This window comes from Pseudomonas sp. FDAARGOS_761, from assembly GCF_013343155.1.
GTDB classification, from domain to species: domain Bacteria; phylum Pseudomonadota; class Gammaproteobacteria; order Pseudomonadales; family Pseudomonadaceae; genus Pseudomonas; species Pseudomonas aeruginosa.
This window is the reverse complement of sequence record NZ_CP054572.1, coordinates 4,027,340-4,254,619: the sequence shown is the minus strand read 5'-3', so window position 1 is coordinate 4,254,619 and position 227,280 is coordinate 4,027,340. Positions and strand designations below refer to the sequence as shown.

The 227,280-nt window shown below is 67.0% G+C and carries 199 protein-coding genes (2 of these 199 only partly in view); 116 read left to right on the top strand and 83 right to left on the bottom strand.

All coding sequences use genetic code 11. The features are described from left to right. The 7 genes from FOC67_RS19770 to FOC67_RS19740 form a co-directional block, all read left to right on the top strand. A protein-coding gene (locus FOC67_RS19770; protein WP_009313507.1) for a DNA repair ATPase crosses the window boundary here: on the top strand, positions 1-3,898 show its 3' portion. The gene continues 1,340 nt to the left of window position 1, outside the view; 3,898 of the gene's 5,238 nt are visible here — the last part of the coding sequence; the start codon falls outside the window, past its left edge; it ends in the stop codon at positions 3,896-3,898. Between the two features lie 18 nt (positions 3,899-3,916). Next, positions 3,917-4,609 carry a phospholipase D-like domain-containing protein gene (locus FOC67_RS19765; protein WP_003092598.1) on the top strand — a complete coding sequence of 231 codons (693 nt, stop codon included), beginning with the start codon at positions 3,917-3,919 and terminating at the stop codon, positions 4,607-4,609. A 106-nt stretch (positions 4,610-4,715) separates the two neighbouring features. Then, positions 4,716-5,255: a YaeQ family protein gene (locus FOC67_RS19760; RefSeq protein ID WP_003092594.1), complete on the top strand. Its 540-nt coding sequence runs from the start codon at positions 4,716-4,718 to the stop codon at positions 5,253-5,255. 43 nt (positions 5,256-5,298) lie between these two features. Then, positions 5,299-7,014 carry a single-stranded-DNA-specific exonuclease RecJ gene (gene recJ, locus FOC67_RS19755; protein ID WP_009313508.1) on the top strand — a complete coding sequence of 572 codons (1,716 nt, stop codon included), beginning with the start codon at positions 5,299-5,301 and terminating at the stop codon, positions 7,012-7,014. A 286-nt stretch (positions 7,015-7,300) separates the two neighbouring features. Next, positions 7,301-8,797, top strand: a complete 1,497-nt coding sequence (lasB, locus tag FOC67_RS19750) for a M4 family elastase LasB (protein WP_003092588.1) — start codon at positions 7,301-7,303, stop codon at positions 8,795-8,797. A gap of 169 nt (positions 8,798-8,966) precedes the next feature. Next, positions 8,967-10,073: an NADH:flavin oxidoreductase/NADH oxidase gene (locus FOC67_RS19745; protein WP_009313509.1), complete on the top strand. Its 1,107-nt coding sequence runs from the start codon at positions 8,967-8,969 to the stop codon at positions 10,071-10,073. 188 nt (positions 10,074-10,261) lie between these two features. Beyond that, positions 10,262-10,612 carry a hypothetical protein gene (locus tag FOC67_RS19740; protein ID WP_003137947.1) on the top strand — a complete coding sequence of 117 codons (351 nt, stop codon included), beginning with the start codon at positions 10,262-10,264 and terminating at the stop codon, positions 10,610-10,612. Positions 10,613-10,624: 12 nt separating this feature from the next. On the opposite strand, the gene nalC is transcribed toward FOC67_RS19740, so the two are convergent. Beyond that, complete coding sequence (nalC, locus tag FOC67_RS19735) at positions 10,625-11,266, bottom strand: efflux system transcriptional repressor NalC (RefSeq protein ID WP_009313510.1); 642 nt, start codon at positions 11,264-11,266, stop codon at positions 10,625-10,627. A 204-nt stretch (positions 11,267-11,470) separates the two neighbouring features. Here nalC and FOC67_RS19730 point away from each other — a divergent pair, with 204 nt between their 5' ends. The 3 genes from FOC67_RS19730 (at position 11,471) to FOC67_RS19720 (ending at position 13,454) form a co-directional block, all read left to right on the top strand. Beyond that, a complete protein-coding gene (locus FOC67_RS19730; RefSeq protein WP_003092574.1) occupies positions 11,471-11,896 on the top strand; it encodes a hypothetical protein in 426 nt (141 codons plus the stop codon). Between the two features lie 7 nt (positions 11,897-11,903). After that, positions 11,904-12,065 carry a MexR antirepressor ArmR gene (armR, locus tag FOC67_RS19725; protein ID WP_019485705.1) on the top strand — a complete coding sequence of 54 codons (162 nt, stop codon included), beginning with the start codon at positions 11,904-11,906 and terminating at the stop codon, positions 12,063-12,065. A gap of 147 nt (positions 12,066-12,212) precedes the next feature. Further along, positions 12,213-13,454 carry a CynX/NimT family MFS transporter gene (locus FOC67_RS19720; RefSeq protein WP_003137952.1) on the top strand — a complete coding sequence of 414 codons (1,242 nt, stop codon included), beginning with the start codon at positions 12,213-12,215 and terminating at the stop codon, positions 13,452-13,454. A gap of 86 nt (positions 13,455-13,540) precedes the next feature. On the opposite strand, the gene FOC67_RS19715 is transcribed toward FOC67_RS19720, so the two are convergent. Continuing rightward, entirely contained in the window at positions 13,541-13,882 is a 342-nt protein-coding gene (locus FOC67_RS19715) for an FKBP-type peptidyl-prolyl cis-trans isomerase (RefSeq protein ID WP_003092567.1), read from the bottom strand. Between the two features lie 210 nt (positions 13,883-14,092). Here FOC67_RS19715 and FOC67_RS19710 point away from each other — a divergent pair, with 210 nt between their 5' ends. After that, positions 14,093-15,799 (top strand): WG repeat-containing protein, encoded by a 1,707-nt coding sequence (locus FOC67_RS19710; protein ID WP_009313511.1) that lies wholly within the window; start codon positions 14,093-14,095, stop codon positions 15,797-15,799. A 78-nt stretch (positions 15,800-15,877) separates the two neighbouring features. On the opposite strand, the gene FOC67_RS19705 is transcribed toward FOC67_RS19710, so the two are convergent. The 3 genes from FOC67_RS19705 to FOC67_RS19695 all read right to left on the bottom strand — a co-directional run bounded on the left by FOC67_RS19705 (position 15,878) and on the right by FOC67_RS19695 (position 19,629). Then, complete coding sequence (locus FOC67_RS19705) at positions 15,878-16,681, bottom strand: hypothetical protein (RefSeq protein WP_003137956.1); 804 nt, start codon at positions 16,679-16,681, stop codon at positions 15,878-15,880. A gap of 120 nt (positions 16,682-16,801) precedes the next feature. Beyond that, complete coding sequence (locus FOC67_RS19700) at positions 16,802-17,443, bottom strand: response regulator transcription factor (protein ID WP_009313512.1); 642 nt, start codon at positions 17,441-17,443, stop codon at positions 16,802-16,804. Between the two features lie 323 nt (positions 17,444-17,766). Continuing rightward, on the bottom strand, positions 17,767-19,629 hold the full coding sequence (locus FOC67_RS19695) for an NAD(P)/FAD-dependent oxidoreductase (RefSeq protein ID WP_003137959.1): 1,863 nt from the start codon (positions 19,627-19,629) through the stop codon (positions 17,767-17,769). Between the two features lie 321 nt (positions 19,630-19,950). Between FOC67_RS19695 and FOC67_RS19690 the strand changes: the two genes are divergently transcribed. Then, complete coding sequence (locus FOC67_RS19690) at positions 19,951-20,646, top strand: tellurite resistance TerB family protein (protein WP_003092554.1); 696 nt, start codon at positions 19,951-19,953, stop codon at positions 20,644-20,646. A 36-nt stretch (positions 20,647-20,682) separates the two neighbouring features. On the opposite strand, the gene FOC67_RS19685 is transcribed toward FOC67_RS19690, so the two are convergent. Next, a complete protein-coding gene (locus FOC67_RS19685) occupies positions 20,683-21,588 on the bottom strand; it encodes a LysR family transcriptional regulator (RefSeq protein WP_003092552.1) in 906 nt (301 codons plus the stop codon). A 171-nt stretch (positions 21,589-21,759) separates the two neighbouring features. Between FOC67_RS19685 and FOC67_RS19680 the strand changes: the two genes are divergently transcribed. From FOC67_RS19680 to FOC67_RS19595, 18 genes are all read left to right on the top strand, one after another. After that, positions 21,760-23,433, top strand: coding sequence for a GMC family oxidoreductase (locus tag FOC67_RS19680; protein WP_003137963.1), 1,674 nt, complete (start codon positions 21,760-21,762; stop codon positions 23,431-23,433). A gap of 108 nt (positions 23,434-23,541) precedes the next feature. After that, entirely contained in the window at positions 23,542-25,161 is a 1,620-nt protein-coding gene (locus FOC67_RS19675; protein WP_003092547.1) for an MFS transporter, read from the top strand. Between the two features lie 266 nt (positions 25,162-25,427). Beyond that, on the top strand, positions 25,428-27,056 hold the full coding sequence (wspA, locus tag FOC67_RS19670) for a Wsp signal transduction system chemoreceptor WspA (protein ID WP_003092544.1): 1,629 nt from the start codon (positions 25,428-25,430) through the stop codon (positions 27,054-27,056). A 4-nt stretch (positions 27,057-27,060) separates the two neighbouring features. Beyond that, positions 27,061-27,576 (top strand): chemotaxis protein CheW, encoded by a 516-nt coding sequence (locus FOC67_RS19665; RefSeq protein WP_022579730.1) that lies wholly within the window; start codon positions 27,061-27,063, stop codon positions 27,574-27,576. Continuing rightward, complete coding sequence (locus FOC67_RS19660) at positions 27,573-28,841, top strand: protein-glutamate O-methyltransferase CheR (protein ID WP_009313514.1); 1,269 nt, start codon at positions 27,573-27,575, stop codon at positions 28,839-28,841. Before FOC67_RS19665 ends, FOC67_RS19660 begins: the two co-directional genes overlap by 4 nt. Next, on the top strand, positions 28,834-29,523 hold the full coding sequence (locus FOC67_RS19655) for a chemotaxis protein CheW (protein ID WP_009313515.1): 690 nt from the start codon (positions 28,834-28,836) through the stop codon (positions 29,521-29,523). Before FOC67_RS19660 ends, FOC67_RS19655 begins: the two co-directional genes overlap by 8 nt. Continuing rightward, positions 29,520-31,829, top strand: a complete 2,310-nt coding sequence (gene wspE, locus FOC67_RS19650) for a Wsp signal transduction system sensor histidine kinase WspE (RefSeq protein ID WP_003129896.1) — start codon at positions 29,520-29,522, stop codon at positions 31,827-31,829. Before FOC67_RS19655 ends, wspE begins: the two co-directional genes overlap by 4 nt. After that, positions 31,826-32,833 (top strand): Wsp signal transduction system protein-glutamate methylesterase WspF, encoded by a 1,008-nt coding sequence (wspF, locus tag FOC67_RS19645; protein ID WP_003092534.1) that lies wholly within the window; start codon positions 31,826-31,828, stop codon positions 32,831-32,833. The genes wspE and wspF overlap by 4 nt, the downstream gene beginning before the upstream one ends. 107 nt (positions 32,834-32,940) lie before the next feature. Next, positions 32,941-33,984: a Wsp signal transduction system regulator diguanylate cyclase WspR gene (wspR, locus tag FOC67_RS19640; RefSeq protein WP_003092531.1), complete on the top strand. Its 1,044-nt coding sequence runs from the start codon at positions 32,941-32,943 to the stop codon at positions 33,982-33,984. A gap of 122 nt (positions 33,985-34,106) precedes the next feature. Continuing rightward, positions 34,107-35,202, top strand: a protein-coding gene (gene prfB / locus FOC67_RS19635) for a peptide chain release factor 2 (RefSeq protein WP_010895661.1) whose coding sequence is annotated in 2 segments (ribosomal slippage) — positions 34,107-34,178 and positions 34,180-35,202 — 1,095 coding nt in all. Because the reading frame shifts where the segments join, the coding sequence is not laid out codon by codon here. A gap of 177 nt (positions 35,203-35,379) precedes the next feature. After that, a complete protein-coding gene (gene lysS, locus FOC67_RS19630) occupies positions 35,380-36,885 on the top strand; it encodes a lysine--tRNA ligase (protein ID WP_003092523.1) in 1,506 nt (501 codons plus the stop codon). A 211-nt stretch (positions 36,886-37,096) separates the two neighbouring features. Next, positions 37,097-37,810: a TetR/AcrR family transcriptional regulator gene (locus tag FOC67_RS19625; RefSeq protein ID WP_003092520.1), complete on the top strand. Its 714-nt coding sequence runs from the start codon at positions 37,097-37,099 to the stop codon at positions 37,808-37,810. Between the two features lie 96 nt (positions 37,811-37,906). Continuing rightward, entirely contained in the window at positions 37,907-38,458 is a 552-nt protein-coding gene (locus FOC67_RS19620; RefSeq protein WP_003129900.1) for a hypothetical protein, read from the top strand. An 8-nt stretch (positions 38,459-38,466) separates the two neighbouring features. Continuing rightward, positions 38,467-39,762 carry a flavohemoglobin expression-modulating QEGLA motif protein gene (locus tag FOC67_RS19615; RefSeq protein ID WP_003092515.1) on the top strand — a complete coding sequence of 432 codons (1,296 nt, stop codon included), beginning with the start codon at positions 38,467-38,469 and terminating at the stop codon, positions 39,760-39,762. Between the two features lie 68 nt (positions 39,763-39,830). Beyond that, on the top strand, positions 39,831-40,577 hold the full coding sequence (locus FOC67_RS19610) for a TIGR00266 family protein (RefSeq protein ID WP_009313518.1): 747 nt from the start codon (positions 39,831-39,833) through the stop codon (positions 40,575-40,577). After that, complete coding sequence (locus FOC67_RS19605; protein ID WP_003110625.1) at positions 40,574-41,479, top strand: alpha/beta hydrolase; 906 nt, start codon at positions 40,574-40,576, stop codon at positions 41,477-41,479. The genes FOC67_RS19610 and FOC67_RS19605 overlap by 4 nt, the downstream gene beginning before the upstream one ends. Next, positions 41,476-41,799, top strand: a complete 324-nt coding sequence (locus FOC67_RS19600; RefSeq protein ID WP_003092509.1) for a hypothetical protein — start codon at positions 41,476-41,478, stop codon at positions 41,797-41,799. The genes FOC67_RS19605 and FOC67_RS19600 overlap by 4 nt, the downstream gene beginning before the upstream one ends. Beyond that, positions 41,796-42,317 (top strand): O-acetyl-ADP-ribose deacetylase, encoded by a 522-nt coding sequence (locus FOC67_RS19595; protein ID WP_003110623.1) that lies wholly within the window; start codon positions 41,796-41,798, stop codon positions 42,315-42,317. The genes FOC67_RS19600 and FOC67_RS19595 overlap by 4 nt, the downstream gene beginning before the upstream one ends. Before the next feature lie 74 nt (positions 42,318-42,391). On the opposite strand, the gene FOC67_RS19590 is transcribed toward FOC67_RS19595, so the two are convergent. From FOC67_RS19590 to FOC67_RS19580, 3 genes are all read right to left on the bottom strand, one after another. Beyond that, positions 42,392-43,177 (bottom strand): OmpA family protein, encoded by a 786-nt coding sequence (locus tag FOC67_RS19590; RefSeq protein ID WP_003092499.1) that lies wholly within the window; start codon positions 43,175-43,177, stop codon positions 42,392-42,394. Between the two features lie 48 nt (positions 43,178-43,225). After that, entirely contained in the window at positions 43,226-43,630 is a 405-nt protein-coding gene (locus FOC67_RS19585) for a DUF4398 domain-containing protein (RefSeq protein ID WP_003092495.1), read from the bottom strand. Between the two features lie 401 nt (positions 43,631-44,031). Next, positions 44,032-46,248, bottom strand: a complete 2,217-nt coding sequence (locus FOC67_RS19580) for a heavy metal translocating P-type ATPase (protein WP_003117471.1) — start codon at positions 46,246-46,248, stop codon at positions 44,032-44,034. Positions 46,249-46,361: 113 nt separating this feature from the next. On the opposite strand from FOC67_RS19580, the gene cadR reads away from it, so the two are divergent. After that, on the top strand, positions 46,362-46,832 hold the full coding sequence (gene cadR / locus FOC67_RS19575) for a Cd(II)/Pb(II)-responsive transcriptional regulator (protein WP_003092490.1): 471 nt from the start codon (positions 46,362-46,364) through the stop codon (positions 46,830-46,832). Positions 46,833-46,840: 8 nt separating this feature from the next. Here the strand turns inward: cadR and FOC67_RS19570 are convergent, their stop codons facing one another. Continuing rightward, complete coding sequence (locus tag FOC67_RS19570; protein ID WP_003092488.1) at positions 46,841-47,185, bottom strand: hypothetical protein; 345 nt, start codon at positions 47,183-47,185, stop codon at positions 46,841-46,843. Between the two features lie 207 nt (positions 47,186-47,392). Between FOC67_RS19570 and ppc the strand changes: the two genes are divergently transcribed. The 9 genes from ppc (at position 47,393) to FOC67_RS19525 (ending at position 56,670) form a co-directional block, all read left to right on the top strand. Next, entirely contained in the window at positions 47,393-50,029 is a 2,637-nt protein-coding gene (gene ppc / locus FOC67_RS19565; protein ID WP_009313519.1) for a phosphoenolpyruvate carboxylase, read from the top strand. A gap of 160 nt (positions 50,030-50,189) precedes the next feature. Beyond that, a complete protein-coding gene (gene adk / locus FOC67_RS19560; RefSeq protein ID WP_003092485.1) occupies positions 50,190-50,837 on the top strand; it encodes an adenylate kinase in 648 nt (215 codons plus the stop codon). 103 nt (positions 50,838-50,940) lie between these two features. Continuing rightward, positions 50,941-51,621 (top strand): tRNA (adenosine(37)-N6)-threonylcarbamoyltransferase complex dimerization subunit type 1 TsaB, encoded by a 681-nt coding sequence (gene tsaB, locus FOC67_RS19555; protein WP_003110619.1) that lies wholly within the window; start codon positions 50,941-50,943, stop codon positions 51,619-51,621. Positions 51,622-51,694: 73 nt separating this feature from the next. Then, on the top strand, positions 51,695-52,042 hold the full coding sequence (locus tag FOC67_RS19550; RefSeq protein WP_003098661.1) for a hypothetical protein: 348 nt from the start codon (positions 51,695-51,697) through the stop codon (positions 52,040-52,042). Positions 52,043-52,060: 18 nt separating this feature from the next. Next, a complete protein-coding gene (locus tag FOC67_RS19545) occupies positions 52,061-52,927 on the top strand; it encodes a DUF72 domain-containing protein (RefSeq protein ID WP_003092480.1) in 867 nt (288 codons plus the stop codon). Between the two features lie 71 nt (positions 52,928-52,998). Then, positions 52,999-53,823, top strand: coding sequence for an isocitrate lyase/phosphoenolpyruvate mutase family protein (locus FOC67_RS19540; protein WP_003129903.1), 825 nt, complete (start codon positions 52,999-53,001; stop codon positions 53,821-53,823). A gap of 4 nt (positions 53,824-53,827) precedes the next feature. After that, positions 53,828-54,523 (top strand): extensin family protein, encoded by a 696-nt coding sequence (locus tag FOC67_RS19535; RefSeq protein WP_003092475.1) that lies wholly within the window; start codon positions 53,828-53,830, stop codon positions 54,521-54,523. Positions 54,524-54,578: 55 nt separating this feature from the next. After that, positions 54,579-55,364: a class I SAM-dependent methyltransferase gene (locus FOC67_RS19530; RefSeq protein ID WP_009313520.1), complete on the top strand. Its 786-nt coding sequence runs from the start codon at positions 54,579-54,581 to the stop codon at positions 55,362-55,364. Positions 55,365-55,392: 28 nt separating this feature from the next. Further along, complete coding sequence (locus tag FOC67_RS19525; protein WP_003137978.1) at positions 55,393-56,670, top strand: cytochrome P450; 1,278 nt, start codon at positions 55,393-55,395, stop codon at positions 56,668-56,670. Positions 56,671-56,676: 6 nt separating this feature from the next. On the opposite strand, the gene mexL is transcribed toward FOC67_RS19525, so the two are convergent. Further along, positions 56,677-57,315 carry an efflux system transcriptional repressor MexL gene (gene mexL / locus FOC67_RS19520; protein WP_003098648.1) on the bottom strand — a complete coding sequence of 213 codons (639 nt, stop codon included), beginning with the start codon at positions 57,313-57,315 and terminating at the stop codon, positions 56,677-56,679. Positions 57,316-57,410: 95 nt separating this feature from the next. On the opposite strand from mexL, the gene mexJ reads away from it, so the two are divergent. Both mexJ and mexK read left to right on the top strand, forming a co-directional pair. Next, positions 57,411-58,514 (top strand): multidrug efflux RND transporter periplasmic adaptor subunit MexJ, encoded by a 1,104-nt coding sequence (gene mexJ, locus FOC67_RS19515; RefSeq protein WP_003129909.1) that lies wholly within the window; start codon positions 57,411-57,413, stop codon positions 58,512-58,514. Between the two features lie 4 nt (positions 58,515-58,518). Then, positions 58,519-61,596, top strand: a complete 3,078-nt coding sequence (gene mexK / locus FOC67_RS19510) for a multidrug efflux RND transporter permease subunit MexK (protein WP_003129911.1) — start codon at positions 58,519-58,521, stop codon at positions 61,594-61,596. 40 nt (positions 61,597-61,636) lie between these two features. Here mexK and FOC67_RS19505 read toward each other — a convergent pair whose 3' ends face one another. The 3 genes from FOC67_RS19505 to plsB form a co-directional block, all read right to left on the bottom strand. Continuing rightward, positions 61,637-62,317, bottom strand: coding sequence for a DUF4197 domain-containing protein (locus tag FOC67_RS19505; protein WP_003111961.1), 681 nt, complete (start codon positions 62,315-62,317; stop codon positions 61,637-61,639). Positions 62,318-62,453: 136 nt separating this feature from the next. Then, positions 62,454-62,852, bottom strand: a complete 399-nt coding sequence (locus tag FOC67_RS19500) for a YbaY family lipoprotein (RefSeq protein ID WP_003119337.1) — start codon at positions 62,850-62,852, stop codon at positions 62,454-62,456. A gap of 142 nt (positions 62,853-62,994) precedes the next feature. Beyond that, positions 62,995-65,499, bottom strand: a complete 2,505-nt coding sequence (plsB, locus tag FOC67_RS19495; RefSeq protein ID WP_009313521.1) for a glycerol-3-phosphate 1-O-acyltransferase PlsB — start codon at positions 65,497-65,499, stop codon at positions 62,995-62,997. A gap of 283 nt (positions 65,500-65,782) precedes the next feature. Between plsB and FOC67_RS19490 the strand changes: the two genes are divergently transcribed. The 4 genes from FOC67_RS19490 to FOC67_RS19475 are packed head-to-tail and all read left to right on the top strand — an operon-like array spanning position 65,783 to position 70,279. Further along, the gene (locus tag FOC67_RS19490) at positions 65,783-66,706 is read left to right on the top strand and encodes an ABC transporter ATP-binding protein (protein ID WP_003109350.1); all 924 of its coding nucleotides are present in this window, start codon (positions 65,783-65,785) and stop codon (positions 66,704-66,706) included. Beyond that, positions 66,703-67,437 (top strand): ABC transporter permease, encoded by a 735-nt coding sequence (locus FOC67_RS19485; protein ID WP_003109349.1) that lies wholly within the window; start codon positions 66,703-66,705, stop codon positions 67,435-67,437. The genes FOC67_RS19490 and FOC67_RS19485 overlap by 4 nt, the downstream gene beginning before the upstream one ends. Positions 67,438-67,447: 10 nt before the next feature. Beyond that, the gene (locus FOC67_RS19480; protein ID WP_009313524.1) at positions 67,448-69,295 is read left to right on the top strand and encodes a GldG family protein; all 1,848 of its coding nucleotides are present in this window, start codon (positions 67,448-67,450) and stop codon (positions 69,293-69,295) included. A 3-nt stretch (positions 69,296-69,298) separates the two neighbouring features. Continuing rightward, a complete protein-coding gene (locus FOC67_RS19475) occupies positions 69,299-70,279 on the top strand; it encodes a DUF4340 domain-containing protein (protein WP_009313525.1) in 981 nt (326 codons plus the stop codon). A gap of 6 nt (positions 70,280-70,285) precedes the next feature. On the opposite strand, the gene FOC67_RS19470 is transcribed toward FOC67_RS19475, so the two are convergent. From FOC67_RS19470 to FOC67_RS19450, 5 genes are all read right to left on the bottom strand, one after another. Continuing rightward, positions 70,286-70,708: a SufE family protein gene (locus FOC67_RS19470; RefSeq protein ID WP_003092439.1), complete on the bottom strand. Its 423-nt coding sequence runs from the start codon at positions 70,706-70,708 to the stop codon at positions 70,286-70,288. Then, positions 70,705-71,910, bottom strand: coding sequence for a cysteine desulfurase (locus FOC67_RS19465; protein ID WP_023875012.1), 1,206 nt, complete (start codon positions 71,908-71,910; stop codon positions 70,705-70,707). The genes FOC67_RS19470 and FOC67_RS19465 overlap by 4 nt, the downstream gene beginning before the upstream one ends. Positions 71,911-72,004: 94 nt before the next feature. Continuing rightward, on the bottom strand, positions 72,005-73,039 hold the full coding sequence (dapD, locus tag FOC67_RS19460; protein WP_003092431.1) for a 2,3,4,5-tetrahydropyridine-2,6-dicarboxylate N-succinyltransferase: 1,035 nt from the start codon (positions 73,037-73,039) through the stop codon (positions 72,005-72,007). A gap of 29 nt (positions 73,040-73,068) precedes the next feature. Then, positions 73,069-73,692: a LysE family translocator gene (locus tag FOC67_RS19455; RefSeq protein WP_009313528.1), complete on the bottom strand. Its 624-nt coding sequence runs from the start codon at positions 73,690-73,692 to the stop codon at positions 73,069-73,071. Between the two features lie 12 nt (positions 73,693-73,704). Beyond that, entirely contained in the window at positions 73,705-74,052 is a 348-nt protein-coding gene (locus FOC67_RS19450) for an ArsC family reductase (protein WP_003109343.1), read from the bottom strand. 302 nt (positions 74,053-74,354) lie between these two features. Between FOC67_RS19450 and FOC67_RS19445 the strand changes: the two genes are divergently transcribed. Beyond that, entirely contained in the window at positions 74,355-74,708 is a 354-nt protein-coding gene (locus FOC67_RS19445) for a YkgJ family cysteine cluster protein (RefSeq protein ID WP_003129930.1), read from the top strand. A gap of 14 nt (positions 74,709-74,722) precedes the next feature. Here FOC67_RS19445 and FOC67_RS19440 read toward each other — a convergent pair whose 3' ends face one another. Together FOC67_RS19440 and FOC67_RS19435 are read right to left on the bottom strand one after the other, a co-directional pair. Continuing rightward, positions 74,723-75,016: a hypothetical protein gene (locus FOC67_RS19440; RefSeq protein WP_003098613.1), complete on the bottom strand. Its 294-nt coding sequence runs from the start codon at positions 75,014-75,016 to the stop codon at positions 74,723-74,725. A gap of 321 nt (positions 75,017-75,337) precedes the next feature. Next, the gene (locus FOC67_RS19435) at positions 75,338-75,697 is read right to left on the bottom strand and encodes a hypothetical protein (RefSeq protein ID WP_003092416.1); all 360 of its coding nucleotides are present in this window, start codon (positions 75,695-75,697) and stop codon (positions 75,338-75,340) included. 237 nt (positions 75,698-75,934) lie between these two features. Between FOC67_RS19435 and FOC67_RS19430 the strand changes: the two genes are divergently transcribed. Beyond that, entirely contained in the window at positions 75,935-77,680 is a 1,746-nt protein-coding gene (locus FOC67_RS19430) for a Na+/H+ antiporter (protein ID WP_003109341.1), read from the top strand. Positions 77,681-77,729: 49 nt separating this feature from the next. On the opposite strand, the gene dapC is transcribed toward FOC67_RS19430, so the two are convergent. The 3 genes from dapC to map form a co-directional block, all read right to left on the bottom strand. Next, positions 77,730-78,938 (bottom strand): succinyldiaminopimelate transaminase, encoded by a 1,209-nt coding sequence (gene dapC / locus FOC67_RS19425; protein WP_003092403.1) that lies wholly within the window; start codon positions 78,936-78,938, stop codon positions 77,730-77,732. Between the two features lie 17 nt (positions 78,939-78,955). Continuing rightward, entirely contained in the window at positions 78,956-81,658 is a 2,703-nt protein-coding gene (locus FOC67_RS19420) for a [protein-PII] uridylyltransferase (protein WP_003113862.1), read from the bottom strand. Positions 81,659-81,824: 166 nt separating this feature from the next. Then, entirely contained in the window at positions 81,825-82,610 is a 786-nt protein-coding gene (gene map / locus FOC67_RS19415) for a type I methionyl aminopeptidase (protein WP_003092395.1), read from the bottom strand. Between the two features lie 264 nt (positions 82,611-82,874). Between map and rpsB the strand changes: the two genes are divergently transcribed. The 24 genes from rpsB to ispD all read left to right on the top strand — a co-directional run bounded on the left by rpsB (position 82,875) and on the right by ispD (position 110,169). Continuing rightward, complete coding sequence (gene rpsB, locus FOC67_RS19410; RefSeq protein ID WP_003092394.1) at positions 82,875-83,615, top strand: 30S ribosomal protein S2; 741 nt, start codon at positions 82,875-82,877, stop codon at positions 83,613-83,615. A gap of 130 nt (positions 83,616-83,745) precedes the next feature. Next, positions 83,746-84,615, top strand: coding sequence for a translation elongation factor Ts (tsf, locus tag FOC67_RS19405; protein ID WP_003092393.1), 870 nt, complete (start codon positions 83,746-83,748; stop codon positions 84,613-84,615). A 198-nt stretch (positions 84,616-84,813) separates the two neighbouring features. After that, positions 84,814-85,551, top strand: coding sequence for a UMP kinase (gene pyrH / locus FOC67_RS19400; protein ID WP_003092391.1), 738 nt, complete (start codon positions 84,814-84,816; stop codon positions 85,549-85,551). Positions 85,552-85,553: 2 nt separating this feature from the next. Continuing rightward, positions 85,554-86,111, top strand: a complete 558-nt coding sequence (frr, locus tag FOC67_RS19395; RefSeq protein ID WP_003092390.1) for a ribosome recycling factor — start codon at positions 85,554-85,556, stop codon at positions 86,109-86,111. Between the two features lie 15 nt (positions 86,112-86,126). Then, positions 86,127-86,882, top strand: coding sequence for a polyprenyl diphosphate synthase (uppS, locus tag FOC67_RS19390; protein ID WP_003113863.1), 756 nt, complete (start codon positions 86,127-86,129; stop codon positions 86,880-86,882). Then, positions 86,876-87,691: a phosphatidate cytidylyltransferase gene (cdsA, locus tag FOC67_RS19385; protein ID WP_003092388.1), complete on the top strand. Its 816-nt coding sequence runs from the start codon at positions 86,876-86,878 to the stop codon at positions 87,689-87,691. The genes uppS and cdsA overlap by 7 nt, the downstream gene beginning before the upstream one ends. Continuing rightward, positions 87,688-88,878, top strand: coding sequence for a 1-deoxy-D-xylulose-5-phosphate reductoisomerase (gene ispC / locus FOC67_RS19380; RefSeq protein WP_003109337.1), 1,191 nt, complete (start codon positions 87,688-87,690; stop codon positions 88,876-88,878). Before cdsA ends, ispC begins: the two co-directional genes overlap by 4 nt. 25 nt (positions 88,879-88,903) lie before the next feature. Further along, complete coding sequence (rseP, locus tag FOC67_RS19375; RefSeq protein WP_009313536.1) at positions 88,904-90,256, top strand: sigma E protease regulator RseP; 1,353 nt, start codon at positions 88,904-88,906, stop codon at positions 90,254-90,256. Positions 90,257-90,326: 70 nt separating this feature from the next. Further along, positions 90,327-92,711: an outer membrane protein assembly factor BamA gene (bamA, locus tag FOC67_RS19370; RefSeq protein ID WP_003098590.1), complete on the top strand. Its 2,385-nt coding sequence runs from the start codon at positions 90,327-90,329 to the stop codon at positions 92,709-92,711. A 50-nt stretch (positions 92,712-92,761) separates the two neighbouring features. Then, positions 92,762-93,268: an OmpH family outer membrane protein gene (locus FOC67_RS19365; RefSeq protein ID WP_003098586.1), complete on the top strand. Its 507-nt coding sequence runs from the start codon at positions 92,762-92,764 to the stop codon at positions 93,266-93,268. After that, complete coding sequence (lpxD, locus tag FOC67_RS19360; protein ID WP_003117487.1) at positions 93,268-94,329, top strand: UDP-3-O-(3-hydroxymyristoyl)glucosamine N-acyltransferase; 1,062 nt, start codon at positions 93,268-93,270, stop codon at positions 94,327-94,329. The genes FOC67_RS19365 and lpxD overlap by 1 nt, the downstream gene beginning before the upstream one ends. A gap of 45 nt (positions 94,330-94,374) precedes the next feature. After that, complete coding sequence (fabZ, locus tag FOC67_RS19355) at positions 94,375-94,815, top strand: 3-hydroxyacyl-ACP dehydratase FabZ (protein WP_003092375.1); 441 nt, start codon at positions 94,375-94,377, stop codon at positions 94,813-94,815. Then, the gene (lpxA, locus tag FOC67_RS19350; RefSeq protein WP_003092373.1) at positions 94,812-95,588 is read left to right on the top strand and encodes an acyl-ACP--UDP-N-acetylglucosamine O-acyltransferase; all 777 of its coding nucleotides are present in this window, start codon (positions 94,812-94,814) and stop codon (positions 95,586-95,588) included. The genes fabZ and lpxA overlap by 4 nt, the downstream gene beginning before the upstream one ends. 3 nt (positions 95,589-95,591) lie before the next feature. After that, positions 95,592-96,728, top strand: a complete 1,137-nt coding sequence (lpxB, locus tag FOC67_RS19345; RefSeq protein WP_003109334.1) for a lipid-A-disaccharide synthase — start codon at positions 95,592-95,594, stop codon at positions 96,726-96,728. Beyond that, complete coding sequence (rnhB, locus tag FOC67_RS19340) at positions 96,728-97,333, top strand: ribonuclease HII (RefSeq protein WP_003092371.1); 606 nt, start codon at positions 96,728-96,730, stop codon at positions 97,331-97,333. Before lpxB ends, rnhB begins: the two co-directional genes overlap by 1 nt. 216 nt (positions 97,334-97,549) lie before the next feature. Then, positions 97,550-98,965: a sodium:alanine symporter family protein gene (locus FOC67_RS19335; protein ID WP_003092370.1), complete on the top strand. Its 1,416-nt coding sequence runs from the start codon at positions 97,550-97,552 to the stop codon at positions 98,963-98,965. Positions 98,966-99,094: 129 nt separating this feature from the next. After that, entirely contained in the window at positions 99,095-102,616 is a 3,522-nt protein-coding gene (gene dnaE / locus FOC67_RS19330) for a DNA polymerase III subunit alpha (RefSeq protein ID WP_009313543.1), read from the top strand. 149 nt (positions 102,617-102,765) lie between these two features. After that, the gene (gene accA, locus FOC67_RS19325) at positions 102,766-103,716 is read left to right on the top strand and encodes an acetyl-CoA carboxylase carboxyl transferase subunit alpha (protein WP_003109333.1); all 951 of its coding nucleotides are present in this window, start codon (positions 102,766-102,768) and stop codon (positions 103,714-103,716) included. 69 nt (positions 103,717-103,785) lie between these two features. After that, positions 103,786-105,114, top strand: coding sequence for a tRNA lysidine(34) synthetase TilS (gene tilS / locus FOC67_RS19320; RefSeq protein WP_009313544.1), 1,329 nt, complete (start codon positions 103,786-103,788; stop codon positions 105,112-105,114). Between the two features lie 170 nt (positions 105,115-105,284). Next, positions 105,285-106,913, top strand: coding sequence for a CTP synthase (locus FOC67_RS19315; protein WP_003092366.1), 1,629 nt, complete (start codon positions 105,285-105,287; stop codon positions 106,911-106,913). 2 nt (positions 106,914-106,915) lie between these two features. Then, a complete protein-coding gene (gene kdsA, locus FOC67_RS19310; protein ID WP_003092365.1) occupies positions 106,916-107,761 on the top strand; it encodes a 3-deoxy-8-phosphooctulonate synthase in 846 nt (281 codons plus the stop codon). A 45-nt stretch (positions 107,762-107,806) separates the two neighbouring features. Then, a complete protein-coding gene (gene eno / locus FOC67_RS19305; RefSeq protein WP_003092364.1) occupies positions 107,807-109,096 on the top strand; it encodes a phosphopyruvate hydratase in 1,290 nt (429 codons plus the stop codon). Between the two features lie 64 nt (positions 109,097-109,160). After that, positions 109,161-109,445: a cell division protein FtsB gene (gene ftsB / locus FOC67_RS19300; protein ID WP_003098569.1), complete on the top strand. Its 285-nt coding sequence runs from the start codon at positions 109,161-109,163 to the stop codon at positions 109,443-109,445. Between the two features lie 19 nt (positions 109,446-109,464). Next, a complete protein-coding gene (gene ispD, locus FOC67_RS19295; protein ID WP_003092359.1) occupies positions 109,465-110,169 on the top strand; it encodes a 2-C-methyl-D-erythritol 4-phosphate cytidylyltransferase in 705 nt (234 codons plus the stop codon). A 60-nt stretch (positions 110,170-110,229) separates the two neighbouring features. Here ispD and yedF read toward each other — a convergent pair whose 3' ends face one another. The 3 genes from yedF to gfnR all read right to left on the bottom strand — a co-directional run bounded on the left by yedF (position 110,230) and on the right by gfnR (position 112,654). Further along, a complete protein-coding gene (yedF, locus tag FOC67_RS19290) occupies positions 110,230-110,478 on the bottom strand; it encodes a sulfurtransferase-like selenium metabolism protein YedF (RefSeq protein WP_003092358.1) in 249 nt (82 codons plus the stop codon). After that, the gene (gene yedE / locus FOC67_RS19285) at positions 110,444-111,670 is read right to left on the bottom strand and encodes a selenium metabolism membrane protein YedE/FdhT (RefSeq protein ID WP_009313545.1); all 1,227 of its coding nucleotides are present in this window, start codon (positions 111,668-111,670) and stop codon (positions 110,444-110,446) included. Before yedE ends, yedF begins: the two co-directional genes overlap by 35 nt. Before the next feature lie 75 nt (positions 111,671-111,745). Continuing rightward, a complete protein-coding gene (gene gfnR, locus FOC67_RS19280; RefSeq protein ID WP_003098564.1) occupies positions 111,746-112,654 on the bottom strand; it encodes a glutathione-dependent formaldehyde neutralization regulator in 909 nt (302 codons plus the stop codon). Positions 112,655-112,785: 131 nt separating this feature from the next. Between gfnR and FOC67_RS19275 the strand changes: the two genes are divergently transcribed. From FOC67_RS19275 to rpoS, 8 genes are all read left to right on the top strand, one after another. Continuing rightward, complete coding sequence (locus FOC67_RS19275) at positions 112,786-113,898, top strand: S-(hydroxymethyl)glutathione dehydrogenase/class III alcohol dehydrogenase (protein WP_003092351.1); 1,113 nt, start codon at positions 112,786-112,788, stop codon at positions 113,896-113,898. A 53-nt stretch (positions 113,899-113,951) separates the two neighbouring features. Next, positions 113,952-114,803 (top strand): S-formylglutathione hydrolase, encoded by an 852-nt coding sequence (gene fghA / locus FOC67_RS19270; protein ID WP_003109330.1) that lies wholly within the window; start codon positions 113,952-113,954, stop codon positions 114,801-114,803. A 70-nt stretch (positions 114,804-114,873) separates the two neighbouring features. After that, entirely contained in the window at positions 114,874-115,347 is a 474-nt protein-coding gene (gene ispF / locus FOC67_RS19265) for a 2-C-methyl-D-erythritol 2,4-cyclodiphosphate synthase (RefSeq protein ID WP_003092346.1), read from the top strand. Beyond that, on the top strand, positions 115,344-116,411 hold the full coding sequence (truD, locus tag FOC67_RS19260; protein ID WP_009313546.1) for a tRNA pseudouridine(13) synthase TruD: 1,068 nt from the start codon (positions 115,344-115,346) through the stop codon (positions 116,409-116,411). The genes ispF and truD overlap by 4 nt, the downstream gene beginning before the upstream one ends. Beyond that, positions 116,399-117,148, top strand: coding sequence for a 5'/3'-nucleotidase SurE (surE, locus tag FOC67_RS19255; RefSeq protein WP_003092341.1), 750 nt, complete (start codon positions 116,399-116,401; stop codon positions 117,146-117,148). The genes truD and surE overlap by 13 nt, the downstream gene beginning before the upstream one ends. A 32-nt stretch (positions 117,149-117,180) precedes the next feature. Continuing rightward, a complete protein-coding gene (locus FOC67_RS19250) occupies positions 117,181-117,816 on the top strand; it encodes a protein-L-isoaspartate(D-aspartate) O-methyltransferase (RefSeq protein ID WP_003098558.1) in 636 nt (211 codons plus the stop codon). A gap of 45 nt (positions 117,817-117,861) precedes the next feature. Continuing rightward, positions 117,862-118,755, top strand: a complete 894-nt coding sequence (locus FOC67_RS19245) for a peptidoglycan DD-metalloendopeptidase family protein (RefSeq protein ID WP_009313547.1) — start codon at positions 117,862-117,864, stop codon at positions 118,753-118,755. A gap of 104 nt (positions 118,756-118,859) precedes the next feature. Beyond that, complete coding sequence (rpoS, locus tag FOC67_RS19240) at positions 118,860-119,864, top strand: RNA polymerase sigma factor RpoS (RefSeq protein WP_003109327.1); 1,005 nt, start codon at positions 118,860-118,862, stop codon at positions 119,862-119,864. Positions 119,865-120,290: 426 nt separating this feature from the next. On the opposite strand, the gene fdxA is transcribed toward rpoS, so the two are convergent. From fdxA to FOC67_RS19225, 3 genes are all read right to left on the bottom strand, one after another. Beyond that, positions 120,291-120,614, bottom strand: coding sequence for a ferredoxin FdxA (fdxA, locus tag FOC67_RS19235; RefSeq protein WP_003092272.1), 324 nt, complete (start codon positions 120,612-120,614; stop codon positions 120,291-120,293). A gap of 66 nt (positions 120,615-120,680) precedes the next feature. Continuing rightward, positions 120,681-123,248, bottom strand: a complete 2,568-nt coding sequence (mutS, locus tag FOC67_RS19230) for a DNA mismatch repair protein MutS (RefSeq protein WP_003122151.1) — start codon at positions 123,246-123,248, stop codon at positions 120,681-120,683. 125 nt (positions 123,249-123,373) lie between these two features. After that, positions 123,374-124,381: a TolB family protein gene (locus FOC67_RS19225; RefSeq protein WP_009313548.1), complete on the bottom strand. Its 1,008-nt coding sequence runs from the start codon at positions 124,379-124,381 to the stop codon at positions 123,374-123,376. A gap of 147 nt (positions 124,382-124,528) precedes the next feature. On the opposite strand from FOC67_RS19225, the gene FOC67_RS19220 reads away from it, so the two are divergent. From FOC67_RS19220 to recX, 3 genes are all read left to right on the top strand, one after another. Next, positions 124,529-125,035 (top strand): CinA family protein, encoded by a 507-nt coding sequence (locus tag FOC67_RS19220; RefSeq protein ID WP_003129950.1) that lies wholly within the window; start codon positions 124,529-124,531, stop codon positions 125,033-125,035. Positions 125,036-125,168: 133 nt separating this feature from the next. After that, entirely contained in the window at positions 125,169-126,209 is a 1,041-nt protein-coding gene (recA, locus tag FOC67_RS19215; protein ID WP_003092260.1) for a recombinase RecA, read from the top strand. Between the two features lie 5 nt (positions 126,210-126,214). Further along, the gene (recX, locus tag FOC67_RS19210) at positions 126,215-126,676 is read left to right on the top strand and encodes a recombination regulator RecX (RefSeq protein ID WP_003119355.1); all 462 of its coding nucleotides are present in this window, start codon (positions 126,215-126,217) and stop codon (positions 126,674-126,676) included. A 21-nt stretch (positions 126,677-126,697) separates the two neighbouring features. On the opposite strand, the gene FOC67_RS19205 is transcribed toward recX, so the two are convergent. Further along, the gene (locus tag FOC67_RS19205; RefSeq protein ID WP_003092255.1) at positions 126,698-127,768 is read right to left on the bottom strand and encodes an LOG family protein; all 1,071 of its coding nucleotides are present in this window, start codon (positions 127,766-127,768) and stop codon (positions 126,698-126,700) included. 82 nt (positions 127,769-127,850) lie between these two features. Next, a complete protein-coding gene (locus FOC67_RS19200) occupies positions 127,851-129,254 on the bottom strand; it encodes an MBL fold metallo-hydrolase RNA specificity domain-containing protein (RefSeq protein WP_009313549.1) in 1,404 nt (467 codons plus the stop codon). Positions 129,255-129,433: 179 nt separating this feature from the next. Between FOC67_RS19200 and FOC67_RS19195 the strand changes: the two genes are divergently transcribed. Continuing rightward, positions 129,434-131,839 carry a D-xylulose 5-phosphate/D-fructose 6-phosphate phosphoketolase gene (locus tag FOC67_RS19195; RefSeq protein ID WP_009313550.1) on the top strand — a complete coding sequence of 802 codons (2,406 nt, stop codon included), beginning with the start codon at positions 129,434-129,436 and terminating at the stop codon, positions 131,837-131,839. A gap of 123 nt (positions 131,840-131,962) precedes the next feature. On the opposite strand, the gene FOC67_RS19190 is transcribed toward FOC67_RS19195, so the two are convergent. The 6 genes from FOC67_RS19190 to FOC67_RS19165 form a co-directional block, all read right to left on the bottom strand. Beyond that, positions 131,963-132,184 carry a DUF3820 family protein gene (locus tag FOC67_RS19190; RefSeq protein WP_003092249.1) on the bottom strand — a complete coding sequence of 74 codons (222 nt, stop codon included), beginning with the start codon at positions 132,182-132,184 and terminating at the stop codon, positions 131,963-131,965. A gap of 18 nt (positions 132,185-132,202) precedes the next feature. Next, positions 132,203-132,613: a quorum-sensing-regulated virulence factor family protein gene (locus tag FOC67_RS19185; RefSeq protein ID WP_003092248.1), complete on the bottom strand. Its 411-nt coding sequence runs from the start codon at positions 132,611-132,613 to the stop codon at positions 132,203-132,205. Positions 132,614-132,788: 175 nt separating this feature from the next. Then, positions 132,789-133,853, bottom strand: a complete 1,065-nt coding sequence (locus tag FOC67_RS19180) for a spermidine/putrescine ABC transporter substrate-binding protein (protein WP_029610729.1) — start codon at positions 133,851-133,853, stop codon at positions 132,789-132,791. A gap of 88 nt (positions 133,854-133,941) precedes the next feature. Beyond that, positions 133,942-134,712: an ABC transporter permease gene (locus tag FOC67_RS19175; RefSeq protein ID WP_003092244.1), complete on the bottom strand. Its 771-nt coding sequence runs from the start codon at positions 134,710-134,712 to the stop codon at positions 133,942-133,944. Beyond that, entirely contained in the window at positions 134,705-135,598 is an 894-nt protein-coding gene (locus FOC67_RS19170; protein ID WP_003092241.1) for an ABC transporter permease, read from the bottom strand. Before FOC67_RS19170 ends, FOC67_RS19175 begins: the two co-directional genes overlap by 8 nt. Positions 135,599-135,602: 4 nt before the next feature. Next, positions 135,603-136,694, bottom strand: coding sequence for an ABC transporter ATP-binding protein (locus tag FOC67_RS19165; protein ID WP_003119359.1), 1,092 nt, complete (start codon positions 136,692-136,694; stop codon positions 135,603-135,605). Between the two features lie 258 nt (positions 136,695-136,952). On the opposite strand from FOC67_RS19165, the gene FOC67_RS19160 reads away from it, so the two are divergent. Continuing rightward, entirely contained in the window at positions 136,953-137,669 is a 717-nt protein-coding gene (locus tag FOC67_RS19160; RefSeq protein ID WP_003098478.1) for a tRNA-uridine aminocarboxypropyltransferase, read from the top strand. Positions 137,670-137,672: 3 nt separating this feature from the next. Here the strand turns inward: FOC67_RS19160 and FOC67_RS19155 are convergent, their stop codons facing one another. Then, positions 137,673-138,599, bottom strand: coding sequence for a DMT family transporter (locus FOC67_RS19155; RefSeq protein ID WP_078450958.1), 927 nt, complete (start codon positions 138,597-138,599; stop codon positions 137,673-137,675). Positions 138,600-138,731: 132 nt separating this feature from the next. On the opposite strand from FOC67_RS19155, the gene erdR reads away from it, so the two are divergent. After that, on the top strand, positions 138,732-139,385 hold the full coding sequence (erdR, locus tag FOC67_RS19150; RefSeq protein ID WP_003092229.1) for a response regulator transcription factor ErdR: 654 nt from the start codon (positions 138,732-138,734) through the stop codon (positions 139,383-139,385). A gap of 71 nt (positions 139,386-139,456) precedes the next feature. Then, positions 139,457-139,828 carry a diacylglycerol kinase gene (locus FOC67_RS19145; RefSeq protein WP_003092226.1) on the top strand — a complete coding sequence of 124 codons (372 nt, stop codon included), beginning with the start codon at positions 139,457-139,459 and terminating at the stop codon, positions 139,826-139,828. 69 nt (positions 139,829-139,897) lie between these two features. Here FOC67_RS19145 and FOC67_RS19140 read toward each other — a convergent pair whose 3' ends face one another. Next, positions 139,898-141,508, bottom strand: a complete 1,611-nt coding sequence (locus FOC67_RS19140) for an FMN-binding glutamate synthase family protein (protein WP_003092223.1) — start codon at positions 141,506-141,508, stop codon at positions 139,898-139,900. A 243-nt stretch (positions 141,509-141,751) separates the two neighbouring features. Between FOC67_RS19140 and FOC67_RS19135 the strand changes: the two genes are divergently transcribed. Both FOC67_RS19135 and ykgO read left to right on the top strand, forming a co-directional pair. Beyond that, positions 141,752-142,015, top strand: a complete 264-nt coding sequence (locus FOC67_RS19135) for a type B 50S ribosomal protein L31 (protein WP_003092213.1) — start codon at positions 141,752-141,754, stop codon at positions 142,013-142,015. Further along, entirely contained in the window at positions 142,015-142,167 is a 153-nt protein-coding gene (gene ykgO / locus FOC67_RS19130) for a type B 50S ribosomal protein L36 (protein WP_003092209.1), read from the top strand. The genes FOC67_RS19135 and ykgO overlap by 1 nt, the downstream gene beginning before the upstream one ends. Before the next feature lie 27 nt (positions 142,168-142,194). Here the strand turns inward: ykgO and FOC67_RS19125 are convergent, their stop codons facing one another. Continuing rightward, complete coding sequence (locus FOC67_RS19125; protein WP_003092207.1) at positions 142,195-142,980, bottom strand: helix-turn-helix transcriptional regulator; 786 nt, start codon at positions 142,978-142,980, stop codon at positions 142,195-142,197. A gap of 127 nt (positions 142,981-143,107) precedes the next feature. Here FOC67_RS19125 and FOC67_RS19120 point away from each other — a divergent pair, with 127 nt between their 5' ends. The 3 genes from FOC67_RS19120 (at position 143,108) to FOC67_RS19110 (ending at position 146,608) form a co-directional block, all read left to right on the top strand. Next, positions 143,108-143,923, top strand: coding sequence for a carbon-nitrogen hydrolase family protein (locus tag FOC67_RS19120; protein WP_009313553.1), 816 nt, complete (start codon positions 143,108-143,110; stop codon positions 143,921-143,923). Positions 143,924-144,122: 199 nt separating this feature from the next. Further along, a complete protein-coding gene (locus FOC67_RS19115) occupies positions 144,123-145,445 on the top strand; it encodes an APC family permease (protein ID WP_003138044.1) in 1,323 nt (440 codons plus the stop codon). A gap of 89 nt (positions 145,446-145,534) precedes the next feature. Beyond that, positions 145,535-146,608, top strand: coding sequence for a bifunctional transcriptional activator/DNA repair enzyme AdaA (locus tag FOC67_RS19110; protein ID WP_003119362.1), 1,074 nt, complete (start codon positions 145,535-145,537; stop codon positions 146,606-146,608). Here the strand turns inward: FOC67_RS19110 and FOC67_RS19105 are convergent. Continuing rightward, positions 146,605-148,014 (bottom strand): MFS transporter, encoded by a 1,410-nt coding sequence (locus tag FOC67_RS19105; protein WP_003109708.1) that lies wholly within the window; start codon positions 148,012-148,014, stop codon positions 146,605-146,607. The genes FOC67_RS19110 and FOC67_RS19105 overlap by 4 nt on opposite strands. Before the next feature lie 218 nt (positions 148,015-148,232). Beyond that, a complete protein-coding gene (locus tag FOC67_RS19100; protein ID WP_003092195.1) occupies positions 148,233-149,120 on the bottom strand; it encodes a LysR substrate-binding domain-containing protein in 888 nt (295 codons plus the stop codon). A gap of 113 nt (positions 149,121-149,233) precedes the next feature. Between FOC67_RS19100 and FOC67_RS19095 the strand changes: the two genes are divergently transcribed. Genes FOC67_RS19095 through FOC67_RS19070 form a run of 6 tightly spaced genes read left to right on the top strand, consistent with a single transcriptional unit; the run spans position 149,234 to position 157,104 of the window. Next, complete coding sequence (locus tag FOC67_RS19095) at positions 149,234-150,961, top strand: acyl-CoA dehydrogenase family protein (protein WP_003098471.1); 1,728 nt, start codon at positions 149,234-149,236, stop codon at positions 150,959-150,961. Between the two features lie 38 nt (positions 150,962-150,999). Beyond that, complete coding sequence (locus tag FOC67_RS19090; protein WP_009313554.1) at positions 151,000-152,187, top strand: CaiB/BaiF CoA-transferase family protein; 1,188 nt, start codon at positions 151,000-151,002, stop codon at positions 152,185-152,187. 59 nt (positions 152,188-152,246) lie between these two features. Further along, the gene (locus FOC67_RS19085; protein ID WP_009313555.1) at positions 152,247-153,044 is read left to right on the top strand and encodes an enoyl-CoA hydratase; all 798 of its coding nucleotides are present in this window, start codon (positions 152,247-152,249) and stop codon (positions 153,042-153,044) included. Beyond that, positions 153,041-154,573 (top strand): 3-hydroxyacyl-CoA dehydrogenase, encoded by a 1,533-nt coding sequence (locus FOC67_RS19080; protein WP_003092188.1) that lies wholly within the window; start codon positions 153,041-153,043, stop codon positions 154,571-154,573. The genes FOC67_RS19085 and FOC67_RS19080 overlap by 4 nt, the downstream gene beginning before the upstream one ends. 22 nt (positions 154,574-154,595) lie before the next feature. After that, a complete protein-coding gene (locus FOC67_RS19075; RefSeq protein ID WP_003092185.1) occupies positions 154,596-155,801 on the top strand; it encodes a 3-oxoadipyl-CoA thiolase in 1,206 nt (401 codons plus the stop codon). Between the two features lie 52 nt (positions 155,802-155,853). After that, complete coding sequence (locus FOC67_RS19070) at positions 155,854-157,104, top strand: OprD family porin (protein ID WP_003092183.1); 1,251 nt, start codon at positions 155,854-155,856, stop codon at positions 157,102-157,104. Positions 157,105-157,109: 5 nt separating this feature from the next. Here FOC67_RS19070 and metR read toward each other — a convergent pair whose 3' ends face one another. Further along, positions 157,110-158,030, bottom strand: a complete 921-nt coding sequence (gene metR, locus FOC67_RS19065; protein ID WP_003092181.1) for a transcriptional regulator MetR — start codon at positions 158,028-158,030, stop codon at positions 157,110-157,112. Positions 158,031-158,328: 298 nt separating this feature from the next. Between metR and FOC67_RS19060 the strand changes: the two genes are divergently transcribed. Continuing rightward, the gene (locus FOC67_RS19060) at positions 158,329-159,315 is read left to right on the top strand and encodes an alpha/beta fold hydrolase (protein WP_003092179.1); all 987 of its coding nucleotides are present in this window, start codon (positions 158,329-158,331) and stop codon (positions 159,313-159,315) included. Positions 159,316-159,331: 16 nt separating this feature from the next. On the opposite strand, the gene FOC67_RS19055 is transcribed toward FOC67_RS19060, so the two are convergent. The 5 genes from FOC67_RS19055 to glpF all read right to left on the bottom strand — a co-directional run bounded on the left by FOC67_RS19055 (position 159,332) and on the right by glpF (position 164,968). Continuing rightward, positions 159,332-159,661 (bottom strand): GlpM family protein, encoded by a 330-nt coding sequence (locus FOC67_RS19055; protein WP_003119370.1) that lies wholly within the window; start codon positions 159,659-159,661, stop codon positions 159,332-159,334. 132 nt (positions 159,662-159,793) lie between these two features. Next, positions 159,794-161,332: a glycerol-3-phosphate dehydrogenase gene (glpD, locus tag FOC67_RS19050; RefSeq protein WP_003098460.1), complete on the bottom strand. Its 1,539-nt coding sequence runs from the start codon at positions 161,330-161,332 to the stop codon at positions 159,794-159,796. A 278-nt stretch (positions 161,333-161,610) separates the two neighbouring features. Then, positions 161,611-162,366, bottom strand: a complete 756-nt coding sequence (locus tag FOC67_RS19045) for a DeoR/GlpR family transcriptional regulator (RefSeq protein ID WP_003092173.1) — start codon at positions 162,364-162,366, stop codon at positions 161,611-161,613. A 205-nt stretch (positions 162,367-162,571) separates the two neighbouring features. Continuing rightward, positions 162,572-164,089 carry a glycerol kinase GlpK gene (gene glpK / locus FOC67_RS19040; RefSeq protein WP_003092168.1) on the bottom strand — a complete coding sequence of 506 codons (1,518 nt, stop codon included), beginning with the start codon at positions 164,087-164,089 and terminating at the stop codon, positions 162,572-162,574. A gap of 39 nt (positions 164,090-164,128) precedes the next feature. After that, positions 164,129-164,968 carry a glycerol uptake facilitator protein GlpF gene (gene glpF, locus FOC67_RS19035; protein ID WP_003092166.1) on the bottom strand — a complete coding sequence of 280 codons (840 nt, stop codon included), beginning with the start codon at positions 164,966-164,968 and terminating at the stop codon, positions 164,129-164,131. A 264-nt stretch (positions 164,969-165,232) separates the two neighbouring features. Between glpF and ybaK the strand changes: the two genes are divergently transcribed. The 3 genes from ybaK to FOC67_RS19020 all read left to right on the top strand — a co-directional run bounded on the left by ybaK (position 165,233) and on the right by FOC67_RS19020 (position 168,232). Then, a complete protein-coding gene (ybaK, locus tag FOC67_RS19030; RefSeq protein ID WP_009313559.1) occupies positions 165,233-165,703 on the top strand; it encodes a Cys-tRNA(Pro) deacylase in 471 nt (156 codons plus the stop codon). Between the two features lie 63 nt (positions 165,704-165,766). Further along, complete coding sequence (glpK, locus tag FOC67_RS19025) at positions 165,767-167,251, top strand: glycerol kinase GlpK (protein ID WP_003092161.1); 1,485 nt, start codon at positions 165,767-165,769, stop codon at positions 167,249-167,251. Positions 167,252-167,446: 195 nt separating this feature from the next. Further along, complete coding sequence (locus tag FOC67_RS19020; RefSeq protein WP_009313560.1) at positions 167,447-168,232, top strand: PhzF family phenazine biosynthesis protein; 786 nt, start codon at positions 167,447-167,449, stop codon at positions 168,230-168,232. Between the two features lie 887 nt (positions 168,233-169,119). Here FOC67_RS19020 and FOC67_RS19015 read toward each other — a convergent pair. Together FOC67_RS19015 and FOC67_RS19010 are read right to left on the bottom strand one after the other, a co-directional pair. Then, positions 169,120-169,542, bottom strand: a complete 423-nt coding sequence (locus tag FOC67_RS19015) for a hypothetical protein (RefSeq protein WP_003092157.1) — start codon at positions 169,540-169,542, stop codon at positions 169,120-169,122. A gap of 99 nt (positions 169,543-169,641) precedes the next feature. Beyond that, a complete protein-coding gene (locus FOC67_RS19010) occupies positions 169,642-170,172 on the bottom strand; it encodes a cytochrome b (RefSeq protein ID WP_009313562.1) in 531 nt (176 codons plus the stop codon). A gap of 182 nt (positions 170,173-170,354) precedes the next feature. Between FOC67_RS19010 and FOC67_RS19005 the strand changes: the two genes are divergently transcribed. Next, the gene (locus FOC67_RS19005) at positions 170,355-170,552 is read left to right on the top strand and encodes a heavy-metal-associated domain-containing protein (protein WP_003092153.1); all 198 of its coding nucleotides are present in this window, start codon (positions 170,355-170,357) and stop codon (positions 170,550-170,552) included. Here the strand turns inward: FOC67_RS19005 and nalD are convergent. Continuing rightward, positions 170,531-171,169 (bottom strand): efflux system transcriptional repressor NalD, encoded by a 639-nt coding sequence (gene nalD, locus FOC67_RS19000; protein WP_003092152.1) that lies wholly within the window; start codon positions 171,167-171,169, stop codon positions 170,531-170,533. The two genes, FOC67_RS19005 and nalD, sit on opposite strands and share 22 nt — an antisense overlap. Before the next feature lie 365 nt (positions 171,170-171,534). On the opposite strand from nalD, the gene FOC67_RS18995 reads away from it, so the two are divergent. Next, positions 171,535-172,713, top strand: a complete 1,179-nt coding sequence (locus FOC67_RS18995) for a multidrug effflux MFS transporter (RefSeq protein WP_003122159.1) — start codon at positions 171,535-171,537, stop codon at positions 172,711-172,713. A gap of 7 nt (positions 172,714-172,720) precedes the next feature. Here FOC67_RS18995 and FOC67_RS18990 read toward each other — a convergent pair whose 3' ends face one another. Continuing rightward, a complete protein-coding gene (locus FOC67_RS18990; protein ID WP_003104346.1) occupies positions 172,721-172,897 on the bottom strand; it encodes a hypothetical protein in 177 nt (58 codons plus the stop codon). 126 nt (positions 172,898-173,023) lie between these two features. Then, positions 173,024-173,947, bottom strand: coding sequence for an MmsAB operon transcriptional regulator MmsR (gene mmsR, locus FOC67_RS18985; protein ID WP_003122160.1), 924 nt, complete (start codon positions 173,945-173,947; stop codon positions 173,024-173,026). A 131-nt stretch (positions 173,948-174,078) separates the two neighbouring features. Between mmsR and mmsA the strand changes: the two genes are divergently transcribed. The 3 genes from mmsA (at position 174,079) to FOC67_RS18970 (ending at position 178,472) form a co-directional block, all read left to right on the top strand. Beyond that, positions 174,079-175,572 carry a CoA-acylating methylmalonate-semialdehyde dehydrogenase gene (mmsA, locus tag FOC67_RS18980; RefSeq protein ID WP_003092142.1) on the top strand — a complete coding sequence of 498 codons (1,494 nt, stop codon included), beginning with the start codon at positions 174,079-174,081 and terminating at the stop codon, positions 175,570-175,572. A gap of 15 nt (positions 175,573-175,587) precedes the next feature. Continuing rightward, entirely contained in the window at positions 175,588-176,484 is an 897-nt protein-coding gene (gene mmsB / locus FOC67_RS18975) for a 3-hydroxyisobutyrate dehydrogenase (protein ID WP_003130016.1), read from the top strand. A gap of 101 nt (positions 176,485-176,585) precedes the next feature. Then, positions 176,586-178,472, top strand: a complete 1,887-nt coding sequence (locus tag FOC67_RS18970; RefSeq protein WP_003138062.1) for a propionyl-CoA synthetase — start codon at positions 176,586-176,588, stop codon at positions 178,470-178,472. A 57-nt stretch (positions 178,473-178,529) separates the two neighbouring features. Here FOC67_RS18970 and FOC67_RS18965 read toward each other — a convergent pair whose 3' ends face one another. Then, positions 178,530-179,543: a zinc-binding alcohol dehydrogenase family protein gene (locus FOC67_RS18965; protein ID WP_009313563.1), complete on the bottom strand. Its 1,014-nt coding sequence runs from the start codon at positions 179,541-179,543 to the stop codon at positions 178,530-178,532. A gap of 21 nt (positions 179,544-179,564) precedes the next feature. Next, positions 179,565-179,858, bottom strand: coding sequence for a putative quinol monooxygenase (locus FOC67_RS18960; protein WP_003104358.1), 294 nt, complete (start codon positions 179,856-179,858; stop codon positions 179,565-179,567). 95 nt (positions 179,859-179,953) lie between these two features. Between FOC67_RS18960 and FOC67_RS18955 the strand changes: the two genes are divergently transcribed. Together FOC67_RS18955 and FOC67_RS18950 are read left to right on the top strand one after the other, a co-directional pair. Continuing rightward, complete coding sequence (locus FOC67_RS18955; protein WP_003092132.1) at positions 179,954-180,874, top strand: LysR family transcriptional regulator; 921 nt, start codon at positions 179,954-179,956, stop codon at positions 180,872-180,874. Next, positions 180,859-181,161 carry a barstar family protein gene (locus FOC67_RS18950; RefSeq protein ID WP_003111769.1) on the top strand — a complete coding sequence of 101 codons (303 nt, stop codon included), beginning with the start codon at positions 180,859-180,861 and terminating at the stop codon, positions 181,159-181,161. Before FOC67_RS18955 ends, FOC67_RS18950 begins: the two co-directional genes overlap by 16 nt. On the opposite strand, the gene FOC67_RS18945 is transcribed toward FOC67_RS18950, so the two are convergent. Both FOC67_RS18945 and cra read right to left on the bottom strand, forming a co-directional pair. After that, positions 181,162-181,941, bottom strand: a complete 780-nt coding sequence (locus FOC67_RS18945; RefSeq protein ID WP_003111770.1) for a TatD family hydrolase — start codon at positions 181,939-181,941, stop codon at positions 181,162-181,164. Positions 181,942-181,951: 10 nt separating this feature from the next. Continuing rightward, positions 181,952-182,941, bottom strand: coding sequence for a catabolite repressor/activator (cra, locus tag FOC67_RS18940; protein ID WP_003104372.1), 990 nt, complete (start codon positions 182,939-182,941; stop codon positions 181,952-181,954). 327 nt (positions 182,942-183,268) lie between these two features. On the opposite strand from cra, the gene ptsP reads away from it, so the two are divergent. The 3 genes from ptsP to FOC67_RS18925 are packed head-to-tail and all read left to right on the top strand — an operon-like array spanning position 183,269 to position 188,842. Further along, positions 183,269-186,139 carry a phosphoenolpyruvate--protein phosphotransferase gene (gene ptsP, locus FOC67_RS18935; RefSeq protein ID WP_174707747.1) on the top strand — a complete coding sequence of 957 codons (2,871 nt, stop codon included), beginning with the start codon at positions 183,269-183,271 and terminating at the stop codon, positions 186,137-186,139. After that, positions 186,139-187,083, top strand: a complete 945-nt coding sequence (pfkB, locus tag FOC67_RS18930) for a 1-phosphofructokinase (RefSeq protein WP_003110474.1) — start codon at positions 186,139-186,141, stop codon at positions 187,081-187,083. The genes ptsP and pfkB overlap by 1 nt, the downstream gene beginning before the upstream one ends. A 1-nt stretch (position 187,084) precedes the next feature. Further along, the gene (locus FOC67_RS18925; protein WP_003107161.1) at positions 187,085-188,842 is read left to right on the top strand and encodes a PTS fructose-like transporter subunit IIB; all 1,758 of its coding nucleotides are present in this window, start codon (positions 187,085-187,087) and stop codon (positions 188,840-188,842) included. Between the two features lie 152 nt (positions 188,843-188,994). Here FOC67_RS18925 and FOC67_RS18920 read toward each other — a convergent pair whose 3' ends face one another. From FOC67_RS18920 to argF, 23 genes are all read right to left on the bottom strand, one after another. Beyond that, positions 188,995-190,389, bottom strand: coding sequence for a UDP-glucose 6-dehydrogenase (locus FOC67_RS18920; protein WP_003110473.1), 1,395 nt, complete (start codon positions 190,387-190,389; stop codon positions 188,995-188,997). Continuing rightward, positions 190,386-190,799, bottom strand: a complete 414-nt coding sequence (gene arnF, locus FOC67_RS18915; protein ID WP_003110472.1) for a 4-amino-4-deoxy-L-arabinose-phosphoundecaprenol flippase subunit ArnF — start codon at positions 190,797-190,799, stop codon at positions 190,386-190,388. Before arnF ends, FOC67_RS18920 begins: the two co-directional genes overlap by 4 nt. After that, positions 190,796-191,143, bottom strand: a complete 348-nt coding sequence (locus FOC67_RS18910; RefSeq protein ID WP_003110471.1) for an EamA family transporter — start codon at positions 191,141-191,143, stop codon at positions 190,796-190,798. Before FOC67_RS18910 ends, arnF begins: the two co-directional genes overlap by 4 nt. Continuing rightward, complete coding sequence (arnT, locus tag FOC67_RS18905) at positions 191,140-192,789, bottom strand: lipid IV(A) 4-amino-4-deoxy-L-arabinosyltransferase (protein WP_003110470.1); 1,650 nt, start codon at positions 192,787-192,789, stop codon at positions 191,140-191,142. Before arnT ends, FOC67_RS18910 begins: the two co-directional genes overlap by 4 nt. Next, positions 192,786-193,673, bottom strand: coding sequence for a 4-deoxy-4-formamido-L-arabinose-phosphoundecaprenol deformylase (gene arnD / locus FOC67_RS18900; protein ID WP_003110469.1), 888 nt, complete (start codon positions 193,671-193,673; stop codon positions 192,786-192,788). Before arnD ends, arnT begins: the two co-directional genes overlap by 4 nt. Then, positions 193,670-195,658, bottom strand: a complete 1,989-nt coding sequence (gene arnA / locus FOC67_RS18895) for a bifunctional UDP-4-amino-4-deoxy-L-arabinose formyltransferase/UDP-glucuronic acid oxidase ArnA (protein ID WP_009313568.1) — start codon at positions 195,656-195,658, stop codon at positions 193,670-193,672. The genes arnD and arnA overlap by 4 nt, the downstream gene beginning before the upstream one ends. Further along, positions 195,655-196,674, bottom strand: coding sequence for an undecaprenyl-phosphate 4-deoxy-4-formamido-L-arabinose transferase (gene arnC, locus FOC67_RS18890; protein WP_009313569.1), 1,020 nt, complete (start codon positions 196,672-196,674; stop codon positions 195,655-195,657). Before arnC ends, arnA begins: the two co-directional genes overlap by 4 nt. Further along, a complete protein-coding gene (gene arnB, locus FOC67_RS18885; RefSeq protein ID WP_003110468.1) occupies positions 196,671-197,819 on the bottom strand; it encodes a UDP-4-amino-4-deoxy-L-arabinose aminotransferase in 1,149 nt (382 codons plus the stop codon). Before arnB ends, arnC begins: the two co-directional genes overlap by 4 nt. Before the next feature lie 386 nt (positions 197,820-198,205). Continuing rightward, positions 198,206-199,651, bottom strand: a complete 1,446-nt coding sequence (locus FOC67_RS18880; RefSeq protein WP_003092113.1) for a mannose-1-phosphate guanylyltransferase/mannose-6-phosphate isomerase — start codon at positions 199,649-199,651, stop codon at positions 198,206-198,208. A gap of 196 nt (positions 199,652-199,847) precedes the next feature. Further along, positions 199,848-200,498 (bottom strand): alginate O-acetyltransferase AlgF, encoded by a 651-nt coding sequence (gene algF / locus FOC67_RS18875; protein ID WP_003092112.1) that lies wholly within the window; start codon positions 200,496-200,498, stop codon positions 199,848-199,850. Between the two features lie 72 nt (positions 200,499-200,570). Continuing rightward, positions 200,571-201,746: an alginate O-acetyltransferase gene (gene algJ, locus FOC67_RS18870; RefSeq protein ID WP_003092111.1), complete on the bottom strand. Its 1,176-nt coding sequence runs from the start codon at positions 201,744-201,746 to the stop codon at positions 200,571-200,573. Between the two features lie 14 nt (positions 201,747-201,760). After that, entirely contained in the window at positions 201,761-203,323 is a 1,563-nt protein-coding gene (locus FOC67_RS18865) for an MBOAT family protein (protein ID WP_003110467.1), read from the bottom strand. A gap of 241 nt (positions 203,324-203,564) precedes the next feature. Continuing rightward, a complete protein-coding gene (gene algL, locus FOC67_RS18860) occupies positions 203,565-204,668 on the bottom strand; it encodes an alginate biosynthesis protein AlgL (protein WP_009313582.1) in 1,104 nt (367 codons plus the stop codon). 3 nt (positions 204,669-204,671) lie between these two features. Then, on the bottom strand, positions 204,672-206,096 hold the full coding sequence (algX, locus tag FOC67_RS18855) for an alginate biosynthesis protein AlgX (protein WP_003092107.1): 1,425 nt from the start codon (positions 206,094-206,096) through the stop codon (positions 204,672-204,674). Positions 206,097-206,108: 12 nt separating this feature from the next. Then, positions 206,109-207,740, bottom strand: a complete 1,632-nt coding sequence (gene algG, locus FOC67_RS18850) for a mannuronan 5-epimerase AlgG (RefSeq protein WP_003110465.1) — start codon at positions 207,738-207,740, stop codon at positions 206,109-206,111. Between the two features lie 20 nt (positions 207,741-207,760). After that, entirely contained in the window at positions 207,761-209,233 is a 1,473-nt protein-coding gene (gene algE / locus FOC67_RS18845; protein ID WP_003110464.1) for an outer membrane porin AlgE, read from the bottom strand. Beyond that, positions 209,230-210,657 carry an alginate biosynthesis TPR repeat lipoprotein AlgK gene (gene algK / locus FOC67_RS18840; protein WP_003110463.1) on the bottom strand — a complete coding sequence of 476 codons (1,428 nt, stop codon included), beginning with the start codon at positions 210,655-210,657 and terminating at the stop codon, positions 209,230-209,232. The genes algE and algK overlap by 4 nt, the downstream gene beginning before the upstream one ends. 13 nt (positions 210,658-210,670) lie before the next feature. After that, positions 210,671-211,840, bottom strand: coding sequence for an alginate biosynthesis protein Alg44 (gene alg44 / locus FOC67_RS18835; protein ID WP_003092101.1), 1,170 nt, complete (start codon positions 211,838-211,840; stop codon positions 210,671-210,673). An 82-nt stretch (positions 211,841-211,922) separates the two neighbouring features. Next, positions 211,923-213,407: a mannuronan synthase gene (gene alg8 / locus FOC67_RS18830; RefSeq protein WP_003119545.1), complete on the bottom strand. Its 1,485-nt coding sequence runs from the start codon at positions 213,405-213,407 to the stop codon at positions 211,923-211,925. A 138-nt stretch (positions 213,408-213,545) separates the two neighbouring features. After that, positions 213,546-214,856 (bottom strand): GDP-mannose 6-dehydrogenase, encoded by a 1,311-nt coding sequence (gene algD, locus FOC67_RS18825; RefSeq protein ID WP_003110461.1) that lies wholly within the window; start codon positions 214,854-214,856, stop codon positions 213,546-213,548. Between the two features lie 903 nt (positions 214,857-215,759). Continuing rightward, entirely contained in the window at positions 215,760-216,539 is a 780-nt protein-coding gene (gene yaaA / locus FOC67_RS18820; RefSeq protein ID WP_003092094.1) for a peroxide stress protein YaaA, read from the bottom strand. 106 nt (positions 216,540-216,645) lie between these two features. Further along, positions 216,646-217,728 (bottom strand): ABC transporter ATP-binding protein, encoded by a 1,083-nt coding sequence (locus tag FOC67_RS18815; RefSeq protein ID WP_003092092.1) that lies wholly within the window; start codon positions 217,726-217,728, stop codon positions 216,646-216,648. 4 nt (positions 217,729-217,732) lie between these two features. Then, on the bottom strand, positions 217,733-218,650 hold the full coding sequence (argF, locus tag FOC67_RS18810; RefSeq protein WP_003092090.1) for an ornithine carbamoyltransferase: 918 nt from the start codon (positions 218,648-218,650) through the stop codon (positions 217,733-217,735). 314 nt (positions 218,651-218,964) lie between these two features. Here argF and FOC67_RS18805 point away from each other — a divergent pair, with 314 nt between their 5' ends. After that, positions 218,965-219,396, top strand: a complete 432-nt coding sequence (locus tag FOC67_RS18805; protein ID WP_009313597.1) for a hypothetical protein — start codon at positions 218,965-218,967, stop codon at positions 219,394-219,396. Positions 219,397-219,789: 393 nt separating this feature from the next. Here FOC67_RS18805 and FOC67_RS18800 read toward each other — a convergent pair whose 3' ends face one another. Then, a complete protein-coding gene (locus FOC67_RS18800) occupies positions 219,790-222,777 on the bottom strand; it encodes an autotransporter domain-containing protein (protein ID WP_009313598.1) in 2,988 nt (995 codons plus the stop codon). 298 nt (positions 222,778-223,075) lie between these two features. Here FOC67_RS18800 and FOC67_RS18795 point away from each other — a divergent pair, with 298 nt between their 5' ends. The 3 genes from FOC67_RS18795 (at position 223,076) to FOC67_RS18785 (ending at position 226,857) form a co-directional block, all read left to right on the top strand. Next, a complete protein-coding gene (locus FOC67_RS18795; protein WP_009313600.1) occupies positions 223,076-225,184 on the top strand; it encodes a molybdopterin oxidoreductase family protein in 2,109 nt (702 codons plus the stop codon). A 112-nt stretch (positions 225,185-225,296) separates the two neighbouring features. After that, entirely contained in the window at positions 225,297-225,623 is a 327-nt protein-coding gene (grxD, locus tag FOC67_RS18790; RefSeq protein WP_003092082.1) for a Grx4 family monothiol glutaredoxin, read from the top strand. Positions 225,624-225,705: 82 nt separating this feature from the next. Then, the gene (locus FOC67_RS18785; protein ID WP_003104266.1) at positions 225,706-226,857 is read left to right on the top strand and encodes an MFS transporter; all 1,152 of its coding nucleotides are present in this window, start codon (positions 225,706-225,708) and stop codon (positions 226,855-226,857) included. Between the two features lie 67 nt (positions 226,858-226,924). Here FOC67_RS18785 and bfrB read toward each other — a convergent pair whose 3' ends face one another. After that, on the bottom strand, positions 226,925-227,280 hold the 3' portion of the coding sequence (gene bfrB, locus FOC67_RS18780; protein WP_003092078.1) for a bacterioferritin BfrB. Its footprint extends 121 nt past the window's final position; the window shows 356 of its 477 coding nt (coding positions 122-477); its start codon lies off the right edge, out of view; the stop codon is at positions 226,925-226,927.

Below are 227,280 nucleotides of genomic sequence, written 5' to 3'. Positions count from 1 at the left end.
GCGCGGCATCTCCGACCTCTACGACCTGTGCCGGGAGATCGAGACTCCGGCAGTTTCGATCCAGCGCTACTCGCTGCTGTGCCAGAACACCCAGCGCCTGTTCGACGTCTACCACTGGCTCGGCAGCGACCAACTGGACGGCTTGGCGCCGCTGTTGCGCGAAGTGGCGGCGACCGCCGAGCTGGTGCTCGACGAATACGAGAAGGTCGAGAGTATCCGCCGCCAGTCGGCCCAGGCGATGGTCGACGCGGAGGAGCGGCACAAGGCGCTGCTCTCCGGCTTGCTGCCCGACGGCTGGGACCGGGTGCAGCAGTTCGTCGACGGGCTCAACGGCATCACCGCCCAGCGTGGCTTGCTGCTGACCATCCGCGAGTACCGCTACATCGACGTGGCGCGACTCGACGGCATGGAGGCCGAACTGCTCGCGGCCCACGAGCGGGTGGCCGCCGCCACTGCGACCTTCCTCGCCAGCGAACAGGCCCTGCAGCCCTTGCTGGAGCGCCTGCAGAGCCTCGATGGCGAGGCGCAGAAAGCCGAGACCGTGGCCCAGCTCGGCGAGCCGCTGGCGGCCCTGGAGGCGATGGCTGGCGACCTCGACATGCTGTCCTCGCTGATGGCTTCGCTGCGCATCGACGACGCGACCCAGCGGACCCGCATCATCGAGTCGATCTCGGAGATCTACGCCCGCCTGAACCAGGCCAAGGCGCGCGCCGAGCAGCGGCGCAAGGGGCTCGGTTCGAGCGAGACCGTAGCCCAGTTCGGTGCCCAGTTCAAACTCTTCGGCCAGGGCATCACCAACGCCCTGGCCCAGGCCCAGGACCCCGAGCGCTGCGACGAGCAACTGTCACGCCTGCTGGTGCAACTGGAGGAACTGGAAAGCCAGTTCGGCGACCATGAGCAGTTCCTCGGCGACATCCTGGCCAAGCGCGAGGAGCTGCTGGAAACCTTCGAGGCGCACAAGCAGACCCTGCTCGACGAGCGCCAGCGCAAGGCCCAGGGATTGCTCGACGCCGCCCGGCGAATCCTCGACAGCCTGCAACGACGCACCGCGCGCTTCACCCAGGCGGAGGAACTGAACGCGTTCTTCGCCGCCGACCCGCTGATCCTCAAGTTGCGCGAACTGGCCGAACGTCTTCGCGAATTGAAGGACAGCGTCAAGGCCGACGACGTCGAGGCGCGCCTGAAGGCCGCGCGCGACCAGGCGGTCCGCGCATTGCGCGACAAGAGCGAGCTGTTCGAGGAAGGCGGCGACGTCATCCGCCTGGGCCCGCGCCACCGCTTCAGCGTCAACACCCAGGAACTCGACCTGACCCTGATGCCGCGCGGCGACGCGCTGTACCTGCACCTGACCGGCACCGATTTCCTCGAACCGCTGCAGGACCCGCGGCTCGATGAGTTGCGCGGGTTCTGGCAGGTGAACCTGGAGTCCGAATCGGAGACGCTGTACCGCGCCGAATATCTCGCCGGCGAAGTGCTCGCCGCCGCCGACGCGGGCCGCGATGGCTTCAGCCTGGAGCGCTTGCAGGCGCTGCTGGCGCAGCCGGACGAGCTGGCGCGGGCGATCCGCGATTTCGCCGCGCCGCGCTACAAGGAGGGCTACGAGAAAGGTATTCACGACCACGATGCGGCGGCGATCCTGGTTCGCCTGCTGCCATTGCGCGAGAGTGCCGGACTGCTGCGTTACGCGCCTTCGGCGAGGGCCTTCGCCAGCCTGTTCTGGAGCCGCCGGCGCGAGGAGCGGGAAGTCGCCGGCTGGCCCGAGCGGGCACGCAGCAGCCGCAGCATCCAGCAGATGTTCGGTCGTGACGACGGCCTGCTCGCCCTTCGCGGCGAAGTGGCCTCGGCGATGCGTGCGCTGCTCGCCGAACAGCCCATCGCGCTGGACCCGCAGCATATCGACGAGGCGGCCGAGTACCTGGTCTGGGAATTGTCCGCCGAGCGTCCCGAATTCACCTTCAGCAAATATGCCCGGCAATTGCAGGAAGGACTCAAGCTGCGCCTGCAAGGCGCGCGTCTATGGGACGACTACCGGCAGACCCTGGAGCGTCTCGGCGAGCGGCCCGCCGCCCAGTGGGAACTGGCCGGCAACTGGCTGCGCGGACTATGTGGCGACGCCGAGTTCCAGCCGCTGGCGGCCTACCTGGACGAGGCGGTGGCGCTCTCGTTGCTGGACGAGGAGATGCCACGACGGATCACCGAAGTCGACCTGCGCTTCCAGGTCGACGGCCTGATGGGCGAGCATCCGCGCATCGTCGAACGCGGCCTGGCGCTGGCGGTGGACGACTTCTTCGGCCGCCTGCGTCGCCATCGCCAGCAATTCCTGCCGGGGCTGCGGCGCTACCAGGCGCTGCGCCAGGAGATCGTCGAACACGAGCGCGAGGCATTGCGCCTGGCCGAGTTCAAGCCGCGACCGCTGTCCTCGTTCGTTCGCAACAAGCTGATCAATGACGTCTACCTGGGTGTCATCGGCGACAACCTGGCCAAGCAGATGGGGACGGTGGGCGAGAACAAGCGCACCGACCTGATGGGCCTGCTGATGCTGATCTCCCCGCCAGGCTACGGCAAGACCACCCTGATGGAGTACGTGGCGCACCGCCTGGGGCTGATCTTCATGAAGATCAACGGTCCTGCCCTCGGCCACGAGGTGCGCTCGCTCGACCCCGGGCAGGCGCCGGACGCGACTTCGCGGCAGGAACTGGAGAAGCTCAACCTGGCGCTGGAGATGGGCAACAACGTGATGCTCTATGTCGACGACATCCAGCACACCCATCCGGAGTTCCTGCAGAAGTTCATCTCCCTCTGCGACGGCACGCGCCGGGTGGAAGGGGTGTGGAAGGGCCGGACCAAGACCTACGACATGCGTGGGCGGAAGTTCTGCGTGGTGATGGCGGGCAACCCCTACACCGAGTCCGGCGAGGTCTTCCGCATTCCCGACATGCTCGCCAACCGCGCCGACATCTACAACCTCGGCGACACCCTCAGCGGCATGCAGGAGGCGTTCTCCCTCAGCTACATCGAGAACGCCCTGACCTCCAACCCGGTTCTCGCGCCGCTGGCCACCCGCGACATGGCCGACGTCTATCGCTTCGTCGCCAAGGCCGAGGGCAAGCCGTTCTCCAGCAACGAGCTGGCCCACGGCTACAGCGGTGCCGAGATCAACGAGATCAGCAGCACCCTGCAACGCCTCATGCAGGTGCGCGACGTGGTGCTCAAGGTCAACCAGCAGTACATCGCCAGCGCCGCCCAGGCCGACCAGTACCGCAGCGAGCCGCCGTTCAAGCTGCAGGGCAGCTACCGCAACATGAACAAGATGGCGGAGAAGATCTCCGCGGTGATGAACGATGCCGAGCTGCTGCAACTGATCGCCGACCACTACCAGGGCGAGTCGCAACTGCTGACCACCGGAGCCGAGGAGAACCTGCTGAAGCTCGCCGAACTGCGCGGCAACCAGAGCCCCGAGCAGGCCGAGCGCTGGGCGCAGATCAAGCGTGACTTCCTGCGCAACAAGTCCATGGGCGGCAGCGACGCCGACGTCGGCGGACGGCTGGTGGCGCAGCTCAACGACCTGGTGGAAAGCGTCCGTGGCCTGGCTCGCGAACCCCAGCCGGTACAACCGGCGCCCTGGGACGAGTTGCTGGCTGGATTGCGCCAGCTCGGCCAGGGCGCGCCGGCGCTGAACGTCGAGGTGACGGCGCCTGCGCAGCCGGGCGTGCAGCAGGTGCTGGAGAGCCTTGCCGCCTGCCTGCAGGACAGTTTCCTGCCGCTGATCAAGGTGATGGACCGCAAGATCGACGTCGACCTGCGCACGCACAACCGCATCAACGAGATATCCAGCCGCCTCGACGAACTGGGCCGGTTGCTGGGCGGCGAGAGGCCGCTGGAGAACGATCAACCCTGAGGACACGAGGAGCGGGAAATGGACTTCGACGGATTGGACCGCCAACTGCGCGACAGCCTGGCCGACCTGAAGCTGAGCAACGAGGAACGGGACGAACTACGCCAACTGGGCAGCGAGCTGGCGCCCGACCAGGTGCGTTTCCTGCGCAACCGTGCCTTCGACCTGGTGCGTGAGCTGGTCCTCGTGGAGGAGCAGGGCGAACGGATAGCCGCCCTGAAGTGGCTGGAGCAGGTGGTGCGCACCCTGGAGGTTACCGCGGCGGCGCCGCGCAGCCGCGCCAGCGCCTATTTCAGTCCCGGCGAGGAGTGTCGGCGGAAGATCCGCGAGCTGTGCCGGCAGGCCAGGCAGAGCCTGGACATCTGCGTGTTCACCATCTCCGACGACCAGCTCAGTGCGGAAATCCTGGCCTGCCATCGGCGCGGTGTTCCGGTGCGGATCATCAGCGACGATGACAAGCAGTTCGACGAAGGCAGCGACATCCATGCGCTGCGCGAGGCCGGCGTGCCGCTGCGAATCGACGACAGTCCCTTCCACATGCACCACAAGTTCGCCCTGGTGGATGGCGCCTGGTTGCTCAACGGCAGTTTCAACTGGACCCGCAGCGCCAGCGTCAACAACGAAGAGAACCTGCTGGTAACCGACGACGCCGTGCTGATCGGCGCCTATCGGCGTGAATTCGAGGAACTCTGGGGCCGCTACGCCCCGCGCTGAGCGGCAGCGACGCGAGAAAGGCAGGGCAGGCGGTCGGCCGGCGGACCGCACGCGGGCAGGTTTCAGGTTAGACTTGCGCCCTTTCGCTTCCCACGCCGGTATTCCCATGGCCCTGCAATCCACGCCCTATAAAGCCGATATTTCCCTCACCGACCTGGACCGCGGGGTCTACGAGACGTTGCGCCTGACCGTGGCCCGGCACCCCTCCGAGACCGAGGAGCGCCTGGCCGTGCGCTTGCTGGCCTACGTGCTGTGGTACGGCGAGCAGATCGCCTTCGGGCGTGGCCTGTCGGACGTGGACGAACCGGCGCTCTGGGAAAAGAGCCTGGACGGCCGGGTCCTGCACTGGATCGAAGTCGGCCAGCCGGACGCCGAGCGCATCACCTGGTGCTCGCGTCGCTGCGAGCGCTTCAGCCTGCTCGCCTATGGCAACCTGCGGGTCTGGCAGACCAAGGTGCTGGACAGCGTGCGCAGCCTGAAGAACATCAACGTCGCGGCAGTGCCCCAGGAACCCCTGGAGAGCCTGTCCCGCGACCTGCCGCGTTCGATCAACTGGACCGTGATGATCAGCGAGGGCACCCTGTTCGTCACCGACGAGAACGGCCAGCACGAGTTGCAGCTGGAGTGGCTGCAGGGCGAGCGTTGATCGCCGCCGCCGTTTCCTTCCGTCGAGCCGAACGAGTGACCTGATGCGTATCGAACCCCGCCCCCTGCCCGAAACCCTGCCCGATCTCGGCGACCTTCCGCCATTGCTGGCGCGCCTGTACGCGGCTCGTGGCGTGCGTTGCGCCGAGGAGCTGGACAAGGGCCTGGCGCGGCTGATTCCCTTCCAGCGGCTGAAAGGCATCGAGGAGGGCGTGGCGCTGCTGGTGGAGGCCCTGGAGGGCGGCCAGCGGATTCTCATCGTCGGCGACTTCGACGCCGACGGCGCCACCGCCAGCAGCGTCGGCGTGCTGGCCCTGCGCATGCTCGGCGCGGCCTGGGTCGATTACCTGGTGCCGAACCGCTTCGAGTACGGCTACGGCCTGACCCCGGAGATCGTCGGCGTGGCCCTGGAGAAGCGTCCCGACCTGCTGGTGACGGTGGACAACGGCATCTCCAGCGTGGACGGCGTCCAGGCGGCGAAAGCCGCGGGGCTCAAGGTGCTGGTCACCGACCACCACCTGCCTGGCCCGGAACTGCCGGCGGCGGATGCGATCATCAACCCCAACCAGCCGGGCTGCGAATTCCCCAGCAAGGCCATGGCCGGGGTCGGGGTGATCTTCTATGTGATGCTGGCGTTGCGGGCGCGCCTGCGCGAGCTGGACTGGTTCGCCCGGCGCGGGCTGAAGGAACCGAACCTCGCCGAGCTGCTCGACCTGGTGGCGCTGGGCAGCGTCGCCGATGTGGTGCCGCTCGATGCCAACAACCGCATCCTGGTCCACCAGGGCCTCGCGCGCATCCGCGCCGGCCGCGCCCGGCCGGGCTTGCGCGCGCTGCTGGAGGTGGCCGGGCGGCCTCCGGTACGGATCACCTCCACCGACCTGGGTTTCATCCTCGGTCCGCGCCTGAACGCGGCGGGTCGGCTCGACGACATGTCCCTCGGCATCGAATGCCTGCTCTGCGACGACGAAGCGCTGGCCCGCGACATGGCGGTGCAGCTCGACCAGTTGAACCAGGACCGCAAGGCCATCGAGCAGGGTATGCAGCGCGAGGCGCTGGCGCAGCTCAAGGAGCTGAGCCTGGAGCAACTGCCGTTCGGCTTGTGCCTGTTCGACGCCGACTGGCACCAGGGCGTGATCGGAATCCTCGCCTCGCGCCTGAAGGAGCGTTACCACCGGCCGACCATCGCCTTCGCCGACGCCGGCGACGGCAGCCTGAAAGGCTCGGCACGGTCGATTCCCGGCTTCCACATCCGCGACGCGCTGGACGCGGTAGCCGCCCGTCATCCCGGGCTGATCAGCAAGTTCGGCGGCCACGCGATGGCTGCCGGACTATCGTTGCCGCAGGAAAACTTCGGCGCTTTCTCCGCCGCCTTCGATGCCGAAGTACGCCGCCAACTGGCCGAGGAGGACCTGGCCGGGCGCCTGCTCTCCGATGGCCAGTTGAGCATCCAGGAGTTCCACCTGGAGCTGGCGCGCGCGTTGCGCCAGGCCGGTCCCTGGGGCCAGCACTTTCCCGAGCCGATGTTCCACGGGGTGTTCCAGCTGGTGCAGCAGCGGATCGTCGGCGAGCGTCACCTGAAGCTGGTGCTGAAAAGCGAATGCGGCTCGCTGCAACTGGATGGCATTGCCTTCAACATCGACCGCGAGCAGTGGCCCAACCCTACCGTGCGCTGGGCCGAGCTGGCCTACAAGCTCGACGTCAACGAATTCCGCGGCCAGGAAAGCGTGCAACTGATGATCGTCCACATGGCCCCTCGCTGAGCGCGTCCCGGGGCTGGGGGCAACCTAGCTGCCACCTGCTTTTCTGCTAGCTATTCCAGCGAAAACATACAGATTTCCGGCGAAATCAAGGCTACCTGCCAGTTCTGGCAGGTTTGGCCGCGGGTTCTTTTTGGTACACGAAAGCACCGTCGAAAACGGGACCGAGCCAGGGGAGTGCAGTTCCTTCTACCCGAAGGACTGATACGGCTGTTCCGATCAGCCCACAAGGCGGCGGTAAGCGTCGGCCGAGTACTTCGGCCTGAAAAAACCAGGAGAACTGAACAAGATGAAGAAGGTTTCTACGCTTGACCTGTTGTTCGTTGCGATCATGGGTGTTTCGCCGGCCGCTTTTGCCGCCGACCTGATCGACGTGTCCAAACTCCCCAGCAAGGCTGCCCAGGGCGCGCCCGGCCCGGTCACCTTGCAAGCCGCGGTCGGCGCCGGCGGTGCCGACGAACTGAAAGCGATCCGCAGCACGACCCTGCCCAACGGCAAGCAGGTCACCCGCTACGAGCAATTCCACAACGGCGTACGGGTGGTCGGCGAAGCCATCACCGAAGTCAAGGGTCCCGGCAAGAGCGTGGCGGCGCGGCGCAGCGGCCATTTCGTCGCCAACATCGCCGCCGACCTGCCGGGCAGCACCACCGCGGCGGTATCCGCCGAGCAGGTGCTGGCCCAGGCCAAGAGCCTGAAGGCCCAGGGCCGCAAGACCGAGAATGACAAAGTGGAACTGGTGATCCGCCTGGGCGAGAACAACATCGCCCAACTGGTCTACAACGTCTCCTACCTGATTCCCGGCGAGGGACTGTCGCGGCCGCATTTCGTCATCGACGCCAAGACCGGTGAAGTGCTCGATCAGTGGGAAGGCCTGGCCCACGCCGAGGCGGGCGGCCCCGGTGGCAACCAGAAGATCGGCAAGTACACCTACGGTAGCGACTACGGTCCGCTGATCGTCAACGACCGCTGCGAGATGGACGACGGCAACGTCATCACCGTCGACATGAACGGCAGCACCAACGACAGCAAGACCACGCCGTTCCGCTTCGCCTGCCCGACCAACACCTACAAGCAGGTCAACGGCGCTTATTCGCCACTGAACGACGCGCATTTCTTCGGCGGCGTGGTGTTCAACCTGTACCGGGACTGGTTCGGCACCAGCCCGCTGACCCACAAGCTGTACATGAAGGTGCACTACGGGCGCAGCGTGGAGAACGCCTACTGGGACGGCACGGCGATGCTCTTCGGCGACGGCGCCACCATGTTCTATCCGCTGGTGTCGCTGGACGTGGCGGCCCACGAGGTCAGCCACGGCTTCACCGAGCAGAACTCCGGGCTGATCTACCGCGGGCAATCCGGCGGAATGAACGAGGCGTTCTCCGACATGGCCGGCGAGGCCGCCGAGTTCTACATGCGCGGCAAGAACGACTTCCTGATCGGCTACGACATCAAGAAGGGCAGCGGTGCGTTGCGCTACATGGACCAGCCCAGCCGCGACGGGCGATCCATCGACAACGCCTCGCAGTACTACAACGGTATCGACGTGCACCACTCCAGCGGCGTGTACAACCGTGCGTTCTACCTGCTGGCCAACTCGCCGGGCTGGGATACCCGCAAGGCCTTCGAGGTGTTCGTCGACGCCAACCGCTACTACTGGACCGCCACCAGCAACTACAACAGCGGTGCCTGTGGAGTGATTAGCTCGGCGCAGAACCGCAACTACTCGGCGGCTGACGTCACCCGGGCGTTCAGCACCGTCGGCGTGACCTGCCCGAGCGCGTTGTAAGCTCGGTGGCCCCGGCCAGCACTCCAGGAAGGAATGCCGGCCGGGGCCGCTCAAGCCGTTTTCCGCCAGGAGGACGGCTGCTTTATGTCGCTTGGGCCGCTGGCCTCCGCGAACCCGGTCTAAAGTTCAGGTGTGAGCATTTATTCCAAGACCGACCGGGAGTCCTGTCATGAGTCTGCTGTTCGAGCCTCTTAGCCTGCGTCAAATCACCTTGCCCAACCGCATCGCCGTATCGCCCATGTGCCAGTATTCGGCGCAGGAGGGCCTGGCCAACGACTGGCATCTCGTGCACCTGGGCAGTCGCGCGGTGGGCGGCGCCGGCCTGGTGATCGTCGAAGCCACCGCGGTGTTGCCCGAGGGGCGCATCACCGCCGACGACCTCGGCATCTGGAGCGACGCGCATGTCGAGCCATTGCATCGCATCACCCGTTTCATCGAGTCCCAGGGCGCGGTCGCCGGGGTCCAGCTGGCCCACGCCGGGCGCAAGGCGAGTACCTGGCGGCCGTGGCTGGGCAAGCACGGCAGCGTGCCGATAGGCGAGGGCGGCTGGATACCGGTGGCGCCGTCGGCGATCCCGTTCGATCCCCAGCACACGACCCCCGAGGCCCTGAGCGAGGCGCAGATCGAGGCGCTGGTGCAGGCCTTCGTACGCGCCGCCGAGCGCTCCCTGGCTGCCGGCTTCAAGATCGCCGAGGTGCATGCGGCCCACGGTTACCTGTTGCATCAGTTCCTCTCGCCGCTGTCGAACCAGCGTCGCGACCAGTACGGCGGCTGCTTCGAGAACCGCATCCGCCTGCTTCTGCAGGTCACCGCCGCGGTGCGCAAGGCCTGGCCGGAAGAGTTGCCGCTATTCGTGCGGCTGTCCGCCACCGACTGGGTGGAGGATGGCTGGAACCCCGACGAGACCGTGGAGCTGGCCCGGCGCCTGAAGGACCTGGGCGTGGACCTGATCGACGTGTCTTCCGGCGGTACCGCGGCGAATGCGGAAATCCCGGTAGGGCCGGGCTACCAGACCGAGTTCGCCGAACGGGTGAAGAAGGAGGCCGGCATCGCCAGCGGCACGGTGGGCATGATCACCGAGCCGGTGCAGGCCGAGCATATCCTGCGCACCGGTCAGGCCGACCTGATCCTGCTTGCCCGTGAACTGCTGCGCGATCCGTACTGGCCGTTGCACGCCGCCGACGAACTGCGCAACGAGCAGATGCCCTGGCCGCCGCAATACCTGCGAGCCGCTCATCGCAGCACGCCGCCGCGCAAATCCCTGGAAATGCAGTGAGCCGTCGGGGCCGTCGGCGCGGCGAGGCGCCGGCGGCCCACCTGATGGAAACCTTTGCCGCCCTTGGCGGTCTGCCTGGCATCAGGAAATCATCCTGAGCGTTTCGCGGGAGATATTGCGTAATGGCAATATGATGCTATTCTCCCGCGACGTTCGCTCCGGACCGCACTTCGAGAAAGGATGCTCGCATGCACGCTACCGCCGGTTCTCCCCACGCCTCCCTGCCTGACAGCGATGTCGCCCTGCTGGCCAATATCCTGGTCCTGGCGACACGCAACATGAACAACATGACCACCATGCTGGCGCACCTTTCGGTGGAACTCAGCCAGAGCGAAGAGCCACGCCTGCAACGGGTCGGTCATCGGGTCCTGAACGAACTCTCGGAGCTGGGGGCCGCCCTGGAGACCCAGTGGGACCTGATCGGCGCGCTGTCGCGTTTCTCGCCCCTGCTCGATCGCACCCTGCCGCGCCAGGAACCCCTGGTCACCGAGATCCACCTCACCGATCTGCCGGGCCAGGCGCTGCCGCCCTCCGCCTGAACGGCGCGTCGCTCAGTCCTGCGCGGGGCGCTGCGACAGGTGTTCCAGGTAGCAGGCGATGATGTCCACCGACAGCTTGAGGCGGGTTTCCAGCAGTGCCATGGTCGGCTGGAAGTCGGCCACGCTGAGGGCCTTGAGGAACAGGTCGGCCTTGAGCATCTCGAGAAACTGGCAGGCCACCGCGTAGAGCGTTTCCTCGTCCATGTGGGGGGCGACCGCTGCCAGTCGCTCGCTGAGCAGCAGGTAGCTCTGCTGCGGCCCCTGCTCGTAGAAGGACTTGCCGATCGCCGGAAACCGCGGAGATTCCGCCACCACCAGGCGATAGAGGCTCTGGCAGCGGGGATCCAGCAGGCTGGTGAGGAAGCGCCGGCCGAAATGCTCGAGGGTGGCGCTCAGCGTGGCGGCGGGGCGCGGCTGATCGGCGCTGTCGTCGAAGATTTCCTCGATCATGTGGGCGATCACCGCGGCAAACAGGCCTTCCTTGCCGCCGAAGGAGCTGTACAGGGTTCCCCGTGAACCACCGGCCCGTTCAATCACCATGTCCAGGGTGGTGCCTTCGAAACCGTGTTCGAGAAAGGCCTGGGTGGCGGCGTCGAGCATGGCGCGGCGGCGTTGCCTGCCGCGTTCGGTCAGACGGGGGGACGCATCGTTCATGGGCGGTATCGGGCCTCGCGGGGTGCGGTCGGAAGGTGCGCATGGTGGGCCGTCGGGACGGTCCGTTCAAGCCTCCAGGCGGTTTGCTGAGAGCGTTTCTCGTTAGGGTTGACGCTGGTCATTTAAGAACTGTATCGTACAGTACTGTTTTGGCAAGCACTTCCGCTTATTCCTCCGCCTTGCCTCCCCGCAGGAGTCCCCCCCATGAATGCCCCCGCTAAGAGCCTGTTGGATATCGATGCCTTTCCCCTGGTCCAGGTCCGCGAGATGCCCCGCGAGCTGGCCGATGTCGAGCGCTGGTTGGAGGAGGTCGAAGCGCTGCTGGCCGTCGAGTGCGATTTCGCCCTGGTCTATCCGCCACTCCCGCAGGAAGAAGCTGAAGGCGACCAGCAAGCGCGCAAGCGCCTGGTGTTGTGGCTCAAGGAAAATCGCCAGCGCTTCGCCGAGCATTGCCGGGGCATCCTGCTCAGTGCCAACGGCCAGCCGGACAACCTCGCCGACCTGCAGCAGCTGGCGCCGGTGCTGCAGGCCGTCTACGGCCCGCCGGTGAGCGTGGCGCCGGACCTGGCGTCCGCCCGCGGCATGGCGAAGGCGCTGCTGAGCGGGCCGGCGACGGGGATGAACTGGTGACGCCGCCATGTCCCTGAACACTCCGCGCAACAAACCGTCCCGCACCGAGACCGAAGCTGTCGCTGCCACCTCGGGACGATCCGCCGTCGGTCGGCGGGATTGCACCGAGCAGCTGCGCCGGGCGGCCCGGCGCAATGCCTGGGACCTCTACGGCGAGCACTTCTACTGAGTGGGCGTGCCGGATTGCCATTGGTGCGGGCGATGGAACACATCGTTTGATTCCTGGGCTCTTTACCTCAAGTTAACTTGAGCTATCAGAATCCGCGCAGAGCGTCTGGCGACTTTGCCGGGCGCCACTCCATGCCCGGAGGCAACGATGGATAGCCCGTCCACTCCCGCTCGTCCGCACCCCCAGGCCAGCCCGCGATGGCTGGCAGTTGCCAATGTGATCTTCGCCGGCATCGCCGCCGCCCTGCATGTCGGCAAGGCGACCATCGCCCTGCCGTCGCTGCAACGGAGCTTCGGCGGCGACCTCGCCGCGCTGAGCTGGATCATGTCCGCCTTTCCGTTCGTCGGCGTATTCGGCGGCATCGCCGCTGGCCTCCTGGTGCGTCGCTGGGGAGATCGCCGGCTGCTGACCGGCGGACTGGCGATTCTCGGCGGAGCGAGCCTGCTCGGTGCGTCGATGCAGGACTTCGCCTGGTTGCTCGCCACTCGCTTCGTCGAGGGGCTCGGTTTCCTCATCGTGGTGGTGGCGGCGCCCGCCGTGTTGCACAGGATCACCAGCGAGACGCGGCGCAGCGTGGTGTTCGGTCTGTGGAGCACCTTCATGGCAGGCGGAATCGCCCTCTCGATGCTGTTCGGGCCGCTGCTCGCGGACTGGCGCGCCGACTGGCAACTGAGCGCACTGCTGGTACTGGTCGCGGCGCTGCTGCTGCCGCTCAGCGTCCCTGCCGACGATGGGCGCAGGGCGGCAGGCGTGAGGCCGGCCGGTCTTGGCACGTTGCTCAAGGTTCCGGCGATCACCCTGCTGGCGCTCGGCTTCACCACCTACAACCTGCAGTTCTTCGCCCTGATGACGTTCCTCCCCGTGTTCCTCATGCAGCGCCTGGGTGTCGCCCTGGAGACTGCGGGACTCATCGGCGCGGCCATCGTCGCGGCGAACGCCCTGGGCAATGTCGCGGCGGGCTTCATCCTTTCCCGCGGCATACGTCCCGGCGCCTTGCTGGCGACCACCGCGATCCTGATGGGAGTCACCGGTGCGGCGTTCTTCCATGCCGCGACGCCGGGGCTCCTGGCGATTGCGCTGGGGTTCGTCTTCTCGGCGGTCGCCGGCATGCTTCCCACCACCGTGCTGGCGACCGCGCCGCTGGCCTCGCCCACGCCTTCGCTGACGCCACTGGCCATCGGCTGGGTAATGCAGGGCAACTACCTGGGGCAGGTGATCGGCCCCTTGCTGATCGGCCTGATCGTCAGCCGTTTCGACTGGTCGGGCGCGATCGGCCTGATGCTGGTCGCGGGCGCGGCGGGGGCCGTCCTGGGGTTCTGCCTGCTGCGTGCGCTGGACGGCCTGCCTCGCGCCATTGCCACGGGTTCCGCGGCTCGCCCCGCGGATTAGAAGAGAAACCGGCTTCGTGCAGGGCGGATAGTCGAGCGACTATTCGTCCTGCGCATGGCGGCCAGAGGCCGCCGCCGTCCCTCGGCTCAGTCGTCGCGGGTGAGCACTTCCAGCAGTTCGATCTCGAACAGCAGGTTGGAGTGGGGCTTGATGTGCGCGCCGACCTGCCGTTCGCCGTAGGCCAGGTGGGAAGGGACGAACAGCCGTCGCTTGCCGCCGACCTTCATGCCCATCAGGCCCTGGTCCCAACCCTTGATCACTCGTCCGGTGCCGATCACGCACTGGAATGGCCGGCCGCGCTCGTAGGAGGAGTCGAACAGCGTGCCGTCTTCCAGGGTGCCCTTGTACTGGGTGGTGATCAGCGCACCCTTCACCACCTCCTTGCCGTCGCCCAGGAGGAGGTCTTCGATTTGCAGTCGGTCGTTCATGGGGCGGTACCTGCGCGGTTTGCGGAAAGCCGCGATTCTGCCAGCAAGCGCGCCGCCTGTCGCCGAGCCGGCGGACCAGGGCATTGCCAGGCGGTCCGCGGCACGGGCATCATGCCCGCGCCTTTCCGCCGGGAAGGCTACCGCGTTCCGCGATGTCGCGCGCATCGCGGCTGGACACATATCTCAGGGATCATACGAGAACATATCCGCATGCAAAGACTGTCGCGTATCGGCCGCAACACCCTCGCCGTCTCCGTTTCCACCTTGCTCCTCAGCGCCTGCAACCAGGGCGACGATGCGCCGAAGCCTGCGGCGGTCGCGCCGCAACCGGCCGCACCGAGCATGGCTGCACTGAGCATCCCGCTATGCCTCAACGGCCAGTGCGCGGTGATCGACCAGGACGCCAAGCTGCTCGTGCCGTTCGACAACGACTACGACAATATCGTCGCCAGCGCCTACCAGGGCACCCTGATGGCGGCGCGCGAGGAGCGCTGGAACCTGATCCAGGCGAAGGACGGCAAGGTGTTGCGCGACGATATCGGCGAAGCCCTGTCGCTGCTCACCCCCGACCTCTATGGCTTCGTCCGCGATGGCAAGTACGGCGTGGTCGACGGCCAGGGCAAGGAAGTCCAGGCGCCGCGTTTCGACGACATCTACCCCAACAGTGCCAACGAATTCATCATCTACGAGATCGATGGCAAGCGCGGCATCCTCGATGCCAAGGGCAAGCAGCTCACCGAGGCGCTCTACGACACCACCCTGGTCAACGGCAGCGTCGCCGAACACGGCGGCTTGATCAGCGCCGAGCGTGGCGAGGAGAAGTGGATCATCAACCTCGCCACCGGCGAACAGAAGGCCGTGGCCTACGAGAGCCTGGGCGACCTCCACGACGGCGTGATGAGCGCCAGCGTCATCGGCAAGGGCTCCCAACTGGTGGATGCCAAGGGCGACGCGGTCGGTGACGGCAAGAGCTACGATTACCTGGGCACCCCGGCCAACGGCCTGGTGGCGTTCCGCGAGAAGTACGACAGCCCCTGTGGCTACCTCGACTACCAGGGCAAGGTGGCGATCGCCGCCCAGTTCGCCGGTTGCGGCGCCTTCGGCAAGCAGGGCGGGCTGGCTCAGCAGCGCATGGAAGATGGCTCGTCGGGCAAGTACGGCCTGATCGATCGCAGCGGCGCCTGGAAGGTGCAGCCGCAGTACGATTCGGCCGACAGCGCCGGCCTCACCGCGCTTGGCTACACCGTCGACGTGCCCGGGCTGGCTGCCGTCGGCGTGAGCACCGGCCTGTTCAGCGCCGACTTCGGCATCTTCAACCTCGACGAAGGCAGCGAGTGGGTGAAGCCGGGTTATGCGCAGATCGGCGCGCTGGGCAACGACCTGTTCGTCGTGGCGAAGAAGGGCGGGCCGCAGAAGACCGTCAGCTTCATGGGTTCGGAAAGCCAGGTGCCGGTGGTGGGCCTGATGGACCGCAGCGGCAAGATGCTGCTGGAGCCGGGCGAACTGATCAGCATCCAGTCTGCGTATGACGGTCGTTTCCTGGAAGGTCTTGACGGTATGGACAACGCTGCCCGCACCGTGTTGCTCGATCGCCAGGGACGCACGCTGGTTCCGGCGCTCTGGCAGAAGCTGGAGGTGAATCCGCAGCAGGGCTACATCCTGGGCTACGAAGTCAGCGGTACTGGCGACGAGGCGACGGAAACCCTGCGCGCACTGTACGACCTGAACGGCAAGCCGCGCTTCACCGTGGCCACCACCGATTGCGGCGCCGAACAGTTGCTCGACGGCAATGGCAAGGCGATCTGGCCGCAGGACCCGACGCCGTATTGCCAGTCGGACGAGGAGCAGGGCGACGAAGGCGAGCCGGAGCAGGAGCCGGCGCCCGCCGAAGAGAGCGAAGAAACCAGCGAGAGCTGAGTTCCCTGCGCGCGTCCGCCCCTTGCGGCGGGCGCGCGGTTCCGCTGTTTCGCCGTGGCTGGTGGCCACGGCCTTCCCTCACTGGCGATGCCAGAAGTCCGAATACTCCTCGAACGGGTAGCGCTCGCCGTCGTAGCGCAGCGTGCGCTTCACCGTGCGCAAGGGTTTGCCGTTCTCCGTTTCGCCGTCGCTGACCCGCGAGGTGACGACCAGGTCGGCAAAGCCGTTGGAGCGTCCACGGCCGAGTTCCAGGGTCAGGTGCGAGACTTCCTGTTCGAACCCGGGCTCGGCGGAGCAGACCGAGCCTTTCAGCGTCCTCCACTGGTCCAGGTAAGTGTTGAGCACCGGCCGCAGCTTGCCGTCGCCGGCCGGCACCACCAGGGTCAGCAGGTTGTCGAAGCCGGCTTCCGGACAACTGGCGCCACGCGCCACGCTATGGAACACCACGCCGAAGGCGCGCACCGTCGGGCTCAGGCGGTAGCGCGCGGTGTCCAGCCAGAGGCTGTCGCTGCCGACGGCGACGGATGCGTCTTCTTCGAAGTCGCTGTCGTAGCGTTCGAGCAGCCTGCCGCTGCGGCTGTCGGCCTTGGCCAATAGCAGATGCGGGTGGCGTTCGCCTTCCACGGCGGTGTCGCCCGGATCCAGGTAGGCCATGGCGATCACCGTCTGCGCGGGGTCGTCCGGCCAGGGCTTGCAGGCCACGGCGAGGAACGGACCGGAAGATTCGTACGAAGGGGCTATCCAGCCATCGTGGCCGACCTGCCTGGCTACGGCGTCAAGCAGTCGCGACGCGCAGGGCTGCGGTTCGCGGGCTTCGGCCTGGCTGGCGAGTCCCAGCAGCAGGAGGCAGAGTCGGGCGGAGAGGCGGCGGTTACGGTCCATGTGAAAAGAGTCCTTTGGCGGAGGCGGGCACGGATGACGCCCGGCGCTGCGGGACATTCTAGCTGCTGCGCGGACCTTGCGAAGCGGGCTGGCGGGGCGGACATATCGCGGCCGCGCTGCTCAGGCCAGGCCGTTTTCCCGGATGTAGATAAAGAGTCCGGCATTGCTGTCCAGGCCAAGCTTGCGCATGGCGCTGCTCTTTTGCGCGCTGATGGTCTGCTTGCTGCGGCACAGTCGGATGGCGATTTCCCCGACCGCCAGGCCGCTGCCGTACAGGCGCAGCACTTCCACTTCGCGCGGGGTGAGTTGTTCGAGGCTGGCCAGCGGCTTGCCGTGTTCGGCTTCGCCCACTTCCAGCAGGTGTGCGATGGAGCTCGAGATGAATGGTCGACGGCCGGTGTGGCGGATCGCCTTGGGCAGATCGTCGAGCATGCCGCGTTTGCTCACCAGGCCGTGAATGCCCAGCTTGAGCAGGGATGAAACGAGTGCCGGGTTGCCGAGCATGGTGACGACGATGATCGGCAGGTCCGGATAGCGCCGCCGGACCTTCTGCACCAGGCGCAAGCCGTCGGCCTGCCGGCTGCCGGGCATCATCAGGTCGGTGATCAGCAGGTCGCAGGGGTGCGCTTCGAGCTGCGCCAGCAAGCCGTCGGCGTCCTGGGCCTGGGCGACGATCCGCAGGTCGTCGTACGCACTCAGCAGATAGCGCATGCCGATCAGGGTGAGGGCGTGGTCGTCGACGAGGATGACGCGTGTTTTCATGAAATCGAACCCGGTCGAGGTGGAGGTTTCCGCGGCGGCTACCGGCAACGCCGGCAGGCGGATAATCCGCCAGGAGGCAGCTCCGGACGGGCTCGAATTCTAGCGATGGTGTCTGTCGGTTTAATCAGGACTTTTCTGAATGCTAGTAGGAAATTTCCTATGTGTTTTCCCTAGGTTATTTCGAGGGGAGGCCGAGAAACATAGGGTCGTTGAACGGCTTTCGTGGAGTAGGGGTTGAAATCGCTGTCAGTACATTTCTGTCAGTCTGGCTGGACATCGGAAGGGCGCGACGGCAGCGCGGGTCCCGCTGCCGTCGCCGTCCTTCAACCCAGTTCGCGGACTGCCCGCACCGCCTGGTCGATGGCGGCATGGGCGTAGGCATCCCAGGCCGCATCCGAGTTGGCGATGGTGACATTGCCGACCTTGCTTCGCGCCAGTTCCATCAGCGCTTCGCTTTCCGCCTCGTCGTCGTAGAGGGTATTCATGAAGTAGGAGTAGCCGTGCGACCAGCGGTTCACGGTGATGCCGGTGATGTCGCGACGGTGGTCGAAGCCGGCCGGGCCGAGCATGGCCTGGAGCTGGTCGCGGATGTCCTTTTCCAGTTGCTCGAAGCTCATCGCGTAGAGCTTGCTGCGGCCTACGCGAGCCTGGGTGCGGGCGTCCATGCCGGCGTTCGGGGTGGTCGGCACGTAGACCATGTGCACGCCGATCGGCTGCCGCGGGTCGCGTGGATGCCGGTAGCTGCCGAGGTCGACCGGGAAGTCCAGCTTGATCCGCGAGTAGGGCAGGGTCGGCGCGTAGATCTCGTGGATGCCGAGGGTCTTCCAGGCCTGCCAGTTGCGCAGCAATACCTTGGTGTACACCAGCGGGAACTTGACGTTCTGGCTCAGCGCGTGGGCCTGCTCCTCGGAGAGGTCGCGCAGCAGGTACGGCACCATCATGTTGTAGCAGGCCATCACGCAGTGCTTGCCGCGTACCCGGTGCAGGCGGCCGGCGCGGCTGTAGCCGACATCGACGCCGCCGGCGCGGTTGCGCACGCTGACGGCGGTGCTGTTCAGGCGCAGGCGCACCGGGTGCCCGGCGAGGTCCAGCTTCGAGTAGTCGAAGCGGGCCATGACGATGTCCTCCATGCCTCGGCCCGGCGCCACCGCGGGGATCAGGTCGCGCACCATGAGCCGAGCCAGCGAGGCGTTGCCGTCGGGGAAATGGTAGATGTACGGCTCGTCCATTTCCGCCTGGGCCTCCTCGCTGGGTTGCGGCAGGCCGAGGGCGTCGAAGCCGGGGAAGCCGGCGGCGTATGCGTCGGCCGCCGGCAGGGCGTCGGCGCCGAGGGCAGAGAAGTCGTTGCTGCGGCCCTGGAAGTACTTCACCGAGGTTTCCGAGAGCCCGACGTTCTTGAGCAGGTAGTCGCGGTAGCTGGTCTTCGCCAGGTAGGTTTCCTTTTCTTCCACGCTCTTGCCGGCAAGATAGTCGCGAGGTGATTCGTACAGCGCGATGAGCGCCTCCCGGTCTTCGCGGCTCAGCGGGAAGTCGCCGATGAAGGCGCGCCAGGAGCGGGCATTGAGACGATCGCGGGGGACCTCGTCGGCAACCATCGGCGTCGGGTCGCCGCTGACCAGCTTGTCCACGCCGAAGCTGGCCTTGTCGAAGAACACCGCGCGGGACAGGCCCAGGCCGGGGTAGAAGTCGGTGTCGAAGGCTGTCTCGAAGCGCTTGAGCTCGACGCCCAGGCGTTTCAGCAGGTGTTTGGCGTCTTCGCTGTAGAGGGCGTTCGGCGATTGCAGCGACTCGCTGCCGCCGTAGCCGAGGATGGTGCGCCCGCCGGCCTGGAATTCGTTGCGCTTGGCATGGCCGCCGAAGTCGTCGTGGTTCTCGATGACGAGGATGCGCGCCGCGGGGTGCCGTTCGCGATAGAACCAGGCGGCGGCGAGGCCGCTGATGCCGCCGCCGACCACCACCAGGTCGTATTCCTCTTCGATCGGCAGGTGGTCGACATCGAAGGTCTTCTTCTCCCAGCCCATCTGGTGTGCGACTTCGAAGGCGCCCGGATGGCTACCGCGCAGGCCGGTGAGCGCGGGCGGATAGTAGCGGCCGCCGGGGGCGGCGCGGAGGATCTCGGCGGGGGTCAGGCCTGCGGCGATGGTCAGGGCTACGCCGTTCAGGAAGTCGCGGCGGGAGATGGTCATGGGAAGTCCTTTGCGAGGCAGTGGGTGGCTCGGGGGAGCCATGTTCACAGTTTGCTGTTGCGAATGCGCGCGGAGCGGCTGGCGTTGGACGCCGACCCGCAGTCGCGGGCGGGCGCGGAGTTTAGAGGGCCATGCCGGCGCGTCGAAGGGCTTTCTGCTGGCACTAGGCCTCTATCTGGAAAAATGTGACATGCGTCGCGCTTTGCCAAGGTGTCCGCGGAGGCCGGCAATATCTCGAAGCAAACTCCCGGCGGGCAGCGCGGACGCGAAGGGCTAGAGTCGGTCGAATCCGGTTGTTACCGAACGTCCTGGAGGTTCCTCATGAATACCCGTGGTTTGCTCGACCAATTGCTCAAGTCCGGGCAGGAAATGTTGCAGAACAAGACCGGCGGCAAGCCCGGCGCCAGCGGCGGCGGACAGCTCGGCAGCCTGCTTTCCGGCGCCGGCGGCGGAGCCCTGGCGGCCGGCGCCATCGGCCTGCTGCTGGGAAACAAGAAGGCGCGCAAGTTCGGTGGCAAGGCGATCACCTACGGCGGCCTCGCCGCGCTCGGGGTGATCGCCTACAAGGCCTACAACAACTGGCAGCAGCAACAGAACGGCGCCGCGCCGCAGGCGCAGCCGCAGACCGTCGACCGCCTGCCGGAAGCCCAGGCCGAAGTGCATAGCCACGCGATCCTCCAGGCCATCGTCGGTGCGGCCAAGGCCGACGGCCACATCGACGAGCGCGAACGGCAGATGATCGAAGGCGAGGTGGCCAAGCTGACCAGCGACCGCGAGGTGCAGGGCTGGCTGGAGCGCGAGTTGAACAAGCCGCTGGACCCGGCCGAGATCGCCCGTGCCGCGAGCACCCCGGAGATCGCCGCGGAGATGTACCTGGCCAGCCTGCTGATGGTCGACGAGGAAAGCTTCATGGAGCGCTCCTACCTCGAGGAGCTGGCGCGGCAGCTGCGCCTGGAACCCTCGTTCAAGCTGGAGCTGGAGAACCAGGCCAGACAGGCGCTGCAGCGCCTGGCCTGAGACGGCGGAGCGTCGTTCCGTGGATAACCGCCGCCATCATGGCGGCGGCGTCGCCGAAGGGCCGAGCAGAACCTCCCGCTCGCGCTGGCACAGCTCCAGCAGGAAGTCCCAGACCACCCGCAGGCGCACCGAGCGGTGCAGCTCCCGCCGGGTGCTCATCCAGTACTCGCGCTGGATGCTTTCCTCGGGCAGCACCGGTACCAGCAACGGATCGCGGCTACCCATGAAGTGCGGCAGGATCGCCAGGCCGATGCCGGCCTGCGCCGCCTGCTGCTGGGCTACCACGCTGGTGCTGCGGAACACGACCTGCGGGTGGCGGCAGAAACTGTGGTGGAACATCAGTTCCTGGCTGAACAGCAGGTCGTCGACGTAGCCGATCCACTGGTGCCTGCCGAGGTCGTCGCGGTCGCGTAGCGGCGGCGCCTGTTCCAGGTAGGCGGGGCTGGCGAACAACGCCAGGCGATAGCGGGTCAGCAGGCGGGTGATCACCAGGTCGGCGCTCGGCCGGTCTAGGGAGATGGCGATGTCCGCTTCGCGGTTGGTGATGCTGACGAAGCGCGGCACCGAGACCAGCTCGACCTCCAGGCCCGGGTAGTGGCGCATCAATTGCGCCAGGCGCGGAGCGAGGAAGACGCTGCCGAGGCCTTCGGTGACGCCGATGCGGATCTGCCCCAGCGGCGAGATGCTCTGGCTCATTTCTTCCTGGGCGAGCAGCGCGGTGTTCTCCATCGCCTCGGCGTGCTTGAGCAGCGCCTGGCCGGCCGGAGTCAACTGGTAGCCGCCGGTGTGCTGGGCGAACAGTTGGGTGCCGAGGTCGCGCTCGATGTTCTCGATGTGCCGGGCCACCGTGGCGTGAGTGGTGCCGAGACGCTTGGCGGCGGTCAGCAGGCGACCGCTGCGCTGCAACTCGAGGAAGAAACGCAGGTCATTCCAGTCGAACATGGGGAGCGCCTTCTGCCGGGCCGAGGGGGCGTTGTTAGAAAACGAACAATAGCTGCCCCGAAACGTTTGTTTTTTTATCGCGAATGAACGACTAGCCTCAAGCCGTTCGAGACTTGCCGGTCATCCGCAGGTCCGACGGCCCATCACAAGAACGACAAGACGAGGCTCGCCATGCCCGAGGTACTGGATACCTACGACTACCTCATCGTCGGCGCCGGACCTGCCGGCTGCCTGCTGGCCAACCGGCTTTCCGCCGACCCTGCCAACCGTGTCCTGCTGCTGGAAGCCGGCGGTCCGGACAACTATCCCTGGATCCACATTCCCGTCGGCTACCTCTACTGCATCGGCAACCCGCGTACCGACTGGTGCTTCGACACCGACGAGGTCCCCGGGCTCAACGGTCGTTCCCTGAAGTACCCGCGCGGCAAGGTGCTCGGAGGATGCTCCTCGATCAATGGCATGATCTACATGCGTGGCCAGGCCCGCGACTACGACCAGTGGGTGGCCGAAGGCAATCCGGGCTGGAGCTGGAGAGAGCTGCTGCCGCTGTTCCGCAGGATGGAGGACCATTTCGCCGGGACCAGCGAAATGCACGGCGCCGGCGGCGAATGGCGGGTAGAACGCCAGCGGCTCTCCTGGAAGCTGCTCGATGCCTTCCAGCAGGCGGCGGCGCAGACCGGAATCGCCAGCGTCGAGGATTTCAACGGTGGCGACAACGAAGGCTGCGGCTACTTCCAGGTCAACCAGCGCGGCGGGGTGCGCTGGAATGCCTCGAAAGGCTTCCTGCGTGGCATCGCCCAGCGCGCCAACCTGACGGTTCTGACCCATGCCGAAGTCCAGCGGGTGCTCCTCGAGGACGGCCGCGCCAGGGCCCTGTCGGTCCGTTGGCAGGGCCGCGAGCAGCGCTTCGAGGCGCGCCGCGAGATCGTCCTGAGCGCTGGCGCGATCGGTTCGCCGTGCCTGCTGCAACGCTCCGGGATCGGCCCGCGGGACCTGCTGGAGCGGCTCGGTGCCGGGGTCGTCCACGAGTTGCCCGGGGTCGGTGGCAATCTCCAGGATCACCTGCAGCTGCGCATGATCTACAAGGTCGACGGCGTTCCCACCCTCAACCAGATCGCCGGCAGCCTATGGGGCAAGCTGGGCATGGGCCTGCGCTACCTGGCGAGCCGCAGCGGGCCGTTGTCGATGGCGCCGAGCCAACTGGGCGCCTTCGCCCGCTCCGATCCGCAGCAGCCCTCGGCCAACCTCGAATACCACGTCCAGCCGCTCTCGCTGGATCGCTTCGGCGAGCCGCTGCATGCCTTCCCGGCGTTCACCGCGTCGGTCTGCGACCTGCGTCCGCACAGCCGGGGAACGGTGCGCATCCGCTCGCTCGACCCGGGCGAGGCGCCGTCGATCCAGCCCAACTACCTGAGCGATCCGCGCGACCTGAAGGTCGCTGCCGACGCCATACGCCTGACCCGCCGCATCGCCGCCGCGCCGGCGCTGGCCGCCTTCCGTCCGCAGGAGTACAAGCCCGGCCCGGAATACCGCAGCGAAGAGGATCTGCAGCGCGCCGCGGCGGAGATCGGCACCACCATCTTCCACCCTGCCGGCACCTGCCGCATGGGCCAGGGGCCGCAAGCGGTGGTGGATGCGCAATTGAGGGTGCACGGAATCCCCGGCCTGCGTATCGCCGATGCCTCGATCATGCCCAGCCTGACCTCCGGCAACACCTGTTCGCCGGTGCTGGTGATCGCCGAGAAGGCGGCGCAGATGATTCTCGCCGAGCGCCGCCGCGAGGCCGCGCCGCAGGTCGTCGAAAGCGCCATGGCTACCGGCGGCAAGGAGGCGGTGGAGGCCTGAGGATCGCTACACCCCGTATCGCGTGGCGCCCGGCGCCGCAGCGGTCGACGCTGAAAACGGAAATGGCAGACAACAATAAGAGCCCCCACAAGGGGCGGGAGAGCCGCAATGACCGAGTACGCAACGACCCCTTCCTACACAGTGCCTGCGACCACGCCCCAGGAGGAGCGCAAGGTGATCTTCGCCTCCTCGCTGGGCACGGTCTTCGAGTGGTACGACTTCTTCCTCTACGGCGCCCTGGCGGCGGTGATCAGCAAGCAGTTCTTCGCCGGCGTCAACGACACCACCGCCTTCATCTTCGCCCTGATGGCCTTCGCCGCCGGCTTCCTGGTGCGGCCCTTCGGCGCGCTGGTGTTCGGCCGCCTGGGCGACATGATCGGGCGCAAGTACACCTTCCTGGTGACCATCCTGCTGATGGGGCTGTCGACCTTCGCCGTCGGCCTGCTGCCCACCTATGCCTCGATCGGTGTCGCCGCGCCGATCATCCTGGTCACCTTGCGCATGCTCCAGGGCCTGGCCCTGGGCGGCGAGTACGGCGGCGCGGCGATCTACGTCGCCGAGCACGCCCCGGCGAACAAGCGCGGTAGCTACACCAGCTGGATCCAGTCCACCGCGACCCTCGGCCTGTTGCTCTCGCTGCTGGTGATCCTGGCTTGCCGCCAGTTGACCGGCGACGAGTTCGAGACCTGGGGCTGGCGCCTGCCATTCCTGCTGTCCATCGTCCTGCTGGGCATCTCCACCTGGATCCGCCTGTCCATGCGCGAGTCGCCGGCGTTCCTCAAGATGAAGGCCGAGGGCAAGGTCAGCAAGGCGCCGCTGCGCGAGTCCTTCACCCAGTGGGGCAACCTGAAGGTGGTGCTGACCGCGCTGTTCAGCATCAATGCCGGCCAGGCGGTGACCTTCTACACGGCGCAGTTCTACGTGCTGTTCTTCCTCACCCAGGTGCTCAAGGTCGATGGCGGCACCGCCAACGGTCTGCTGATCGTCGCCCTGGTGCTTGGCGCGCCGTTCTTCATCGTCGCCGGCTGGCTGTCCGACCGCATCGGCCGCAAGCCGGTGCTGCTGGCCGGCCTGCTGCTCGCCACGCTGTTCTACTTCCCGCTGTTCAAGGGCTTGACCCACTACGCCAATCCGGCCATCGACCAGGCCAGCCGGCAGTCGCCGATCAGCGTGGTGGCCGACCCGGCGACCTGCACCTTCCAGTTCGACCCGGTGGGCAAGGCGACCTTCGACAGCCCCTGCGACAAGGTCAAGACCTTCCTGGTCAAGTCCGGCCTGCCCTACTCGACGGTGGCGGCGCCCGCCGGCAGCGACGTCAGGATACGGGTCGGCGAGACCGAGATCGCCGGCTTCGACGCCGAAGCGATGGCGGCCGCGGTGAAGGCGGCAGGCTACCCGCAGCAGGCCGACGGTAGCCAGGTGAACAAGCCGATGGTGATCGCCATCATCTTCGCCCTGGTACTGATCTCCACCCTCTGCTACGGCCCGCTGGCGGCGCTGATGGTCGAACTGTTCCCGACCCGCATCCGCTATTCCTCGCTGTCGCTGCCGTACCACATCGGCAACGGCTGGTTCGGCGGCTTCCTGCCCACGGTCTCGTTCGCCCTGGTGGTGTACACCGGCGACATCTTCTACGGCCTCTGGTATCCGGTGCTGATCACCGGCGGCAGCCTGGTCTGCGCCTTGCTGTTCCTCCGCGAAACCCGCCATACCGACATCCACCGGTGAAATCGCGCCCCGTTCCCGGCATGGGGACGGGGCGCTCATTCCCTCCGTGATGTGCCTGTCTTCTCAGAAAAGTCTGGCTTGCCAGTTTTCTTTCTTTGTCTTTCTGCCACACTTCTGGCGTCAAAAAACGCCTTTCCAGCGCCTACAATAGCGGGAAAACCCTATGGCGCTGCTTGCCGGTGCCGGGGACGGCCTATACAGTCCGCGCGATTGACGGGCCGTTGTGGCGGCAGGAACGAATCCGGACTCGAGTCTTGGGGAAAAATGTGAAGAACTGGACTGTTCGCCAGCGAATCCTGGCAAGTTTCGCCGTGATCATCGCGATCATGCTGCTGATGGCCGCTACTGCGTACGTGAAGATGTTGACGGTGGAAAAGGGCGCCTACCGTGTCCAGGACGACGCCATGCCGGGGATGTACTTCATCACCCTGGTACGCAGTTCGTGGACCGACAACTACCTGCAGACCCAGGAACTGTTCGGCGTCACCGACGACCACGAGCTGAGCAAGGCCGAGGCTGACAGCATCCTTGCCAGCGAGGAGCGCCTGGACCAGCAGATCGCCTCCTACCAGAAGACCATGAACCCGGACGAGGCCCGCGACCACGAACTGCTCGCCGGCTTCCTGGGTGTGCGCAAGGCCTACCTGGAGCAGCACGACAAGGTGCTCGAGCTGTATCGCGAGAAACGCTTCGAAGAAGCCGGCAAGCTCGTCGCCGGCCCGTTGACCGAGCACTGGCGCGACGGTCGCAAGTACCTCAACGAGCTGATCGAGCTGAACAAGGACATCGCCGATCGCGCCTCGGAGAACATCGTCAACGCGGTGGACGACGCCGAACTGAGCATGCTGGTGACCCTGTTGCTGGCGGTGGTGGTAGCCGGCATCTGCGGGTTCCTGCTGTTGCGGGCGATCACCCAGCCGATCCAGAAGATCGTCCGCAGCCTCGACCTGATGGCCGGTGGCGACCTCACCGCACGCCTGAACCTCGGCCGGCGTGACGAATTCGGCGCCATCGAGACCGGTTTCAACGGCATGGCCGAAGAGCTCAAGGGCCTGGTGTCGCAGGCCCAGCGTTCTTCGGTGCAGGTCACCACCTCGGTCACCGAGATCGCCGCGACCTCCAAGCAGCAGCAGGCCACCGCCACCGAAACCGCTGCGACCACCACGGAGATCGGCGCCACTTCTCGCGAGATCGCCGCCACCTCGCGCGACCTGGTGCGGACCATGAGCGAAGTCTCCGGTGCCGCCGAGCAGACTTCGACCCTGGCCGGTTCCGGCCAGTTGGGCCTGGCGCGCATGGAGGAAACCATGCACCACGTGATGGGTGCGGCCGACCTGGTCAACGCCAAGCTGGCGATCCTCAACGAGAAGGCCGGCAACATCAACCAGGTGGTCACCACCATCGTCAAGGTCGCCGACCAGACCAACCTGCTCTCGCTGAACGCCGCCATCGAGGCGGAGAAAGCCGGCGAGTACGGCCGCGGGTTCGCCGTGGTGGCCACCGAGGTGCGCCGGCTGGCGGACCAGACCGCGGTCGCCACCTACGACATCGAGCAGATGGTGCGCGAGATCCAGTCGGCGGTATCGGCCGGGGTGATGGGCATGGACAAGTTCTCCGAGGAGGTCCGCCGCGGTATCGCCGAGGTCGGCCAGGTCGGCGAGCAACTGTCGCAGATCATCCAGCAGGTGCAGGCGCTGGCGCCGCGGGTGCAGATGGTCAACGAGGGTATGCAGGCCCAGGCTACCGGTGCCGAGCAGATCAACCAGGCGCTGGTGCAACTGGGCGAGGCCACCGGGCAGACCGTGGAGTCGCTGCGCCAGGCCAGCTTCGCCATCGATGAGCTGAACCTGGTGGCGAACGGGCTGCGCAACGGCGTATCCCGCTTCAAAGTCTGAGGCTGTGACCGTGTCCCGCTCCACCGGCGATCATCGACGCACCAGCAAGCTGTTCCTGCTGTTCCGCATGGAAGGCGACCGCTATGCCCTGGATGCCCGCGAAGTGGTCGAAGTGCTGCCGCTGCTGCGCCTGAAGCGCATTCCGGAGGCGCCGGAATGGGTCGCCGGGGTGTTCTCCCATCGCGGCGTCCTGGTCCCGGTGCTCGACCTCTGCGCAATGGCCTTCGGCCGCGCGGCGCTGGCCCGCACCAGCACGCGCATCGTGCTGGTCGAATACCGCGCCCGCCAGGAGCGGGAGCCGGTCTGGCTCGGGCTGATCCTCGAACAGGCCACCGATACCCTGCGCTGCGAACCGTCGGCGTTCCGCGACTATGGCCTGGACAACGGCGGGGCCCGCTATCTCGGCCCGGTCTATGAAGGACCACGGGGACTGGTGCAATGGGTGCGGGTCGAGGCATTGCTGCCCGACGAAGTGCGCGCCCTGCTGTTCCCGCCGGAGTGCGGCGAGGGGGCGGCATGAACGATCGCTTCGAACGCCTGCTCAAGAGCAGGATCGGCCTGGATGCCAGCTCGGTGGGCAGCGCGGTGATCGAGCGCGCGGTACGCCAGCGCATGAGCGGCCTCGCGCTGCACGACGAGGACGAATACTGGATGCGCCTGAACGGCTCGCCGGGCGAGGTGCAGGCGCTGATCGAAGCGGTGGTGGTGCCGGAGACCTGGTTCTTCCGCTACCCGGAGTCGTTCACCACCCTCGCCAGGCTGGCCTTCGAGCGCCTGCCGAGCCTGGGCGGCGGACGCGCGCTAAGGATCCTCAGCCTGCCCTGTTCCACCGGCGAGGAGCCGTATTCCATCGTCATGGCCTTGCTCGATGCCGGGCTCTCCGAGTACCTGTTCGAGGTCGACGCCCTGGACGTCAGCGCTCGGGTGATCGAGCGCGCCAGCCTCGGGGTGTACGGCAGGAATTCCTTCCGCGGCGACGAACTGGGGTTTCGCGACCGCCATTTCAGCGAGGTTGCCGATGGCTACCAGTTGGCCGAGCAGGTTCGCCGCAAGGTGCGCTTCCGCTGCGGCAATTTGCTCGATCCCGGGCTACTGGCGGGCGAGGCACCCTACGATTTCGTGTTCTGTCGCAACCTGCTGATCTATTTCGACCGCCCGACCCAGAGCGAGGTGGTCGAGGTGCTCAAGCGCCTGTTGCGGTCGGACGGCGCGATGTTCATCGGACCAGCCGAGGCGAGCCTGCTCAGCCAGCATGGCATGCAGCCGATCGGCGTGCCGCTGTCTTTCGTGTTCCGCCGGACCAGCGAGGCGCCCCGCGGCGCGCGGCCCAAGGCGGCGAGCGACGGAGCGCGCCCGGTCGTTGCCGCCGCCGTGGAGCGTGCGAGTGTTCGGCCTTCGCCGCCGCCACCGGCGAAACCGCGCCAACGCCTGTCCAGCCTGGTTCCGCCAGCCAGCGGCCAGCCCCTCGCCAGTCCCGTCGGCGAGTTCGACGAAATCGCCCGCCTGGCGGATGCCGGCCAGCATCGCGAGGCGCGCGCCGCCTGCGAGCGCCAACTGGCCGCGCGTGGGCCGTCGGCCACGGTCTTCTACTGGCTCGGGCTGCTCAGCGATGTCGCCGGGCAGGAGCAGGAAGCCCAGGATTTCTACCGCAAGGCCCTGTACCTGGAGCCGCAGCACGCCGAGGCGCTGGCGCACCTGGCGGCGCTGCTCGCCGCCCGCGGCGACCATGCCGGCGCCCGGCGCCTGCAGCAACGCGCGGCCCGTGGAGTGAACAAAGATGGTTGAGGCGAGCCTGACCTTGCTCGATACCCAACAGGTGGATGACTGCTGGAACCGCATTGGCGTGCATGGCGACAAGTCCTGCGAACGCCTGGCCGAGCATGTCCATTGCCGCAACTGCGAGATCTACGCTGCCGCCGCGACCTCTCTGCTGGACCGCATCGCCTTGCGCCAGGACCAGCTCGACAGCGCCGAAACGATGGACAGCCAGCGCGAACAGAGCGACCTCGGCGAGACGCGCTCGATCCTGGTGTTCCGCCTGGGCGAGGAGTGGTTCGGTCTGGCCACCGGCAGCCTGGTGGAAGTGGCGCCGATGAACCCTATCCATTCCCTGCCGCACCAGCGCTCGCGCGCCCTGCAAGGGGTGACCAACGTGCGCGGCGCGCTGGTCGCCTGTCTTTCCCTGGGCGAACTGCTGGATCTCGAACCCGGCGCCGCGCCGGTCAGCGAGCGCCGGGTGGTTCCGCGCATGCTGATCATTTCCGCCGCCGGCGGTCCGGTGGTGGCGCCGGTGGAGGAAGTCGACGGCATCCATGCGATTCCGCTGGCGCGGATACTGCCGCCCAACCACGCCGACGGCCAGGCCTCGCGCCGGCACGTGGCCGGCGTGCTGCAATGGCGCGAGCGAAGCATCACCCTGCTCGACGAAGGCCCTCTCCTGCAAGCCGTAGCGCGGAGCCTGGCATGACCCCGGACCAGATGAGAGACGCGTCGCTGCTCGAGCTGTTCCGGCTCGAGGCGGAGGCCCAGACCCAGGTGCTCAACGCCGGCCTGATGGCGCTGGAGCGCAGCCCGACCCAGGCCGACCAACTGGAAGCCTGCATGCGCGCCGCGCACTCGCTGAAAGGCGCGGCGCGGATCGTCGGGCTGGACGCCGGCGTGCGCGTGGCGCACGTCATGGAGGATTGCCTGGTGGAGGCGCAGGACGGACGCCTGCTCCTGCAATCGGAACATATCGATGCGTTGCTCCAGGGCTGCGACCTGTTGCTGCGTATCGGCACACCGCCCGCCGGCGACGCAGGCTGGGCCGAAGGCGCCGGGCGGGAAGAGATCGACGGTCTGGTGCAGCGCCTCGAAGGCCTGGTGCGCAGCGGCCTGCCGCTGGCCCGCGCGGAGCTGCCGGCGACGACTCCCGGCCTGCCGGAAGCGGCCCCCGAGGCGCCGCCAGCGGCGTCAGCGGCCGCCAGCGACGACAACGACGAGGAGCCCGCCGGGCAGGCGGGCGGCGAACAGGCCGAGGAGCGCCGCAGCCGGGTCCTGCGGGTCACCGCCGAGCGCCTGGACCGGCTGCTGGATATCTCCAGCAAGTCGCTGGTGGAGTTCCAGCGCATCAAGCCGCTGGCCGATTCCCTGCAACGCCTGCGTCGCCTGCAGTCCAGCGCCAGCCGCGCGCTCGACGTGGTACGCGAGACGGTCCAGGAAACCGCCCTCGACCCGCAGGCCCAGGCCATGCTCGGCGAGGCGCGGCAACTGATCGGCGAATGCCAGCAGATGCTGGTGCAGCACATCGCCGATCTCGACGAGTTCGCCTGGCAGGGCGGCCAGCGCGCCCAGGTGCTCTACGACGCGGCGCTGGCCTCGCGGATGCGACCGTTCGCCGACGTCCTTAGCGGCCAGGCGCGGATGGTTCGCGACCTGGGCCGCTCGCTGGGCAAGCAGGTGCGCCTGCTGGTCGAGGGCGAAAGCACCCAGGTCGACCGGGATGTCCTGGAAAAACTCGAAGCGCCGCTCACCCACCTGCTGCGCAATGCCGTCGATCACGGTATCGAGGCGCCGGAAACCCGCCTCGCCGCCGGCAAGCCGGCCGAGGGCAGGATCACCATCCGTGCCCGCCACCACGCCGGCATGCTGGTCCTGGAACTGAGCGACGACGGCGGCGGCATCGATCTGCAGCGCCTGCGCGAGACCGTGCTCAATCGCCAGTTCGCCACCGCCGAGACCGCGGCGCAACTGAGCGAGGAGGAACTCCTGGCGTTTCTCTTCCTGCCCGGCTTCAGCATGCGCGAGCAGGTCACCGAGGTGTCCGGTCGCGGCGTCGGACTGGACGCCGTGCAGCACATGGTCCGCCAGTTGCGCGGCGGCGTGCGCATGGAGCAACGCCAGGGGCAGGGCACGCTGTTCCACGTCGAGGTGCCGCTGACCCTGTCCGTGGTGCGCAGCCTGGTGGTGGAGATCGGCGAGGAGGCCTACGCCTTCCCGCTGGCGCACATCGAGCGCATGTGCGAGCTGGAAGCGGAGGAGATCGTCCAGCTCGAAGGTCGCCAGCACTTCTGGTACGAGGGGCGCCATGTCGGCCTGGTCTCGGCTGCGCAACTGCTGCAGCGGCCCGAGAGCAGCCGCACCGAAGGGGCCATCCCGGTGGTGGTGGTGCGCGACCGCGATGCAGTCTACGGCGTCGCCGTGGAGCGTTTCGTCGGCGAGCGCACCCTGGTGGTGATGCCCCTCGATCCGCGCCTGGGCAAGGTGCGCGACGTTTCCGCCGGCGCCTTGCTGGACGACGGTTCGCCGGTGCTGATCCTGGACGTCGAGGACCTCCTGCATTCGGTCGGCAAGCTGCTCAGCAGCGGCCGCCTGGAGCGCATCGATCGCAGCCGGCGGCAGGCCGGCGGGGCGCAACGCAAGCGCATCCTGGTGGTCGACGACTCGCTCACGGTGCGTGAGCTGGAACGCAAGCTCCTGCTCGGCCGCGGCTACGACGTGGCAGTGGCGGTGGATGGCATGGACGGCTGGAACGCCCTGCGCTCGGAGCATTTCGACCTGCTCATCACCGATATCGACATGCCGCGCATGGACGGTATCGAACTGGTCACCCTGGTGCGTCGCGACAGCCGCCTGCAGTCGCTGCCGGTGATGGTGGTGTCCTACAAGGATCGTGAGGAGGACCGTCGGCGCGGTCTCGACGCCGGCGCCGACTATTATCTGGCGAAGGCCAGTTTCCACGATGAGGCCTTGCTGGATGCCGTCGTCGTCCTGATCGGAGAAGCACAGGGTTGAGGATCGGAATCGTCAATGACATGCCGTTGGCCGTCGAGGCGCTGCGCCGCGCGCTGGCCTTCGAGCCGCAGCACCAGATCGTCTGGGTCGCCAGCAACGGTGCCGAGGCGGTGACCCAGTGCGCCGCCGATACGCCCGACGTGGTGTTGATGGACCTGCTCATGCCGGTGATGGACGGCGTCGAGGCAACTCGTCGGATCATGGCGGAAAGTCCTTGCGCGATCGTGATTGTTACCGTCGATATCGAGCAGAATGTGCACCGGGTTTTCGAAGCGATGGGATATGGGGCGCTCGATGCGGTGAACACGCCGGCGCTGGGCATCGGCAACCCGCAAACGGCGGCGGCGCCGTTGTTGCGCAAGATTCAGAACGTCGGCTGGCTGATCGGCCAGCGCGATAACCGCGGCAAGGTTCAGGTGGTGCCGCCGAAGGCCGGCGGGGCGCGCCAGCGTCTGGTGGCGATCGGCGCCTCGGCTGGCGGTCCGGCGTCGCTCGCGGTGTTGCTCAAGCAACTGCCGGCCAGTTTCAATGCCGCGGTGGTGCTGGTGCAGCATGTCGACGAGGTCTTCGCCGCCGGCATGGCCGAATGGCTGGCCAGCGAATCGAAGCTGCCGGTGCGCCTGGCGCGCGATGGCGAGCCGCCGATACCGGGGCAGATCCTGCTGGCGGGGACCAACAATCACATCCGCCTGTTGCGCAACGGTTCGCTGGTGTACACCGCCGAACCGCGTTCTTTCGTGTACCGGCCGTCCATCGACGTGTTTTTCGAGAGCGTGGCGAACTATTGGCGTGGCGATGCCGTGGGCGTGCTGCTGACCGGCATGGGCCGCGATGGCGCCCAGGGCCTCAAGCAGATGCGCGAGCGCGGCTTCCTCACCATCGCCCAGGACCAGGCCAGTTGCGCTGTCTACGGGATGCCGAAGGCCGCGGCGGCGATCGATGCCGCGGTGCAGATCCTTTCCCTGGAAAAGATCGCCCCGCGCCTGGCGGAGGTATTCGATTAGCCGGGCGCGAGTCCGGCCAGGCGCCAGGGTAGGCGCCGACGCCCGCCGTGGCGGTGCGTGGAACAGCATTCAATTTGATACGAGGGGCCCCGGTCCCGGAGAGAAACATGCACAACCCTCATGAGAGCAAGACCGACCTGGGCGCCCCTCTGGACGGCGCGGTCATGGTACTGCTTGTCGATGATCAGGCCATGATCGGAGAGGCTGTGCGTCGCTCGCTGGCGAGCGAGGCGGGCATCGACTTCCACTTCTGTTCCGATCCGCAGCAGGCGGTGGCGGTGGCCAACCAGATCAAGCCGACGGTGATCCTCCAGGACCTGGTGATGCCCGGCGTCGACGGCCTCACGCTGCTCGCCGCCTACCGCGGCAACCCGGCGACCCGCGACATCCCGATCATCGTCCTGTCGACCAAGGAAGAGCCGACGGTGAAGAGCGCGGCGTTCGCCGCCGGCGCCAACGACTACCTGGTCAAGCTGCCGGACGCCATCGAGCTGGTGGCGCGGATCCGCTACCACTCGCGTTCGTACATCGCCCTGCAGCAACGCGACGAGGCCTATCGGGCGCTGCGCGAGAGCCAGCAGCAGTTGCTGGAGACCAACCTGGTGCTGCAGCGGCTGATGAACTCCGACGGCCTGACCGGGCTCTCCAACCGTCGTCACTTCGACGAATACCTGGAGATGGAGTGGCGCCGCTCGCTGCGCGAGCAGTCGCAACTGTCGCTGCTGATGATCGACGTGGACTATTTCAAGAGCTACAACGACACCTTCGGCCACGTCGCCGGCGACGAGGCCCTGCGCCAGGTCGCCGGGGCCATCCGCGAGGGCTGCAGTCGCTCCTCGGACCTGGCGGCGCGCTATGGCGGCGAGGAGTTCGCCATGGTCCTGCCGGGCACCTCGCCGGGCGGCGCGCGGCTGCTGGCGGAAAAGGTCCGGCGTACGGTGGAGAGCCTGCAGATCAGCCACGACCAGCCACGCCCGGGCTCGTACCTGACCGTCAGCATCGGCGTCAGCACCCTGGTGCCGGGCGGCGGCGGACAGACCTTCCGGGTTCTCATCGAGATGGCCGACCAGGCGCTCTACCAGGCCAAGAACAATGGCCGCAACCAGGTTGGCCTGATGGAACAGCCGGTGCCGCCAGCCCCGGCGGGCTGAGCGGCGCGCGGCGGCCATGCGTCGCCGGCCGGCATTAAATAGAGGCCGGCGTACTGCCCGCAGGGCGCAAGTGCAGTATACTTCGCAGCTTTTCGACGTTTTCCCGCGAGTGAGCGCCAGCCATGGAAATCAACCCGATCCTCAACAGCATCAAGGACCTCTCCGAGCGCACCCAGACCATTCGGGGGTATCTTTGACTACGATCAGAAGCATGATCGCCTGGTCGAAGTAAACCGCGAGCTCGAAGACCCCAACGTCTGGAACAACCCCGAATACGCCCAGAACCTCGGCCGCGAGCGCGCCCAGCTGGCGCAGGTGGTGGAAACCCTGGACGACCTGACCAGCGGCCTGGCCGATTCCCGCGACCTGCTGGACATGGCGGTCGAGGAAGACGACGAGGGCGCCGTCGACGACGTTGCCAACGAAGTCGAGCGTCTGCGCGAGATCCTCGAGAAGCTGGAGTTCCGCCGCATGTTCAGCGGCGAGATGGACCCGAACAACGCCTACCTGGACATCCAGGCCGGCTCCGGCGGCACCGAGGCCCAGGACTGGGCCAACATGCTGCTGCGCATGTACCTGCGCTGGGCCGACAAGCACGGCTTCGACGCCACTATCATCGAGCTGTCCGAGGGCGAGGTCGCCGGCATCAAGGGCGCCACCGTGCACATCAAGGGCGAGTACGCGTTCGGCTGGCTGCGCACCGAGATCGGCGTGCACCGCCTGGTGCGCAAGAGTCCGTTCGACTCCGGCAACCGTCGCCACACCTCGTTCACCGCGGTGTTCGTATCGCCGGAAATCGACGACAACATCGAGATCGAGATCAACCCGGCCGACCTGCGCATCGATACCTACCGCTCCTCCGGCGCGGGCGGTCAGCACGTGAACACCACCGATTCGGCGGTGCGGATCACCCACGTGCCGACCAATACCGTGGTGGCGTGCCAGAACGAACGCTCCCAGCACGCCAACAAGGACACCGCGATGAAGATGCTGCGGGCCAAGTTGTACGAGCTGGAAATGCAGAAGCGTACCGCTGCGTCCCAGGCCCTGGAGGACTCCAAGTCCGACATCGGCTGGGGCCACCAGATCCGCTCCTACGTGCTCGACCAGTCGCGGATCAAGGACCTGCGTACCGGTATCGAGCGCAGCGACTGCGACAAGGTGCTCGACGGCGATCTAGACGAATACCTCGAAGCCAGCCTCAAACAGGGGCTGTAAAGCTGCTGCGCCTGGCCAGGCCGCGTTGGAAAATGGTTCGGACTGCTCGTTTACGATCGTGAACGCCGCGTCCTCGCCATTTCCCGCCTTGCCTGGCCGGCGTTCGCTACGCTTTTCGCCCCTGTTGCGCAATCCGTTTCCACAGGCAAGAGAGCCTAACCAGGAACCACCAAGACCATGAGCGACCAACAACTCGACCAGCACGAACTGCAACAGGAAGAAAACAAGCTGATCGCCCAGCGCAAGGAAAAACTTGCCGCCGTGCGCGAAGCCCGGGCCATCGCCTTCCCCAACGACTTCCGCCGCGACGCCTACTTCGCGGACCTGCAGAAACAGTACGCCGACAAGACCAAGGAAGAGCTGGAAGCTGCAGCGATCCCGGTCAAGGTGGCCGGTCGGATCATGCTCAACCGCGGTTCCTTCATCGTCCTCCAGGACAGCAGCGAGCGCCTGCAGGTCTACGTCAACCGCAAGACCCTGCCGGAAGAAACCCTGGCCGAGATCAAGACCTGGGACCTGGGCGACATCATCGGCGCCGAAGGCGTGCTGGCCCGCTCGGGCAAGGGCGACCTGTACGTCGACATGACCAGCGTGCGCCTGCTGACCAAGTCGCTGCGTCCGCTGCCGGACAAGCACCATGGCCTGACCGACACCGAGCAGCGCTACCGCCAGCGCTACGTCGACCTGATGGTCAACGAGGAAACCCGCCACACCTTCCGCGTGCGCTCCCAGGTCATCGCCCACATCCGCCGTTTCCTCAGCGAGCGCGGTTTCCTCGAAGTGGAGACCCCGATGCTGCAGACCATCCCCGGCGGCGCCGCGGCCAAGCCGTTCGAGACCCATCACAACGCGCTGGACATGGCCATGTTCCTGCGCATCGCCCCGGAGCTGTACCTCAAGCGCCTGGTGGTCGGCGGTTTCGAGAAGGTCTTCGAGATCAACCGCAACTTCCGTAACGAAGGCGTCTCGACCCGGCACAACCCCGAGTTCACCATGCTCGAGTTCTACCAGGCCTACGCCGACTACGAAGACAACATGGACCTGACCGAGGAACTGTTCCGCGAACTGGCCCAGGCGGTACTCGGTACCACCGACGTGCCCTACGGCGACAAGGTCTTCCACTTCGGCGAGCCGTTCGTGCGCCTGTCGGTGTTCGATTCGATCCTCAAGTACAACCCGGAGATCAGCGCCGCCGACCTCAACGACGTCGAGAAGGCGCGGGCCATCGCCAAGAAGGCCGGCGCCAAGGTCCTCGGCCACGAAGGCCTGGGCAAGCTGCAGGTGATGATTTTCGAGGAACTGGTGGAGCACAAGCTGGAGCAGCCGCACTTCATCACCCGCTACCCCTTCGAGGTCTCGCCGCTGGCCCGCCGCAACGACGAAGACCCGAGCGTCACCGACCGCTTCGAGCTGTTCATCGGCGGCCGCGAGATCGCCAACGCCTATTCCGAGCTGAACGACGCCGAGGACCAGGCCGAGCGCTTCATGCTGCAGGTCAAGGAGAAGGACGCCGGCGACGACGAGGCGATGCACTACGACGCCGACTTCATCAATGCCCTGGAATACGGCATGCCGCCGACCGCCGGCGAAGGCATCGGCATCGACCGCCTGGTGATGCTGCTGACCAACTCGCCGTCGATCCGCGACGTGATCCTGTTCCCGCACATGCGCCCGCAGGCCTGAGCGCCGCAACAGTCCATGGAAAAGCCGCCTTCGGGCGGTTTTTTCATGGCCGCGCGGTGTCTCGGCCGCCGGACCAGGGGTCGATAGCCGCCGATCTGCCGGCTGACCACGGGAGGTGCGGGTGGGATCGGAGCTTCCCCGGTAGCGGCCGATTGATTCCACGCGAAAAAGTCCGAACAATGCTCCATCGTCCGCGAGCGGAGGAAACACCGTGTCCCGAGTAGCTCCCAGAGACAGCGCCGCGCAGGCCGCCAGCGCGGTAGCCGAAAGCGTTCGTTACCAGGGCCGCAAGGCCAGCCGCCAGGGCAGCGAGCAGCGGCGCCAGGCGATTCTCGATGCCGCCATGCGCCTGATCGTCCGCGACGGCGTACGGGCCGTGCGCCACCGCGCGGTGGCCGCCGAGGCCCAGGTGCCGTTGTCGGCCACCACCTACTACTTCAAGGACATCGACGATCTCATCACCGACACCTTCGCCCTCTTCGTCGAGCGCAACGCAGAGGCGCTGTCGGCGTTCTGGAGCAGCGTGGAGGGCGACCTCCAGGAGATGGCCGCGGTGCTGGCCGACGACCCCGGCGCCCGTGGCTCGCTGGTGGAACGGATCGTCGAGCTGGCCGTGCAGTATGTCCAGGTCCAGCTCACCGAGCGCCGCGAGCACCTGCTGGCCGAACAGGCCTTCCGCCAGGAGGCGCTGCTCAACCCGCGCCTGCGCGAACTGGCCGATGCCCACCAGCGGATCCTCTCCCTCGGCGCCGTGCATTTCTTCCAGGTGCTCGGTTCCGGGCAGCCCGAGCAGGACGCCAAGGTGTTGACGTCGATTATTCTGCAGATGGAATATCAGGGCCTCGTGGACGGGGTCGAGCAACTGGCCGTGGACGAAATGCGCGCCATACTCAGACGGTACCTGAATCTGGTCATGGGCCTGTGACCTGAGCGTCAACCCCGCCATGGCGGGGTTTTTCATACCCGAACCTTCCCTCGGCCAGCCGGTCGCAGGTTGCGGAGGGTTCCTAAGGAGCGTGTGATGAAAGCCTGGCGTTGCCTGGTGGTCCTGAGTTTCCTGCTGTTGGGCGGTTGCCTGGTCACCTTCAAGGAGCCGATACCGCCGCGCGAGGCGGCGCCGAGCCACCTGCTCGGGACCTGGAGCCGCGAGAACGAGTGGAAGGAAGAACAATTCCTGGAGATCACCCGTTCCGGCAGCAATGTCTACCGCGCGGTCAGCTACGTGGACAGCAAGGACAATACCGAGAGCCTGGAGGACTACGGCTTCACCGTCTCCCACCAGGGCAAGCGCTGGTACCTGTCGGCCGGCCTGCCGAAGAGCCTGGGCGGCAACTTCGTCATCGCCGGCTTCGAGATCACCGACGGTGACGAGCTGGTAATCTACAACCTCGACGTCGAGCGCATCGTCGAGGACCTCGGCGCCGGCCAGCTCGACGGCGAGACCGTCGACAGCGAGCAGGGCAAGGGCGCGCTGGTGCGCAGCCCGTTGGAGAAGGTCTTCGCCTACCTGAACGATCCCGCCAACTCCGACGTGTTCGTCGAGGCCGCCCGCTTCCAGCGGGTCACCCAATGAGATTGCCGATGAGCCAGCGCAAGGCGCAGAACGACTACCAGAAGATCATCCGCTCCCTGTCCGATCGCATCGTCGAGGCGCAGACGCCGATCCGCGTGCTGGATGCGATCAAATGGGACGACGGGATCCGCCAGGACTTCCTCAAGGGCCGCGGCAAGCATGCGCCGAAGGTCGACCGCGGCTACTACGACAGCCGCCCGCTGGCCTTCGACGCCAGCGCCAAGAAGCAGGAATTCCAGAACATCGAGCGCGACATCACCCGCCAGTTGGGCCAGTTCAACCCGGTCGGGCAGATCATGCGGCGGATGTGCAAGGAATACCGGATGGTCATTCGCATGCTCGAGGCGCGCGGCACCCCGGACCTCGGGCTGATCTCCCAGGAACTCTACGGCTCGGCCTCGGACGCCTTCCATGCCGGCGATCCGACCCTGGCCGACCTCGGCCTGATGCTCTCCGACTACCTGAACAACATCGCCGACCGCGGCGATCTCAAGGACGAACCCAAGACCCTGACCGCCAAGGAGGTCGTGCCGATCCTCCAGGCGCGGCTGAACACCGTGTTCGGCGAGGAGGAGGGCACCATCCGCGTGTTCGAGTCCGACGGCATCGTCGCCGACGCGGCGGCCGGCGCCGACTACATCAAGGTACGCGCCGACGCCCTGTTCAACGAGCGCGACGTGCGCGCGCTGGAGGTCCACGAGGGCCTGGTGCACGTCGGCACCACCCTGAACGGCCTGAGCCAGCCGATCTGCACCTTCCTCGCCAAGGGGCCGCCGTCCTCCACCGTGACCCAGGAAGGCCTGGCGATCCTGATGGAGGTGATCGCCTTCGCCTCCTACCCGACCCGCCTGCGCAAGCTGACCAATCGCACCCGGGCGATCCACATGGCCGAGGAGGGCGCCGATTTCCTCGACGTGTTCCACTTCTACCGCGAGCAGGGCTACAGCCTGGAGGACAGCTACCAGAACGCCAGCCGGGTCTTCCGCGGCTCGACCCCGGATGGCCTGCCGTTCACCAAGGACCTGTCCTACCTGAAGGGCTTCATCCTCATCTATAACTACATCCAGCTCGCCGTGCGCAAGGGCAAGCTCGAACAGATCCCCCTGCTGTTCTGCGGCAAGACCACCCTGGAAGACATGCGCACCCTGCGCCAACTGGTGGACGAGGGCCTGGTGGCGCCGCCGAAATACCTGCCGCCGCAGTTCCGCGACCTCAACGCGCTGTCGGCCTGGATGTGCTTCTCGAACTTCCTCAACCACCTCAGCCTGGACCGCATCGAAGCGGACTACGCGAACATTCTCTGACCGCTCCCCGCCGTGCCGGTCTTTCCCGGTGCGCGCGGGCGGTCGGCCGGCAAGCAAGGAGAACGGCGATGGCCAGCCACGAACTCGACTACCGCATCCTCGGCGAATCCATGCAGACCGTGGAGATCGAACTCGACCCCGGGGAAACCGTGATCGCCGAGGCCGGGGCGATGAACTACATGACCGGCGACATCCGCTTCACCGCGCGGATGGGCGACGGCTCCGACGGCAGCCTGCTGGGCAAGCTGTGGAGCGCCGGCAAGCGCAAGCTCGGTGGCGAGTCGGTGTTCATGACCCACTTCACCAACGAAGGCCAGGGCAAGCAGCACGTGGCCTTTGCCGCGCCCTATCCGGGCAGCGTGGTGGCGGTGGACCTGGACGATGTCGGCGGGCGCCTGTTCTGCCAGAAGGACTCGTTCCTCTGCGCGGCCTATGGCACCCGGGTCGGCATCGCCTTCGCCAAGCGCCTGGGCGCCGGTTTCTTCGGCGGCGAGGGCTTCATCCTGCAGAAGCTCGAGGGCGATGGCCTGGTCTTCGTCCACGCCGGCGGTACGCTGATCCGCCGCCAGTTGAATGGCGAGACGCTGCGGGTCGACACCGGTTGCCTGGTGGCCTTCACCGACAGCATCGATTACGACGTACAACTGGCCGGCGGCCTGAAGAGCATGCTGTTCGGCGGCGAAGGATTGCTGCTGACCACCCTCAAGGGAAGCGGCACCGTCTGGCTGCAGAGCCTGCCGTTCTCGCGCCTGGCCGGGCGCATCTACGACGCCACCTTTCGCGCCCGCGAAGAGGTAAGGACCAACAACGGATGAAGCGCCTGCTGATCCCGCTGCTGGTACTCGGCGCGCTGTTCCTCGGTGGTTGCAGTTCGCTGCTGTTCTATCCCGAGCCGGTGGTGCAGATCACCCCGGCGCGCGCCGGGCTGGAGTACCGCGACGTCACCCTGACCACCGCCGACGGCGTGCGCCTGCGCGCCTGGTGGCTGCCGGCGAAGAAAGGCGTGCCGGTGAAAGGCACCGTGCTCTACCTGCACGGCAACGGCGGCAACCTGTCCTGGCACCTCGGCGGCACCTGGTGGCTGCCCGCCGAGGGCTACCAGGTGCTGATGCTCGACTATCGCGGCTACGGCCAGTCGGAGGGCGAGCCGGGACTGCCGGAGGTCTACCGCGACATCGACGCGGCGTTCGCCTGGCTCGACCAGGCGCCGGAGGTGAAGGGCACCGAGCGCGTGCTGCTGGGGCAGAGTCTCGGCGGCGCGCTGGCGATCCACTACCTGGTCGAGCATCCGCAGCGCCAGGGCCAGTTCAAGGCGCTGGTGTTCGACGGGGTACCGGCGAGCTACCGCGGCATCGCCCGGCACATGCTGGACGGTTCCTGGCTGACCTGGCCGCTGCAGGTGCCGCTGTCCTGGCTGGTGCCCGACGACGACAGCGCCATCCATTCGGTGGCGCGGCTTTCTGGCGCACCCATGCTGTTCTTTCACAGCATCGACGATACCATTGTGCCCCTCGAGAACGGCATCGCCCTGTACCGCCAGGCGCGGCCGCCGAAGGTCCTGCAACTGACCCGAGGCGGCCACGTGCAGACCTTCGCCGAAGCGACCTGGCAGGAAGTGATGCTGCGCTTCCTCGACGATCCCCATGGCTTCACCGGCCTGCGCCGGCTGGCCGAAATCCCGAACCGCGAATCCGCGAAACCCGAAGGCAATCCATGAGCGACCGTAACGTACTCCCCTGCATCCTGACCGGCATCGGTACCATCTTCGTCACCGTCGGCGTGCTCTGGTACTACGGCTACCTGCATTTCGCCAAGCCGCAGGACGCCCTGTTGCTGGCCGATTTCACCATGCTGAAGAGCCTGCCCGGCGAAGATGTGAAGCTGTCCCTGGAGCCGGCCAAGCAGGTCGCGCAGTGCATCGATGGCGTCCTGGTGCTGTTCGACACCGAGCAGAAGGGCCTTTCCGGCGTGCTGGTGGACAACAGGAAGCACGCCGTGCGCTGCGCCGGACAGGAAGTCCCGCAGGAAGTGAAATGACCGAGGTCCGCGTCTGGCAGGGGGACATCACCCGTCTTGCGGTGGATGCCATCGTCAACGCGGCGAACTCCTCGCTGCTCGGTGGGGGCGGGGTCGACGGCGCCATCCACCGCGCCGCCGGTGCCGAGCTGGTGGCGGCCTGCCGCCTGCTGCACGGTTGCAAGACCGGCGAGGCGAAGATCACCCGCGGGTTCCGTCTGCCGGCGGCCCACGTGATCCACACCGTCGGCCCGGTCTGGCGCGGCGGCGACAACGGCGAAGCGGAGCTGCTGGCCAGCTGCTACCGGCGCAGCCTGGCCCTGGCCGAGCAGGCCGGGGCGACCAGCGTCGCGTTCCCCGCCATCAGCTGCGGCATCTACGGCTATCCGTTGGAGCAGGCCGCGGCCATCGCCGTCGAAGAGGTCTGCCGGCAACGCCCGGCGCACAGCAGCCTGGAGGAAATCGTCCTGGTTGCCTTCGATAGCTCGATGGCCGAGCGCTACCAGCGCTTGCTCGGCGAGCGGCCTGTGGCCCGCTGATACCTGGAAAGCTCGGGCCACGCCCATGAAAAAGCCCCGCCGGATGGCGGGGCTTTTGGCTTCCGTAGGGCCTATCAGCCGCTGACGGAGGAGCGTGGCGCGACCGGCTTGGCGTCGTTGGAAATGGTGACTTCCACCCGACGGTTCATGGCACGGCCGGAGCTGGTGCCGTTGCTGGCCACCGGATATTCCTTACCGTAGCCACGGGTGGCTACGCGTTCCGGGCTGATGCCGCGGCTGAGCAGGGCCATGCGCACCGAGTCGGCACGACGCTCGGACAGGCGCTGGTTGTAGTTGGCGGAACCGGTGCTATCGGTGTAGCCCTCTACGATCACCTGGCGCTCCGGGTTCTGCTGGAGGAACTCGGCCAGTTGCTGGATGTTGCGCATGGCGCCGGGCTTCAGGTCGGACTTGTCGAGATCGAACAGAACGTCGCCGAAGGTCACCATGGTGCCGCGCGAGGTCTGCTTGGCATTCAGTTGGCTACGCAGCTTGTCCAGTTGCGCGGTGCGCGCGTCGAGGCGGGCCTGGGCGCGCTGGGCGGAGGCGTTCTGCAACTGCGCCTCGGCATTGCGCAGGACGATGGTCTGCTTGGCCAGTTCGATGCGCTGGTTGGTCAGGTAGGCCAGTTGGTCCACGTCGCGCTGGTCTTCGCCATCCTGGTAGGCCTTGTCGGCCTTGGCCAGCCAGTCGCCGGCGTCCTTGGTTTCCAGGGCCGCGACCTTGGTCGCGTCGGGCTGCGACTGCAGCGCGGAGAAGTTGCTGCGGGCCTGTTCCAGGTTGGCGTTCGGCGGCGTGGAGCAGGCGGCCAGCGCCAGGGCCAGCAGGGATACGGCGGGGAGGGCAATGTACTTACGCATAGGGGTCATCCTTAATCACGAATCGACGAAAGAAGGGCGGAATCCGGCTTAGTGCTGCGTATCGCGCATGCCTTCCTCACGCAGTTCCATGACGCCCTGCTGGGCATCCTTCACGGCTTTCTGCGCCTTGGCGGCCTGGGTCTTGCGCTCGGCGACCCGGGCGTCCCACTCGGCCTGCTGCGCCAGGCGCTTGGCCTGGTCGTATTCCTTGTCGTTCATGGCGATGCGCGCCTGGCTCAGCTTGTCCTGGGCGGACTTCATCTCGACCGGGGCATATTCCGGGCCGCCGGCGCTTACCGCGTTATTCACCGCGGACTCGGTCACGGCGAACTGCTCGGTCGGCGGGTTGCCGGCGCAGCCGGCCAGGACCAGGCTGCTGCCTACGGCCAGCAGGGCCAGCTTGAGGCCACGCAGGGAACCGGTGTGTTGCTTGCTCATCGCTTTTTGCTCCATGGGAAATTTCCTCTGACAGGGATGCTGATTCCTTGGCTTTCATCTCTGGCCATTACCGTGGGCGCGTTTCCGGCCCTCCGGTCTTTTCTTCCTGCTCACTGAGCAAGCCTCTGCCAGGCCTCTGTTTCAGGGGCTTGGCGATTGGCCATGTACTTTTAGTGACTCCCCCGCTGGTTCAGGGGTTCAAAAAAAAATCTGAAATTTTCTGACTGAACAGTCGGCTTCCGGTGTGGTCGCGGAACGCCGTCGCTCGTCATGAAAGCCCGTCGTACGGGGCTTTCGACCGTGAAGCGGGCAACCACGGCAGCGTTCCCAGCGGGTACGCCATCGCCTGCTTGTGCTTTTCCCAGGGCAGAAAAAAGCCCCACCTGAGTGGGGCTGGAGGAGGCCAGTGGGGCCTTTCAGAAACGCTTGCGCAACAGTCGCAGACCGTTGAACACCACCAGCAGGCTGGCGCCCATGTCGGCGAATACCGCCATCCACAGGGTGCCTTCGCCGGCCAGGGTAAGGGCGAGGAACACCGCCTTGATGCCCAGGGCCAGGGTGATGTTCTGGACCAGGATCGCGTGGGTGGTGCGCGACAGCCGGACGAATTGCGGCAACTTGCGCAAGTCGTCGTCCATCAGCGCGACGCCGGCGGTCTCGATGGCCGTGTCGGTGCCCGCCGCGCCCATGGCGAAGCCGATGTCGGCGCGGGCCAGGGCCGGCGCGTCGTTGATCCCGTCGCCGACCATGCCGACCCGCGAGCCGTCGGCCTGGCGCGCTTCCACTTCACGCAGCTTGTCCTCCGGCAGGAGGTTGCCGCGAGCTGCGTCGATGCCTACCTGGGCTGCGATGGCGGCTGCGGTGTGCGGGTTGTCGCCGGTGAGCATCAGGGTCTTCACGTCCAGCGCGTGCAGTTCGCGGATCGCCTCGCGGCTGCTGTCCTTGACCCCGTCGGCGACGGCGAACAGGGCCCGCACGCGCTGCGGGTCGCACAGCGCGATGACCGTCTTGCCCTGGCGCTCCAGGGCATCCAGGCGCTCTTCCAGGGCCGGCGAGCAGAGGCCCAGTTCCTCCACCAGGCGATGGTTGCCGAGGTGGTAGAGGACGCCGTCGATGCGTCCGCTGACGCCTCGTCCCGGCAGGGCGGCGAGGTCCTCGACCACGCCCAGGGCAAGGCCGTCCTCTTCCGCTGCGTTGGCCACGGCGCGCGATACCGGGTGGTCGGAACGCGCGGCCAGGCTGGCGGCGAGCAGGCGCGCATCCGTCCCGTCAGCCTCCGCGATCGGCAGGTAGTCGGTCTGTTGCGGTTTGCCATGGGTGATGGTGCCGGTCTTGTCGAGGGCGACCCAGGACAGCTTGCGCCCGAGTTCGAGGAACACCCCGCCCTTGATCAGGATGCCCAGGCGCGCAGCGGCGGAAAGGCCGCTGACGATGGTCACCGGGGTGGAGATCACCAGCGCGCAGGGACAGGCGATCACCAGCAGCACCAGGGCGCGGTAGATCCAGTCCAGCCAGGCGCCGCCGAACAGCAGCGGCGGCAGCACCGCGGTGGCGAGGGCGATGAGGAATACCACCGGGGTGTAGACGCGGGCGAAACTGTCGACGAAACGCTGGGTCGGTGCGCGGGAACCCTGGGCTTCCTCCACGGCGTGGATGATCCGGGCCAGGGTGCTGTCGTCGGCGCGGCGGGTGACGCGGTACTCCAGCGCGCCCTCGCCGTTGATGCTGCCGGCGAACACCGGCTCGCCGACCTCCTTCTCCACCGGCAGGCTTTCGCCGGTGATCGGCGCCTGGTTGACGCTGGAGCGGCCGCTGGTCACCTCGCCGTCGAGGGCGATGCGTTCGCCGGGCTTCACGCGCACGGTGGCTTCCAGTTCCACTTGCTTGGCCGGCAGCTCCTTCCATTCGCCGCCGACCAGTACCGTGGCCTGTTCCGGAGCCAGTTGCAGCAGGCCGCGGATGGCGTTGCGCGCGCGATCCAGGGACTTCGCCTCGATCAGCTCGGCGATGGCGAACAGCACGCTGACCATCGCCGCTTCCGGCCACTGGCCGATGAGCACGGCGCCGGTCACGGCGATGCTCATCAGGGCGTTGATGTTCAGGTTGCGGTTCTTCAGGGCGATCCAGCCCTTGCGGTAGGTCGGCAGGCCGGCGCCGAGGATGGCCAGCAGGGCGAGGCCGGCGACCACCCAGTCCGGCGCCAGGCCGAACCATTCGACGATCTCCGAGGCCAGCGCCATCGCGCCGGCCAGGGCCAGCGGCCACCAGGGTTTCGCCGGCGCTTGCGAGGGGCCGTCGGTATTTTCGCCGGCATCCAGCGGCACCGCTTGCATGCCGAGGCCGGCGATCAGCTTCTGCAGCGGCTCGACGCTGTCGAAGCGATGCTGGACGCGCAGCAGGCGCTGCATCAGGTTGAATTCCAGCGACTCCACTGCCGGCTGGCGACCGAGGGCGTCGCGGATCAGGCGTTCCTCGGTCGGGCAGTCCATCGCTTCGATGCGCAGGTCGCTCCAGCGCAACTCGGCGTTGCCGGCCAGGGTTCCGATGGCGGCCACCGCCGGGCGAGGCGCGTGGCGGTGCCCATGATCATGTCCGTGACCGTGACAGCAAGTGTCGGCGTGTTCGTGGCTCATGGAAACAATTCCCGTTTGACGTGTTGGGTGCGATTGCACACCCTGTAGCAACTACAGAGTCAAGCGGTACTGCCAATTCGGGTAGCCGCGTCGGCGATTGGAGGAGGGTTGGCATGAAGATCGGTGAGCTGGCGAAGAGAACCGGTTGCCCGGTGGAGACCATCCGCTACTACGAGCGCGAAGGACTGTTGCCCGAGCCCGCGCGTAGCGAAGGCAACTATCGGCAATACACCCTGGCGCACGTCGAGCGCCTGTCGTTCATCCGTCACTGCCGCTCGCTGGACATGACCCAGGAGGAAATCCGTACCCTGCTGGCGTTGCGCGACCGTCCCGAGGCGGATTGCGGCACCGCCAACCGGCTGATCGACGAGCACCTGCATCACGTCGAGGTGCGCATCGCCGAACTCCAGGCATTGCGCGAGCAACTGCAGGATCTCGGCTCACGCTGTACGGTCGCCGGCAACAGCCAGGCCTGCGGCATCCTCCGCGAACTGGAGCAGCCCGCGCCGCTGTCGCCTATCCCCGAGGAATGCGCCGAGGCCGGGCACATGCACGTTCCCGGCGTGCACCGCCGGCATGGCTGAAGTCGCGCTCAGTGACTGGAGGTGTCCTGTTGCGCGACCAGTTCGTGCAGGTACTTGCGCGAGAGCGACAGGAAGCGTGGGGTAGGGCCGACATCCTCATAGAGCGGATCGCCCTGTTCGTCGGTGGCCACCACCTGACTCCCCTTCACGTAGGGAAAGCTCGCCTCCAGTTCTTCCAGGGCGGCGCCGACCAGCTCGCCCAGTAGTTCCTCGACGCTGCGCCGCGGATACATCTCGTGCAGCGCGGCGAGGCGCGCGGCGCTTTCGACGTCCAGCGGGATGCTGTAGTGGTTGCGGGCCATGCGGCCCTTGGCGGTGTGTTCCCAATGGCGGACAAGCTCACGGATCTTCATGCTGACCTCTTCAGCCCGGTCGTGGCGGGCGTGTTGGGGGTGCCCTCGTGGGGCCGTGCCTCGGTGCGGGCACTTCCTTCAGACTAGACCCGATCGGCGCCGGCAGCCTCGCTTCCGGCCCGGCGGCGCCGTACTGGCACCCTGCGGGCTTGTAAGCGCGGGGGCGCCTGAGCCAAGCTGGTTTCCCACCCGCAGTGGAGACAGGTCATGCCGGAAATCGATGCGCGCCTGCGCGAGGACGTCCACCAACTGGGCGAATTGCTCGGCGACACCATCCGCGAGCAGTACGGCCCGCGGTTCCTCGACAAGATCGAGCTGATCCGCAAGGGCGCCAAGGCTGCCCGCCGCGGTTCCGCGGAGGGCGCCCAGCAGCTCACCGCCACCCTCGACGGGCTCGAGGAAGACGAACTGCTGCCGGTGGCGCGGGCCTTCAACCAGTTCCTCAACCTGGCCAATATCGCCGAGCAATACCTCCGTATCCGCCGGCGCCGGCCGAACGAGCCGGAACCCTTCGAGAACCTGGTGCTGGAAGAGCTGCTGGGGCGTCTCAAGGACGCCGGGCATGCCCCCGGGCAACTGGCTCGCCAGCTCGCCGGGCTGGAGATCGAACTGGTGCTGACCGCCCATCCCACCGAGGTGGCGCGGCGCACGCTGATCCAGAAATACGATGCGATCACCGCGCAGCTGGCGGCCAAGGACCATGCCGACCTGCTGCCGGAGGAGCGCAGTCGCATCCAGCAGCGCCTGCAGCGGCTGGTGGCCGAGGCCTGGCATACCGACGAGATCCGCAAGGTCCGGCCGACCCCTGTGGACGAGGCGAAATGGGGCTTCGCGGTGATCGAGCATTCTCTCTGGCAGGCCTTGCCGAACGTCCTTCGGCACGTCGACGAGGTACTCCTGCGCAGCACCGGCGAACGCCTGCCGTTGACCGCCGCGCCGCTGCGCTTCGCGTCCTGGATGGGGGGCGACCGCGACGGCAATCCCAACGTCACCGCCAGCGTGACCCGCGAGGTCCTGCTGCTGGCGCGCTGGATGGCCGCCGACCTGTACCTGCGCGATATCGACCGACTGGCCGCCGAGCTGTCCATGCAGCAGGCCTCGCCGCAGCTGCTGGCGCGGGTCGGCGATAGCGCCGAGCCCTATCGCGCCCTGCTCAAGCAATTGCGCGAGCGCCTGCGCGTGACCCGCAACTGGACCCACCAGGCCCTGGCCGGCGAGGTGCCGGCCGCGGAGGGCGTCCTGGAGCACAACCGCGACCTGGTCGAGCCGCTGCAACTGTGCCACGAGTCGCTGCACGCCTGCGGCATGGGCGTGATCGCCGATGGCGCGTTGCTCGACTGCCTGCGCCGCGCCGCCACCTTCGGCCTGTTCCTGGTGCGCCTGGACGTGCGCCAGGACTCAAGCCGCCATGCCGCCGCGCTGAGCGAGATCACCGAGTACCTGGAACTGGGCAGCTACGACGAGTGGGACGAGAAGACCCGCCTGGAATTCCTTCTCGAGGAACTGAACAGCCGCCGCCCCCTGCTGCCGGCGCACTACCAGCCTTCGGCGGATACCGCCGAGGTGCTCGCCACCTGCCGGGCGATCGCCGCCGCACCACCGGCGTCGCTGGGTTCCTACGTGATCTCGATGGCCGGCCAGCCGTCCGACGTGCTGGCGGTGCAACTGCTGCTCAAGGAAAGCGGCGTCGACTGGCCGATGCGCGTGGTGCCGCTGTTCGAGACCCTCGACGACCTGGACAACGCCGGCCCCTGCATGGAGCGCCTGCTGACGCTGCCGGGCTACCGTTCGCGGCTCTCCGGGGTGCAGGAAGTGATGATCGGCTACTCCGATTCGGCCAAGGACGCCGGTACTCTCACGGCGGCCTGGGCGCAGTACCGGGCGCAGGAGAAACTGGTGGAGATCTGCCGCCAGCACGAGGTCGAGCTGCTGCTCTTCCATGGCCGCGGCGGCACCGTCGGCCGCGGCGGCGGGCCGGCCCACGCGGCGATCCTGTCGCAGCCACCGGGTTCGGTGGCCGGGCGCTTCCGGGTCACCGAACAGGGCGAGATGATCCGCTTCAAGTTCGGCTTGCCGGACATCGCCGAACAGAACCTCAATCTCTACCTCGCCGCGGTGCTGGAGGCGACCCTGATGCCGCCGCCGGCTCCCGAGCCGGCCTGGCGCGCGCAGATGGACCGCCTGGCGAAGGACGCGCTGCTGGCCTACCGCAGGGTGGTGCGCGACGATCCGCAGTTCGTCGAGTATTTCCGCCTGGCCACGCCCGAGCAGGAACTGGGCCGTCTGCCGCTGGGCAGCCGCCCGGCCAAGCGCCGCGAAGGCGGGGTGGAGAGCCTGCGGGCGATTCCCTGGATCTTCGCCTGGACCCAGACGCGCCTGATGCTGCCGGCATGGCTTGGCTGGGAGACCGCCTTGCTGAACGCCATCGAGCGTGGCGAGGGCGCGCTGCTCGGGCAGATGCGCGAGCGATGGCCGTTCTTCACCACCCGCATCGACATGCTGGAAATGGTCCTGGCCAAGGCCGACGCGGATATCGCGCGGCTCTACGACGAACGTCTAGTGCCGCTCGAGCTGCGTCCGCTGGGGCGTCGTTTACGCGACCTATTGTCGCAGGCGGTGCGCCTGGTGCTGGGACTGACCGGGCAGTCGCTGCTGCTCGCCCACGCCAGCGAGACCCGCGAGTCGATCAGCGTGCGCAACAGCTATCTAGACCCGCTGCACCTGCTCCAGGCTGAGCTTCTGGCCCGTTCGCGGCGCTGCCGGGGAGACGCCTGCGGCGGCCTGGAGCAGGCGCTGCTGGTGACGGTCGCGGGGGTCGCCGCCGGACTGCGCAACACCGGATGAGGGAAGGCGGGGGGCAACTTTCGGTGTCTTGTGCGGTGGGGGGGCGCTGTGTATCTTGGACAGCCTTTTCGGCGCCATACAGTGCCGTTTCCTGCAAATACGAGATTGGCCCCACGAGGCGGATCCAGACTTTCGCTTACCAATTCTAAGGAGCATATCGATGCGTGTGATTCTGCTCGGGGCACCCGGTGCCGGCAAAGGCACCCAGGCACGGTTCATCACCGAGAAGTTCGGCATTCCGCAGATCTCCACCGGCGACATGCTGCGCGCCGCAGTCAAGGCCGGCAGCCCGCTCGGCCAGCAGGTGAAAGGCGTGATGGACAGCGGCGGCCTGGTATCCGACGACATCATCATCGCCCTGATCAAGGAACGCATCACCGAGGCCGATTGCGCCAAGGGCTTCCTGTTCGACGGCTTCCCGCGGACCATCCCGCAGGCCGAAGCGCTGAAGGACGCCGGCGTGACCATCGACCATGTGGTCGAGATCGCCGTCGACGACGAGGAGATCGTGTCGCGTATCGCCGGTCGTCGCGTGCATCCGGCCTCCGGCCGCGTGTACCACACCGAGCACAACCCGCCGAAGGTCGCCGGCAAGGACGACGTTACCGGCGAAGAGCTGATCCAGCGCGAGGACGACAAGGAAGAGACCGTGCGTCACCGCCTGTCGGTCTACCATTCGCAGACCAAGCCGCTGGTCGACTTCTACCAGAAGCTGTCGGCCGCCGAAGGCACCCCGAAATACCACAGCATCGCCGGCGTCGGCTCGGTCGAGCAGATCACCGCGAAAGTGCTTTCGGCCCTGAGCTGATCCGCAGCGCTGTAGCACCGACGGCCCGCTTGCGGGCCGTCGGCGTTTCCGGGGCGGAGAAGGCTGGTACAATCGGCGTCTTTTTCACCACGCGGAACCGTCGATGTCCACTCTGTTGGCCCTGGATACCTCCACCGAAGCCTGCTCCGTCGCCCTGCTCCACGAGGGGCGGGCGCTCAGTCACTACGAGGTGATCCCGCGCCTGCACGCCCAGCGCCTGCTGCCGATGGTCCGCGACCTGCTCGACGAGGCCGGCGTCGCCCTGTCCGCGGTGGACGCCATTGCTTTCGGGCGCGGTCCGGGCGCCTTCACCGGCGTGCGCATCGCCATCGGCGTGGTCCAGGGTCTGGCCTTCGCCCTGCAGCGCCCGGTACTGGCGGTCTCCGACCTGGCGATCCTGGCCCAGCGGGCCTACCGCGAGCAGGGTGCGGAGCGGGTCGCCGCGGCCATCGACGCGCGGATGGACGAGGTCTACTGGGGTTGCTACCAGTTGCAACAGGGCGAGATGCGCCTGGCCGGCAGCGAAGCGGTACTGCCGCCCGAGCGGGTCGCCGTACCGTGGGACGCCGCTGCCGCGGATTGGTTCGGCGCCGGCACCGGCTGGGGCTACGTCGAGCGCATGCCGCAGCGCCCGGCCGCGCTGGACGCGAGCCTGCTGCCGCATGCCGAGGACTTGCTCAGCCTGGCCGGCTTCGCCTGGGCGCGCGGCGAAGGCGTGGAGGCGGAACAGGCGCTGCCGGTGTACCTGCGCGACAACGTGGCGACGCCGAAAAAAACGCCCTGAAAATGCCGCGCAGCGGTAATTGCCAAGCCTTTCGGGGCTGGCTAGAGTGTGGAGACTTCCCCGGGTTTTGATCATGCGTATCGACGGACTTTCTTCCTCTTCGTTGCCGCTGGAGCGCAGCGCCCGACCGGGCTCCGCGGTCACGCCGTATCGCGACGTGCAGCGCGAGGTCGAGGCGCGGCGCGAGCAGCCGGCGCCGGTTTCCGGCAGCCAGGGCTTCGAGCAGGCGCCGCAGGCGCGCAAGGTCCAGGCCAGTTCGGCGGGCGGCGACAGCCTGCCGGTGAGCGCCCGCGACCTGCTGGCGTTCCAGCGCCCGGTAAGCAGCCATGCGGCGATGGCCCTGGCCAGCTACAACTCCACCGCCAGCCTCAACATCGACGCCGGCGCCGAGGATGTCCTCGGCCTCGACCTCTACGCCTGAGCGGCTCTGCGCGCTCCCGTGGTTTCCCTTCCTTATTTCCTCGGTTGTCCATCCTGGAACGAGGCGGCCTGGCGCGGCAGCTTCTATCCGCGCGAATTGCGTTCCGCCGACTACCTCGGACACTACGGCGGCATCTTCAACGCGGTCGAGGGCAATACCACCTTCTATGCCCGGCCTTCGGCGGAAACCGTGCGGCGCTGGGCCGAGACGATGCCGGCGGGGTTCCGCTTCTGTGCCAAGTTTCCCCGCGATATCAGTCACGAAGGCGACCTGCGCGAACGGCTCGGGGCCGCCGGCGACTTCCTCGAGCTGCTGGCGCCGCTTGGCGAAAGGGTCAGCCCGCTGTGGCTGCAACTGTCGGCGGCGTTCACCCCGCAGCGCCTGGGCGAACTGCTGTATTTCCTCGATGAGCTGAGTCCGCGACGGATTGCCGTGGAAGTACGCCACCCGGCGTTCTTCGATAAAGGCGAGGACGAGCGCCTGCTCAACCGCCACCTGCGCGAGCGTGGCGTGGAGCGCATCTGCCTGGATTCGCGGGCGCTGTTCAGTTGCCGTTCGGACGATCCGGCGGTGCTCCACGCCCAATCGAAGAAGCCGCGCCTGCCGATCCGTCCGGCGGCCTTCAGCGATACGCCGCAGGTGCGTTTCATCGGCGGTCCCGACCTGCCGGCCAATGAGGTGTTCCTTTTGCCTTGGGTCGACAAGGTGGCCGACTGGATCGAGGCCGGCCTGACTCCATACGTATTCCTGCATACCCCCGACAATCACCTGGCGGCCCAGCAGGCCCAGCGTTTCCATGCCCTGCTGCGCCAGCGGCTGCCAGGCTTGCCGACGCTACCCGAGCCGATCCCGGCCCCGGAAGTGGAGCAACTGGGCCTGCTCTGAGCCGGTGCTCGACGCTCCGCCGGCCTGCGCCTAGGCTAGGGAGTCCTTTCCCCGCCACGGAGCCCGCCGCCATGACCAGCCAACGCCAACGCGCCGAACGTTTCCGCGATCTGCACCAGGGGCCCGGCATGCTGGTCCTGCCCAATCCCTGGGATGCCGGTTCGGCGAAGATGCTCGCCAGCCTCGGCTTCGACGCCCTTGCCACTACCAGCGCCGGCCTGGCGTTCTCTCTGGGCCGGCGCGATGCGGAAGGCGCGGTGAGCCGGACCGAGGCGCTGGAAAACGCCCGGGCGATCGTCGCCGCCACCGATCTGCCGGTCGCCGCCGACCTGGAAAACGGCTACGGCGATGCTCCGCAAGACTGCGCCACGACCATCCGCCTGGCCGCCGAGGCCGGCCTGGTCGGTGGTTCCATCGAGGATGCCAGCGGGCGCGCCGGACAGCCCATCTATGAGTTCTCCGCCGCGCTGGAGCGGGTCGCTGCCGCGGTCGAGGCGGCCCGTGCGTTGCCATTCCCGTTCACCCTCTGCGCCCGCGCGGAGAATTTCCTGCATGGTCGCGAGGATCTCGACGACACCCTGCGGCGCCTGCGCGCCTATGCCGATGCCGGCGCCGATGTGCTCTACGCGCCTGGCTTGAACCGCCGCGAACAGATCGTCGCGGTGCTCGAAGCGGTGGCACCGAAGCCGGTCAACGTACTGGTCGGTTCGCCGCGCCTGGAGCTGTCGCTGGACGAGCTGGAAGCCCTCGGCGTCAAGCGCGTGAGCCTGGGCTCGAACCTTGCCCGGGTCGCCTTCGGCGCTTTCCATGAGGCGGCGCAGGCGCTGGCGCGGCGCGACCTGGAAGCGACCCGTGCGGCGATGCCTTTCGACCGTATCAACGACCTGTTCCGCTGAACCCGTGCGCCGCCTGGCCTGGTTGCTGCCATTGCTGCTGCTGGCGGGGGCCGTCGGCGCCCTGCGCTACCAGTGGCTCGATCTGCCGGCGCGCTGGAATCCCTGGCTGCCGCTGGACGTGCGCGAACCGCCGAACCTGCTGACCCGCTACAAGCTATGGCGCCTGGCCGACGACCGGAGCCTCTGTGACGCCGCCCTGGCCACCTCGCAACTGCGCTACCAGCGGGTCGCCGACGATCCGCCATCGGCTACCTGCCCGTTGAGCAACAGCCTGCGCGTGCGTGGGGCGGCATTGGAGTTGAGCAGCAGCTTCCTCGCCAGTTGCCCGTTGGCAGTGAGCTATGCATTGTTCGAGCGCCACGTGCTGCAACCGGCAGCCCTGGATATCTATGGCCAGCCGCTGACGCGGGTCGAGCATATCGGCAGCTTCGCCTGCCGCAACGTCTACAACCGCGAGAACGGCCGGCGCAGCCAGCATGCTTCGGCCAATGCCCTGGACATCAGCGGCTTCCGCCTGGCCGGCGGGAGGCGAATCCGCCTGGCCACGGACTGGGCCGACCAGGGCGCCGACGGGCGCTTCCTGCGCCGCGTGCGGGACGGCGCCTGCGCCAGTTTCAATGCGGTGCTGGGGCCCGACTACAATGCCGCCCACCGGGATCACTTCCACCTCGACATGGGCCTATGGAAGGTCTGCCGGTGAGCGCGCGCGGGCCAACTCTGGCAAAATCCGCGCTTTCCACGACGATTGCCCGACCATGACCGATTCCACCGCTCCTCGCCTGCATGTCCAAGCCCTGTCCGCCGATTGCGCCGAGGCTGCGCGGCGCTGGGCGGAGCGGCTCGGCCTGCCGTTGGCGGCGGACGACGAGGCGGAGTTCGCCGTGCAGGTCGGCGAGCAGGGCTTGCAGGTCTTGCAACTGGGGCCGGACTCCCCCGGTCCGGTGCGGGTCGATTTCGTCGAAGGCGCCAGCGCCCACCGGCGCAAGTTCGGCGGCGGCAGCGGGCAGATGATCGCCAAGGCGGTCGGCGTCCAGCCAGGCATCCGCCCGCGCGTCCTGGATGCCACGGCCGGCCTGGGCCGGGATGGGTTCGTCCTCGCTAGCCTGGGTTGCGAGGTAACCCTGGTCGAGCGCCAGCCGCTGATCGCCGCCCTGCTCGAGGATGGCCTGGAGCGCGCCGGGCGCGATCCCGACGTGGCGCCGATCGCCGCGCGGATGCGTCTGCTCGGCGGCAACTCGGCGGACCTGATGCGCGCCTGGGACGGCGAGGTGCCGCAGGTGGTCTACCTCGACCCGATGTTTCCCCATCGCGACAAGAGCGCATTGGTGAAGAAGGAAATGCGTCTGTTCCGGCCGCTGGTGGGCGACGATCTCGACGCTCCGGCGCTGTTGCAGGCGGCCCTGGCCCTGGCCAGCCACCGGGTGGTGGTGAAGCGCCCGCGCAAGGCGCCGATCATCGAAGGGCCCAAGCCCGGCTATAGCCTGGAAGGCAAGTCCAGCCGCTACGACATCTATCCGAAGAAGGCCCTGGGCAAGGGCTGAGTGTCGACACCGCAGGGAGGCGGCGAGCATGCAGCAGACCATCGATTGTCCGATTCGCCGGCGCCTGGCGCACCTGCCCTGGGCCAACGACGGGCGTGCCGGCGCCCGCCACTGGCTGGAGATGCAGCGCGATCCGCTGGCCTGGTTGCAGAAGATGCACGTCGCGCAGCCGGACCTCGCGGTCGCCCGCATGGGCCCGCAGCGCCTCTGGTGCCTGTTCCATCCGCAGGCGGTGCAGGAATTGATGGTCGATCGCCGCGATGACCTGCAACGCTGGCAGCCGGCGCTGTGCATGCTGAAACAGTGGAACGGGCGCAGCTTCATGATGCGTGAGGGCGCCCCCGCCCAGGCCCGGCGCAAGGAGGTACGGCCGCACCTGGCGCCGCCGCCGGCCAGCGAGGTTCGCCGCCTGGCCGCGGAGTGGAGCGAGCGGGTGGAGGAGGGGCGCGAATACGACCTCGACCTGGAAATGGCTGCGTTCAGCGTCACCCTCAGCGGTCACGCGCTGTTCGACGTCGACCTGCAACCGTCGGCCTATCGGATCGCCAAGGCGGTGCGCCTGCTGTCGCGGGTGGCATTGCTGGAAATGAGCACCGGCCTGCCGCTGGGCCACTGGTTCCCGAGCAAACTGTGTCCGCGCAAGCGCTGGGCGCTGGGCCAGTTGCGCGAGGCGGTGGGCGAGGTGGCGGAGCGCTCGCCGCGGCCGCTGGCGGACCTACGCGATGAACTCTGCACCCTGCTCATGGCGTCCCACCAGTCCACTGGAGTGACCCTGACCTGGAGCCTGTTGCTGCTGGCCCAGCGTCCCGAGTTGCTCGCGCGGCTACGCGCCGAGCTGGCGGGAGTGAATTGGACGGCGATCCGCTCGGTCGCCGACCTGCGCGATTGCGCGCTGCTCAGGGCGGTCCTGCAGGAGTGCCTGCGCCTGTACCCGCCGGCCTACGGCCTGGCGCCGCGGCAGGTGACGGCGGACATCGAGGTGTTCGGCCAGCGGCTGAAGCGCGGCGACGTGACCATGGTCTCGAGCTGGATCACCCAGCGCGATCCCCGTTGGTTCGAGGCGCCGCTGGAGTTCCGTCCCGAGCGCTTCCTCGAACCGGCGCGCTGGCCGCGTGGCGCCTACTTCCCCTTCGGCCTCGGCGACCGCGCTTGCCCCGGCACCGCGATGGCGATGATCGATCTGGCGGCGGCGCTGGCCTACTGGGTCGAGCACTGGGACATCATGCACGACGGCGACCTGGCGCCGCGCGGCTGGTTTTCCCTGCGTCCGCAGCGAGCGCGGGTGCGTTTCCGCCGTCGCGCCTGAGCCGCGTCAGCCGCCCGCGGCGAAGGCGCGCAGGAACAGCGCCACCACTTCTTCCACGTGCCGCTCGCCTTCGGCCTCGTCCAGCGGTTCGGCGCAGCCGATCAACAGACGGTAATTGGCGCAGCCCTTGACCAGCATGAAGAAGTGTTCGGCGGCGTGGCGCGCGTCCGGGAACGCCAGCTTGCCGCTGCGGCGGGCCTGCTCGAGGAGGCGTTCCATCTCGTCGATCACCTGCTTCGGCCCGGCCTCGAAGAACAGCTCGGAAAGCTTGGGGTTCTGCCCGGCCTGCGCGGCCATCAGGCGGGTCAGGGCGATCGCCTCGTGGCTGTTGATCAGCCGGTGGAAGCCGCGGGCGATATTCAGCAGGACCTTTTCCAGCGGCGCGCCTTCGGCCAGCTGGAAGTACAGGGCGGGAAGCTGCTCGGCGCACTTGGCCTTCACCGCTTCGCTGAACAGGGTTTCCTTGTCGGTGAAGTGGCTGTAGACGGTGAGCTTGGAAACGCCGGCTTCCGAGGCGATGGCTTCCATGCTGCTGCCGTCGTAGCCGTTGCAGAGGAACAGGCGCTTGGCCGCCTCGAGAATGGCTTCCCGTTTGGCCGGGTCCTTGGGCCGGCCGGGACCGACGGAGGAGGTGGGTTCTGACATGCGCTTATACAATTGAAATACTGGACTGATGGGTTCTGTATTTTTACTATACCGCCCAGTATAAGAACTCGAACGCAGTTTGCGGAAGGTGTCACATGTACCGCCATATCCCGCTCGTCGCCCTGTCCCTGCTTTCCTCCCTGTTCCTCGCCGCCTGCGGCAACGGCACGCCGCCGCCAGCCGCGGCGCGTCCGGCGATCGTCGTCCAGCCCCAGCCGGCGGGGGAGGTGAGCCAGGCCTTTCCCGGCGAGATCCGCGCCCGCCACGAGCCGGAGCTGGCCTTCCGCATCGGCGGCAAGGTCATCCGCCGGCTGGTGGAAGTCGGCGAGCGGGTGAAGAAGGACCAGCCCCTGGCCGAACTCGATCCCCAGGACGTGCGCCTGCAACTGGAGGCGGCGCGGGCCCAGGTCAGTGCCGCCGAGGCCAATTTGCAGACCGTGCGCGCCGAGTACCGGCGCTACCGCACCTTGCTCGACCGCAACCTGGTCAGCCATTCCCAGTTCGAGAACATCCAGAACAGCTACCGCGCCGGCGAGGCGCGGTTGAAGCAGATCCGCGCCGAATTCAACGTCGCCGACAACCAGGCCGGCTACGCCGTGCTGCGCTCGCCCCAGGATGGCGTGATCGCCAGCCGGCGCGTCGAGGTGGGCCAGGTGGTGGCGGCCGGGCAGACGGTCTTCAGCCTGGCCGCCGACGGCGAGCGCGAGGTGCTGATCGGCCTGCCGGAACACAGCTTCGAACGTTTCCGCATCGGCCAGCCGGTGTCGGTCGAACTCTGGTCGCAACGCGACAGACGCTTTGCCGGGCATATCCGCGAGCTTTCGCCCGCGGCCGATCCGCAATCGCGTACCTTCGCCGCCCGGGTGGCCTTCGACGACCGCGCGACTCCGGCCGAACTGGGCCAGAGCGCGCGGGTCTACGTCGCCGCCGCCGAGGCGGTGCCGTTATCGGTTCCCTTGTCGGCGCTGACCGCAGAGGCCGGCCAGGCGTTCGTCTGGGTGGTCGAACCGGGCAGCTCGACCCTGCGCCGGCAGCCGGTGCGCACCGGTCCCTATGCCGAGGACCGTGTGCCGGTGCTCGAAGGCCTGAAGGCTGGCGACTGGGTGGTGGCCACCGGGGTCCAGGTGCTTCGCGAAGGGCAGCAGGTGCGTCCGATCGACCGGGCCAACCGCACGGTGAAACTGGCGGCCAAGGAGTAGTCGCATGTCCTTCAACCTTTCCGCCTGGGCGTTGCAGAATCGCCAGATCGTCCTGTACCTGATGATCCTGCTTGGCGCGGTTGGCGCGCTGTCCTACAGCAAGCTGGGGCAGAGCGAAGACCCGCCGTTCACCTTCAAGGCCATGGTGGTGCAGACCAACTGGCCGGGTGCCAGCGCCGAAGAGGTGGCCCGGCAGGTCACCGAGCGTATCGAGAAGAAGCTGATGGAAACCGGCGACTACGATCGCATCGTGTCCTTCTCCCGCCCCGGCGTCTCGCAGGTGACCTTCATGGCCCGCGAGGACATCCATTCCAGCGAGATCCCCGAACTCTGGTACCAGATCCGCAAGAAGATCAGCGACATTCGCGCCACCTTGCCGCAAAGCATCCAGGGCCCGTTCTTCAACGACGAGTTCGGCACCACCTACGGCAACATCTATGCGCTCACCGGCAAGGGCTTCGACTATGCGGTGATGAAGGACTATGCCGACCGCCTGCAACTGCAATTGCAGCGGATCAGGAACGTCGGCAAGGTCGAGCTGATCGGCCTGCAGGACGAGAAGATCTGGATCGACCTGTCCAACACCAAGCTGGCCACCCTCGGCCTGCCCCTGGCGGCGGTACAGAAGGCGCTGGAGGAACAGAACGCGGTGGCCTCCTCCGGGTTCTTCGAGACCGCCAGCGACCGCGTGCAGTTGCGCGTTTCCGGGCGTTTCGATTCGGTGGAGGAGATCCGCGACTTCCCCATCCGCGTCGGCGACCGCACCTTCCGCATCGGCGACGTGGCCGAGGTTCGCCGCGGCTTCAACGATCCGCCGGCGCCGCGCATGCGCTTCATGGGCGAGGACGCCATCGGCCTGGCGGTAGCGATGAAGCCGGGCGGCGACATCCTGGTGCTGGGCAAGGCCCTGGAAACCGAGTTCGCCCGCCTGCAGCAGTCGCTGCCGGCCGGACTGGAACTGCGCAAGGTGTCCGACCAGCCGGCGGCGGTACGTACCGGGGTCGGCGAGTTCATCCGGGTGCTGGCCGAGGCGCTGGTGATCGTCCTGCTGGTGAGCTTCTTCTCCCTCGGCCTGCGCACCGGCCTGGTGGTGGCGCTGTCGATCCCGCTGGTGCTGGCGATGACCTTCGCCGCCATGCATTACTTCGGCATCGGCCTGCACAAGATTTCCCTCGGCGCCCTGGTGCTGGCGCTGGGATTGCTGGTGGACGACGCGATCATCGCGGTGGAGATGATGGCGGTGAAGATGGAGCAGGGCTACGACCGCCTCAAGGCGGCCAGCTTCGCCTGGACCAGCACCGCCTTCCCGATGCTCACCGGCACCCTGATCACCGCCGCCGGCTTCCTGCCGATCGCCACCGCGCAGTCCGGCACCGGCGAATACACCCGCTCGCTGTTCCAGGTGGTGACCATCGCCCTGGTGGTCTCCTGGTTCGCCGCGGTGGTCTTCGTTCCCTACCTGGGGGCCAAGCTGCTGCCGGACCTGGCCAGGCTGCACGCGCAGAAGCACGGCGGCAGCGCCGACGGCTACGATCCCTATGCAACGGCCTTCTACCAGCGTTTCCGGCGCCTGGTGGAGTGGTGCGTGCGCTACCGCAAGACGGTGATCGTCCTGACCCTCGCCGCCTTCGTCGGCGCGCTGCTGCTGTTCCGCCTGGTGCCGCAGCAGTTCTTCCCGCCCTCGGCGCGCCTGGAGCTGCTGCTGGACATCAAGCTGGCCGAGGGCGCCTCGCTGCGCTCGACCGGCGAGGAAGTCCAGCGCCTGGAAAAAATGCTGCAGGGCCATGACGGCATCGACAATTACGTGGCCTACGTCGGCACCGGCTCGCCCCGCTTCTACCTGCCGCTGGACCAGCAGTTGCCGGCGGCCAGCTTCGCCCAGGTGGTGGTGCTGGCCAAGGACCTGGAGAGCCGCGAGGCGCTGCGCAAGTGGCTGATCGAGCGGATGAACGAGGACTTCCCGCACCTGCGCAGCCGCATCAGTCGCCTGGAGAACGGGCCGCCGGTGGGCTATCCGGTGCAGTTCCGGGTTTCCGGCGAGGACATCCCGCAGGTTCGCGAACTGGCGCGCAAGGTCGCCGACAGGATGCGCGAGAACCCGCACGTGGTGAATGTGCACCTGGATTGGGAAGAGCCGAGCAAGGTGGTGTACCTGAGCATCGACCAGGAGCGCGCCCGTGCCCTGGGGGTGAGCACCGCCAGCTTGTCGCAGTTCCTGCAGAGCGCGCTGACCGGTTCGCATGTGAGCTTCTTCCGCGAAGACAACGAGCTGATCGAGATCCTCCTGCGCGGCACCGAGCAGGAGCGTCGCGACCTGTCGTTGCTGCCGAGCCTGGCGGTGCCGACCGAGAATGGCCGGAGCGTGGCGCTGTCGCAGATCGCCACGCTCGAATACGGTTTCGAAGAGGGCATCATCTGGCACCGCAACCGCCTGCCGACGGTCACCGTGCGCGCCGATATCTACGACGATTCGCTGCCGGCGACCCTGGTCGCGCAGATCGCCCCGACCCTGGAACCGATCCGCGCCGAGCTGCCGGACGGCTACCTGCTGGAGGTGGGCGGAACGGTGGAGGACGCGGCGAAGGGCCAGAGTTCGGTGAACGCCGGCGTGCCGCTGTTCATCGTGGTGGTGTTGAGCCTGCTGATGGTGCAGTTGCGCAGCTTCTCGCGGATGGCGATGGTATTCCTCACCGCACCGCTGGGCCTGATCGGCGTGACCCTGTTCCTGCTGCTGTTCCGCCAGCCGTTCGGCTTCGTGGCGATGCTCGGGACCATCGCCCTGGCCGGCATGATCATGCGCAACTCGGTGATCCTGGTGGACCAGATCGAACAGGACATCAGCCATGGACTGGATCGCTGGCACGCCATCATCGAGGCTACCGTGCGGCGTTTCCGGCCCATCGTGCTGACCGCGCTGGCGGCGGTGCTGGCGATGATCCCGCTGTCGCGCAGCGTGTTCTTCGGGCCGATGGCGGTGGCGATCATGGGCGGGCTGATCGTCGCCACCGTGCTCACCCTGCTGTTCCTGCCGGCGCTCTATGCCGCCTGGTTCCGTGTGAAGAAGGACGAGGCGCGGGCCTGACGGGAGAAGGGGACGGGGCGATCGCGCCCCGTCCGTCGACTCACCTGGCCGCGCCGAAGACCTTCTTGGCCAGGCTGGTGGCGGCCGCCGCCGGGTTCTGGCGGATGCTCTTCTCCTGCTTGGCGATCATCTCGAAGAGCCCGTCGAGGGCCTGTTCGGTGACATAGCCCTCGACGTTGGCGCTCTTCGCATCGACCACTCCAAGGGTCGCCGCCTGGCTGGCGAAGGCGTTGTACTGCTTGACCAGGCCGACCTCGTCGGTGGCCTGCTTGACGATCGGCAGGAACTTCGCGCGCAGCTGTTCGCGGCTGGACTTGTCCAGGTATTCGGTGGCGGCGTCGTCACCGCCCTTGAGGATGCCCTTGGCGTCGGCCACGGTCATCTTCTTCACCGCCTCCACCAGCAGGCCCTGGGCCTGCGGCACGGCAGCCTCGGCGGCGCGGTTCATGCTCGCCTCGAGCTGGTCGACCTGGGCGCCCATGCCGAACTGCTTCATCAGCTTCGCCGCCTTGCCCAGCTTGCCGGGCAGTTCGATGCGCACGTCCGGGTTGTTGTTGAAGCCGCCCGGCTGGCCAAGCTGGCGGACGGCGATCTGCGCGCCCTGGGTCAGGGCGTCCTTCAGGCCGCTGGAGGCGTCGTTCTGCGACAGGTCGGCGAGGGACAGGGCGAGGGCGTTGGCCGAGAGTAGCAGGCCGGCGCAGAGGGCAGTGAGTCGGAACATGACAGCGTCCTTGATGTGGAACGTACGGGGTATCCGGCCGCTCGTCGTGAGGTGGATCGGCAACCGGTAGCGAATAGGAGGTGGAGTGTACTGGAGGGAACCGCCGGTTCGCACCGGCGGCATGCCGCGGTGTGCTTCAGCGCGCCGATTCGACCTGCACGCGATAGGGCTGCGGGTCGCTGCCGTCGAGTTTCACCGAGTGGCGGGTGGTGTTGATGAACAGCAAGCGGCCGTTCAGCTCGATGCGCGCGCTCACCGCGTAGCTGTGGCCCGGCTTGACCTGCTTCGGGTCGTACTCCAGGTGGAACGCCAGCGGCACCTGGCTGGTGATCTCGCGGGTCTGGCTGGCCAACTGCACCGAAGGGGCGTCGGCCAGGGACACGTCTTCCAGGCTCACGCTCAGGCGCGCCGAGGGCGGCAGGGCGATACGCTCGCGGTAGAAGACCTCACCATCGAAGCTGGCGTTCGAAGTCGATTGCTGGGTACCGCAGCCGGCGAGGATGCTGGCGGCGAGCAGCAATGGCAGTTTTTTCATGGGAGCCTCCTTTCAGACGGAACAAAAAACGAGCGGGCCTCTGACCCGGGAAACCAGCATAGGTTGCCGGGCCGGAACAGGGAAAGGTCGCAGGATATTTCAGCGGAGCGGCGCCCGTCCCTCGCAGGGCGGGCGCCGGGTCTCAGGTGGCGGCTGCGTCGTTGCTTTCGGCGGCGGCTTCCTCGGCGGGACGCTCCAGCGCCACCTGGCGGATCGACAGGCGGATCTCCGCCGGCAGCACGCGCTTGGCGGCGCCTTCGGCCAGTTCGCCGAGCAGTTCGTGGTAGCTCAGTTTGCCGGCCTCGTCCTTGCGCAGCACACGCAGGTCGAGAAGGGTCTGGATGAAGTGGCGGAACAGGCTCTTGTCGAAGAACTCCGGGGCGTTCAGGCCATGCAGGATCGACAGGCGCTGGGCCATCACGGTGCAGAGGTTCTCCAGTTCCTCGGCGGTCAGGGCGTTCTGCCCGGCGTTGAGCAGCAGGGCGATGGCCATGTAGAAGCGCTGCAGGGTCTGGGTCACCGAACGAGCGAGGAGGATCAGCAGCACGTATTGCCGCGAGCTTGGCGCCGGGCGGATGAAGGTGTCGTTCTCCTGGCGCAGCAGGTCCTGTTCCACCAGGGCCGCCAGCCACTGGTCGATCACCGCGTCGAGTTCGTCCAGGCTCCAGCGGATGAACAGTTCCGCCTGCAGGTAGGGATAGAGCGCGCGGGCGAAGCGCAGCAACTGTTCGCGGCTGATCCGCGAGTTGTTCTGGAAGAAGCTGGCGATCAGCGCCGGCAGGGCGAAGACGTGGAGGACGTTGTTGCGGTAGTAGGTCGCCAGCACCGCGTTCTGTTCGTCGAGATAGAGGATGCGGCCCAGCGCGTCCTTCTGCTCGGCCAGCAGGTTCATGCTCTTCACGTATTCGATCAGGGCCTGGCCGTCGCCGTCCGGCAGGGTCGCGCTGGGCGAGTAGGGCACCTTGCGCAGCAACGCCAGGTAGAGGTCGAGGATTCGCGCCAGGGCGCTTTCGTCGAGGGCCTGGCGGCTGGTGGAGAGCAGCGCCAGGGCGACCAGGTTGACCGGGTTGATCGCCGCCGCGTCGTTGAGGTGGCGGGCGACGTCCTTGGCCAGCAGGTTGGTGGTCTGCGGCAGCCAGTCGGGGCGGTATTCCGGGCCGAGGTCCTGGTCCTGCCAGTCGGGCTGGTGGCGGTCGAGGAATTGGTCGAGATGGATCGGCTCACCGAAGTTCACCCAGACCTGGCCAAAACGCTGCTTCAGGGCGCCGACCACCTTGAACAGGTCGAAGATCGACTCCTTCTTCTTGGTCGCGCCGCGCAGTTCGCCGAGGTAGGTGCGGCCTTCCAGCACGCGCTCGTAGCCGATGTAGACCGGCACGAAGACGATCGGCCGGCGCGAGTCACGGAGGAAGCTGCGCAGGGTGATGGCGAGCATGCCGGTGCGTGGGTGGAGCATGCGCCCGGTGCGCGAACGGCCACCCTCGACGAAGTACTCGGTGGAGAAGCCGCGGGAGAACAGGGTGTGCAGGTACTCGTTGAACACCGCGGTGTAGAGCTGGTTGCCCTTGAAGCTGCGGCGCATGAAGAAGGCTCCGCCGCGGCGCAGGATCGAGCCGATCACCGGCATGTTCAGGTTGATCCCGGCGGCGATGTGCGGCGGGGTCAGGCCGTTGCGGAACAGCAGGTAGGAGAGCAGCAGGTAGTCGATGTGGCTGCGGTGGCAGGGCACGTAGACGATCTCGTTGCCCTGGGCCACGTCCTGCACCCGCTCGATGTGGTTGACCTTGACCCCTTCGTACAGCTTGTTCCAGAACCAGCTGAGGATGACTTCGAGGAAGCGGATCACCGGATAGGAGAAGTCCGAGGCGATTTCATTGGCGTAGCGCAGCGCGATGCCTTCGGCCTTTTCCTGGGATATCCGTTCGCTCTCGCATTCCTCGCTGATCGCCTGGCGTACCAGCGGCGCGCGCAGCAGGCCCTTGACCAGGTTGCGGCGGTGCGACAGGTCGGGACCGATTACCGCGGTCTTCAGGTTGCGGAAGTGCACCCGGAGGATACGGTTGACCATGCGCAGCGTGCGTTCGTGGCCCTTGCCCTGTTCCACCAGCTCGCGCAGGTGGATCGGCGCGGAGAACTGCACGCGGGTCTTGCGTCCGAGAATCAGGATGCGCGCCAGCTTGCGCAGGCGCCCGGTGACCGCCCAGTTGTCGGCGAACAGCAGCTTCCAGGGGCTCGATTCGCTGTCCGGCGATTGTCCCCAGAACACGCTGACCGGAATGATCTGCGCGTCGTCGAGACCGTTCTGGCCGACCGCGGCGAGCATGCGCACCAGGGTCGGCGAGGCGCCGCGCTTGTCCTGGCGGCCCAGCCAGTCGGGTTCGGGCGTCAGGTAGAAGAACGCCGCCGGCTCGATGGCGTCGCCTACCGCTACCGGCATCACCGGACGCGGCAGCCCGGCCTTGCGGCATTCGGTATCCACCACCGCGAGATCGCTGACCGAAGGCTGTTGCAGCACGTAGAGCACCGGCTTGCTGCGGTCGATCTTCAGGGTGAAGGCCGATTGGTTGATGGTTTCCGAGCGTACCCAGAGGTACAGCAGGCGGCGCAGGGCGCCAAAACCAAAGCGGCGGAAAGGGTAGCGGGGCATACGGTGTCTACTGGCAGTTGATCGGGACCCGGCGTGACGGGCGCGGCTAGTTTGCCGCAATCCCCGGAGGGCCGCAAAAGAACGCAACGCGTCCTACGGCGAACGGCGGCGAACAGGTTGCGAATGTAGAACCTTCGGCAGGCGTTCGGGTTCTGTCACGTTTTGCCAAGGTTCTCCCGATGCCCCGTATTGCCAGGCGGCGGGGCGCTTCGGCTATAGTCCCTGCGCGTTTTTCGCGGCCCTGGCCGGACATGGCGGCGGCCGCCGGAACAGGTAGGGGACCATGATCGAAACAAGAAACCTCGGCAAACGCTTCGGCTCGCGGGTGGCGGTGGACGACCTGTCCTTCCAGGTGGCGACGGGGGAGGTACTGGGCTTCCTCGGTCCGAACGGCGCCGGCAAGTCCACCACCATGAAGATGCTCACCGGCTTCCTGGCGCCCAGCGCCGGCACCGCGAGCATCTTCGGCTTCGACATCCGCAGCCGCACGCTGCAGGCGCAGCGGCTGATCGGCTACCTCCCGGAAGGTTCGCCCTGCTACGCGGAAATGACCGTGCAGGGCTTCCTCGATTTCATCGCCGAGATCCGTGGCTACCGTGGCGCCGGCAAGCGCGAGCGGGTCGCCCGGACACTGGGGCTGCTGGAACTGGACGAGGTGCGCCGGCAGACCATCGAAACCCTCTCCAAGGGCTTCCGCCGGCGTGTCGGCCTGGCCCAGGCGATCCTCCACGAACCGCGGGCGCTGGTGCTCGACGAGCCCACCGACGGGCTCGATCCGAACCAGAAGCACCAGGTCCGCGAACTGATCCGCGGCCTCGCGCAGGAGCGCATCGTGATCATCTCCACCCATATCCTCGAGGAAGTCTCGGCGCTGTGCAGCCGCGCCCTGGTGATCGGCGGCGGGCGGCTGCTGGCGGACAGCACGCCGCTGGAACTGGCCAGCCGCTCGCGCTACCACCAGGCGGTGACGCTCTACAGCGACGACCCCCTGGATACCGTGGCGCTGGCGGTGCTGCCGGGCGTGGCGGGCATCGAGGAGAACCCCGCCGAAGGCAGCCTGACCGTCCTGGCGCAGCCGGGCGCGGTGATCTTTCCCCAGGTCAGCGGGCTGGTCGCCGAACGCGGCTGGCGGATCCGCGAACTGGACGTGGAGCGCGGCCGGCTCGACGAGGTATTCCGCAACCTGACCCGGGGGACGGAGGCATGAAGCAACTGCCGGTGATCTTCAAGCGCGAGCTGGCGAGTTATTTCGCCACGCCGCTGGCCTATGTGTTCATCGTGATCTTCCTGGTCCTGGCGGGCGTGTTCACCTTCTACCTGGGCAACTTCTACGAACGCAACCAGGCCGACCTGGCCTCCTTCTTCGCCTTCCATCCCTGGCTCTACCTGTTCCTGGTTCCCGCGCTGGCCATGCGCCTGTGGGCGGAGGAGCGCAAGTCCGGCTCGATCGAGCTGCTGATGACCCTGCCGCTGACCCGCTTCGAAGCCGTGGCCGGCAAGTTCCTGGCCGCCTGGGCGTTCGCCGGAATCGCGCTGCTGCTGACCTTCCCCATGGTGCTCACGGTGAACTACCTGGGCGAGCCGGACAACGGTGCGATTCTCGCCGGCTATCTGGGCAGTTGGCTGCTGGCCGGCGGCTACCTGGCCATCGGTTCGTGCATGTCGGCCCTGGCGAAGAACCAGGTGATCGCTTTCATCCTCGCCGTGGCCGCCTGCTTCCTGTTCATGCTCAGCGGCTTTCCGCTGGTGCTCGATGCGTTCAGCCAGTGGGCGCCGCAGTGGTTGCTCGATGCGGTGGCCTCGCTGAGCCTGCTGACCCGCTTCGATGCCGTCAGCGAGGGCGTCATCGACCTGCGCGACCTGCTGTATTTCGTCAGCCTGATCGTCGCCTGGCTGGCCGCCACGGCGGTGGCGGTCGACCTGAAGAAAGCCGAATGAGGGGGAGTCGATGAAACGCGTGTTGTCCTCTGGCGCCGGGCTGTTGCTGATCGCGCTGGCGTTCCTGGCCTTCAACATGGTCTCCGGCCTGCTGTTCAGCGGCGCGCGGCTCGACCTGACCGAGCAGAAGCTCTACACCATCAGCCCCGGCACCAAGCGGATCCTGGCCGGCCTCGACGAGCCGATCAACCTGTACTTCTTCTATTCGGATAGCGGTGCCCGGGAACTGGTGCCGCTGCGCAACTACGCCAGGCGCGTCGAGGAACTGCTGCGCGCCTACGAGCGCGAGGCGAACGGCAGGATTCGCCTGCAGGTGATCGATCCCGAGCCGTTCTCCGAGAACGAGGACAAGGCCACCGAGTTCGGCCTGCAAGGAATTCCCCTGCAGCAGGGCGGCGACAACCTGTACTTCGGCCTGGCCGGCAGCAACGCCCTGGACGGAGTCCAGGTCATACCCTTCTTCCCGCTCGATCAGGAGGAGTTCCTCGAATACGACATCAGCCGCCTGGTGCAGACCCTGGCCCAGCCGCAGCGGCCGGTGGTCGGCCTGATGTCGTCGCTGCCGCTCAATGGCGGCTTCGACATGGCCAGCCGGCAGCCGACCTCGCCGTGGATGGTCATGGAGGAAATCCGCCAGCAATTCGACCTGCGCAGCCTCAAGAGCGATGCCACGGAAATCCCGCCGGAGGTCTCGGTGCTGCTGCTGGTGCATCCCAAGCAGTTACCCGAGCAGACGCTATACGCCATCGACCAGTTCGTCCTGCGCGGAGGCAAGCTGCTGGCGTTCGTCGACCCCTTCAGCGAGGCCGACAGCGGCAGCGATTTCGCCGCTACGCTGGATGGCGACAAGTCGTCCGACCTCGCGCCGCTGTTCGAGGCCTGGGGGCTGCGGCTGCTGCCGGGCAAGGTGCTCGGCGATGGCGCCTATGCGATGTCCATCAGTCTTGGCCGGGACCAGCGTCCGACCCGGCATCCGGCCTGGCTCAGCTTGCCGCGCGAGGCGCTGGACCAGGACGACATCGCCACTGCCGGCCTGGAAAGCCTGACCCTGGCGACGCCCGGCATCCTCGAAAGGCTCCCCGGAGCGAGCACCAGCTTCACGCCTTTGCTGCAAAGCTCGGCCCAGGCGATGCCGTTCGATGCCTCGCGCTTCGGCCTGCTGCGTGACCCCGGCGATCTGATGCGCGAGCTGCGCCCGAGCGGCCGGCGGCATACTCTCGCCGCCCGTATCCAGGGGCCGGCGAAGAGTGCCTTCGCGGAGGGCATCGAGGGGCATCGCGAAGGCCTGAAGGAGGCGCGCAACATCAATGTCATCGTCGTGGCCGATACCGACCTGCTCAGCGATCGCATGTGGGTCCAGGTGCAGGACTTCTTCGGCCAGCGCGTGCCGCAGCCCTGGGCCGACAACGGCGCGCTGGTGGTCAACGCGCTGGACAACCTGTCGGGCACCGACGCGCTGATCAGCGTGCGCTCCCGCGGCCGGTTCAGCCGGCCGTTCGTGGTGGTCGAGCGCCTGCAGCGCGAGGCCGAGACGAGCTTCCGGCAGAAGGAGGAGCAGCTCAAGCAGCGCCTCGCCGATACCGAGCAGCAACTCGCCGCCCTACAGCAGGGTGCCGACCCGGAGAAGGCCGTCGAACTGACGCCCGAACAGCAGGCCACGGTGCGCCAGTACATGCAGGAGAAGCTGCGCATCCGCAAGGAGCTGCGCGAGGTGCAGTACCAGTTGAACGCCGATATCGACGCACTGGGCCGCACCCTGAAGCTGGTCAATATCGCCCTGGTTCCCTCGTTGCTCACGGTCGGCGTGCTGCTCGGCTGGCTCTGGCGGCGCCGGCGCATGGCCCGGGGAGGGCATTGACGCATGCGGCGCAATACGCTGATCGTCCTGCTGGCGCTGGTGGCGGCGCTGGCCGGAACCTTCGCCTGGCTGCAGCGCGAGCGCGCAGCCGAGGTACCTGCCTTGCCGGCGGCAGAGCGCTGGCTGCCGGAACTGGACAGCGCGACGCTGAGTGGCCTGCACGTGCAGTTTGCCGACGGTTCGCCGGATATCCGGGTCGAGCGGCGTGCGGGCGCGTGGGTCCTGCCGGCCAAGGCCGGCTATCCGGCCGATCGGCTACGCTTGTCGGCGCTGCTCGAGGCACTGGCAGAGGCGTGCAAGGTCGAGGCGAAGAGCGCCAACCCGAAGAACCACGCGCTGCTTGGCCTGGCGGAGCGTGGCGAGGGGCAGGCGCTACGCCTGAGCCTGCATTGGCAGTCCGGCGAGCCTCTGGTGCTGCTGGTGGGCAAGGATGCGCAGCATGGCGGTAGCTTCGTACGACGATTGGGCGACCCGCAGGCCTGGCTGATCGACAAGCGCCTGCCGTTGCCGAACAACGAGCTGGAGTGGCTCGACCGGCGGATCGTCACGCTGCCCTTCGCCCGGGTGCGCGAACTGCAACTGCGCTATCCGAAGGGCGAACGCCTGGATCTCTATCGCGACGACGCCGGGCAGCCGAACCTGCAGGTTCGGCAATTGCCCACAGGGCGCAAGCTGGCCTATGAGGCAGCGGCCAACGGCGCGGCGACGCTGTTCGCCGACCTGCGTTTCGCCGATGTAGCGCCGCTGGCGCAGGTGGGATTCAGACAGGCGCCATTGCTCCTGGCGTTCAGCCTGCGGACGTTTTCCGGCGCGCGCCTGGATGGCGAGATTCGGCGCCAGGGCGAGCAATACTGGTTGTTGCCGAAGAGCGTCGAGGGCTTCGCCGAGGGCGAGGTCGCCGCCCATCTTGACTGGGCCTATCGGATCGAAGAGGATCGCTACCGCGCCCTGGCCCGGCACCTGCCGGAACTGCTGGCGCGCTGAGCGGGCTCAGCCGGCGGTCTGGCCGGCCAGTTCGCGCATGCGTTGCAGCACGGCGTTCAGGCCGTTGCTGCGCGAGGGCGACAGTTGGCGGGAAAGACCCAGGCAGGTGAACCAGTCGTTGAGGTCCAGGCGCGCCAGTTCGCGAGTCTCGATGCCGTCGACCCGTGCCAGCAGCACCGCCAGCAGGCCGCGGATCAGGCGCGCGTCGCTGTCGGCACGGAAGCGCCAGTGGCCGTCGCGCTGCTCGCCGAGCAGCCAGACCAGGCTTTCGCAACCGTGCACGCGATGCTCTTCCTGGCGTTCGTGTTCCGCGAGCGGCGCCAGGCGCTCGCCCCATTGCAGCAGCAGACGCGCACGCTGTTCCCAACTGGCGGTGTGACCGAAGGCGTCCAGTGCCTCCTGGGCCTGTTCGGGGAGAACCGGGTTCATCGCAGCAACTCCAGTGAGCGGTCGAGGGCCAGGAAGAAGCGCTCCAGGTCGTCGGCATCGTTGTACAAGCCCAGCGAGACACGCAGGGCGCCGGGTACCTCGAGGCGTTGCAGCAGCGGCATCGCGCAATGGTGGCCGGCGCGCACCGCGATGCCCTGTTCGCCGAGCAGGTGGGCGAGATCGGCGACGTGCACGCCGTCGACGCAGAAGCTGGCCAGCGCCGCCTGCGGTTCGCCGAGCAGGCTGACGCCGTCGCGCGCCAGCAGGCCGGCGAGCAGGCGGGCGTGGAGGGCGCCTTCGTGGGCGGCGACTTCGGCTTCGTCCAGGGTGGCCAGCCAGTCGATGGTCGCGCCCAGGCCGATCGCCGCGGAAACCGCCGGGGTGCCCGCCTCGAAGCCGAGCGGAGCGGCATGGAAGCTGGCTTCGTGGAAGCCGGTGTGGCGTACCATCTCGCCGCCGAACTGCCAGTGCGCCAGTTGCTCCAGGGCCTGTGGGCGACCCCAGAGCACGCCGATGCCGTCGGGGCCGTAGAGCTTGTGGCCGGAGAATGCGTAGAAGTCGCAGCCCAGGCCCGGCAGGTCGTGGCGTCCGTGGACGCTGCCCTGGGCGCCGTCCACCAGGGTCCAGGCACCGCGCTCGCGGGCCAGCTGGATCAACTCCACCACCGGTTGCCAGGTGCCGAGAACGTTGGACAACTGGCTGATCGCCAGCAGGCGGGTACGCTCGCCGATGATATGGCGAGCCTGCTCCAGGTCGATCACCCCGCGCTCGTCCAGCGGCAACACGCGCAGGACCAGGCCGCGGCGCAGGGCCAACTGCTGCCAGGGAAGCAGGTTGGCATGGTGTTCCAGGGCACTGACCAGCAGTTCGTCGCCAGGACGGAAATGCCGCTCCAGCCCATAGCCCACCAGGTTGATCGCCTCTGTGGTGCCGCGGGTGAACAGCACCTCGGCCGGGTTGACGGCGTGCAGCCAGTGGGCGACGCGGCTGCGCGCGGCCTCGAAGGCCCGGGTGGCGCGCTCGCCGGGGACATGTTGGGCGCGGTGGACGTTGGCGGCGCCGCCAAGGTAGTAGCCGTTCAGGGCGTCGAGTACGGCCTGTGGCTTCTGGGTGGTGGCGGCGCTGTCGAGGTAGGTCAGGCCTTCCGCGGCGAAGGCGGAAAAGGCCGGAAAGTCGGCGCGCCAGGGAGACGGCAGGGACATGGCGGACACTGTGCGAGGACGGTTACAGGGGAAAGGGTAGCGCACCCGGCGGCGCTGGCGAGCGCCGTCGGGCGAGCGGGGAGGCGAGCTGGGCTCAGTTGTGCGCGTGCAGCGCTTCGTTCAGCTCGATGGCGGTCTTGTTGGTCTTGCACTCCACCGCACCGTTCTGCGAGTTGCGGCGGAACAGCAGGTCGGGCTGACCGGCCAGGTCGCGGGCCTTGACCACTTTCACCAGAGCGTTCTGCTCGTCGAGCAGGGCGACCTTGGTGCCGGCGGTGATGTACAGGCCGGCCTCGACGATGTTGCGATCGCCCAGCGGGATGCCGATGCCGGCGTTGGCGCCGATCAGGCAGCCTTCGCCGACGCTGATGACGATGTTGCCGCCACCGGAAAGGGTGCCCATGGTCGAGCAGCCGCCGCCCAGGTCCGACCCCTTGCCGACGAACACGCCGGCGGATACGCGGCCTTCGATCATGCCCGGGCCTTCGGTGCCGGCGTTGAAGTTGACGAAACCTTCGTGCATCACCGTGGTGCCTTCACCGATGTAGGCGCCCAGGCGCACGCGGGCGGTGTCGGCGATGCGTACGCCGGCCGGGACCACGTAGTCGGTCATCTTCGGAAACTTGTCGACGGAGAAGACTTCCAGCAGCTTGCCCTTCAGTCGCGCTTCCAGTTGCAGTTCGGCCAGTTCGGCCAGGTCCACCGCGCCGATGTTGGTCCAGGCCACGTTCGGCAGGAGCGGGAAGATGCCGCTCAGGTTCACAGCGTGCGGTTTGACCAGGCGGTGGGAGAGCAGGTGCAGCTTGAGGTAGGCCTCCGGGGTGGAGGACGGCGCGGCGTCTTCCGCCAACAGGGTGGCGACCAGCGGCTTCTGGCTTTCTGCCAGGCGCGAGAGCAGGGCCGACTGAGCGGCGTCGATACCCTTCAGGGCGTCGGCCAGCTGGTAGGCCTGCTGCGAAGTGAAGGTCAGCGCCTGGTTGCCGGCTGCGTAGCCAAGGATCGGTGCGACGGCAGCGACGATTTCGCTCGAAGGCTTGAGCAGCGGCAGCGCGTAGAACACTTCCAGCCAGGCTTCCTGGCGGTTCTGGGTGCCGACGCCGAAGGCCAGGCTGAACAGGGATTGCGACATGTGGGTTTCCTCGAAACGGAGTGGAACGGTCAGGCCGGACGGCGGCTGAGCAGCAGGCCCAGTCCCGCGCTGCCGAGCAGCGCGGCGCAACCGCGGTTGAACAGACGCCGGGCCCGCTGGCCGGCGAGCAGCCGGCCGAGGTGGAGCCCGGCATAGGAATAAAGAGCGATGGCCAGCCATTCGAGCAGCAGGAATGCCGCGCCGAGCTGGGCGAACTGGGCGCCCAGCGGTTGGCCGGGATCGACGAACTGCGGCAGGAAGGCGGTGAAGATCAGGATCGCTTTCGGGTTGCCCGCCGCCACCAGGAACTCCTGGCGCCCCAGGCGCCAGAGGCTGGGACGCACCGGGCTGGCTTCGTTCGCCAGTGGCTGCGCATCGGCCCGCCACAATTGCAGCGCAAGCCACAACAGGTAGGCAGCGCCGAGCAGCTTGATCGCCAGGAACAGCCAGGCCGAGGTGTGCAGCACCAGCGCCAGCCCGGAGGCGACCAGGGCGAGCATGCCGGCGAATGCCAGCAGGCGCCCGCCGCCGGCCAGCGAGGCGGTGGCGAAACCGTGCCGCGCGGCGTTGTTCAGCGACAGCAGGTTGTTCGGCCCCGGCGCCAGGTTGAGGGCGAAGCAGGCGGGTACGAACAGGGCCCAGGCGATGCTCATGCGGCCTCCCGTTCAGGCCAGCGCGGCGGCGTAGGCGTCGGGCTTGAAGCCGACCAGCGTCCTGCTGCCCAGTTCCAGCACCGGGCGCTTGATCATCGACGGCTGGGCCAGCATCAGCTCGATCGCCTTGGCTTCGTCGAGATCGGCCTTCTGCGCTTCGTCGAGCTTGCGGAAGGTAGTGCCGGCGCGGTTGAGGACGGTCTGCCAGCCGTGCTCCGCGCACCAGCGCCGCAGGTGTTCGCGGTCGATGCCGACGGCCTTGTAGTCGTGGAAGTCGTAGGCGACCTTGTGCTCGTCGAGCCAGGTCCGAGCCTTCTTCATGGTGTCGCAGGCTTTGATGCCGTAGAGAACGTAGGTCATTGCTTCTCCCGAGGCCCGGGTCTTCCCGGGCCCTGCCGATAGGTCGCCGAAAGGTGATCGCCGGATTATGCCACGTCGTTCCGCCCCTGTGCGGTCTCGGGGCTACCGCGCTCGGGAGCGGCGTGACGGCAGATAGCCGTGGACGGGCGGGCGGACAGGGAGCCGGGCTGTTTCCCTGGCCGGGAACGGAGAGAGCGCAGGTTGAACAGGTCGATTCGGCTCGCTGGAGAGCATCCTTACCGGTACTTTCGGAATGCTCCGGTCCGCGCTGTACAATCCTTCCCCCGCCGAGGAGATTTCCCATGAGTTGCATCGGTCGCCAGATAGACCAATTACGCCTGCAGATACCGGGCTTCGCCTGCAAACCCGGCTGCCACGATTGCTGCGGGCCGGTTACCGCCTCGTCGGAAGAGATGGCCCGCCTGCCGCTGAAGAGCGAGGCCGAACACGACGCCGCCCTGGCCGAGTGGAACTGCGTCCATCTCGGACCGAACGGCTGCGAGGCCTATGAGGAACGTCCGCTGATCTGCCGGCTGTTCGGCACCACGCCGAACCTGCCCTGCCCGGAGGGGCAGGGGCCCGAAGTGCCGGTGGCGGAGCAGGTGGAGCGACAGGTGCATGCGCTGATCGCCAGCACTCGCCAGGTGCTGGTGTAGCGGCCTGCCCGCCGCTAGGTTTCCGCGGTCTCGGTGGCGCGGGACTGCAGGGCCGGTTCGAAGGCTGGTTCGGGCGGCGTTTCCTCTAGGGGCATCGGCTCGTCCGCAGAGAGTTTCTGGAGAACCGCGGCGATCCGCTCGATGCTCTCTTCGAGCTCGAGCACCCGGTTGACCATGTACAGGATCATCTCCGGCGAACTCAGGTGCGCCAGCCGCATGGTCGCCTGCAAGTCGTCGTGGCGGTTGTCCCGGTCGGCCATCAGTGTTTCCGCCAGGCTCTTCAGCAACAGCATCTCGGCGCGCCTCATGGGCCGCTGCTCCGCGATTCCGCGGTAGGGGAAAAAGCTCGTTCCATCTCGCGACCTACCCGAAACGACTACATCCAAAGGTGTAATTCTACATTGCCATCACTTCGATCGTCGGACAATAGCCGCGTTCCAGACGCCTTGCACAGGTGACGAACGGGACTCGAAGCGGCCTGGTCTGCATGGCCGGGTGATGGGCGAGTTCCTTGATGCGGGGCGGCGGCTGTTTGGCGCAGGACAAAAAAAGCCCCGCCGGGTAGGCGAGGCTCAGGGGGAGAACAGCGTGCGGGGGCTCGCTGTCCGGGATGAATCGTCGTGGTGCGCTTAGCCGCAGGGCTGCTGCGGACCGCCGGTCATGCTCTCGACGCTGTCCAGCACGGCATGGCCCTTGCCGACCTTCTGCACGTCGTCGACGTCGCGCATGATGCTGCCGCCGTCGCTCATCTGGTTGCGGGTCTTGATCAGGTTGGTGGTGATGTCCAGCAGGCTGCGACCGGTAGCGATCAGGTCATTGGTGGCGCTGGGGGTGCAAGGGGTGTTGGCGGAGGCGACCTGGGCCTGACCGGGTTGCCCGGGCTGGGTGGTGCGGTAGCCCTGGGTCAGTGCGTTCTGCTGGAGGCAGCCGGAGGTGGCGGCGAACATCGAGGCGAGCAGCAGTGCGGAAGTAAGTCCCTTGCTTGTCATGGCGGCATTCCTTTGTCTGAGTGGGTGCTGCACCCCGTACTCCTTCGGGGCGTCGTCCTGGCCGACGCTACGGCGGGCCTGGACTGAAGGGGAGTGTAGGAGCGTCTCGCACCGCTATGAAATAGCTCGGATGTACTAGTGCGGGAACCTTGGCCGGGCGCCCCGGTCGTCGCCGCGGAGGGGGCGGACGCGCGGGGTAGAGCGGCGGGGCTAGGAAAGACCGTACGGATTGTGCGAATGTCGGATAGCTGCCTACCGATCGCGATGGTGCAATCGGCGCAGTCGCATCGTCCAGGGACGAAGCCGGAGATCCCCGCCCTCATGCAAACCGTGTACACCGTTCTGACCCTGCTGCTGGTCGTCGGCGCCACCCGCCTGGCTGCCCAGTTGCTGCCCTTGCCGCTACCGCTGATCCAGATCGCCGCCGGGGCCCTGCTGGCCTTGCCGTCCCTCGGGCTGCACATTGCCCTCGACCCGGAGCTGTTCCTCTTCCTGTTCATTCCGCCGCTGCTGTTCGTCGATGGCTGGCGCATTCCCAAGCGGGAAGTCTGGCGGATGCGCTGGCCGATCCTGATGATGGCGTTCGGCCTGGTGTTCTTCACCGTGGTCGGCGCCGGCTATTTCATCCATCTGCTGATCCCGGAAATTCCCCTGGCGGCTTCCTTCGCCCTCGCCGCCGTGCTGTCGCCCACGGACGCCCTGGCGGTCTCGGCGATCACCCAGGGGCGGCTGCCCAAGCGCCTGATGCACCTGCTGGAGGGCGAGGCGCTGATGAACGATGCCTCTGGCCTGGTGGCATTCAAGTTCGCCATCGCCGCGGCGATGACCGGCGTGTTCTCGCTGGTGGACGCCAGCCTCAACTTCCTCCTGGTCGCGGTCGGCGGCCTGGCCATCGGGGTGTTCCTCAGCTGGTCGCTGGGCCGCATCCGCGCCTGGATGATCTCCCGTGGCTGGGACGACCCGGCGACCCACGTGGTACTGATGCTGTTGCTGCCGTTCGCCTCCTACATGGTGGCGGAACACCTGGGCGTCTCCGGGATTCTCTCGGCGGTGGCGGCCGGCATGATGCAGAGCTGGGTCGACCTGCTGCCGCGGCAGACTTCCACGCGCCTGCTCAACCGCAGCGTCTGGTCGATGCTGGAGTTCGCCTTCAACGGTGTGGTGTTCCTGCTGCTCGGCCTGCAGTTGCCGGACATCATGAAGTCGGTGGCCAACCACCACGGCGACCTGCTCTGGCGTTCCTCGCTGCTGCTGGCCTACGTGGCGGCGATCACCGCCGTGCTGATGCTGATCCGCTACGGCTGGGTCTATGGCTACTGGAAGCTGTCGCTGCGCATCGATCGCTGGCGCGGCAAGAGCCCGCCCGGGCTGAGCGGCATCTCCCTGCGCCGTCTCTCCGCCCTCAGTGCATTGAGCGGCGTGCGTGGTGCGGTGACCCTGGCGGCGGTGCTGTCGGTACCGATGAGCCTGATGGATGGCAGCGCCTTCCCGCAGCGCGACCTGATCATCTTCATCGCCACCAGCGTGATCCTGATTTCCCTGATCGGCGCGACCATCGGCCTGCCGCTGCTGCTGCGCGGGCTGCCGGCGAGCAACAATGGCGCCCACGAGCGCGAGCGGCGCGAGGCCTGGCGCAAGACCGCGGAGGCGGCGATCCGGGCCCTGGAGAGCGAGGAACTGCCGCAGGTGGAAGGCAACGATGCGGCGAATACTTCGCGGGTCGCCGAGGCGCGTGCGCAGATCATGGCCGAATACCGCCAGTCGCTGGATACCGCACCGACCACCGATGAGGCCCGCGACCAGGCCCAGGCCCTGGAGATCGCCGACAAGGCCTTGCGCCTGAAGGCGTTGCGCGCGCAGCGCCTGGAACTGTACCGGCAGCGGCGTAACAACGAGATCGACGACGAGACACTGGGCGATATCCTGCGCGAGCTGGACCAGCAGGAAAGCTGGCTGACCAATCGCTTCGCCCGCTGGGTGTGAACGAAAAGGGATCGCCGCGGCGATCCCTTTTCGTTTCTCCGCCCAGGCTTCAGCGCGCCCGCAGGTAGTCGCGGATGCGCTCGGCGGCTTCGACGCACTCGGCCAGTGGTGCCACCAGGGCCATGCGCACGCGGTTGGCGCCGGGGTTCTCGCCGTCCACCTCGCGCGACAGGTAGGAACCCGGCACCACCGTCACGTGCTGCTGCTCGAACAGTTCGCGGGTGAATACGGTGTCGTCCACCGGGGTACGTGCCCACAGGTAGAAACTGCCGTCCGGGCGCTGTACGTCGAGCACGCCGTCGAGGATCGCCAGCACGGCGTCGAATTTCTCGCGGTAGAGGCTGCGGTTGGCGCGCACATGGACCTCGTCGTTCCAGGCGGCGATGCTCGCCAACTGGGTCTGCACCGGCATGGCGCAGCCGTGGTAGGTGCGGTAGAGGAGGAATTTCTTCAGGATCTCCGCGTCGCCGGCGACGAAGCCCGAGCGCAGGCCGGGCAGGTTGGAGCGCTTGGACAGGCTGTGGAACACCACGCAGCGGCTGAAGTCCGTGCGGCCCAGCTCGGCGCAAGCGTTGAGCAGGCCGGGCGGCGGGGCGTTTTCGTCGAAGTAGAGTTCGCTGTAGCACTCATCGGCGGCGATCACGAAGTCGTAGCGGTCGGCCAGGGCGATCAGCTTCTTCAGGGTCTCCAGCGGTACCAGGGCCCCGGTGGGGTTGCCCGGCGAGCAGAGGAAGAGAATCTGGCAGCGCTGCCAGGTCGCCTCGTCGACCGCGTCGAAATCGGGGTTGAAGCCGTTTTCCTCGCGGCAGGGCAGGTAGTGCGGCACGGCTCCGGCGAGCAGCGCCGCGCCTTCGTAGATCTGGTAGAACGGGTTCGGGCTGACCACCAGGCCGGGCGCCTCGCCGGGCTCGCTGCGGCGGACCACGGTCTGGGTGAAGGCGAACAGCGCCTCGCGGGTACCGTTCACCGGCAGTACGTGGCGCGCCGCATCCAGCCAGCCGGCCGGTACCGAGAAGCGCCGCTCGCACCAGCGCGCGATGGCTTCGCGCAGGGCCGGCAGGCCGAGGGTGGTCGGGTAGACCGCGAGCTGGTCCAGGTTCTCCGCCAGGGTTTCGGCGACGAAGCTCGGCGAGCGGTGCTTGGGCTCGCCGATGGACAGTGCGATCGGCTTCAGCGTCGCGGGCGGCCGGGCGCCGCCGAGCAGGGCGCGGAGCTTCTCGAAGGGGTAGGGCTGGAGGTTGTCGAGTGCGGTATTCATGGCGTTGGCAAGGCTTCTCAGAAGTTTATCCGGGTAGGCAGGGTGTCCCGTCCGTTGTCTTGTGACAGCTGCTCGACCAGGGCGGCCTGCAGGCGTTTGCATAGGTCGGGGTCGGCGAGCGGCTGGTTGCGCGCATCGGTGATGTAGAAGACGTCCTCCACGCGCTCGCCGAGGGTGGCGATCTTGGCGTTCTGCACCGACAGGTCGAAATCCAGGAAGATGCCGCCGATCCGCGCCAGCAGGCCGGGGCGGTCGGGGGCGATGACTTCGAGCACCGAGACCTGGCGCAGCGCGTCGGTGGAGATGGTCACCTGCGGGGCGAAGGCGAAGTGCTTGAGCTGGCGCGGCACCCGGCGCTGGATGATGGTCGGGTAGTCGTCGGGGTTCTTCAATGCGTCGATAAGCCCCTCGCGGATCTCGGCGATGCGCTCCGGGTTGTTGCCGATGGAGTCGCCGTCGGCGTCGAGCACGATATAGGTATCGAGGGTGAACTGGCTGGTGGAGGTGATGATCCGCGCGTCCTGGATGCTCAGGTTGAGCTGGTCCATGGCGGCCACGGTGACCGCGAAGAAATCGTGCTGGTCGGCGGCGTAGATGAAGATCTGCGAACCGCTCTCGAACTCGCGCTGGGTGGTTTCCTTGATCAGCACCAGCGGCGTGCCGTCGTCCGGGTGCTGGAGGATCGCCTCGGTGTGCCAGGCCACGTCGCCGGCGGTGTGGCGCAGGAAGTAGTCGTCGCCGAGCTGGCTCCATAACTGCTCGGCATCGTCCTGGTCGATGCCGTTGCGTACCAGTTGGTCGAGGGCCGCGGTCTGCGTCTGGCGGATCTGCTCCTCGCGGTCCACCGGGTTCTCCAGGCCGCGGCGCAGGGCGCGCTTGGTCTCGGTGTAGAGCTGCCGGAGCAGGCTGGCGCGCCAGGAGTTCCAGAGCGTCGGGTTGGTGGCGTTGATGTCGGCCACGGTGAGCACGTACAGGTAGTCGAGGTGGGTCTGGTCGCCGACCAGTTGGGCGAAATCGAAGATCACCTGCGGGTCGGAGAGGTCCTTGCGTTGTGCGGTGGTCGACATCACCAGGTGGTTCTGCACCAGCCAGGACACCAGTTGGGTGTCCCAGAGCGGCAACTGGTGGCTCTGGCAGAAGGCCTCGGCGTCCACCGCACCGAGTTCCGAGTGGTCGCCGCCACGGCCCTTGGCGATGTCGTGGTAGAGACCGGCGATGTAGATCAGTTCCGGCTTGGGCAGACGATCGATGATCTTGCTCGCCAGCGGATATTTCTCGGCCATCTCCGGCCGATTCAGCTTGCGCAGGTGCTTGATCAGGTTGAGGGTGTGGGCGTCCACCGTATAGATATGGAACAGGTCGTGCTGCATCTGCCCGATGATATGGCCGAACTCCGGCAGGTAGCGGCCGAGGATGCCGTAGCGGTTCATCCGCCGCAGGTTGCGGTGGATACCCTGGCTGCTCTTGAACAGCTCGATGAACAGGCTGGTGTTGCGGATGTCGTGGCGGAACTCGTCGTCGATCAGGTGTCGGCTGTCGCGCAGCAGGCGAATGGTGTCGGCGCGCACGCCCTTGATTTCCGGGTGCTGGGCCATCAGCACGAAGATTTCCAGGAGGGCGAACGGGGTGCGCTTGAAGACGTTCGGGTGCGTCACCTCGATGTAGCCGTCGCGCAACTGGAAGCGACTGTTCAGCGGCTGGATCTGCACCGGCTGCTCGCAGGGCAGGATGACTTCCTCGAAGTGCTGGATGATCAGGTCGTTCAGCTCGGAGATCGCCATCACCACCCGGTAGTACTTCTGCATGAAGCGTTCGACCGCCAGTTTGACGTCGTTGTCTTCGTAGCCGAACAGACGGGCGATGCTGCGCTGGTGATCGAACAGCAGGCGATCCTCGGCGCGCCCGGCGAGCATGTGCAGGGCATAGCGGACCCGCCAGAGGAACTCCTGGCTGGAAGCCAGCATGCTGCACTCGCTTTCCACCAGGAAGCCTTCGCGCACCAGGGCGTGCAGGTTGAGGCTGCCGAACTGGCGGCGGGCCATCCAGAGGATGGTCTGGATGTCGCGCAGGCCGCCGGGGGAGCCCTTGACGTTGGGCTCGAGGTTGTACTCGGTGTCGTTGTACTTGGCGTGGCGGCGCTGCTGTTCGTGGCGTTTGGCCAGGAAGAACTCCTTGCTCGGCCACATGTGCGCGCTGCCGGTAACCTGCAGCATGCGCTGGCGCAGGCTGTCGGGGCCGCAGATGGTGCGGCACTCCATGAGGGTGGTGATCACCGTCAGGTCGGCGCGCGCTTCCTCCGCGCACTGCTGCACCGAGCGCACGCTCTGGCCGACTTCCAGGCCGATGTCCCAGAGCAGGGTGAGGAAGCCTTCGATCGGCTCGCGGAAGCTCTCCTGGTCCTCGCTGTCGAGGAGGATCAGCAGGTCGACGTCGGAGTAGGGGTGGAGTTCGCCGCGGCCGTAGCCGCCCACGGCGACCAGGGCGATGTCGGCGTCGTCTCCCCAGTCGAAGCGCTGCCAGGCCTGTTGCAGGATCTGGTCGACGCACCAGGCGCGATCTTCGATCAGGCGGCGGATGTCGCGGCCGCTGTTGAAGCGGTTGTCGAGCACTTCGCGGAATTGCCGGATGGCCTTCTTGAAGGCGGCGATCGGGCTGGACTTCAAGGCCAGTTCCGCCTGGAACTGCCCGCGATCGAACAATTCGGGATCCACCTGCGGCATGCGGCCTTCCTTTATCTGCTAGCGGTTGGGTTCGATACGCGAGCGCCCCGTCTTGGTGCGTTTTTGCGCTGTATTGGTGCGCGCGTTGCGCCGAATCGGGGCGTCGGCCCCGCCGGAATGGGGCGGGGCGTCGAGGCGCACGGCTGGCAGCAAAAGCCGGGCCGGATCAGGCTGCCGAGGTGCGCGGGAAGGTTTCGTCGTTGCGCAGGGTGAGGATCTCGTAGCCATCGGCGGTGACCAGCACGGTGTGCTCCCATTGCGCGGACAGCTTGCGGTCCTTGGTGATCGCGGTCCAGCCGTCGCCGAGCAGGCGGGTCTCCGGGCGGCCCTGGTTGATCATCGGCTCGATGGTGAAGATCATGCCTTCCTTCAGCTCGATGCCGGTACCCGCACGACCGTAGTGGAGGACCTGCGGCTCCTCGTGGAACACCTTGCCGATGCCATGGCCGCAGTATTCGCGGACCACCGAGAAGCCGTTCTTTTCCGCGTGCTTCTGGATGATTTCGCCGATATCGCCCAGGTGCGCGCCCGGACGCACCACGGAAATGCCCTTGTACATGCATTCCTGGGTGATCTGGCAGAGGCGGTCGGCCCATTCCGGGGTCTTGCCGACCAGGAACATCTTGCTGGTGTCGCCGTGGTAGCCGTCCTTGATGACGGTGATGTCGACGTTGAGGATGTCGCCTTCCTTCAGTGGCTTCTCGTTGGGGATGCCATGGCAGACCACATGGTTGATCGAGGTGCAGATCGACTTGGGAAAGCCCTTGTAGTTCAGCGGGGCGGGAATCGCCTTCTGCTCGTTGACGATATAGTCGTGGCAGATGCGATCCAGCTCCTCGGTGGTCACGCCGGGCTTGATGTGTTCGCCGATCATTTCCAGCACTTCGGCGGCCAGGCGGCCGGCGATGCGCATCTTCTCGATATCGTCGGGCGTCTTGATGGTGACGGTCATGCGAATTCTCTTCGGGCGTGCAAGCACGCATGAATAATAAGGAATACGCGATTCTAGCAGACCTGACCGACCGATCTACTCCCGCCCGGCCATCCGCGGCGGGTTTCACTGCGTCCACGGTTATGGTATAAAGCGCCCCGCTCCGAGGCTGCGGCCTTTTCCGGAGCACAAACCCACACATGCATCGACACGATGGCCTGGGTGCCCGCAAGGGTTGGTCATTGGGATGCGTGGAGGCCTAACCCGACTTATCGAGGAACTATCATGTCCCAAGTCAACATGCGCGATATGCTGAAGGCCGGTGTGCACTTCGGCCACCAGACCCGTTACTGGAACCCGAAAATGGGCAAGTTCATTTTCGGCGCGCGCAACAAGATCCATATCATCAACCTCGAAAAGACCCTGCCGATGTTCAACGAGGCCCTGACCTTCGTTGAGCGCCTGGCCGCTGGCAAGAACAAGATCCTGTTCGTCGGCACCAAGCGTTCCGCCGGCAAGATCGTTCGCGAGGAAGCCGCTCGTTGCGGTATGCCGTACGTCGACCATCGCTGGCTGGGCGGCATGCTCACCAACTACAAGACCATCCGTCAGTCGATCAAGCGCCTGCGCGACCTGGAAACCCAGTCCCAGGACGGCACCTTCGACAAGCTGACCAAGAAAGAAGCCCTGATGCGCAGCCGTGACCTCGAGAAGCTCGAGCGCAGCCTGGGCGGCATCAAGGACATGGGCGGCCTGCCGGACGCTCTGTTCGTGATCGACGTCGACCACGAGCGCATCGCCATCACCGAAGCCAACAAGCTGGGCATCCCGGTCATCGGCGTTGTCGATACCAACAGCAGCCCGGAAGGCGTCGACTATGTAATTCCCGGTAACGATGATGCCATCCGCGCCGTGCAACTCTACCTGAACTCGATGGCCGAAGCGGTAATCCGCGGCAAGCAGGGCGCTGCCACCAGCGCCGACGAGTTCGTCGAGGAAGCGCCGGCCGAATCCGCCGAAGGCTGATTCCGGGACGTTCAGACGTCCGACGGTGCGCAGGAAGGGGGCTATGCCCCCTTTTTGCCACCTTTGAGTTTCTGCCCGGCAGGCCGGGCACAAAGGTTTTTTGAGAGCTACCACTCAAGAGGATTTCGAAATGGCAGAAATTACTGCAGCCATGGTTAAAGAACTGCGCGAGCGTACCGGCTTGGGCATGATGGAGTGCAAGAAGGCGCTGACCGCCGCTGGCGGCGACATCGAGAAGGCCATCGACGACATGCGCGCTGCCGGTGCGATCAAGGCTGCCAAGAAGGCCGGCAACATTGCCGCCGAAGGCTCGATCGCCGTCAAGATCGCTGCCGACAACAAGGCCGCCGTGATCATCGAAGTCAACTCCCAGACCGACTTCCTGGCCCTCCAGGACGACTTCAAGGGCTTCGTCGCCGAGAGTCTGGAAAAGGCCTTCAACGAGAAGCTGACCGACGCCGCTCCGCTGGTCGAAGCACGTGAGGAAGCTCGTCTGGCCCTGGTCGCCAAGACCGGCGAGAACGTCAACATCCGCCGCCTGACCCGCGTCGAGGGCGACGTGGTCGGCGCCTACCTGCACGGCCACCGCATCGGTGTCGTGGTCAACCTGAAAGGCGGCAACCCGGAACTGGCCAAGGACATCGCCATGCATGTCGCCGCCAGCAACCCGCAGTTCCTGAGCGCTTCGGAAGTTTCCGAAGAAGCGATCGCGAAAGAGAAGGAAATCTTCCTGGCGCTGAACGCCGACAAGATCGCCGGCAAGCCGGAGAACATCGTCGAGAACATGGTCAAGGGCCGCATCAGCAAGTTCCTCGCCGAAGCGAGCCTGGTCGAGCAGCCTTTCGTGAAGAACCCGGAAGTGAAGGTCGGCGACCTGGCCAAGCAGGCTGGCGCCGAAATCGTTTCCTTCGTTCGTTACGAAGTGGGCGAAGGCATCGAGAAGGCCGAAGTGGACTTCGCTGCCGAAGTTGCCGCTCAAGTAGCCGCCACCAAGCAGTAACAAAGACGGTTTCGACTGTCGCCCCGGAAGAGGCTGCCCGCTGATGCGTGCGGCCTCTTCGTCAAATGGGGAAGCGTTCGGGGCAGCTTCCGCGTTGCCGGCCCGCTCGGCGGGCTCGCACGCAACGCAGGCGCAAAGTCGTCTCCACCCACGACGGCCCGGCCGTCACGTATTTTTATCGCCGCAGGAGAAAAGGTCATGGCTCAGCAACTGAGCGCTCGTCAACCTCGCTATAAACGCATTCTTCTAAAGTTGAGCGGCGAAGCCCTGATGGGCTCGGAGGAGTTCGGCATCGATCCCAAGGTGCTGGACCGCATGGCGCTGGAAATCGGCCAGTTGGTCGGGATCGGCGTGCAGGTCGGCCTGGTCATCGGCGGCGGCAACCTGTTCCGCGGCGCGGCCCTGTCCGCGGCCGGCATGGACCGGGTGACCGGCGACCACATGGGGATGCTGGCCACCGTGATGAACGGCCTGGCGATGCGCGATGCGCTGGAGCGCTCGAACATCCCCGCGCTGGTGATGTCGGCGATCTCCATGGTCGGTGTGACCGACCACTACGACCGCCGCAAGGCCATGCGCCACCTCGGCGGTGGCGAGGTGGTGATCTTCTCCGCCGGTACCGGCAACCCGTTCTTCACCACCGACTCGGCGGCTTGCCTGCGCGCCATCGAGATCGACGCCGACGTGGTCCTTAAGGCTACCAAGGTCGATGGCGTGTACACTGCCGACCCGTTCAAGGACCCGAATGCCGAGAAGTTCGAGCGCCTGACCTATGATGAAGTGCTCGACCGCAAGCTCGGCGTGATGGACCTGACCGCCATCTGCCTGTGCCGTGACCAGAACATGCCGCTGCGGGTGTTCAACATGAACAAGCCGGGCGCATTGCTGAATATTGTTGTTGGTGGTGCCGAAGGCACCCTGATCGAGGAGGGTTGAGAATGATCAACGAGATCAAGAAGGAAGCGCAGGAGCGCATGGGCAAGACCCTGGAAGCGCTGGGCCATGCCTTCGCGAAGATTCGTACCGGTCGCGCGCATCCGAGCATCCTGGATAGCGTGATGGTTTCCTATTACGGGGCCGATACGCCGCTGCGCCAGGTCGCCAACGTCACCGTGGAAGACTCCCGCACCCTGGCCCTGGCCGTGTTCGACAAGAGCATGATCCAGGCGGTCGAGAAGGCCATCATGACCTCCGACCTGGGGCTCAACCCGGCCACCGCCGGCACCACCATCCGCGTACCGATGCCGGCCCTGACCGAGGAGACCCGCAAGGGCTACACCAAGCAGGCGCGTGCCGAGGCCGAGCAGGCGCGGGTTTCCGTGCGCAACATCCGTCGCGATGCGCTGGCCCAGCTGAAGGACCTGCAGAAGGAAAAGGAAATCAGCGAGGACGAAGAGCGCCGCGCCGGCGACGACGTGCAGAAGCTGACCGACAAGTTCATCGGTGAGATCGAGAAGGCACTGGAAGCCAAAGAAGCGGACCTCATGGCTGTCTGAGGCCGGGCTGACGTCATGGAAAAGACCCGGAAGGATGTGTGCGTGCCACGCCACGTGGCCATTATCATGGACGGTAACAATCGCTGGGCGAAGAAGCGTCTTCTGCCCGGCGTCGCCGGCCACAAGGCCGGTGTCGATGCCGTCAGGGCGGTGATCGAGGTCTGCGCCGAGGCAGGGGTCGAGGTCCTCACCCTGTTCGCGTTCTCCAGCGAGAACTGGCAGCGTCCGGCGGACGAAGTCAGCGCGCTGATGGAGCTGTTTCTCGTGGCCCTGCGCCGCGAGGTGCGCAAGCTCGACGAGAACGGCATCCGCCTGCGCATCATCGGCGATCGCACGCGTTTCCATCCGGAGTTGCAGGCGGCCATGCGCGAAGCGGAAGCCGCCACTGCCGGCAATACCCGTTTCCTCCTCCAGGTCGCCGCCAACTACGGCGGCCAGTGGGACATCGTCCAGGCCGCACAGCGCCTGGCGCGCGAGGTCCAGGGCGGGCACCTGGCGGCGGACGATATCTCCGCCGAGCTGCTCCAGGGCTGCCTGGTGACCGGCGACCAGCCGCTGCCCGACCTGTGCATCCGCACTGGCGGCGAGCATCGCATCAGCAATTTCCTTCTCTGGCAGCTGGCCTACGCCGAGCTGTATTTCTCCGACCTGTTCTGGCCCGACTTCAAGCACGCGGCGATGCGGGCTGCCCTGGCGGATTTCTCCAAGCGCCAGCGCCGCTTCGGCAAGACCAGCGAGCAAGTCGAGGCCGAGGCCCGTCCGTCATGCTGAAACAACGGATCATCACGGCGCTGGTGCTTTTGCCCATCGCGCTGGGTGGTTTTTTCCTTCTCGAAGGGGCGTTCTTCGCCCTGTTCATCGGCGCGGTGGTGAGCCTGGGGGCCTGGGAATGGGCGCGCCTGGCCGGCTATGAACAACAGTTCGGCCGCGTTGCCTACGCGGCGACGGTCGCCGTGCTGATGGTCGCTCTCTACCATCTGCCGCAGCTTGCCGGAGCCGTGCTGCTGCTGGCGCTGGTCTGGTGGACGCTGGCCACCGTGCTGGTGCTCACCTACCCGGAAAGCGTCGGCTACTGGGGCGGCCGCTGGCGCCGCCTGGGCATGGGCCTGCTGATCCTGTTGCCGGCCTGGCAGGGGCTGGTCTTGCTCAAGCAGTGGCCGCTGGCCAATGGCCTGATCATCGCCGTGATGGTGCTGGTCTGGGGCGCGGATATCGGCGCCTACTTCTCCGGCAAGGCCTTCGGCAAGCGCAAGCTGGCGCCGCGGGTCAGCCCCGGCAAGAGCTGGGAAGGCGTTTACGGCGGCCTGGCGGCCAGCCTGGCGATCACCCTGGCGGTCGGCCTCTACCGCGGCTGGTCCCTCGGCGCGCTGCTCCTGGCCCTGCTCGGCGCGGCGCTGGTGGTGTTCGTCTCGATCGTCGGCGACCTCACCGAAAGCATGTTCAAGCGCCAGTCCGGAATCAAGGACAGCAGCAACCTGCTGCCCGGCCACGGTGGCGTGCTGGATCGCATCGACAGCCTGACGGCAGCCATCCCGGTATTCGCGGCCCTGCTCTGGGCCGCCGGCTGGGGTGCGCCATGAGTCGACCGCAGCGGATCAGCGTGCTCGGCGCGACCGGCTCGATCGGCCTGAGCACCCTGGACGTCGTCCAGCGTCATCCCGATCGTTACGAAGCCTTCGCCCTGACTGGCTTCAGCCGCCTGGCCGAACTCGAGGCGCTGTGCCTCAGGCACCGCCCCGTCTATGCGGTGGTGCCGGAGCAGGCCGCGGCGATTGCCTTGCAGGGCTCGCTCGCCGCGGCGGGTATCCGCACCCGGGTGCTGTTCGGCGAGCAGGCGTTGTGCGAAGTGGCCAGCGCGCCCGAAGTGGACATGGTAATGGCGGCCATCGTCGGCGCCGCCGGGCTGCCGTCGACCCTGGCGGCCGTCGAGGCCGGCAAGCGCGTACTGCTGGCCAACAAGGAAGCGCTGGTGATGTCCGGCGCGCTGTTCATGCAGGCGGTCAAGCGCAGCGGCGCGGTGCTCCTGCCGATCGACAGCGAGCACAACGCGATCTTCCAGTCGCTGCCGCGCAATTATGCCGATGGCCTGGAGCGGGTCGGCGTGCGCCGGATCCTCTTGACCGCCTCCGGCGGCCCGTTCCGTGAGACGCCGCTGGAGCAGCTCGCTTCGGTGACGCCGGAGCAGGCTTGTGCGCACCCGAACTGGTCGATGGGGCGGAAGATTTCCGTCGACTCCGCCAGCATGATGAACAAGGGGCTCGAACTGATCGAGGCGTGCTGGCTGTTCGACGCCCAGCCGAGCCAGGTCGAGGTGGTGATCCACCCGCAGAGCGTGATCCACTCGATGGTGGACTACGTCGACGGTTCGGTGATCGCCCAGCTCGGCAATCCGGACATGCGCACGCCGATTTCCTATGCCATGGCCTGGCCGGAGCGAATCGATTCCGGCGTTTCGCCGCTGGATATGTTCGCCGTCGGTCGCCTGGATTTCCAGCGCCCCGACGAGCAGCGCTTCCCCTGCCTGCGCCTGGCGAGCCAGGCCGCGGAAACCGGCGGCAGCGCCCCGGCCATGCTGAATGCCGCGAACGAGGTGGCCGTGGCCGCATTTCTCGAGCGGCGCATCCGCTTCAGCGACATCGCGGTTATCATCGAGGACGTGCTGAACCGCGAGGCGGTGACCGCAGTCGAATCGCTCGATCAGGTCCTGGCCGCCGATCGCCGCGCCCGTTCGGTCGCCGGGCAATGGTTGACCCGACACGCCGGCTAGTCTTCGGACGGCCTGGAGGTAGGAGATGAGTGCGCTTTACATGATCGTCGGTACCCTGGTGGCCCTGGGCGTGCTGGTGACGTTCCACGAATTCGGCCACTTCTGGGTCGCGCGACGCTGCGGGGTGAAGGTCCTGCGCTTCTCCGTCGGCTTCGGCACGCCGCTGGTGCGCTGGCACGACCGGCACGGCACCGAGTTCGTGGTGGCGGCCATTCCGCTGGGCGGCTACGTCAAGATGCTCGACGAGCGCGAGGCGGAAGTACCGGCCCATCTGCTCGAACAGTCCTTCAATCGCAAGACGGTCCGTCAGCGGATCGCCATCGTCGCGGCTGGTCCCATCGCCAATTTCCTACTGGCGATTCTGTTCTTCTGGGTCGTCGCCCTGCTCGGTAGTCAGCAGGTGCGCCCGGTCATCGGTTCCGTGGCGCCGGAGAGCCTGGCCGCCCAGGCCGGCCTGGAGGCCGGGCAGGAATTGCTGGCGGTGGACGGCGAGCCCGTCACCGGCTGGAGCGGGGTCAACCTGCAGCTGGTTCGCCGTCTCGGCGAGAGCGGTACGCTGGAAGTGCGGGTGCAGGAAAAGGGCTCGAATGTCGATTCCACCCACCAGGTGCGTCTGGATGGCTGGCTGAAGGGCGAGGACAATCCCGATCCCATCGCCTCGCTGGGCATCCGGCCCTGGCGGCCGGCCTTGCCGCCGGTGCTGGCCGAACTCGACCCCAAGGGGCCGGCGCAGGCCGCCGGGCTGAAGCTCGGCGACCGCTTGCAGAGCATCGATGGCATCGCCGTCGACGACTGGCAGCAGGTGGTGGATAGCGTCCGTGCCCGTCCCGGGCAGCGCGTCCAGCTCAAGGTACTGCGCGACGGCGAAGTGCTGGATGTTGCCTTGGAGCTGGCGGTGCGCGGCGAGGGCAAGGCCCGGAGCGGCTACATGGGGGCGGGGGTCGCCGGTACCGAATGGCCGGCGGAAATGCTCCGCGAAGTGAGCTACGGACCGCTGGAGGCGGTGGGTCAGGCGCTTTCCCGAACCTGGACCATGAGCCTGCTAACGCTCGACTCCATAAAGAAAATGTTGCTCGGCGAGCTCTCGGTAAAAAACTTGAGCGGGCCGATAACCATTGCTAAAGTGGCGGGCGCTTCAGCCCAGTCTGGCGTGGGGGATTTTCTCAATTTCCTGGCCTATCTGAGCATTAGCTTGGGGGTTCTCAACCTGCTGCCGATCCCTGTCCTCGATGGCGGGCATCTGCTGTTCTATCTGGTTGAGTGGGTGCGCGGGCGCCCATTATCCGAACGGGTACAGGCTTGGGGGATGCAGATCGGCATCAGTCTGGTCGTTGGCGTGATGTTGCTCGCTCTGGTCAACGATCTGAGTCGTCTGTAGTCATGTTGAATTCGAATCTGCCGCCCTTTGCGGCAGATTCTCTATTTGTCAGTTGGAAAAAAAGGACTCCATGAAACGCTTTCTGCTACCCGCGCTGCTGTCAGCGCTGATGATCGCCGAGGTTCACGCCGAGTCCTTCACTGTTTCCGATATCCGGGTCAATGGCCTGCAGCGCGTGTCCGCCGGTAGCGTGTTCGCCGCCCTGCCGCTGAACGTCGGCGAGACCATCGACGACCAGGCCCTGGTCCAGGCCACCCGCTCCCTGTTCAAGACCGGTTTCTTCCAGGACATCCAGCTCGGCCGCGATGGCAACGTGCTGGTAGTCACTGTAGTCGAGCGCCCGTCGATCTCCAGCATCGAGATCGAGGGCAACAAGGCGATTTCCAAGGAAGACCTGCTCAAGGGCCTGAAACAGTCCGGCCTGGCCGAGGGCGAGATCTTCCAGCGCGCCACCCTCGAAGGCGTGCGCAACGAGCTGCAACGCCAGTACGTGGCCCAGGGCCGCTACTCGGCCGAGATCAACGCGGAAGTGATCCCGCAGCCGCGCAACCGCGTCGCGCTGAAGATCAACATCAACGAAGGCACGGTCGCCGCGATTTCCCACATCAACGTGGTGGGCAACACCGTCTTCTCCGAAGAAGACCTGACCGACCTGTTCGAACTGAAGACCACCAACTGGCTGTCGTTCTTCAAGAACGACGACAAGTACGCCCGCGAAAAGCTCTCCGGCGACCTCGAGCGCCTGCGCTCCTATTACCTGGACCGCGGCTACATCAACATGGATATCGCCTCCACCCAGGTATCCATCACGCCGGACAAGAAGCACGTCTACATCACCGTCAACATCAACGAGGGTGAGAAGTACACCATCCGCGACGTGAAGCTGACCGGCGACCTGAAGGTGCCGGAAGAGGAAGTGAAGCGCCTGCTGCTGGTACAGAAGGGCCAGGTGTTCTCGCGCAAGGTGATGACCACCACCTCCGACCTGATCACCCGTCGCCTGGGCAACGAGGGCTACACCTTCGCCAACGTCAACGGCGTGCCGGAAGCCCATGACGACGACAAGACCGTCTCGGTGACCTTCGTCGTCGACCCGGGCAAGCGCGCCTACGTCAACCGCATCAACTTCCGCGGCAACACCAAGACCGAAGACGAAGTGCTGCGCCGCGAAATGCGCCAGATGGAAGGCGGCTGGGCCTCCACCTACCTGATCGACCAGTCCAAGGCCCGTCTGGAGCGCCTTGGCTACTTCAAGGAAGTCAACGTCGAGACCCCGGCGGTTCCCGGCACCGACGACCAGGTCGACGTCAACTACAGCGTCGAAGAGCAACCCTCCGGCTCGATCACCGCCAGCGTCGGCTTCGCCCAGAGCGCCGGCCTGATACTCGGCGGCTCGATCAGCCAGAACAACTTCCTGGGTACCGGCAACAAGGTCAGCATTGGCCTGACCCGCAGCGAATACCAGACCCGCTACAACTTCGGCTTCGTCGACCCCTACTGGACCGTCGACGGCGTCAGCCTTGGCTACAACGCCTTCTACCGGAAGACCGACTACGACGAACTCGACGTCGACGTCGCCAGCTACTCGGTGAACAGCCTGGGCGCCGGCATGAGCATCGGCTACCCGATCAGTGAGACCTCGCGCCTGACCTATGGCCTGAGCGTGCAGCGCGACCAGATCGACACCGGCCGCTACACCGTGGACGAGATCTACGACTTCCTCGACAAGGAAGGCGACAACTTCACCAACTTCAAGGCTTCCATCGGCTGGTCCGAATCGACCCTGAACAAGGGCGTGCTGGCCACCCGTGGTCACTCGCAGAGCCTGACCCTGGAAACCACCCTGCCGGGCAGCGACCTGTCGTTCTACAAGATCGACTACCGCGGGCAGGTCTTCGCCCCGCTGACCGACAACTACACCATGCGCTTCCACACCGAGCTGGGCTATGGCGATGGCTACGGATCCACCGAGCGCCTGCCGTTCTACGAGAACTACTACGCCGGCGGCTTCAACTCGGTGCGGGGCTTCAAGGACAGCACGCTGGGGCCTCGTAGTACCCCCTCTAGGGCTTACAAGGATGGGAAGATCATTCCTGGGCCTGATGAGCGTGGTCGCTACACCGACCCGGACCAGGATCCCGAAGCCTTCGGTGGTAACATCCTGATCACCGGCGGCGCTGAGCTGCTGTTCCCGCTGCCGTTCGTCAAGGACCAGCGCCAGTTGCGTACCGTGCTGTTCTGGGACGTGGGTAGCACCTTCGATACCGACTGCCCGACCAAGACCACCACCAACTGCGACGGCATCAAGACCGACAACCTCGCCAGTTCCGTGGGCGTCGGCCTGACCTGGATCACCGCGCTGGGCCCGCTGAGCTTCAGCCTGGCGACGCCGATCAAGAAGCCGGACAACGCGGAAACCCAGGTCTTCCAGTTCTCCCTGGGCCAGACCTTCTGATTTGTACGTAGTACCGAGTAACGAAACCATGCTTTGTGCAGGAGTGCATCGTGCGTAAGTTCACCCAGTTCGTCCTGATCACCGCAGCCATCATGGCGGCTCCTTCGGCGTTCGCTGAAATGAAGATCGCGGTGCTCAACTACCAGATGGCGCTGCTCGAGTCCGATGCCGCCAAGCAATACGCCGTGGATGCCGAGAAGAAGTTCGGCCCCCAGCTGAACAAGCTGAAGAACCTCGAACGCGACGCCAAGGCGCTGCAGGACAAGCTGGTTTCCAACGGCAGCAAGATGTCCCAGGGCGACCGCGAGAAGGCCGAGCTGGACTTCAAGCAGAAGGCCCGTGACTTCCAGTTCCAGTCCAAGGAACTGAACGAGTCGAAGGCCGCCGCCGACCGCGACATGTTGAAGAAGCTCAAGCCGAAGCTGGACCAGGCCGTCGAGGAAACCATCAAGAAAGGCGGCTACGACATGGTCATCGAGCGTGGCGCCGTGGTCGACGTCAAGCCGCAATACGACATCACCCGCCAGGTGATCGAGCGGATGAACCAGCTGCGTTGATGATGAGTACCTTGTCCTACACCCTGGGCCAGTTGGCCGCGCATGTCGGCGCGGAACTCCGTGGCGACGCGGACCTGCCGATCCAGGGCCTGGCGACCTTGCAGGAGGCCGGACCGGCTCAGCTGAGCTTCCTGGCCAACCCGCAGTATCGCAAGTACCTGCCCGAAAGCCGTGCCGGCGCCGTCCTGCTGACGGCTGCCGACGCCGACGGGTTCGCCGGTACCGCGCTGGTGGTGGCCAACCCCTACCTGGCCTATGCCAGCCTGTCGCACCTGTTCGATCGCAAACCGAAGGCGGCCGCCGGTATCCATCCCACCGCCATCGTCGCGGCGGACGCCGAGGTCGATCCGAGCGCCAGCGTCGGCGCCTATGCGGTGATCGAGAGTGGCGCCCGCATCGGCGCTGGCGTCAGCATCGGCGCGCACTGCGTAATCGGCGCCCGTAGCGTGATCGGCGAAGGCGGCTGGCTGGCGCCGCGGGTCACGCTCTACCACGACGTCACCATCGGCGCGCGGGTGAGTATCCAGTCGGGCGCGGTGATCGGCGGCGAAGGTTTCGGTTTCGCCAACGAGAAGGGCGTCTGGCAGAAGATCGCCCAGATCGGCGGGGTGACCATCGGTGACGACGTCGAGATCGGCGCGAACACCACCATCGACCGTGGAGCACTGTCCGATACGCTGATCGGCAACGGTGTGAAGCTGGACAACCAGATCATGATCGCGCACAACGTGCAGATCGGCGATCATACCGCCATGGCCGCTTGCGTCGGCATTTCCGGCAGCGCCAAGATCGGCAGGCATTGCATGCTCGCCGGCGGCGTTGGCCTGGTCGGCCATATCGAGATCTGCGACAACGTTTTCGTGACCGGCATGACCATGGTGACCCGCTCGATCACCGAGCCGGGATCGTATTCCTCCGGTACCGCCATGCAACCGGCGGCCGAATGGAAAAAAAGCGCCGCGCGCATTCGTCAACTGGACGACATGGCGCGTCGACTTCAGCAGCTGGAAAAACGCCTGGCTGCCGTGACCTCAAGCGGTGACGCTTCATCTGATGCGTAATTGACGTTTTTTGCGTCACCCTTTTCTGAACAGGCTCCCCCTAACATGATGGACATCAACGAGATTCGCGAATACCTGCCTCATCGCTATCCTTTCCTGCTGGTGGATCGGGTGGTAGAGCTGGACATCGAGGGCAAGCGCATTCGCGCCTACAAGAATGTCAGTATCAATGAGCCGTTCTTCAACGGACATTTCCCCGAGCACCCGATCATGCCGGGCGTGCTGATCATCGAGGCGATGGCCCAGGCGGCCGGTATCCTCGGTTTCAAGATGCTCGACGTGAAGCCCGCCGACGGCACCCTTTACTACTTCGTCGGTTCGGACAAGCTGCGCTTCCGCCAGCCGGTCCTGCCGGGCGACCAACTGCAACTGCACGCCAAGTTCATCAGCGTGAAGCGCAGCATCTGGAAATTCGACTGCCACGCTACCGTCGACGACAAGCCGGTATGCTCGGCTGAAATCATCTGTGCGGAACGCAAACTATGAGTTTGATCGATCCTCGCGCCATCATCGATCCGAGCGCCAGGCTGGCGGCTGACGTCCAGGTGGGCCCGTGGTCCATCGTCGGGGCGGAAGTGGAGATCGGTGAAGGGACGGTGATCGGTCCGCACGTGGTGCTCAAGGGCCCCACGAAGATCGGCAAGCACAACCGCATCTACCAGTTTTCCAGCGTCGGCGAGGATACTCCCGACCTGAAATACAAGGGCGAGCCGACGCGCCTGGTGATCGGTGACCACAACGTGATCCGCGAAGGCGTGACCATCCATCGCGGAACCGTCCAGGATCGCGCGGAAACCACCATTGGCGACCACAATCTGATCATGGCCTATGCGCACATCGGCCATGACAGCGTGATCGGCAACCATTGCATCCTGGTGAACAACACGGCGCTGGCCGGGCATGTCCACGTGGACGACTGGGCGATCCTGTCCGGCTACACCCTGGTGCACCAGTACTGCCGGATCGGCGCGCACAGCTTTTCCGGCATGGGCAGCGCCATCGGCAAGGACGTCCCGGCCTACGTGACGGTCTTCGGCAACCCGGCCGAAGCCCGCAGCATGAACTTCGAAGGCATGCGTCGGCGCGGCTTCAGCAGCGAGGCCATCCATGCCCTGCGGCGTGCCTACAAGGTGGTCTATCGCCAGGGACATACCGTCGAGGAAGCCCTGGCCGAGCTGGCCGAAAGCGCTGCCCAGTTCCCCGAGGTCGCGGTGTTCCGTGATTCCATCCAGAGCGCAACCCGCGGCATCACCCGCTGAGCCATGGCTGACGGATTACGCGTAGCCCTGGTCGCCGGCGAGGCCTCCGGCGACATCCTCGGGTCCGGACTGATGCAGGCGCTGCGGGCGCGGCACCCGGATATCGAGTTCATCGGCGTCGGTGGGCCGCGCATGGAGGCCGAAGGGCTGTCCAGCTATTTCCCCATGGAGCGCCTGTCGGTGATGGGCCTGGTCGAAGTACTGGGCCGGCTGCCGGAGTTGTTGCGACGGCGCAAGCGCCTGATCCGCACGCTCATCGAGGCCCGGCCGGATGTGATGATCGGCATCGACGCTCCCGACTTCACCCTCGGCGTCGAACACAAGCTGCGCCAGGCTGGCCTGCGCACCGTGCATTACGTCAGCCCTTCGGTGTGGGCCTGGCGGCAGAAGCGGGTGCTGAAGATTCGCGAAGCCTGCGACCTGATGCTGGCATTGTTCCCCTTCGAAGCACGTTTCTACGAAGAGCATGGGGTGCCCGTGCGTTTCGTCGGCCACCCCCTGGCCAACACCATTCCCCTGCAGGCGGATCGCGCTGCGGCCCGCGCGCGGCTCGGATTGCCGGCGGACGGACAGGTGGTGGCGCTGATGCCGGGCAGTCGCGGCGGCGAGGTCGGCAAGCTCGGCGCCTTGTTCCTCGACACCGCCCAGCGCCTGCTCGTCGAACGGCCGGGCCTGCGTTTCGTGCTGCCCTGCGCCAGCGCTGCACGGCGCGAACAGATCGAGCAGATGCTCCAGGGCCGCGAGCCTCTGCCGCTGACGCTGCTCGACGGCGCTTCCCATGAAGCGTTGGCCGCCTGCGATGCGGTGCTGATCGCCTCCGGTACCGCGACCCTCGAGGCGCTGCTCTACAAGCGGCCCATGGTGGTGGCTTATCGGGTCGCCGGGCTGACGTACCGGATTCTCAAGCGCCTGGTGAAAAGCCCTTACATCTCCCTGCCGAACCTGCTGGCCGGGCGCCTGTTGGTGCCGGAACTGATCCAGGACGCCGCCACCCCGCAAGCGCTGGCCGCAACCCTCTCGCCGCTGCTGGACGACGGCTCGCAGCAGGTGGAATTCTTCGATGCCATCCATCGGGCCTTGCGCCAGGATGCTTCGGCACAGGCGGCGGAAGCCGTCCTGCAACTGGTGGAGCGCCGCTGATGCAACTGGGCCTGGATTTCAATCTGGTGGAGGATCTGGTCGCGGGCGTCGACGAGGTCGGTCGCGGTCCGTTGTGCGGTCCGGTGGTCACCGCCGCGGTGATTCTCGACCCGAGCCGCCCAATCCTCGGCCTGAACGACTCGAAGAAGCTCAGCGAAGCTCGTCGCGAGGCGCTGTTCGAAGAGATCCGCGAGAAGGCCCTGGCCTGGTGCATCGCCCGCGCCGAGGTCGAGGAGATCGACCGGCTGAACATTCTGCATGCCACCATGCTTGCCATGCAGCGCGCGGTCGAAGGCCTCAGCGTGACTCCGCGGCTGGCCCTGATCGACGGCAATCGCTGTCCGAAACTGGCGGTGCCCAGCGCGCCGGTGGTCAAGGGCGACAGCCAGGTACCGGCAATCGCCGCGGCGTCGATCCTGGCCAAGGTCAGTCGCGACCGGGAAATGGTCGAGCTGGACCGGGTCTATCCGGGCTATGGCATGGCCGGGCACAAGGGCTATCCGACCGCTGTCCATCTCGAGGCGCTTTCCCGTCTCGGCCCGACGCCGATCCATCGACGCTCGTTTGCTCCGGTTCGCGAATTGCTGGATGTCCCTGTTCAATAATTGAGCGGATGTCGCGTGACTGACCGTATCCGTCGCCTGGTGACAAGCGGTGAGCGGCGTCAATAGCGGAAAGTCCTGCCCCTTCCTGCCAGGTACCATTCACAGCGAAATTTCCTTCGGCTCGCACGTCATTCCGTGTGTGTCCGAAACACGCGGCCTTCTACCCGGGAGGTCGGCTGACAACAATCCGCCATAAGCGGAACAGGGGAGTTATCCATGCAAGAATTCGCCACTCAGGTCGTCGACCTGCTCAACGGCCTTATCTGGGGCAAGATCCTCATCTGGCTGCTGGTCGGTTGCGGCCTGTACTTCACTGTGCGCCTGGGATTGATCCAGTTCCGCCACTTCGGCCATACCTTCAGCGTGCTCAAGGGCAGCCGCCAGTCGGACGACTCGGGAATCTCCTCGTTCCAGGCGCTCTGCACCTCTCTGGCGGCGCGGGTCGGTACCGGCAACGTCGCCGGCGTGGCGGTAGCGATCACGCTCGGCGGTCCCGGCGCAGTGTTCTGGATGTGGGCGATCGCCCTGGTGGGGATGGCGACCGGCTTCGTCGAGGCGACCCTGGCCCAGTTGTTCAAGATTCGCGACGACAAGGGCCAGTTCCGTGGCGGCCCGGCCTACTACATGGAGAAGGGCCTGGGCGCGCGCTGGATGGGCATCCTGTTCTCGATCTTCCTGATCATCGCCTTCGGTTTCGTCTTCAACTCGGTGCAGGCCAATACCATCACCGGTGCCATGCAGGGCGCCTTCGGCGTGCCGACCTGGATCAGCGGCATCGCCGTGGTGATCCTCACCGCGTTGATCATCTTCGGCGGCCTGCGCTCCATCGCGCGCTTCTCCGAACTGGCGGTACCCTTCATGGCGGTGGCCTACCTGCTGCTGGCGGTGGGCATCATCCTGTTCAACCTCAGCGAACTGCCGGGCGTCCTGGCGATGGTGGTGAAGAGTGCCTTCGGCTGGCACGAGGCCGCCGCCGGCGGCATCGGCGCGGCGATCCTCAACGGCTTCAAGCGCGGCCTGTTCTCCAACGAAGCAGGCATGGGCTCGGCGCCCAACGCCGCCGCCTCGGCCACGCCCTATCCGCCGCACCCGGCGTCCCAGGGCTACGTGCAGATGGCCGGCGTGTTCATCGATACCCTGCTGATCTGCACCGCTTCCGCCGCCATCATCCTGCTGGCCGGACCGCAGGAAGGCGAGGGCATCATGCTGGTGCAGAATGCCCTGACCAGCCAGGTCGGCGACTGGGGCCGCTACTTCCTGGCGGTGATCATCCTGTTCTTCGCCTTCACCTCGATCGTCGCCAACTACTTCTATGCCGAGAACTGCCTGGTATTCCTCGAGCACAACCACCTGGCGGGTCTGTTGATCTTCCGCCTGATCGTGCTGGCGATGGTGATGTTCGGCGCGCTGGCTTCGCTGCCGTTCGTCTGGAACCTCGCCGACGTGTCGATGGGCCTGATGGCGATCACCAACCTGATCGCCATCCTGCTGCTGTCCAACCTCGCGATCAAGCTGGCCAAGGACTATAACGCCCAGCGCAAGGCCGGCAAGCTGCCGACCTTCGACGCCAGCCAGTTCCCTGAAGTCCAGCAGAAGCTCGAACCGGGCATCTGGGACGACCGCCGCGCCTGAGCGCGGGGCGGGCGACGTTTCTCGGCGCAGCCGAGGCGCATCATCCGCTCTTGAACCTGTAGCTTTGCCACCGGGCCCGGTACAATCCGGGCCTTGTCGTTTTTGCGTTATTTCTGCTCCGGGGCCTTCATGACCGTATCCTTCGTTCACCTGCGTCTGCATACCGAATTCTCCCTGGTCGACGGCCTGGTCCGGGTCAAGCCCCTGGCCAAGGCGGTGGCGGGGCTGGGCATGCCGGCGGTGGCGGTCACCGACCAGAGCAACATGTGCTCGCTGGTGAAGTTCTACAAGACCGCCATGGGCGCCGGCATCAAGCCGATCTGCGGGGCCGACATCTGGCTCGCCAGCCGCGAGGAAGATGGCCCGCTCAGCCGCCTGAGCCTGCTGGCGATGAACGCGAAGGGCTATCGCAACCTCACCGAGCTGATTTCCCGCGGCTGGAGCGAAGGCCAGCGCAATGGCGAGATCATCATCGAGCGCGACTGGGTCAAGGAGGCGGCGGAAGGCCTGATCGCGCTGTCCGCGGCCAAGGAGGGCGAGATCGGCCACGCGCTGCTCGACGGCGAGGAAGCCAAGGCCGAGGCGCTGTTGCGCGAGTGGATGGAGGTGTTCCCCGAGCGCTTCTACGTCGAAGTGCAACGTACCAGCCGGGTCAACGACGAGGAGCACCTCCACGCGGCGGTGGCTTTGGCGTCACGCTGTAATGCGCCGCTGGTGGCGACCAACGACGTGCGCTTCATCAAGCAGGAAGACTTCGAGGCCCACGAGACCCGCGTCTGCATCGGCGAGGGGCGGACCCTCGACGATCCGCGGCGGCCATGTACCTATTCGGACCAGCAATACCTGAAGTCGCCGGCGGAAATGGCCGAGCTGTTCAGCGACCTGCCGGAAGCGTTGGAAAACACCGTCGAGATCGCCAAGCGCTGCAACATCGAGGTGCAGCTGGGCAAGTACTTCCTGCCGGACTTCCCCACGCCCAATGGCATGGGCATCGACGACTACCTGCGGCACGCCTCCTTCGAAGGTCTCGAGGAGCGCCTGGAGGTGCTGTTGCCGAAGGACACCCCGGACTACGAGGCCAAGCGCCAGGTCTATGTCGACCGTCTGAACTTCGAACTCGATATCATCATCCAGATGGGTTTCCCCGGTTACTTCCTCATCGTGATGGACTTCATCAAGTGGGCGAAGAACAACGGCGTGCCGGTAGGCCCCGGGCGGGGCTCGGGCGCCGGCTCGCTGGTGGCCTACGTGCTGAAGATCACCGACCTCGATCCGCTGGCCTACGACCTGCTGTTCGAACGTTTCCTCAACCCGGAACGGATCTCCATGCCCGACTTCGACGTCGACTTCTGCATGGAGGGCCGCGACCGGGTGATCGACTACGTGGCCGACGCCTACGGGCGCAACGCGGTGAGCCAGATCATCACCTTCGGCACCATGGCGGCGAAGGCGGTGGTACGCGACGTGGCGCGGGTCCAGGGCAAGTCCTACGGTCTCGCCGACCGGCTGTCGAAGATGATTCCGTTCGAAGTCGGCATGACCCTGGATAAGGCCTACGAGCAGGAAGAAATGCTCCGCGACTTCCTCAAGAGCGACGAGGAAGCCGCCGAGATCTGGGAGATGGCCCTCAAGCTGGAAGGCATCACCCGCGGTACCGGCAAGCACGCTGGTGGCGTGGTGATCGCGCCGACCAAGCTGACCGACTTCTCGCCGATCGCCTGCGACGAGGAAGGCGGCGGCCTGGTGACCCAGTTCGACAAGGACGACGTGGAGGCGGCCGGCCTGGTGAAGTTCGACTTCCTCGGCCTGCGGACCCTGACCATCATCAAGTGGGCGATGGAGATCATCAACCGCGAGCAGGCCAAGAAGGGCCTGGAGCCGGTGAACATCGACTTCATCCCGCTGGACGACAAGCCGACCTATTCGCTGCTGCAGAAGGCCGAGACCACTGCGGTGTTCCAGCTCGAATCGCGCGGCATGAAGGAGCTGATCAAGAAGCTCAAGCCGGACTGCCTGGAAGACCTCATCGCACTGGTGGCGCTGTTCCGCCCGGGTCCTCTGCAGTCGGGCATGGTGGACGACTTCATCAACCGCAAGCACGGTCGCGCCGAGCTGTCCTATCCGCACCCCGATTACCAGTACGCCGGCCTGGAGCCGGTGCTCAAACCCACCTACGGCATCATCCTGTACCAGGAACAGGTGATGCAGATCGCCCAGGTCATGGCCGGCTATACCCTCGGTGGCGCGGACATGCTGCGCCGGGCGATGGGCAAGAAGAAGCCCGAGGAAATGGCCAAGCAGCGCGGCGGTTTCATCGAGGGTTGCAAGAACAACGGCATCGATGCCGATCTCGCGGGCAACATCTTCGACCTGGTGGAAAAATTCGCCGGCTACGGCTTCAACAAGTCACACTCGGCAGCCTACGGCCTGGTCTCCTACCAGACCGCTTGGCTGAAGACCCACTTCCCGGCGCCGTTCATGGCCGCGGTACTCACCGCGGATATGCAGAACACCGACAAGGTGGTGACGCTGATCGAAGAATGCCGGCACATGAAGCTGCGCATCGTGGCGCCGGACGTGAACAACTCCGAGTTCCGCTTCACCGTCGACGACGATGGCCGGATCGTCTATGGCCTGGGTGCGATCAAGGGCGTCGGCGAGGGGCCGGTGGAGGCGATCACCGAATGCCGCGCCGAAGGCGGGCCGTTCAACACCCTGTTCGACTTCTGCGACCGCGTCGACCTCAAGCGCATCAACAAACGCACCCTGGAGGCGCTGATCCGCGCCGGTGCGCTGGATCGCCTGGGGCCGCACTACCACGACGAGCTAAAGGCCTACCAGGCTACCGTCGACCTCAACCGCGCCGTGCTGCTGGCGGCGATGGAGGAAGCGATCCAGGCTGCGGAGCAGACCGCGCGCAGCCACGACAGCGGGCACATGGACCTGTTCGGCGGAGTCTTCGCCGAGCCGGAGGCGGATGTCTACGCCAACCACCGCAAGGTCAAGGAGCTGACCCTCAAGGAACGCCTGAAGGGCGAGAAGGACACCCTCGGCCTGTACCTGACCGGCCATCCGATCGACGAGTACGAAGGCGAGGTGCGGCGCTTCGCCCGCCAGCGCATCGTCGAGCTGAAGCCGGCGCGCGATACCCAGACGGTGGCCGGGCTGATCGTCAACCTGCGGGTGATGAAGAACAAGAAGGGCGACAAGATGGGCTTCGTCACCCTCGATGACCGCTCCGGACGGATCGAGGCCTCGCTGTTCTCCGAAGCCTTCGCCGCGGCCCAGTCGCTGCTGCAGACCGATGCGCTGGTGGTGGTCGAGGGCGAGGTCAGCCAGGACGACTTCTCCGGCGGACTGCGCCTGCGCGCCAAGCGCGTGATGAGCCTGGAGGAGGCGCGTACCGGCCTGGCGGAGAGCCTGCGGATGAAGCTGCACGCCGACCTGTTGAAGGGCGATCGCCTGCGCTGGCTGGGCGAGCTGTTCAACCGCCATCGCGGTTCCTGCCCGATCACCCTGGACTACACCAGCGCCGACGCCAAGGCCCTGCTGCAGTTCGGCGAGAGCTGGCGGGTGGATCCGGCGGACGATCTGATCCAGGCATTGCGTGACCAGTTCGGGCGCGACAACGTCTTCCTCAATTATCGTTAATCGCGATGGGCGATAACGCCGTTGTTCCGCGCTCTGCGGCGGGAAAACGCGGATCGCCCTTGCTCCCGGCTCGACCCCTGGCGCCCGATCCCGTAAGGTAGGGCGCCAAACGGAAACGGCCCACTAGAATCTGCGCACGACGGAAGCCTATGAACCCGAACTTTCTTGATTTCGAACAGCCGATCGCCGACCTGCAAGCCAAGATCGAAGAGCTGCGCCTGGTGGGCAACGACAATGCGCTGAACATCAGCGACGAAATCTCGCGTCTGCAGGACAAGAGCAAGGCGCTCACCGAAAACATCTTCGGCAATCTGTCCAGTTGGCAGATCGCCCAGCTCGCGCGCCATCCCAAGCGTCCCTATACCCTCGACTACATCGGCTACCTGTTCAGCGATTTCGAGGAACTGCACGGCGACCGGCATTTCGCCGACGACCCGGCGATCGTCGGCGGCGTTGCCCGCCTCGACGGTTCCCCGGTGATGGTCATCGGCCACCAGAAGGGCCGCGAAGTCCGTGAGAAGGTCCGGCGCAACTTCGGCATGCCGCGTCCGGAAGGCTATCGCAAGGCCTGCCGCCTGATGGAAATGGCCGAACGCTTCAAGATGCCGATCCTCACCTTCATCGACACGCCCGGCGCCTACCCGGGCATCGATGCCGAGGAACGCGGCCAGAGCGAGGCGATCGCCTGGAACCTGCGGGTGATGGCGCGACTGAAGACGCCGATCATCGCCACCGTGATCGGCGAGGGCGGTTCCGGCGGCGCGCTGGCCATCGGCGTCTGCGACCAGTTGAACATGCTGCAATACTCCACCTACTCGGTGATCTCGCCGGAAGGCTGCGCCTCCATCCTCTGGAAGACCGCCGAGAAGGCGCCGGAAGCCGCAGAGGCCATGGGCATCACCGCCGAGCGCCTGAAAGGCCTGGGCATCGTTGACAAGGTCATCGACGAACCGCTGGGCGGCGCCCATCGCGATCCGGCGAGCATGGCCGAATCGATCCGTGGCGAACTGCTGGCGCAACTGAAGATGCTCCAGGGCCTGGAAATGGGTGAGTTGCTGGAGCGTCGTTACGACCGCCTGATGAGCTACGGCGCGCCGTAAACCATCCGGCGCACTGGTACGATCGACAAGCCCGGCATTCGCCGGGCTTGTCGCATGAGGAGCGCAAGCATGCCGGCGGTGCCGCTCGAATCCCGTCTGTTACAGGCCCTGGCGCCCTGGCGCGAAGCGGGGGGCTGGTGCGTGGCGTTTTCCGGCGGGCTGGATTCCACGGTGTTGCTGCATCTGCTCGCCCAGTTGGCCCGGAGCGAAGCCTTGCCGGCGCTGTCGGCGCTGCATGTCCACCATGGCTTGCAGGCTGCGGCGGACGGTTGGCCGGCGCACTGCCAGGCGGTCTGCCGGTCGCTGGGTATCCCGCTGCGGGTCGAGCGGGTGCAGGTCGCCGTTGGCGGCAGCATTGAGCAGGCGGCGCGCGACGCCCGCTATCGCGCATTCCAGGCGAGCCTGGGCGAGGGACAGGTGCTGCTCACCGCGCAGCACCTCGACGACCAGGCCGAGACCCTGCTGTTCCGCCTGTTGCGTGGAGCGGGCCTGCGCGGCCTGGCGGCGATGCCGGCGAGCCGGCCGCTGGGCGGCGGCCGCCTGTGCCGCCCCTTGCTCGGGGTTTCCCGCGCCGAACTGGAAGCCTATGCGCAGACGCACCGGCTGGACTGGGTGGAGGATCCTTCCAACCAGGATCCGCGCTTCTCGCGCAACTACCTGCGCCGGGAGATCATGCCGCGTCTCGCCTCCCACTGGCCGCAGGCCGTCGCCGGCATGGCGCGCTGCGCGGCGCATCTGCGCGAGGCCGAAGACCTGCTGGCTGAACTGGCCGCCATCGACCTCCGGGCCTGCCGCCAACCCTCGGAACTGGATTGGCCGGACTGGCTGGATCTGCCCCGGATCGCCCTGGAGCCTCTGCGCCGCCTCAGCGCTGCGCGCCAGCGCAACCTGCTGCGGGTCTGGCTGGGACAGCTGACGCGGTTGCCGGACAGCGACCACTGGGCCGGCTGGGAGTCGTTGCGCGATGCCGGCGACGATGCCGACCCGATCTGGCGCCTGGAGAGCGGCGAGCTGCGTCGCGGCGCGGGGCGGATCTGGTGGTTGCCGGCGGACTGGCGGGCGGCGGCGGGACCGTTCGTCTGGGAGCGTCCCGCTCATCCATTGCTTCTTCCCGGCAATGGCCGGCTGGCGTTGCTCGGCGAGGTTCCGGCGGGGCCGTTGCGCGTCGACTACCGGCGGGGTGGGGAGGTGCTGGCCCTGGCCGGGCGCGGTCGCCGCGACCTCAAGCGATTGCTCAACGAAGCGGGCGTACCGAGCTTCCTGCGCGGTCGTTTGCCGCTGCTCTTCCGAGCCGACGAACTGCTCGCGGTGGCCAACATTCCTGGCCTGGACAGTCCCCGCGAGGGGGGCTGGCGACTGTCCTGGAGCCCGCCGACGAACGACCCGGGTTTGAGCTAGTAAGCCGTTTCCAGTAGACTACGCTCCCGTCTTGTACTGCTCCCGCCGATTCCCTCCGGAATCAGCAGGAGTTTGCTTTGCCCACGGATTTGTCCGTGGCGGGAGCTGGCCTCCCTTCTCCGAATCCCCGGCGGTTGATCCCGCCTAAACGCTGACTTCTAGGGTTTTTCATGACGCGCTACATCTTCGTCACGGGTGGTGTTGTTTCTTCATTGGGGAAAGGCATCGCTTCGGCTTCTCTGGCTGCGATCTTGGAAGCGCGTGGCCTGAAGATCACGATGCTCAAGCTGGACCCTTACATCAACGTGGACCCGGGCACCATGAGCCCGTTCCAGCACGGTGAGGTCTTCGTGACCCAGGACGGCGCCGAGACCGACCTGGACCTGGGCCATTACGAGCGCTTCGTTCGTACCACCATGACCCAGAACAACAACTTCACCACCGGCCGCGTCTACATGGACGTGTTGCGCAAGGAGCGCCGCGGCGACTACCTGGGCGCCACCGTGCAGGTGATCCCGCACATCACCGACGAGATCAAGCGGCGCATCATCAAGGGCGCCGGCGATGCCGACGTCGCCCTGGTGGAGATCGGTGGCACCGTCGGCGACATCGAGTCGCAGCCGTTCCTCGAGGCGATCCGCCAACTGCGCGTCGAGATCGGCGCCAAGCGCGCGATGCTGATGCACCTGACCCTGGTCCCGTACATCGCCACCGCCGGCGAGACCAAGACCAAGCCGACCCAGCACTCGGTCAAGGAGCTGCGCTCCATCGGCCTGCAACCGGACGTGCTGGTCTGCCGTTCCGACCACCCGATCGACGTCTCCTCGCGGCGCAAGATCGCGCTCTTCACCAACGTCGAGGAGCGCGCGGTGATCGCCCTGGAAGACGTCGACACCATCTACCGCATCCCGTCGGTGCTGCATGCCCAAGGCCTGGACGACATCGTCGTCGAGCGCTTCGGCCTGGAGTGCGGGCAGGCCGACCTGTCCGAATGGGACCGGGTGGTCGATGCCAAGCTCAACCCTGAGCGTGAAGTCACCATCGCCATGGTCGGCAAGTACATGGAACTGCTGGACGCGTACAAGTCGCTGATCGAGGCGATGACCCACGCCGGCATCCAGAGCCGCACCAAGGTCAACCTGCGCTACATCGACTCCGAAGACATCGAGCAGCAGGGCACCAGCCTGCTGGAAGGCGTCGACGCCATCCTGGTCCCGGGCGGCTTCGGCCTGCGCGGTGTGGAAGGCAAGATCAGCACCGTGCAGTACGCCCGCGAGAACAAGATCCCCTACCTGGGCATCTGCCTGGGCATGCAGGTCGCGGTCATCGAATACGCCCGCAACGTGCTCGGCTGGAGCGACGCCAACTCCACCGAGTTCGACAAGTCCAGCGGCCATCCGGTGGTCGGCCTGATCACCGAATGGCAGGACGCGACCGGCGCCACCGAGATCCGCACCGAAGCTTCCGACCTGGGCGGCACCATGCGCCTGGGCGCCCAGGAGTGCCAGCTGCAGACCGGCACCCTGGTGCACGACTGCTATGCCAAGGACGTGATCGTCGAGCGCCATCGCCATCGCTACGAAGTGAACAACAACCTGCTGCCGCAACTGGAACAGGCCGGCCTGAAGATTTCCGGCCGCTCCGGCGACGGCGCCCTGGTGGAAGTGGTCGAGGCCCCGGAGCATCCGTGGTTCGTCGCCTGCCAGTTCCACCCGGAGTTCACCTCCACACCGCGTGATGGCCACCCGCTGTTCAGCGGTTTCGTCAACGCCGCGCTGAAATATTCCGGGAAGGCCTGAGCATGGCACAGAAGATCGTTCGCGTCGGCGATATCCAGATCGGCAACGACCTGCCGTTCGTGCTGTTCGGCGGCATGAACGTGCTGGAGTCGCGCGACCTGGCCATGCAGGTCTGCGAAGAATACGTACGGGTTACCGAGAAACTCGGTATCCCCTATGTGTTCAAGGCCAGCTTCGACAAGGCCAACCGTTCCTCGATCCACTCGTTCCGTGGTCCGGGCCTGGAAGAGGGAATGAAGATCTTCGAAGAGATCAAGAAGACCTTCAAGGTACCGGTCATCACCGATGTCCACGAGCCGTTCCAGGCCCAGCCGGTGGCCGAGGTCTGCGACATCATCCAGCTGCCGGCCTTCCTCTCGCGACAGACCGACCTGGTGGTGGCGATGGCCAGGACCAACGCGGTGATCAATATCAAAAAGGCCCAGTTCCTCGCGCCCCAGGAGATGAAGCACATCCTGACCAAGTGCGAGGAAGCCGGTAACGACCGCCTGATCCTCTGCGAGCGCGGCTCCTCCTTCGGTTACAACAACCTGGTGGTCGACATGCTCGGCTTCGGCATCATGAAGCAGTTCGAGTACCCGGTATTCTTCGACGTCACCCACGCCCTGCAGATGCCTGGCGGTCGCGCGGACTCCGCCGGCGGCCGGCGCGCCCAGGTCACCGACCTGGCCAAGGCCGGGCTCAGCCAGAAGCTCGCCGGGCTGTTCCTCGAGGCCCATCCGGACCCCGAGCACGCCAAGTGCGACGGTCCGTGCGCGCTGCGCCTGAACAAACTCGAAGCCTTCCTGTCCCAGCTCAAGCAACTGGACGAGCTGATCAAGAGCTTTCCTGCAATCGAGACTGCCTAGTCTCCTCAGACCGCCCCGTTCATTCACTTCGGAGTGTTAACAAGAATGGCAAAGATCGTCGACATCAAGGGCCGTGAGGTCCTGGACTCCCGCGGCAACCCTACCGTTGAAGCGGACGTGATCCTGGACAACGGCATCGTCGGCAGCGCCTGCGCGCCTTCCGGTGCTTCCACCGGTTCCCGCGAGGCCCTCGAGCTGCGCGATGGCGACAAGAGCCGTTACCTGGGCAAGGGCGTGCTGAAAGCCGTGGCCAACATCAACGGCCCGATCCGCGACCTGCTGCTGGGCAAGGACGCGGCCGACCAGAAAGCCCTCGACCACGCGATGATCGAGCTGGACGGCACCGAGAACAAGGCCAAGCTGGGCGCCAACGCGATCCTCGCGGTGTCCCTGGCTGCCGCCAAGGCCGCCGCACAGGCCAAGGGCGTACCGCTGTACGCGCACATCGCCGACCTCAACGGCACTCCCGGCCAGTACTCCATGCCGGTGCCGATGATGAACATCATCAACGGCGGCGAGCATGCGGACAACAACGTCGATATCCAGGAATTCATGGTCCAGCCGGTCGGCGCGAAGAACTTCGCCGAGGCGCTGCGCATGGGCGCCGAGATCTTCCATCACCTCAAGGCCGTGCTGAAGGCCCGTGGCCTGAACACCGCCGTCGGTGACGAAGGCGGCTTCGCGCCGAACCTGTCGTCCAACGAAGACGCCCTGGCCGCCATCGCCGAGGCCGTCGAGAAGGCCGGCTACAAGCTGGGTGACGACGTGACCCTGGCCCTGGACTGCGCCTCCAGCGAGTTCTTCAAGGACGGCAAGTACGACCTGGAAGGCGAAGGCAAGGTATTCGACGCCGCCGGTTTCGCCGACTACCTGGCCGGCCTGACCCAGCGCTACCCGATCATCTCCATCGAGGACGGCATGGACGAGTCCGACTGGGCCGGCTGGAAAGGCCTGACCGACAAGATCGGCGCCAAGGTCCAACTGGTCGGCGACGACCTGTTCGTGACCAACACCAAGATCCTCAAGGAAGGCATCGAGAAGGGCATCGGCAATTCGATCCTGATCAAGTTCAACCAGATCGGTTCGCTCACCGAGACCCTGGAGGCCATCCAGATGGCCAAGGCCGCCGGCTATACCGCGGTGATCTCGCACCGCTCCGGCGAAACCGAGGACTCGACCATCGCCGACCTGGCCGTGGGTACCGCCGCCGGTCAGATCAAGACCGGTTCGCTGTGCCGCTCCGACCGCGTGTCCAAGTACAACCAGTTGCTGCGCATCGAAGAGCAACTGGGCGCCAAGGCGCCGTACCGTGGTCGCGCGGAATTCCGCGGCTGAGCCTAGTCTGGTACGGTGAAGGGGTGGCAAGAGCCACCCCTTTTCTTCTCAAGGAGTTCGAGGCTTGAGGTTACGTAGCCCCTACTGGCTGTTCGTGGTGCTGATCCTGGCGCTGGCGGGCCTGCAATATCGCCTGTGGGTCGGCGATGGCAGCCTGGCGCAGGTGCGCGACCTGCAGAAGCAGATCGCCGACCAGCATGGCGAGAACGAGCGCCTGCTGGAGCGCAACCGGATTCTCGAAGCCGAAGTCGCCGAGCTGAAGAAAGGCACCGAGACCGTCGAGGAGCGTGCGCGGCACGAGCTCGGCATGGTCAAGGACGGCGAAACCCTCTACCAGCTCGCCAAGTGAGCTGACGACCCTTCTCCCGATGACGACTTCCGACCTTCCCGCCTTCTGGACGGTGATCCCCGCCGCCGGCGTGGGTTCGCGCATGCGCGCCGACCGCCCGAAGCAATATCTCGATCTTGCCGGTCGCACCGTGATCGAGCGCACCCTCGATTGTTTCCTCGAACACCCGATGCTCAGGGGCCTGGTGGTCTGCCTGGCCGAGGACGATCCCTACTGGCCCGGGCTGGACTGCGCCGCCAGCCGGCATGTGCAGCGCGCCGCCGGGGGCGCCGAGCGCGCCGGCTCGGTGTTGAACGGCTTGCTGCGCCTGCTGGAGTTGGGGGCACAGGCCGACGACTGGGTGCTGGTGCATGACGCCGCGCGGCCGAACCTGACCCGCGGCGACCTCGACCGCCTGCTCGAAGAACTCGCCGAAGATCCGGTCGGCGGGCTGCTGGCGGTGCCGGCGAGGGACACCCTCAAGCGCTCCGACCGCGACGGCCGGGTCAGCGAAACCATCGACCGCTCGGTGGTCTGGCTGGCCTATACGCCGCAGATGTTCCGCCTCGGCGCCCTGCACCGGGCGCTGGCCGATGCGTTGGTGGCCGGCGTGGCGATCACCGACGAGGCTTCGGCGATGGAGTGGGCCGGCTATGCGCCGAAGCTGGTGGAAGGGCGCGCCGACAACCTGAAGATCACCACCCCGGAAGACCTGCTGCGCCTGCAGCGCAGTTTTCCGCACTGATCCCTGGCACAAGAAAGCCGACCCGAGGGTCGGCTTTCTTGTCGTTGCAGGCTCGCTCGTTCAGCTTTCCAGCGGCACCTCTATGAGGAAGCGGAACAGCGCGCCATGCTGCTCCACCGCCAGGCATTTGTAGCCCTGGCGCTGGGTATCTTCGGGAATCCCGTGGACCGATTGCGAGCAGTCGGTGACCACTTCCAGGCGTTCGCCCGGCTGCATGGTCGCCAGGGTTTCCAGGGTGGCGATGGCGTTGTACGGGCAATGTTCGCCGCGCAGGTCAAGCGACAGGGTCGGTTTGTCGGTCTGGCTCATGGTTCGGTTTCCGCGGTCGGGTGAATCGGGAGGCGTTCAGTTGCACCAGCAGCAGGCACAGGGCCAGGCCGGCGAAGGTCAACAGCAGGCCGTTGCCGGGCCCGAAGCTTTCCAGCAGGTCGAGCTTGGGATAGGGCAGGGCTAGGCGGGTACCCAACTGGTCCCAAAAGATCGCCACCAGGGTTCCGCCGATGACGTTGCCGATGCCGACCACCCAGAAGTGCACCTGGCCCTCCATCGAGCGGTACATCCAGCCGGTCTCGCAACCGCCGGCGAGGACGATGCCGATGCCGAAGAGAATGCCGCCGATGATCGCATTCGGGCCCATCCAGAAGATCTTCGGCGCGACGCCCAGGCGGATCGCGGCGAAGGTACCGATGCAGGCGGCCGCCATGCCGAGCAGGATGCCGAAGGCGGCGCGGGTCCGGCCGGTGGTCCAGAGGTCCCGTGCGGCGCTGGTGAAGCAGATCTGCGCGCGCTCGATCAGGCCGCCGAACAGCAGGCCGAACAGGCAGGCCATGCCCAGCACCAGCGATACCTCGAAGCGCCAGGCGGCGAACAGCGCGGCGAGCGCCAGCACCGCCAGGCCCAGGCGGGCCTGCAGGCGTGCGCGTCGGGCCAGGCTTTCGGCGTCGGGCAGGGCGCTGGCCGTGGCGCCGACTTTCAGCGGCGTGCGCAGGAACGGCAGCAGGCTGATCTTCACGCCGATCCAGGCGCCGCCGACGGTGGCGAACATGAAGGCCCAGGCGTGCAGGGAAAACATCGGGATACCGGTGAAGAACGCCGCCAGGTTGCAGCCCATCGCCAGGCGCGCGCCGAAGCCGGCGACGATACCGCCGACCAGACCCTGCAGCAGGCGACGTTTGCTGGTCGGCCAGCGCAGGCTGACGTTGCCGGCCCAGAGGGCGCAGCACAGGGCGCCGAGGAACATGCCGATGATCATCACTCCGTCGATCCGGTCCAGCGGCGTGCCTTGAAGGCCGATCAGCCTGAAGTAGCTCCAGTCCTGTGGCTGGTAGCCGAACCAGGACAGCACGTGGCCGCCCCAGCGGGTGAATTCGCCGGTCACCGCCCAGAAGGTGCCGGTGAGCGCGAAGTAGTAGGCGGAGGCGACGCCGAGGGCGACCAGCGCCGGCAGCGGCGACCAGAACCTCACCAGGTAGCGTTGGCGAAACGCATTGAGGGCAGACATGCGACTTCCTTGAATCGATAGCGGGTGGAACGGGAAACCGCCAAGTCTATCGCAGCGGCGAAACGCCTTACTGCTTCAGCGCAGGTTTTTCTCCCCGGCGAGTCCCGGATGGGATTGCGCCAGGCCTTCCTTGAGATAGTCCACCAGTTGCCGGACTTTCGGCGACAGGTGCCGCTGCTGCGGGTACAGCGCCCATACCGCGGTATTCGGCGGCTGGTGGCCTTCCAGCAAGGAGACCAGGCGGCCGCTGCGCAGATGCTCGATCACATAGTAGTCGGGCAACTGGCACAGGCCGAAGCCGCGCAGGGCGGCGTCGAGCACCGCCTGGCCGCTGTTGCAGCGCCAGTTGCCCTGGACCCGGTGCTGGGTTTCCCGGCCGTCCTCGAGGAAGCTCCACAGGTCACTGCTGCCGATCAGGCAGTTGAACTGGCCGAGTTCCGCCGGCGACTGCGGAGTGCCGTGGCGGCGCAGGTATTCCGGGGTGGCGCAAAGGTACATGACGCGTGGCGCCAACCGTGTGGCGACCAATCGCGAATCGCTCAGGCGGCCGAGGCGGATGGCCAGGTCGAAGCCCTCGTGGAGCAGGTCCAGTTGGCGGTTGGACAGCTCGATGTCGACCCGCAGTTGCGGATAGTCGGCCATGAAGGCATTCACCAGCGGCACGATGAAACGTTCGCCGTAGGCTACCGCGCAGGTCATGCGCAGCAGGCCCTTGGGCTCCGCGGAGAGGTCGCTGACCGCGCGCAGGGCTTCGTCGCGGGCGTCCTGCAGGCGCTGGCAATGTTGCAGGAAGGTCTGTCCGGCTTCGCTCAGCGATACTCGCCGGGTGCTGCGGTAGAGCAGGCGGGTCTGCAGGCGCTCCTCCAGGCGGGCGACCTGGCGGCTGATGTGCGACGAGGAAACGCCCATGCGTTCGGCTGCCGCGGTGAACTGCCCGGTTTCGGCGACAGCGACGAATTCGTCGAGTCCTTCCCAGCGATTCATCTGGATTATCCCTGTATGGCAATAATGTTTTGATTATTGCCTGATTATTCCTTGAAACGCGGTTTTCTACACTTTCCGTTTCAGTGGGTCGCTTAGCGGCCCGCCGGCTTCCATCGTTCAGGAGTTCCCAGATGATCAAGTCCCGTGCCGCCGTCGCCTTCGCCCCCAACAAGCCGTTGGAAATCGTCGAGGTGGATGTGGCGCCGCCGCAGAAGGGCGAGGTACTGGTGCGCATCGTCGCCACCGGCGTCTGCCATACCGATGCGTACACCCTGTCCGGCCAGGATTCCGAGGGGGTGTTCCCGTGCATCCTGGGCCACGAAGGTGGCGGCATCGTCGAAGCGGTGGGCGAGGGCGTGACCTCCCTGCAGGTGGGCGACCATGTCATCCCGCTGTACACCGCCGAGTGCGGCAAGTGCAAATTCTGCCTGTCCGGCAAGACCAACCTCTGCCAGGCCGTGCGCGCCACACAGGGCAAGGGCCTGATGCCCGACGGCACCAGCCGTTTCTCCTACAAGGGCGAGCCGGTCTTCCACTACATGGGCTGCTCGACCTTCTCCGAATACACCGTGCTGCCGGAAATCTCCCTGGCGAAGATTCCCAAGGACGCGCCGCTGGAGAAGGTCTGCCTGCTTGGTTGCGGCGTCACCACCGGGATCGGCGCCGTGCTGAATACCGCCAAGGTGGAAGAGGGCGCTACCGTTGCCATCTTCGGCCTGGGCGGTATCGGCCTGGCGGCGATCATCGGGGCGAAGATGGCCAAGGCCGCGCGCATCATCGCGGTCGACATCAACCCGGGCAAGTTCGACATCGCCAGGGAGCTGGGCGCCACCGACTTCATCAATCCGAAGGACTACGACAAGCCGATCCAGGACGTCATCGTCGAACTGACCGATGGCGGCGTCGACTACTCCTTCGAGTGCGTCGGCAACGTGCAGTTGATGCGCGCCGCGCTGGAATGCTGCCACAAGGGCTGGGGCGAGTCGGTGATCATCGGTGTCGCCGGCGCCGGCCAGGAAATCAGCACCCGGCCGTTCCAACTGGTCACCGGCCGCGTCTGGCGCGGTTCGGCGTTCGGCGGGGTGCGCGGGCGCAGCGAGTTGCCGAGCTATGTCGAGAAGGCGCAGAAGGGCGAGATCCCGCTGGATACCTTCATCACCCACACCATGGGGCTGGAGGACATCAACGAGGCCTTCGAGCTGATGCACGAAGGCAAGAGCATCCGCACCGTCATTCATTACTGACAAGCCGTCGCGGCGGGCCCTGCGGCTCGCCACGACCGTTTCACGGAGGTCACGTGAAGGATTCCTTCGAACTGATCGGCAGCCAGAAGTCCTTCGGCGGCTGGCACCAGCGTTACCGTCATTTTTCCCGGACCCTGAACTGCGAGATGGTCTTCGCCATCTACCTGCCGCCCCAGGCCGAGCCGGAGGCGGCGCTGCCGGCCCTGTACTGGCTGTCCGGGCTGACCTGTACCGACGAGAACTTCATGCAGAAGGCCGGCGCCCAGCGGGTCGCCGCCGAACTGGGATTGGTACTGGTGGCGCCGGATACCAGCCCGCGCGGCAGCGGTGTCCCCGGCGATCCCGACGGCGCCTGGGACTTCGGCCTGGGCGCAGGCTTCTACCTGAACGCCACGCAGGAGCCCTGGGCCGCGCACTACCGCATGCACGACTACGTGGTGCACGAGTTGCCGGCGCTGATCGAGGCGCATTTCCCGGTGTCCCGGCGGCGCGGCATCAGCGGGCACTCGATGGGTGGGCATGGCGCGCTGGTCTGCGCGCTGCGCAACCCGGGGCGCTACCTGTCGCTGTCGGCCTTCGCGCCGATCTGCCATCCGAGCGATTGCCCCTGGGGCCAGAAGGCGTTCTCTCGCTACCTGGGCGAGGACCCGGCGGCCTGGCGCGAGTGGGATGCCTGTGCGTTGCTCGAGGGTGCGTCCGAACGCTTGCCGATCCTGGTCGACCAGGGCGAGCGCGACGACTTCCTCGCCGTCCAGCTCAAGCCGGAAGCGCTACGCAATGCGGCGGACAAGGCCGGCCACCCGCTGGAGCTGCGTCTGCAACCAGGCTACGACCACAGCTACTACTTCATCGCCAGTTTCATCGAGGATCACCTGCGCCACCATGCCCAGGTTCTCAACGGTTGATCCGCGATACCTGAAGCCTGCCCCGATCCGGGGTAGAATCACGCCCTGATTCCAACCAGGGCGTTTTTTCATGCGAATTGGCCATGGCTACGACGTGCATCGCTTCGGCGAGGGCGACTTCATCACCCTCGGCGGTGTGCGCATTCCCCACAAACATGGGCTGGTCGCCCACTCCGACGGCGACGTGCTGCTGCACGCCTTGTCCGATGCGCTGCTCGGCGCGGCGGCGCTGGGCGACATCGGCAAGCACTTCCCGGACACCGACCCTCGGTTCAAGGGCGCCGACAGTCGCGCGCTGCTGCGACACGTGGTCGCCATCGTCGCCGAGAAGGGCTGGAAGGTCGGCAACGTCGACGCCACCATCGTCGCCCAGGCACCGAAGATGGCGCCGCACATCGAAACCATGCGCGGGTCGATCGCCGAGGACCTCGGCGTCGCGGTCGACCAGGTCAACGTCAAGGCCACCACTACCGAGCGGCTAGGTTTCACCGGACGCGAAGAGGGCATTGCTGTACATGCGGTCGCTTTGCTGATGGCCCGATGAGCGTTCTCGGCGAACTCGACCTGCTCGGGCCGCGCGCCCATGGGGCAGCCTGCGGCGAGGCGGTGCTCAAGGCCGTGGCCGAGGACTTCCAGGTCGACGAGGTGCTGGACATTCCCCTCAGCGGTGAAGGCGAGCACCTCTGGTTGTGGGTGGAAAAGCGCGGATTGAACACCGAGGAGGCGGCCCGTCGCCTCGGCCGCGCCGCCGGCGTGCAGCAGAAGAACGTCAGCTACGCCGGGTTGAAGGACCGCCAGGCCCTGACCCGGCAATGGTTCAGCCTGCACCTGCCGGGCAAGGCCGATCCCGACCTGGGCGCAGCCGAGGGCGCGGACCTGCGGATTCTTCGCCGCACCCGTCATTCGCGCAAGTTGCAGCGAGGCGCGCATGCCGCCAACGGCTTCACCCTGCGTCTGACCGGGCTGCGGGCGGAGCGTGCCGTTCTCGACGCGCGCTTGGAACGTATCGCCGCGGACGGCGTGCCCAACTATTTCGGCCTGCAACGCTTCGGCCACGGCGGCGGCAACCTGGTCGACGCGCGCAGTTGCGCGGAACAGGACCTGCTGCCGGCGAACCGCAACCTGCGTTCGCGCTTCCTTTCCGCCGGGCGCAGCTACCTGTTCAACCGCCTGCTCGCCGAGCGGGTCGCGGAGGGTAGCTGGAACCGGGCAGCGGTTGGCGACCTGCTGGCCTTCACCGACAGCCGCAGCTTTTTCCTCGCTGGCGAGGAAGAATGCCGCGATGCCCGTCTGGCCGCCCTCGACCTGCACCCCACCGGACCGCTCTGGGGCGAGGGCGATCCGCCGAGCGGCGCCGGCGTCCTCGACCGCGAGCTGGCCCTGGCCGGGAGCGAGCCGGCGCTCTGCCGCTGGCTGGCGAAGGCGGGCATGGCGCACGAACGGCGCATCCTGCGGCTCCCCATCCAGGGGCTGGCGTGGCATTATCCCGAACCTGATGTTCTGCAACTGGAATTCGTCCTGCCGGCCGGTTGTTTCGCCACCGTAGTGGTGCGTGAAATCCTCGACCTGGTACCGACAGGGCAGACGGAAAACCCATGCGCATACTGATTGCCAACGACGACGGGGTGACCGCACCCGGTATCGCCGCGCTTTACGACGCGCTGGCGGATCATGCCGATTGCGTAGTGATCGCCCCCGACCAGGACAAGAGCGGCGCCAGCAGTTCCCTGACGCTGGACCGCCCGCTGCACCCGCAGCGCCTGGACAACGGATTCATCAGCCTCAACGGCACGCCGACCGACTGCGTGCACCTGGGCCTGAACGGCTTGCTGGAGGAATTGCCGGACATGGTGGTCTCGGGTATCAACCTGGGCGCCAACCTCGGCGATGACGTCCTCTATTCCGGTACCGTGGCGGCGGCCATCGAAGGGCGCTTCCTGAAGGGGCCGGCCTTCGCCTTCTCGCTGGTCTCGCGGTTGACGGACAACCTGCCCACCGCCATGCACTTCGCCCGCCTGCTGGTCTCCGCCCACGAGCGCCTGGCCGTGCCGCCGCGTACCGTGCTCAACGTCAATATCCCGAACCTGCCGCTGGATCGCGTACGCGGTATCCAACTGACCCGCCTCGGGCACCGCGCCCGTGCCGCCGCACCGGTGAAGGTGGTCAATCCGCGCGGCAAGGAAGGCTACTGGATCGCCGCGGCCGGCGATGCCGAGGATGGCGGGCCGGGGACGGATTTCCACGCGGTCATGCAAGGCTACGTGTCGATCACTCCGTTGCAGCTGGACCGTACCTTCCACGAAGCCTTCGGCGGCCTCGACGAGTGGCTGGGAGGACTGACGTGATGTCCGAAGACCTGCATCGCCGGGGTATCGGCATGACCTCCCAGCGTACCCGAGAGCGCCTGATCCAGCGCCTGTACGAAGAAGGCCTGTCCAACGCCCACGTGCTCGAGGTGATCCGCCGCACGCCGCGTCATCTGTTCGTCGACGAGGCGCTCTCGCATCGCGCCTACGAAGACACCGCCCTGCCGATCGGCCACAACCAGACCATTTCCCAGCCATTCATGGTGGCGCGGATGACCGAGTTGCTGCTGGCGGCCGGCCCGCTGGACAAGGTCATGGAGATCGGTACCGGGTCCGGCTACCAGACCGCGGTGCTGGCTCAACTGGTCGAGCGGGTCTTCTCCGTCGAGCGGATCCAGGCGTTGCAGGACAAGGCCAAGGAGCGTCTTGCGGAGCTAAACCTGCGTAATGTTGTCTTTCGTTGGGGCGATGGCTGGGAGGGCTGGTCGGCGTTGGCTCCCTACAATGGAATCATCGTCACCGCGGCGGCCACGGAAGTCCCGCAGTCGTTGCTGGACCAGTTGGCGCCGGGGGGCCGTCTGGTGATCCCGGTCGGTGGCGGCGAGGTCCAGCAACTGATGCTGATCGTCCGCACCGAGGACGGGTTCAGCCGCCAGGTACTCGACTCGGTACGTTTCGTCCCGCTGCTCAACGGCCCGATCGCCTGAGCCGGCGGCCGGCGTCGCCGGCCCGATTGAACGAAAGCGAAGAAGATGGATAAGGGGGAAGGATTGAGGCTAGCAGCGACCCTGCGGCAATGGACTCGGCTCTACGGTGGCTGCCACCTGTTGCTCGGGGCCGTCGTCTGTTCCCTTCTCGCCGCCTGTTCGTCGTCGCCTCCCGGCGGGGTCAAGGTCGTCGATCGCAACGGTTCCGCGCCTGCCGCTGCGCGGCGTACGCCGGTCACCAGCGGGCAGTACATCGTGCGCCGCGGCGACACCCTGTATTCCATTGCCTTCCGCTTCGGCTGGGACTGGAAAGCCCTGGCCGCGCGCAATGGCATCGCGCCGCCCTATACCATCCAGGTCGGTCAAGCTATCCAATTTGGTGGGCGGGCACCGGCGCAACCGTCCGTCGCGAAAAACACGCCGGTCGTCGCTCCGCCCGTGGCGACCAAGCCTGCCCCGGTTCCACCCGCTGTTAGTACGTCGGTACCTGTCAAGCCCGCACCGGCTCCGGCCTCCACCACGACCCCACCCAGCAGCGGCGCGACTCCCGTCGTCGCGGGGCCTGCGGTGGGCGGTTGGGCATGGCCTGCGAGCGGTACTCTGATCGGCCGTTTTGCCTCAAACGGAAGTTTGAATAAAGGGATTGATATAGCCGGTCAATTGGGCCAGCCTGTCCTGGCTGCGTCTGGTGGGACCGTTGTATACGCCGGTAGTGGTTTGCGGGGCTACGGCGAGTTGGTCATCATCAAACACAACGAGACCTACGTGAGTGCCTACGGTCACAACCGCAGGCTGCTGGTGCGGGAAGGGCAACAGGTCAAGGTAGGGCAATCGATTGCCGAGATGGGCTCCACAGGAACCGATCGGGTGAAGCTGCACTTCGAGATTCGCCGCCAGGGTAAGCCTGTCGATCCACTGCAATATTTGCCACGTCGCTGACCGGGAGTTCGCCCGCCCACATCATGTAGGTGAGCGGGTCCGGGCGTGTCCAGCGGGAAAGGAATCGCCCGGGCTTGAGTCGAACTCATGCAAGGGATAACGACATGGCACTCAAAAAAGAAGGGCCGGAGTTTGACCACGATGATGAAGTGCTCCTCCTGGAGCCCGGCATCATGCTGGACGAGTCGTCTGCCGACGAGCAGCCTTCTCCCCGGACAACTCCAAAAGCCACCACTTCCTTCTCTTCCAAACAACACAAGCACATCGACTACACGCGCGCGTTGGACGCAACGCAGCTGTATCTCAACGAAATCGGTTTCTCGCCCCTGTTGACGCCCGAAGAGGAAGTCCACTTCGCTCGTCTGGCGCAGAAGGGCGATCCCGCTGGTCGGAAGCGGATGATCGAGAGCAACCTGCGGTTGGTGGTGAAGATCGCCCGGCGCTATGTCAATCGCGGACTGTCCCTGCTCGACCTGATCGAGGAAGGCAACCTAGGCCTGATCCGCGCCGTGGAGAAGTTCGATCCGGAGCGCGGATTCCGGTTCTCGACCTACGCCACCTGGTGGATCCGCCAGACCATCGAACGGGCCATCATGAACCAGACCCGGACCATTCGCTTGCCGATCCATGTGGTCAAGGAACTCAACGTCTACCTGCGTGCGGCGCGGGAACTGACCCACAAGCTCGACCACGAACCTTCACCCGAAGAAATCGCCAACCTGCTGGAGAAGCCGGTCGCCGAGGTCAAGCGCATGCTCGGCCTGAACGAACGGGTGACTTCGGTAGACGTCTCTCTTGGTCCGGACTCGGACAAGACCCTGCTGGATACGCTCACCGACGATCGCCCCACCGATCCGTGCGAGCTGCTGCAGGATGACGATCTCAGCGAAAGCATCGACCAGTGGCTGACGGAACTCACCGACAAGCAGCGTGAGGTGGTGATTCGCCGCTTCGGCTTGCGCGGGCACGAAAGCAGCACGCTGGAAGAGGTCGGTCAGGAAATCGGCCTGACCCGCGAGCGGGTTCGTCAGATCCAGGTCGAGGCGCTGAAGCGCCTGCGGGAGATCCTGGAGAAGAACGGCCTGTCGAGTGACGCGCTGTTCCAGTGACGGAAAATCTTAGACCCACTGAAGACCCGGCGTTCGCCGGGTTTTTTGTGTCTGCTCTTGTAAGCATTAACTTACACGGCGTGTGAGCCTAAGTAGATAAATGCCCGGGAGGTTTGCCAAAAACACTCGGTGAATTTAAGTAACTTATTGAAAATAAAGGAATATATTTTTCTAAAATGACTGCCGAAGAAGCTTCGCTGGGTTTTCTGGCAGGTTGCGGGAGCACAGGGAATCGCTAATATCACTCCTGCGTACAGGGAACACGCAACCCCGAAGGATCGGGGAAGGGACGTCGCCAGGGAGGCGATTCATCAGGACGATGACGAGGGACTGAAGAGTGGGCGGGGTAATACCCCGCCCCTTTTTTTTGCCTGCCGTTTTACTCGTCGCCAAAGAAAAGGCCCGCTGTTTGCGGGCCTTGGCGTATCAGCGCTCCAGATGCTGGAGCTTGCCGGCGACGCCGTCCCATTCCTCGGCGTCGGGCAGGGCATCCTTCTTCTCGGTGATGTTCGGCCAGACTTCCGCCAGCTCGCTGTTCAGCTCGATGAATTCCTGCATGTTCTCCGGCACTTCGTCTTCGGAGAAAATCGCCTGGGCCGGACATTCGGGCTCGCACAGGGCGCAGTCGATGCACTCGTCCGGATGGATGACCAGGAAGTTGGGTCCTTCGTAGAAGCAGTCTACCGGGCAGACTTCCACGCAGTCGGTGTATTTGCACTTGATGCAGTTGTCGGTGACGACGAAGGTCATTTTCTAGTTCTCTCCTCAGGCGGGCGGCTAAGCGCGCGCGATTCTAGCAGCTTGTGCGGTAGTCCGTCAGACCCGCATCTTCCATGCATATAACAGATCGAGAGCTTGCCGCGGGCTGATATCGTCGGGATTGATCCTCGACAATTCATCGATCACCGGGTGCGGCAGGCTGGCGAACAGGTCGCTCTGCATCGGCGAGGCGGGCTTGCCGCTCTGCTGGCTCGGCATCTCGTGCGGCAGGCTGGTGGTTTCCAGGCGCTTGAGGTGTTCGCGGGCGCGCTGGATTACCGGAGTCGGCACGCCGGCCAACTGGGCCACCGCGAGGCCGTAGCTCTGGCTCGCCGGTCCCGGCAGTACATGGTGCAGGAACACGATGCGTTCATTGTGCTCGGTCGCGTTCAGGTGCACGTTGGCTACCGCGGGCTGGCTTTCCGGCAGTACGGTCAGTTCGAAATAGTGGGTGGCGAACAGGGTGAAGGCGCGAGTCCGGGCCAGGTCCTCGGCCGCTGCCCAGGCCAGCGACAGGCCGTCGAAGGTGCTGGTGCCGCGGCCGACCTCATCCATCAGCACCAGGCTCTTGTCGGTGGCGTTGTGCAGGATGTTGGCGGTTTCGCTCATCTCCACCATGAAGGTCGAGCGGCCGCCGGCAAGGTCGTCGGACGAGCCGATGCGGGTGAAGATGCGGTCCACCAGGGACAGCTCGCAGCGCGCAGCCGGAACGAAGCTGCCGATATGCGCAAGCAGCACGATCAGCGCGGTTTGCCGCATGTAGGTGGATTTACCGCCCATGTTCGGACCGGTGATCACCAGCATCCGGGTGTCGGCATCCAACGCCAGGTCGTTGGCCACGAACGGTGTCTCCAGCACCTGCTCGACCACCGGATGGCGGCCCTGCTCGATGTGCAGGCAGGTGTGTTCGACGAACCGCGGGCGATTCAGGTCGAGGTTCAGCGCGCGTTCGGCGAGATTCGCCAGCACGTCCAGCTCCGCCAGTGCCGAGGCGCTGTCCTGGAGCGGAGCGAGATGGCCGATCAGGCGTTCCAGCAGCTCTTCGTAGAGCGCCTTCTCGCGGGCCAGGGCGCGGCTCTGGGCCGACAGCGCCTTGTCCTCGAAGGCCTTCAGTTCCGGCGTGATGAAGCGCTCGGCGCCTTTCAGGGTCTGCCGGCGGATGTAGTCGGCCGGCGCCTGTTCGGCCTGCACCCGTGGCAGCTCGATGAAGTAGCCATGGATGCGGTTGTAGCCGACCTTCAGGTTGGGCAGGCCGGTGCGGGCCTTCTCGCGCGCTTCCAGGTCCATCAGGAATTGCCCGGCGTTTTCGCTCAGCGCCTGCAGCTCGTCCAGCTCGGCGTCATAGCCGGTCTTGATCACGCCACCGTCGCGGATCACCGCCGGCGGGTTGTCGATGATCGCCTTGGCCAGCAGTTCGGCGAGTTCGGGATAGGTGCCGATGGTGGTGGCCAGCGCCTGCAGGTGCGGCGCTTCCAGTTCGGTCATGGCGTTCTGCAGGTCCGGCAACGCCGCCAGCGCGTCGCGCAGGCGCGCCAGGTCGCGAGGGCGGGCGTTGCGCAGGCCGATGCGGGCGAGGATACGTTCGAGGTCGCCGATTTCCTTGAGCTGCGGTTGCAGGTTCTCGAAGCGATAGCGTTCCAGCAGGCAGGCGATGGACTCCTGGCGGGCTTCCAGCACCGCGCGGTCACGCAGCGGACGGTTCAGCCAGCGGCTCATCAGGCGGCTGGCCATGGCGGTCTGGCAGCGGTCGACCACCGATTGCAGGGTGTTCTCGCGGCCACCGCTGAGGTTGATATCCAGCTCCAGGTTGCGGCGGCTGGCGCCGTCGAGGATCACCGTGTCATCGAGGCGGTCGTGGCGCAGGCTGCGCAGGTGCGGCAGGGCGGTACGCTGGGTTTCCTTGGCGTAGGCGAGCAGGCAGCCGGCGGCGCCGATGGCCAGGGTCAGGTTCTGGCAGCCGAAGCCTTTCAGGTCCTGGGTGCCGAATTGCTGGCAGAGGCTCTTGTGCGCCGAGTCGCGATCGAAGTCCCACGGCGCGCGGCGACGTACGCCGCGGCGCTTCTCCGCCGGCAGGCCCTGTGGCCAGTCGTCGGGAATCAGCAGCTCGGCCGGGTTGAGGCGCTCCAGTTCGGCCAGCAGGGTTTCCCAGCCTTTTATCTCCTGGACGCTGAAGCGGCCGCTGGTGATGTCCAGCACGGCGAGGCCGAACAGGCGCTCGTCGCCGAGGATCGCCGCCAGCAGGTTGTCGCGGCGTTCGTCGAGCAGCGCCTCGTCGCTCACCGTGCCGGGGGTGATGATCCGCACCACCTGGCGCTCCACCGGCCCCTTGCTGGTGGCCGGGTCGCCGATCTGCTCGCAGATCGCCACCGACTCGCCGAGCTTGACCAGCTTGGCCAGGTAGCCCTCCGCCGAATGGAAGGGAATGCCTGCCATCGGGATCGCCTTGCCGCCGGACTGGCCGCGCGCGGTCAGGGTGATGTCGAGCAGCTTGGCGGCCTTCTTCGCGTCCTCGTAGAACAGCTCGTAGAAGTCGCCCATGCGATAGAACATCAATTGGTCGGGATGCTGATGCTTCAGTTTGAAGTACTGCTGCATCATTGGCGTGTGCTGAGAGAGGTCGGTCATACGGGCCTTCGGAAGCGGGCTTTGGACGGTGCAAAAGAGGGCAATGTTAACCCGATTCACCGGCCTGTGTCGGGTCCGTTCGGAACAGGCGCGGACCCTCAGGTCCGCGCCTGTGCGGGCTGCTTTCAGCGTGCCGCGGTATAGCTGGCGCCGAGCTTCTGCCGACCGTCGGGCAGGTTGATCTGCGCCGGGTCGAGACGCCAGACCCGCGCCGCGGTGATGTCGCCGAGGAGCAGGCTGTAGGTCGGGTCGAACGAAGTGCTGGAGAAGATCAGGTAGTCCTCGTTCACCGGCGCGGCATCGGAATTGTCGCCCTGGCAGTGGTTGAGCGGCAGGATCGCCGGGGTGCCGGGCGGGCTGTTGGGTACGACCATGGCCAACTGGTCGTTGCCGGCCGGCTGGGTGCGCGAGAGGAAGTAGGCGGTGTAGTCGCGTACTACCGGGTAATAGTCGCGGCCCCCCGCGGCCGGGGTGGCGAGGGGGTTGACCTGGCCGTTCTCCAGGTTCCTGCGCACCACCCGCAGGCTGTCGCCGGCTCCTGTCGCGTAGACCACGTACTTGCCTGAGGGGGTGAGGAACGGCATCGACTCCTCGGTGCTCCAGCCGTCGCCGGTCACGGCTTTCCAGGCGCTCACGCCGACGCTGCCATCGCCATTGAAGACCAGGGTGGCGAGGCGGATGTCGCCCTCGTGCTTGAGCACGACCTGGCGGCCGTCGAAGGAGAACTTCGGGTCCTCGTTGCGACCGCCGATGGCCGCGGTCAGGTTGCTCGGCGCCTGGGTACCGCCGATGGCCCAGGCGAACACGTGCCAGGCGCCATTCTGGCGGCCCATGAAGGTCAGGTAGCGGCCGTCCGGGGAGAAATGCGCATTCATCGGGTCCTCGATGTTCCAGCCGGGCTGGTTGAGCTGGCGGGTGCTCTTGCTCTTGAAATCGTGCAGGTAGAGGTTCGAGGAGCCGTCCCCGTACTCCATATAGCTGTGGTAGACCAGGCGCCCGCCGAGGGCGGGCGGGCTGCTGGCGGGTTGCAGGGCCAGGTTGGCGGTGCAGGCCGCATGGGCAGGGAGGCTGGCAACGGGGGAGAGGAGCATGGCGAGGGAGAGCAGAAAGACCTTGAGTGGCGCGATGTTCATGGGGTGCCTTTCCTTGGACGGTGATGGAGCACGCATGTTCGCGCATTCGCTGCCTTCGCGCGGTTGCGCTTGTCCGAAAGCTGCTTCTGAATGGAAAAGCCGATGGTGTAGGGTAGTCCCTTTCCGTTTCTACCCTGGAGAACAGTGATGACCCTGATGGAGTCCGACCTGACCGCACTGGCCGCCCGCCTCGGCGAAAGCCTTCGTTACCTGGGCGAGCAGGTCAGCACGGCGGAATCCTGCACCGGTGGCGGCATCGCCGAGGCGATCACCCGCATCCCGGGGAGTTCGGGCTGGTTCGAGGCTGGCTACGTGACCTACTCGAACCGCCAGAAGACCCTCCAGCTGGAGGTGCCCGAGTCGCTATTCCTGGCAGTCGGCGCGGTCAGCCGGGAAGTGGTCGAGGCCATGGTGCGCGGCGCCCAGCGGCACAGCGGGGCGCGTTTCGCGGTGGCGGTGAGCGGTGTCGCCGGGCCCGACGGCGGCTCGCCGGAAAAGCCGGTAGGCACGGTCTGGCTGGCCTGGGCCGACGGCGAGCGGCTGGTCAGTGAGCGCTGCCAGTTCAACGGCGACCGCGACGCCGTGCGCCGGCAGACGGTGGCGACCGCGCTGACCGGCCTGCTGCGCATGAGCAACGGCGAGAACCCGGGCTAGCCGCGCCTGCGGGCAACCGTTCGGAACATTCTTCCCGTCGGGGGTAGGCGAGCGACTTGCCCTGTGGAATAATACTGTCTACTTATACAGTTGTTCGTGGCCGTCCGGCCGCCCTGACTTCGCGAGGACTTCAATGGACGAGAACAAGAAGCGCGCCCTGGCCGCGGCCCTGGGACAGATCGAACGCCAATTCGGCAAAGGCGCGGTCATGCGCATGGGCGACCATGAGCGCCAGGCGATCCCGGCCATCTCCACCGGCTCCCTGGGCCTGGACATCGCCCTCGGCATCGGCGGCCTGCCCAAGGGCCGGATCGTCGAGATCTACGGTCCGGAATCCTCGGGCAAGACCACCCTGACCCTCTCGGTGATCGCCGAGGCCCAGAAACAGGGCGCCACCTGTGCCTTCGTCGACGCCGAGCACGCGCTCGATCCCGACTATGCCGGCAAGCTGGGCGTCAACGTCGACGACCTGCTGGTCTCCCAGCCGGACACCGGCGAGCAGGCCCTGGAAATCACCGACATGCTGGTGCGCTCCAACGCGGTCGACGTGATCATCGTCGACTCCGTGGCCGCGCTGGTACCCAAGGCCGAGATCGAAGGCGAGATGGGCGACGCCCACGTCGGCCTGCAGGCACGCCTGATGTCCCAGGCGCTGCGCAAGATCACCGGCAATATCAAGAACGCCAACTGCCTGGTCATCTTCATCAACCAGATCCGCATGAAGATCGGCGTCATGTTCGGCAACCCGGAAACCACCACCGGCGGTAACGCACTGAAGTTCTACGCCTCGGTCCGCCTGGACATCCGTCGTACCGGCGCGGTGAAGGAAGGCGACGAGGTGGTGGGTAGCGAAACCCGCGTCAAGGTGGTGAAGAACAAGGTTTCCCCGCCGTTCCGCCAGGCCGAGTTCCAGATCCTCTACGGCAAGGGCATCTACCGTACCGGCGAGATCATCGACCTGGGCGTGCAATTGGGCCTGGTCGAGAAGTCCGGCGCCTGGTACAGCTACCAGGGCAGCAAGATCGGCCAGGGCAAGGCGAACGCCGCCAAGTACCTGGAAGACAATCCGGAGATCGGTTCGGTGCTGGAGAAGACCATCCGCGACCAGCTGCTGGCCAAGAGCGGTCCGGTGAAGGCCGACGCCGAAGAAGTGGCTGACGCCGAAGCCGATTGAGGCCAATGGCGACCGTGCTCGATACGCCCGTCGCCGTGCGGCGGGCGGCCATGGATCTGCTGGCGCGCCGTGAGCACGGGCGCGCCGAGCTTTCCCGCAAGTTGCGCCAGCGTGGCGCGTCTGCCGAGTTGATCGACCCTGCCCTCGACCGCCTGGCCGAGGAAGGTCTGCTCGACGAATCCCGCTATCTCGAAAGCTTCATCGCCAGTCGCGCCCGTAGCGGCCATGGGCCGTTGCGCATCCGTGAGGAACTGGCGCAACGCGGTCTGCCGCGCGCCGATATCGAAAGGGCGCTGGGTGCCTGCGAGGTCGACTGGAGTGCGCAATTGCGCGAGGTCTGGCGCCGCAAGTTCGCCCGCCTGCCGCAGGACGCCAGGGAAAAGGCCCAGCAGGGCCGCTTCCTGGCGTACCGGGGTTACTCCATGGAGTCGATCAGCCGCCTGTTGAACGGTCGCAGCGACGATTGAGCGCGTGCCGGAGCGGCAGCTTCAGTCCCAGTTTTCCGGCAGGTTGATGTAGTCCAGCAATTCCCGCAGACGCCCCTGGTCGCGCCCGTTGAACACGAAGGCGAGGCGGGTCAGGTTGCGGAACTCCGGTTCGTCCTGTTCCTGCTCGCTGTAGGCCTGCTGCTGGAAGCCGCCGCTCAGGCAGAGGCTGGCGAAGTGTTCGTGCAGGTGCGCCAGCGCGGCTTCGTTCAGGGCGTGGTTCAGGCGAATAACGAACGTGCCTTTCAGCCAGCGGCTGGAGTGGAAGTTGCGGTAGAACTGGGCGATTTCCTTCACCGCGTCTTCGGCCGAATGCACCAGGCGCATCAGGCGCATGTCGGCCGGCAGGATATAGTGATTCTCCAGCAACTGTTCCTGCATGAACTCCAGGGCGTGTTCCCAGTAGCGGCCGCCCGGCTGGTCGAGCAGCACGATCGGCACCAGCGGGCTCTTGCCGGTCTGCACCAGGGTCAGCACTTCCAGCGCCTCGTCGAGGGTGCCGAAGCCGCCGGGGCAGAGCACCAGGGCGTCGGCTTCCTTGACGAAGAACAGCTTGCGCAGGAAGAAGAAGTGGAACGACAGCAGGTTGCCGCTGCCGTCCACCGTATGGTTGGCGTGCTGCTCGAAGGGCAGGGTGATGTTGAAGCCCAGGCTGTTCTCCAGCCCGGCGCCTTCGTGGGCGGCGGCCATGATGCCGCCGCCGGCGCCGGTGATCACCATCAGATCGTAGCGGGCCAGTTCCTCGCCCAGCTTGCGCGCCAGGGCATAGACCGGATGTTCGACCGGCGTGCGCGCCGAGCCGAACACGGTGACCTTGCGTCGCCGCTTGAACTGCTCGAGGACGCTGAAGGCATGCTCCATCTCGCGCAGGGTCTGCAGCATGATCTTGGCGTCCCAGCGGTTGCGGTCGGCCTGGGCCATGCGCGTCACGGTGAAGAGCATCTCGCGGTAGAGCGCGAGATTGGGGCTGTCGCCGGGAGCCGCAAGGGCCGCCAGTTCGTCGACCTTCCGCGCCAGGTCGGTGCCGCTGGTCTGGAAGTGCCGGGAAAGATAGTCATCGGCTTCGTAGGGCATTCGCATACTCCTTCTACAACCACCCTGGACAGGCGGTCATCCGCATACTGCCACGGACTGCGTGACAGTTGCGGACGGCGGCTCAGATCTCGATGCGTTCGCCGGGTTTCGGTATCTCGGCATCCCAGTCGAGACGCTCGCGGATCGCGCCCTGCAGCGCTTCCATCTTTTCCCGCTCGCCATGTATCAGGTATAGCGCTGGACGGTGGGCGAAGTGAGCGACCCAGTCGAGCAGCTGTGATTGCCCGGCGTGGGCGGAGAAGCCGCCGAGGGTATGGATTTGCGCCTTGACCGCGATGCGCTGGTGGAACACGCGAACCGCGCTGGCGCCGTCGACGATGTTGCGGCCCAGGGTGCCGCGCGCCTGGAAGCCGGGGAATACCACATGGCATTCCGGGCGCCAGAGGTTGTGCTTGAAGTGATGGACGATACGGCCGCCGGTGCACATGCCGCTGCCGGCGATGATGACCGCGCCGCTCTTGATCCGGTTGATCGCCATCGACTCGTCGGCGCTGCGGGTGACGCGCAGCACCGGCAGCCATTCCTCCAGGCGGGTGGTGCCGGTGCCGCGAATGTACTCGCGGTCGCGGTCGTCGAACTCGTTGCTGTGGCGCAGGTAGATGCCATTGGCACGGGCGGCCATCGGGCTGTCGAGGAATACCGCCTGTTGAGGCAGGCGGCCCTCCTGGTAGAAGCGGCCGAGGTAGTAGAGCAGGTCCTGGGTGCGACCGACGGCGAACGACGGGATCAGCACGTTGCCGCCGTCGCGATGCGCCTGGTCGAGAATCGCCGCCAGTTCCTCCAGGGTGTCGTTGCTGTCGCGGTGATCGCGATCGCCGTAGGTGGATTCGAGCATCACCACGTCGGCCCGGCTCAGCGGCGAGGGCGCGCGCATCAACGGCGAGCAGGTGTTGCCGAGGTCGCCGGAAAACACCAGGCGGCGCGGTTGCACCTGGTCGTGGAATTGCACTTCGACGATCGACGAGCCGAGGATGTGCCCGGCGTTGTGAAAGGTCACCCGCACGCCGCGAGCGACCGCCACTGTGCTGCCGAGGCTGATCGGCCGGCGCAGCTTGAGCGCGCGTTCGGTGTCGGCCTGGGTATACAGCGGCTTGATGCTCGGCTTGCCGATCCGGTTGCGCCAGCGGTTCTCCCACTCGGCGTCCTTTTCCTGGATGTGCGCGGAGTCCAGCAGCATGAGTTCCAGCAGTTCGCAGGTGGCCTCGGTGGCGAAGATCGGGCCCTTGAAGCCCTCGGCCGCCAGGCGCGGCAGCAGGCCGCTGTGGTCCAGGTGGGCGTGGGAGATGACCACCGCGTCGATGCTCGCGGGATCGAAGGGGAAGGGCGCGCGGTTGCCGTTGTCGGCTTCGCGGCGCCCCTGGCGCATGCCGCATTCGAGCAGGACCTTTACGCCATCGAGGGTTTCCAGCAGATAACAGGAGCCAGTGACCTCCTGGGCGGCGCCTAGAAACGTCAGTGATGCCATCGAGCCTCCTCCGTCAGAGCTCTGTCGACACCCCGATACCTTTCGGGGATCGTGGAATGCCATGGAACCTTCGTACAGGGCCAGGGTGAACGAATCGGGGGCGGGGAGCTTGATGCAGGTCAGCGCCCTTTGCCGTGTGCTGCCTAGACTGCAAGGCACCACTAGGGAGGCTACCCACCATGAGTCAGATTCTGCCCAGTCAGGACGAGTTGCTTGCCCATGCGGCGGCCGAGCCGGCGTTTGCCGCGTGGCTGCAAGGCCATGGTCCGCTCCAGCATAGCGCAGAGACCCGCGCCGCCGTGTTCCGCACCGCTCATCAATTGGTCCAAGCCGGGCTGCAACCGGACCTGGCCAGCGTCTACCAGCTGTTCCGCGCCCTCGACCGGCTGACCGCCAGCGCCCTGCGCATCGTCGTGCACATGACCTACGCCCGGCGCATCCGCCTGGACGGCCAGCCGTTGCAGGCCGAGGATTTCAAGACACAGCCCGAGGGCCACACCGGCGGAGCCCTGAACATGGTCCCGGCCTACGCCGGCTATCTGGCACTCAACGTCCTGACCGGCAAGACTCGCGCCTGGCTGATGGGCCAGGGCCATTGCGTGGCCGCCATCGACGCGCTGAACGTCCTCACCGGCAACCTGCACCCGGAGCAGGAGCGCGCCTATGCCGACGGCGAGGAAGGGCTGAACCGCTTGCTGCAGGACTTCTACGGCTATGCCCAGGCCCCCAACGGCGCACCGGCGGCGCCACTGGGCAGCCACGTGAATCCGCATACCGCCGGCGGTATCGCCGAGGGCGGCTACCTCGGCTTCGCCGAATTGCAGTACGCGCACATGCCGCTGCCCGGCGAGACCCTGGTGGCGTTCCTCTCCGATGGTGCCGCCGAGGAACAGCGCGGCAGCGACTGGATTCCGCGCTGGTGGCGAGCCGAGGATTGCGGGGCGGCGCTGCCGGTGATGATCGCCAATGGCCGGCGCATCGAGCAGCGCACCGAACTGGGCACCCATGAGGGGCTGGAGGGCTTCAAGCTGCATCTGCGCCGCTGCGGCTTCGATCCGATCAGCTTCGATGGGCGCGACCCGGCCGCCTTCGTCTGTACGCTCTGGGAGATGGAGCAGCGCCTGGAGCGGCGCGTGCAGGAGAAGAACAGCGGCATCCTCCGCTACCCGCTGCCGATTCCCTACGGCATCGCCGAGACGGTCAAGGGCTTCGGCTTCTATGGCGCCGGCAGCAACGCCGCGCACAACCTGCCGCTGCCGGGCAATCCGCATAACGACGAACAGGCCCGGCAACTGTTCAACCAGCATGCAAATGAACTCTGGGTCGAGCCTGAGGCTCTCGAATTGGCCCGCCGGCTGTTCGCCGAGCAGCGCGGCGAGCGTCCCCTCGAACGGGACAACCCGCTGGCCCTGCGCCATCCCATCGAACCGATCATCCCGCCGCTGCGCTATCGCGACGACGCCTGCTCGCCGATGGCCGCGCTGGACCGCTTCTATACCGAACTGGTGGAGGCCAACCCCGACCTGCGCGCCCGGGTCGGCAATCCCGACGAATTGGCCAGCAACCGCCTCGGCGGCGTGCTCAAGGCGCTCAAGCATCGGGTCAGCGAGCCGGAGAGCGAACTGGAATCGGTGAGCGGTCGGGTCATCACCGCGCTCAACGAGGAGGCGGTGGTGTCCGCCTGCCTGGCCAACCAGGGCGGACTCAACCTGGTTGCCAGCTACGAGGCGTTCTGCGTGAAGATGCTCGGCGCGGTGCGCCAGACCCTGATCTTCGCCCGCCAGCAGAAGGAAGTCGGGCGTCCGGCCGGCTGGCTGGGCTGGCCGCTGGTCGCTACTTCGCATACCTGGGAGAACGGCAAGAACCAGCAGTCGCACCAGGACACCACCTTCTGCGAGGCCCTGCTTGGCGAGATGAGCGACATGGTCCGGGTGCTCTTCCCGGCCGATCACAACAGCGCCCTGGCGCTGCTACCGACGATCTACCGCAGCCGGGGGCAACTGGCCTGCCTGGTGATCCCCAAGCGCGACCGGCCGATGGCGTTCGACGCCGTCCAGGCCGAGCGCCTGGCCCGCGACGGCGCGATCCTGGTCGAGGAGCGCTGCGGCTCCGATCCGCTGCTGCTGATCGCCAACGGCAGCTACCAGCTCGAACAGATGCGCCGCGCAGCGCAGCGCCTGGCCGAGGCCGGGCAGGCCTACCGGCTGGTCTACCTGCAGGAGCCGGGACGCTTCCGCGCGCCGCGCGATCGCTGGGAGGTCGAGGCGGTGGCCGACGAGGCGTTGGTGGAACGACTGTTCCCGGATAGCCATGAGCGCCGGGTGCTGCTCACCCATATGCGTGCGGAAGTGGCGCGTGGGCATCTCTGGCCGATCCTGCCGGATGCCCGGCGCACCTCGGTACTCGGCTATCGCAACCGCGGCGGCACCCTCGACGAGGCGGGCATGCAGTTCGCCAACCGCGCCTGCTGGGGCAACGTGCTGGCGGCTTGCGCCCGCTTGATGGAGGTCCCGCGCACCGCGCTGCTGACCCCGGAGGAGGCGGCGGCGGTGGCCGGCAAGGGCGATCCGGCGTTGTTGCGCTGAGTTCGGCTGCGTATCGGCGGATAACGTCTGTGGCGTTATTCGCCCTGCCGAACGGGGGCGGGTGTCTGGCGAAGGCTGGGTGTGGGCAGGGTATCGGCGGATAGCGTCGGCGACGTCATTCGCCTACGGAGCGGGGGGACGAAGCGGCTTGAGCAGCCCGTCCAGCCCGTCGATCTTCAGTTCCAGGGTCAACTGCATCAGCCGCCCGAGTTCACCGGGCGGGAAGCCTTTCTTGTAGAACCACAGCAGGTACTCCTCCGGCAGGTCGACCAGCATCCGTCCCTGGTACTTGCCGAACGGCATCGGCGTCCTGGCGATCTTCAGCAGATGCTGCTTGTCCAGCATGGCGACCGCGCGGCGCGCTTACTTCTTGCCCTGGATGCGGCAGCTGCCGGCATCGAAGCGTTCGGTGGCGACCGGCTGGTTGGTCTTGTACTCGGTGAAGCTGTAGGTGAGGATCGCGCCGCGGGCGAGCAACTGGCGATAGCCGGTGTTGCTGCACACGCTATCGCCGAGCTGGCTGCGCACGCTGTCCGGGTTGGAGCGCATGCGCTCGGCGTGGCTGGCGCGTACGCTGAGGTGATTGATCAACTGGTTGCCTTCGACGGTGTAGCCCTGGTCGAGGATGTCTTCGTTGATGGCGCGGGGAGTGCCTACGCTGCTTTCCTTGGCCACTTTCTCCAGCATCTTGCTCAGTTCGAAATCCTTGAGCGAGGCGGCATGGGCGGCGGTGGGCAGGACGAAACAAAGGGCAAGGGCCATGAAGCGCGACATCGAAGATCTCCTGGGGCAATAAGCGGATTCGACCGATGGAGGGGGCGAATTGTTTCCGTCGGCCCATTCCCGGGACGGACGGTGGCGAATGGGCGCCATGTTACCGCGTTCGGGGCGGGGCACGGAAACGCAAAAGGGCGACCGAGGGTCGCCCTTTCGTCGATAGCGGTGCGGATCAGCGCAGCTTGATCTCGGTCCAGAGCTTGTTCAGGGCGCGTCGCTGGCGCGAGTTCAGGTCCTTCAGCGGCTCCAGCCTGGCCTGGGTGGCGGCGTCCGGGAACAGGGCGGCGAGCGTCTTGATTTCCGGCCTGATGAAGGGCAGGGCGGCGGCGTTGGGCGTGCCGGTACCGATCTGGTTGGTCAGCTCGGAAGCGTTCCGACCGTCGAGCATGAAGTCGATGAAGCGGTAGGCCAGGTCGGGGTTCTTCGAGCCCTTGTGGATCACCATGTTGTCGATGGCCAGTACCGCGCCCTGGCGGGGCAGGGCGAAGTCGACCTTGAAGGCGCGGCCGGCAGCCTCCGCGTCGGCCCTGGCCTGGTACATGTCGCTGGAGTAGCCATGGGCGACCCAGATGTTGCCCAGGGTCAGCTCCTTGATATAGCTCGACGAGTTGAATGCGGCCCAGTACGGCTTGGCCGCGAGGATCAGCGCCTGGGCTTCCTTCCAGTGCTGCGGGTCGGTGTCGTTGGCGGAGTGGCCGAGGTACTTCAGGGCGGCGCCGAACAGTTCCTGCGGGTCGTCCATCACCGTGACCCTGCCCTTGATCTTCTCCAGGACCGCCGGGTCGAAGATCACCGACCAGTCGGCGGGGTCGATGCCCAGTTTGTCCAGCTCGGTCTTGTTGTAGCCGACCAGGGTGGTGGTGAAGGCGTAGGGCAGGGAATAGCGGTTGCCCTTGTCGAAATCCTTGTCGAGGTAGCCCGCGGCCTCGTTGCTCAGGTTCGCCAGGCGACTCTTGTCCAGCTCCAGCAGGTCGCCCTTGCGGATCAGCGCCTCGACCGCGTTCTGGGTCGGGATGATCACGTCGTAGCCGCTGGCCCCGGCGGCCAGCTTGGCCATCATTTCCTCGGTGCCGGAATAGAACTCCTGCACCAGCTCGCAGCCACATTGCTGCTCGAAGCGTTTCACTGTGTCCTCGGCGATGTAGTCATTCCAGTTGAACAGATACAGCTTCTCGGCGGCGGTGGCCTGGGCGGCTCCTGCCATGAGGGTTGCGACGAGCAACAGCTTTTTCATCATGGTTCCTTGTTACGGGGTGGCAGGGCTCCGGAAACCGGAGCAGGGCAAGGCCGCGGGCCTCTCCGGGAGGCCCGCGGGTTTCGGCGGATCAATGGCCCTTGATGGCGCTGGGGGAGAGTTTCGAGGCGATCACGATCAGCACCAGGGTGAGCAGCATCAGCAGGGTGGAGACGGCGTTCACTTCGGGCGTCACGGCGATCTTGATCATGGTGTAGATCTGCGTCGGCAGGGTGGCGAAGCCGCCGCCGGCGGTGAAGAAGGTGATCACGAAGTCGTCGATGGACAGGGTGAAGGCCATCAGCGCGCCGGCGACGATGCCCGGCATGATCAGCGGCAGGGTCACCAGGCGGAAGCTCTGCCAGGGCGTGGCACCGAGGTCGCGGGCCGCCTCGGTGAGGCTTTCGTCCATGCCCGACATGCGCGCCTGCACCACCAGGGCGACGAAGCCGACCGAGAAGGTGATGTGCGCGAGGGTCACCGAGAGCATGCCCAGGCTCATGTTCAGGCCGATGAAGAAGATCACCAGCGAGACTCCCATCAGGAGTTCCGGAATGGCGATCGGGGTCAGCACCAGCAGGGGCAGCACGCGCAGCTTGAAGCGATGCAGGGCGACCCCGGCGAGGGTGCCGAGCAGGGTCGCCACGCTGGCCGAAACCAGCGCGATGACCAGCGAGTTGGCGGCGGCCTGGAGCATGTCGCGATTGCCGAACAGCTTGCGGTACCAGTCCAGGGTGAAGCCGACCCACTCGGCGTTCAGCCGCGAGTCGTTGAAGGAGTACAGCACCACGATCACCAGCGGTACGTAGAGGAACAGGTACACCAGCGCGGTGGCGCTCCAGAGCAGGTAGGGCCTACGCATGGGCGCCTCCCTTGCGGGCGCGCGCGGCGCCCATGCCGAGGGCGACCAGCAGCAGGATGCAGCCGGTCAGGGCGATCGACAGCGCGCTGCCGAACGGCCAGTCGCGGGAGTCGAGGAACTGGCTCTTGATCAGGTTGCCGATCATGATGCCGTCGGTACCGCCGACCAGGTCGGGGATGGCGAACATTCCCAGCACCGGGATGAATACCAGTGCCGCGCCGGCGGCCACGCCCGGCAGCGAGAGCGGGAAGGTCACCCGCCAGAAGCGTTGCCAACGACCGGCGCCGAGGTCCTGGGCGGCGTCCAGCAGGGCCGGGTCGTGTTTCTCCAGGTTGGCGTAGAGCGGCAGGATCATGAACGGCAGGTGCACGTAGACCATGCACAGGATCACCGCGAACGGGGTGAACATCAGGCTGATCGGCTGCGCGCCGAACAGGTCCAGCGCGGCGTTGATCCCGCGGGTCAGGGCACCGGACGGCGAGAGGATGATCATCCAGGCGTAGACGCGTACCAGCAGGTTGCTCCAGAACGGCAGGATCACCAGCAGGATCAGCAGGTTGCGCCACTTCGCCGGGGCCCGGGCGAGGGTGGTCGCCACCGGGTAGGCGAGCAGCAGGCAGGCCAGGGTGGTGACCAGGGCGTAACCGAAGGATTTGACGAACAGTTGCAGGTACACCCAGCTCTCGGTGAGCCGGGTGTAGTTCTCCACGCTGAGGTCGTAGACGGTCTGCCCGTCCTCGCTGTACATCCAGGGCGCCAGGCCGCCGTAGTCGCCGGGAAAGCGGAACGAGGCGAACAGCATGATCAGCGCCGGAACCAGGAAGAAGAACAGCAGATACGCTTGCGGCGGCCAGACCAGCAGCCACTTGCCGAGGTTCTTTCTCATCGTGTCAGGCCCTGACCAGATGGCCGGCATCGAAGCGCCAGGCGGCTTCCACCGCGTCGCCCACCTCGAAGAACTTGGCCCGGCCGGGCGTGGCGTTGGGCAGCAGGGTTTCCAGGCGCTCGCCGTTCTCCAGCTCGACGATGTACAGGGTCACGTCGCCCAGGTAGAGCAGTTCGGCGACGCGACCGCGGAAGTGCACCTCGTCGCTGTCGGCGGTGACGCTCTGCGCCAGGCGGATCTTCTCCGGCCGCAGGGTCAGCACGCAGGCCTCGCCAGGCTGGGCGTCGAAGGATTTCAGCGCCTGGACCTCGCCCAGGCCCCGGAGGTCGATGCGCACGCGTTCGCCGTCGACCGCCTCGACTGTGGCATCGAGCAGGTTGCACTGGCCGATGAAGTCGGCGACGAAACGACTGCGCGGGAAGCTGTAGATGGTTTCCGGGGCGTCCAGCTGCTCCACCCGGCCCTGGTTCATCACCGCGATGCGGTGCGACAGCGCCAGGGCTTCGCCCTGATCGTGGGTGACATAGACGAAGGTGATGCCGACGTCCTTCTGCAGGTTGATCAGTTCGATCTGCATTTCTTCGCGCAGCTTGGCGTCCAGCGCCGACAGCGGTTCGTCGAGCAGCAGCAGGCGCGGCCGGTTGACCAGCGCGCGGGCGATCGCCACGCGCTGGCGCTGGCCGCCGGAAAGCTGTGTCGGCATGCGCCCGCCCTTGTCCGCCAGGCGCACGTCCTTCAGGGCTTGTTCGACGCGGGCGTCGATCTCGCTCTTCGCCACTCCGGCCATCTTCAGCGGGAAGGCGATGTTCTGCGCCACGCTCATGTGCGGGAACAGCGCGTAGCTCTGGAACACCGTATGCACCGGGCGCTTCTCCGGCTCGACGCCGGCGAGGTCCTGGCCGTTGAGGCGGATCTCGCCGCTGTCCGGCTGGTCGAAGCCGGCGAGCATGCGCAGGAGGGTGGTCTTGCCGCACCCGGAAGGGCCGAGGAGGGTGAAGAATTCGCCGGTGTTGATCGTCAGGCTGACATTGTCGACGGCGGTGAAGTCGCCGAAGCGGCGGGTCACGTTGCGGATCTCGAGCAAGGGGGGCGTCACTCGTCTGGAGAGGCAGTAAGGTCAGCGGGCGGAGCCGGCTGCCCGGTGTCGAAAAAGGGGGCGGATTATAGGGATCGCATCCCGCTCTAACTAGACGTCTGAGGCCCCTGTGAAGAATTTTTTTTCGCGGCCTCGGAAGTTGTCCGACAAAGCAGGAGCCACGCGGGCTCTGATAGAATTTCGCGGTCGCTTTCCAGCCCGTTTCCTCGAGTCTTCGATGTTCCTTCGCCCGTCCTTTCCGTATCGGGAGCCTGCCCGATGAGCCATGCCGTTTCCCGCTTGCGCCAGGAGCGCCTGGCGCGCAGCCTGAAACCCTTCGTCGCGCGCGGTTCGCGCATGCCGCGCTGCGAAGGCTGTCGGCTGCTGCCGAGCTATTGCATGTGCGCCTGGCGGCCGCGGGTCGAGGCGCGCGCCGGCATGTGCCTGGTCATGCACGACATCGAGGCGCTGAAACCGACCAACACCGGCTGGCTGATCGCCGATACCGTGGCCGACACCTTCGCCTTCGGCTGGTCGCGCACCGAGGTCGACCCGCGCTTGCTGGAGTTGCTGGCCGACCCGCAGTGGCAGCCATACCTGGTGTTCCCCGGCGAATACGTGGCGGCGGAGCGGGTGGTGAACGAGGTCGCCCCGCTGGTGGAAGGCAAGCGACCGCTGTTCATCCTGCTCGACGCGACCTGGACCGAGGCGCGCAAGATGTTCCGCAAGAGTCCCTACCTGGAGCCGTTCCCGGTGCTCAGCCTGCTGCCCGAGCAGCTCTCGCGCTATCGCCTGCGTCGCTCGACCCGTGGCGAGCACCTGTGCACCGCCGAAGTGGCGGCGCTGTGCCTGGAGCTGGCTGGCGACGAGGCCGCGGGCGAGGCGCTCGGCGCCTACCTGGAGGTGTTCAGCGAGCGTTATCTGGGCGCCAAGCGGCACATTCCGCTGGACGAGGCCAGCCCGGCGCACCGTGCCCTGGCGCCGTTCCGTGGCTGAGTGTCAGGCCGGGCGCGCTTCGGCGGCGAGCTTGCGCGGCCACAACTGCGCCACCAGCATGCCCGCCAGCATCAGCGCGCAACCGAAATAGCCGCGCAGGTGCAGGGTCTCGGCGAGGAACAGGGCGCCGGCGATGGCGGCGAACACCGCTTCCAGGGACAGGATGATCGCCGCATGGGAAGCGATGGCGTGCTTCTGCGCCACCACCTGCAGGGTGAAGCCGGTGCCGACGCCGAGCAGGCCGCCGTATAGCAGGGCGGGACCGGCCTGGACGATGGCGTTCCAGTGGATTTCCTCGAAGACCAGTGCCAGCAGCAGGCTGACCGCCGCGCAGGTGGCGAACTGCAGGAAGGCCAGGCGGATCGGGTCGTAGCGGCTGGCGAACAGGCCTACCAGCAGGACGTGCGCGCCCCAGACCACCGCGCCGGCCAGTTGCAGCCAGTCGCCGGAGGCGACCTGGAAGCCCGGGCCGATGCTCAGCAGGGCCATGCCGAGCACCGCCAGCGACGCCCCCAGCCAGGTGCCCGCGCCGGTGCGCTGGCCGAACAGCAGGCCGAGCAACGGCACGACGATCACGTAGAGCCCGGTGATGAAGCCGGAGTTGGTCACGCTGGTGAACAGCAGGCCGACCTGCTGCAGGTTGATCCCGGTGGTCAGGGCGACGCCGAGGATCACACCGGCGAGCAACTGTCCGCGATTGAAGGGTTGCGCGCCGTCGCGTCGCGAGCGCAGCATCAGCAGTGGCACCAGCACCAGGGCACCGAGGACGAAGCGCAGGCCGGTATAGAGGAACGGCCCGATGGCGTCCATCCCCAGGCGCTGGGCGACGAACGACACCCCCCAGATCATGGCGGTGATCAGCATCAGGACATCGGCACGCAGGGCTTGGCTTCGCATGGCTCGCTCGACGGGGCGGGGAGGGTCCGCCACTCTGCCAGCAAGCCGGGGTGTTTGAAAAGACGAACGCGGTGTACGAGGTATCCCTCATTCGGCTTGACCGGTCCGCCCTCGGTCGGCATCCTGAGCGCCGCCTCGGCTGGGCCGAACAAACTAGGACATGTCATGGCTTCTTACGAGATCCTGATCGCCGACGATCACCCCCTGTTTCGCAGCGCTTTGCACCAGGCCCTCACCCTCGGGCTGGGCCCCGACGTGCGCCTGGTGGAAGCCGCCAGCATCGCCGAACTGGAAGCGCGGCTGAATGAGAAGGCCGATTGGGATCTGGTCCTGCTGGACCTCAACATGCCGGGGGCCTATGGCTTCTCCGGCCTGGTGCTGTTGCGCGGGCAATACCCGCAGGTGCCGGTGGTGATGATCTCGGCACAGGAGGAGGCCGCGGTGGTGCAGCGCTCCCGCGAGTTCGGCGCCAGCGGCTTCATACCCAAGTCCAGTCCGCTGGAAACCCTGCAGCAGGCGGTGCGCGCGGTGCTCGACGGGGACACCTGGTGGCCGCCGCAGGATGCCGCCGCCGAAGCCCTCAGCGAGGAGGCCAAGGCCGCCAGCGCCGGGCTCGCCAGCCTCACCCCGCAACAGTTCAGGGTACTCACCATGGTCTGCGAAGGGTTGCTGAACAAGCAGATCGCCTACGACCTGAACGTTTCCGAGGCGACGGTGAAGGCCCACGTCACGGCGATCTTCCGCAAGCTCAACGTGCGCACCCGGACCCAGGCCGCGCTGCTGCTGCAACAAATGGAGACGGTTCCCGCTTCTCATTGAGAGACGGCTTAACGCTTTTTTGACCAGCCGGCGGCTAGACTGCCGGCCTTCCGAATCGATGAGAACCCGACGTGTCGCCTTCCCCCTTCAAAGGCCAGACCGGCCTCAAGCGTATCCTCAACGCCACCGGCTATTCCCTCGCAGGTTTCCTCGCCGCCTTCCGCGGTGAAGCCGCCTTCCGCCAACTGGTGCTGCTCAACGTGGTGCTGATCCCGGTGGCCTTCCTCCTCGACGTCAGTCGCGGCGAACGCGCGCTGATGATCGCGGTGTGCCTGCTGGCGCTGATCGTCGAACTGCTCAACTCGGCGATCGAGGCCACCGTCGACCGCGTCTCGCTGGAACGCCACCCTCTGTCGAAGAATGCCAAGGACATGGGCAGCGCCGCGCAGTTCGTGGCCCTCACCGTGATCACCGTGACCTGGGCGACCATCCTGCTGGGCTGATCTACGCGGACATGAAAAAGCCGGAGGCAGCGATGCCTCCGGCTTTTTCTTGCGTGCGAGGGCGGCGGCTCAGGCCGCCGCGTCGAAGCTGTCGGCCCGCGCCATGTTCCACATGCGCTCGTAGAACTCGCCCTCGATCTTGCCGGAAAGCAGTTCGCCCGGCTTGAGGAAGTAGTGCAGCTGCGAGAACAGGCGGATTTCGGTGTCGGTGATGCGTCGCACCAGGTGCTTGGCTTCGAGCTGCGAGGGATGTTCCAGGCCCGCCGCGGCGAGCATCTCGGCCAGGCCCTTGAGGGTGTTGCGATGGAAGTTGCGCACCCGCTCGGCCTTGTCCGGCACCACCAGCGCGCGCTGGCGCAGCGGGTCCTGGGTGGCGACGCCGGTCGGGCACTTGTTGGTATGGCAGCTCTGCGACTGGATGCAGCCGATGGCGAACATGAAGCCGCGCGCCGAGTTGGCCCAATCCGCGCCGGTGGCCAGGACGCTGGCGATATCGAAGGCGCTGACGATCTTGCCGCTGGCGCCGACCTTGATCTTGTCGCGCAGGTTGAGGCCGACCAGGGTGTTGTGGACGAACAGCAGGCCTTCGCGCAGCGGCACGCCGATATGGTCGGTGAACTCCAGCGGCGCCGCGCCGGTGCCGCCTTCCTTGCCGTCGACGACGATGAAGTCGGGGAGGATGCCGGTCTCCAGCATGGCCTTGGCGATGCCCATGAACTCCCATGGATGGCCCAGGCAGAACTTGAAGCCGACCGGCTTGCCGCCGGACAGTTCGCGCAGCTGGGCGATGAACTGCATCAGCTCGATCGGCGTGGAGAAGGCGCTGTGGCGCGACGGCGAAACGCAATCCTCACCCATCGGCACGCCACGGGTGGCGGCGATCTCGGGGGTGACCTTGTGCTTGGGCAGGATACCGCCGTGTCCCGGCTTGGCGCCCTGGCTGAGCTTGATCTCGATCATCTTCACCTGCGGGTCGAGGGCCTGGGCGGCGAAGCGCTCAGGGTCGAACTTGCCATCGCGGGTGCGGCACCCGAAGTAGCCGCTGCCCAGTTCCCAGACCAGGTCGCCGCCATTCTCGCGGTGATAGGGGCTGATGCTGCCCTCGCCGGTGTCGTGGTAGAAGTTGCCCATCTGCGCGCCACGGTTCAGCGAGCGAATGGCGTTGGCGCTGAGGGCGCCGAAACTCATCGCCGAGACGTTGAACAGCGAAGCGGAGTACGGCTTGCTGCATTGCGGCCCGCCGATGTCGACGCGGAACTCGCAGGGATCGCTGAGCGGCGCCGGACGCATCGAGTGGCTGATGAATTCGTAGCCTGCGGTGTACACGTCGATCAGGGTGCCGAAGGGCTTCTCCGAGCTTTCGTTCTTCGCCCGCGAGTAGACCAGCGAGCGCTGGGCGCGGGAGAAGGGCAGGGCGTCGCCGTCGGCTTCCAGCAGGTACTGGCGGATCTCCGGGCGGATGCCTTCCACCAGATAGCGGATGTTGCCCAGGATCGGATAGTTGCGGCGCACCGCGTGGGGCGTCTGGATCAGGTCGAACAGGCCGAGCAGGCTCAGGGCCACGCCCAGGAGGGTGAACGGCCAGAGCCATTCGGTGCTGCCGAGGAACGGCAGGCTGAGCAAGGTGAACAGGGCGATACAGGCGAAAAACGCATAGCGACTGAGTAGCGACAGATTCATCATGTCTCCAATCTTCAGGCTTCGGTTCAAAATGGTAGTCACCTTCTTCGAGGCGTCTACGACGGGTTCCCCCCGCGCTAACCAAGCGCTGATTATGGGAAACAAACGGGGATAGAAAGCAAGCTAATAATTGTGTCTGGATGGTCGAGCAGCCGAATGGTCGCCGGGAACTCTTTCCGGAGTTGCGAATTATTCTTATCGGAGTAATATGTAACTATATAACATTATGTAGGAGGCATCCCCATGAAACCCGGCATCCATCCCGAATACCGTCCCGTCCTGTTCCATGACACCTCGGCCGACGTGTACTTCCTGATCGGCTCCACCGCGGAGACCGACAAGACCCATACCCATACCGACGGCAAGACCTATCCCTACGTGACGCTGGACGTTTCCAGCGCCTCGCACCCGGTCTACACCGGCGAACAGCGCAAGACCAAGAGCGAAGGCCGCGTGGCCGGGTTCAACAAGCGTTTCGCCGGCTTCGTCGGCGGCAAGGGGGCCTGATGAAAGTTCTCGCCTCGCTGAAACAGGCCAAGCTGCGCCATCGCGATTGCCAGGTGGTGAAGCGCCGTGGCCGGCTCTACGTGATCTGCAAGTCGAATCCGCGCTTCAAGTGCGTGCAGGGCCGGCCGAAGCCGAAGATCAAGCGCCGCTGAGCGGCGACGGGACGGTCGCCCGTCCCGTCAGCCCTGGGCCTGGAGGAACAGGCCGAACAGCTCGGACTGCGACTTGATGCCGAGCTTGCCGTACATGTGCTTGCGGTGGACCTTCACGGTTTCCGCCGAGATCGCCAGCTTGCGGGCGATCTCCTTGCTTGAGCAGCCGCTGAGCATCAGCCTGCCGACCTCCAGTTCGCGCGCCGTCAGCGGCGTGCCCATCTGCTCCGCGACCTTCTCCAGCGAACCCTGCCAGCCCGGCTCCGGCGCCGCGGGGCTGTTCAACACTTCGTCCTCGAAGGCCAGGCGCTGGCGCATCAGCCCGGCCACCCAGGGCCGCACCAGACCGAGCACGGCGAGTTGCTCGGGGGTGAAGCGGCGCCGCGAGCCGAGCGACAGGCAGAGGGTGCGTTCGCCGGAGAGCTGGACGTTGATCTGGATTTCATCGGCCACCACGTTGAGGCGGAAGTAACGCTGGTAGTAATCGGTCTGCTCGAAGCATTCCGGTGCCACGTCGGCCAGACGGAACAGGCCGCTGCACGGGTTCTCGCGGCTGGCGATGTAGAACGGGTCGAGCAGGTAGAGGCCTCGCAGGTAGTCCTGGAACAGCGGATCCGGCCCGCCGTCGGCGCCCGGGCATTCGGCGAACACCTGTGGCCGGCCCTGGCTGAACAGCAGGGCCACCCAGCTGTCGAACGGAACGTACTGTTCGAGCAGGCGTACCAGGCGAATCCAGAAGTCCGGCGCATCCAGCGCCTCGACCAGTTGCCCGACGGAGCGGTGCCAGGCGATGTCCTGCAAGGTGAAACTCATCTTCTACCCCTGTTGGGTTAACCCTCGGACGTAATTATCGGCGCGGGGAACGCCAAGCATACTGTGCCGACCCCTGCATACGAACAGCGCGCGTGCCGAACAGCGCCGAGAACAACAAGGAATTCCGATGAAAGTCGAACTCGTCCAGATCGCCGGTCGCGATGGCGACACCGTGCACAACCTGGAACGCGCCCTGGCGGCCATCGCCGACTGTGCGGCGGACACCGAACTGGTGGTGTTCCCGGAAACCCACCTGACCGGCTTCCCCAGCGAAGACAACATCGCCGCCCTCGCCGAGCCGCTCGACGGCCCGACGGTCAGCGCGGTGCAGCGCGTCGCCCGTGAACGTAACGTTTCGGTGGCGATCGGCATCGCCGAGGCGGACGCCGGCCGCTATTACAACACCACCCTGCTGATCGCTCCCGACGGCATCGCCCTGAAATACCGCAAGACCCACCTGTGGGCCTCCGACCGCGGCATCTTCACGCCTGGCGACCGCTACGCCACCGCCCTGTGGAACGGCATCCGGGTCGGCCTGCTGGTGTGCTTCGACATCGAGTTCCCGGAAAGCGCGCGGGCCCTCGGCCAACTGGGTGCGGAACTGATCATCGTGACCAATGGCAACATGGACCCCTATGGCCCGACCCATCGCACCGCGATCATGGCCCGCGCCATGGAAAACCAGGCCTACGCGGTGATGGTCAACCGCGTCGGGCATGGCGACGGCGGGCTGGTCTTCGCCGGCGGTAGCGCGGTGGTCGATCCCTATGGCCAGTTGCTCTGCGAGGCCGGGCGCGAAGAATGCCGGCAGATCGTCGAACTGGACCTCGGCCGGTTGCAGGATGCGCGTCGGGACTACCGTTACCTCGAAGAGCGTCGCCTGGTCCTGCCCGGCGAGCGCCGCGAGCACCCGGACGGCCTGCGCGAGCTGCTGATTCCCTGATTCACCACGGCGCGACAGGAGCGTCGCGTCGTCCTCCGCCCGCCAGCGAGCGGGCGAGGATCGGCCCGGAAAGCCGTAGCACAACGATGGGCGCCCGAGCGTCCGCCGGTCTCCCGGGTGAGGGGAGGCCCCTGCGTCCCGCGGCCTGGCCGGCTGCGGGCCACTGCCATAACAAACGATAATTCCGGAGTAAGCAGTAATGGCCAGACTCAAGCGCACCCTGTCGCTGGGTTCCGTGGTGCTGTTCGGCATCGCCTACATGACCCCCATCATCGTCCTCGGGACTTTCGGCATCCTCGCCGAGACCACCCAGGGACACGTCCCCGCCGCCTACATCGCCGCTTCCCTGGCGATGCTCTTCACCGCCCTCAGCTACGGGCGCATGGCCGCGGCCTTCCCGGTGGCCGGCTCGGCCTATACCTACGTGCGCAAGGCCATCGATTCCCGGCTCGGCTTCATCGCCGGCTGGGCGGTGCTGCTCGACTACCTGTTCCTGCCGATGGCGATCTGGCTGATCGGTGCCGCCTACCTGCACTCGGCCTTTCCCGCGGTACCCAACGCGGTCTGGGTGCTGGCGTTCATCGGCGTGACCACGACGATCAACATCGTCGGCCTGCGCCTGGCGAAGAACGTCAATGGCCTGCTGATGCTGGTGCAGTTCCTGGTCCTCGGCGCCTTCGTCGCACTCTGCGTGCACTACGTGCTGGGCGACCCGGGCAAGCCGCTATGGTCACTGCAACCGTTGCTCGGTGGCGACCTGCAGGTGCCGCTGGTGATGAGCGGTGCGGCGATCGCCTGCTACTCGTTCCTCGGTTTCGACGCGGTCAGTACCCTGACCGAGGAAACCCGCGACCCGCGGCGCAACATCCCGCGGGCGATCCTGCTGATCACCCTGCTGGGCGGGTTGATCTTCATCGTCACCTCGTACTTCGTGCAACTGGCGCACCCGTCGTTCGCCTTCGACAGCGCGGACTCGGCGGCCTACGAGATCGCCCGCAACATCGGTGGCGACCTGTTCGTGACCTTCTTCCTGGTCGGCCTGATCGTCGGCCAGTTCACCTCCGGCCTCTCGGCCCAGGCCAGCGCCTCGCGCCTGCTCTTCGCCATGGGCCGCGACGGCGTCCTTCCGCGGCCGTTCTTCGGGCGTCTCGGCAAGCGCTTCGAGACGCCGGTGAACAGCATCGTCCTGTGCGGCGTGGTGGCCCTGCTGGCGCTGCAGATGGACGTGACCACCTCCACCTCGTTCATCAACTTCGGCGCCTTCCTCGCCTTCAGCCTGGTCAACCTGTCGGTGGTCTTCCACTACTACCTTGGCGCCGAGCGCCGCGGCCCACGGGAAACCCTGTTGTTCCTGGTATTCCCTGGCATCGGCCTGGTCGCCGACCTGTGGCTGATGGCCAGCCTCGACCATCTGGCGATCATCCTCGGCCTCTGCTGGCTGGCGCTGGGCGCGGTGTACCTGGCGGCGATCACCCACGGTTTCCGCGAGCAGCCGCCGGAGATGCGTTTCGAGGAGGGCTGAGAAAGAATCGACGCCCGTTTCGCGGCGGCAAGGCGCAGGCTCCTGGCCTAGAGTGGCTATCCATCGCCTCCCTGGTTCCGGAGCCGGCCATGTCCGACGCAGCGTTGTTCCTTCCCCTTCCCGATGACGACACCCTGTATGCCGCGCTGTTGGCGCGCGACCCCGCCTACGATGGCTTCGCCTTCGTCGGGGTGAAGAGCACCGGGGTGTTCTGCCGCCTGACCTGCCCGGCGCGCAAGCCGAAGCGCGAGAACACCCTGTTCTTCGATTCGATCAAGGGCTGCGTCGAGGCCGGCTTCCGACCCTGCCTGCGTTGCCGGCCGCTGGAGCGGCTCGGCACGCAGGGGCCGCTGGTCAGCGACCTGCTCCAGCGCCTCGGTCGGCAACCGCAGCGGCGCTGGTTCGAAGACGACCTGGCGGCGCTGGGCTATGACCCGTCCACCGTGCGCCGTGCCTTCAAGCGCGAGTTCGGCGTGACCTTTCTGGAAATGGCTCGCCTGCGCCGTCTTGGCCAGGTCGCCGAGCGGCTGTCCTCGGGCGCGCGGGTGATCGACGCGCAACTGGATGCCAGCTTCGACTCCGACAGCGGCTTCCGTAGCGCCTTCGCGCGCCTGCTGGGCGAGCCGCCGTCGCAGTTGCGCGGGCGCGAGCTGCTCAAGGCGGACTGGCTGCAGACCCCGCTCGGCGCCATGCTCGCGGTGGCCGATGCGCAGGCCCTGCACCTGCTGGAATTCTTCGACCGCCCGGCGTTGAGCGGGGAGCTGAAACGCCTGCAGAAGAGCAGCGGATCGAGCATCGGTTTCGGCCGTTTCGCCTCCATCGACAGGATCGAGGCGGAACTCGCCGACTACTTCGGCGGTACTCCAGTGCGCTTCCAGACCCCGTTGGCGCTGAACGCCTCGGCCTTCACCCGCACGGTCTGGCAGGCGCTGCGCGAGGTACCGTGCGGCAGCACGCAGAGCTACGCCGGGCTGGCCAGGTCCATCGGCTCGCCGTCGTCGGTGCGCGCCGTGGCCCGCGCCAACGGAGCCAACCAGATCGCCATCGTGATTCCCTGCCACCGCGTCATCGGTTCGGACGGTTCCCTGACCGGCTATGGCGGTGGCCTGTGGCGCAAGCGCTGGTTGCTGGAGCACGAGCGGCGCATGGGCGCTGCCGGCTAGCCGGGATCGCCGCCCAGAAGCCGGGCGGGGGCGCGCAACACCGGTTCCCGCTCGACCGCTGCGGGCCGCTGCAAGTCCTCGGCGTCGGCGCGCTCGGCGGTCGACAGGTCGCTGGCGTGGAACCCGGTGATCCGCAACAGGGCCAGGGTACAGGCCAGCGAGACCAGCGCGTAGCAGGCCGAGGCCAGGGCCACGCCGACGATGCTGCCGGTACTGTTGAGAATCCACTGGGCCAGTACCGGCGTACCGCCGCCGACCAGCAGCGAGCAGAGCTGGTAGGCCAGCGACAGGCCGGTGTAGCGCACCCGCGCCGGGAAGGCTCGGGCGAGGATACCGCCCACCGCGCCGTAGAACATCGCGTGCGGCACCGTGGCCAGGCACATGCCGGCCGCGGCGATCCAGTAGACCTTGGTTTCCACGGCGAAGAACATCGCCGGCATCAGGATGAACTCCGGCAGCACCATCAGGCATGCCGCCTTGCGCATGTCGATGCGCGAAGTGAGCAGCGCCCCCAGCGGCTGGCTGAGGAACTGCACCACCAGCGCGACCACGATGATGCTGAGGAAGGTGCCCTGGCTGTAGCCGAGGGTCTTGGTCGCCCAGGAGAGGGCGAAGGTGCTCTTGAAGTAGGTGACGTGGATGATCGGCAGCACGCCGGCGCCGAGCAGGACGATCTTCCAGTGCTTGCCCAGCACCTCGGCGAGCGGCAGCTTCACCGTGCGCTTCTGCGCCAGCACACGCTTCATGTCTTCCGACTCCTCCAGCTTCAGGCGGATCACCATGCCGACGATGACCAGCACCGCAGAGAGCAGGAACGGCGCGCGCCAGCCCCAGAGAATGAAGTCCGAGGCGGGCAGGGCGCTGAGGGCGAAGAACGCCAGGGTCGCCAGCAGGTTGCCGGTGGGCGAGCCCTGCTGGGCGAAGGCGGCGTACAGGATGCCCTTGCCCTTGGGCGCGCTTTCGCTGGCGATCAGGATCGCGCCGCCCCACTCGCCGCCGACCGCGATGCCCTGGACGATACGCAGCGCCACCAGGGAGATCGGCGCCCAGATGCCGATCTGCGTATAGACCGGCAACAGGCCGATGCAGGTCGTGGCGATGCCCATCATGATCAGGGTGATCACCAGGGTGGTCTTGCGGCCGATGCGGTCGCCGAGATGGCCGAAGATGATCCCGCCCAGCGGGCGAGCGATGAAGCCCGACCAGAGGGTGACGAAGGACAGCAGGGTGGCCAGGCCCGGATCCATGTCGGCGGGGAAGAATACCTTGCCGAACACCAGGGCGGCGGCCAGGCCGTAGATGTAGAAGTCGTACCACTCGATGGTGGTGCCGATGAAGGAGGCGATACCGGCCCTGCGGGCCTTCTTGTGCAGGTCGGCGTCTTCGGGAGAGGGCGTGCGCGGCATGGGTCGAGTCCTGTTTATTGTTGTTCTCGCCGACACGCCGCTCCCTACCGCCCTTCGCTGAAAGGCGGGGCGGAAACGCTGGTTTCCGTGGAGGGAGAGCGTGCGTCGGTGTTGACCCGGGTGCCTCGGAGTCTAGGTGGCACCCCCGCAAATCAATAGTCTTTTAATCTTATGGCTCGATAAGGGATTCCATATCGACGTTTTCCGTCAGCCCTCGCTCAGGCGTCGTCCAGGCCGCTCTTCAGCGTCGCCAGGAACGCCTGCGCCGCCCGGGAAGGTTCGCTGGCCGGAAGGATCGCGTGGATCTCCGAACGCGCGCCGGCCGGCTCGATCTCCAGGTAGCGCACCTCGTTCCGCCAGGCCAGGCAGAGGGTCTCCGGGATCAGCGCGACGCCCATGCCGAGACCGACCATGGCGGCGACGGTCTGCCACAGGCGCGCCTCGTGGCGGATGCGCGGGCTGAAGCCGGCGTCCACGCAGCGGGCGATGATCAGGTCGTGGTAGTGCGGGGAGACATGGCGCGGGAAGAGGATGAAGTCTTCGTCGCGCAGTTCGGCGAGGTCCAGACGCGCCTGGCCAGCCAGGCGGTGCCCGGCGGGCAGGCAACAGAGGAACGGGTCGCTGATCAAGGGTTCGGAGACGATTTCCGCCGGCAGCCTGCCCCAGTGCACGAAGCCCAGGTCGATCTGCCCGCGCTGCAACGCCTGGGCCTGCTCCGCGCTGTTCATTTCGCCGAGCACCACCTCCATGTTCGGGTGCTCCCGTTCGAAGCGGGACATGGCCCTGGGCAGGCCGCGGTAGAGCATGGAATTGACGAAGCCGACGCGCAGTTGGCCGACGTCGCCCTCGGCGGATAGCTGGGTCAAGCGTTTCACCTTCTCTGCCTGCAGCAGCAGGTTGCGCGCTTCCACCAGCAGGACCTGGCCGGCGCCGGTGAGCTTCACCGACTTGTTATTGCGTAGCAGCAATTGGGTTCCGAGCTGTTCCTCCAGCTTCTTGATGTCGAAGCTCAGCGCCGGCTGGGAGATGAACAGGCGAGCCGCGGCGCGACCGAAATGCAGTTCCTCGGCGACCGCGATGAAGTAGCGAAGCTGTCTGAGATCCATGGCAGGCACCTGGTTCTACGATCTGTTTTTCTTATCGTCGATGATTTTTTTTGTATTGGATGCTTATCGAACCACTCGCCTAGTCTCGGCGCAAGACAAGCAGGAGCCGCGCCATGACCGCCATGCCCGAAGTACTTCGCGAAGATACGCTGAACATCCCCGACAGCCGTGGGCTGAATCTCTACACCTGCGATCCGGCCCTGGAGCGGCTGCTGGAGGTATACCTGCCGCCGGCGTTGCTCGCCGAATGGCGGCCGCTCCTCGAACGGCTCGGCGCCCGTGCCGGCGGCGAGCTGGACGTGCTGGCGCTGGCGGCGGACAAGAACCCGCCGGTGCTGGCGCCGCGCACCCGCCGCGGCGAGGATTTGCAGAGCATTCGCAAGCATCCGGACTACGTCGCCCTCGAACGGGTGGCCTATGCCGAACTCGGCCTGGCTTCCATGAGCCATCGCCCGGACGGCCCGCCGCCGCTGGTCAAGTATGCGCTCACCCACCTGTTCGTACAGGCCGAGTTCGGCCTTTGCTGCCCGGTCAGCATGACCGACTCGCTTACCCGCACCCTGCGCAGGTTCGGCGCGCCGGAACTGGTCGAGCGCTACCTGCCGTCCCTCGCCTCGCGGGATTTCGACGAGCTGTTCCAGGGCGCCATGTTCATGACCGAGCAGGCCGCCGGCTCCGACGTGGCGCGGACCCGTACCGTGGCGCGGGAGCAGGGCGGCGAGTGGAAGCTCTACGGCGACAAGTGGTTCTGCTCCAACCCGGACGCCGACCTGGCGATGGTCCTGGCCCGCCCCGAAGGCGCGCCGGAAGGAATGAAGGGCGTGACCCTGTTCCTGTTGCCGAAGGTCCGCGAGGACGGTACGCGCAACGCCTATCGCATCGTCCGCCTGAAGGACAAGCTGGGCAGCCGCTCCATGGCCAGCGGCGAAGTCCGCCTGGAAGGCGCCAGCGCCTACCTGATCGGCGAGATCGGCCGCGGCTTCCAGCAGATGGCCGACATGGTCAACATGTCGCGCCTGTCCAACGGCGTGCGCGCCGCCGGGCTGATGCGCCGGGCGCTGAGCGAGGCGCTGTTCGTCGCCCGCCATCGGCGCGCCTTCGGCAAGCACCTGATCGACATGCCGCTGATGCAGAAGCAGTTGCTGAAGATGATGCTGCCCACCGAACAGGCGCGCTCGATGTTCATGCAGATCGCCACGCTGCTGCCGCGCGCCGATGGCGGCGAGGTCGAGGCGCAGAAATGCGTGCGGATCCTCACCCCGCTGATCAAGTTCCGCGCCTGCCGCGATGCGCGACGGGTCACCGGCGACGCCATGGAGGTGCGCGGCGGGGTCGGCTACATCGAGGAGTGGAGCGACCCGCGCCTGGTGCGCGACGCCCACCTGGGGTCGATCTGGGAGGGCACCAGCAACATCGTGGCGCTGGACGTCGCCCGTGCGGTGAGCCGCGAACAGGCGCTCGAACCCTTGCAGCGCCACCTGCGCCGGCTGCTGGATGACAGCGATCTGCCAGGGGACGCCCGCGACCTCTTCGACGAACTGCTGGTGCGAGTGGTCGCGACCATGGCCGACGTCGCCGAGCGCCGCCAGGACGAGCAGGTGCGCCAGGCCGGCAGCGCCCTCTACCACCTGTGCACGGCGATCTTCATGGCCTGGGAAGCCAGCCGCCAGGCACCCGACCAGCGCCGCCTGGCCCTGGCCTTCCTGGTCGCCCGGCACAAGCTGCTGCCGCGCGACCCGCTGCACCTGGAGGGCTGGACCGACCAGGCCGAACTGCTGGCCAGGGTGGTCGGCGAGGTGCCGCTGAGCCAGGCCGAAGCCATGCAATTGCTGCCGGCCTGACTGCCCGCATTCCCGCTCACAACAACCAGAGAGTCGCCATGACCAATCAGATGGGCGCCCTGCGTGGCCTGAAAATCATCGATCTCAGCCGGGTCCTCGGCGGACCCTACTGCTCCCAGGCGCTGGCCGACCACGGCGCCGAGGTGATCAAGCTGGAACCCCTCGGCGGCGACGAGACCCGTGGCTGGGGGCCGCCCTTCGAGGGCGACACGGCGTCCTACTTCAAGGGCGTGAACCGCAACAAGAAGGGCATCGCCGTCGACCTGGCGACGGCGGAGGGCATCGAGCTGCTGCTGCGCTTGCTGGAGGACGCCGACGTACTGCTGGAGAACTTCAAGCCCGGCACCCTGGCGCGCTGGGGGATCGGCTACGAGGAGGTGCTTCGCCAGCGCTTCCCGCGGCTGGTCCACTGCGCGGTATCGGGCTTCGGCGCCGACGGCCCGCTCGGCGGCCTGCCCGGCTACGACGCGGCGATCCAGGCGATGGCCGGACTGATGAGCGTGAACGGCGAGGCCGGCGGCGAGGCGTTGCGCATCGGCCTGCCGATCGTCGACATGGTCACCGGGCTGAACGCCATGGCCGGCATCCTCCTCGCCCTCCACGAGCGCCAGGTCAGCGGGCGCGGGCAGTCGGTGGACATCGCCCTGTACGACTGCGGTATCTCCCTGCTGCACCCGCACCTGCCGAACTACTTCGCTTCCGGACGTACGCCCCGGCGTAGCGGCAACGCCCACCCGAACATCGCGCCCTACGACAGCTACCGCACCGGTACCGAGCCGATCTTCCTCGCCGTCGGCAACGACCGCCAGTTCGCCCGCCTGTGCGAGTACCTGGGAGCGGATGAACTGCCGGGGGACCCGCGCTTCGCCGACAACGGCAAGCGCTCGGTCAACCGCGAGGCGCTGAAGCGCGCCCTGGAGGACTACCTGGCGGCCCACGACGGTCGCGAGCTGGCCGAGCGGCTGATCCGTCTCGGCGTGCCCTGCGGAGCCATCGCCACGGTGGATCGGGTGGTGGAGCACCCGCACACCCGCCATCGCGGGATGGTCGTCGAACTCGAGGGCTATCGCGGCATCGCCTCGCCGGTGAAGCTTTCGCGCACCCCGGCCAGCTACCGCGCCGCGCCGCCGGTGCTGGGCGGAGACACCCGGGAAGTCCTGGCGGAACTGGGATTGAGCGCCGAGGCGATCGACGCGCTGGTCCGGCGCGGCATCGTCCGCGCCTGAAACCCCGCACGGCACGGCCTGCGCCGTGCAACTCAATCCCCGGGCAATTGGAGATGGCCATGGATTCCTCCCCTGGGGCGGTGCGCCCCGAACTCGTGCTGCTGGAGCGGCCGGAGCAGGGCGTGGCCCTGTTGCGACTGAACCGCCCGGCAGTGCTCAACGCCCTGAACATGCGCCTGCGCGAGGCTCTGGCGGAGCACGTACGGCGCCTCGACGAGTGCGCCGATACCCGGGTCATCGTCCTCACCGGAAATGGCACGGCGTTCGCCGCCGGCGCCGATCTCAACGAACTGGCGGAGGCGTCCGCGCTGGAGATCCAGCAGCGCGGGGTGGAGCGCCACTGGCAGGCCCTCGCCGCCTGCCGCAAGCCGCTGATCGCCGCCGTGGAGGGCTATGCCCTGGGCGGAGGCTGCGAGTTGGCGATGCACTGCGACCTGATCGTCGCCGGTGCCTCGGCGCGCTTCGCCCAGCCGGAAATCCGTGTCGGCGTGATGCCCGGCGCCGGCGGCACCCAGCGCCTGGTGCGAGCGGTGGGCAAGTTCCAGGCGCTGCGCATGCTGTTTACCGGTTGCACGGTACAGGCGCCGGAGGCCCTGGCCATAGGGTTGGTCAGCGAGGTGGCGGCGGATGGCCAGGCATTGGATCGCGCCCTCGAAGTGGCTCGCCAGATCGCCGGCCTGCCACCGCTGGCGCTGGCGCAGATCAAGGAAGTGGTCCTGGCCGGCGCCGATCTGCCGCTGGACCAGGCCCTGGCGCTGGAGCGCAAGGCCTTCCAGTTGCTGTTCGACAGCCACGACCAGAAGGAGGGCATGCGGGCCTTCCTGGAAAAACGCACAGCGGAGTACCTGGGAAAATGAGCGAGCCACCGATCGTTCTCATCGGCATCGTCGGTACCGGCGCCATGGGCCAGGGCATCGCCCGGCTCGCTGCCTGTGCCGGCCTGTCGGTGCTGCTCTACGACAGCCGCCAGGGGGCGGCGCTGCAAGCGCGCGAGCAGATCGCCACGGTCCTTGCCCGGCAGGTGGAGCGGGGCCGGCTGGAGGCGGAGTCTGCCGCGCGCGCGATGGGCAATCTGCGGGTGGTCGAGGACTTGCGGGTCCTACGCGGCTGCCAGTTGGTGATCGAGGCGATCGTCGAGAACCTGGAGGCCAAGCAGGCGTTGTTCCGCCAATTGGAAGAGGTGGTCGGCGACGAAGCGATCCTCGCCAGCAATACCTCCTCGCTGTCGGTTACCGCGATCGCCTCGGCCTGTCGCGATCCCGGCCGGGTCGCCGGTCTGCACTTCTTCAATCCGGTGCCGCTGATGCGTCTGGTGGAGGTGATCGACGGTCTCGCCACCCGCACCGGCATCGCCGAGCGACTGTGCGCCCTGGTGGCGACCTTCGGCCACCAGGCGGTGCGTGCCACGGACAGCCCCGGCTTCATCGTCAACCATGCCGGACGGGCCTTCGGCACCGAGGCGCTGCGTATCCTCGGCGAGGGCGTGGCGCCGGTGGCGGCGATCGACGAAGTCCTGCGCGAGGGCGCCGGCTTCCGCATGGGCCCGTTCGAGCTGTTCGACCTGGTCGGGTTGGACGTCAGCCTGCCGGTGATGGAGTCGATCTACCGGCAGTACTACGAGGAGCCGCGTTATCGTCCGCATCCCTTGCTGCGCCAGATGCTCGCCGCCGGCCGCCTGGGGCGCAAGAGCGGCCAGGGCTTCTACCGCTACGACGGCGCTGGGCAGGTGCCCGCCGCCGCCCCGGCGGTTGCGCCAGGCGCGGCGTTGCCGCCGGTGTGGCTGGGCGTCGACGACGAACATGACCGCGCGCCATTGCTGACGTTGCTACAACGTCTGGGCGCCGAGGTGGAGAGCGGCGAGCGTCCTTCCGGGGCGGCGTTGTGCCTGCTTGCGCCGCTGGGCGCCGACGTCAGCGCCGCAGCGCGGCGGTTCGCCGTCGATCCGACGCGCAGCCTGGCCATCGACGTGCTGTCGGACCTGGAGCGACACCGCTGCCTGATGGCCTGCCCGGCGACCCGAGCGGAGCTGCAGCAGGCCGCTCGCACCCTGTTCGCACGGGACGGCGTGGGCGTCACGCTGATTCGCGACAGCGCCGGGTTCATCGTCCAGCGCACCCTCGCCTCGATCGTCAATCTCGCCTGCGACATCGCCCAGCAGGGTATCGCTTCGGTGGAGCACATCGACCTGGCGGTGCGCCTCGGTCTCGGCTATCCGCTGGGGCCGCTGGAGTGGGGCGACCGACTGGGCGCCGGGCGCGTGCTGCGCATCCTCGAACGCCTGCATGCGCTCAGCGGCGACCCGCGCTATCGCCCCAGTCCCTGGCTGCGCCGGCGCGCCCAACTGGGCCTTTCCCTGCGCCAGCCGGACAGCCCGTTGGCCTCCTGATCCCTTCGCGGAGAAACACACCATGCTCGATGCCTATATCTACGCCGGCCTGCGTACGCCTTTCGGCCGGCATGCCGGTGCACTCTCGACGGTGCGTCCGGACGACCTGGCCGGCCTGCTGCTGGCGCGTCTCGCGGAAACCTCCGGGTTCGCCGTCGACGACCTGGAGGATGTGATCCTCGGTTGCACCAACCAGGCTGGCGAAGACAGCCGCAACCTGGCGCGCAACGCGCTGCTCGCAGCCGGCCTGCCGGCGCGGCTGCCCGGGCAGACGGTCAACCGCTTGTGTGCCAGCGGACTGTCGGCGGTGATCGACGCGGCGCGCGCGATCAGTTGCGGCGAGGGCCGGCTGTACCTGGCCGGCGGCGCCGAAAGCATGTCCCGGGCGCCGTTCGTCATGGCCAAGGCGGAGAGCGCCTTCAGCCGCACGCTGGAGGTCTTCGACAGCACCATCGGCGCGCGCTTCGCCAACCCCAGGCTGGTCGAGCGCTATGGCAACGACAGCATGCCGGAGACCGGCGACAACGTGGCCCGCGCCTTCGGCATCGCCCGCGAGGACGCCGACCGTTTCGCCGCTTCTTCCCAGGCGCGCTACCAGGCTGCGCTGGAGGAGGGCTTTTTCCTCGGCGAGATCCTTCCGGTGGAGGTGCGTGCCGGACGCAAGGGCGAGACGCGGCTGGTGGAGCGCGACGAGCATCCGCGGCCGCAGGCCGACCTGGCGGCCCTGGCGCGCTTGCCGGCGTTGTTCGCCGGCGGGGTAGTGACCGCCGGCAATGCCTCGGGGATCAACGACGGGGCGGCGGTAGTGCTGCTGGGCGACCGCGCGATCGGCGAGCGCGAGGACATCCGGCCGCTGGCGCGGATTCTCGCCAGCGCCAGCGTCGGCGTCGAGCCCCGGCTGATGGGCATCGGCCCGCAGCAGGCGATCCTCCGCGCGCTGCAACGCGCCGGCATCGACCTGGACGAGGTCGGCCTGATCGAGATCAACGAAGCCTTCGCGCCGCAAGTTCTGGCCTGCCTGAAGTTGCTCGGCCTGGACTACGAGGACCCGCGGGTCAATCCCCATGGCGGCGCCATCGCCCTCGGCCATCCGCTCGGCGCCTCCGGTGCGCGCCTGGTGCTCACCGCCGCCCGCGGGCTGCAACGCATCGAGCGGCGCTACGCGGTGGTCAGCCTGTGCGTCGGGCTCGGCCAGGGCGTGGCGATGGTGATCGAGCGCTGCCGATGAGACACCGTTCCCCCTAGAAAAAGAGGCGCCCAGGCGCCCGTTCGGAGTGCGTATGAACAACAACAAGAAATGCGCGTTTTTCCTGCTGCCGATCCTTGCCGGCGATAGCGTTCCCGCCCTGGCCGAGGGCTTCCTCGAAGACTCGCGGGCCAGCCTGGCCTTGCGCAACTTCTACATGAACCGCGACTTCCGCGATGGCGTGGGGCGTGCGAAAAGCGAGGAGTGGGCCCAGGGCTTTCTCTTCGACTACCGCTCGGGCTATACCAAGGGCACCCTCGGCGTGGGTCTCGACCTGCTGGGCAAGCTCGGCGTCCGGCTCGATTCCGGCGCGGGGCGTAGCGGCACCGGCCTGCTTCCTCTTCGCGACGATGGCAGCGCGGCGGGCGACTACGCGCGGCTGGACGCGACCGCCAAGCTGCGCCTGTCGCGCAGCGAGCTGAAGGTCGGCGGCCTGGTGCCGAAGCTACCGACCATCCAGCCCAACTACGGGCGGCTATTCCCCCAGGTGTTCCAGGGCGCGCTGCTGACTTCCGGCGAACTGAGCGGACTGAGCCTGAACCTGGGACGGCTGACCGAGGTCAGCCAGCGCAACGAGGCGGGCACCAGCGACCTGGCGCTGTTCAACCGCAACCGGCGTTTCGCCGGCGCGGCGCAGGCGGACCGTTTCGACCTGGCTGGCCTGGACTACCGTATCGCCCCGGACTGGACCGGCAGCTACCACTATGGCGAACTGGAGCAGGTCTACGCCCAGCATTTCCTCGGTCTCAAGGGGCGCATCGGCGTCGCCGCGGATAGCCTGGAGAGCGACTTGCGCCTGGCGCTCAGCCGGGATACCGGCGGCGCTCGCGGCGGGCGCATCGACAACCGTTCCTTCAGCGGGTCGCTCACCTACCGCCTGCGCAACGGCCAGGCCTTCGGCCTGGGCTACCAGCGGATGAGCGGCGACCACGGCTTCCCCTACCTGGAGGGGACCGATCCGTACCTGGTCAATTTCGGCCAGTACAACGACTTCGCCGAGGCTGGCGAGTCCTCCTGGCAACTGCGCTACGACTGCGACTTCGCGCCGCTCGGGGTGCCCGGCCTGAGTCTGATGACGCGCTATTTCAGCGGCCACGGCGCGAAACCTAAGGGCGTCGACGGCAGTCGCGAGTGGGAACGCGACAGCGACCTGCGCTACGTGTTGCAGGGCGGTCCGCTGAAGGGACTGGGGCTGGTCTGGCGCAACGCTACCTACCGTTCGGCCTTCAGCCGCGACATCGACGAGAACCGCCTGTACCTGACCTATGAGCTGCCGCTGTTCTGAGTCGCTCAGCCCTTGGCGGCGCTGACCCCTTCGAGGGTGGCGAAGGAGGTGTCCTTGGCGGTGAGCAGGAAGTCGCGCATGAATGGCGCATCGAACATGTCCGTGCGGATGGCGGCGAAGAGCGTGCAGTACAGGCCCTTTTCACCGAGGCGCCGGGCCGTCACGTAGCCGCGCGAGCTGTACTCGTGCAGGGCCCAGTTCGGCAGGCAGCAGACGCCGCGACCGGAGGCCACCAGTTGCATCATCATCACGGTCAGCTCGGCTATGCGCACCTGCGCCGGCTCCACGTCGGCGGGGTCGAGGAAGCGGGTGAAGACGTCGAGACGGTCGCGTTCCACCGGATAGGTGATCAGGGTTTCCCGCTCCAGATCCTCCGGGACGACGTACGGCCGGCCAGCCAGGGCATGCTGGTTGGCCACCGCCAGCAGCGCTTCGTAGGTGAACAGTGGCACGTAGGTGATGCCGGGCAACTCGACCGGGTCGGCGGTCACCACCAGGTCGAGGTCACCGCGGGCCAGGGCCGGCAGCGGCGCGAAGGAGAAGCCCGAGGCCAGGTCCAGTTCGACTTCCGGCCAGGCGTCGCGGAACTGGTCGATGGTCGGCATCAGCCACTGGAAGCAACTGTGGCATTCGATGGCCATGTGCAGGCGTCCGGCGGTACCGCCGGCGAGCCGCGCCAGGTCGCGCTCGGCGGTGCGCAGTTGGGGCAGCAGCGAGTCGGCCAGTTGCAGCAGGCGCAGCCCGGCGCTGGTGAAGCGTACCGGCTTGGTCTTGCGCACGAACAACTGCATGCCCAGGCGCTCTTCCAGTTCCTTGAACTGGTGCGACAGCGCCGACTGGGTAAGGTGCAGGCGCTCGGCGGCTTCCACCAGGCTGTCGGCTTCGCGCAGCGCGTGCAGGGTCTTGAGGTGGCGAAGTTCGAGCATGGCGGCCTCTGTATGAGCAAAACTTGATAGCGGTGCGGATTCGTTGAGTTTGTCTCATACGCCAGGGGCTGTCGACAAGCGATGGCCTCGATCCCGCAGAGCGCGCGATCGTGGAGCGACGGGGAGAATAGTCCGGCACACGGGACGGCGGCCCGGAGCAGCGGCGCAACGCCGCAGAGCCACAGCGCCACGACCGCCTGGCGGCATTCATCAAACTGTCACGCTACTGTGGCAGCGCGCTGGACGAAATTTAATCAGAATCGCGCTCCACTGGGGTTTTGCGTTCTGGGTTTTCTTCATGCGTGCTTTCATCTTCCTGGCCGCCTTGTTGTGCAGCCTCTCCTCCTTTGCGGCGGCGCGTTGCGACGCACGCGTACCTACCGAGACGGTCGAACTGGGCGACGTGCGCCTGGCCTACCAGAGCATCGGCCGCGACAGCGATCCGGCCCTGCTGCTGGTGATGGGCCTGGGCGGGCAACTGATCCACTGGCCGGACGAGGTGGTCAGCGCCCTGTGCGAGCAAGGCTTCCGGGTGATCCGCTACGACAACCGCGACGTCGGCCTGTCGGCCTGGAACGTGCCGGTGCCCAGCTCGCGGCTGACCTACGAAGTGGTGCGTTATCGCCTCGGCCTGCCGGTCAGCGCGCCCTATACCCTCACCGACATGGCCGGCGATGCCCTGCATCTGCTCGATGCGCTGGATATCCCCCAGGCCCATGTGCTCGGCGCCAGCATGGGCGGGATGATCGCCCAGCACATCGCCGACATGGCGCCGCAGCGCCTGCTCAGCCTGACCCTGGTGATGACCAGCTCCGGCGCCGAAGGCCTGCCGGCGCCCAGCGAGTCGCTGCTGCGCCTGCTGGCGCGGCGCGAGGCGGCCAGCCGCAAGCAGGCGGTCGAGCAGCAGGCCGACCTGCTGGCGGCGCTGGGCAGCCCGGAAGTGCGCGACGATCGCCAGCAACTTCTGTTGCAGGCCGCACGTTCCTACGACCGCGCGTTCAACCCGGAAGGCGTGCAGCGGCAATTGCTGGCGATCCTCGCCGAACCCAGCCGGGTGCCGCTGCTGAACCGTCTGCAGGTGCCGACCCTGGTGATCCATGGCACCGCCGATCCGCTGCTGCCGGTGATGCACGGCGTGCACGTGGCGGCGCATATCCGTGGCTCGGAGCTGAAGCTGATCCCCGGTCTCGCCCATCGCTTCCAGGAAGCCTTCAAGGAGCCGTTGCTGGCGGCGGTGGTGCCTTACCTGAAGGCCCATCGGCAGGCCAGCGTCGTCCAGCTCTGAAGCCGCGCTCGCGGTCTCAGGCGTGCAGGCGTACCCAGAGGCCCACCAGCACGCTTGCCGCCACCAGCCAGGCCAGCGCCGCCAGGGCCAGCGAGGTCTCCAGGCGGAAGCGCTCGACCAGCAGGTAGAGCGCGGCGAGATAGACGAAGTAGGGGATGATCGACCACATGCCGAAGACGATGGTGGTCTTCAGGTCGTCCAGCGAACGGCCCTTGCCGACGATGTAGTGGGCAATCAGGGCGAAGGTGGGAAACAGCGGCACCAGGCCGGCGATGTAGTAGTTGCGGGTCTTCGACAGGACGGCGAGGAGCACGACCACGGCGGCGCCGATCAGCGCCTTGAACATCAGGTCCACGGGATTCTCGACTGCGGCGGCGCCACCGGCTTGGTGGCGTCGCGCATTATGCCCGGATCGTCCCGTACCCTTCCATAACGAACGAGGCCCGCAAAAGCGGGCCTCGACGTTTCTGGCTGGCGATCAGGCCGCATGCACCCGCGGGCGATGCGGATGCTCGCTCTGCAGGTACTGGCCGAGGCGCACCTGCTGGCTCGGCGAGAGGAACAGGCCGAGCTTGCTGCGGCGCCAGAGGATGTCCTCGGCGTCCTGGGCCCACTCGTGCTTGCACAGGTAGTCCACTTCGCGGGCATACAGGCCGCCGCCCAGGTGCTCGCCGAGATCGGCTTCGCCATTGACCCCGTCCAGCAGGCGCCATACCCGGGTGCCGTAGGTGCGCGCCCAGCGCAGCGCCAGTTCGCGGTCGAGCCAGGCGTAGCGGTTGGCCAGTTGCTCGGTGAGCGCCTCGACGCTCTGCATCTGCTCGCCGCCCGGCAGCGGTGCCTTGGCGGTCCAGGCCGGGCCGAGATTGGCGAAGAACGGCTGGAGCTGCGTCAGCGCCGATTCGGCCAGCTTGCGGTAGGTGGTCAGCTTGCCGCCGAACACCGAGAGCAGCGGCGGCTCGCCGTTGCCGGCGGAGAGCGACAGGGTGTAATCGCGGGTGATCGCCGAAGGCTCGTCGGACTCGTCGTCGCACAGCGGACGCACGCCGGCGAAGCTGTGCAGGATGTCGGCGGCCGCGAGTTGCTGCTTGAAATGGGCGTTCACCACTTGCAGCAGGTAGGCGGTTTCCTCTTCGCTGATCGCCACCTTGGCCGGGTCGCCCTGGTACTCGCGATCGGTGGTGCCGATCATGGTGAAGCGGTCCAGATAGGGGATGGCGAAGACGATGCGGCGGTCTTCGTTCTGCAGGATGTAGGCGTGCTCGCCTTCGTACAGCTTCGGCACGATGATGTGGCTGCCCTGGATCAGGCGGATACCGTAGGGCGACTTCTGTTTCAGGTCGTCCTGGATGAAGCGCGCTACCCAGGGGCCGGCTGCGTTCACCAGGGCGCGGGCGCGGATCGAATACAGGCTGCCGTCGCTGCGCTCCAGGTGCAGGTGCCAGAGTCCCTTGCTGCGACGGGCGCTGACGCAGCGGGTGCGGGTATGGACGTGGGCGCCGTGCTCGCGGGCGGAGATCGCGTTGAGCACCACCAGGCGCGCATCGTCCACCGCGCAGTCGGAGTACTCGAAGCCACGGCGGATCTCGGCCTTCAGCGGGCTGCTGCCGGTGAAGCGCAGGCCGCGCGAGGCGGGCAGCTTCTCGCGCTTGCCGAGGTGATCGTAGAGGAACAGGCCGGCACGGATCATCCAGGCCGGGCGCAGGTGCGGACGGTGCGGCAGGACGAAGCGCAGCGGCTTGACGATGTGCGGCGCCTTGGCCAGCAGGACCTCGCGCTCGGCCAGGGCTTCGCGGACCAGGCGGAATTCGTAGTGTTCGAGGTAGCGCAGGCCGCCGTGGATCAGCTTGCTGCTGGCCGAGGAGGTGTGCTGGGCCAGGTCGTGCTGTTCGCAAAGGAACACGGACAGGCCGCGCCCGGCTGCGTCGGCGGCGATCCCTACACCGTTGATGCCACCGCCGACCACGGCGACATCGTAGACTTCGGCGAGTGGAGCGGAGGGGGTGTGCGCTTGACTCATGTGAAAGGCCCTGAAGTCGAAAGTGAACGTAGTTTTGTTCGAATTCGAAAATAGCTTAGTCGATTGCGCAGTTATTGACCAGCCCGATTCACCAGGCTTTTTCAATTTCGAAGGGTTGCCCGGGCGCTACCGGTTCGCCCGTCCGCGCGGGAACCGCCCCTCTTCCGCATGCGGGAAAGCGGCCGCCGAGGGTCGTGGCGCATGGAGAGGGGGCGGCAGGTGGTTTTTCTGAAACGAACATTCACGGCGCCGAACGGCGCCGTGGCAGGGGAAATGCCTCAGACCAGGTCCAGGTGAACCTTGTGCTGTGCCATCAGGCGGGCGATGGCGGCGGGCGGCGGGCTGTCGCTGATGACCCGGTTGACCAGCGAGATCGGGCCCAGGCGGACCACCGCGTTGCGCCCGAACTTGCTCGAGTCGGCGGCCAGGAACACTTGCCGCGCGTTGTCGATGATCGCCTGGGATACGCGCACTTCCTGGTAGTCGAAGTCGAGCAGGCTGCCATCCTCGTCGATGCCGCTGATGCCGACCAGGGCGAAATCGACGCGGAACTGCTGGATGAAGTCCACCGCGGCCTGGCCGACGATGCCGCCGTCGCTGCGTACGGTGCCGCCGGCGACCAGCACTTCGAAGTCTTCCTTGGCGCTGAGGGTGGCGGCCACGTGCAGGTTGTTGGTGATGATCTTCAGGTTACGGTGGTTGAGCAGGGCGCGGGCGATGGCCTCGGTGGTGGTGCCGATGTTGATGAACAGCGAGGCGTTATCCGGCACCAGGCTGGCCACGGCTTCGGCGATGCGCTGCTTCTCGTCGCGCATCTGGTCGGCGCGCATGGTGTAGGCGGTGTTCTCGATGCTCGAATCGTAGGCCGCACCGCCGTGGTAGCGGCGCAGCAGTCCCTGTTCGGCGAGCTGGTTGATGTCGCGGCGGATGGTCTGCGGGGTGACCGCGAACATCTGCGCCATCTCCTCGATGCTCAGGTAACCGCGCTCGCGGACCTCCTCGATGATGCTTTGCTGTCGGGGGGGCAGGTTCATGGGTTGTTCTCGTGCTGCCGGGCCGGGACCCTGGAAAGTCGCCAAGAATGCCGCACGCGGGGGGCCGTTGTCAGCCGTGCATGAGTCGTAGAGGGCGCCGCGGCGGCACCCGGCCGCCGCGCGCAAACGTTACCCAGGGCATGCCAGAGCGGCGCCGGGGAACACGCCATTCGCCGCATCGCGGCGGACGAATGGCGCCAGCTCGTCACAGTTCGCCGTCGTCCCAGCCGCGAGTGCGCTCCACTGCTTTCTTCCAGCCGGCATAGAGCTTTTCGCGCCGGGGCTCGTCGCACTCTGGCTCGAACACCCGCTCGATCACCGCCTTGCTCTTCAGCTCGTCGAGGCTGCTCCAGAAGCCGCAGGCCAGGCCGGCCAGGTAGGCGGCGCCGAGGGCGGTGGTCTCGCGCATCACCGGACGCTCCACGCGGGTGCCGAGGATGTCGGCCTGGAACTGCATGAGGAAGTTGTTGGCCACCGCCCCGCCGTCGACGCGCAGGGCGCGCAGGCGTTCGCCGGCATCGCGCTGCATGGCGTCGAGCACGTCGCGGGTCTGGTAGGCGATGGATTCCAGGGTGGCGCGGATCAGGTGGTCGGCCTTGACTCCGCGGGTCAGGCCGAACACTGCGCCGCGCGCATAGGGGTCCCAATAGGGCGCGCCGAGTCCGGTGAAGGCCGGTACCAGGTAGACGCCGTTGCTGTCCTTGACCTTGGTGGCGAAGTATTCGGAATCGAAGGAGTCGTTGATCACCTTCAGTTCGTCGCGCAACCACTGCACCGTGGAGCCGCCGTTGAACACCGCGCCCTCCAGGGCGTAGCCGACCTCGCCGCGCGGGCCACAGGCGATGGTGGTGAGCAGGCCATGGGTGGACTTCACCGCCTTGTCGCCGGTGTGCATCAGCAGGAAGCAGCCGGTGCCGTAGGTGTTCTTCGCCTGGCCCGGTTCCACGCACATCTGGCCGAACAGGGCGGCCTGCTGGTCGCCGGCGATCCCGGCGATCGGCAGCTCGCCGCCGCCGACCCCGCCGATCCGGGCGTTGCCGTAGACCTCCGAAGAGTTGCGCACCTCGGGCAGCATCGAGCGGGGAATGTCGAGCACCTCGAGCATCCGTGCGTCCCAGTCGAGGCTGTGGATGTTGAACAGCATGGTCCGCGAGGCATTGGTGTAGTCGGTGACGTGGACCTTGCCTTCGGTGAGCTTCCAGATCAGCCAGGTGTCGATGGTGCCGAACAACAGGTCGCCGTTGCGCGCGCGTTCGCGGGCGCCTTCGACGTTGTCGAGGATCCACTTCAGCTTGGTCCCGGAAAAGTACGGGTCGGTGACCAGACCGGTGGTTTCGCGGATGTAGTCTTCCAGCCCGTCGCGCTTGAGCTGCGCGCAGATCGCCGCGCTGCGCCGGCACTGCCAGACGATGGCGTTGTGGATCGGCCGACCGCTGTGACGGTCCCAGACCACCGTGGTCTCGCGCTGGTTGGTGATGCCGATGGCGGCCACCTGGTCGTGCTCGATGCTGGCCTGGGCGAGGGCCTCGACCAGGGTCGAACTCTGCGTGGCCCAGATTTCCATCGGATCGTGTTCGACCCAGCCGGCCTGCGGATAGAACTGGGCGAACTCGCGCTGGGCCTGGCTGACCACGTTGGCATCGCGGTCGAAGACGATGGCGCGGGAGCTGGTGGTGCCCTGGTCCAGGGCGACGACGTATTTCTTGTTGTGCTTGTCGGTCATGGCTGTGGCCTTGTGGCTATGGCAGGAAAGAGCGGGCGGTCAGGAAGCGCGAACCTTCTCCGGCTCGGCTTCGGCGGGCGCCGCGGCGCTCGGCAGATGGCGCGCGATCAGTACACGATAGCCGCCGGCGCCGAGGCAGGCACCGAGGATCGGGGCGAAGATCGGCACCAGGAAGTAGGGAATCTCGCGGCCGCCGGTGAAGGCGATGGGCCCCCAGCCGGCCAGGTAGGTCATCAGCTTGGGGCCGAAGTCGCGCGCCGGGTTCATCGCGAAACCGGTCAGCGGGCCCATGGCGCTGCCGATCACGGCGATCAGCAGGCCGATCAGCAGCGGCGCCAACGGACCGCGCGGCAGGCCGTTGCCGTCGTCGGTAAGAGCCATGATCACCGCCATGAGGATGGCGGTGATCACCACTTCGACGAGGAACGCCTGGCCGACCGACAGCGCCGGGTGCGGATAGGTGGAGAACACCGAGGCCAGGGCCAGGCTGTCCTGGCTGCCGCGGACGATGTTCTGCGCCTGTTCGAACTCGATGAACAGGCTGCTGTAGAGGGTGTAGACCAGCGCTGCGGCGCAGAACGCACCGGCCACCTGGGCGGTGATATAGAACGGCAGCTTGCGCCCCTCGAAGCCGGCGAACAGCCATAGCGCGATGCTCACCGCCGGGTTCAGGTGGGCGCCGGAGACGCCGGCGCTGAGGTAGATCGCCATGCTCACGCCGACCCCCCAGATGATGCTGATCTCCCACAGGCCGAAGCTGGCGCCGGCGACCTTCAGGGCCGCGACGCAACCGGTGCCGAAGAAGATGAGGAGGGCAGTGCCGAGGAACTCGGCCAGGCATTGGCCGAACAGGGACGGGGTCGGGGCGGCGGTGGTCATGGGGCCTCTCTTGTCTGTTCTTGTAATTATGGCGGGCAGCCGTGAAAATTGTTCAGTTTCGAAAAAATATATTCACAAAGGAATGCTGTCAAAGCGCGAAGATGAACGTTTGTCCGAAAAACGACCCTCCGGTTTCGTTTTCGCGGCCAATCGAATATCGCTACCGAGGCACGCGGGCCGCGGCATCGGCGCCCGTGCAGCAGGGGCGGCGATGGCTTAAGGTAGGCGCCGGTTTTCAGCCAACGTTCTTCTCCGGGAGTGACCATGACCCCTGCCATCGACCTGCTGAAAAAGGCCCGCGCCGAGCACAAGGTGCTCAGCTACAGCCACGACCCCAAGGCACCTTCCTATGGCCTGGAGGCCGCGGAAAAGCTCGGTCTGGACCCGCAGCGGGTGTTCAAGACGCTGCTCGCCGCCACGGAGAAGGGCGAGCTGCTGGTGGCGGTGGTACCGGTGATCGGCAGTCTCGACCTGAAGGCCCTGGCCCATGCGGCGGGGGCGAAGAAGGCCGACATGGCCGATCCGCAGGCGGCGCAGCGGGCCACCGGCTACCTGGTGGGCGGGATCAGCCCGCTGGGGCAGAAGAAGCGCCTGCGTACCTTCATCGATGAAAGCGCGCGGCAGTACTCGAGCATCCATGTCAGCGCAGGACGGCGCGGGCTGGAAGTGGAGCTGGCGGCCGAGGTGCTGGCCCAGCTGACCCAGGGTTCGTTCGCCGCCATCGGCCGCGAATGAGCCGCTAATCCCGCCGGCCTAGCGGTCGGCATTCGTCTTACTTTTCAATCTGTCAGGTTTTCCATGTCCCACTATCTCCTCGCCATCGACCAGGGCACCACCAGCTCCCGCGCCATCGTGTTCAGTGCCCAGGGCTTGCCGGTGGCGAGCTGCCAGCAGGAATTCAAGCAGTACTTCCCGAAGGACGGCTGGGTGGAGCACGACGGCGAGGAAATCTGGCTGACCACCCTCCAGGTCTGTCGCGACGCGCTCGCCCGCAAGGGCTTGCGCGCGGCCGACATCGCCGCCATCGGCATCACCAACCAGCGCGAGACCACGCTGGTCTGGGACGCCGCCAGCGGCGACCTGATCCACCCGGCCATCGTCTGGCAGGATCGTCGTACCGCCGACTACTGTGCCGAACTCAAGGCCGCCGGCCACGAGGCGAACGTCAGCGCGCGTACCGGGCTGCTGATCGATCCGTATTTCTCCGCCACCAAGCTGCGCTGGATCCTCGACAACGTGCCCGGCGCCCGCCAGCGCGCCGAACGCGGCGAGCTGCGCTTCGGCACCGTCGACTGCTTCCTGCTCTGGCGCCTGACCGGCGGCCGCTCCCATCGCACCGACGCGACCAACGCTTCGCGCACCCTGCTGTTCAACATCCACAGCCAGGACTGGGACGAGGAATTGCTGGCGCTGTTCGAGATCCCGCGCAGCCTGCTGCCGGAGGTGCTCGACTGCGCGGCGGAGTTCGGCGTCAGCGAGCCGTCGCTGCTTGGCGCGGCGATCCCGGTGCTGGGCATGGCCGGCGACCAGCAGGCCGCGCTGATCGGCCAGGCCTGCTTCCAGCCGGGCATGGTGAAGAGCACCTACGGCACCGGCTGCTTCATGATCCAGAACACTGGCGAGCAGCCGGTGACCTCGAAGAACCGCCTGCTCACCACGGTCGGCTACCGTCTGGACGGCAAGGTCAGCTACGCGGTGGAGGGCAGCATCTTCGTCGCCGGCGCCGCGGTGCAATGGCTGCGCGACGGCATCAAGCTGATCGACCACGCCCACGAGAGCGAAGCCCTGGCGATCCAGGCCGGCGACTCCAACGGCGTCTACCTGGTGCCGGCCTTTACCGGCCTCGGCGCGCCCTACTGGGACCCGAAGGCGCGCGGCGCGATCTTCGGCCTGACCCGCGACACCGGAATCAAGGAGATCGTCACCGCCGGTCTGCAATCGGTCTGCTACCAGACCCGCGACCTGCTCGAAGCGATGCGCCAGGACGGCACGCCGCCCAGCGCGCTGCGGGTGGACGGCGGGATGGTGGTGAACAACTGGGTGATGCAATTCCTCACCGACATCCTTGGTGTCACCGTGGAGCGTCCGGAAGTCACCGAGACCACCGCCCTCGGCGTGGCCTACATGGCCGGGCTGAAGGCCGGCTTCTATCGCGACCTGGACGACATCGCCAGCCACTGGCACCTGCAGCGCCGCTTCGCCGCACACATGGCCGAGGAGCGCCGCGGCGAACTCTACGCCGGCTGGCAGAACGCGGTGCGACGGGTGCGCAGCGAGGCCTGAGCGGCGTTTCGCGGAAAAAGGCGGCGTTTTTGCCGGCGGCTTCACAACGCCGGCAGGTCGCCGCAAACGCCCGCTCGGGCAATGGGTCGAAGGCAGGGCGAAGTCCCACTGTTACGATCGGAAAAGATCGCACTGTATCGCCCATCCCGGAGCCTGCGGCGGCATGCTGTGGCGATCGTTCCCAGGAGGTCTGCCATGCAGCTCGAGTTCCACCAGGTCGACGCGTTTTCTTCCCGTCCGTTCAGCGGCAATCCCGCCGTGGTCTATCGCCTCGACGCCTGGCTGGCGGACGAGTTGATGCAGATGATCGCGACCGAGCACAACCTCTCCGAGACCGCCTTCGTCGTTCGCGAAGGAGAGGCCTGGCGGATCCGCTGGTTCACCCCGAGCGTCGAGGTGGCGCTCTGCGGCCACGCCACACTGGCTGCGGCCCACGTACTGTTCGAGGTCTATGACGAGCCGGGCGAGCGCCTGGAATTCATCTCGCGCTCCGGTGCGCTGCGGGTCAACCGCGAGGACGAGCGGCTGTTCCTGGATTTCCCCGCGCAGTATCCGAGCGAGGTCGGTAGCACCGTCGAGCTGGAGCAGGCCCTGGGCCTGCCGCCGGTGGACGTGCTGGGCTCCACCGACAAGCTGCTGGTACTGCTCGAGTCCGAAGAGGCGGTGCGCGCCTGTCGCCCCGACTTCGCGGCCCTGGCGCGGCTGCCCTGGCGTGGAGTGATCGTTACCGCGCGGGGCCTGCAGAAGGATTTCGTCTCGCGCTTCTTCGCTCCGGCGATGGGCGTCGACGAAGACCCGGTCACCGGCTCCGCGCATTGCAGCCTGATTCCCTACTGGGCCCAGCGCTTGAACAAACTGTCGCTGACCGCCCAGCAGTGCTCGGCGCGCGGCGGCGAGCTGTGGTGCCGGTTGGAGGGCGAGCGGGTGAGTATCGCCGGGCATGCGGTGCTGGTGGCGAGCGGAAGGATTCGATTGAGCTGAGGGGCGCTTCAGGAGGGGGATGCCTCGTGCATGCCAGACCTCCACATACCGAAGCCCTGATCCGTAGAGTGAATAACCGCTTGCGGTTATCCGCCCTACGGATCGGGTTCCTGGCATGCACGAAGTGAGGCTTGCCCTCCGAGTGGTGGGGCGACAAACCCGCCCCGTCAGGAGGCCGAGCGGAATCGTTGCGGAGGGGGACGAGTGGCAGGATGCCGCGAGAGCCGCCTCGGTCCATGAAGGACCGTGGCGGCGTGCCGCCGGGAGCAACGATGCAGCGAGGGCACCCCAGCCGAGAAGCGGCTGGGGCCGGATGCCGGGGCGAGTCTTTTGGTTCCTTTTGGACGCTTGCAAAAGGAACTCGCCAGGGAAGGCGAAACAAGAGGCCAAGGCAGGCACAGAAAACAGCTTGACCACCAAACATGACGCCCGCTCAAGCGCTAAGCAACAGCGACCCCCCTCACTGCCGTGTAGCTAAGAAATCGCGAGCGATATAGTCCCGTAGGGCGAATACCGCCACAGGCGGTATCCGCCGATGCCCCGGAGAGCCGGCGGATAACCGCAAGCGGTTATTCGCCCTACGGATCGGGCTCCTGGCATGCCCTCCGAGGGGCAGGGCGAGTCTTTTGGACGCTTGCAGAAGGAACTTGCCTGGGAAGGCGAAACAAGAGGCCAGGGCAAGCACGACAAGCAGCTTGACCGGCAAACATGAAGCCCGCTCAAGCGCTAAGCAGCAGCTTGCCCCTTACTGCCGTGCAGGCAGCGACGGGAGTTGGGGGCCAGTGCACGCATTCACGGCCCGCCAGGCAGTCCCCGTGCACCCGGTGCCGAAACGCCACCTTCGTGCCCTGAGTCATGGCGAATGCCCCACCGCAAGTCGCTACCCCTCAGTACCCATCCGCCACCGGCGCCAGGTAGAGCCCGCCCGCACCAAGGGCAATGCGCAGGTTGCGGATCTCCCCGGCGCGCAGGGTCAGGGTCTGTCCGGCGAGGATGGTCATGCCGTTCCGGCAGGCGTCGCCAGGACCGTTCGGCGCAAGACGCACGTCCACCGCGCCGGGTTGCAGGTTCAGGGCCAGGCTGGCGCCCGGTTGCAGGTTGCCGACCAGTTCGTCGTGGACGTACAGACCGACATCGCAGGCAGTGCCGGACTCGACCCGCTCGCGTGAAACGTTCAGCACCGCATAGCCGATCGGCGCCGGGTCGGGTTGCGCCCAGCCGCCGCTGGCCGGTTGCGGGTCCGCGGCGAGCGCCGGGAGGGCGCAGGCCAGGGCAGCGGTATGGAGCAGCGGGCGAAGGATGGGGAACATGGCGGGCCTCGGCGGCGGGGGGCGTAGGGAAAAGCTTGGCCGAAGCCGGGGTCCGGGACAAGTCGGGACGGGCATCCGCGTGCCCGTCCGTCGCTGGGGTCAGGCGCCGCGTTGCGGCAGCATGGCGCGCAGTACGTCGTCCTTCTGCACGCGGTGGTGCCAGATGGCCGCGGCGGCGTGGCCGAGGATCAGCGCGAAAAGCAGGTACTGGACGGTGACGTGGGTGCCGCCGGCGAACGCCTTGAAGGCTTCCGGCAGGTCGAGCGGGCCGATCTGCACCAGCCAGAACAGGTCCAGCGGACGCTTGCCGGCGAGCATGCCGGAGAGCGGCATGACGATCAGCACCGCGTACAGCAGGAAATGCCCGGCCTTGGCGGCCGCGCGCTGCCAGTCCGGGTTCCCCTCCAAGGTATCCGGGACACCCTGGACGCGGCGCAGCGCCAGGCGTGTCAGGGTCAGCAGGAGTACCGCCACCCCCAGCGACTTGTGCAGGGTGAAGACGTTGCCCTTGCCGCCGAGCAGGCCGGCGAAGAAGTCGGCGCCGTAGGGCAGGGCGATGATCAGCAGGACCGCGACGGCGCTGAGCCAGTGCAGGGCGATCTGTGACGGGGAATAGCGGCGGATGGACATGGTTCTACCTCGTGAAGAACAAGGTGAACATGTTAACCATGTGCTTTGTAGGGTTTAAGCCTCTTTACTCCGCCTTTACCCGTTCTTGACGCTTTGTCGGTTACCGGATATTTCGAGGATTGACCTTGACACCATGTCAAGGTCGAAAATCGCCCCATCGATGACCAACAGGAGGCAATACCATGCAAGTCTTCAAGGTTCAGGGCATGACCTGCGGCCACTGCGTACGGGCGATCACCCATGCGGTGCAGGCGAAGGATTCGGCGGCGGACGTCCAGGTGGATCTTGGCGCCGGCGAAGTCCGGGTCGCCAGCCGGCTCGACAGCACCCAGGTACTCGAGGCGATCCGCGAGGAGGGCTACGGCGCCGAGCTGGCCTGACCCCAGTCGCGCACCAGGCCACGGAACATCGGCTCCAGCAGGTGTTCCGCGTCCGTATCCGGATCGAACAGGCGCGGATCGCGCAACCAGTCGTTGAACAGGCCCAGGATCAGCGCGTGCAAGGCGCGCGAGGCGATCCTCGGGGTCATGCCCGGATGCAGCCGCACACGGCATTCGTCGCGGGCGAACAACTGCTCGCAGAGTTCGATGAACATCTGCACGAAGGCGTTGTTGCGTTCCTGCGCCTCGCGCAGTTCCTCGGTGAATTCGCAACGTTGCATCAGGATGGTCAGGATGCGGCGCTTCTTCTCCTGCGTCAGCAGCGATTGCACGGCCTCCAGGCAGAGGTCGTAGAGCGAGCGCAGCGGGTCGCTGCCATCGCAGCCGGACAGGCGCTCGGTGAGTTGCTCCGGCGGCAGGCGTACCTGGTTGAGCATCTCGTTGAACAAGTGGGCCTTGTTCTGGAAGTGCCAGTAGACGGCGCCACGGGTCACCCCGGCGGCCCTGGCGATCTGTTCCAGGCTGGTATGGGACACGCCCTTTTCCAGGAACAGTTCCTCGGCGGCCAGGAGGATGGCCGTACGGGTTTTTTCAGAATCTTCCTTTGTGCGTCGCATGCTGTGCTGGGTAGTCGAATCGGTCTCGGCAACGGGGCGGGGAGTGTACCGATTTTAGCCGCGCTCGGGCGGACTCGAAGTATTTCGACACCACCTTTGTCTAATGCTGCTCATTCATGAGCCGTGGATTCCGCGGATCCACGGTCTCCGGCCATGATCGGCGGGTGTCTTCGGTGTTATGCTGCGCACTGCTTTTTCGGCGACTCCCCGGCTGTCCGTAGCATCTTCCCGCCAGTACCGGCCTTCAGGCCTGGAGCCGCCCGCCCTCACAGACGATTCAATGATAGGCGTCGTCGTCCCGCTTGCCGGGAGCCGCGCAGGGAAGTGCCTTGCCTGCCGCCGACGCGCCCCGTGCCGAGCGATCCATGAACCTGCGCATCCTGCTGATACTGGGAGCCCTGAGCGCCTTCGGGCCACTGGCCATCGACTTCTACCTGCCGAGCTTCCCGACCCTGGCCAAGGCCTTCGCCACCGACGTCGAGCACGTCCAGCTGAGCCTGGCCGCCTACTTCGCCGGCCTGTCCATCGGCCAGTTGCTCTACGGCCCGGTGGCCGACCGCTATGGCCGGCGCCTGCCGCTGCTGGTGGGGGTGAGTATCTTCACCCTGGCCTCGGCCGCCTGCGCCCTGGCGCCGAGCCTGGAGTGGCTGATCGCCGCGCGCTTCGTCCAGGCCCTCGGCGGCTGCGCCGGGATGGTCATCTCGCGGGCAGTGGTGCGTGACCTGTGCGATCCGATCGGCGCCGCCAAGGCGTTTTCCCAGTTGATGCTGGTGATGGGCCTGGCGCCGATCCTCGCCCCCGTGGCCGGCGGCCTGCTGCTGGACTGGCAGGGCTGGCAATCGATCTTCGTCTGCCTGACCCTGTTCGCCGCCCTGGCCGGCCTCGGCGTGGCGTTGTGGCTGCCGGAAACCATCCCGGCCGACGGCGAGCGACCGCCGCTTTCCGGCGCGCTGGGGCAGTACCGGCGGCTGTTCGCCGACCGCCTGTTTCTCGCCTATGGCCTTTCCGGCGGGGTGGCGATGGCCGGGATGTTCGCCTACATCGCCGGTTCGCCCTACGTGTTCATCCAGCTCTACGGGATTCCCGCCGAGCACTATGGCTGGCTGTTCGGCAGCAATGCCGCGGGCTTCATCGTCATGGCACAGGTCAACGCGCGGCTGCTGCGCTATCGCGGGCCGGCGTTCTGGCTGCGGCGGATCATCTGGGGCTACCTGGTGTGCGGCCTGGCCCTGCTGGGCATCGCTTCGCTGCAACCGGCCACGCTGTGGCCGCTGCTGGTTCCGCTGTTCGGATGCGTGGCCAGCCTCGGCTGCATCATTCCCAACGCTTCCGCCTGCGCCATGGCCGGACAGGGACAGCACGCCGGCAGCGCCTCGGCGCTGATGGGCAGCCTGCAGTTCAGCGTGGCGGCGGGCGCTTCGGCGCTGGTCGGCGTGCTCCACGACGGCACGGCGATCCCCATGACTCTGGTGATCGCCGTCTGCGGCGCGGTCGCGACCCTGCTCGCCTGGCAGACCGGGCGCCTGGAGCGCCAGGCCGCCTGAGCGCGGATCAGGCCGTTCGCTGTTTCAGTTCGGGCAGCACATGGGGCGCGCGCAGGCGCGCCTCGAGGCGGTCGACGAAACGCCGGGCCTCGCTTTCGCTACGGAAGTTGACGGCCTGCTGGTCGAGGCAGACTTGCCAGCATTGGCCTTTCGGGGTTTGCGACGGGCGGACGAGGATGTTCATGGCGATTCATCCATCGGGGCTGGAAAGGGAGCTTCAGTCTAGTCCTGTCGGCCCGGAAAACACTGACCGGGATCAGTTTGCCGACAACTGGTCGCCGCTTCGTTTACAGCCCCGCCGCAGAGCGCTTCAGGCTCCTCCCTCGCCCTGCCTTACCCGCTGCCGGTAGGCGCTCGGCGACAAACCCATGACCTTGCTGAACAGGCGCGAGAAGTAGTAGCTGTCGTCGTAGCCGACCGCCTGGCCGACCCGGGCCACGCTCTGGTCGCTGCTGTCCAGCAACTGGCAGGCGTACTCGATCTTCAGGTGCAGGAAGTGCTGGATAGGCGTACGGCCGGTGATCGCCTTGTAGCGACTGACGAAATGGAACTTCGACAGGTTGCAGAAGGCCGCCAGGCGTTCCAGTTCGAGGCGCGCATGCAGGTGTTCGCGCATGTAGGCGTGCAGCCCGTCGAGGTCCAGGCTGCCCTCGCGCAGCGGGCGCAGCAGCGGTAGCTGGCAGAGCAGGCTGCGCAGGCGGCTGGCGGCGAGCAGGAAGTGCTGGAAGCGGTAGCCGCTGTGGCGCACCTCCAGCAGTTGCTCGAAGCCGCCGAGCAGGGCGTGTTGCAGGCCCCAATGGCGCAGCGGGGTGTCGCGGTAGCCGGCGCTGTGTTGCAGCCAGGTGGCGCTGTCGCCGCGCAGGTGGGTCCAAAAGATGGTCCAGGGTTGGCGGTCGTCGGCGGCGTAGTCGTGGGCCATGCCCGGCGGCAGCCAGAGCAGGTCGCCGCTGCCGACCCGGTATTCGCGCCAGGCCTCGCCCTCGCGCACGCGCAACAGGCCCTGGCCTTCGCTGCAATAGATCAGCAGGTGCTCGTCATGGCGCTCGCGGCTCATGCGGTGGTCGCGGGCGCGCCGGTAGTGGCCCAGGGAGGTGGGGTAGAGGTCGCGGCTGAGCGGGTGGACCGCCAGTTTCTCCAGCAGCGCCGCCGGGATCGGCAAGCGCAGGCTGTCGGCCGGCAGGGGCCAGTCGGAGGTGTGCGACATGTCGGTAGCCGGCTCCGCAATATAGTCCATGAACAACACAATTTAGTCGATCTCGCGACCTTCCGCCCAGTGATAGCTTCTTGGCCAAAGCGAGGTCCGAATCGACCTCGTACCAGTCCGCCACAACAATAAAAGCCGGCCTGGCCGGTGCAGGAGGGTTCATGTCAGTCCCAGTCCGCCACCTCATCGCGGGAGCCTTCGTCGAAGGTCTCGGCGCCCAGCGCATCCCGGTCAGCAATCCCCTCGACAACAGCACCCTGGCGGAGATCGCCTGCGCCAGCGCGGAGCAGATCGAGCAGGCGGTGGCCAGTGCCCGCGAAACCTTCGCCAGCTGGAAGGAAACCCCGGTTTCCGAGCGCGCGCGGGTGATGCTGCGTTACCAGGCGTTGCTCAAGGAACACCACGACGAACTGGCGAAGATCGTCTCCAGCGAGCTGGGCAAGACTTTCGAGGACGCCAAGGGCGACGTCTGGCGCGGTATCGAGGTGGTCGAGCACGCCTGCAACGTGCCCTCGCTGCTGATGGGCGAGACGGTGGAGAACGTCGCCCGCAACATCGACACCTACAGCATCACCCAGCCGCTGGGCGTGTGCGTTGGCATCACCCCGTTCAACTTCCCGGCGATGATCCCGCTGTGGATGTTCCCGCTGGCCATCGCCTGCGGCAACGCCTTCATCCTCAAGCCTTCCGAGCAGGTGCCGCTGACCAGCGTGCGGCTCGCCGAGCTGTTCCTCGAGGCCGGTGCGCCGAAGGGCGTGCTGCAGGTGGTGCATGGCGGCAAGGAACAGGTCGACCAGTTGCTCAAGCACCCGCAGGTGAAGGCGGTGTCCTTCGTCGGCTCGGTCGCCGTCGGCCAGTACGTCTACCACACCGGCACCGCGCACAATAAGCGCGTGCAGAGCTTCGCCGGGGCGAAGAACCACATGGTGATCATGCCCGACGCGGACAAGGCACAGGTCATCAGCAACCTGGTCGGTGCCTCGGTGGGCGCGGCCGGGCAGCGCTGCATGGCGATCTCGGTGGCGGTGCTGGTGGGGGCCGCCCGCGAGTGGATTCCGGAAATCCGCGACGCGCTGGCCAAGGTCCGCCCCGGCCCATGGGACGACAGCGGCGCCAGCTACGGCCCGGTGATCAACCCGCAGGCCAAGGCGCGCATCGAGCGTCTGATCGGCCAGGGCGTGGAGGAGGGCGCGCAACTGCTGCTGGATGGCCGCGGCTACAAGGTCGAGGGATACCCGGACGGCAACTGGGTCGGCCCGACGCTGTTCGCCGGGGTGCGCCCGGACATGGCGATCTACCGCGAAGAGGTGTTCGGCCCGGTGCTCTGCCTGGCCGAGGTCGACAGCCTGGAGCAGGCGATCCGCCTGATCAACGAAAGCCCCTACGGCAACGGCACCTCGATCTTCACCAGCTCCGGCGCCGCGGCGCGGACCTTCCAGCACCACATCGAGGTCGGCCAGGTCGGCATCAACATCCCGATTCCGGTACCGCTGCCGTTCTTCTCCTTCACCGGTTGGAAGGGCTCGTTCTACGGCGACCTGCACGCCTACGGCAAGCAGGGCGTGCGCTTCTACACCGAGACCAAGACCGTGACCGCGCGCTGGTTCGACAGCGATAGCGTGGCCGGGACCAACTTCTCGATCCAGATGCGCTGAAAGGGAGACGGACCGATGACCGACATCGCATTCCTCGGCCTGGGCAACATGGGTGGGCCGATGGCCGCCAACCTGCTCAAGGCTGGCCACCGGGTGAATGTCTTCGACTTGCAGCCCAAGGCCGTGCTGAGCCTGGTCGAGCAGGGCGCGCAGGGCGCCGATAGCGCCTTGCAGTGCTGCGAAGGCGCCGAAGTGGTGATCAGCATGCTGCCGGCCGGGCAGCACGTGGAAAGCCTGTATCTCGGCGCCGACGGCCTGCTCGCGCGGGTCGCCGGCAAGCCCCTACTGATCGACTGCTCGACCATTGCCCCGGAGACCGCGCGCAAGGTCGCCGAGGCCGCCGCGGCGAAGGGCCTGACCCTGCTCGACGCGCCGGTTTCCGGCGGCGTCGGCGGCGCCCGCGCCGGCACCCTGAGCTTCATCGTCGGCGGCCCCGCCGAAGGCTTCGCGCGGGCCCGGCCGATCCTCGAGAACATGGGCCGGAACATCTTCCACGCCGGCGATCACGGCGCCGGCCAGGTGGCGAAGATCTGCAACAACATGCTCCTCGGCATCCTCATGGCCGGCACCGCCGAGGCCCTGGCGCTGGGGGTGAAGAACGGCCTCGATCCGGCGGTGCTGTCCGAGGTGATGAAGCAGAGTTCCGGCGGCAACTGGGCGCTGAACCTCTACAACCCCTGGCCCGGGGTGATGCCGCAGGCGCCGGCGAGCAACGGCTATGCCGGCGGTTTCCAGGTGCGCCTGATGAACAAGGACCTCGGCCTGGCGCTGGCCAACGCCCAGGCGGTGCAGGCCTCGACGCCACTCGGCGCGCTGGCGCGCAACCTGTTCAGCTTGCACGCCCAGGCCGATGCCGAGCACGACGGGCTGGACTTCTCCAGCATCCAGAAGCTCTACCGCGGCAAGGACTGACCCCTACGACCAAAGGTTGATGGCGGGTGCCCGGCGCCCGCCCATACTCCAAGGCTCACTCACTGCTTCATCCCTAATAAGAACAATCAGAGGGCTGGAACATGACGTACCTGCAGCAGCACGCCCGCTCGATCGCCGAGCCGGCCGCGTTCTGGGCCGAACAGGCCCGTTCCCTGGCCTGGTACCAGGCGCCCGCGAATATCCTCGAAAGCCTGCCCGACGGCACCCATCGCTGGTTCGCCGATGGCCGCCTGAACAGCGCCTACCTGGCCCTCGACCGGCAGATCGAGGAGGGGCGCGGCGAACAGACCGCGCTGATCTACGACTCGCCGGTGACCGGCACCCAGGACCGCTACAGCTACCTGCGGCTGCGCGACGAAGTGGCGCGCCTGGCCGGCGCCCTGCGGGCCCTCGGGGTCGGCAAGGGCGACCGGGTGATCATCTACATGCCGATGGTGCCGCAGGCGGCCATGGCGATGCTCGCTTGCGCGCGCCTGGGCGCGGTGCATTCGGTGGTGTTCGGTGGCTTCGCTCCCTACGAGCTGGCCCTGCGCATCGACGACGCCACGCCGAAGCTGGTGCTCACCGCTTCCTGCGGGCTGGAGTTCGACCGGGTGATCGAATACAAGCCGCTGGTGGACAAGGCCCTCGAACTGGCGATCCACCAGCCTGCCCACGTCATGGTCTGGCAACGCCCGCAGGCGCTCGCGCGCCTGCACCCGGGCCGCGACCTGGACTGGCAGGACTGCCTCGCCGCCGCCGAGCCGGCCGATCCGCTGCCGGTGGCCAGCGGCGATCCGCTGTACATCATGTACACCTCGGGCACCACCGGTAAGCCCAAGGGCATCGTCCGCGACAACGGTGGCCACGCGGTGGCGGTGCGCTACGCGGTCCGCACTATCTACGGCATGCAGGCCGGCGACGTCTGGTGGGGGATCTCCGACGTCGGCTGGGTGGTCGGCCACTCGCTGATCGTCTACGGCCCGCTGATGTGCGGCTGTACCACGGTGTTCTACGAAGGCAAGCCGGTGCGTACGCCGGACGCCGGCGCCTACTGGCGGGTGATCGAAGAGCACAGGGTGAACAGCCTGTTCTGCGCGCCGACGGCGATCCGCGCGATCCGCAAGGAAGACCCGCATGGCGAACGGGTGAAGCGCTACGACCTAAGTTCGCTGCGCCACCTGTTCCTGGCCGGCGAGAAGCTCGACAGCAGCACCCAGCACTGGCTGGAAGAGCACACCGGGCGGCCGGTCCACGACCATTGGTGGCAGACCGAGACCGGCTGGCCGGTGACCGCGCCCTGCATCGGGATCGCCGGCCACGACCTGCGGGCCGGTTCGACCAACCGCGCGGTGCCCGGCTACCACGTGCAGGTGCTGGACGACGAAGGCCGGCCGCTGGGAGCGAACCGCCAGGGCACGATCGTCATCGCCCTGCCGTTGCCGCCGGGCTGCGCGCAGACCCTCTGGGGCGACCACCCGCGCTACCTGCAGGCCTACCTGGGCAACTATCCCGGCTACTACCACACCGGCGACGGCGGTTATCTCGACGAGGACGGCTTCGTCTACATCATGGGGCGCACCGACGACGTGATAAACGTTTCCGGGCATCGCCTCTCCACCGGCGAGATGGAGGAACGCGTGGCGCAGCACCAGGCGGTTGCCGAGTGCGCGGTGATCGGCGTGCGGGACGAACTCAAGGGCCACGTGCCGCTGGGCCTGGTGGTGCTCAAGGACGATGCCGGGATCGCCGCCGAGCAACTGCAGCGCGAGCTGGTGGCGCTGGTCCGCGAACAGATCGGCGCGCTGGCCTGCTTCCAGCGGGTGGTGGTGGTCAAGCGGCTGCCGAAGACCCGCTCCGGGAAGATCCTCCGCGCGGTGCTGCGCAAGATCGCCGATGGCGAGGACTACGCGGCGCCATCGACCATCGACGACCCGACGATCCTTGGCGAGATCGAGGCTGCGCTGAGGGTGCGCAAGGCGGGATAGCAAAGGCCAGGGGCACGGCGGTAGGGTGGAAAACGCCGCGCCCCGTGGTCCTGCCGTTCAGAACCCTTCGAGAACGATCTTGCCCTTGGCCCGGCCGCTCTCCAGCAGCGCGTGGGCGCGGCGCAGGTTGGCCGCGTCGATGCGGCCGAAATGCTCGCCGACGGTGGTCTTCAACACGCCTTCGTCGATCAGCCCGGCGACCCGCTCCAGCAGCCGGTGCTGCTCGATCATGTCGTCGGTCTGGAACATCGAGCGGGTGTACATGAACTCCCAGTGCAGCGACAGGCTCTTCTGCTTCAGCTTGCCGATGTCCAGCGACGCCGGGTCGTCGATCAGCGCCAGGCGGCCTTGCGGGCGCAGCGCGGCGACGATCTGTTCGAGGTGCTGGTCGGTGTGGGTCAGGCTGGCGACGTGGCTGACCTCGGCGACACCGATCCGCTTCAGCTCTTCGGCCAGCGGCTTGCCGTGGTCGATCACATGGTGCGCGCCGAGGTCGCGGACCCAGGCCTGGGTCTCTGCGCGCGAAGCGGTGCCGATCACGTTCAGGCCGGTCAGTTGCCGGGCCAGTTGGACCAGGATCGAACCGACCCCGCCGGCGGCACCGACCACCAGCAGGCTCTGGCCCTGGTCGGCCTTGCCTTCGGCGATCTGCAAGCGCTCGAAGAGCAGTTCCCAGGCAGTGATGGTGGTCAGCGGCAGGGCCGCGGCCTGGGCGAAGTCGAGGCTTTTCGGCAGGTGCCCGGCAATGCGCTCGTCGACCCGATGCAGCTCGCTGTTGCTACCGGGGCGGGTGATGACCCCGGCGTACCAGACCCGATCGCCAGGACGGAACAGGCTGACCTCGCTGCCGACCGCGCGCACCACGCCCGCCGCGTCCCAGCCCAGCACCTTGGCCTGGCCGGCTTCCGGCTGGGCGCGCTGGCGGACCTTGGTATCCACCGGGTTGACCGAGATGGCGCGGACCTCCACCAGCAGGTCGCGCGGGCCCGGCGTGGGCTCGGGCAGTTCGAGGTCGAGCAGGGCGTCGGGATGGTCGATGGGCAGGGATTGGTAGTAACCGACAGCTTTCATGGGAACTCCGGGAAACGGGCCTCAGGCGAGGCGATAGAGTTGGTCGATCTTCACGTTCTGCAGCAGGGCTTCGTTGCCGCGGCTGAAGCGCAGGAAGTGTTCGGTGTTCTGGTGCCGCTCCAGGGCGGCGTCGTCGCGCCACTGCTCGATCATGTAGAACAGGTGGGAGTCGTGGCGGTCCTGATGCAGGTCGTACTGCAGGCAACCAGCCTCGGCGCGCGACGGGGCGACCAGGGCGCGCAATTCGCGTTCCAGGGCCTCGGCGTGGCCGGGGGCGGCGGTGATGGTGGCGATCAGGGTGAGGGGTGTGCTCATGGTGGGTTCCTTCGATGGGGCGGAGTCAGGATGGGCTATTTCAAATCGCTGAAAAACAGGCTATCAGGGAAGACTCTTTCAAAGGAATCTTGAAAATGCTGCGTTACGACGACCTCCAGGTGTTCGTCCACACCAGCGACAGCGGCTCGTTGTCCGCCGCCGCGCGCCAGTTGGAGATTTCCCCGGCGGTGGCCAGCGCGGCGCTGAAGCGCCTGGAAAGCGAGCTGGAGGTACGCCTGTTCGCCCGCTCCACCCGCAGCCTGCGCCTGACTCCCGAGGGCGACGCGTTCCTCCTGCATGCCCGCGCCTCGTTGCGCAGCCTGGAGGAGGGGCGCCGGTTGCTGCAGGGCGGCAAGGACCAGATCGCCGGGGTACTGCAGCTTTCCGCGCCCTCCGACTTCGGCCGCAACCTGCTGCTGCCCTGGCTCGACGAGTTCCAGGCGCGCTATCCGCAACTGAGCCTGCGCCTGCTGCTCGGCGACCGGGTGACCGATCTCTACCGGCAACCGGTGGACGTGGCGATCCGCTACGGCGCACCGGCCGACTCCAGCCTGGTCGCCCTGCCGCTGGCGCCGGACAACCGGCGAGTGCTCTGCGCCGCGCCGGGCTACCTGGCGGAGCGCGGCGAGCCGCGCCAGCCGGACGACCTGCGCGAGCACAATTGCCTGCTCTACCAACTCGGCGGCCGGGTACACGACCGCTGGGCGTTCCAGCGGGGCCGCCGCAGCCTGACCCTGACGGTCGCCGGCGACCGTGTCTGCGACGACGCCGACGTGGTGCGGCGCTGGGCCCTGGCCGGCAAGGGGCTGGTCTACAAGTCCTGGCTGGACGTGGCCGAGGACGTGCGCGCCGGGCGCCTGCGCCTGCTGCTGCCGGAGTGGCAGGGCGAGGCGACGCCGATGAACCTCTTGTGTACCCACCGCGCCCAGTTGACCCGCCCGGTGACCCTCCTGCGCGCGTTCGTGCGCGAGCGTTGCGACGCATTGCTGGCGGAGGCTCCATGGACGAGGAACTGAACCGGGCGGCGAGCCTGGCCATCGAGCTGGCGGACGTGGACAGCGCCGCGCGCTTGCACGAACGCCTGCGCGAGGCCCTGGCGTTGCCGCCGTGGTACGGATGCAACTGGGATGCCTTCTGGGACGCCATCAGCGGCCTGGTGCCGATGCCCCGGCGATTGCGTCTGCAAGGCTGGAGCGACTTCGCCCGGCGCCTGCCGGAGGAAGCGGCGCAGCTGTCGGCCTGCCTGGAGGCGTTGCGCGAGACGTACCCGCAACTGGCGCCGGAAGTCCTGCGCGACGCTTGATCAGTCCCAGCCGAACAGCTCGGCGGCGTTGCGGCTGCTGCTCGCCGCCAGTTCCTCGGCGTCGACCCCGCGCAGCTCGGCGAGGGCGCGGCAGATGTCCGGCAGGTGCTCCGGACTGTTGCGCTGGCCGGGATGCATCGATGGCGCCATGTCCGGCGCATCGGTTTCCAGCACGATGGCGTCGGCCGGCAGCTCCGCCGCCACCTTGCGCAGGCGGTTGGCCTGCGGCCAGGTCGGCGCGCCGCCGAGGCCGAGGCGGAAGCCGAGCTTGAGGTACTCGCGGGCTTCCTCGCGGCTACCGGCGAAGGCATGGATGATGCCACGGCGCTCCAGGCGGATGCGCTTGAGGGTGGCGATGGTCGCCGCGTGGGCGCGGCGCACGTGGATCAGCGCCGGCAGGCGGAATTCCGCGGCCAGCCGCAGTTGGGCCTCGAACAGCGCCTGCTGGGCGTCGCGGTCGAGGTGTTCCAGGTAGTAGTCCAGGCCGATCTCGCCGACCGCGCAGAGCTTCGTCTCGCCGCGCAGGCGTTGCAGCCACTGGCGCAGGTCGTCCAGGTGCTGCGGGCGGTGCCGCGCCAGGTAGACGGGGTGCAGGCCAAGCGCCGCGTACAGGCCATCCTCGGCCTGCGCCAGGTCCCAGACCCGTTGCCAGTTCTCGCGGTAGACGCCGAGCACCACCTGGCGCTCGACCCCCAGCGCGCGGCTGCGTTGCAGCAGCGCGGCGCGGTCGGCGTCGAAGTCCGGGAAGTCGAGGTGGTTGTGGGTGTCGACCAGGCGCATGGCGGCCGGCTCAGTCGCGCAGCTTGAGTTGCCGGGGGACGGCGTGCAGGCCCGGCCGGTAGTCGTTCTCCTCGACCGCGCGGAGCGCCAGTTCGAGGGCGTTGGCGGCGATCAGCGCGTGCTGCTGGTAGATCGAGTTGACCTTCAGCGGCACGAAGTCGAGCAACTGGGTGTCGCCGAAGGTCGCCACCCGCAAGCCTTCGGGCCAACCGTCGGCGCGCGCCTGGAACACATCGAAGACGCCTTCGAGGAGTACATAGGCAGTGGTCACCAGGGCGTCGGGCAGGTAGCCCAGGCGCTCGAGCAATTGCTCCATCAGGCGGCGTCCGCACTCGCGGCTGAACACCTCGGCATGCTCGACGATGACCTCGCCGCGGAAGTCCTTCAGCGCCTGGCGGAAGCCGGCGGCGCGGTCGTGGCTGATGATCAGGTCCGCCCGCGCGCCGAGCAGGGCGATATGGCGCGGCGCCGGTTGCAACAGGGTTTCGGTGAGGCGGCGCGCGGCGTCCTGGTCGTCGCTGATCACCGAGGCGAAGCGCTGCGGGTCGAGCTGGCGGTCGATGGCCACCACCGGCAGGCCTTCGGCGACCAGCCGGGCATGGGTATCATCCCCGGCCGGCAGGCAACTGGCGACGATCAGCGCGTCGCAGCGGCGCGCGCGGAACAGGTTGACCACCTGGCGCTCGGTCTCCGGCTCGTCGTCGGAGCAGGCGATCAGCAACTGGTAGCCGCGCGCCCGGGCGCCTTGTTCGAGTTGCTTGGCGAGGCGGGCGTAGCTGGGGTTTTCCAGGTCCGGGAGGATGAAGCCGAGGGTGCGGGTCTGCCCGCGGCGCAGGCCGGCGGCCTGCTGGTCCGGCTGGTAGCCGTGTTCCTCGACCACGGCAAGCACGCGCTCGACGGTGGCGGCGCTGATGCGCCGCTGGGCGGCCTTGCCATTGATGACGTAGCTGGCGGTGGTCACCGAGACCCCGGCCAGGCGGGCGATATCACTGAGTTTCAAACCGATCTCTACTGGAGGCGACGACAAGTTGGGCTTCAAGGATCAATCATTATCGGGTAACGTGCCAATTTAATTAAGTGAATCGATTCAGCAAAAGATTCCGGCGAAGCCGGCGCCCCCTGCCCCAGGCTGCCTCGCGCAGCCCGAACGCGGCGCCGCCTACGCTATGGCAGGTCAATGACAACAAGCGGATCACCGCCCCAGGCTGTACGGAAGGCTCCCGCGAGCCGCTTTCCGCTACCGCCGGCACATCCCGCGCCCGCGCCTCGGCGCGGCGGGACGATCCGGACGTGAGACGGGGAGCCGTTCGCTCCTGAGGAGGTTTCCATGCTCGAACTCGATACCCGGCAGATCCGCATGGGCCAGCGCGCCGCGGACAAGGCCGAAGCCCTGCGCCTGCTCGGCGCGGCGCTGGTCGCCGACGGCCTGGCCGCGCCCGGCTATGCCGAGGGCCTGAAGGCGCGCGAGGCACAAGGCTCCACCTACCTCGGCCAGGGCATCGCCATACCCCATGGGACCCCGGATACCCGCGAGCTGGTCTTCAGCACCGGTGTGCGCCTGCTGCAATTCCCCGAGGGAGTGGACTGGGGCGATGGCCAGCAGGTCTACCTGGCCATCGGCATCGCAGCGAAGTCCGACGAACACCTGCAGCTCCTGCAATTGCTCACCCGCGCCCTCGGCGAGGCCGACCTGGGACCGGCGCTGAGCGCGGCCGCCAGCGCCGAGGAAGTCCTCGGCCTGTTGCAGGGCGCGCCGCAGGAACTGGCGCTGGACGCACAACTGGTCGGCCTCGGCCAGAACGCCGAGGACCTCGACGAACTGGCCTGGCTCGGCGCGCGCCTGTTGAAGAAGGCCGGCTGCGTGGAGAACGGCTTCGCCGCCGTGCTCCAGCAGACCGAACCGTTGCCGCTGGGCGACGGGCTGTGCTGGTTGCACAGCGAACAATTGGTGAAGCGCCCCGGGCTGGCCTTCGTCACTCCGGCGCAACCGTTGCAGCACCAGGGGCAACCGGTCACCGGGCTGTTCTGCCTGGCCAGCCTGGGCGAAGCGCACCAGGCGCTGCTCGAACGCCTGTGCGACCTGTTGCTGGAAGGGCGTGGCGCCGAACTGGTGCGCGCCACCAGCAGCCGCAGCGTACTCGCGGCGCTCGGTGGCGAGCTGCCGCCGGACTGGCCCAGCGCGCGAGCGATCCTGGCCAACCCGCATGGCCTGCATGCCCGCCCGGCGCAGGCGCTGGCGCAGCTGGCCAAGGGCTTCGCCGGCGAGATCCGGGTGCGCCTGGCCGACAGCGAGGCGGCCCCCGTCTCGGCGAAGAGCCTGAGCAAGCTGCTCGCCCTCGGCGCGCGACGCGGCCAGACGCTGGAGTTCAGCGCCGAGCCGGCGATCGCCGAGGACGCGCTGCCAGCCTTGCTGGCCGCGGTGCGCGAGGGGCTCGGCGAGGAGGTCGAAGCGCTGGCGGAGGAGGCCTTGCCCGATGCCGTCGGCGAGGCGGAAGAGGATGCCCGGCCGGCGCCGCTGCGCGCCGGCGAGCGCCTGCAGGCGATCGCCGCGTCGCCGGGCATCGCCAGTGGTCCGGCGCATGTCCAGGTGGCGCAGCGCTTCGAGTTCCAGCCGCGTGGCGAGTCGCCGGCCCATGAACGCGAGCGCCTGCTGCGGGCCAAGCGGGCGGTGGACGAGGAGATCGTCGGCCTGGTCGAACGCAGCACGGTGAAGGCGATCCGCGAGATTTTCGTCACCCACCGGGAGATGCTCGACGATCCGGAACTGGCCGAGCAGGTGCAACTGCGCCTGAATCGCGGCGAAAGCGCCGAAGCGGCCTGGAGTCGGGTGGTGGAAGACAGCGCGGCGCAGCAGGAGGCGCTGCACGACGCGCTGCTCGCCGAGCGCGCCGCCGACCTCCGCGACCTCGGCCGGCGGGTGCTGGCCAGGCTCTGCGGGGTGGAGGCGCCGCGCGAGCCGGAGCAGCCGTACATCCTGGTGATGGACGAGGTCGGCCCCTCCGATGTCGCCCGCCTCGACGCCCAGCGGGTCGCCGGCATCCTCACGGCGCGCGGCGGCGCCACTTCGCACAGCGCGATCATCGCCCGCGCCCTCGGCATTCCGGCATTGGTCGGCGCCGGCGCGGCGGTGCTCGGCCTGGAGCCGGGCACGGCGCTGCTGCTGGATGGCGAGCACGGCTGGCTGCAGGTGGCGCCGAGCACCGAACAGTTGCAGCAGGCCGCCGCCGAGCGCGACGCCCGCCAGCAGCGCCAGGCCCGCGCCGACGCGCAGCGCCTGGAGCCTGCGCGGACCCGCGACGGCCACGCGGTGGAAGTCTGCGCCAACCTTGGCGACACCGCCGGCGCCGCGCGCGCGGTGGAGCTGGGCGCCGAGGGCGTCGGCCTGCTGCGCACCGAGTTCGTCTTCATGAACAACGCCCGCGCGCCGGACCTGGCGACCCAGGAAGCGGAATACCGTCGGGTGCTCGACGCCCTCGACGGACGTCCGCTGGTGGCGCGGACCCTGGATGTCGGCGGGGACAAGCCGCTGCCGTACTGGCCGATTCCCCACGAAGAGAATCCCTATCTGGGCCTGCGCGGTATCCGCTTGACCCTGCAGCGACCGCAGATCCTCGAGACCCAGTTGCGCGCGCTGTTCCGCGCCGCCGGGGAGCGACCGCTGCGGGTGATGTTTCCGATGGTCGGCAGCCTCGACGAATGGCGCCAGGCGCGTGACCTGGCGCTGCGCCTGCGCGAGGAAATCCCGCTGGCCGACCTGCAACTGGGGATCATGGTCGAGGTGCCCTCGGCGGCGTTGCTCGCGCCGGTGCTGGCCCGCGAGGTGGACTTCTTCAGCGTCGGCACCAACGACCTGACCCAGTACACCCTGGCTATCGATCGCGGCCACCCGAGTCTTTCGACCCAGGCCGACGGCCTGCATCCGGCGGTGCTGCAACTGATCGACATGACCGTCCGCGCCGCCCATGCCGAGGGCAAGTGGGTCGGCGTCTGCGGCGAACTGGCGGCCGACCCGCTGGCGTTGCCGCTGCTGGTCGGCCTGGGAGTGGACGAGCTGAGCGTTTCGGCGCGCAGCATCGCCCTGGTCAAGGCCGGCGTGCGCGAACTGCAGCTGGTCGCTGCGCGCGGCCTGGCCCGCAAAGCCCTGGGCCTGGCGAGCGCCGCCGAGGTCCGGGCCCTGGTGGAAGCGGAGGTGCAGTAATGGCGCGGATCCTGACGATTACCCTGAACCCGGCGCTGGACCTCACCGTGCGCCTGCGCCAGCTGGAACTGGGGGCGGTTAACCGCAGCGAGGCGGTGCTGACCCAGGCCGCCGGCAAGGGCCTGAACGTCGCCCAGGTGCTTGCCGACCTCGGCCATCGGTTGACGGTCAGCGGCTTCCTCGGCGAAGACAACCAGCCGCCGTTCACCGCCATGTTCCAGCGTCGTGGCTTCGCCGATGCGTTCGTCCGGGTGCCGGGCGAAACCCGCAGCAACATCAAGCTGGCCGAGCGCGGCGGGCGCGTCAGCGACCTCAACGGGCCGGGCCCGGAGGCCGACGAGCGAGCCCAGGCTGCGTTGCTCGAACGCCTCGACCGGCTTGCCGGGGAGCACGAGCTGGCGGTGGTCGCCGGCAGCCTGCCGCGCGGGGTCGAGCCGGAATGGCTGGGCGAACTGCTGCGGCGCTTGCGGCGCCTCGGCCTGAAGGTCGCCTTCGACAGCAGTGGCGCGGCCCTGCGCGAAGGTGTGAAGGCTGCGCCGTGGATGATCAAGCCGAACGTCGAGGAACTGGCCGATCTCTGCTCGGCGCCGATGGATGACCTGGTCGCACAGCGCCAGGCGGCCGAACGCCTGCGCCATGACGGGGTAGGCCAGGTGGTGATTTCCCAGGGCGCCGCGGGGGTCAACTGGTTCGCCGCCGAGGGTGCCTGGCAGGCGCGGCCGCCGGCGGTGGACGTGGCCAGCACGGTGGGCGCCGGCGATTCCCTGCTGGCCGGCATGCTGCACGGCCTGGCCAGCGGCTGGCCGGCCGAGCGGGTGCTGCGTCAGGCCACCGCCATCGCCAGTCTGGCGGTGACCCAGTTCGAGTTCGGCATCGGCGATCCGCAGCGCCTGGCGCGGATCGAAGCGGGCGTCGTGGTGCAGCCATTGGTCGAGGAGGCCTGAGATGAAACTAGCGATCGTCACCGCCTGCCCTGGCGGACAGGTCACCAGCGTGCTCGCCGCGCGCCTGCTGCGGGGCGCCGCCGAGCGCCTGGGCTGGGAAACCTGCGTCGAGGCGAATGCCGGGTCGAGGCCCGAGGGCGAACTGAGCGCCGAACAGATCGCCGAAGCCGACTGGGTCCTGCTGGTCGGCGTCGAGCCGCTGGCGGCGGCGCGTTTCGTCGGCAAGCCGGTGTATCGCGCGCGTCCCGCCGAGGCGCTGGCCGATCCGCGCGCCTTCCTCCAGCGGGCCGCCGCCCTGGCGAGCGTGGAGGTCGCCGGGGACGAGGCCGGCCTGGTTGCGCCGGAGGCCGGAGCGGCACCGCGGATCGTCGCGGTGACCGCCTGTCCGACCGGCGTGGCGCATACCTTCATGGCCGCCGAGGCGTTGCAGCTCGCGGCGGGGCAACTGGGCTTCGCGTTGCAGGTCGAGACCCAGGGCTCGGTCGGCGCGCGCAACCCGCTCGACCCGGCGGACATCGCCGCCGCCGACGTGGTCCTGCTGGCCGCCGACATCGACGTGGACACGGCCCGTTTCGCCGGCAAGAAGATCTACCGTTGCGGCACCGGCGTGGCCCTCAAGCAGGCCCGCGCGACGCTCGAGCGGGCGCTGGCGGAAGGGCAGGTCGAGAGCGCGGGCGCAGCCAGCGCGGTGGTCGCCAGGGACGAGAAGCGCGGGGTGTACAAGCACCTGCTGACCGGGGTGTCGTTCATGTTGCCGATGGTGGTCGCGGGCGGCCTGCTGATCGCCCTGTCGCTGGCCTTCGGCATCGATGCCTACAAGCAGCCGGGCAGCCTGGCGGCGGTGCTGAGGACGGTCGGCGACACGGCTTTCGTCCTGATGGTGCCGATGCTCGCCGGCTACATCGCCTATTCCATCGCCGACCGCCCGGGCCTGGCGCCGGGCATGCTCGGCGGCCTGCTCGCCGGGACCCTCGGCGCCGGGTTCATCGGCGGGATAGTCGCCGGCTTCATCGCCGGCTATGCGGCGCGGGCCATCAGCCACGGGCTGAGGCTGCCGGCGAGCCTGGAAGCGCTGAAGCCGATCCTGGTCATCCCGTTGCTGGCCAGCCTGGTCACCGGCCTGCTGATGCTCTACGTGGTCGGCAAGCCGGTGGCCGGGATGCTCGCGGCACTGACCGGGTTCCTCGACGGCATGGGTACCTCCAATGCCATCCTCCTCGGCCTGCTGCTCGGCGGGATGATGTGCGTCGACCTCGGCGGACCGGTCAACAAGGCCGCCTACGCCTTTTCCGTCGGCCTGCTCTCGTCGCACAGCTACGCGCCGATGGCGGCGGTGATGGCGGCGGGCATGGTGCCGCCGATCGGCATGGGCCTGGCGACCCTGCTGGCGCGGCGCAAGTTCGCCGAGAGCGAGCGGCAGGCCGGCAAGGCAGCCTCGGTGCTGGGGCTGTGCTTCATCTCCGAAGGCGCCATCCCGTTCGCCGCCAAGGACCCGCTGCGGGTGATCCCGGCGAGCATCGCCGGCGGCGCGCTGACCGGCGCCCTGTCGATGTATTTCGGCTGCAAGTTGCAGGCGCCTCACGGCGGGTTGTTCGTGATGCTGGTGCCCAACGCGATCAACCACGCCCTGGCGTACCTGCTGGCGATCGTCGCCGGCAGCCTGCTTACCGGGCTGCTCTACGCCGTGCTCAAGCGCGGCGCCGAGCCGGGGCTGGCGCTGGGGACCTCGTCCTCGCGGGAACCGGCGGCTGGCGGATAGCCGCGAGGCGGTCATGCGCCCTACGCCACCTGAGCTACGTGGCAGGGGGTAGGGCGAATAACGCCGCAGGCGTTATCCGCCGATACTCCGGCGAACCGGCGGATAACCGCAGCGGTTATTCGCCCCAGCGGTCGATCCGACCTGGGGCGGCCTCAGGCCTGGCGCAACAGGCGCACGCCATCTTCCTGTGCGAGGCTGGCCTCGTTGATCGGCAACGAGCAGGACTGCCCGCGTCCCATCGGGTAGTAGTGGAAGCCGTGGCGGGCCATGCGCTCGGGGTCGTAGAGGTTGCGCCCGTCGAAGATCACCGGGGCCTTCAGGCGCTCCTTGAGCAGCTCGAAATCCGGTGCCTTGAATTGCTGCCACTCGGTGCAGATGACCAGCGCATCGGCGCCTCCCAGGGTCGCCTCGGGGGTGCCCATCAGGCTCAGGCGTTCGTCGTGGCCATAGAGCCGCTGGGTTTCCTGCATGGCTTCGGGATCGTAGGCGCGCACCTGCGCGCCGTGGCGCCAGAGCGCTTCCATCAGTTCGCGGCTGGGCGCGTCGCGCATGTCGTCGGTGTTCGGCTTGAAGGCCAGGCCCCAGAGGGCGAAGGTCTTGCCGCGCAGGTCGCCGTCGTAGAACACCCGGATGCGTTCGAACAGCTTGTGCTTCTGCCGCCGGTTGATCGCTTCCACTGCCTGCAACAGGTCGCTGGAGCAATGCGCCTGCTCGGCGCTGTGGATCAGCGCGCGCATGTCCTTGGGGAAGCAGGAGCCGCCGTAGCCGCAGCCGGGGTAGATGAAGTGGTAGCCGATCCGCGGGTCGGCGCCGATGCCCTGGCGCACCGCCTCGATGTCGGCGCCGAGGTGTTCGGCCAGTTCGGCGATCTGGTTGATGAAGCTGATCTTGGTCGCCAGCATGCCGTTCGCCGCGTACTTGGTCAGTTCGGCGCTGCGCAGGCCCATGAACAGCATGCGGTCGTGGTTGCGGTTGAACGGCTCGTAGAGTTCGCGCATCACCTGGCGCACCTCTTCGTTGTCGCAGCCGACCACGATGCGGTCCGGGCGTCGGCAGTCGACGACGGCGGAGCCTTCCTTGAGGAATTCCGGGTTGGAGACGATCTCGAATTCCAGTTCGCGTCCGTCGGCTTCCAGGCGCCGCTCGATGTGCGCGCGCAGGCGGTCGCCGGTGCCTACCGGGACGGTCGATTTCTCCACCACGATGACGGGCTTGCGGCGATGCTCGGCGATGGCATCGGCCACCGCGAAGACCGCGCCGAGATCGGCCGCGCCGTCCTCGCCAGGCGGGGTGCCGACCGCGATGAACTGCACCCGGCCGTGCTCCACGGCCAGGCGCGCATCGCTGCTGAAACGCAGGCGGCCGCTGTCCAGGCCTTCGCGCAGCAAGGCGTCGAGCCCGGGTTCGTAGATGCTGGCGAGGCCCTGCGCGAGGCGTTCGACCTTGTTCCGGTCGATGTCCATGCACAGTACATCGTGGCCCACTTCGGCGAGGACGGCGGCCTGCACCAGTCCTACATAGCCACTGCCGAATACGCTGATCTTCATGGTGCTTTCCTCGACGGATGATGCGCGGGCGCGGCAGCGGTGCGGCGGGCGTTGACGGTCAACACGCCGAGCACCACCAGGCCTACGCCCAGGGTCTTGCTGGTACTGAAGGTTTCATCGAACGCCGGCAGGCTCGCCGCCAGCAGGTAGACCAGCGCGTAGCTGGCGCTCAACAGGCTGTAGGCGCGGCCCAGCGGCAGGTGGCGCAGGGCGGCCAGCCAGCACAGCAGGGAGGCGGCGTAGGCCGCCACCGCCAGGGCTACCGCGAGCAGCGCGGCGCGCTCCGGCGTTTGCCCGGCCCAGGCTTCCGGCAGCGGCAGGCGGCTCATGCCCCAGCGCATGCCGAGCTGGGCGGCGCTGGCCAGCAGCACGCTGCCCAGGGCCGCCAGCCAGCCGCGTAGCGCGTTCATGCGCTCCTCCCGAGCAGGGCCACGCCGGCGACGATCAGCAACAGGCCGGCGAGGTGGCGGCGATCCACCGGCTCATCGAAGACGAAGCGTGCCGCCAGGGTGACCAGGACGAAGTTCAGCGCCAGCATCGGATAGGCGCTGCCGACTTCCACCCGTTGCAGGAGCAGCAGCCAGCAGAGCAGGCCGAGCCCGAGGGCGAGCAGCGCCAGCCACGGCCACGGACTGCGCAGGCGCGCCGTCCAGCCGTCGGCGGCGACCAGGTGCCAGTGCTCCACGGTGAGCTTCTGCGCAACCTGGCCGAGGCCGGTCATGAGCAGGGTGGCGAGCAGCAGCGCGGCGCTCATGGGCGCACCTGCGGCAGGATCGCCAGGACCAGGTTGCCGTTCCGGTAGCGTTCGCCGTCGCCCGGCAACAGCGCCAGCTGGTAGCGGTCGCTGGCGCTGTTGATCCGCAGCAGCACGGCCACCGAGCCGTCCTGGCGTGCCCGCCAGAGCCACTGGCGGATGTCTGCCAAGGGCACGCTGCGCTGGCTGTGCTCGGGGTAGGAGAGGCCGTACTTCAGCTCGCCGCGCGTGTCGTAGAGCGTCACGTCGCTACGGCGCAGGCGCCAGGCGAGGGCCGAGGCGGCGCCGAGGTCGTTGCTCAGCAGATGGCGGGCGCCGGCCAGTTCGTCGAGGTGTTCGGCGACGAACAGGTCGGGGGTCTTGTTCTGCACCACATGGTTGGGCATCGCCGCCGGCAGCAGTGCGATCAGTACCCAGCTCGCCAGCAGCGGCGCGGCCCAGGCGCGTAGCGGGTAGCGCCACTGGGCGAGGCCGGCGGCGGCCCAGGCGCCGATCACCAGGAGGACCAGGAACAGCTCGAAGGGTTCTTCCTGGTACACCGGCTTGCGCAGTTGCAGGTAGGCCAGGGCCGCCAGCGCGAGGAGCGCCAGGCCCAGGTTGAGCAGCCCGTTGCCGCGCAGCGCGACGCTGTTCCCCTGGCGCAGCCGCTGCACCAGAGCGTGGCCCATGAGCAGCGCCAGCGGCAGCAGGCAGGGCATGATGTAGGTCGGCAGCTTGCCCCGGCTCAGGCTGAAGAACGCCAGCGGCAACAGCAGCCATAGCGCCAGGAAGACCACCGGCGCCTGGCGCCGCTCGTGCCAGGCCTGGCGCAGCGCGCTCGGCAGCAGGCCGCTCCAGGGCAGGCAGGAGACCGCCAGCAACGGCAGGTAGAACCACCACGGGCGAGAGTGCTGGGCGTCTTCGCCGGCGAAGCGACGGATGTGTTCGTGCCAGAAGAAGAACCGCCAGTAGTCCGCTTCCCGCGCATGCACGGCGAGCGCCCAGGGCAGGCAGACGAGCAGCGCCGCCAGCACCGCCAGCGCGCCGTAGCCAAGCAGCTCGCGCCAGCGCCGCTGCCAGAGCATGTAGGGCAGGGCGACCAGCACCGGCAGCAGCCAGGCGAGGAAGCCCTTGGTCAGGAAGCCCATGCCGCAGGCGAGGCCGAGCAGGGTCCAGCCGAGCAGGCGCGCGCGGCGGCTCCCCGCGTCGAGGGCGTACCACAGCGCCACCAGGCTCAGGTTGACCCAGAAGGTGAATTGCGGGTCGAGGTTGGCATAGCCGGACTGCCCGGCGATCAAGCCGAAGCTGGCGTAGAGCAGCGCGCACGCCAGGCTGGTGCGCGGGTCGCGCCACAGGCGGCGGGCCAGCAGGTAGGCGAGCAGGACGCTGAGGGCGGTGGCGACGACCGAGGCGATGCGCACGCCGAACAGGTTTTCGCCGAAGACCGCCTGGCCGAGGGCGATCATCCAGTAGCCGGCGACCGGCTTCTCGAAGTAGCGCAGGCCGAGGAAGTGCGGCGACACCCAGTCGCCGCCCAGCAGCATCGCCTGGCTGATCTGCGCGTAGCGGGTCTCGTCGGGAATCCACAGGCCATGGTTGCTCAATGGAACCAGGTAGAACAGGCCGAAGGCGATCAGCAGCAGCGACCAGGTCTGGCGGCGGCTCATGGCTGGCGCACTCCCAGCCAGCCCTCGCGGCCGGCCAGGCGGCCGCGCACCAGTTCGGCCAGCGGCAGGCTGCGCGGATCGTCCGGCAGCAGTTCGCCCAACGGGCGGAAGCGGATGCCGCGCCGTTCGGCGCGCCGCAGCAGTTCGCGGAACGCCGGGGCGAGGAGCAGCCCCTCGACCTCGGCGTGGATGGTGTAGACGTTGTCGCGGCCAGCGGCGAAGCGTTCCAGGATGAAGTCGTTGTAGGCCTCGCGCGGCAGGCCGGGACCGACCACCTCGTCGAAGGTCGGCAGGTTCACCGGCACCTGCGGGATGCCAGGGCTGCCGTCGGCCAGGCGCGGGCGGAACGCGCCGCGTCCGCGGCAGTCGCTGTTGTAGCGGAAGCCGAAGGGCTGCTTGGCCTCGACCACCCGGCCGTCGGCGCGCCAGCCGGCGGCGGCGGAACAACGCACCGGCTGGCCGAGGATGTCCGCCAGGCAATCGCTGCCGCGGCGGATCTGCTCGCCGAGCTGCTGCACGCTCCAGACGCCGGCGTGGGTCTGCCAGGCATGGTGGTCCCAGGCGTGCAGGCCGACCTCGTGGCCGGCGGCCTGGGTCCGCCGCATCAGCGGGCCGAGTTCGCGGCCGATCGGCTTGCCCGGCCAGGCGGTGCCGGCCAGCAGGATGTCCCAGCCATACAGGCTGGCGGCGCGCGAGCGGAGCATCTTCCAGAGGAACGCCGGGCGCGCCAGGCGCCAGAGGTGGCGGCCCATGTTGTCCGGACCGACGCTGAAGAAGAAGGTCGCCTTCAGCCCGGCTTCGTCGAGCAGCTCGAGCAGCCGCGGCACCCCGTCGCGGGTGCCGCGGAAGGTGTCGACGTCGATGCGCAGGCCGGCCTGGATCACGCCTGTGCCTCGCGCTCGCGGAGCGCTTCGTGGAGGAAGAAGTCGAGGGTCTTGCCGATGGTCTCGCGCAGTTCGATGGTGGGCTGCCAGTCGAGCAGGCGCCGGGCGTTGTCGATGCTCGGCTTGCGGTGGGCCACGTCCTGGTAGCCGTCGCCGTAGAAGCTGCGGCTCTCCACCTCGCGGAAGCCGGCGAAGGGCGGGAACTGCGCGCGCAGCGGGTGGGCCTCGAACTGGCGCAGCAGTTCCTCGCCGAGCTGGCGGATGCTCGCCTCGTTGTCCGGGTTGCCGATGTTGACGATCTGCCCGTCGCAGCGGCCGTCGCGGTTGTCGATGATCCGCGCGAGGGCCTCGATGCCGTCGTCGACGTCGGTGAAGCAGCGCTTCTGCGCGCCGCCGTCGACCAGGCGGATCGGCGTGCCTTCGACCAGGTGCAGGATGAGCTGGGTGATCGCCCGCGAGCTGCCGATCCGCGCCGAATCCAGGCGGTCCAGGCGCGGGCCCATCCAGTTGAACGGACGGAACAGGGTGAAGCGCAGGCCCTGCTGGCCGTAGGCCCAGATCACCCGGTCGAGCAACTGCTTGGACACCGAGTAGATCCAGCGCTGCTTGTTGATCGGCCCGACCACCAGGTTCGAGCGGTCTTCGTCGAAGTCCGGGTCCTGGCACATGCCGTAGACCTCGGAGGTGGAAGGGAACACCACGCGTTTGCCGTATTTCACGCAGTAGCGGACGATCCGCAGGTTTTCCTCGAAGTCCAGTTCGAACACCCGCAGCGGGTTGCGCGTGTACTCGATGGGCGTGGCGATGGCTACCAGCGGCAGGATCACGTCGCATTTCTTCACATGGTATTCGAGCCACTCCGAATGGATGCCGATGTCGCCTTCGACGAAGTGGAAATGCGGGTCGGCCTTGAGCCGTTCGATGGCGTCGGAGCCGATGTCCATGCCGTGGACCTCGTAGCGACCGTCGCGCAGCAGGCGTTCGGACAGGTGGTTGCCGATGAAACCGTTGACCCCGAGGATCAGCACCCGCGTGCGGCGCTGCGGGCCGGACGCCGCGCCACGCAGGCGCGCGCCCTCGACCAGGCCCAGCTCGGTGGCCAGTTGGGTGCCGGCCAGGTACAGGCCACGCTCGCCGCGCTGGCCGAAGCGCAGCACCAGCGAGTCCTCGCCGCAGGCGATCCGCAGCGGGTCGCAGGACAGTACGCTGCCCGGCTCGCGGCCGTGATTGCCGGCGACCACCTCGGCGCTCCAGACGATCAGCTTCTGTTCGCCGACCTGGCAGAAGGCGCCGGGGTAGGGCTGGGTCACTGCGCGCACCAGGTCGTACAGCTGCCGTGCCGGCCTGTGCCAGTCGAGCAGGCCGTCCGCCGGGGTGCGCCGGCCGAAGTGGCTGGCCTGGCTCTCGTCCTGCTCGACTTCCGGCAGCACGCCGAGGGCGAGCAGCGGCAGGCTGTCGCGCAGCAGGGCGCCGGCGGCCTTGCGCAGCTTGCCGTGCAGGCTCAGGGCGGTGTCCTCGGGGTCGATGGCGATGGCCTGCTGGGCGAGGATCGGCCCGGCGTCGGCGCGCTCGACCATGCGGTGCAGGGTCACCCCGGTCTGCGTTTCGCCGTTGACCAGCACCCAGTTCGCCGGGGCGCGTCCGCGGTAGCGCGGCAGCAGCGAACCGTGCAGGTTGTAGGCGCCGCGTGCGGCGCAGGCGAGCAGTTCGGCGCCGAGCAGGCGGCGGTAGTAGAAGGAGAACAGGAAGTCCGGGCGCAGTTGGCGGATGCGCTCCAGCCACAGCGGATGGTTCACGTCCTCGGGCGCGTGCAGCGGAATGCCGCGCTCGGCGCAGAGGCGTGCGACCGAGGCGTAGAAGGTGTTTTCCCGTGGGTCGTCGGCATGGGTGAAGACGGCGGCGATCTCGTAGCCGGCATTGAGCAGGGCTTCGATACCGGTGCAACCGATGTCGTGGTAGGCGAAGACGACGGCTTTCGAGGTCATGGCGTGGAAGGCTCGCTGGATGAAGAGGTGAAACCGGCCCGCTGCAGGGCCGAGGGAAGCGCGGAGGGCGTGGCGCGGACCACGCGCTCGATGAAAAAGCGCGGCCGCGCGCGCACGTCGCTGTACATGCGCCCGAGGTACTCGCCGAGCAGGCCCATGCCGAGCAACTGCACGCCGCTGAACATGAACAGCACGGCGAACAGCACGAACAGGCCGTTGCCGGCCCAGGCGGCGCCGAAGGCCAGGCGCAGCACGAAGAGGAACAGGGCGAAGAGGAAGCCGGCCAGGGCCATGCCGCCGCCGACCAGGCTGAGCAGGCGCAGCGGCGTGGTGGTCATGCAGGTGACCAGGTCGAACATCAGGTTGAGCAGGCGCATCGCGCTGTATTTCGATTCGCCGTGGGCGCGCTCGGCGTGGGCGACGCGGATCTCGCAGGTATGCCGGGCGAAGCCGTTGGCCAGGATCGGGATGAAGGTACTGCGTTCGCGGCAGGCCAGCATCGCTTCGACGATGCTGCGCCGGTAGGCGCGCAGCATGCAGCCGTAGTCGTGCATGGCGACCCCGGTGGAGCGCTGCACCGCCAGGTTCACCAGGCGCGAAGGCCAGCGCCGCCAGGCCGAGTCCTGGCGCTCGGCGCGGATGCTGCCGACCACGTCGTAGCCCTGCGCGGCGCGCTCCACCAGGCGCGGGATTTCCTCCGGCGGGTTCTGCAGGTCGGCATCGAGGGTGATCACCAGGTCGCCACGGGACTGTTCGAAGCCGGCGAGGATCGCCGCGTGCTGGCCGTAGTTGCGGTTGAGGATCACCGCCACCACGGCGCTGCCGTCGCGTTCGGCGGCGGCCTGCAAGAGTTCCGCGGAGCGGTCGCGGCTGCCGTCGTCGACCAGCACGATCTCGAAGGCGCGGCCCAGCTCCAGGCAGGCGGCTTCGGTGCGGCGCAGCAGTTCGGGCAGGCTGGCTTCCTCGTTGTAGACCGGGATGACCACCGAGACCAGGTCGATCGGATAGGGCTTCATCGACGTTTCTCCAGGATGTCCTCGATGGCGCGCGCGACGCGCTCGATGTCGTCGTCGCGCATGTCGGGGAACAGCGGGATGGAGCACAGGCGGGCCGAGTTCCACTCGCTGTTGGGCAGGCTCAGGCGCGGCTGGCGCTGGCGGTAGTAGTGGTGCAGGTGACTGGCGATGAAATGGATGCCGCTACCGATGCCGCGCGCCTTCAGGGCTTCCATGAAGGCGTCGCGGCCCAGGCCGCAGGCCTCGGCGTCGATGCGCAGGATGAACAGGTGCCAGGCGTGGCGCTGCTCGTGCGCGGGCAGGCCGAGCGGCGCCAGCGGCAGGCCGGCGAGGCGCTCCAGGTAGCGTTCGGCGAGGGCCTGGCGGCGCGCGTTGAGCGCGTCCAGGCGCTTGAGCTGGACCAGCGCGAGGGCGGCGTTGAGGTCGGCCAGGTTGTATTTGAAACCGGGCTCGATCACTTCCGCCTGCGGCTTGCGTCCATGGCTCAGGCGGTCGTAGGCATCGACCCCGAGGCCGTGGAACTTGAGGCGGCGGACCCGTTCGGCGAGGGCACTGTCGTCGCTGACGAACATCGCGCCTTCGGCGCAGGTCAGGTTCTTGATCGCGTGGAAGGAAAAGATCGCCGTGCCGCGGGAGCCTACCGGGCGCCCGCGGTATTCGCTGCCGACCGCGTGGGCGGCGTCCTCGACCAGGGCAATGCCGTGGCGCCCGGCGACCGTGCGCAGGCCTTCGAGATCCAGGGTAGAGCCGGCGTAGTGCACCGGCACGATGGCGCGGGTGCGCGGGCCGATGGCGGCTTCCACTGCCTGCGCCGAACACATCAGGGTGTCGCGGTCGACGTCGACGAACACCGGGGTGGCGCCGAGCAGGGTGATGACGTTGGCGGTGGAGACCCAGGTCAGCGACGGCGTGATCACTTCGTCGCCGGGGCCGATGCCCAGCGCCAGCAGGGTGACGTGCAGGGCGCCGGTGGCCGAGGATAGCGCCACCGCGTGGCGGCAGCCGAGGCGTTCGGCGAAGCGCTGTTCGAGCTCCTGGTTCTTCGGCCCGGTGGTGATCCAGCCGGAACGCAGGACCTGCTCCACGGCGGCGATTTCGTCCTCGCCGATGCTTGGCCGGGAGAATGGCAGAAAGTCCAGTGACATGTAATGAAGCCTCGGTACTGGGAGGGCGGTACGAAGAGGTTATTTATATGTCGCTGAATGCTGCCTGAACGTTTGTTAAGACTCGCTTAACAACGGCTGAATGAAGACTGAACGAACTCGAAGAAACTGGAGGATAAAGCCGGAAGCCGCGTTTTCAGAGGCTTGCAGGGTTAGTTGGAATGGATCTCGGGTGTTTTCTGAGTGGCTTTATTAATAACCCGAGTCCTGTTTCTTTAAGGGTTCATTAATACTTGATGTCCGCTCCCCGTGAATATTCCGGAAACTTCATGGAAACATGGGGCGGGCCAGGGAAAGTCAATCCCGTGGGTTGTCGGAAAAAAACAACCCCCTGGCGGATCGCTCCGCCAGGGGGCCGGGTCGACGCTTCAGCGGCTGCCGGCGACCACTTGCAGGGCCGGTTCTGCGGTGCGCCCGTAGACGTCTTCCAGGCGCTCGATGTCGTCCTCGCCGAGGTAGCTGCCGGACTGCACCTCGATGATCTCCAGCGGGATCTTGCCGGGGTTGGCCAGGCGGTGCACGGAGGCGATCGGGATGTAGGTCGACTGGTTCTCGGTGAGCAGGAAGGTCTTGTCGTCGCAGGTCACCTGGGCGGTCCCGGAAACCACGATCCAGTGCTCGGCGCGGTGGTGGTGCATCTGCAGCGAGAGGCGCGCGCCGGGCTTCACGGTGATGTGCTTGACCTGGAAGCGGCCGCCCATGTCCACCGAGTCGTAGGAGCCCCACGGACGGTAGACCTCGCAGTGGTTCTGGGTCTCGCTGCGGCCCTGGGCGTCGAGGTCCTTGACCACGTGCTTGACGTCCTGCACCCGGTCCTTGTGGGCGATCATCATGGCGTCCTTGGTTTCCACCACCACGATGTCCTCCAGGCCGATCACCGAGACCAGCTTGCCGTTGCCGTGCACCAGGCAGTTGTGGCTGTCGTGGACCAGCACGTCGCCCTTGGTGACGTTGCCGTTGGCGTCCTTGGCGTGCACGTCCCAGATCGACGACCAGCTGCCGACATCGTTCCAGCCGGCGGACAGCGGCACCACGCAGGCGCGTGAGGTCTTCTCCATCACCGCGTAGTCGATGGAGTTGTCCGGGCAGCATTCGAAGGTGGCGGCGTCGATGTTCACCAGGTCGCCGTCGTGCTGGCTGCGCTCCAGGGCCAGCAGGCAGGTGTCGTAGATGTCGGCGTCGTGCTTCTTCAGTTCTTCCAGGTAGCGGCTGGCGCGGAACAGGAACATGCCGCTGTTCCAGTAGTAGCCGCCGGCGGCGACGAACTCGCGGGCGCGGGCTTCGTCGGGCTTCTCGACGAAGCTCTGCACCCGGCTGACGCCTTCCGGCAGTTGCGCATCGGCGCTCGCGCGGATGTAGCCGTAGCCGGTCTCGGGGCGGCTGGCGGGAATGCCGAAGAGCACCATCTCGCCCTTTTCGGCGGCGTTGGTGGCCAGCGCCAGGGCCTGCTGGAAGGCGCGCTGGTCCTCGATCACGTGGTCGGCGGGAAGGATCAGCAGCAGTTCGTCGCGGCCTTCGGCGACCAGTTTCATCGCGGCGATGGCCACCGCCGGCGCCGTGTTGCGGCCGAAGGGTTCGAGGAGGATCGCCTGGCTCGCCAGGTTCTGCGCCTCCAGCTGTTCCTGGACGATGAAGCGGTGCTCCTTGTTGCACACCAGCAGCGGCGCCTGCATGCCGTCGAAGGCCAGGCGCTTGATGGTCTGCTGGAACAGGGTGTCGTCGCCGGTAAGGGCGAGGAACTGCTTGGGGTACTGCTTGCGGGAAAGAGGCCAGAGTCGCGAGCCGCTGCCACCGGAAAGGATTACTGGGATCATGTTGTTTCTCCTTGAAGCGATGCGTCTGTCTAGGGATCCCGCCGCGCGGCGGGATATCTCGTTACCGGGCTCCACGGAGCCCCGGGTGACCTCTCCAGTGCGCTCCTTCTGCGGGAGCGCTGACGGTTGGTGCGCCGGTGTCGGGCCGGTCTTGTTGTGTGGAATGCCGGGAGGGGCGAGCCCCTCCCGGTCGGTCTCAGTCCGCCTTCACCGGGCGCTTGACCCAGACCGGCGCGAGCTTGCCGCCGCTGCCGGTGACATACAGGCAGACCACCTCGCCGCGGGCCAGGGTGACCGGCTTCAGGTCGCTGACCTTCTTGCTGCCGTCGAACAGCGCCAGGTTCACCTTCACCGGGTTGATCTCGCGGTCGCCGTGGCTTTGCGGGCCGACGTCCTTGACCACGTCGGTCTTGCCGTCGGCGGTCTTCAGGGTCAGCTTCGAGCCGCTGAGGTTCTGCACCCGCACCAGCGCCTTCTGCTTGTTCTTGAACGGCGGCTCGGCCACCAGCTGCGGCTTGCCGCCGGGCTGGCTGACCAGGGTGTAGTAGCTGTCCGGGTCGAGCTTGACCGGCAGGCTCTGCTGGCCGACCTGGGCGGTGTAGCTGCCGGGGGGGAGGAACTTGAAGTCGCTGGAGCCGAGCGGCGCGACGTCGTTCAGGCTGGTGCTGCCGACCGACACGTCGAGTTCGCTGTTGCCGGCGTTGTAGGCGCGGACGAAGGCCGAGCCCTTGGGTGCCTGGGGCCCGTACAGGGCGCCCTCGTCGGCCTGCGCGGCGAATGCGGCGACGCCGAGGGAAAGTGCGCAGGCCAGGCGGGTCCAGGTGTGGCGGCGGGTCATCGGGTTCATGGGTATTCCTCCGTTGCTTCTTCTTCAGCGGGGCGTTCGGCCCCGTGGGTAAACAGCCTTGGCTGTGTTCGTTCAATCGTTGCGGCTGGCGGCCAGGCGCTCGTCGCGGCCGCCGCTGGCCTTCAGCTGGGCGACCCAGTCGGCGTCGAACTGGCTGAGGTCGCTGGCCATCGGCAGGTAGCGCTCGGGAAACTCCCAGACCAGCAGTTGCGGCGGGTCCTTGCGGAAGCCTTCGTCCTGCAGCAGTTCCAGCATCGGTTCGAGGGGGCCCTTGCCTTCCTTCGCGTAATTGATCAGGTCGGCGGACAGCGCCTGTTTCAGCGCGCCCTCGAAGTTCCACCTGGGGTTGGCGCTGTAGCTGGTGCCGACCAGCGCCAGGCGCGGTTGCTGGCTATCGCCGAAGAGGTCGTCGCCCGCGCCGGACTGCTGGCCGCCCGGCAGTGCCGGCGCGGCTTCGGTGGTGCGTTGCTGCAACTGCTCCGGACGCGGCAGCAGTTCGTCGAACAGCGGGTCGAGCGGCAGGAAGCTGAGCAGGTCGCCCTTGTGCGTGCGTTCTTCGCCGACGCGGGTGACGAAGTTCTGCGCCGGCACATCCAGCAGGTGCGTCTCGCGGATCTCCGCGCCGAGGCGCTGGGCCACGGTTTCCGCGCCGAGCGGCGACCAGTGGGTGTCGGTGCGCAGGAATACTGCGCCGTTGTCCTTGGCCTGGCGCAGGCTGCCGAGCAGGTCGGGACTGTCGATGCCGGCGGCGCGGGCGCGGGCCAGGAAGTCCTGGTAGAGGCTGTCGTGCAGCGCGGCCGGCTGCTCGCGGCCGATGTGCTCGGGATACAGGCGGGCCTTGGCCGGGATCACCGCGAGCACCAGCTTGACGCCGCGCCGGTTCAGCTCCCGCTGCACGCCGCGTACCAGTGCCCAGTTGTCTTCCAGTTGCTGGCCGCTCGGTGCCGGCTTGAACTCTTCGTCGGTGAACAGCCAGCCGTCCTTGCCGATCACCACGCCGGGGCGGCCTTCGTGGAACAGCGTGTAGTCGAGTGCGGCCCAGAGGTTGGTGCCCAGGCGCTTGATCGGGAATTCCTTGTCGTAGTGGGCTTCGAAGGCGTGCGCCAGCTTGCCGTTGAGCAGTGGCGTATCGGCCGCGGCGGAGAAGCCCGGCACGCTCTTCAGCGACCATCCGGCGAGCCCCAGCAGCAGCCCGCCGAAGGCGGCGATATAGGCGTATTGCAGGGGGCGGGAAATGCTCTGTGTCATGGCGTGGGCCTCGCTCAGAACTGGAAGTAGAGGAATGGCGAGTAGCTCTGCGCGGAGAGCTTCAGCACCGAGGCGGCGAACAGCAGGAGCAGCGCCAGGCGGGTGGCCAGGACGGGCAACTGGCTGAGCCAGCTCGGCTGGTAGACCAGCGCGCCGCTCGGCGAGTAGGCGATCGCCGCCGGGTCGCCGGCGGCCTCGCGCGGGGCGCGCGGCTGGGCACTGGCCGGGCCGTCGGCGGCCACTTCGTCGCTGTTCGCCGCGGCCTTGGGCGCCTTGGTCTGCAATGGCTGGTTGTAGAACTGGCGCAGGCCGAAGAACGCCAGCACCAGGTAGGCCAGGACCAGGGTGCCGACCTGCAGGCCGGTGAGGCTGGCGCGGTTCAGTTCGGAGAGCTGCCAGGTGCCGAAGCTGAACATGGCTTCGTACATGCGCCAGGCGACCTGCAGGTTCTCGGCGCGGAAGATCACCCAGCCGATCACCACCAGGAGGAAGGTGAACGCCCACTTCAACGGGTTGAGCACGCGCGGCGCGGCGTTCACTCCGAGGGCCCGCTCGATCGCCAGCCACATGCCGTGCCAGGCGCCCCAGATGATGTAGGTGAAGTTGGCGCCGTGCCACAGGCCGCCGAGGAGCATGGTCAGGAACAGGTTGCGGTAGGTCTGGAAGGTGCTGCCGCGGTTGCCGCCCAGGCTGATGTAGAGGTAGTCGCGCAGCCAGGTCGACAGGCTGATGTGCCAGCGCCGCCAGAACTCGGTGATCGACTGGCTGATGTAGGGCTGGTTGAAGTTCTCCATGAAGCGGAAGCCCATCATCAGGCCGAGGCCGATGGCCATGTCGCTGTAGCCGGAGAAGTCGAAGTAGAGCTGCGCGGTGTAGGCCAGGGCGCCGAGCCAGGCGTCGCCGGTGGTCGGGTTCTGCAGGGCGAAGCAGTGGTCGGCGAGGGCGGCCAGGGTGTCGGCGATGAACACCTTCTTGACGAAGCCCTGCATGAAGCGGGTGCAGCCTTCGGCGAACTTGTCGACGGTGTGGGTGCGGTGGTTGAACTGGTCGACCAGGTCCTTGAAGCGCAGCACCGGGCCGGCGATCAGGTGCGGGAAGATCGCGACGAAGGCGGCGAAGTCGATCAGGTTGTGGGTCGCCGGGGTATCGCCGCGGTAGACGTCGATGATGTAGCTGATCGACTCGAAGGTGTAGAAGGAGATGCCGATCGGCAGCAGGATGTGGGTCAGCACGAACGGCTGCATGCCGAACGAGGTGATGATCTCGTTGAGGCTGTCGACGCCGAAGTTGGCGTACTTGAAGTACCCGAGCACGCAGAGGTCGACCACCACGCCGAGGATCAGCCAGCGTTGCGCGGCCCTGGTGCGTACGCCGGCGGCGCCGATGCGCAGGCCGATCCAGTAGTTGAAGACGGTGACCCCGGCGAACAGCAGGAGGAAGTCCACCCGCCACCAGGCGTAGAACACGTAGCTGGCGATCAGCAGCAGCAGGTTCCGGTAACGTTCGCCGCTCAGGTAGTACAGGCCGAGAAAGACCGGCAGGAACAGGAACAGGAACACGTTTGAAGAAAAGACCATGCCGTCTCTCTCTCTAGAGCGTCAACCATTCAGGTCGGCCCTGCCTTTCCGCGCCCTGGAGCGCTCGAGGAAAGGCGGGACGACCCGCCGTTTTCCTCCCCGTGGTGTTGCCTAAGGTGTTGCGCCCGCCCGCGTCTGTCGCGCATGGGTCGGGGTGTGGCGCCTGGTGGGACGCCTGGTCGGCGAATGGGGCAGAGGGGCGCGTGGCCTCTGGCCTGTGCGCCCGCTTCCCGCCACGCCCTCAACTTCCCCCTTCGCGGCTGAACACCCGCGTCACTTCGCCGCCGAGGCGGAAGCTGTTGAACGGCTCGCGGTCCTTCTTCGCCTCGAGCATCTTCGGCTCGCAGCGGTAGAGGGCGCAGTAGGGCTCCAGCCAGGCGTACTTGTTGTCGACCTTGAGGTCGGTCATGTCCTGGTCCTCGCCGGTCTTCTCCTCGAAGGTTTCCTCGTCGTCGACTCCCTTCATCACCCGCTCGGCCAGGCGCTGCAGGGCGCCGTGGTTCTCCTGGCGCAGGTCGACGCCGTTGACCTGGGCGAACGCGGCGATCATCGCCAGCGGCGGCAGCGCATAGTTGTGGTAGGCGAGGGCGCGCTGGCGGCGCTTGAGTTCGTTGGGCAGGAAGCCCTGCTCGTCGACCTGGTTGGCGGCGACCTTGAACTCGCTCACCGCCCAGTCGAAGAGGTCGCGGCGGTTGGTCACCACCGCGGTGGACATCACCGACCAGGCCGCCCAGTAGGAATGGTTGTTGATCTTCTTCAGCGGCAGGCCGCTCCAGTCGCGGACTACCTGGGTGCCGAGCCGGGCGAACCAGTCCTCGATTTCCCGGCTCTGCTCGGCGTGGGCCGCGAGCGGCCGCGAGCTGGAGAACTTCAGGCGCATGTAGGCGCCGGAGAGGCTGCCCAGCGCCCATTTGCGCATGGACTTGCCGGTGTGGTTGAAGTCGTCGCTCTGCAGGGCGCCGGCGCGGGCCCAGGCGCTCATCCAGTTCAGTGCGCAGGCCAGGTCGCCGTCGCGGCCGCTGCGCATGTACCGGGTGACCAGCTTGGTGGCGCCGCGCTCCATGTCGGTGATGTCCTTGATCTGCGAGCGGAAGGTCTTCTCCGCCTTGACGTTGAGGGTCGCCCGCGCCGAATCGGAGCCTTCGTACTTGCTGGTGAAGACCAGGCTGCCGGTATACGGCGGCGGCACCGCGGGGCAACTGCCGGCGCTGCCCTTGCGCTCGCCGACCGCCGCGTAGTAGCCGGGCGGGGGTACCAGGTCGGCGGCCTGGCTGACCTGGCTGGCGAGCAATGCCGCGGCGAGGGCGCCGGGCAGGGCGATACGGATCAGGTGGGACGTTTTCATCGTTTACCTCCCGGCCACCGACTGGCTGGCCTTGGCGGGCGCCGCCTGGCAGATGCTGGCCTGGACCTCCAGGCCCTGGGGCATGTCCTCCGGCGCTTCGATTTCCAGGGAAAGGAACTGCTGGTCGGCCCAGTCGCTGTCGTTGCGCAGCTGGAAGACGTAGCGGCCGCCGGTATCGACGGCTTTCGACTGCTCGATCTTCAACTGCTCGCGGCGGCCGTTCATGTACCAGATGGTGTTCTTCAACTCGTGTACCGAAGGGTCGCTGTAGGTCACGTCGGCGACGTAGCTGCCGCTGCGGATCGGTAGCGCGGCGCTGTTCAGCAGCACCTCGTTGCGGCCCTGGCGCAGCTTGACCTTGCGGCTGAGCACGGTCTTCCGGCCGGAGCAGCCGTTGTCCACCAGCGGCATGGCCTGGCGGTAGAAGCTCTTCTGCGCCATGTCGTAGTGGGTGGCGAATTCCCAGATGAGGATCTTCGGCGGGTTCTTGTGGAATTCCTCGCTGGTCATGTACGCCAGCAGCGAACTGTCGAAGCCGCCGCCGGACACCGCGTTGTTGAGGATGTCGGCGCCGCTGAACTCCTCCAGGAAGCCGGCGAAGTTGTAGGCCGGGCCGCTGTTGGAGGTGCCGACCAGGGCAATCTGCGGGTTGCCGCCGTCGCCGAACAGGTCGCCGCTGTCGCTGGCGCCCACCGGCTCGGTCTCGAAGCGGTCGACGTACTGGGTGGCGTAGCTGTTGCCGCAGAGTTGCGCGGCGGCCTTGTGGAAGGTGCCGAGCTTGGACAGCAGGCCGACGCGCTTGCTTTCGAACTGCTTCTTCGGGATCTCCTCGAAGCCGGGCACCTGCTTCAGCGTCTCGGCCACGATCTTCGCGCTGCGCCGGGCGCCATGGGGAGTCCAGTGGTGGTCGCCCTTGAAGTAGTAGGCGTGCTCCTCCTTCTCGTCGAACAGCGGCGAGAAGTCCGGGGTCCAGATGCCGGCCTGGCGGAAGCGGGCGATGGTCGCCAGGTAGTTCTTCTTCGCCAGCTCGTAGTCGAAGCCGGCCTTTTCCGCCGGGCTGAGCTTCTCGCGGTTCACCAGGCCGCGGGTTGGCTGGTAGACCACCACCAGCTCGATGCCCTTGCGCTTGAGTTCGTCGCGCAGTGCGCGGAGTTCGCGCCAGCCTTCGGCGCTGGTGCCGAAGTCGGTACGAAGGTCGTAGGTGGTGCGGAACAGCCAGTCATCCTGGGCCTGCACCAGGTGGGTGAAGAAGCCCAGGTACTTGGTGTTGTAGCGCGAGTCGTCGGCGGCGGCCGGGCACAGGTTGCCGGCCGGCAGCGCCTGGTAGCTCGGCGCCGCGCCGGGGTCGGCGGCGAGGGCTGCCTGGGCCAGGCAGAGGCCGGCGGCCAGGGCGCTCAGGCGGAACAGTCGGGAAGTGCGGGTTTTCATGCGTCTGGGTCCTCAGTCCTGGAGTTCGGCCTGGCTTTCCACGGGATCGATCAGCACCGCCTTGTCCTGGCGCACCAGCAGGTCGAGGATCTGGTCCTGCTTCTCGCCGAGAACGCCGGGCAGGCTGATGCCGGAGGATTTGGTCGGGGCGAGCATCGCCACCCGGTACAGTTCGAGGCTCAGCGGCGAATCCACCGAGAGCGGGCCGGAGCCGTTGCCGGCGAGCTTGCCGCCGACCACGATCAGCGAGACCTTGGTGTCGAACGGGTCGAGGGCGATGTTGCGGTCGGTGTTGGTGAGGTCCTTGATGTGGCCGTACACGCCGATCAGCTGGTTGCCCGCCGCGAGGTTTTCGTAGAGGCGGATGTTCACGCTGTTGCGCACGCGGATGCCGTGGCGGCGGTTGGCCAGGACCTGGTTGCCCCAGAGCAGGTTGTCGCCGCTCTCGTAGAGGGTGATGCCGTCGGAATGGTTGCGATAGACCTCGTTGTAGGCCACCAGGTTGCCCTCGCTGTTACGGTCGAGGACGATCCCGGAAAGCTTGTTCTCGTAGCTGCGGTTGTTGAAGATGAAGCTGTCGTTGACTTCCCGCGAGACGATGATGCCGTGCTTCTTCCTGGTCCCGTGGACGGTGTTGTCGGCGATGATCAGGCGGTGCGAACGGTCGTGCGGGTCGATGCCGTAGACGATGTTGTCGCGGTAGGTGTTGCCCTTCACCACCAGGTCGTCGGCCTCGTAGCAATAGAAGCCGTACCAGCTGTCGACGATGGTCGAGTCGATCACCCAGCCCTTGGGGCGCGGGCGCTTCATCTGCTTGTCCATGCCCGGGCTGTACTGCGAGATGGAGATGCCGTAGGCCTTGGAGGCGTTGTAGCCGAAGCTGGTGAAGGTGCTGTTGCTCAGGTACACCTCGGCGCCGCCCCAGGAGATCAGGAACGGACGGAACTCGTTGGGCGTCTTGAACCAGGCCGGCTCCTTCTTCGATTCGCTCCAGCCGGTGACCTTGCTGTCGCGGACGAACAGCATGCCGTCGTTGACCAGGAACGCGCCGCGCTCCTGGGACAGGCGCAGTTCCTTGACCTGCTTGTCGATGTCGAGGGTCGCGCCCTGGCTGACCACGATAGGCAGGCGGGCGACGAACACCCCCGGCTCGACCTGTTCCAGCGCGCTGGCGGGAAGCTTGCCGGCGAGCTGGGCGAGGTTCACGTAGCCGCCTTCGATGAAGATCGCCTGGGGCATCTGGCGCTGGCGCTTGACCCATTCGGCGAGGCGGTTGCTGCCACCGGTGAACTCCTTCAGCGGCTGCTGCTGGACCATCCGCTGCACGCTGGCGCGGCCACCCGGCTTGCGCACGATCTTGGCTTCCACCGCGGCGGCGGTGTAGCCGGAGAGGTCGGGCAGTTTCGGCGGGTCCAGGTGCAACGGTTCGGCCGGCGCGGTGGTCACCGTGTAGTTGCCGGTTTCCTTCAGGCCCTGGGTCAGGCCCGGCTCGTTGCCGGCCTGCGCCGGGACCGGCTGCGGTTTCTCCACCGGCTGCGCCGCCCACGCCTGGCCGTGCAGCAGCACCGCGCCGAGCACTGCCGCGGCCAGCGGGCGCAGGCGCGGGAGCCGGCGGCGGGGGATCGAAAGGGAAATGTCGGGCATGTCCGGTTTCCTCGCGGGGCTCAGAAGCGCCAGATGAAGTCGACGAAGGCGCGGTGCATGGTCGAGTCGGTGCCCGGCCCGTAGGCGTCGCCCGGCTTGAACAGGCCGCCGCGGAAGCGGATCAGCGCCGAGGGCTCGTCGACGTACTGGCTCATCGAGGCCGGCAGCAGGCCTTGCTTGAAGTACTTGGTCACCACCAGGTCGAGTTCCTGGCCGATGTCCTTCTCGCCCGGTTGCAGGGCGGCGTTGATGCCGCTGGTGCCGATGTCGGAGTCGTCGTCGACGCGCCAGAACTTGTGGTAGACCAGGCTCGCGTCGTAGTCCTCGCGCAGTTGCCAGGAGCCGAACAGGGTGGCTGCCTGGAGGTTGCTCAGTTCGCCGCGGAAGGCTTCGCCGAAGCGGTGCACGCGCGAGCGGGTGCCGGTGAAGTTGGAGCGATTGCTCTCCAGCCCGGTCTGCTGGAACTGCTCCTCGCCGTCCTTGCCACCGCCGCTGCCGCGGGCGTAGCCGACGCCGGCCTTCCATTGCTCGTCGATGTTCCAGCGCAGGCCGAGGTCGACGCCGAAGGCATTGACGTCGCCGCTCTGCTTGCCGGTGGCGATGCGCCGGTCGTCGACCGTGGTGGTGGTCAGGTTGTCGCGGTCGCCGGTCAGCCAGGTGGCGCTGGCCCAGTAGTTCAGCGGCATGCTCGAACGATAGTTGTAGGCATCGCCGGTAGCCTCGATGCCGAGCCAGGTGAGCTGGCCGGTATAGGTCTTGTCGAGGTTGTCGACTTCCTCGCCGGGGCGGCGCAGGTGGCCGCTGTCGTCGGCGTGGTGGATGCGCACGCCGATGCGGTGGTGCGGCGCCCACTGGGTGGAGATGTCGCCGAACACATGGGTGCGGTCCTTGTCCTCCGGGGCCAGTTCGTCGAGGTCGGTGCGGTATTCGCTGAAACGCTGGGCGACCCCGGCATGGGCGTTGAGCAGGGTGGTCTCGAAGCTCCAGTTCAGCGCCTCGATGTTGGTGTCCTGCCACTGGCCGCTGTCTTCCCGCAGGCGCTGGCGGCCGAAGCGCAGGTGCTCGCCGGGGTAGGCGGTGAGGCCGGCGTAGTCGACCCAGAATTCGCGTGCGGCGAGGTAGCTCTTGTCCGGCTCGCGACCGTCGTTGCGGCTGTTGTTGCCGTCGTCGGTGTCCGATTGCAGGGTGTCGGTCTCGATGGTGTCGGTGGCGGCCACCGCCTGGCCCATGAAGTAGGCGCTCCAGTCGCCCCACTGGCCGAAGGCCCAGGGCCGCAGGTCGATACCGATGTCGTTGAGGGTGCCGCCGGGAGCGGTGCCGAGGTCGCGATCGTTTTCCGATTCGCCGGTGATCTTCACGTCCAGGCCGAAGTTCTTCGGTGCCTCGCCGCTGCCGGCGGCGAACGCCGGCGCGCCGAGCAGCAGGGCGATGGCCAGGGACAGGGCGCGCGGCGCGAAGGACGGCCGCGGGTTGACGGAACGGGAGCTGTTCATAGGCTTTCTGGCTCTTCTTCGTTGATCGGCGAGTCCTGGCTCTGCAGCAGGCTGACGGTGGCCTGCCAGTTGTTGCCGCGGCTCTGTTGTTCGCGCTTGAGCAATTGCTGCGCCTGGCTGCGTTCGGCCGGCGGCAGTTGCGCTTCGATCTGCCCGAGCAGGTCGCTGGCCTGCGGTACCTGCTGCTGCACGGCGAGCTGGCCGAAGACGTAGGCGTTGACCCGGTTCGGCTGGATGCCGCGGCCCTGCGACCAGAGCTGGGCCAGGGCCATGTCGGCGCTGGCCTGGCCGGCGCGGGCGGCGAGGATCAGGTGGTCGACGGCCTTCTGCGGATAGACCTTGCCGAGGAAGCCGCGGCGGTAGATCTGCCCCAGGTAGTAGTTGGCCTGGGGTTCGCTGGCGGCGGCCTTGAGCAGGTGCCGCTCGGCCTTGCGCGGGTCCTGCGGCGCCCACTTGCCGTCGTAGTAGAGGCGCCCGAGGAGCAGTTCGGCGCGTGGCTGGGCGGCGTCCTGGGCGTTCTTCAGGTAGCCGAGCATCTTTTCCAGGTCGCCCTGGTCGGGATAGTCGTAGAGCAGCTTGGCCAGGCTGACCCAGGCCGCGGGGTAGCTCGGCGCGATCTCTTCCAGCAGCGCCTGGGCGGTCTGCGGGTCGGGTTGGCCGAGTTCGCCGTCGGCGAGCACCCCGGCCACCGAGTCGACTCGCTCGCCGGGCACCCGGCCGGCCTTGTAGGCGGCGCGCAGCTGTTCGAGCAGGGCCTTCTGCTTTTCCGCGTTGCCCTGCATCTGGTAGACCGTGGCCAGTTCGTACCAGCACACGTCCATGCGCCGCAGCCAGCGCTGGCAGACCTGCTCGATCTCGCCCAGGTGCTGGGCGTAGGTGCCCTGGGTGCGGTAGAGGATGATCTGCGCCAGGTCGGCCTGCGGCAGTCCGCGCGCGCGCCACTGGTCGATGCGCTGCTGCGGGTCGATTTCCGGCCAGGACTGCGGGTATTGCAGGTAGAGCACGATGAGCGGCACCAGGGCACTGTCCTCGCCCTGTTCGAAGGCCTGGCTGAGCAGGCGCTCGGCCTCGCGGTGCTCGGCGTCGCTGGCGCCGGGCTTGGCCGCCAGCCACTTGCCAAGGCGCGCGCGGGCCCGCGGCGAGGTCTGCGCGGCCTCGCGGTAGAGCTTTTCGGCCTTGGCCTGCTGGGCGCTGTCGCCGCTGGCGACCTGCATGTCGGCGAGGCCGACCTGGGCGTCGGCGTAACCCATCGCGGCCAGGGCCTGGTAGTTGCTCTGGGCGGTGGCGAGGTCGCCGCGCTCCAGGGCCTCCTGGGCCAGGCGCTGGTCGGGCAGCCCGGCGCAGCCGGCGGCCAGGGCGATGGCCGAGGCCAGCAGCAGGTGCCGGGACGCCAGGGGCAGGGGAGGGAGGATGGGCATCTTCATGGTCGGGTACCGGTCAGCGAGCGGTGGCCAGGGTCACGGCCTTGTTCAGCAGGGTGCGGCCGGGGAGGCCGCCGATGCTGACCTCGGCCGGGCGGCCGGCGTACTGGGCGTCGAGCGGCTGGTCGGGCTGGATCTGCACGCGGATTTCCGAGGACAGGTCGCCGTCCACCGGCGCGGTGTTGACGATGCGGCCGCTGCGGTTGACGCCGTCGCCGGCGACCTGGAAGTTCACCCGGGTGCCCGGCGCCAGCTCGGCGGCGTTGCGGTAGGGGAAGCGCGCCTCGATGCTGGCCACGCTGTCGCGCGGGGCGAGGGTGAAGATCACCTGGCCCTTGTTGGCGTATTGCCCGTCGGCTACCAGTTGCTGGACCACGCGGCAGTCGCAGGGGCTGGTCAGGGTCCCTTTCATCTGGTGGCCGAAGAGCTTCTCGATGTTGCCCGGGTTGAGCTGCTCCTCGGTCAGGTTGCCCTTGAGCATGTCCAGCAGGTTGGCCGAGAAGGTGGCGATCGGCGCGCCTTTGGCGACTTCCGCGTTGGGCCCGAGAAGGCTCTGCACGGTGCCCTCGCGGGGCATGGTGATCTGCTGGTTGGGGACGCTGACCACGCCGGAATCGGCATGGGTGACGAAGTACAGGTTGTACATCTGGTTGAGGATGAAGGCGAAGGCGCCGACTCCGACGACGAAGATCGCGGTGCTCAGGGTCACCGCCCGGACCCGGCCGAAGAAGCCCATCCCGCCGTTGCCGCCGCCCTGCTTGCGGGCCTTGGTGAAGTTCTCGCGCTGGAGGGTATTGAGCATGTCGCCGACGCCGATCACCTCGCCGGCCAGGTAGGAGGTGATCAGGTAGCGCAGGGCCGCCACCTCGCGCGGCTTGAGGTTCTGGAACTCGCAGCCGACGCGGCGGCTGGCGGGGTCCACCGAGCGCACCTGGAACTCCACTTCGAGGGAAAAGCTGATGCTGTCGACCTGGAACAGCAGCTTGCCCTTGTACAGGTCGCCGGGCTGGATCGGCGCGCCGCTCGCGGTGAAGGCGAAGCCGCCGGCGGAGAGATCCAGCAGGCGTGCGTCGACGCCTTCGCGGTTGGCGCCGATGTAGCGGATGCGCGCCGGCAGCTTGACCCGGGCGAACTGGCGCTGGGCTTCGGATTCGTGCACGACGTTGACGTTGACGGCTGTATTCATGGTGTCGGGTCCTGTTCGGTCCAATCTGGGTCGATTTGCGCGCGGGCCGCGGCCCTGGCGTTGTCCGTAGTCGATTCGGTGGTCATACGATGGTCAGCAGCACGGCGACGAAGATGCTGGCGGCAGAGAAGGTCATGGCCCGCGACGACCAGGCGTTGAACCAGCGCTGGAAGCTAGCCAGGCCGCGCTCCAGCTTGGTCGGCTGGCGGGTCCAGGACTGCCGGTCGAGGCGGAAGAACACGTAGATCTTCACCAGCGCGCCGACGATCTGGTTGTAATAGAGGATCAGCGGATAGGCCGGGCCGATGCGGTGCCCGGAGAGCGAGAGGAGCAGGGTCAGCACCAGGCGGGTGAGGCCGATCCAGAGCAGGTACACCAGCAGGAAGGCGATGCTGTACTTGAGGCTGGCGAGGATCGCCACCACCAGGCCGAGCAGGCTGGTCCACATCGAGACGCGCTGGTCGAACAGCACCAGCATGGTGAACCAGCCCAGGCGCCGCGCGCCGAGCTTGAGCGCGCGCGAGTTCTGCCGCAGGTTGTTGCCGTACCAGCGGTACATCAGCTTGCGACTGGCCTTGATGAAGCTCTTCTCCGGCGGGTGCTCGACCGTGTTGATCGCCGCGTCGGGCACGTAGAAGGTGTCGTAGCCCAGGCGCATCAGGCTGAACCAGCTGGACTTGTCGTCGCCGGTGAGGAACTTGAAGCGACCCAGGCGCCAGTGCTCCAGGTGGTCGTTCTCGACGTCGGTGATGAACTCGGGGTTGGTCACCACCCGGGCGCGGAACACCGACATCCGTCCGGTCATGGTCAGCACGCGCTTGGACAGGGCCATCGAGCACATGTTGATGTGACGCTGGGCGAAGCGCAGCTTGTGCCACTCGCTCATCACGTAGCCGCCCTGCACTTCGCAGAATTCATTGGTGGTGAGGCCGCCGACGTTGGGGAAGAGCTTGAACCAGGGCACGGTCTTCTTCACCACGCCGTGGTCGAGCACGGTGTCGCCGTCGATCACCGCGACCACCGCGTCGTCGTCCGGCAGGTGCCGGGAAATCGCGCGGAAGCCATAGGCCAGGCCGTCGCGCTTGCCGGTGCCGGGAATCCGCACGAAGTCGAGGCTGACCCGGTCCGGCGGGTTCATCTTCTCCCACAGAGAACGGACCAGGACCTCGTCGGACATCTCGACGATGGAGCAGACCACGGTGGTCGGGTAGCCGCTGTCGATGGCTTCGCGGATCACCGAGCGATAGACCATGGCAGTGGTCAGGGCGTCGATGCGGAAACTGGTGACCATCAGGAACACGTGCGACGGGTCGGCCGCGCTGCCCAACTGGCGCACGCGCCGGCGGTAGTACGGGTAGACCACGTGGAGGAACAGCATGCCGCGCAGGAAGTGCACGCCGCCCATGGAGTAGCGCCAGATGCCGACGGCGCCGATAAGCAGGATGAAATCCTTGGAGTCGGCGTCGAACACGGTCTTCGGCACTGCCAGCGCGAGCACCATCAGCAGGCTGAGGAACACCAGCCAGCCGGTGGCTTCGGCGAGGCCACGTTTGTAAGTTTCCATCATCAGTTCCATCGGGCTGGGGACCTTGGCCTCGACGCCGGCGTGCGCTTGTTGTTGTTATGGCGCACGCCGCGGAGACGGCCTTCGGTCCGAGGGCGATAAAGAGGTTCTTTACCGGCTCACGGGGCCAGGGGCGGCCCGCTACCAGCAGATGCCCTCGGCCTGGGCAGTGGTGGTGTGCGGCATGAAGCCCACCAGGTCGACCAGCTTCTTGCCGCTCGGGGTCTTGTTCACCAGGTCGACGAACAGCTCGTCGCCATTGCCCAGCACCAGCACATCGGAACTCGCCACCACTTCGTCGAGGTCGGAGACCAGCAGCGAGGAGACGTGCGGGATCTTCGACTCGATGTATTCCTTGTTGGCCCCGTGGACACGCGCGTATTCGACGTTGCGGTCGAAGATGCGCAGCTCGTAGCCCTTGCCGATGAGCATCTCGGCCAGCTCCACCAGCGGGCTTTCGCGCAGGTCGTCGGTGCCGGCCTTGAACGACAGGCCGAGCAGGCCGACCTTGCGGGTGTCGTGGCTGGTGATGAGATCGAAGGCCTTCTGCACCTGGTTGGAGTTGCTGCGCATCAACGAACCGAGCATCGGGTGCTCGACGTCCAGCTGGCTGGCGCGATAGGTGAGGGCGCGTACATCCTTGGGCAGGCAGGAGCCGCCGAAGGCGAAGCCGGGACGCATGTAGTAGCGCGACAGGTTGAGCTTGTGGTCCTGGCAGATCACGTCCATCACCTCGCGACCGTCGACGCCGACCGCCTTGGCGATGTTGCCGATCTCGTTGGCGAAGGTGACCTTGGCGGCGTGCCAGACGTTGCAGGTGTACTTGATCATCTCGGCGACCTCGACGGTCTTGCGGATGATCGGCGCGTCCAGCTCGCGGTAGATTTCCTCGAGAAGGTCGCCGGTCTGCTTGTCCAGTTCGCCGATCACGGTCATCGGCGGGAAGTCGTAGTCCTTGATCGCGGTGCTCTCGCGGAGGAATTCGGGGTTGGTGCCGACGCCGAAGTCGACCCCGGCCTTCTTGCCCGAGCAATCCTCGATCAGCGGGATCACCACGTTGTTGACGGTGCCCGGCAGTACGGTGCTGCGCACCACCACGGTGTGGCGTTCGGACTTCTCGCGGATGGCGAAGCCGATCTCGCGGCAGACGGTCTCGATGTAGCCCAGGTCCAGGTCGCCGTTCTTCTTGCTCGGCGTGCCGACGCAGATGAACGATACGTCGGAGTCCAGCACGGCCTTCTTGAAGTCGGTGGTGCCCGACAGCCGTCCGGTCTGCCGGCCTTGCTGCAACAACGCTTCCAGGCCCGGTTCGACGATGGGCGACTTGCCCTGGTTGATCAGGTCGATCTTGGTGCTGGAGACATCCACACCAATGACTTCATGACCGCGTGCCGACAGGCAGCCAGCACATACTGCACCGACATAGCCCAAACCAAAGATGCTGATTCGCATCGCATTCACCTCGATTGTTTGTCGCGCCGTTAATGAGGTGGCCGTATGGCCACTTCCCTATCTGGCGAGCCGTTACTACGAGCCCCGATCCAGAGCCCTTGATCCGCCTTCAGGCAGTTTCGAATAGAGTGCTTAGTTGTTCGGCACTCTAATAGGGCAAGTTATAAGTTCATGCCCTTTAATGTTTCAGGTGGGTTTCAATAACGGTGCATAACCCGACCTTGGATGCTTCGTTTTAGTTCGGTCCATAGAATTCAAGTTTCTAAAGGCCTTTAATTTCAACAGGTTGAGTTTGTCCCTCGGAGCGGAGTCCGATTATTCGAGACGGTTTCAAGTTGCTCTGCCCATAACTATCGATAGGCATCGCGGTGATAGGATGTTTTCTCTGCGAGGGAAGTTCCGGCCGTTTGTCCCGCTCGCGAAATATTTGGAAATATCCGTTTGATATCACTTGATACCAACTTGATGGCCTTTCCGTTAAATGCCTGCCAATGGCCACTAGTTGCAGAATGCATGGCGGCTGAAAGTTCCGCGTCACCGGAATGAAACAGAAGCTGCTTTTACCGCCTTAAGCAAACCTTAAGGATTCCTTAATCTTCGATCCATGCACTTTGCAATCGTAATTTGCATGTAATGGCGGGAGGCTGGTAATGGCCAATGGATTACGCCGGAGATGGCATTTCCGCCTCGAATTGGGAAAAAGCAGGTGGGCTGGGTGTGAAAAAATGTGATGCAGTTCCGCATGACTTGCAGACGAACGGTTGAGTAGGCCTATTCGCCACAAGGGCTTTTCCGGGGAGAAAGACGGCGCAGCAGAGCCTCGGAGGGACGAACGCTCCAGCGCCAGGAGGCGTCGGCGTGCCGAAAGAGGAGCGGCCCGCCAGGGCGGCGGGCCGGGGGAGGTCAGTCTTGCGGGGCGTCCCTGAGGAATACCAGCTGATCCGGGCCGGACTGCTCGGCGCTGAAGTAATAGCCGTGGGCATTGAAGTCCTTCAGCCCGGCCGGGTCGCGCAGGCGCTCGCGGATCACGTAGCGAGCCATCATGCCGCGAGCCTTCTTGGCGTAGAAGCTGATGATCTTGTACTGGCCGTTCTTCAGGTCCTTGAACTCGGTGTCGATGACCCGCGCTTGCAGCGCCTTGCGCTTCACCGCGCCGAAGTACTCGTTGGAGGCCAGGTTGAGCAGCACGTCGTCGCCCTGGGCGGCCAGCGCTTCGTTCAGCCACTGGCTGATACGCTCGCCCCAGAAGGCGTAGAGATCCTTGCCACGGGCGTTGGCCAGGCGGGTGCCCATTTCCAGTCGATAGGGCTGCATGAGGTCGAGCGGGCGCAGCACGCCGTAGAGACCGGAGAGCATGCGCAGGTGATCCTGGGCGAAGGCGAAATCGTCCTCGCCGAAATCTTCCGCGTTGAGGCCGGTGTAGACATCGCCCTTGAAGGCGAGCAACGCCTGCTTGGCGTTCTCCGGGGTGAACTCCGGATGCCAGCTGGCGTAGCGAGCGGCATTCAGGCCGGCGAGCTTGTCGGAAAGCTTCATCAGTTCGCTGATCTGCAGCGGGGTGAGCTGGCGCAGTTGCTGGATCAGTTCCTGGGCGTGGTCCAGGTATTGCGGCTGGGTGAAGCGGTGGGTGACCGGCGGGGTCTCGTAGTCCAGGGTCTTGGCGGGGGAAATCACCATCAGCATCGTTCAGGCTCCTCGAATCGTCGGGCGATTGTAGGGGCTGGAGACGTCCGGCTCCACCTATGCGGTCGATAGGGAAAGGCGCCGCCGACCGAACGGCGCCGAGGTATCAGGCCTGGACGGGAGCGAGGTGCGCGGCGACGCTGCCCCGGGCGGCGAACACCACCAGGTGGTCGGCGGCGACGCGGATACCGACGTCATCGCCCGGCTGGTGGTCGGCATGGCTGGGGAAGATCGATTCCAGCTGGGTACCGGTGGGTAATTGCAGGCGGTACAGGGTGGCGGCGCCGAGGAAGGTCTTGCCGACGATCCGCGCCTTCAGCTCGCCCTGCGGCGCGTGCACCAGGTCGTCCGGGCGCAGCAGGACGTCTACCGCGCTGCCGGAAGGCAGGCTGTAGGCGCGATTGCCGCGGATCACGCCGAGTTCGGTCTGCACCGTATCGGGGCTGAGCAACTGGCCGCGAATGAAGTAGCCCTGGCCGACGAAGCTGGCGACGAAGGGCGTCAGCGGCTCGTGGTAGAGGTTGTAGGGGGTGTCCCACTGTTCCAGGTGACCTTCCTTGAACACGCCGATGTGGTCGCAGACGGCGAAGGCTTCTTCCTGGTCGTGGGTCACCAGGATCGCGCTGGTGCCGCGTGCCTTGAGGATCTCGCGAACCTCCTGGCTGAGGCTGCGGCGCAGTTCCACGTCGAGGTTGGAGAAGGGTTCGTCGAGCAGCAGCAACAGCGGTTCGGGCGCCAGCGCGCGGGCCAGGGCCACCCGTTGTTGCTGGCCGCCGGAGAGTTCGTGGGGGTGGCGCGCGGCGAGGTGGTCGAGCTTGACCAGCTCCAGCAGCTCGCGCACCAGGCGTTCGCGTTGTGGATGCTTGCGGATGCCGAAGCCGACGTTGTCGGCCACGCTGAGATGCGGGAACAGCGCGTAGTCCTGGAACACCATGCCGATCCGGCGTTTCTCCGGCGCCAGGGTGAAGCCGGGACGCGAGATGACTTCGCCGCCCAGTTCGATCTGCCCGGCCAGCACCGGCTCGAAGCCGGCGATGGCGCGCAGGGTGGTGGTCTTGCCGCATCCCGAAGGACCCAGCAGGCAGCCGATGTCTCCGGCATTGAGGTGCAGGTCGAGGTCCTGCACCACTTTCTGCGAGGCGTAGCCGCAGGCGAGATCTTTCAGGTTCAGCAGCAGGTCGTGGCTCATGGGCTCAGGCGTAATGGGCGTGTTCGATCAGCAATTCGAGGAGGGCCTTCTGCGCGTGCAGACGGTTCTCTGCCTGATCCCAGGCTACCGAGCGCGGGTCGTCCAGCAACTCTTCGCTGATTTCCTCGCCGCGGTGGGCCGGCAGGCAGTGCATGAATAGTACATCGTCGGCGGCCCCATCGAGCAACGCGGCGTTCACCTGGTAGGGACGGAACAGGGCGATGCGTGCGGCGGCTTCGTCTTCCTGGCCCATCGAGGCCCACACGTCGGTGCTCACCAGGTGCGCGCCGGCCACTGCCTCGCGCGGGTCGCGGACGACGCGCAGGCGGTCGCCGGCAAGGGCGACGAACTCGGCCTTCGGCTCGTAGCCCTCGGGGCAGGCCACGCGCAACTGGAAGTCGAACTTCAGCGCCGCTTCTATATAGCTGTTGCACATGTTGTTGCCGTCGCCGATCCAGGCCACGGTCTTGCCCTGGATGCTGCCGCGGTGCTCGTGGAAGGTCTGCATGTCGGCGAGCAACTGGCAGGGGTGCAGGTCGTCGGACAGGCCGTTGATCACCGGCACCTTCGAGTGCGCGGCGAATTCCGTCAGGGTGGCGTGGGCGAAGGTGCGGATCATCACGCCGTCGAGCATCCGCGACATGACCCGGGCGCTGTCGCCGATCGGCTCGCCGCGGCCGAGCTGGGTGTCGCGCGGGGAGAGGAAGATCGCCTGGCCGCCGAGCTGGATCATCCCGGCTTCGAAGGACAGGCGGGTACGGGTCGAAGCCTTCTCGAAGACCATGCCCAGGACCCGGCTCTTCAGCGGCTCGTAGAGCACGCCTCGGTTGCGCAGGTCCTTCAGCTCGCTGCCGCGGCGGATCAGACCGATCAGCTCTTCGGGGCTGTAATCCATAAACGAGAGAAAGTGCCGTACGCTCATCGCTGACTACCTTTTATTTTTACTGCTGGCCGAGGCACTGGCCGGCTTTCGCGAGAGAAAACGGGACTGGACCTGCGGCGGGACCGCAACGTGCGGGAAAATAGGGGAAGGCGCGATCTTATAAGGAAATGTCGCGGAAACACAAGGAGGGGCTTGGAAGGCGCGGGTTACGGGGTTTTTCCCGGGTCTTCGCGGTTGTCCCGCCGCCAAAGTCCCGCCTCGTCGATCTATCGGTTGGGCGGGGCGACGCTTTATGCTGTGCGCGCCCGAATGCCTTCATGGAGGAGGCGGGTTTCGGACCAGGGAGGTCGAACATGCACACGGGAGAAACACTCGCCGCCGCGCCGCCGGCACGGCCATTGCGCCAATCGCGGCTGGGCGGCCTGTCGTTGTTCCTCGCCCTGGCCGGGGTCGCCATCGCGCTGGCGGTGATGGCGCTGGCGCTCGGCGAGCGGATCGACCTCAGCGACGAGAACCATCTGCTCGGCCTGTTCGCCGCCTTGCTGGCGGTCTTCGCGGTATCGACCTGCGGCCTGGTGCTGGGCCTGGCCGGCCTGCTCAGGCGCAGCCGCAAGCGTCACCTGGCCCTGGCCGGCATCGTCCTCAACCTGTCGTGCCTGCTCTGGGGCTGGCATGCGCTGAGCACGGCGGCGGCCGCGATCCTGGTGGTCCTGGGGCAAACCGGGTTGTCGTTCCTCAGCGCCCTGGCGGTGCTGTTCGGCATGATCTTCTTCCGCCAGGCCTGACCCGTTCCGCGACTGTGCGCCGGCAGCCTGGGCGCCCGCCGTTCGGCCGCTCGTTCATCGGATTGCCGGATTGCGGCCATTCGTCGCGGATTTGCAGGGGCAGGGGCTCAGCCGGGGAAGGAGGGCGCGAGAGGAGCAAAAGGTGAGCCCCGGAGGTGCGGATCTCCGGGGCTCGTGCGGCACGGTGGTGCGGGCACCGGGTCGCGATCAGCGCTGGAAGGGATAGTACAGCGCTGGATGGACAGTATAGCGCTATGCATTTCGCATGAATCCTTTAGTTAGGTCTTTTTCTCATATTTGCAGCGGTTTCGTGACCGAGGGCAATGAAGTGGCTTTTTCCCCTTGCCGCCCGCCGGAACCCATCCAACGGACGGCATGCCCTCGTAACCGAAGTCAGAAACGCCAGTCGACGGCCAGTCCGACGCCATGGTCCTTCTCGCGGCTGCCCAGCAGGCCGTTGTAGCCCAGCCGCACGCTCACTTCGCGATTCACCGCGAGGCTGGCGTCGACGCCGAGCAGCGCGGCGTCGCGGGACAGGGCCACGCTTTCCACGCTGAATGGCTGGCTGCCGCTGGCGAACGCCAGGTGGCGTTGCGGGGTGGTGTCGCTCAGATTGTGGCGCCAGCCGAGGGTGCCGGAGAGCGCCAGGCGGCGTTCGGCATCCAGCTCGAAATGCCGTTTCGCGCGCAGGCCCAGGGTGGTGAAGGCGGCGTCCAGGTTGTCGTCGCCACCCTCCAGGGCCGCGGCGCTACCGCGTTCGCGGAAGTCATCGCTGGCGACGTGCACGTAGGCCAGCCCGGCGAAGGGTTCCAGCTCCAGGCTGCGCCAGCCCAGCGCGTAGGCGGCCTCGGCGAACAACTGGCTGCTCTGTGCGTCGAGCTTGGCCTTCTGCTTGCCGGCCACGGCGCCGTATTGCAGGTCGCGCTTGACCTCGGCGCGGTGCCAGGCGTGCGCCGCGCCGAGGCTCAGGCGCCATTGCTGCAATTGCCGGCCGAGGTAGGCGCCGAGGTGGTAGCTGTCGATGCTGGCGGAGGATTGCAGGCTGCTGTCCATGTTCAGCGAGCTGTTGCTGTAGCCGGCCACCAGGCCGAGGCGCGTGTCGCTGGCGACCTGGCTGTCGACGCCGAGCAGGAAGCCGCCGACCGAATGCCGGTAGCCTTCGCTGCCGTGGCTGCCATCGGCGCTCTTGCCCCAGGAGCCGAGCGCCTTGAACCAGCCTTCGGGAGCCTCCCCGCCGGCCTCGCCGTCGCTGGTCTGGCGCAGGCGTTCGCCGACGCTGTCGCGCAGATAGCGGCTGTCGTTGAGCAACAGGCCGGCGAGCGCCGGGTAGATTTCCCCGGACAATTGCTGGAAGGCCCGTTGGGCGGTTGCGGCGTTTTCCGACAGGAGCAGGCTTTCGTAGACCGGGTTGCCGGCGCCGAGCGCTTCCACGGCACCAGCGACCGCCGCCTGGTTGGGCGTCTGCGCGACGCTGGCGAGGGCCGTGCCGTTGCGTCCGATATCCAGGCGGATGGCGTTGGCCGCGTAGTCCAGGGTGCCGCCGAGGAACAGGTAGTTCGGCAATACCGCGTCGAAGCGCCCGTCGATGCCGCCGGCGGCGTCGAGGATGTCGTAGCGGCGGCCGACCAGGCTCTCGACTTGGGACTGGCTGAGCAGGTCGGGGCTGTTTTCCATGGCCAGGGTGACATTGCCGCCCGCGAGGCTCGCCTTGCCGCTGGCGACGATCCGGTCGCTGGCGCTTTCCGAAAGCTCCACCGCGTAGGTCGAGCCGGATTCGAAGCGCAGGTCCCCGGCGACCTCCAGGGTGCCGATGGAGTTGCCCGCGGCCACCGTGCCGCCGGAGCGCGCCAGCAGGCCGCCGATCCTGCCGCTGCCGCCGAGGGTGCCGCCGGCATTGACTTCGACGGCGGACAGCAGCGAACCGTCGACGCTGAGCAGCCCGCCATCGACCAGGGTCGGCCCGCGATAGGTGCTGTCGCCGCTCAGGACCAGGCTGCCGGCACCGGCCTTGACCAGGCTGCCCTGGTACTGGCGCTGGGCGGCGGCCTGGTCGCGGGCCATGCCGATGGCATAGTCGGTACGTTCCTGCTGGCTGGCACCGGCCGGCAAGCCGTTTTCCCAGCCCTTGTCCTTCAGCATCCGCTGCCAGGCTGCGTGCTCGGCGGCGGCCTCGGCTTGGCGCTGGAGCAGGGCGCTATCGGAAATCGGGTTGCTCCATTCGTCGCGCAGGCCGGCCGGGAGGTTGGCCTCGAAGCGGCCGAGCAATTGTCCAGGCCCATGCATCGCCCGACCGAGATCCGGCACGCCCCAGCCGACGGTGTCGGTGGGGGCGCCGGTCGGCGTGCCGTCGAGCTGGGTGGCGGTGGTCAGCAGAACCTGCAGCGCCTGCTCGTTGTTCAGGTACGGATAGCGCTGCATGACCAGGGCCAGCGCGCCGGTGGCGTGGGGCGCGGCCATCGAGGTACCGGACTTGTTGGCGTAGCCGCCGCCGGGCATGGTGCTGTTGATCAGGCGGCCGGGCGTGGTGATGCACCAGTACTTGGCGATGCCGCAGCGGTTGTAGCGCTGGCCGTTCTGCTGGTCGAGGCCGGACACGGCCAGCCAGTGGCCTTCGAGGTCCGGCTGGAAGTAGGGCAGGGCGGAGCGCACGCTGGCGTTGGCGTAGCCGCTGTTGCCGGCGCTGAAGACGTTGATCACGCCCTGGCGGGAGACGCCGGCGGCGGCGTCCAGCCAGGTGGAGCGCCCGTAGTGCTGGGCATAGGCGGCGTGCAGGCCGTCGAGGGTCTCGTAGCTGACGTCCTTGGGCTGGCTGCCCCAACTGTTGTTGATCGCCCGCACCCCGGCGTCGGCCAGCGCCTGGTAGGCGGCCTTGAAATAGTTCGGGTCGGGCGTCGGGCCGAACAGGAAGCTGTCGTTCTGGTTGGTGTTGGCGACGTACACCTGTGCCGCGTAGGCCACCCCGTGCATGCCGACGCCGTCGCGCGAGGCGCCGAGGGTGCCGCCGACGTGGGTGCCGTGGGAGTCGTTGTTGCCGTTCATCGCGCCGCTGACGCTGAACGGCGTGCCGTCGACATAGGTGCCGCTGGCCGTCACCGGCTGGTAGCGCGAGGCGGGGGTATCCGGATGGCTCGGGTCGAAACCGGAGTCCATCTCGCCGATCTTCACGCCCTGGCCGTCGATGCCGGCGGCATAGGCCTGGTCGGCCCGCATCCGTTCCAGGCCCCAGTCCTGCTGGTATTCGGCGGAGCGCCAACTGGCCGGATCGCCGGGCCGACCGGTTTCGACATAGGCGGCCGTGGCCGGCTGGGCGATCCAGGCGCCCAGCAGCAGGGCGGCTGACAACGAGGTGGGGCGAGGGCGGAAGGGGCGGGCGTCGGTCATGCGGTCTCCACGCTTTATTGGTCTTGTCGGACAGGGGCGGACTCGAAGAGACAAGGTTTAGCACCGGCTTTCGCCGCGCCGGAATTCCCAGGTGGATAGTTGACAGCCGGACAAACGGCACGCTTCCCCTCTACCGCGCCCATCGGCCAGCCTGATGCCTGGCGATTCAGCCGACTGACGCTGCTGGCGCGGCGGCGGAAGGCGCCGCATAGTGCCGATTCGACGACTAGACCGGTCGTCTGGTCCTCGCGTACGCGCCGGGCCGCGGCGGCCGGCGACGACAATGAAGAGGCGAGCCATGAGCAAGATCCTCCACTACCGTGCGTGCCATCTCTGCGAGGCCATCTGCGGGCTCGCCATCGAGACCGAGAGCGACGAGGGCGGCGTGCCGCGGATCCGCTCGATCAAGGGCGACCCGCAGGACAGCTTCAGCCGCGGCCATGTCTGTCCCAAGGCGGTGGCCCTGCAGGACATCCAGGACGACCCCGACCGCCTGCGCCAGCCGTTGCGCCGGGTCGGCAGCGAGTGGCAGCCGATCGGCTGGGACGAGGCCTTCGCGCTGGTGGCCAGCCGCCTCGGTGAGATCCGCGAGCGCCATGGCAACGATGCGGTGGCGGTCTACCAGGGCAATCCGAGCGTGCACAACTACGGCCTGATGACCCATAGCAACTACTTCCTCGGCCTGCTGAAAACGCGCAACCGCTTCTCCGCGACTTCCGTCGACCAGTTGCCGCATCACCTGGTCAGCCAGCAGATGTACGGCCATGGTTTGTTGATCCCGATCCCCGACATCGACCACACCGACTTCATGCTGGTGCTCGGCGGCAACCCGCTGGCGTCCAACGGCAGCATCATGACCGTGCCGGACGTGGAGAAGCGCCTGAAGGCGCTGAAGGCCCGCGGTGGCCGGCTGGTGGTGGTCGATCCCCGGCGCAGCGAGACCGCGGCTATCGCCGACCGGCACCTGTTCATTCGTCCCGGCCAGGATGCGGCGCTGTTGCTCGGGATACTCAACACCCTGTTCGAGGAGCACCTCGGTCGCCCCACGCCGCTGCCGGTCGACGGGCTGGAGCGGGTGCGCGAGGCGGTCGCGGTCTTCGACGCCGAGTCCATGAGCGTGCGCTGTGGCGTGCCGGCCGAAAGCATTCGCCAACTGGCGCGGGATTTCGCCGCCGCCGAACGGGCGGTCTGCTATGGCCGGATGGGCGTTTCCACCCAGGCCTTCGGCACGCTCTGCCAGTGGCTGGTGCAACTGATCAACCTGGTCACCGGCAACCTCGATCGGGTCGGTGGCGCGCTGTGCACCTCGCCGGCCCTGGACCTGGTGGCGAGTACCTCGGGTGGCCACTTCGGCCGTTGGCGCAGCCGCGTCTCGGGGCTGCCGGAATATGGCGGCGAACTGCCGGTGGCGGCATTGGCGGAAGAAATCCTCGGCGAAGGCGAGGGGCAGGTGCGCGCGCTGGTCACGGTAGCCGGCAACCCGGTGCTGTCCACGCCCAACGGAAGGCGGCTCGAACAGGCCCTGGACGGCCTGGAGTTCATGCTCAGCATCGACCTCTACATCAACGAGACGACCCGCTACGCCGATCTCATCCTGCCGCCCACCGCGCCGCTGGAGCACGATCACTACGACACCACCTTCAACGTCTTCGCCGTGCGTAACGTGACCCGTTTCAACGAGGCCGTGCTGCCGCGTCCCGAGGGTGCGCTGCACGACTGGGAGATCTTCGTCGGCCTGGCGTGGGCCTTCGCCGCGCGCAACGGCCTGGAGCTGAAACCGACCCTGGAGCCGCAGCAGATGATCGACCTCGGCCTGCGCGCTGGCGCCTACGGCGACCGTTCCGAGCACAGGCTGAGCCTGGCCACTCTGCGCGAACATCCCCACGGCATCGACCTCGGGCCGCTGCGGCCGAACCTGGCGCCGCGCCTGAAGACCGCCGACCAGCGCATCCAGGCCGCGCCGCCGCTGTTCGTCGACGACCTGCAACGTTTCGCCGCACAGCCACTGCCTGCGTCCGACCAGTTGCTGCTGATCGGACGACGCCACGTGCGCAGCAACAATTCCTGGATGCACAACTACCATCGCCTGGTGAAGGGCAAGCCGCGTCACCAGTTGCTGATGCACCCGCGGGACCTGGAGGGTCGCGGCCTGGTCGACGGGCAACGGGTGCGGGTGCGCTCGCGGGTCGGCAGCGTCGAGGTGGAGGTGGCGGCGAGCAGCGAGATGATGCCCGGGGTGGTCAGCCTGCCGCACGGCTGGGGCCACGCGCGGCCCGGCGTGCAACTGGCGATCGCCCGCGCCCAGGCCGGCGCCAGCGCCAACGACCTGACCGACGAGCGTCATCTCGACCTGCTGTCGGGCAACGCCGCGCTCAACGGCCTGCCGGTGGAGGTGGAAGCGGCCTGAGCGGGTCGACGGAACGCGAGAGTAAAGCCGAGCGTCGCGCTAGGCTTTCCGATACAATACCGGTCATTATTTGCCGAGTTACCGTGTCGAAACGTTCCTGTTGAGGTAAGCCATGGACATCATCGAAACCATTAAAGAGCAGATCGCCAACAACCCCATCCTGCTGTACATGAAGGGTTCGCCGAACGCCCCGCAGTGCGGTTTCTCCTCGCGCGCGGCCCAGGTGCTGATGGCCTGTGGCGAGAAGTTCGCCTACGTCGACATCCTGCAGAACCCGGAAATCCGCGCCAACCTGCCGAAGTACGCGAACTGGCCGACCTTCCCGCAGCTGTGGGTCAATGGCGAACTGGTCGGCGGCAGCGACATCCTCGCCGAGATGTTCGAGAAGGGCGAACTGCAGACCCTGGTCAAGGACGCGGCGGCCAAAGCCAACGCCTGATCCGCGCATCCGACGAAGAGCCCCGCCTTGTGCGGGGTTTCTTTTTTGTCCGGAGAAACCAGCAAGGAAACCGGGAGCCTCCATGTCGGAAGTCAATCCTCGCCAGGGTCGCCTGGCTTGCATCTATTTCTTCGCCATGGCCGGGCTGGTCATCGGCAACCTGATGGGACGCATCCCGGCGCTCAAGGAGCAGACCCAGCTGGACGAGCGCGCGCTCGGCCAGGCCCTGCTCGGCGTCGGGGTCGGCGCGCTCACGGCGTTCCCGTTGAGCGGTTTTCTGGTCCAGCGCATCGGCAGCCGCAGCGTAGTGATCGGCGGTTGCCTGATCATGCTGCTGGTGTTTCCGCTGCTCGGCCTGAGCCAGGGCTGGTGGCAACTGGCCCTGGCCTTCTACGTGCTGGGCGTGAGCTTCGCCGGGATGGACGTGGCGATGAACATCCAGGCGGTGGATGTCGAGCGCCTGCTCGGCAAGCCCTGCATGTCCATGCTGCATGGCATGTACAGCCTCGGCTGCCTGGTCGGTGCGTTGAGCGCCGCGGCCCTGGCCGGACTGACGCCGTTCTGGCATTTCCTCATTCTCACCGCACTCGGCCTGCTGAGCCTGCCATTCTTCGTACGCGCGTTGCTTCCGCCGGACCCGAGCAAGGCGGGCGCGCGCAAGGGCGGCGGCTTCACCTTGCCGCCGCGGGCCTTGCTCGGCCTGGGCCTGCTGATTCTCTGCGCGTTCGTTTCCGAGGGCGGCGTGGCTGACTGGAGCGCGCTGTTCCTGCACAGCGTTCTGGATGCTTCCGAGCGGGTGGCGGCGCTGGGCTTCGCGGCGTTTTCCGCGGCGATGGTGGTGGGGCGCCTGTTCGGCGACCGCCTGCGCGGACGCATCGACGATGCGCCATTGCTGCGCGGCCTGGGTTCGCTGGCCACGCTGGGCATGCTGGTGGCGCTGTTCAGCCCCTGGCCGGCACTGAGCATCGCCGGTTTCGGGGTGGTTGGCCTGGGACTGTCGGTGATGGTGCCGATCGTGATCAGCGCTGCTGGCAACCAGCCGGGCATCGATCCGGTGATCGGGGTCGCCGCCGTCTCTACCGTGGGGTATGGCGGACTGCTGATGGGTCCGCCGCTGATCGGCCTGCTGGCCCACGAGATCGGCCTGCGCTGGGCATTGCTGGTACTGGTCGGTCTTTGCCTGTTGCTGGCCCTGCGCGCCGATCTGGTCCGGCGCAGGCCGCGCAGCGCCTGAGGCTTTCTGGCGGGCAAGAAAAAAGCGCCGACGGGGCAGGCCGCCGGCGCTTCGTCGTGGTTCCCGATCAGTCGTCTTCGTGCATGTGCGACTGCAGGTAGTTCTCCAGGCCGACTTTCTGGATCAGGCCCAGTTGGGTCTCCAGGTAGTCGATGTGCTCTTCTTCCGACTCCAGGATGTCCTTCAGCAGGTCGCGGCTGACGTAGTCGTGCACCTGTTCGCAATGCACGATGGCTTCGCGCAGGTCCTTGGTCGCCTTCAGCTCCAGGTTCAGGTCGCACTGCAGCATTTCCTGGGTGTTCTCGCCGATCAGCAGCTTGCCGAGGTCCTGCAGGTTGGGCAGGCCTTCGAGGAAGAGGATGCGCTCGATGAGCTTGTCGGCATGCTTCATCTCGTCGATCGACTCGTGGTACTCATGGGCGC

Excerpts from the sequence above, each read along its gene's own strand:
- FOC67_RS19765 (WP_003092598.1), top strand. The coding sequence starts at position 3,917 with ATGGACTTCGACGGATTGGACCGCCAACTGCGCGACAGCCTGGCCGAC.
- FOC67_RS19760 (WP_003092594.1), top strand. The coding sequence starts at position 4,716 with ATGGCCCTGCAATCCACGCCCTATAAAGCCGATATTTCCCTCACCGAC.
- recJ (WP_009313508.1), top strand. The coding sequence starts at position 5,299 with ATGCGTATCGAACCCCGCCCCCTGCCCGAAACCCTGCCCGATCTCGGC.
- lasB (WP_003092588.1), top strand. The coding sequence starts at position 7,301 with ATGAAGAAGGTTTCTACGCTTGACCTGTTGTTCGTTGCGATCATGGGT.
- FOC67_RS19745 (WP_009313509.1), top strand. The coding sequence starts at position 8,967 with ATGAGTCTGCTGTTCGAGCCTCTTAGCCTGCGTCAAATCACCTTGCCC.
- FOC67_RS19740 (WP_003137947.1), top strand. The coding sequence starts at position 10,262 with ATGCACGCTACCGCCGGTTCTCCCCACGCCTCCCTGCCTGACAGCGAT.
- nalC (WP_009313510.1), bottom strand. The coding sequence starts at position 11,266 with ATGAACGATGCGTCCCCCCGTCTGACCGAACGCGGCAGGCAACGCCGC.
- FOC67_RS19730 (WP_003092574.1), top strand. The coding sequence starts at position 11,471 with ATGAATGCCCCCGCTAAGAGCCTGTTGGATATCGATGCCTTTCCCCTG.
- armR (WP_019485705.1), top strand. The coding sequence starts at position 11,904 with ATGTCCCTGAACACTCCGCGCAACAAACCGTCCCGCACCGAGACCGAA.
- FOC67_RS19720 (WP_003137952.1), top strand. The coding sequence starts at position 12,213 with ATGGATAGCCCGTCCACTCCCGCTCGTCCGCACCCCCAGGCCAGCCCG.
- FOC67_RS19715 (WP_003092567.1), bottom strand. The coding sequence starts at position 13,882 with ATGAACGACCGACTGCAAATCGAAGACCTCCTCCTGGGCGACGGCAAG.
- FOC67_RS19710 (WP_009313511.1), top strand. The coding sequence starts at position 14,093 with ATGCAAAGACTGTCGCGTATCGGCCGCAACACCCTCGCCGTCTCCGTT.
- FOC67_RS19705 (WP_003137956.1), bottom strand. The coding sequence starts at position 16,681 with ATGGACCGTAACCGCCGCCTCTCCGCCCGACTCTGCCTCCTGCTGCTG.
- FOC67_RS19700 (WP_009313512.1), bottom strand. The coding sequence starts at position 17,443 with ATGAAAACACGCGTCATCCTCGTCGACGACCACGCCCTCACCCTGATC.
- FOC67_RS19695 (WP_003137959.1), bottom strand. The coding sequence starts at position 19,629 with ATGACCATCTCCCGCCGCGACTTCCTGAACGGCGTAGCCCTGACCATC.
- FOC67_RS19690 (WP_003092554.1), top strand. The coding sequence starts at position 19,951 with ATGAATACCCGTGGTTTGCTCGACCAATTGCTCAAGTCCGGGCAGGAA.
- FOC67_RS19685 (WP_003092552.1), bottom strand. The coding sequence starts at position 21,588 with ATGTTCGACTGGAATGACCTGCGTTTCTTCCTCGAGTTGCAGCGCAGC.
- FOC67_RS19680 (WP_003137963.1), top strand. The coding sequence starts at position 21,760 with ATGCCCGAGGTACTGGATACCTACGACTACCTCATCGTCGGCGCCGGA.
- FOC67_RS19675 (WP_003092547.1), top strand. The coding sequence starts at position 23,542 with ATGACCGAGTACGCAACGACCCCTTCCTACACAGTGCCTGCGACCACG.
- FOC67_RS19660 (WP_009313514.1), top strand. The coding sequence starts at position 27,573 with ATGAACGATCGCTTCGAACGCCTGCTCAAGAGCAGGATCGGCCTGGAT.
- FOC67_RS19655 (WP_009313515.1), top strand. The coding sequence starts at position 28,834 with ATGGTTGAGGCGAGCCTGACCTTGCTCGATACCCAACAGGTGGATGAC.
- wspE (WP_003129896.1), top strand. The coding sequence starts at position 29,520 with ATGACCCCGGACCAGATGAGAGACGCGTCGCTGCTCGAGCTGTTCCGG.
- wspR (WP_003092531.1), top strand. The coding sequence starts at position 32,941 with ATGCACAACCCTCATGAGAGCAAGACCGACCTGGGCGCCCCTCTGGAC.
- lysS (WP_003092523.1), top strand. The coding sequence starts at position 35,380 with ATGAGCGACCAACAACTCGACCAGCACGAACTGCAACAGGAAGAAAAC.
- FOC67_RS19620 (WP_003129900.1), top strand. The coding sequence starts at position 37,907 with ATGAAAGCCTGGCGTTGCCTGGTGGTCCTGAGTTTCCTGCTGTTGGGC.
- FOC67_RS19615 (WP_003092515.1), top strand. The coding sequence starts at position 38,467 with ATGAGCCAGCGCAAGGCGCAGAACGACTACCAGAAGATCATCCGCTCC.
- FOC67_RS19610 (WP_009313518.1), top strand. The coding sequence starts at position 39,831 with ATGGCCAGCCACGAACTCGACTACCGCATCCTCGGCGAATCCATGCAG.
- FOC67_RS19605 (WP_003110625.1), top strand. The coding sequence starts at position 40,574 with ATGAAGCGCCTGCTGATCCCGCTGCTGGTACTCGGCGCGCTGTTCCTC.
- FOC67_RS19600 (WP_003092509.1), top strand. The coding sequence starts at position 41,476 with ATGAGCGACCGTAACGTACTCCCCTGCATCCTGACCGGCATCGGTACC.
- FOC67_RS19595 (WP_003110623.1), top strand. The coding sequence starts at position 41,796 with ATGACCGAGGTCCGCGTCTGGCAGGGGGACATCACCCGTCTTGCGGTG.
- FOC67_RS19590 (WP_003092499.1), bottom strand. The coding sequence starts at position 43,177 with ATGCGTAAGTACATTGCCCTCCCCGCCGTATCCCTGCTGGCCCTGGCG.
- FOC67_RS19585 (WP_003092495.1), bottom strand. The coding sequence starts at position 43,630 with ATGGAGCAAAAAGCGATGAGCAAGCAACACACCGGTTCCCTGCGTGGC.
- FOC67_RS19580 (WP_003117471.1), bottom strand. The coding sequence starts at position 46,248 with ATGAGCCACGAACACGCCGACACTTGCTGTCACGGTCACGGACATGAT.
- cadR (WP_003092490.1), top strand. The coding sequence starts at position 46,362 with ATGAAGATCGGTGAGCTGGCGAAGAGAACCGGTTGCCCGGTGGAGACC.
- FOC67_RS19570 (WP_003092488.1), bottom strand. The coding sequence starts at position 47,185 with ATGAAGATCCGTGAGCTTGTCCGCCATTGGGAACACACCGCCAAGGGC.
- ppc (WP_009313519.1), top strand. The coding sequence starts at position 47,393 with ATGCCGGAAATCGATGCGCGCCTGCGCGAGGACGTCCACCAACTGGGC.
- adk (WP_003092485.1), top strand. The coding sequence starts at position 50,190 with ATGCGTGTGATTCTGCTCGGGGCACCCGGTGCCGGCAAAGGCACCCAG.
- tsaB (WP_003110619.1), top strand. The coding sequence starts at position 50,941 with ATGTCCACTCTGTTGGCCCTGGATACCTCCACCGAAGCCTGCTCCGTC.
- FOC67_RS19550 (WP_003098661.1), top strand. The coding sequence starts at position 51,695 with ATGCGTATCGACGGACTTTCTTCCTCTTCGTTGCCGCTGGAGCGCAGC.
- FOC67_RS19540 (WP_003129903.1), top strand. The coding sequence starts at position 52,999 with ATGACCAGCCAACGCCAACGCGCCGAACGTTTCCGCGATCTGCACCAG.
- FOC67_RS19530 (WP_009313520.1), top strand. The coding sequence starts at position 54,579 with ATGACCGATTCCACCGCTCCTCGCCTGCATGTCCAAGCCCTGTCCGCC.
- FOC67_RS19525 (WP_003137978.1), top strand. The coding sequence starts at position 55,393 with ATGCAGCAGACCATCGATTGTCCGATTCGCCGGCGCCTGGCGCACCTG.
- mexL (WP_003098648.1), bottom strand. The coding sequence starts at position 57,315 with ATGTCAGAACCCACCTCCTCCGTCGGTCCCGGCCGGCCCAAGGACCCG.
- mexJ (WP_003129909.1), top strand. The coding sequence starts at position 57,411 with ATGTACCGCCATATCCCGCTCGTCGCCCTGTCCCTGCTTTCCTCCCTG.
- mexK (WP_003129911.1), top strand. The coding sequence starts at position 58,519 with ATGTCCTTCAACCTTTCCGCCTGGGCGTTGCAGAATCGCCAGATCGTC.
- FOC67_RS19505 (WP_003111961.1), bottom strand. The coding sequence starts at position 62,317 with ATGTTCCGACTCACTGCCCTCTGCGCCGGCCTGCTACTCTCGGCCAAC.
- FOC67_RS19500 (WP_003119337.1), bottom strand. The coding sequence starts at position 62,852 with ATGAAAAAACTGCCATTGCTGCTCGCCGCCAGCATCCTCGCCGGCTGC.
- plsB (WP_009313521.1), bottom strand. The coding sequence starts at position 65,499 with ATGCCCCGCTACCCTTTCCGCCGCTTTGGTTTTGGCGCCCTGCGCCGC.
- FOC67_RS19490 (WP_003109350.1), top strand. The coding sequence starts at position 65,783 with ATGATCGAAACAAGAAACCTCGGCAAACGCTTCGGCTCGCGGGTGGCG.
- FOC67_RS19485 (WP_003109349.1), top strand. The coding sequence starts at position 66,703 with ATGAAGCAACTGCCGGTGATCTTCAAGCGCGAGCTGGCGAGTTATTTC.
- FOC67_RS19480 (WP_009313524.1), top strand. The coding sequence starts at position 67,448 with ATGAAACGCGTGTTGTCCTCTGGCGCCGGGCTGTTGCTGATCGCGCTG.
- FOC67_RS19475 (WP_009313525.1), top strand. The coding sequence starts at position 69,299 with ATGCGGCGCAATACGCTGATCGTCCTGCTGGCGCTGGTGGCGGCGCTG.
- FOC67_RS19470 (WP_003092439.1), bottom strand. The coding sequence starts at position 70,708 with ATGAACCCGGTTCTCCCCGAACAGGCCCAGGAGGCACTGGACGCCTTC.
- FOC67_RS19465 (WP_023875012.1), bottom strand. The coding sequence starts at position 71,910 with ATGTCCCTGCCGTCTCCCTGGCGCGCCGACTTTCCGGCCTTTTCCGCC.
- dapD (WP_003092431.1), bottom strand. The coding sequence starts at position 73,039 with ATGTCGCAATCCCTGTTCAGCCTGGCCTTCGGCGTCGGCACCCAGAAC.
- FOC67_RS19455 (WP_009313528.1), bottom strand. The coding sequence starts at position 73,692 with ATGAGCATCGCCTGGGCCCTGTTCGTACCCGCCTGCTTCGCCCTCAAC.
- FOC67_RS19450 (WP_003109343.1), bottom strand. The coding sequence starts at position 74,052 with ATGACCTACGTTCTCTACGGCATCAAAGCCTGCGACACCATGAAGAAG.
- FOC67_RS19445 (WP_003129930.1), top strand. The coding sequence starts at position 74,355 with ATGAGTTGCATCGGTCGCCAGATAGACCAATTACGCCTGCAGATACCG.
- FOC67_RS19440 (WP_003098613.1), bottom strand. The coding sequence starts at position 75,016 with ATGAGGCGCGCCGAGATGCTGTTGCTGAAGAGCCTGGCGGAAACACTG.
- FOC67_RS19435 (WP_003092416.1), bottom strand. The coding sequence starts at position 75,697 with ATGACAAGCAAGGGACTTACTTCCGCACTGCTGCTCGCCTCGATGTTC.
- FOC67_RS19430 (WP_003109341.1), top strand. The coding sequence starts at position 75,935 with ATGTCGGATAGCTGCCTACCGATCGCGATGGTGCAATCGGCGCAGTCG.
- dapC (WP_003092403.1), bottom strand. The coding sequence starts at position 78,938 with ATGAATACCGCACTCGACAACCTCCAGCCCTACCCCTTCGAGAAGCTC.
- FOC67_RS19420 (WP_003113862.1), bottom strand. The coding sequence starts at position 81,658 with ATGCCGCAGGTGGATCCCGAATTGTTCGATCGCGGGCAGTTCCAGGCG.
- map (WP_003092395.1), bottom strand. The coding sequence starts at position 82,610 with ATGACCGTCACCATCAAGACGCCCGACGATATCGAGAAGATGCGCATC.
- rpsB (WP_003092394.1), top strand. The coding sequence starts at position 82,875 with ATGTCCCAAGTCAACATGCGCGATATGCTGAAGGCCGGTGTGCACTTC.
- tsf (WP_003092393.1), top strand. The coding sequence starts at position 83,746 with ATGGCAGAAATTACTGCAGCCATGGTTAAAGAACTGCGCGAGCGTACC.
- pyrH (WP_003092391.1), top strand. The coding sequence starts at position 84,814 with ATGGCTCAGCAACTGAGCGCTCGTCAACCTCGCTATAAACGCATTCTT.
- frr (WP_003092390.1), top strand. The coding sequence starts at position 85,554 with ATGATCAACGAGATCAAGAAGGAAGCGCAGGAGCGCATGGGCAAGACC.
- uppS (WP_003113863.1), top strand. The coding sequence starts at position 86,127 with ATGGAAAAGACCCGGAAGGATGTGTGCGTGCCACGCCACGTGGCCATT.
- cdsA (WP_003092388.1), top strand. The coding sequence starts at position 86,876 with ATGCTGAAACAACGGATCATCACGGCGCTGGTGCTTTTGCCCATCGCG.
- ispC (WP_003109337.1), top strand. The coding sequence starts at position 87,688 with ATGAGTCGACCGCAGCGGATCAGCGTGCTCGGCGCGACCGGCTCGATC.
- rseP (WP_009313536.1), top strand. The coding sequence starts at position 88,904 with ATGAGTGCGCTTTACATGATCGTCGGTACCCTGGTGGCCCTGGGCGTG.
- bamA (WP_003098590.1), top strand. The coding sequence starts at position 90,327 with ATGAAACGCTTTCTGCTACCCGCGCTGCTGTCAGCGCTGATGATCGCC.
- lpxD (WP_003117487.1), top strand. The coding sequence starts at position 93,268 with ATGATGAGTACCTTGTCCTACACCCTGGGCCAGTTGGCCGCGCATGTC.
- fabZ (WP_003092375.1), top strand. The coding sequence starts at position 94,375 with ATGATGGACATCAACGAGATTCGCGAATACCTGCCTCATCGCTATCCT.
- lpxA (WP_003092373.1), top strand. The coding sequence starts at position 94,812 with ATGAGTTTGATCGATCCTCGCGCCATCATCGATCCGAGCGCCAGGCTG.
- lpxB (WP_003109334.1), top strand. The coding sequence starts at position 95,592 with ATGGCTGACGGATTACGCGTAGCCCTGGTCGCCGGCGAGGCCTCCGGC.
- rnhB (WP_003092371.1), top strand. The coding sequence starts at position 96,728 with ATGCAACTGGGCCTGGATTTCAATCTGGTGGAGGATCTGGTCGCGGGC.
- FOC67_RS19335 (WP_003092370.1), top strand. The coding sequence starts at position 97,550 with ATGCAAGAATTCGCCACTCAGGTCGTCGACCTGCTCAACGGCCTTATC.
- dnaE (WP_009313543.1), top strand. The coding sequence starts at position 99,095 with ATGACCGTATCCTTCGTTCACCTGCGTCTGCATACCGAATTCTCCCTG.
- accA (WP_003109333.1), top strand. The coding sequence starts at position 102,766 with ATGAACCCGAACTTTCTTGATTTCGAACAGCCGATCGCCGACCTGCAA.
- tilS (WP_009313544.1), top strand. The coding sequence starts at position 103,786 with ATGCCGGCGGTGCCGCTCGAATCCCGTCTGTTACAGGCCCTGGCGCCC.
- FOC67_RS19315 (WP_003092366.1), top strand. The coding sequence starts at position 105,285 with ATGACGCGCTACATCTTCGTCACGGGTGGTGTTGTTTCTTCATTGGGG.
- kdsA (WP_003092365.1), top strand. The coding sequence starts at position 106,916 with ATGGCACAGAAGATCGTTCGCGTCGGCGATATCCAGATCGGCAACGAC.
- eno (WP_003092364.1), top strand. The coding sequence starts at position 107,807 with ATGGCAAAGATCGTCGACATCAAGGGCCGTGAGGTCCTGGACTCCCGC.
- ispD (WP_003092359.1), top strand. The coding sequence starts at position 109,465 with ATGACGACTTCCGACCTTCCCGCCTTCTGGACGGTGATCCCCGCCGCC.
- yedF (WP_003092358.1), bottom strand. The coding sequence starts at position 110,478 with ATGAGCCAGACCGACAAACCGACCCTGTCGCTTGACCTGCGCGGCGAA.
- yedE (WP_009313545.1), bottom strand. The coding sequence starts at position 111,670 with ATGTCTGCCCTCAATGCGTTTCGCCAACGCTACCTGGTGAGGTTCTGG.
- gfnR (WP_003098564.1), bottom strand. The coding sequence starts at position 112,654 with ATGAATCGCTGGGAAGGACTCGACGAATTCGTCGCTGTCGCCGAAACC.
- FOC67_RS19275 (WP_003092351.1), top strand. The coding sequence starts at position 112,786 with ATGATCAAGTCCCGTGCCGCCGTCGCCTTCGCCCCCAACAAGCCGTTG.
- ispF (WP_003092346.1), top strand. The coding sequence starts at position 114,874 with ATGCGAATTGGCCATGGCTACGACGTGCATCGCTTCGGCGAGGGCGAC.
- truD (WP_009313546.1), top strand. The coding sequence starts at position 115,344 with ATGAGCGTTCTCGGCGAACTCGACCTGCTCGGGCCGCGCGCCCATGGG.
- surE (WP_003092341.1), top strand. The coding sequence starts at position 116,399 with ATGCGCATACTGATTGCCAACGACGACGGGGTGACCGCACCCGGTATC.
- FOC67_RS19250 (WP_003098558.1), top strand. The coding sequence starts at position 117,181 with ATGACCTCCCAGCGTACCCGAGAGCGCCTGATCCAGCGCCTGTACGAA.
- FOC67_RS19245 (WP_009313547.1), top strand. The coding sequence starts at position 117,862 with ATGGATAAGGGGGAAGGATTGAGGCTAGCAGCGACCCTGCGGCAATGG.
- rpoS (WP_003109327.1), top strand. The coding sequence starts at position 118,860 with ATGGCACTCAAAAAAGAAGGGCCGGAGTTTGACCACGATGATGAAGTG.
- fdxA (WP_003092272.1), bottom strand. The coding sequence starts at position 120,614 with ATGACCTTCGTCGTCACCGACAACTGCATCAAGTGCAAATACACCGAC.
- mutS (WP_003122151.1), bottom strand. The coding sequence starts at position 123,248 with ATGACCGACCTCTCTCAGCACACGCCAATGATGCAGCAGTACTTCAAA.
- FOC67_RS19225 (WP_009313548.1), bottom strand. The coding sequence starts at position 124,381 with ATGAACATCGCGCCACTCAAGGTCTTTCTGCTCTCCCTCGCCATGCTC.
- FOC67_RS19220 (WP_003129950.1), top strand. The coding sequence starts at position 124,529 with ATGACCCTGATGGAGTCCGACCTGACCGCACTGGCCGCCCGCCTCGGC.
- recA (WP_003092260.1), top strand. The coding sequence starts at position 125,169 with ATGGACGAGAACAAGAAGCGCGCCCTGGCCGCGGCCCTGGGACAGATC.
- recX (WP_003119355.1), top strand. The coding sequence starts at position 126,215 with ATGGCGACCGTGCTCGATACGCCCGTCGCCGTGCGGCGGGCGGCCATG.
- FOC67_RS19205 (WP_003092255.1), bottom strand. The coding sequence starts at position 127,768 with ATGCCCTACGAAGCCGATGACTATCTTTCCCGGCACTTCCAGACCAGC.
- FOC67_RS19200 (WP_009313549.1), bottom strand. The coding sequence starts at position 129,254 with ATGGCATCACTGACGTTTCTAGGCGCCGCCCAGGAGGTCACTGGCTCC.
- FOC67_RS19195 (WP_009313550.1), top strand. The coding sequence starts at position 129,434 with ATGAGTCAGATTCTGCCCAGTCAGGACGAGTTGCTTGCCCATGCGGCG.
- FOC67_RS19190 (WP_003092249.1), bottom strand. The coding sequence starts at position 132,184 with ATGCTGGACAAGCAGCATCTGCTGAAGATCGCCAGGACGCCGATGCCG.
- FOC67_RS19185 (WP_003092248.1), bottom strand. The coding sequence starts at position 132,613 with ATGTCGCGCTTCATGGCCCTTGCCCTTTGTTTCGTCCTGCCCACCGCC.
- FOC67_RS19180 (WP_029610729.1), bottom strand. The coding sequence starts at position 133,853 with ATGATGAAAAAGCTGTTGCTCGTCGCAACCCTCATGGCAGGAGCCGCC.
- FOC67_RS19175 (WP_003092244.1), bottom strand. The coding sequence starts at position 134,712 with ATGCGTAGGCCCTACCTGCTCTGGAGCGCCACCGCGCTGGTGTACCTG.
- FOC67_RS19170 (WP_003092241.1), bottom strand. The coding sequence starts at position 135,598 with ATGAGAAAGAACCTCGGCAAGTGGCTGCTGGTCTGGCCGCCGCAAGCG.
- FOC67_RS19160 (WP_003098478.1), top strand. The coding sequence starts at position 136,953 with ATGAGCCATGCCGTTTCCCGCTTGCGCCAGGAGCGCCTGGCGCGCAGC.
- erdR (WP_003092229.1), top strand. The coding sequence starts at position 138,732 with ATGGCTTCTTACGAGATCCTGATCGCCGACGATCACCCCCTGTTTCGC.
- FOC67_RS19140 (WP_003092223.1), bottom strand. The coding sequence starts at position 141,508 with ATGAATCTGTCGCTACTCAGTCGCTATGCGTTTTTCGCCTGTATCGCC.
- FOC67_RS19135 (WP_003092213.1), top strand. The coding sequence starts at position 141,752 with ATGAAACCCGGCATCCATCCCGAATACCGTCCCGTCCTGTTCCATGAC.
- ykgO (WP_003092209.1), top strand. The coding sequence starts at position 142,015 with ATGAAAGTTCTCGCCTCGCTGAAACAGGCCAAGCTGCGCCATCGCGAT.
- FOC67_RS19125 (WP_003092207.1), bottom strand. The coding sequence starts at position 142,980 with ATGAGTTTCACCTTGCAGGACATCGCCTGGCACCGCTCCGTCGGGCAA.
- FOC67_RS19120 (WP_009313553.1), top strand. The coding sequence starts at position 143,108 with ATGAAAGTCGAACTCGTCCAGATCGCCGGTCGCGATGGCGACACCGTG.
- FOC67_RS19115 (WP_003138044.1), top strand. The coding sequence starts at position 144,123 with ATGGCCAGACTCAAGCGCACCCTGTCGCTGGGTTCCGTGGTGCTGTTC.
- FOC67_RS19110 (WP_003119362.1), top strand. The coding sequence starts at position 145,535 with ATGTCCGACGCAGCGTTGTTCCTTCCCCTTCCCGATGACGACACCCTG.
- FOC67_RS19105 (WP_003109708.1), bottom strand. The coding sequence starts at position 148,014 with ATGCCGCGCACGCCCTCTCCCGAAGACGCCGACCTGCACAAGAAGGCC.
- FOC67_RS19100 (WP_003092195.1), bottom strand. The coding sequence starts at position 149,120 with ATGGATCTCAGACAGCTTCGCTACTTCATCGCGGTCGCCGAGGAACTG.
- FOC67_RS19095 (WP_003098471.1), top strand. The coding sequence starts at position 149,234 with ATGACCGCCATGCCCGAAGTACTTCGCGAAGATACGCTGAACATCCCC.
- FOC67_RS19090 (WP_009313554.1), top strand. The coding sequence starts at position 151,000 with ATGACCAATCAGATGGGCGCCCTGCGTGGCCTGAAAATCATCGATCTC.
- FOC67_RS19085 (WP_009313555.1), top strand. The coding sequence starts at position 152,247 with ATGGATTCCTCCCCTGGGGCGGTGCGCCCCGAACTCGTGCTGCTGGAG.
- FOC67_RS19080 (WP_003092188.1), top strand. The coding sequence starts at position 153,041 with ATGAGCGAGCCACCGATCGTTCTCATCGGCATCGTCGGTACCGGCGCC.
- FOC67_RS19075 (WP_003092185.1), top strand. The coding sequence starts at position 154,596 with ATGCTCGATGCCTATATCTACGCCGGCCTGCGTACGCCTTTCGGCCGG.
- FOC67_RS19070 (WP_003092183.1), top strand. The coding sequence starts at position 155,854 with ATGAACAACAACAAGAAATGCGCGTTTTTCCTGCTGCCGATCCTTGCC.
- metR (WP_003092181.1), bottom strand. The coding sequence starts at position 158,030 with ATGCTCGAACTTCGCCACCTCAAGACCCTGCACGCGCTGCGCGAAGCC.
- FOC67_RS19060 (WP_003092179.1), top strand. The coding sequence starts at position 158,329 with ATGCGTGCTTTCATCTTCCTGGCCGCCTTGTTGTGCAGCCTCTCCTCC.
- FOC67_RS19055 (WP_003119370.1), bottom strand. The coding sequence starts at position 159,661 with ATGTTCAAGGCGCTGATCGGCGCCGCCGTGGTCGTGCTCCTCGCCGTC.
- glpD (WP_003098460.1), bottom strand. The coding sequence starts at position 161,332 with ATGAGTCAAGCGCACACCCCCTCCGCTCCACTCGCCGAAGTCTACGAT.
- FOC67_RS19045 (WP_003092173.1), bottom strand. The coding sequence starts at position 162,366 with ATGAACCTGCCCCCCCGACAGCAAAGCATCATCGAGGAGGTCCGCGAG.
- glpK (WP_003092168.1), bottom strand. The coding sequence starts at position 164,089 with ATGACCGACAAGCACAACAAGAAATACGTCGTCGCCCTGGACCAGGGC.
- glpF (WP_003092166.1), bottom strand. The coding sequence starts at position 164,968 with ATGACCACCGCCGCCCCGACCCCGTCCCTGTTCGGCCAATGCCTGGCC.
- ybaK (WP_009313559.1), top strand. The coding sequence starts at position 165,233 with ATGACCCCTGCCATCGACCTGCTGAAAAAGGCCCGCGCCGAGCACAAG.
- glpK (WP_003092161.1), top strand. The coding sequence starts at position 165,767 with ATGTCCCACTATCTCCTCGCCATCGACCAGGGCACCACCAGCTCCCGC.
- FOC67_RS19020 (WP_009313560.1), top strand. The coding sequence starts at position 167,447 with ATGCAGCTCGAGTTCCACCAGGTCGACGCGTTTTCTTCCCGTCCGTTC.
- FOC67_RS19015 (WP_003092157.1), bottom strand. The coding sequence starts at position 169,542 with ATGTTCCCCATCCTTCGCCCGCTGCTCCATACCGCTGCCCTGGCCTGC.
- FOC67_RS19010 (WP_009313562.1), bottom strand. The coding sequence starts at position 170,172 with ATGTCCATCCGCCGCTATTCCCCGTCACAGATCGCCCTGCACTGGCTC.
- FOC67_RS19005 (WP_003092153.1), top strand. The coding sequence starts at position 170,355 with ATGCAAGTCTTCAAGGTTCAGGGCATGACCTGCGGCCACTGCGTACGG.
- nalD (WP_003092152.1), bottom strand. The coding sequence starts at position 171,169 with ATGCGACGCACAAAGGAAGATTCTGAAAAAACCCGTACGGCCATCCTC.
- FOC67_RS18995 (WP_003122159.1), top strand. The coding sequence starts at position 171,535 with ATGAACCTGCGCATCCTGCTGATACTGGGAGCCCTGAGCGCCTTCGGG.
- FOC67_RS18990 (WP_003104346.1), bottom strand. The coding sequence starts at position 172,897 with ATGAACATCCTCGTCCGCCCGTCGCAAACCCCGAAAGGCCAATGCTGG.
- mmsR (WP_003122160.1), bottom strand. The coding sequence starts at position 173,947 with ATGGACTATATTGCGGAGCCGGCTACCGACATGTCGCACACCTCCGAC.
- mmsA (WP_003092142.1), top strand. The coding sequence starts at position 174,079 with ATGTCAGTCCCAGTCCGCCACCTCATCGCGGGAGCCTTCGTCGAAGGT.
- mmsB (WP_003130016.1), top strand. The coding sequence starts at position 175,588 with ATGACCGACATCGCATTCCTCGGCCTGGGCAACATGGGTGGGCCGATG.
- FOC67_RS18970 (WP_003138062.1), top strand. The coding sequence starts at position 176,586 with ATGACGTACCTGCAGCAGCACGCCCGCTCGATCGCCGAGCCGGCCGCG.
- FOC67_RS18965 (WP_009313563.1), bottom strand. The coding sequence starts at position 179,543 with ATGAAAGCTGTCGGTTACTACCAATCCCTGCCCATCGACCATCCCGAC.
- FOC67_RS18960 (WP_003104358.1), bottom strand. The coding sequence starts at position 179,858 with ATGAGCACACCCCTCACCCTGATCGCCACCATCACCGCCGCCCCCGGC.
- FOC67_RS18955 (WP_003092132.1), top strand. The coding sequence starts at position 179,954 with ATGCTGCGTTACGACGACCTCCAGGTGTTCGTCCACACCAGCGACAGC.
- FOC67_RS18950 (WP_003111769.1), top strand. The coding sequence starts at position 180,859 with ATGGACGAGGAACTGAACCGGGCGGCGAGCCTGGCCATCGAGCTGGCG.
- FOC67_RS18945 (WP_003111770.1), bottom strand. The coding sequence starts at position 181,941 with ATGCGCCTGGTCGACACCCACAACCACCTCGACTTCCCGGACTTCGAC.
- ptsP (WP_174707747.1), top strand. The coding sequence starts at position 183,269 with ATGCTCGAACTCGATACCCGGCAGATCCGCATGGGCCAGCGCGCCGCG.
- pfkB (WP_003110474.1), top strand. The coding sequence starts at position 186,139 with ATGGCGCGGATCCTGACGATTACCCTGAACCCGGCGCTGGACCTCACC.
- FOC67_RS18925 (WP_003107161.1), top strand. The coding sequence starts at position 187,085 with ATGAAACTAGCGATCGTCACCGCCTGCCCTGGCGGACAGGTCACCAGC.
- FOC67_RS18920 (WP_003110473.1), bottom strand. The coding sequence starts at position 190,389 with ATGAAGATCAGCGTATTCGGCAGTGGCTATGTAGGACTGGTGCAGGCC.
- arnF (WP_003110472.1), bottom strand. The coding sequence starts at position 190,799 with ATGAACGCGCTACGCGGCTGGCTGGCGGCCCTGGGCAGCGTGCTGCTG.
- FOC67_RS18910 (WP_003110471.1), bottom strand. The coding sequence starts at position 191,143 with ATGAGCGCCGCGCTGCTGCTCGCCACCCTGCTCATGACCGGCCTCGGC.
- arnT (WP_003110470.1), bottom strand. The coding sequence starts at position 192,789 with ATGAGCCGCCGCCAGACCTGGTCGCTGCTGCTGATCGCCTTCGGCCTG.
- arnA (WP_009313568.1), bottom strand. The coding sequence starts at position 195,658 with ATGACCTCGAAAGCCGTCGTCTTCGCCTACCACGACATCGGTTGCACC.
- arnC (WP_009313569.1), bottom strand. The coding sequence starts at position 196,674 with ATGAAGCCCTATCCGATCGACCTGGTCTCGGTGGTCATCCCGGTCTAC.
- arnB (WP_003110468.1), bottom strand. The coding sequence starts at position 197,819 with ATGTCACTGGACTTTCTGCCATTCTCCCGGCCAAGCATCGGCGAGGAC.
- FOC67_RS18880 (WP_003092113.1), bottom strand. The coding sequence starts at position 199,651 with ATGATCCCAGTAATCCTTTCCGGTGGCAGCGGCTCGCGACTCTGGCCT.
- algF (WP_003092112.1), bottom strand. The coding sequence starts at position 200,498 with ATGAACCCGATGACCCGCCGCCACACCTGGACCCGCCTGGCCTGCGCA.
- algJ (WP_003092111.1), bottom strand. The coding sequence starts at position 201,746 with ATGACACAGAGCATTTCCCGCCCCCTGCAATACGCCTATATCGCCGCC.
- FOC67_RS18865 (WP_003110467.1), bottom strand. The coding sequence starts at position 203,323 with ATGGTCTTTTCTTCAAACGTGTTCCTGTTCCTGTTCCTGCCGGTCTTT.
- algL (WP_009313582.1), bottom strand. The coding sequence starts at position 204,668 with ATGAAAACGTCCCACCTGATCCGTATCGCCCTGCCCGGCGCCCTCGCC.
- algX (WP_003092107.1), bottom strand. The coding sequence starts at position 206,096 with ATGAAAACCCGCACTTCCCGACTGTTCCGCCTGAGCGCCCTGGCCGCC.
- algG (WP_003110465.1), bottom strand. The coding sequence starts at position 207,740 with ATGCCCGACATTTCCCTTTCGATCCCCCGCCGCCGGCTCCCGCGCCTG.
- algE (WP_003110464.1), bottom strand. The coding sequence starts at position 209,233 with ATGAACAGCTCCCGTTCCGTCAACCCGCGGCCGTCCTTCGCGCCGCGC.
- algK (WP_003110463.1), bottom strand. The coding sequence starts at position 210,657 with ATGAAGATGCCCATCCTCCCTCCCCTGCCCCTGGCGTCCCGGCACCTG.
- alg44 (WP_003092101.1), bottom strand. The coding sequence starts at position 211,840 with ATGAATACAGCCGTCAACGTCAACGTCGTGCACGAATCCGAAGCCCAG.
- alg8 (WP_003119545.1), bottom strand. The coding sequence starts at position 213,407 with ATGATGGAAACTTACAAACGTGGCCTCGCCGAAGCCACCGGCTGGCTG.
- algD (WP_003110461.1), bottom strand. The coding sequence starts at position 214,856 with ATGCGAATCAGCATCTTTGGTTTGGGCTATGTCGGTGCAGTATGTGCT.
- yaaA (WP_003092094.1), bottom strand. The coding sequence starts at position 216,539 with ATGCTGATGGTGATTTCCCCCGCCAAGACCCTGGACTACGAGACCCCG.
- FOC67_RS18815 (WP_003092092.1), bottom strand. The coding sequence starts at position 217,728 with ATGAGCCACGACCTGCTGCTGAACCTGAAAGATCTCGCCTGCGGCTAC.
- argF (WP_003092090.1), bottom strand. The coding sequence starts at position 218,650 with ATGAGCGTACGGCACTTTCTCTCGTTTATGGATTACAGCCCCGAAGAG.
- FOC67_RS18805 (WP_009313597.1), top strand. The coding sequence starts at position 218,965 with ATGCACACGGGAGAAACACTCGCCGCCGCGCCGCCGGCACGGCCATTG.
- FOC67_RS18800 (WP_009313598.1), bottom strand. The coding sequence starts at position 222,777 with ATGACCGACGCCCGCCCCTTCCGCCCTCGCCCCACCTCGTTGTCAGCC.
- FOC67_RS18795 (WP_009313600.1), top strand. The coding sequence starts at position 223,076 with ATGAGCAAGATCCTCCACTACCGTGCGTGCCATCTCTGCGAGGCCATC.
- grxD (WP_003092082.1), top strand. The coding sequence starts at position 225,297 with ATGGACATCATCGAAACCATTAAAGAGCAGATCGCCAACAACCCCATC.
- FOC67_RS18785 (WP_003104266.1), top strand. The coding sequence starts at position 225,706 with ATGTCGGAAGTCAATCCTCGCCAGGGTCGCCTGGCTTGCATCTATTTC.